The organism is Gordonia sp. N1V (assembly GCF_029269935.1).
Lineage (GTDB): Bacteria > Actinomycetota > Actinomycetes > Mycobacteriales > Mycobacteriaceae > Gordonia > Gordonia polyisoprenivorans.
This window is the reverse complement of sequence record NZ_JARJDD010000008.1, coordinates 1-230,686: the sequence shown is the minus strand read 5'-3', so window position 1 is coordinate 230,686 and position 230,686 is coordinate 1. Positions and strand designations below refer to the sequence as shown.

199 protein-coding genes, 2 tRNA genes and 6 pseudogenes (1 of these 207 cut by a window edge) are annotated in these 230,686 nt (G+C 66.9%); 92 read left to right on the top strand and 115 right to left on the bottom strand.

What is annotated here, in order from left to right:
• Window positions 1-708, top strand: the 3' portion of a protein-coding gene (locus P3L18_RS13250) for a hypothetical protein (protein ID WP_276114300.1). Its footprint begins 318 nt before the window's first position; 708 of the gene's 1,026 nt are visible here — the last part of the coding sequence; the start codon falls outside the window, past its left edge; the stop codon is at window positions 706-708.
• Between the two features lie 39 nt (window positions 709-747).
• Here the strand turns inward: P3L18_RS13250 and P3L18_RS13245 are convergent, their stop codons facing one another.
• The 3 genes from P3L18_RS13245 to P3L18_RS13235 all read right to left on the bottom strand — a co-directional run bounded on the left by P3L18_RS13245 (window position 748) and on the right by P3L18_RS13235 (window position 3,239).
• Complete coding sequence (locus tag P3L18_RS13245) at window positions 748-1,710, bottom strand: cation diffusion facilitator family transporter (protein ID WP_094602518.1); 963 nt, start codon at window positions 1,708-1,710, stop codon at window positions 748-750.
• Between the two features lie 136 nt (window positions 1,711-1,846).
• Complete coding sequence (locus tag P3L18_RS13240) at window positions 1,847-2,512, bottom strand: MspA family porin (RefSeq protein WP_276114299.1); 666 nt, start codon at window positions 2,510-2,512, stop codon at window positions 1,847-1,849.
• 40 nt (window positions 2,513-2,552) lie between these two features.
• Window positions 2,553-3,239 (bottom strand): MspA family porin, encoded by a 687-nt coding sequence (locus P3L18_RS13235; protein ID WP_276114298.1) that lies wholly within the window; start codon window positions 3,237-3,239, stop codon window positions 2,553-2,555.
• A 337-nt stretch (window positions 3,240-3,576) separates the two neighbouring features.
• On the opposite strand from P3L18_RS13235, the gene P3L18_RS13230 reads away from it, so the two are divergent.
• The 6 genes from P3L18_RS13230 (at window position 3,577) to P3L18_RS13205 (ending at window position 10,063) form a co-directional block, all read left to right on the top strand.
• Window positions 3,577-5,448: an amino acid transporter gene (locus P3L18_RS13230; RefSeq protein WP_276114311.1), complete on the top strand. Its 1,872-nt coding sequence runs from the start codon at window positions 3,577-3,579 to the stop codon at window positions 5,446-5,448.
• A 97-nt stretch (window positions 5,449-5,545) separates the two neighbouring features.
• A complete protein-coding gene (locus P3L18_RS13225) occupies window positions 5,546-5,965 on the top strand; it encodes a hypothetical protein (protein WP_079931827.1) in 420 nt (139 codons plus the stop codon).
• Between the two features lie 609 nt (window positions 5,966-6,574).
• Window positions 6,575-7,477 carry an ABC transporter ATP-binding protein gene (locus P3L18_RS13220; RefSeq protein ID WP_006370957.1) on the top strand — a complete coding sequence of 301 codons (903 nt, stop codon included), beginning with the start codon at window positions 6,575-6,577 and terminating at the stop codon, window positions 7,475-7,477.
• A gap of 31 nt (window positions 7,478-7,508) precedes the next feature.
• Window positions 7,509-8,324, top strand: a complete 816-nt coding sequence (locus tag P3L18_RS13215; RefSeq protein ID WP_006370956.1) for an ABC transporter permease — start codon at window positions 7,509-7,511, stop codon at window positions 8,322-8,324.
• Window positions 8,325-8,352: 28 nt separating this feature from the next.
• Window positions 8,353-9,456 carry a sensor histidine kinase gene (locus P3L18_RS13210; RefSeq protein ID WP_276114297.1) on the top strand — a complete coding sequence of 368 codons (1,104 nt, stop codon included), beginning with the start codon at window positions 8,353-8,355 and terminating at the stop codon, window positions 9,454-9,456.
• Entirely contained in the window at window positions 9,449-10,063 is a 615-nt protein-coding gene (locus P3L18_RS13205; RefSeq protein WP_006370954.1) for a response regulator transcription factor, read from the top strand. Before P3L18_RS13210 ends, P3L18_RS13205 begins: the two co-directional genes overlap by 8 nt.
• A 50-nt stretch (window positions 10,064-10,113) precedes the next feature.
• Here the strand turns inward: P3L18_RS13205 and P3L18_RS13200 are convergent, their stop codons facing one another.
• Window positions 10,114-10,623, bottom strand: a complete 510-nt coding sequence (locus tag P3L18_RS13200; protein ID WP_006370953.1) for a DinB family protein — start codon at window positions 10,621-10,623, stop codon at window positions 10,114-10,116.
• Between the two features lie 127 nt (window positions 10,624-10,750).
• Between P3L18_RS13200 and P3L18_RS13195 the strand changes: the two genes are divergently transcribed.
• Entirely contained in the window at window positions 10,751-12,214 is a 1,464-nt protein-coding gene (locus tag P3L18_RS13195) for an LLM class flavin-dependent oxidoreductase (protein ID WP_079931826.1), read from the top strand.
• 70 nt (window positions 12,215-12,284) lie between these two features.
• Window positions 12,285-13,922: a YibE/F family protein gene (locus P3L18_RS13190; RefSeq protein WP_276114296.1), complete on the top strand. Its 1,638-nt coding sequence runs from the start codon at window positions 12,285-12,287 to the stop codon at window positions 13,920-13,922.
• 16 nt (window positions 13,923-13,938) lie between these two features.
• Here P3L18_RS13190 and P3L18_RS13185 read toward each other — a convergent pair whose 3' ends face one another.
• The 10 genes and pseudogenes from P3L18_RS13185 to P3L18_RS13140 form a co-directional block, all read right to left on the bottom strand.
• Window positions 13,939-14,874, bottom strand: a complete 936-nt coding sequence (locus P3L18_RS13185; protein WP_006370950.1) for a hypothetical protein — start codon at window positions 14,872-14,874, stop codon at window positions 13,939-13,941.
• Between the two features lie 149 nt (window positions 14,875-15,023).
• Entirely contained in the window at window positions 15,024-15,938 is a 915-nt protein-coding gene (locus tag P3L18_RS13180; RefSeq protein ID WP_276114295.1) for a hypothetical protein, read from the bottom strand.
• A 76-nt stretch (window positions 15,939-16,014) separates the two neighbouring features.
• The gene (locus tag P3L18_RS13175) at window positions 16,015-17,631 is read right to left on the bottom strand and encodes a serine/threonine-protein kinase (protein WP_276114294.1); all 1,617 of its coding nucleotides are present in this window, start codon (window positions 17,629-17,631) and stop codon (window positions 16,015-16,017) included.
• 92 nt (window positions 17,632-17,723) lie between these two features.
• Window positions 17,724-18,998, bottom strand: a complete 1,275-nt coding sequence (locus tag P3L18_RS13170) for an SfnB family sulfur acquisition oxidoreductase (RefSeq protein WP_079931822.1) — start codon at window positions 18,996-18,998, stop codon at window positions 17,724-17,726.
• A 1-nt stretch (window position 18,999) separates the two neighbouring features.
• The gene (gene sfnG / locus P3L18_RS13165) at window positions 19,000-20,109 is read right to left on the bottom strand and encodes a dimethylsulfone monooxygenase SfnG (RefSeq protein ID WP_014359358.1); all 1,110 of its coding nucleotides are present in this window, start codon (window positions 20,107-20,109) and stop codon (window positions 19,000-19,002) included.
• Between the two features lie 167 nt (window positions 20,110-20,276).
• Window positions 20,277-20,948 (bottom strand): TetR family transcriptional regulator, encoded by a 672-nt coding sequence (locus P3L18_RS13160; RefSeq protein WP_014359357.1) that lies wholly within the window; start codon window positions 20,946-20,948, stop codon window positions 20,277-20,279.
• 74 nt (window positions 20,949-21,022) lie between these two features.
• A pseudogene (locus tag P3L18_RS13155) lies at window positions 21,023-21,496 on the bottom strand (acyl-CoA dehydrogenase family protein); the annotation flags it as partial.
• 31 nt (window positions 21,497-21,527) lie between these two features.
• Window positions 21,528-21,908: pseudogene (locus tag P3L18_RS13150) on the bottom strand (acyl-CoA dehydrogenase family protein); the annotation flags it as partial.
• A 39-nt stretch (window positions 21,909-21,947) separates the two neighbouring features.
• Complete coding sequence (locus tag P3L18_RS13145) at window positions 21,948-22,733, bottom strand: SDR family oxidoreductase (RefSeq protein ID WP_026920276.1); 786 nt, start codon at window positions 22,731-22,733, stop codon at window positions 21,948-21,950.
• Window positions 22,734-22,779: 46 nt separating this feature from the next.
• Window positions 22,780-26,049, bottom strand: a complete 3,270-nt coding sequence (locus tag P3L18_RS13140; protein ID WP_276114293.1) for a carboxyl transferase domain-containing protein — start codon at window positions 26,047-26,049, stop codon at window positions 22,780-22,782.
• A gap of 236 nt (window positions 26,050-26,285) precedes the next feature.
• Here P3L18_RS13140 and P3L18_RS13135 point away from each other — a divergent pair, with 236 nt between their 5' ends.
• From P3L18_RS13135 to P3L18_RS13120, 4 genes are all read left to right on the top strand, one after another.
• Window positions 26,286-27,389: an FAD-binding oxidoreductase gene (locus P3L18_RS13135; RefSeq protein ID WP_276114292.1), complete on the top strand. Its 1,104-nt coding sequence runs from the start codon at window positions 26,286-26,288 to the stop codon at window positions 27,387-27,389.
• Window positions 27,390-27,394: 5 nt separating this feature from the next.
• Window positions 27,395-28,615 (top strand): acyl-CoA desaturase, encoded by a 1,221-nt coding sequence (locus P3L18_RS13130; protein WP_079931819.1) that lies wholly within the window; start codon window positions 27,395-27,397, stop codon window positions 28,613-28,615.
• Window positions 28,616-28,736: 121 nt separating this feature from the next.
• Entirely contained in the window at window positions 28,737-29,195 is a 459-nt protein-coding gene (locus tag P3L18_RS13125) for a hypothetical protein (RefSeq protein ID WP_276114291.1), read from the top strand.
• A 190-nt stretch (window positions 29,196-29,385) separates the two neighbouring features.
• Window positions 29,386-29,895: a DUF4395 domain-containing protein gene (locus tag P3L18_RS13120; RefSeq protein ID WP_208795138.1), complete on the top strand. Its 510-nt coding sequence runs from the start codon at window positions 29,386-29,388 to the stop codon at window positions 29,893-29,895.
• Between the two features lie 137 nt (window positions 29,896-30,032).
• Here the strand turns inward: P3L18_RS13120 and P3L18_RS13115 are convergent, their stop codons facing one another.
• From P3L18_RS13115 to P3L18_RS13095, 5 genes are all read right to left on the bottom strand, one after another.
• Window positions 30,033-30,980 carry a Ppx/GppA phosphatase family protein gene (locus P3L18_RS13115; protein WP_276114290.1) on the bottom strand — a complete coding sequence of 316 codons (948 nt, stop codon included), beginning with the start codon at window positions 30,978-30,980 and terminating at the stop codon, window positions 30,033-30,035.
• The gene (locus P3L18_RS13110) at window positions 30,977-31,501 is read right to left on the bottom strand and encodes a DUF501 domain-containing protein (protein ID WP_276114289.1); all 525 of its coding nucleotides are present in this window, start codon (window positions 31,499-31,501) and stop codon (window positions 30,977-30,979) included. The genes P3L18_RS13115 and P3L18_RS13110 overlap by 4 nt, the downstream gene beginning before the upstream one ends.
• A gap of 46 nt (window positions 31,502-31,547) precedes the next feature.
• On the bottom strand, window positions 31,548-32,246 hold the full coding sequence (locus P3L18_RS13105) for a septum formation initiator family protein (RefSeq protein WP_014359348.1): 699 nt from the start codon (window positions 32,244-32,246) through the stop codon (window positions 31,548-31,550).
• A gap of 13 nt (window positions 32,247-32,259) precedes the next feature.
• The gene (gene eno / locus P3L18_RS13100) at window positions 32,260-33,543 is read right to left on the bottom strand and encodes a phosphopyruvate hydratase (RefSeq protein ID WP_014359347.1); all 1,284 of its coding nucleotides are present in this window, start codon (window positions 33,541-33,543) and stop codon (window positions 32,260-32,262) included.
• Between the two features lie 121 nt (window positions 33,544-33,664).
• Window positions 33,665-34,354 carry a lytic murein transglycosylase gene (locus P3L18_RS13095; RefSeq protein WP_231387039.1) on the bottom strand — a complete coding sequence of 230 codons (690 nt, stop codon included), beginning with the start codon at window positions 34,352-34,354 and terminating at the stop codon, window positions 33,665-33,667.
• A gap of 483 nt (window positions 34,355-34,837) precedes the next feature.
• On the opposite strand from P3L18_RS13095, the gene efeU reads away from it, so the two are divergent.
• The 4 genes from efeU (at window position 34,838) to P3L18_RS13075 (ending at window position 40,638) form a co-directional block, all read left to right on the top strand.
• Window positions 34,838-36,583 (top strand): iron uptake transporter permease EfeU, encoded by a 1,746-nt coding sequence (efeU, locus tag P3L18_RS13090; protein WP_276114288.1) that lies wholly within the window; start codon window positions 34,838-34,840, stop codon window positions 36,581-36,583.
• Window positions 36,580-37,770, top strand: coding sequence for an iron uptake system protein EfeO (gene efeO / locus P3L18_RS13085; RefSeq protein WP_006370930.1), 1,191 nt, complete (start codon window positions 36,580-36,582; stop codon window positions 37,768-37,770). The genes efeU and efeO overlap by 4 nt, the downstream gene beginning before the upstream one ends.
• 43 nt (window positions 37,771-37,813) lie before the next feature.
• Complete coding sequence (efeB, locus tag P3L18_RS13080) at window positions 37,814-39,109, top strand: iron uptake transporter deferrochelatase/peroxidase subunit (RefSeq protein ID WP_276114287.1); 1,296 nt, start codon at window positions 37,814-37,816, stop codon at window positions 39,107-39,109.
• Window positions 39,110-39,213: 104 nt separating this feature from the next.
• Window positions 39,214-40,638: a serine hydrolase gene (locus P3L18_RS13075; protein ID WP_276114286.1), complete on the top strand. Its 1,425-nt coding sequence runs from the start codon at window positions 39,214-39,216 to the stop codon at window positions 40,636-40,638.
• Window positions 40,639-40,656: 18 nt separating this feature from the next.
• Here the strand turns inward: P3L18_RS13075 and cysC are convergent, their stop codons facing one another.
• From cysC to P3L18_RS13030, 9 genes are all read right to left on the bottom strand, one after another.
• Window positions 40,657-42,546 carry an adenylyl-sulfate kinase gene (gene cysC / locus P3L18_RS13070; RefSeq protein WP_079931803.1) on the bottom strand — a complete coding sequence of 630 codons (1,890 nt, stop codon included), beginning with the start codon at window positions 42,544-42,546 and terminating at the stop codon, window positions 40,657-40,659.
• Entirely contained in the window at window positions 42,546-43,511 is a 966-nt protein-coding gene (gene cysD, locus P3L18_RS13065; protein ID WP_276114285.1) for a sulfate adenylyltransferase subunit CysD, read from the bottom strand. The genes cysC and cysD overlap by 1 nt, the downstream gene beginning before the upstream one ends.
• Complete coding sequence (locus P3L18_RS13060; protein ID WP_079931802.1) at window positions 43,508-44,308, bottom strand: Stf0 family sulfotransferase; 801 nt, start codon at window positions 44,306-44,308, stop codon at window positions 43,508-43,510. The genes cysD and P3L18_RS13060 overlap by 4 nt, the downstream gene beginning before the upstream one ends.
• A gap of 95 nt (window positions 44,309-44,403) precedes the next feature.
• Complete coding sequence (locus P3L18_RS13055; protein WP_276114284.1) at window positions 44,404-45,915, bottom strand: sulfatase; 1,512 nt, start codon at window positions 45,913-45,915, stop codon at window positions 44,404-44,406.
• Between the two features lie 42 nt (window positions 45,916-45,957).
• Window positions 45,958-47,031 (bottom strand): quercetin 2,3-dioxygenase, encoded by a 1,074-nt coding sequence (locus tag P3L18_RS13050; RefSeq protein ID WP_276114283.1) that lies wholly within the window; start codon window positions 47,029-47,031, stop codon window positions 45,958-45,960.
• Complete coding sequence (locus tag P3L18_RS13045; RefSeq protein ID WP_276114281.1) at window positions 47,028-48,029, bottom strand: alpha/beta hydrolase; 1,002 nt, start codon at window positions 48,027-48,029, stop codon at window positions 47,028-47,030. Before P3L18_RS13045 ends, P3L18_RS13050 begins: the two co-directional genes overlap by 4 nt.
• A gap of 69 nt (window positions 48,030-48,098) precedes the next feature.
• Complete coding sequence (locus P3L18_RS13040; RefSeq protein WP_276114280.1) at window positions 48,099-48,986, bottom strand: LysR substrate-binding domain-containing protein; 888 nt, start codon at window positions 48,984-48,986, stop codon at window positions 48,099-48,101.
• A 25-nt stretch (window positions 48,987-49,011) separates the two neighbouring features.
• Window positions 49,012-50,256: an MFS transporter gene (locus tag P3L18_RS13035; protein WP_006370920.1), complete on the bottom strand. Its 1,245-nt coding sequence runs from the start codon at window positions 50,254-50,256 to the stop codon at window positions 49,012-49,014.
• 8 nt (window positions 50,257-50,264) lie between these two features.
• Window positions 50,265-50,903, bottom strand: coding sequence for a GntR family transcriptional regulator (locus P3L18_RS13030; protein ID WP_276114279.1), 639 nt, complete (start codon window positions 50,901-50,903; stop codon window positions 50,265-50,267).
• A 120-nt stretch (window positions 50,904-51,023) separates the two neighbouring features.
• Here P3L18_RS13030 and P3L18_RS13025 point away from each other — a divergent pair, with 120 nt between their 5' ends.
• From P3L18_RS13025 to P3L18_RS12975, 11 genes are all read left to right on the top strand, one after another.
• Window positions 51,024-51,854, top strand: coding sequence for an FCD domain-containing protein (locus tag P3L18_RS13025; RefSeq protein WP_276114278.1), 831 nt, complete (start codon window positions 51,024-51,026; stop codon window positions 51,852-51,854).
• Window positions 51,855-52,079: 225 nt separating this feature from the next.
• Window positions 52,080-52,598 (top strand): flavin reductase family protein, encoded by a 519-nt coding sequence (locus P3L18_RS13020; protein ID WP_276114277.1) that lies wholly within the window; start codon window positions 52,080-52,082, stop codon window positions 52,596-52,598.
• Window positions 52,599-52,665: 67 nt separating this feature from the next.
• On the top strand, window positions 52,666-53,934 hold the full coding sequence (locus tag P3L18_RS13015) for an acyl-CoA dehydrogenase family protein (RefSeq protein WP_276114276.1): 1,269 nt from the start codon (window positions 52,666-52,668) through the stop codon (window positions 53,932-53,934).
• Window positions 53,935-53,978: 44 nt separating this feature from the next.
• Window positions 53,979-54,848, top strand: coding sequence for a fumarylacetoacetate hydrolase family protein (locus P3L18_RS13010; RefSeq protein ID WP_276114275.1), 870 nt, complete (start codon window positions 53,979-53,981; stop codon window positions 54,846-54,848).
• A 6-nt stretch (window positions 54,849-54,854) separates the two neighbouring features.
• Window positions 54,855-55,778 carry a VOC family protein gene (locus tag P3L18_RS13005; protein ID WP_276114274.1) on the top strand — a complete coding sequence of 308 codons (924 nt, stop codon included), beginning with the start codon at window positions 54,855-54,857 and terminating at the stop codon, window positions 55,776-55,778.
• Window positions 55,779-55,836: 58 nt separating this feature from the next.
• Window positions 55,837-57,837, top strand: coding sequence for an acetoacetate--CoA ligase (locus tag P3L18_RS13000; RefSeq protein ID WP_276114273.1), 2,001 nt, complete (start codon window positions 55,837-55,839; stop codon window positions 57,835-57,837).
• Window positions 57,830-58,813: an amidohydrolase family protein gene (locus P3L18_RS12995; protein ID WP_276114272.1), complete on the top strand. Its 984-nt coding sequence runs from the start codon at window positions 57,830-57,832 to the stop codon at window positions 58,811-58,813. Before P3L18_RS13000 ends, P3L18_RS12995 begins: the two co-directional genes overlap by 8 nt.
• Before the next feature lie 294 nt (window positions 58,814-59,107).
• Window positions 59,108-60,253, top strand: coding sequence for a TIGR03364 family FAD-dependent oxidoreductase (locus tag P3L18_RS12990; RefSeq protein WP_276114271.1), 1,146 nt, complete (start codon window positions 59,108-59,110; stop codon window positions 60,251-60,253).
• 35 nt (window positions 60,254-60,288) lie between these two features.
• Window positions 60,289-60,972: a phosphonatase-like hydrolase gene (locus P3L18_RS12985; RefSeq protein WP_276114270.1), complete on the top strand. Its 684-nt coding sequence runs from the start codon at window positions 60,289-60,291 to the stop codon at window positions 60,970-60,972.
• 383 nt (window positions 60,973-61,355) lie between these two features.
• Window positions 61,356-62,723, top strand: coding sequence for an MFS transporter (locus tag P3L18_RS12980; RefSeq protein WP_276114269.1), 1,368 nt, complete (start codon window positions 61,356-61,358; stop codon window positions 62,721-62,723).
• 113 nt (window positions 62,724-62,836) lie between these two features.
• Window positions 62,837-63,562 (top strand): GntR family transcriptional regulator, encoded by a 726-nt coding sequence (locus P3L18_RS12975; RefSeq protein WP_276114268.1) that lies wholly within the window; start codon window positions 62,837-62,839, stop codon window positions 63,560-63,562.
• A gap of 23 nt (window positions 63,563-63,585) precedes the next feature.
• On the opposite strand, the gene P3L18_RS12970 is transcribed toward P3L18_RS12975, so the two are convergent.
• A complete protein-coding gene (locus P3L18_RS12970) occupies window positions 63,586-64,758 on the bottom strand; it encodes a MazG family protein (protein WP_276114267.1) in 1,173 nt (390 codons plus the stop codon).
• Window positions 64,759-65,027: 269 nt separating this feature from the next.
• Between P3L18_RS12970 and P3L18_RS12965 the strand changes: the two genes are divergently transcribed.
• On the top strand, window positions 65,028-66,140 hold the full coding sequence (locus tag P3L18_RS12965; RefSeq protein ID WP_276114266.1) for a M48 family metallopeptidase: 1,113 nt from the start codon (window positions 65,028-65,030) through the stop codon (window positions 66,138-66,140).
• A gap of 46 nt (window positions 66,141-66,186) precedes the next feature.
• On the opposite strand, the gene mfd is transcribed toward P3L18_RS12965, so the two are convergent.
• The gene (gene mfd / locus P3L18_RS12960; protein ID WP_276114265.1) at window positions 66,187-69,762 is read right to left on the bottom strand and encodes a transcription-repair coupling factor; all 3,576 of its coding nucleotides are present in this window, start codon (window positions 69,760-69,762) and stop codon (window positions 66,187-66,189) included.
• Window positions 69,763-69,852: 90 nt separating this feature from the next.
• Between mfd and P3L18_RS12955 the strand changes: the two genes are divergently transcribed.
• Window positions 69,853-70,647 (top strand): class III extradiol ring-cleavage dioxygenase, encoded by a 795-nt coding sequence (locus tag P3L18_RS12955; RefSeq protein WP_276114264.1) that lies wholly within the window; start codon window positions 69,853-69,855, stop codon window positions 70,645-70,647.
• 13 nt (window positions 70,648-70,660) lie between these two features.
• Here the strand turns inward: P3L18_RS12955 and P3L18_RS12950 are convergent, their stop codons facing one another.
• Window positions 70,661-71,356, bottom strand: coding sequence for a TetR/AcrR family transcriptional regulator (locus P3L18_RS12950; protein ID WP_079931786.1), 696 nt, complete (start codon window positions 71,354-71,356; stop codon window positions 70,661-70,663).
• A gap of 281 nt (window positions 71,357-71,637) precedes the next feature.
• Between P3L18_RS12950 and P3L18_RS12945 the strand changes: the two genes are divergently transcribed.
• The 4 genes from P3L18_RS12945 to P3L18_RS12930 are packed head-to-tail and all read left to right on the top strand — an operon-like array spanning window position 71,638 to window position 75,390.
• Entirely contained in the window at window positions 71,638-72,282 is a 645-nt protein-coding gene (locus tag P3L18_RS12945) for an ABC transporter permease (protein WP_026920281.1), read from the top strand.
• Window positions 72,279-73,586, top strand: a complete 1,308-nt coding sequence (locus P3L18_RS12940) for an ABC transporter ATP-binding protein (protein WP_079931785.1) — start codon at window positions 72,279-72,281, stop codon at window positions 73,584-73,586. The genes P3L18_RS12945 and P3L18_RS12940 overlap by 4 nt, the downstream gene beginning before the upstream one ends.
• Before the next feature lie 53 nt (window positions 73,587-73,639).
• Window positions 73,640-74,386 (top strand): ABC transporter permease, encoded by a 747-nt coding sequence (locus P3L18_RS12935; RefSeq protein WP_276114310.1) that lies wholly within the window; start codon window positions 73,640-73,642, stop codon window positions 74,384-74,386.
• Window positions 74,386-75,390 (top strand): glycine betaine ABC transporter substrate-binding protein, encoded by a 1,005-nt coding sequence (locus P3L18_RS12930; protein WP_276114263.1) that lies wholly within the window; start codon window positions 74,386-74,388, stop codon window positions 75,388-75,390. Before P3L18_RS12935 ends, P3L18_RS12930 begins: the two co-directional genes overlap by 1 nt.
• A gap of 28 nt (window positions 75,391-75,418) precedes the next feature.
• Here the strand turns inward: P3L18_RS12930 and P3L18_RS12925 are convergent, their stop codons facing one another.
• Window positions 75,419-76,096, bottom strand: a complete 678-nt coding sequence (locus tag P3L18_RS12925) for a TetR/AcrR family transcriptional regulator (RefSeq protein ID WP_276114262.1) — start codon at window positions 76,094-76,096, stop codon at window positions 75,419-75,421.
• Window positions 76,097-76,195: 99 nt separating this feature from the next.
• Here P3L18_RS12925 and P3L18_RS12920 point away from each other — a divergent pair, with 99 nt between their 5' ends.
• Together P3L18_RS12920 and P3L18_RS12915 are read left to right on the top strand one after the other, a co-directional pair.
• Complete coding sequence (locus P3L18_RS12920; RefSeq protein WP_276114261.1) at window positions 76,196-77,719, top strand: MFS transporter; 1,524 nt, start codon at window positions 76,196-76,198, stop codon at window positions 77,717-77,719.
• A gap of 327 nt (window positions 77,720-78,046) precedes the next feature.
• Window positions 78,047-79,219, top strand: a complete 1,173-nt coding sequence (locus P3L18_RS12915) for a serine/threonine-protein kinase (RefSeq protein WP_276114260.1) — start codon at window positions 78,047-78,049, stop codon at window positions 79,217-79,219.
• A 27-nt stretch (window positions 79,220-79,246) separates the two neighbouring features.
• Here P3L18_RS12915 and P3L18_RS12910 read toward each other — a convergent pair whose 3' ends face one another.
• From P3L18_RS12910 to P3L18_RS12880, 7 genes are all read right to left on the bottom strand, one after another.
• The gene (locus P3L18_RS12910) at window positions 79,247-79,531 is read right to left on the bottom strand and encodes a hypothetical protein (protein ID WP_006370873.1); all 285 of its coding nucleotides are present in this window, start codon (window positions 79,529-79,531) and stop codon (window positions 79,247-79,249) included.
• Window positions 79,532-79,690: 159 nt separating this feature from the next.
• Entirely contained in the window at window positions 79,691-80,137 is a 447-nt protein-coding gene (locus tag P3L18_RS12905) for an SRPBCC family protein (protein ID WP_276114259.1), read from the bottom strand.
• 84 nt (window positions 80,138-80,221) lie between these two features.
• Complete coding sequence (locus tag P3L18_RS12900) at window positions 80,222-80,890, bottom strand: class I SAM-dependent methyltransferase (RefSeq protein ID WP_276114258.1); 669 nt, start codon at window positions 80,888-80,890, stop codon at window positions 80,222-80,224.
• Window positions 80,891-80,957: 67 nt separating this feature from the next.
• Complete coding sequence (locus P3L18_RS12895; RefSeq protein ID WP_276114257.1) at window positions 80,958-83,594, bottom strand: dipeptide ABC transporter ATP-binding protein; 2,637 nt, start codon at window positions 83,592-83,594, stop codon at window positions 80,958-80,960.
• Complete coding sequence (locus P3L18_RS12890; protein ID WP_276114256.1) at window positions 83,591-84,556, bottom strand: ABC transporter permease; 966 nt, start codon at window positions 84,554-84,556, stop codon at window positions 83,591-83,593. The genes P3L18_RS12895 and P3L18_RS12890 overlap by 4 nt, the downstream gene beginning before the upstream one ends.
• Window positions 84,553-86,160 carry an ABC transporter substrate-binding protein gene (locus tag P3L18_RS12885; protein ID WP_276114255.1) on the bottom strand — a complete coding sequence of 536 codons (1,608 nt, stop codon included), beginning with the start codon at window positions 86,158-86,160 and terminating at the stop codon, window positions 84,553-84,555. The genes P3L18_RS12890 and P3L18_RS12885 overlap by 4 nt, the downstream gene beginning before the upstream one ends.
• Before the next feature lie 122 nt (window positions 86,161-86,282).
• Window positions 86,283-87,173 carry a LysR family transcriptional regulator gene (locus P3L18_RS12880; protein ID WP_276114254.1) on the bottom strand — a complete coding sequence of 297 codons (891 nt, stop codon included), beginning with the start codon at window positions 87,171-87,173 and terminating at the stop codon, window positions 86,283-86,285.
• 84 nt (window positions 87,174-87,257) lie between these two features.
• On the opposite strand from P3L18_RS12880, the pseudogene P3L18_RS12875 reads away from it, so the two are divergent.
• Together P3L18_RS12875 and P3L18_RS12870 are read left to right on the top strand one after the other, a co-directional pair.
• Window positions 87,258-87,467, top strand: a pseudogene (locus P3L18_RS12875) (malate:quinone oxidoreductase); the annotation flags it as partial.
• A gap of 89 nt (window positions 87,468-87,556) precedes the next feature.
• On the top strand, window positions 87,557-88,921 hold the full coding sequence (locus tag P3L18_RS12870; protein WP_276114253.1) for a malate:quinone oxidoreductase: 1,365 nt from the start codon (window positions 87,557-87,559) through the stop codon (window positions 88,919-88,921).
• A gap of 24 nt (window positions 88,922-88,945) precedes the next feature.
• On the opposite strand, the gene P3L18_RS12865 is transcribed toward P3L18_RS12870, so the two are convergent.
• Complete coding sequence (locus tag P3L18_RS12865) at window positions 88,946-89,209, bottom strand: hypothetical protein (RefSeq protein WP_276114252.1); 264 nt, start codon at window positions 89,207-89,209, stop codon at window positions 88,946-88,948.
• Between the two features lie 189 nt (window positions 89,210-89,398).
• Between P3L18_RS12865 and P3L18_RS12860 the strand changes: the two genes are divergently transcribed.
• On the top strand, window positions 89,399-90,259 hold the full coding sequence (locus tag P3L18_RS12860; protein WP_276114251.1) for an aldolase/citrate lyase family protein: 861 nt from the start codon (window positions 89,399-89,401) through the stop codon (window positions 90,257-90,259).
• 93 nt (window positions 90,260-90,352) lie between these two features.
• Here P3L18_RS12860 and P3L18_RS12855 read toward each other — a convergent pair whose 3' ends face one another.
• From P3L18_RS12855 to P3L18_RS12845, 3 genes are all read right to left on the bottom strand, one after another.
• On the bottom strand, window positions 90,353-91,651 hold the full coding sequence (locus P3L18_RS12855) for an MFS transporter (protein WP_276114309.1): 1,299 nt from the start codon (window positions 91,649-91,651) through the stop codon (window positions 90,353-90,355).
• Window positions 91,652-91,790: 139 nt separating this feature from the next.
• On the bottom strand, window positions 91,791-92,759 hold the full coding sequence (locus P3L18_RS12850) for a PDR/VanB family oxidoreductase (RefSeq protein WP_276114250.1): 969 nt from the start codon (window positions 92,757-92,759) through the stop codon (window positions 91,791-91,793).
• Window positions 92,756-93,883, bottom strand: a complete 1,128-nt coding sequence (locus P3L18_RS12845) for an aromatic ring-hydroxylating dioxygenase subunit alpha (protein ID WP_276114249.1) — start codon at window positions 93,881-93,883, stop codon at window positions 92,756-92,758. The genes P3L18_RS12850 and P3L18_RS12845 overlap by 4 nt, the downstream gene beginning before the upstream one ends.
• 537 nt (window positions 93,884-94,420) lie before the next feature.
• On the opposite strand from P3L18_RS12845, the gene P3L18_RS12840 reads away from it, so the two are divergent.
• Complete coding sequence (locus tag P3L18_RS12840) at window positions 94,421-95,002, top strand: hypothetical protein (protein WP_276114248.1); 582 nt, start codon at window positions 94,421-94,423, stop codon at window positions 95,000-95,002.
• A gap of 99 nt (window positions 95,003-95,101) precedes the next feature.
• On the opposite strand, the gene P3L18_RS12835 is transcribed toward P3L18_RS12840, so the two are convergent.
• A tRNA-Gln gene (locus tag P3L18_RS12835) sits at window positions 95,102-95,176 on the bottom strand.
• A 126-nt stretch (window positions 95,177-95,302) separates the two neighbouring features.
• Window positions 95,303-96,058, bottom strand: a complete 756-nt coding sequence (locus tag P3L18_RS12830; protein WP_006370858.1) for an SDR family oxidoreductase — start codon at window positions 96,056-96,058, stop codon at window positions 95,303-95,305.
• A gap of 211 nt (window positions 96,059-96,269) precedes the next feature.
• On the opposite strand from P3L18_RS12830, the gene glmU reads away from it, so the two are divergent.
• The 5 genes from glmU (at window position 96,270) to asnB (ending at window position 102,440) form a co-directional block, all read left to right on the top strand.
• A complete protein-coding gene (gene glmU, locus P3L18_RS12825; protein WP_276114247.1) occupies window positions 96,270-97,772 on the top strand; it encodes a bifunctional UDP-N-acetylglucosamine diphosphorylase/glucosamine-1-phosphate N-acetyltransferase GlmU in 1,503 nt (500 codons plus the stop codon).
• Window positions 97,773-97,851: 79 nt separating this feature from the next.
• Window positions 97,852-98,829 carry a ribose-phosphate diphosphokinase gene (locus P3L18_RS12820; RefSeq protein ID WP_006370856.1) on the top strand — a complete coding sequence of 326 codons (978 nt, stop codon included), beginning with the start codon at window positions 97,852-97,854 and terminating at the stop codon, window positions 98,827-98,829.
• A gap of 118 nt (window positions 98,830-98,947) precedes the next feature.
• Complete coding sequence (locus tag P3L18_RS12815) at window positions 98,948-100,123, top strand: MFS transporter (RefSeq protein ID WP_276114246.1); 1,176 nt, start codon at window positions 98,948-98,950, stop codon at window positions 100,121-100,123.
• 10 nt (window positions 100,124-100,133) lie between these two features.
• Window positions 100,134-100,475, top strand: a complete 342-nt coding sequence (arsC, locus tag P3L18_RS12810; protein WP_079931779.1) for an arsenate reductase (glutaredoxin) — start codon at window positions 100,134-100,136, stop codon at window positions 100,473-100,475.
• Between the two features lie 123 nt (window positions 100,476-100,598).
• A complete protein-coding gene (asnB, locus tag P3L18_RS12805; protein ID WP_276114245.1) occupies window positions 100,599-102,440 on the top strand; it encodes an asparagine synthase (glutamine-hydrolyzing) in 1,842 nt (613 codons plus the stop codon).
• A gap of 28 nt (window positions 102,441-102,468) precedes the next feature.
• Here asnB and P3L18_RS12800 read toward each other — a convergent pair whose 3' ends face one another.
• Genes P3L18_RS12800 through P3L18_RS12790 form a run of 3 tightly spaced genes read right to left on the bottom strand, consistent with a single transcriptional unit; the run spans window position 102,469 to window position 103,822 of the window.
• On the bottom strand, window positions 102,469-102,879 hold the full coding sequence (locus P3L18_RS12800; protein ID WP_276114244.1) for a DUF2752 domain-containing protein: 411 nt from the start codon (window positions 102,877-102,879) through the stop codon (window positions 102,469-102,471).
• Window positions 102,880-102,916: 37 nt separating this feature from the next.
• Entirely contained in the window at window positions 102,917-103,339 is a 423-nt protein-coding gene (locus P3L18_RS12795; RefSeq protein ID WP_014359297.1) for a TM2 domain-containing protein, read from the bottom strand.
• A 27-nt stretch (window positions 103,340-103,366) separates the two neighbouring features.
• On the bottom strand, window positions 103,367-103,822 hold the full coding sequence (locus tag P3L18_RS12790; protein WP_276114243.1) for a limonene-1,2-epoxide hydrolase family protein: 456 nt from the start codon (window positions 103,820-103,822) through the stop codon (window positions 103,367-103,369).
• 269 nt (window positions 103,823-104,091) lie between these two features.
• On the opposite strand from P3L18_RS12790, the gene P3L18_RS12785 reads away from it, so the two are divergent.
• The 4 genes from P3L18_RS12785 (at window position 104,092) to P3L18_RS12770 (ending at window position 107,198) form a co-directional block, all read left to right on the top strand.
• The gene (locus P3L18_RS12785; RefSeq protein WP_014359295.1) at window positions 104,092-104,718 is read left to right on the top strand and encodes a 50S ribosomal protein L25/general stress protein Ctc; all 627 of its coding nucleotides are present in this window, start codon (window positions 104,092-104,094) and stop codon (window positions 104,716-104,718) included.
• Window positions 104,719-104,727: 9 nt separating this feature from the next.
• A complete protein-coding gene (gene pth / locus P3L18_RS12780; protein WP_006370848.1) occupies window positions 104,728-105,294 on the top strand; it encodes an aminoacyl-tRNA hydrolase in 567 nt (188 codons plus the stop codon).
• Window positions 105,295-105,369: 75 nt separating this feature from the next.
• The gene (locus P3L18_RS12775; RefSeq protein ID WP_276114242.1) at window positions 105,370-106,440 is read left to right on the top strand and encodes a beta-ketoacyl-ACP synthase 3; all 1,071 of its coding nucleotides are present in this window, start codon (window positions 105,370-105,372) and stop codon (window positions 106,438-106,440) included.
• Between the two features lie 119 nt (window positions 106,441-106,559).
• Complete coding sequence (locus P3L18_RS12770) at window positions 106,560-107,198, top strand: hypothetical protein (RefSeq protein ID WP_276114241.1); 639 nt, start codon at window positions 106,560-106,562, stop codon at window positions 107,196-107,198.
• Between the two features lie 50 nt (window positions 107,199-107,248).
• On the opposite strand, the gene P3L18_RS12765 is transcribed toward P3L18_RS12770, so the two are convergent.
• Window positions 107,249-108,010 (bottom strand): ABC transporter permease, encoded by a 762-nt coding sequence (locus tag P3L18_RS12765; protein ID WP_006370844.1) that lies wholly within the window; start codon window positions 108,008-108,010, stop codon window positions 107,249-107,251.
• Window positions 108,007-109,020 carry a daunorubicin resistance protein DrrA family ABC transporter ATP-binding protein gene (locus tag P3L18_RS12760; protein ID WP_006370843.1) on the bottom strand — a complete coding sequence of 338 codons (1,014 nt, stop codon included), beginning with the start codon at window positions 109,018-109,020 and terminating at the stop codon, window positions 108,007-108,009. Before P3L18_RS12760 ends, P3L18_RS12765 begins: the two co-directional genes overlap by 4 nt.
• Before the next feature lie 258 nt (window positions 109,021-109,278).
• Between P3L18_RS12760 and P3L18_RS12755 the strand changes: the two genes are divergently transcribed.
• The 4 genes from P3L18_RS12755 to P3L18_RS12740 all read left to right on the top strand — a co-directional run bounded on the left by P3L18_RS12755 (window position 109,279) and on the right by P3L18_RS12740 (window position 114,246).
• On the top strand, window positions 109,279-110,295 hold the full coding sequence (locus tag P3L18_RS12755) for a beta-ketoacyl-ACP synthase III (RefSeq protein ID WP_014359290.1): 1,017 nt from the start codon (window positions 109,279-109,281) through the stop codon (window positions 110,293-110,295).
• A gap of 85 nt (window positions 110,296-110,380) precedes the next feature.
• Window positions 110,381-111,991: a peptide chain release factor 3 gene (locus P3L18_RS12750; protein ID WP_276114240.1), complete on the top strand. Its 1,611-nt coding sequence runs from the start codon at window positions 110,381-110,383 to the stop codon at window positions 111,989-111,991.
• Window positions 111,992-112,000: 9 nt separating this feature from the next.
• On the top strand, window positions 112,001-112,675 hold the full coding sequence (locus P3L18_RS12745) for a hypothetical protein (RefSeq protein ID WP_276114239.1): 675 nt from the start codon (window positions 112,001-112,003) through the stop codon (window positions 112,673-112,675).
• Between the two features lie 296 nt (window positions 112,676-112,971).
• Window positions 112,972-114,246 carry an HNH endonuclease signature motif containing protein gene (locus P3L18_RS12740; RefSeq protein ID WP_276114238.1) on the top strand — a complete coding sequence of 425 codons (1,275 nt, stop codon included), beginning with the start codon at window positions 112,972-112,974 and terminating at the stop codon, window positions 114,244-114,246.
• 544 nt (window positions 114,247-114,790) lie between these two features.
• On the opposite strand, the gene P3L18_RS12735 is transcribed toward P3L18_RS12740, so the two are convergent.
• A complete protein-coding gene (locus P3L18_RS12735; protein ID WP_276114237.1) occupies window positions 114,791-115,798 on the bottom strand; it encodes an enoyl-CoA hydratase/isomerase family protein in 1,008 nt (335 codons plus the stop codon).
• 5 nt (window positions 115,799-115,803) lie between these two features.
• Entirely contained in the window at window positions 115,804-116,694 is an 891-nt protein-coding gene (locus P3L18_RS12730) for a LysR family transcriptional regulator (RefSeq protein WP_276114236.1), read from the bottom strand.
• Between the two features lie 92 nt (window positions 116,695-116,786).
• Between P3L18_RS12730 and P3L18_RS12725 the strand changes: the two genes are divergently transcribed.
• Both P3L18_RS12725 and P3L18_RS12720 read left to right on the top strand, forming a co-directional pair.
• On the top strand, window positions 116,787-117,722 hold the full coding sequence (locus P3L18_RS12725; protein ID WP_276114235.1) for a DMT family transporter: 936 nt from the start codon (window positions 116,787-116,789) through the stop codon (window positions 117,720-117,722).
• 132 nt (window positions 117,723-117,854) lie between these two features.
• Window positions 117,855-119,390 carry an ABC-F family ATP-binding cassette domain-containing protein gene (locus P3L18_RS12720; protein ID WP_276114234.1) on the top strand — a complete coding sequence of 512 codons (1,536 nt, stop codon included), beginning with the start codon at window positions 117,855-117,857 and terminating at the stop codon, window positions 119,388-119,390.
• 36 nt (window positions 119,391-119,426) lie between these two features.
• Here the strand turns inward: P3L18_RS12720 and P3L18_RS12715 are convergent, their stop codons facing one another.
• Together P3L18_RS12715 and P3L18_RS12710 are read right to left on the bottom strand one after the other, a co-directional pair.
• The gene (locus tag P3L18_RS12715) at window positions 119,427-119,621 is read right to left on the bottom strand and encodes a YbdD/YjiX family protein (protein WP_014359282.1); all 195 of its coding nucleotides are present in this window, start codon (window positions 119,619-119,621) and stop codon (window positions 119,427-119,429) included.
• A complete protein-coding gene (locus P3L18_RS12710; protein ID WP_276114233.1) occupies window positions 119,618-121,900 on the bottom strand; it encodes a carbon starvation CstA family protein in 2,283 nt (760 codons plus the stop codon). Before P3L18_RS12710 ends, P3L18_RS12715 begins: the two co-directional genes overlap by 4 nt.
• Window positions 121,901-121,995: 95 nt before the next feature.
• Here P3L18_RS12710 and P3L18_RS12705 point away from each other — a divergent pair, with 95 nt between their 5' ends.
• Complete coding sequence (locus P3L18_RS12705; RefSeq protein WP_276114232.1) at window positions 121,996-122,772, top strand: alpha/beta hydrolase; 777 nt, start codon at window positions 121,996-121,998, stop codon at window positions 122,770-122,772.
• A 3-nt stretch (window positions 122,773-122,775) separates the two neighbouring features.
• Here P3L18_RS12705 and P3L18_RS12700 read toward each other — a convergent pair whose 3' ends face one another.
• The 4 genes from P3L18_RS12700 to P3L18_RS12685 form a co-directional block, all read right to left on the bottom strand.
• Window positions 122,776-124,623: an ABC-F family ATP-binding cassette domain-containing protein gene (locus P3L18_RS12700; protein ID WP_276114231.1), complete on the bottom strand. Its 1,848-nt coding sequence runs from the start codon at window positions 124,621-124,623 to the stop codon at window positions 122,776-122,778.
• 67 nt (window positions 124,624-124,690) lie between these two features.
• Entirely contained in the window at window positions 124,691-125,812 is a 1,122-nt protein-coding gene (locus P3L18_RS12695) for a lipase family protein (RefSeq protein WP_276114230.1), read from the bottom strand.
• A gap of 116 nt (window positions 125,813-125,928) precedes the next feature.
• Window positions 125,929-126,888, bottom strand: coding sequence for a 4-(cytidine 5'-diphospho)-2-C-methyl-D-erythritol kinase (locus P3L18_RS12690; protein WP_276114229.1), 960 nt, complete (start codon window positions 126,886-126,888; stop codon window positions 125,929-125,931).
• Between the two features lie 31 nt (window positions 126,889-126,919).
• Window positions 126,920-127,606, bottom strand: a complete 687-nt coding sequence (locus tag P3L18_RS12685) for an HAD family hydrolase (protein ID WP_276114228.1) — start codon at window positions 127,604-127,606, stop codon at window positions 126,920-126,922.
• A 143-nt stretch (window positions 127,607-127,749) separates the two neighbouring features.
• Here P3L18_RS12685 and P3L18_RS12680 point away from each other — a divergent pair, with 143 nt between their 5' ends.
• The gene (locus P3L18_RS12680) at window positions 127,750-128,748 is read left to right on the top strand and encodes a TIGR03557 family F420-dependent LLM class oxidoreductase (RefSeq protein WP_276114227.1); all 999 of its coding nucleotides are present in this window, start codon (window positions 127,750-127,752) and stop codon (window positions 128,746-128,748) included.
• A gap of 188 nt (window positions 128,749-128,936) precedes the next feature.
• Window positions 128,937-131,066, top strand: coding sequence for an AAA family ATPase (locus tag P3L18_RS12675; protein ID WP_276114226.1), 2,130 nt, complete (start codon window positions 128,937-128,939; stop codon window positions 131,064-131,066).
• An 88-nt stretch (window positions 131,067-131,154) separates the two neighbouring features.
• On the opposite strand, the gene rsmA is transcribed toward P3L18_RS12675, so the two are convergent.
• The 4 genes from rsmA to P3L18_RS12655 all read right to left on the bottom strand — a co-directional run bounded on the left by rsmA (window position 131,155) and on the right by P3L18_RS12655 (window position 135,194).
• Window positions 131,155-132,072 carry a 16S rRNA (adenine(1518)-N(6)/adenine(1519)-N(6))-dimethyltransferase RsmA gene (gene rsmA, locus P3L18_RS12670; RefSeq protein ID WP_276114225.1) on the bottom strand — a complete coding sequence of 306 codons (918 nt, stop codon included), beginning with the start codon at window positions 132,070-132,072 and terminating at the stop codon, window positions 131,155-131,157.
• Window positions 132,035-133,153 carry a resuscitation-promoting factor gene (locus P3L18_RS12665; protein WP_216354286.1) on the bottom strand — a complete coding sequence of 373 codons (1,119 nt, stop codon included), beginning with the start codon at window positions 133,151-133,153 and terminating at the stop codon, window positions 132,035-132,037. The genes rsmA and P3L18_RS12665 overlap by 38 nt, the downstream gene beginning before the upstream one ends.
• 143 nt (window positions 133,154-133,296) lie before the next feature.
• Window positions 133,297-134,163, bottom strand: a complete 867-nt coding sequence (locus P3L18_RS12660) for a TatD family hydrolase (RefSeq protein WP_276114308.1) — start codon at window positions 134,161-134,163, stop codon at window positions 133,297-133,299.
• 152 nt (window positions 134,164-134,315) lie between these two features.
• Window positions 134,316-135,194, bottom strand: coding sequence for a PhzF family phenazine biosynthesis protein (locus P3L18_RS12655; protein WP_079931722.1), 879 nt, complete (start codon window positions 135,192-135,194; stop codon window positions 134,316-134,318).
• A 106-nt stretch (window positions 135,195-135,300) separates the two neighbouring features.
• Here P3L18_RS12655 and P3L18_RS12650 point away from each other — a divergent pair, with 106 nt between their 5' ends.
• A complete protein-coding gene (locus P3L18_RS12650; RefSeq protein WP_079931721.1) occupies window positions 135,301-136,011 on the top strand; it encodes a beta-phosphoglucomutase family hydrolase in 711 nt (236 codons plus the stop codon).
• Window positions 136,008-138,362, top strand: a complete 2,355-nt coding sequence (locus P3L18_RS12645) for a glycosyl hydrolase family 65 protein (RefSeq protein ID WP_079931720.1) — start codon at window positions 136,008-136,010, stop codon at window positions 138,360-138,362. The genes P3L18_RS12650 and P3L18_RS12645 overlap by 4 nt, the downstream gene beginning before the upstream one ends.
• Before the next feature lie 33 nt (window positions 138,363-138,395).
• Here P3L18_RS12645 and P3L18_RS12640 read toward each other — a convergent pair whose 3' ends face one another.
• Entirely contained in the window at window positions 138,396-139,511 is a 1,116-nt protein-coding gene (locus P3L18_RS12640) for an alpha/beta hydrolase (RefSeq protein WP_079931719.1), read from the bottom strand.
• 57 nt (window positions 139,512-139,568) lie between these two features.
• Window positions 139,569-140,684, bottom strand: coding sequence for an alpha/beta hydrolase (locus tag P3L18_RS12635; protein WP_079931718.1), 1,116 nt, complete (start codon window positions 140,682-140,684; stop codon window positions 139,569-139,571).
• A 251-nt stretch (window positions 140,685-140,935) separates the two neighbouring features.
• On the opposite strand from P3L18_RS12635, the gene metG reads away from it, so the two are divergent.
• Together metG and P3L18_RS12625 are read left to right on the top strand one after the other, a co-directional pair.
• Window positions 140,936-142,522, top strand: a complete 1,587-nt coding sequence (gene metG / locus P3L18_RS12630; protein WP_079931717.1) for a methionine--tRNA ligase — start codon at window positions 140,936-140,938, stop codon at window positions 142,520-142,522.
• A 10-nt stretch (window positions 142,523-142,532) separates the two neighbouring features.
• Window positions 142,533-143,735 carry an aminodeoxychorismate synthase component I gene (locus P3L18_RS12625; protein ID WP_079931716.1) on the top strand — a complete coding sequence of 401 codons (1,203 nt, stop codon included), beginning with the start codon at window positions 142,533-142,535 and terminating at the stop codon, window positions 143,733-143,735.
• 16 nt (window positions 143,736-143,751) lie between these two features.
• Here the strand turns inward: P3L18_RS12625 and rsmI are convergent, their stop codons facing one another.
• Complete coding sequence (gene rsmI, locus P3L18_RS12620; RefSeq protein WP_079931715.1) at window positions 143,752-144,603, bottom strand: 16S rRNA (cytidine(1402)-2'-O)-methyltransferase; 852 nt, start codon at window positions 144,601-144,603, stop codon at window positions 143,752-143,754.
• A 109-nt stretch (window positions 144,604-144,712) separates the two neighbouring features.
• Here rsmI and P3L18_RS12615 point away from each other — a divergent pair, with 109 nt between their 5' ends.
• A complete protein-coding gene (locus P3L18_RS12615; protein WP_253194180.1) occupies window positions 144,713-146,257 on the top strand; it encodes a glycosyltransferase family 39 protein in 1,545 nt (514 codons plus the stop codon).
• Window positions 146,258-146,366: 109 nt separating this feature from the next.
• Here the strand turns inward: P3L18_RS12615 and P3L18_RS12610 are convergent, their stop codons facing one another.
• From P3L18_RS12610 to P3L18_RS12580, 7 genes are all read right to left on the bottom strand, one after another.
• Window positions 146,367-148,106 (bottom strand): BCCT family transporter, encoded by a 1,740-nt coding sequence (locus P3L18_RS12610; RefSeq protein WP_276114224.1) that lies wholly within the window; start codon window positions 148,104-148,106, stop codon window positions 146,367-146,369.
• A gap of 19 nt (window positions 148,107-148,125) precedes the next feature.
• Complete coding sequence (locus tag P3L18_RS12605) at window positions 148,126-148,521, bottom strand: GntR family transcriptional regulator (protein WP_006369569.1); 396 nt, start codon at window positions 148,519-148,521, stop codon at window positions 148,126-148,128.
• Window positions 148,522-148,527: 6 nt separating this feature from the next.
• Window positions 148,528-149,793, bottom strand: a complete 1,266-nt coding sequence (locus tag P3L18_RS12600; protein ID WP_276114223.1) for an arginine deiminase — start codon at window positions 149,791-149,793, stop codon at window positions 148,528-148,530.
• An 11-nt stretch (window positions 149,794-149,804) separates the two neighbouring features.
• Window positions 149,805-151,028 (bottom strand): MFS transporter, encoded by a 1,224-nt coding sequence (locus P3L18_RS12595; protein WP_276114222.1) that lies wholly within the window; start codon window positions 151,026-151,028, stop codon window positions 149,805-149,807.
• A gap of 10 nt (window positions 151,029-151,038) precedes the next feature.
• Window positions 151,039-152,049 carry a patatin-like phospholipase family protein gene (locus P3L18_RS12590; RefSeq protein ID WP_276114221.1) on the bottom strand — a complete coding sequence of 337 codons (1,011 nt, stop codon included), beginning with the start codon at window positions 152,047-152,049 and terminating at the stop codon, window positions 151,039-151,041.
• A gap of 43 nt (window positions 152,050-152,092) precedes the next feature.
• Window positions 152,093-152,539 carry a redox-sensitive transcriptional activator SoxR gene (gene soxR, locus P3L18_RS12585; protein WP_276114220.1) on the bottom strand — a complete coding sequence of 149 codons (447 nt, stop codon included), beginning with the start codon at window positions 152,537-152,539 and terminating at the stop codon, window positions 152,093-152,095.
• Between the two features lie 63 nt (window positions 152,540-152,602).
• Complete coding sequence (locus P3L18_RS12580) at window positions 152,603-153,469, bottom strand: universal stress protein (protein WP_276114219.1); 867 nt, start codon at window positions 153,467-153,469, stop codon at window positions 152,603-152,605.
• A gap of 178 nt (window positions 153,470-153,647) precedes the next feature.
• On the opposite strand from P3L18_RS12580, the gene P3L18_RS12575 reads away from it, so the two are divergent.
• Together P3L18_RS12575 and P3L18_RS12570 are read left to right on the top strand one after the other, a co-directional pair.
• Window positions 153,648-154,001: a hypothetical protein gene (locus P3L18_RS12575; RefSeq protein ID WP_079931708.1), complete on the top strand. Its 354-nt coding sequence runs from the start codon at window positions 153,648-153,650 to the stop codon at window positions 153,999-154,001.
• Between the two features lie 54 nt (window positions 154,002-154,055).
• Window positions 154,056-155,831 carry a serine/threonine-protein kinase gene (locus tag P3L18_RS12570; RefSeq protein WP_020172057.1) on the top strand — a complete coding sequence of 592 codons (1,776 nt, stop codon included), beginning with the start codon at window positions 154,056-154,058 and terminating at the stop codon, window positions 155,829-155,831.
• A 42-nt stretch (window positions 155,832-155,873) separates the two neighbouring features.
• Here the strand turns inward: P3L18_RS12570 and P3L18_RS12565 are convergent, their stop codons facing one another.
• From P3L18_RS12565 to P3L18_RS12530, 8 genes are all read right to left on the bottom strand, one after another.
• Window positions 155,874-156,704, bottom strand: a complete 831-nt coding sequence (locus P3L18_RS12565; protein WP_276114218.1) for a protein kinase — start codon at window positions 156,702-156,704, stop codon at window positions 155,874-155,876.
• 1 nt (window position 156,705) lies between these two features.
• The gene (locus P3L18_RS12560) at window positions 156,706-158,871 is read right to left on the bottom strand and encodes a cation:proton antiporter (RefSeq protein ID WP_276114217.1); all 2,166 of its coding nucleotides are present in this window, start codon (window positions 158,869-158,871) and stop codon (window positions 156,706-156,708) included.
• 34 nt (window positions 158,872-158,905) lie between these two features.
• Window positions 158,906-160,411, bottom strand: a complete 1,506-nt coding sequence (locus tag P3L18_RS12555) for an FHA domain-containing protein (protein WP_276114216.1) — start codon at window positions 160,409-160,411, stop codon at window positions 158,906-158,908.
• Window positions 160,408-160,848 carry a hypothetical protein gene (locus P3L18_RS12550; RefSeq protein ID WP_079931703.1) on the bottom strand — a complete coding sequence of 147 codons (441 nt, stop codon included), beginning with the start codon at window positions 160,846-160,848 and terminating at the stop codon, window positions 160,408-160,410. The genes P3L18_RS12555 and P3L18_RS12550 overlap by 4 nt, the downstream gene beginning before the upstream one ends.
• Before the next feature lies 1 nt (window position 160,849).
• Window positions 160,850-162,466 (bottom strand): hypothetical protein, encoded by a 1,617-nt coding sequence (locus tag P3L18_RS12545; protein WP_079931713.1) that lies wholly within the window; start codon window positions 162,464-162,466, stop codon window positions 160,850-160,852.
• 301 nt (window positions 162,467-162,767) lie between these two features.
• Window positions 162,768-163,331: a hypothetical protein gene (locus P3L18_RS12540; protein ID WP_276114215.1), complete on the bottom strand. Its 564-nt coding sequence runs from the start codon at window positions 163,329-163,331 to the stop codon at window positions 162,768-162,770.
• A gap of 86 nt (window positions 163,332-163,417) precedes the next feature.
• Complete coding sequence (locus tag P3L18_RS12535; protein WP_006369583.1) at window positions 163,418-163,702, bottom strand: type B 50S ribosomal protein L31; 285 nt, start codon at window positions 163,700-163,702, stop codon at window positions 163,418-163,420.
• Window positions 163,699-165,048, bottom strand: coding sequence for a GTP-binding protein (locus P3L18_RS12530; RefSeq protein WP_276114214.1), 1,350 nt, complete (start codon window positions 165,046-165,048; stop codon window positions 163,699-163,701). Before P3L18_RS12530 ends, P3L18_RS12535 begins: the two co-directional genes overlap by 4 nt.
• Before the next feature lie 85 nt (window positions 165,049-165,133).
• Here P3L18_RS12530 and rpmB point away from each other — a divergent pair, with 85 nt between their 5' ends.
• From rpmB to rpsR, 4 genes are read left to right on the top strand one after another with little or no spacing between them, the layout of a single operon-like run.
• Window positions 165,134-165,370 (top strand): 50S ribosomal protein L28, encoded by a 237-nt coding sequence (rpmB, locus tag P3L18_RS12525; protein WP_020172065.1) that lies wholly within the window; start codon window positions 165,134-165,136, stop codon window positions 165,368-165,370.
• Window positions 165,370-165,534 (top strand): 50S ribosomal protein L33, encoded by a 165-nt coding sequence (gene rpmG, locus P3L18_RS12520; RefSeq protein ID WP_006369586.1) that lies wholly within the window; start codon window positions 165,370-165,372, stop codon window positions 165,532-165,534. Before rpmB ends, rpmG begins: the two co-directional genes overlap by 1 nt.
• A complete protein-coding gene (rpsN, locus tag P3L18_RS12515; RefSeq protein ID WP_079931698.1) occupies window positions 165,534-165,839 on the top strand; it encodes a 30S ribosomal protein S14 in 306 nt (101 codons plus the stop codon). Before rpmG ends, rpsN begins: the two co-directional genes overlap by 1 nt.
• Before the next feature lie 49 nt (window positions 165,840-165,888).
• Window positions 165,889-166,158, top strand: coding sequence for a 30S ribosomal protein S18 (gene rpsR / locus P3L18_RS12510; protein WP_006369588.1), 270 nt, complete (start codon window positions 165,889-165,891; stop codon window positions 166,156-166,158).
• Window positions 166,159-166,166: 8 nt separating this feature from the next.
• Here rpsR and P3L18_RS12505 read toward each other — a convergent pair whose 3' ends face one another.
• Window positions 166,167-168,053: a cation:proton antiporter gene (locus P3L18_RS12505; RefSeq protein WP_276114213.1), complete on the bottom strand. Its 1,887-nt coding sequence runs from the start codon at window positions 168,051-168,053 to the stop codon at window positions 166,167-166,169.
• A gap of 261 nt (window positions 168,054-168,314) precedes the next feature.
• Between P3L18_RS12505 and P3L18_RS12500 the strand changes: the two genes are divergently transcribed.
• The 3 genes from P3L18_RS12500 to P3L18_RS12490 all read left to right on the top strand — a co-directional run bounded on the left by P3L18_RS12500 (window position 168,315) and on the right by P3L18_RS12490 (window position 171,956).
• On the top strand, window positions 168,315-169,316 hold the full coding sequence (locus P3L18_RS12500) for a diiron oxygenase (RefSeq protein WP_276114212.1): 1,002 nt from the start codon (window positions 168,315-168,317) through the stop codon (window positions 169,314-169,316).
• Window positions 169,317-169,429: 113 nt separating this feature from the next.
• A complete protein-coding gene (locus tag P3L18_RS12495; protein WP_276114211.1) occupies window positions 169,430-170,968 on the top strand; it encodes a 4Fe-4S binding protein in 1,539 nt (512 codons plus the stop codon).
• Between the two features lie 160 nt (window positions 170,969-171,128).
• The gene (locus P3L18_RS12490; protein ID WP_276114210.1) at window positions 171,129-171,956 is read left to right on the top strand and encodes a maleylpyruvate isomerase N-terminal domain-containing protein; all 828 of its coding nucleotides are present in this window, start codon (window positions 171,129-171,131) and stop codon (window positions 171,954-171,956) included.
• 4 nt (window positions 171,957-171,960) lie between these two features.
• Here the strand turns inward: P3L18_RS12490 and P3L18_RS12485 are convergent, their stop codons facing one another.
• The gene (locus P3L18_RS12485) at window positions 171,961-172,578 is read right to left on the bottom strand and encodes a helix-turn-helix domain-containing protein (protein ID WP_276114209.1); all 618 of its coding nucleotides are present in this window, start codon (window positions 172,576-172,578) and stop codon (window positions 171,961-171,963) included.
• An 18-nt stretch (window positions 172,579-172,596) separates the two neighbouring features.
• Between P3L18_RS12485 and P3L18_RS12480 the strand changes: the two genes are divergently transcribed.
• Window positions 172,597-173,355, top strand: a complete 759-nt coding sequence (locus P3L18_RS12480; RefSeq protein ID WP_276114208.1) for an AzlC family ABC transporter permease — start codon at window positions 172,597-172,599, stop codon at window positions 173,353-173,355.
• Window positions 173,352-173,675, top strand: coding sequence for an AzlD domain-containing protein (locus P3L18_RS12475; RefSeq protein ID WP_020172073.1), 324 nt, complete (start codon window positions 173,352-173,354; stop codon window positions 173,673-173,675). Before P3L18_RS12480 ends, P3L18_RS12475 begins: the two co-directional genes overlap by 4 nt.
• Window positions 173,676-173,698: 23 nt before the next feature.
• Here P3L18_RS12475 and P3L18_RS12470 read toward each other — a convergent pair whose 3' ends face one another.
• Entirely contained in the window at window positions 173,699-174,649 is a 951-nt protein-coding gene (locus P3L18_RS12470; protein WP_276114207.1) for an alpha/beta fold hydrolase, read from the bottom strand.
• 76 nt (window positions 174,650-174,725) lie between these two features.
• Window positions 174,726-174,944, bottom strand: coding sequence for a hypothetical protein (locus P3L18_RS12465; RefSeq protein ID WP_035727666.1), 219 nt, complete (start codon window positions 174,942-174,944; stop codon window positions 174,726-174,728).
• A 108-nt stretch (window positions 174,945-175,052) separates the two neighbouring features.
• Here P3L18_RS12465 and P3L18_RS12460 point away from each other — a divergent pair, with 108 nt between their 5' ends.
• On the top strand, window positions 175,053-175,256 hold the full coding sequence (locus tag P3L18_RS12460) for a cold-shock protein (protein ID WP_006369600.1): 204 nt from the start codon (window positions 175,053-175,055) through the stop codon (window positions 175,254-175,256).
• A gap of 782 nt (window positions 175,257-176,038) precedes the next feature.
• Window positions 176,039-177,103: an acyl-CoA desaturase gene (locus P3L18_RS12455; RefSeq protein ID WP_035727689.1), complete on the top strand. Its 1,065-nt coding sequence runs from the start codon at window positions 176,039-176,041 to the stop codon at window positions 177,101-177,103.
• 17 nt (window positions 177,104-177,120) lie between these two features.
• Here P3L18_RS12455 and P3L18_RS12450 read toward each other — a convergent pair.
• A pseudogene (locus P3L18_RS12450) lies at window positions 177,121-178,238 on the bottom strand (hypothetical protein).
• Window positions 178,239-178,497: 259 nt separating this feature from the next.
• Window positions 178,498-179,226, bottom strand: a complete 729-nt coding sequence (locus tag P3L18_RS12445) for a hypothetical protein (protein WP_006369603.1) — start codon at window positions 179,224-179,226, stop codon at window positions 178,498-178,500.
• Window positions 179,227-179,461: 235 nt separating this feature from the next.
• On the opposite strand from P3L18_RS12445, the gene P3L18_RS12440 reads away from it, so the two are divergent.
• Window positions 179,462-179,944 carry an excalibur calcium-binding domain-containing protein gene (locus tag P3L18_RS12440; RefSeq protein ID WP_006369604.1) on the top strand — a complete coding sequence of 161 codons (483 nt, stop codon included), beginning with the start codon at window positions 179,462-179,464 and terminating at the stop codon, window positions 179,942-179,944.
• Window positions 179,945-180,210: 266 nt separating this feature from the next.
• Here the strand turns inward: P3L18_RS12440 and P3L18_RS12435 are convergent, their stop codons facing one another.
• Window positions 180,211-180,387: a hypothetical protein gene (locus tag P3L18_RS12435; protein ID WP_168436299.1), complete on the bottom strand. Its 177-nt coding sequence runs from the start codon at window positions 180,385-180,387 to the stop codon at window positions 180,211-180,213.
• A gap of 9 nt (window positions 180,388-180,396) precedes the next feature.
• Complete coding sequence (locus P3L18_RS12430) at window positions 180,397-181,002, bottom strand: TetR-like C-terminal domain-containing protein (protein ID WP_006369605.1); 606 nt, start codon at window positions 181,000-181,002, stop codon at window positions 180,397-180,399.
• A gap of 52 nt (window positions 181,003-181,054) precedes the next feature.
• Between P3L18_RS12430 and P3L18_RS12425 the strand changes: the two genes are divergently transcribed.
• From P3L18_RS12425 to P3L18_RS12415, 3 genes are read left to right on the top strand one after another with little or no spacing between them, the layout of a single operon-like run.
• Window positions 181,055-182,170, top strand: coding sequence for a hypothetical protein (locus tag P3L18_RS12425; protein ID WP_276114206.1), 1,116 nt, complete (start codon window positions 181,055-181,057; stop codon window positions 182,168-182,170).
• 8 nt (window positions 182,171-182,178) lie between these two features.
• On the top strand, window positions 182,179-183,177 hold the full coding sequence (locus P3L18_RS12420) for a TIGR03617 family F420-dependent LLM class oxidoreductase (RefSeq protein WP_006369607.1): 999 nt from the start codon (window positions 182,179-182,181) through the stop codon (window positions 183,175-183,177).
• A complete protein-coding gene (locus P3L18_RS12415) occupies window positions 183,174-185,576 on the top strand; it encodes a PEP/pyruvate-binding domain-containing protein (RefSeq protein ID WP_276114204.1) in 2,403 nt (800 codons plus the stop codon). Before P3L18_RS12420 ends, P3L18_RS12415 begins: the two co-directional genes overlap by 4 nt.
• 49 nt (window positions 185,577-185,625) lie before the next feature.
• On the opposite strand, the gene P3L18_RS12410 is transcribed toward P3L18_RS12415, so the two are convergent.
• The 6 genes and pseudogenes from P3L18_RS12410 to P3L18_RS12385 form a co-directional block, all read right to left on the bottom strand.
• Window positions 185,626-186,876 carry a CocE/NonD family hydrolase gene (locus P3L18_RS12410; protein WP_276114203.1) on the bottom strand — a complete coding sequence of 417 codons (1,251 nt, stop codon included), beginning with the start codon at window positions 186,874-186,876 and terminating at the stop codon, window positions 185,626-185,628.
• Window positions 186,877-186,964: 88 nt separating this feature from the next.
• Complete coding sequence (locus P3L18_RS12405) at window positions 186,965-187,948, bottom strand: hypothetical protein (protein WP_276114313.1); 984 nt, start codon at window positions 187,946-187,948, stop codon at window positions 186,965-186,967.
• A gap of 66 nt (window positions 187,949-188,014) precedes the next feature.
• On the bottom strand, window positions 188,015-188,368 hold the full coding sequence (locus tag P3L18_RS12400; protein WP_276114312.1) for a hypothetical protein: 354 nt from the start codon (window positions 188,366-188,368) through the stop codon (window positions 188,015-188,017).
• A 674-nt stretch (window positions 188,369-189,042) separates the two neighbouring features.
• A pseudogene (locus P3L18_RS12395) lies at window positions 189,043-189,666 on the bottom strand (BTAD domain-containing putative transcriptional regulator); the annotation flags it as partial.
• 485 nt (window positions 189,667-190,151) lie between these two features.
• Window positions 190,152-190,457 (bottom strand): nucleotidyltransferase domain-containing protein, encoded by a 306-nt coding sequence (locus P3L18_RS12390; protein WP_276114202.1) that lies wholly within the window; start codon window positions 190,455-190,457, stop codon window positions 190,152-190,154.
• Window positions 190,458-190,522: 65 nt separating this feature from the next.
• Window positions 190,523-190,595 (bottom strand) — tRNA-Ala (locus P3L18_RS12385).
• A gap of 106 nt (window positions 190,596-190,701) precedes the next feature.
• On the opposite strand from P3L18_RS12385, the gene P3L18_RS12380 reads away from it, so the two are divergent.
• On the top strand, window positions 190,702-191,472 hold the full coding sequence (locus P3L18_RS12380) for a hypothetical protein (RefSeq protein WP_276114201.1): 771 nt from the start codon (window positions 190,702-190,704) through the stop codon (window positions 191,470-191,472).
• Here the strand turns inward: P3L18_RS12380 and glpR are convergent.
• From glpR to P3L18_RS12360, 4 genes are all read right to left on the bottom strand, one after another.
• Window positions 191,429-192,688 carry a gephyrin-like molybdotransferase receptor GlpR gene (gene glpR / locus P3L18_RS12375; RefSeq protein ID WP_276114200.1) on the bottom strand — a complete coding sequence of 420 codons (1,260 nt, stop codon included), beginning with the start codon at window positions 192,686-192,688 and terminating at the stop codon, window positions 191,429-191,431. The two genes, P3L18_RS12380 and glpR, sit on opposite strands and share 44 nt — an antisense overlap.
• 136 nt (window positions 192,689-192,824) lie before the next feature.
• A complete protein-coding gene (locus P3L18_RS12370; protein ID WP_020172090.1) occupies window positions 192,825-193,478 on the bottom strand; it encodes an SIMPL domain-containing protein in 654 nt (217 codons plus the stop codon).
• Window positions 193,479-193,510: 32 nt separating this feature from the next.
• Window positions 193,511-194,173, bottom strand: coding sequence for a response regulator transcription factor (locus P3L18_RS12365; protein WP_020172091.1), 663 nt, complete (start codon window positions 194,171-194,173; stop codon window positions 193,511-193,513).
• A complete protein-coding gene (locus P3L18_RS12360) occupies window positions 194,170-195,435 on the bottom strand; it encodes a histidine kinase (RefSeq protein WP_276114199.1) in 1,266 nt (421 codons plus the stop codon). Before P3L18_RS12360 ends, P3L18_RS12365 begins: the two co-directional genes overlap by 4 nt.
• Window positions 195,436-195,524: 89 nt before the next feature.
• On the opposite strand from P3L18_RS12360, the gene P3L18_RS12355 reads away from it, so the two are divergent.
• Complete coding sequence (locus P3L18_RS12355) at window positions 195,525-196,415, top strand: hypothetical protein (protein ID WP_276114198.1); 891 nt, start codon at window positions 195,525-195,527, stop codon at window positions 196,413-196,415.
• Window positions 196,416-196,466: 51 nt separating this feature from the next.
• Here the strand turns inward: P3L18_RS12355 and P3L18_RS12350 are convergent, their stop codons facing one another.
• The 3 genes from P3L18_RS12350 to P3L18_RS12340 all read right to left on the bottom strand — a co-directional run bounded on the left by P3L18_RS12350 (window position 196,467) and on the right by P3L18_RS12340 (window position 199,591).
• Window positions 196,467-197,123, bottom strand: coding sequence for a GNAT family protein (locus tag P3L18_RS12350; RefSeq protein ID WP_014359199.1), 657 nt, complete (start codon window positions 197,121-197,123; stop codon window positions 196,467-196,469).
• Window positions 197,124-197,192: 69 nt separating this feature from the next.
• Complete coding sequence (gene glp, locus P3L18_RS12345; RefSeq protein WP_276114197.1) at window positions 197,193-198,497, bottom strand: gephyrin-like molybdotransferase Glp; 1,305 nt, start codon at window positions 198,495-198,497, stop codon at window positions 197,193-197,195.
• A gap of 143 nt (window positions 198,498-198,640) precedes the next feature.
• Complete coding sequence (locus tag P3L18_RS12340; RefSeq protein WP_020172095.1) at window positions 198,641-199,591, bottom strand: UTP--glucose-1-phosphate uridylyltransferase; 951 nt, start codon at window positions 199,589-199,591, stop codon at window positions 198,641-198,643.
• Between the two features lie 145 nt (window positions 199,592-199,736).
• On the opposite strand from P3L18_RS12340, the gene P3L18_RS12335 reads away from it, so the two are divergent.
• The gene (locus tag P3L18_RS12335) at window positions 199,737-200,312 is read left to right on the top strand and encodes a 5-formyltetrahydrofolate cyclo-ligase (protein ID WP_276114196.1); all 576 of its coding nucleotides are present in this window, start codon (window positions 199,737-199,739) and stop codon (window positions 200,310-200,312) included.
• 18 nt (window positions 200,313-200,330) lie between these two features.
• Here the strand turns inward: P3L18_RS12335 and P3L18_RS12330 are convergent, their stop codons facing one another.
• Complete coding sequence (locus P3L18_RS12330; RefSeq protein ID WP_276114195.1) at window positions 200,331-200,681, bottom strand: FmdB family zinc ribbon protein; 351 nt, start codon at window positions 200,679-200,681, stop codon at window positions 200,331-200,333.
• A gap of 102 nt (window positions 200,682-200,783) precedes the next feature.
• Window positions 200,784-202,121, bottom strand: coding sequence for a Na+/H+ antiporter NhaA (gene nhaA / locus P3L18_RS12325; RefSeq protein WP_035728727.1), 1,338 nt, complete (start codon window positions 202,119-202,121; stop codon window positions 200,784-200,786).
• 191 nt (window positions 202,122-202,312) lie between these two features.
• On the opposite strand from nhaA, the gene P3L18_RS12320 reads away from it, so the two are divergent.
• From P3L18_RS12320 to P3L18_RS12310, 3 genes and pseudogenes are all read left to right on the top strand, one after another.
• Complete coding sequence (locus P3L18_RS12320) at window positions 202,313-202,969, top strand: SAF domain-containing protein (protein WP_006372098.1); 657 nt, start codon at window positions 202,313-202,315, stop codon at window positions 202,967-202,969.
• A 237-nt stretch (window positions 202,970-203,206) separates the two neighbouring features.
• Window positions 203,207-204,103 (top strand): large conductance mechanosensitive channel protein MscL, encoded by an 897-nt coding sequence (mscL, locus tag P3L18_RS12315; protein WP_006372097.1) that lies wholly within the window; start codon window positions 203,207-203,209, stop codon window positions 204,101-204,103.
• A gap of 176 nt (window positions 204,104-204,279) precedes the next feature.
• Window positions 204,280-206,335, top strand: a pseudogene (locus P3L18_RS12310) (heavy metal translocating P-type ATPase).
• A gap of 311 nt (window positions 206,336-206,646) precedes the next feature.
• Here P3L18_RS12310 and P3L18_RS12305 read toward each other — a convergent pair.
• From P3L18_RS12305 to P3L18_RS12280, 6 genes are all read right to left on the bottom strand, one after another.
• Window positions 206,647-207,315 (bottom strand): MspA family porin, encoded by a 669-nt coding sequence (locus tag P3L18_RS12305; RefSeq protein WP_276114307.1) that lies wholly within the window; start codon window positions 207,313-207,315, stop codon window positions 206,647-206,649.
• A 77-nt stretch (window positions 207,316-207,392) separates the two neighbouring features.
• Window positions 207,393-208,043, bottom strand: coding sequence for an MspA family porin (locus P3L18_RS12300; protein ID WP_276114306.1), 651 nt, complete (start codon window positions 208,041-208,043; stop codon window positions 207,393-207,395).
• A 657-nt stretch (window positions 208,044-208,700) separates the two neighbouring features.
• Window positions 208,701-209,324, bottom strand: a complete 624-nt coding sequence (locus tag P3L18_RS12295) for a molybdopterin-binding protein (protein WP_276114194.1) — start codon at window positions 209,322-209,324, stop codon at window positions 208,701-208,703.
• Between the two features lie 119 nt (window positions 209,325-209,443).
• Complete coding sequence (locus tag P3L18_RS12290; RefSeq protein WP_276114193.1) at window positions 209,444-211,066, bottom strand: trypsin-like peptidase domain-containing protein; 1,623 nt, start codon at window positions 211,064-211,066, stop codon at window positions 209,444-209,446.
• A gap of 203 nt (window positions 211,067-211,269) precedes the next feature.
• Window positions 211,270-212,757, bottom strand: a complete 1,488-nt coding sequence (locus P3L18_RS12285; RefSeq protein WP_208796028.1) for a HAMP domain-containing sensor histidine kinase — start codon at window positions 212,755-212,757, stop codon at window positions 211,270-211,272.
• Between the two features lie 164 nt (window positions 212,758-212,921).
• Window positions 212,922-213,608, bottom strand: a complete 687-nt coding sequence (locus P3L18_RS12280) for a response regulator transcription factor (RefSeq protein ID WP_014359185.1) — start codon at window positions 213,606-213,608, stop codon at window positions 212,922-212,924.
• 460 nt (window positions 213,609-214,068) lie between these two features.
• Between P3L18_RS12280 and P3L18_RS12275 the strand changes: the two genes are divergently transcribed.
• Both P3L18_RS12275 and dctA read left to right on the top strand, forming a co-directional pair.
• Window positions 214,069-218,274 carry a bifunctional nitrate reductase/sulfite reductase flavoprotein subunit alpha gene (locus tag P3L18_RS12275; RefSeq protein WP_276114192.1) on the top strand — a complete coding sequence of 1,402 codons (4,206 nt, stop codon included), beginning with the start codon at window positions 214,069-214,071 and terminating at the stop codon, window positions 218,272-218,274.
• A 110-nt stretch (window positions 218,275-218,384) separates the two neighbouring features.
• Window positions 218,385-219,800: a C4-dicarboxylate transporter DctA gene (dctA, locus tag P3L18_RS12270; protein WP_276114191.1), complete on the top strand. Its 1,416-nt coding sequence runs from the start codon at window positions 218,385-218,387 to the stop codon at window positions 219,798-219,800.
• Window positions 219,801-219,820: 20 nt separating this feature from the next.
• Here dctA and P3L18_RS12265 read toward each other — a convergent pair whose 3' ends face one another.
• The 3 genes from P3L18_RS12265 to P3L18_RS12255 are packed head-to-tail and all read right to left on the bottom strand — an operon-like array spanning window position 219,821 to window position 223,037.
• A complete protein-coding gene (locus P3L18_RS12265) occupies window positions 219,821-220,180 on the bottom strand; it encodes a Rieske (2Fe-2S) protein (RefSeq protein WP_276114190.1) in 360 nt (119 codons plus the stop codon).
• Window positions 220,177-222,690: a nitrite reductase large subunit NirB gene (nirB, locus tag P3L18_RS12260; RefSeq protein ID WP_276114189.1), complete on the bottom strand. Its 2,514-nt coding sequence runs from the start codon at window positions 222,688-222,690 to the stop codon at window positions 220,177-220,179. The genes P3L18_RS12265 and nirB overlap by 4 nt, the downstream gene beginning before the upstream one ends.
• Complete coding sequence (locus P3L18_RS12255) at window positions 222,690-223,037, bottom strand: molybdopterin oxidoreductase (RefSeq protein ID WP_276114188.1); 348 nt, start codon at window positions 223,035-223,037, stop codon at window positions 222,690-222,692. The genes nirB and P3L18_RS12255 overlap by 1 nt, the downstream gene beginning before the upstream one ends.
• Before the next feature lie 340 nt (window positions 223,038-223,377).
• Here P3L18_RS12255 and P3L18_RS12250 point away from each other — a divergent pair, with 340 nt between their 5' ends.
• The 3 genes from P3L18_RS12250 (at window position 223,378) to P3L18_RS12240 (ending at window position 226,660) form a co-directional block, all read left to right on the top strand.
• Window positions 223,378-224,688 carry an acyl-CoA dehydrogenase family protein gene (locus P3L18_RS12250; protein ID WP_006372083.1) on the top strand — a complete coding sequence of 437 codons (1,311 nt, stop codon included), beginning with the start codon at window positions 223,378-223,380 and terminating at the stop codon, window positions 224,686-224,688.
• A 94-nt stretch (window positions 224,689-224,782) separates the two neighbouring features.
• A complete protein-coding gene (locus P3L18_RS12245) occupies window positions 224,783-225,262 on the top strand; it encodes an Rrf2 family transcriptional regulator (protein WP_276114187.1) in 480 nt (159 codons plus the stop codon).
• A 93-nt stretch (window positions 225,263-225,355) separates the two neighbouring features.
• The gene (locus P3L18_RS12240) at window positions 225,356-226,660 is read left to right on the top strand and encodes an acyl-CoA dehydrogenase family protein (protein ID WP_276114186.1); all 1,305 of its coding nucleotides are present in this window, start codon (window positions 225,356-225,358) and stop codon (window positions 226,658-226,660) included.
• On the opposite strand, the gene P3L18_RS12235 is transcribed toward P3L18_RS12240, so the two are convergent.
• The 3 genes from P3L18_RS12235 to P3L18_RS12225 are packed head-to-tail and all read right to left on the bottom strand — an operon-like array spanning window position 226,649 to window position 229,589.
• Window positions 226,649-227,059 carry a DUF2834 domain-containing protein gene (locus tag P3L18_RS12235; RefSeq protein WP_006372080.1) on the bottom strand — a complete coding sequence of 137 codons (411 nt, stop codon included), beginning with the start codon at window positions 227,057-227,059 and terminating at the stop codon, window positions 226,649-226,651. The two genes, P3L18_RS12240 and P3L18_RS12235, sit on opposite strands and share 12 nt — an antisense overlap.
• On the bottom strand, window positions 227,056-228,639 hold the full coding sequence (locus tag P3L18_RS12230; protein WP_276114185.1) for an FAD-dependent oxidoreductase: 1,584 nt from the start codon (window positions 228,637-228,639) through the stop codon (window positions 227,056-227,058). Before P3L18_RS12230 ends, P3L18_RS12235 begins: the two co-directional genes overlap by 4 nt.
• The gene (locus tag P3L18_RS12225; protein ID WP_079931660.1) at window positions 228,639-229,589 is read right to left on the bottom strand and encodes a diiron oxygenase; all 951 of its coding nucleotides are present in this window, start codon (window positions 229,587-229,589) and stop codon (window positions 228,639-228,641) included. Before P3L18_RS12225 ends, P3L18_RS12230 begins: the two co-directional genes overlap by 1 nt.
• Before the next feature lie 171 nt (window positions 229,590-229,760).
• Between P3L18_RS12225 and P3L18_RS12220 the strand changes: the two genes are divergently transcribed.
• Entirely contained in the window at window positions 229,761-230,531 is a 771-nt protein-coding gene (locus P3L18_RS12220; RefSeq protein WP_079931659.1) for an SDR family oxidoreductase, read from the top strand.
• Window positions 230,532-230,686: the final 155 nt, after the last annotated feature.

Genomic DNA, 230,686 nt, shown 5'->3' with positions numbered 1-230,686 from the left:
CATCTGTTGGCCAGCGGCTACATACCCGCGTTGGGAATCGGAGTCCCCTGGACGGCATTCGTGCTCACACTGCACATCGGTTGGAGTATCGCGACGCCGATCGCACTGATCGAGTCGTCGCAGGGGGCGCGCGCCGATCAGCCATGGCTGCGACGCCGTGGTGTGGTCTGCACGGCCGTGGCCACCGTCGCCGGCGCGGTCATCGTGTTCGCCACCAATTACCCTGCCTACGGTCACTTTCTGGCCTCGCCGGCACAGGTGGGAACGTGTCTGATCATTGCTGCAGTCCTCGTGGCTGCTGCACTCCTCGGCCCGTCTGCGGTGTCGCGGCGGCGTGGTCACGGCGAGCGAGATGAGCGATCGTCCCGACGGTCGCCCGCACCGTGGCTGCTGTTCGTGCTGACGCTGATCGGTGGTGCCGTGTTCGAACTGGGACGCCGCGCCGACGGCGCAGCACTGGCCACCTCGCTGATGCTCATCGCGATCGTCGCGGTGCTGACTCTCATCGGTAGCGCGTCACGATGGGTGGGTTGGTCGTCACACCACCGCTTCGCCGTGGCGAGCGCGTTGCTGTTCACCTACAGCTGGAACGCATTCGTCTCCACCGCAACCTCAGGATCGGCGGACGCGTTGGCGTGGATCAGCGACGTCATCTACCTGTTCGCCGCGGTGGCGATCGCGTGGCGGTGTCGGCCGCGCGTCCGATAGCCGCGTCCATGGCCCAGCCGCCCCGCACCCCAGCCGTCCTCACTCTGTCAACGACGGCTCGTCGGCGGTGGACAGCGTGAGTACCGCCTCCACGATCGCGTCCTGCTCCTCGATCTCGGCCTCGATGCGGCGCAACAGAACCGCGACGTCGTGCTCTCGCAGATCGCCGCGGATGTCGATGGCGGCGACGAGGTAATACTGTGCGGGACCAACGTATTCGACGTGCAGGTAGGTCACGCGGTCGATGTCGGGGTGGGCGAGCAGCCGGTGCAGGATCGCCTGCCGGGTGGCGGGTAATGCTCGCTGGCCCAACAGAAACTCGCCGTTGCGCTTGATCAGGAAGATCGCAATGACTCCCAGCAACAAGCCCACCAGAATCGAACCGACGGCGTCGTACACCGCCGACCCGGTGATCTCGTGCAGCGCCATCCCGGTGGCCGCGATCGCCAGGCCCACCAGTGCCGCAGCATCTTCGGCAAACACCGCGCGGAGCGTCGTGTTGGAGGTGCGGCTGACAAAACGCAACGGGTGCATCGAGATTCGTCGCCCACCGGCACGCGCCTGTCGGATCGACTGGAGGAACGAGGTTGCCTCGAGGACCGCCGAGATGGCCAACACGAGGTAGCCGACCACATAGTCGGCGTCGGGCTCGGGATGTGAGAGCGAGGTGATGCCATGCATCACCGACACCGCAGCGCCGACGGCGAACAATCCGAAGGCGGCGAACATCGACCAGATGTAGGTTTCGCGCCCGTGGCCGAACGGATGCGCCCGATCACGCCCCAGGCCACCACGCCGCTCGGCAATCAACAAGAACACCTCGTTGCCCGCATCGGCCCACGAGTGCGCCGACTCGGCGACCATCGACGCCGACCCGGTGATCACCGCAGCAACGGTCTTCGCCACGGCCACAAGGATGTTCATGGCGAAGGCGATGATCACGGTGACCATCGACTCGTTGGCCGGCGTCGTCGGCTCGTGCGTCGTCGGCTCGGAAGTCATTGCTCGATCGTCTCACGCGGCGCAGCCCGCCACTGCCCCGACGACACGCTCTCGGACGCACAGATGGACGTGCGACGCGACCCCTGCAGGGGTGCGTCGCACGTCGTCACCTCAGCCAGTCCCGGCTGTGAGAGGGTTACCCGAGACTGAACGGCTGTCCGTAGAAGCTGACGATCTGCTCCCCGTGGTCGCCGATGATGTACACATTCGCGAACGACCGCGCCTGCGCATAGCCGGCACACCCGTTGACCTGCATGGTCTCGTTGGTGTAGCTGACCTCGCCGTGAGTGGTCTTGACGATCGGCACCCACGACTTGTGCTGGTCGTTGCCGAAGGGATCGGCGCGCTCGTAGTCGTAGACGTAGTAGTTGACGGCCTGGCCGGGGCCGACTGAGATCGAGCCGCCCTCGTTGACCGTGCCCGAGGCGACGCCCGCGGTCGACACCGACCCCGACGGGGTGTTCGAGTTGGTGAAGCCGTTGAGGTTCACCTGGCAGCCCACGATGTAGCCGGCCTGGAACTTGATCTTGCTGACCGGCTTGCTGGTGGTGACGTTGTAGGTCGCCGACACCCAGGCGTTGCGGTGCAATGGGGTGCTGCCCAGCGACGGACTGATGGTGGCGGTCTCGCCCGAACGGGTCAGGGTGACCCCGACGCCGTCACCGGTGGTCAGCGTCTGGGTCTGCGACGGGAGGGAGACGTGGACGTCGGCGGCCGCGGCACCCGCGGTGGCCAGCACGGCGATCGCCGCGGCGGCGGGCACACCGGCAAGTACCGAGAGACGCGTGAAACGGATTGTCATTGTGTTCCTTGTGTAGTTCGTCGGTGTCGAGTGGGGCCGGTCAGCCGATCGAGAACGGCTTGCCATAGAGGTTGATCTTGTTGTGGTTGTTTCCGCCGGTCTCGACGGTGACGAACGACCGCGCCTGCGCATAGCCCGCGCAGTTCTGGATCTGCATCTGGAAGCGCTGGTAGTTGAAGTAGTAGGTGCCGGCCTTGGCGATGTCGTAGCTGTCGATCTGCACGAAGGTCACCTGACCCGGGGTCAGCGGAACGCTCAGCGATCCCGACGCGCCGGGCACGCCTGCCGAGGTGATGCTGCCGGTGATACCGGCGGTCAGGCTGCCGACGTTGACCTGGCAACCGATGATGTACCCGGCCGACAGGGTGGCCGCCGAGCCGTCGTTGGACGTGCCGTTGGTGCCCGGCATCGTCGCCTCACCCGCAGGACCATTGGCCGGGAACGATCCCGTCGACTGCAGCTTGGGCGCCTTCAGAGTGATGTTGGCACTGACCCACACGTTGCGTCCGGCACCATTGGCCGCCAACGACGGTGACACCTGCGCCAACTCGTTGGTGCGCGTCAGCGTGAGATCGTGGCCCGACACGCTGCCGTTCGGCAGCGGGACGAAAGTGTCGGCGTGGGCGGGTGCGGCCGCGGCAGCGGTGATACCGGCCGCGATGGCGCCCGCGGCGATCACCGTCAAGGCCCCCCGGCGTGCGCGCACCGGTGACTCGATCGTGCTCATGAATTCCTCTCGGAGTGTCCTTTGGTCGCCGCCTTCGGCAACGTCGGGCGAAGCGTACTGATATCTCGGCGAACAAGAGGTAAACGCAGCAAGCCTCCGGGACGTCGATCTGACCCCACTCAGGCAAAGCCCCAGAATGCTTGAATTCGTTGCGGCGCAACGAATTCTGACAATATGGACAATCTCCGCCAAGCGCCCCGTCGGAGTGAACACGCAGATTGACAACAACTCCGACGGCCGTCGGTACTACGCTGATCCGATGCCGAAGACGACGATGCCGCACGGGACGCTGCGACGGTGGTTCCTGTCCGACATCTCTCCCGAACCCGCGGGCTTGATGGGGCCGTACCGGCGCACGAACACCGAGACGAAAACCCACTCGTGGTGGAAGGTGATGTGCCTCACCGGTGTCGACTACTTTTCATCGCTGGGGTATCAACCGGGCATCGCAGCGCTGGCCGCCGGCACCATCGCACCATTGGCCACGATCGTACTCGTGGCCCTGACGCTGTTCGGCGCGCTGCCGGTGTATCGATACATCGCTGCACGTTCACCGCACGGCTCCGGGTCGATCGCGATGCTCGAACGGCTCCTACCGTGGTGGGGCGGAAAGGTGTTCGTCCTCGTCCTGCTCGGATTCGCAGCCACCGACTTCTTGATCACAATGACACTCTCGGCGGCCGACGCCACCGCGCACTTCATCGAGAATCCGTTCGTCCCGGACATTTTCGCCGGGCACAACGTCGCCATCACCCTGGTGTTCCTCGCCTTCCTCGCCGCAATCTTCTTGCGCGGCTTCACCGAGGCCATCGCGGTCGCCGTCGGGCTCGTCGCAATCTATCTGGCACTCAACGTCGTGGTCATCGCCGACGGTTTGTGGCGCATCGCGACCTCGCCCCACGTCGTTGTCGACTGGAGCCACGCCATGACCGCCGAACACGGCAGTCCATGGATGATGATCGCGATTGCGCTCCTGGTGTTCCCGAAACTCGCACTCGGTTTGTCCGGATTCGAGACCGGTGTGGCGGTGATGCCCCAGATCGACGGCTCACCTGACGATCCGCCGGATCGCCCGACCGTTCGTATCGCCGGTACCCGCCGACTGCTGACCACCGCAGCGGTCACCATGAGCATCCTGCTGATCACCAGCAGCCTCGTCTGCACGATCCTCATCCCGGAGAAGGCGTTCGACGTCGGCGGCCAGGCGAACGGACGTGCCCTGGCCTTCCTCGCCCACGCCGACCTCGGCAACGCCTTCGGCACCGTCTACGACATCAGCACGATCCTCATCCTGTGGTTCGCCGGGGCGTCGGCGATGGCCGGACTGCTGAACCTCGTTCCACGCTACCTCCCGCGGTACGGCATGGCACCGGACTGGGCGCGCGCCAACCGCCCGCTGGTGGTCGTGTTCATCCTCATCGCCGCCGGCGTCACGATCTACTTCGACGCCTCGGTCGACAAACAGGGTTCGGCGTACGCAACCGGCGTGTTGGTGTTGATGACCTCGGCCGCCATCGCGGTGATGCTCTCGGTACGCAAACATCGCCGGCGCGTGGCCACCATCTGTTTCGGCGGTCTCGCCCTGGTGTTCTGCTACACCACCGTCACCAACATCATCGAACGCCCCGAGGGTGTGCAGGTCGCCGCGTTCTTCATCGCCGCGATCCTCATCCTGTCGTTCGCATCCCGGGTCAGTCGCTCGTTCGAGCTGCGCAGCGGGGAGATCACGTTCGACGAGACTGCTCAGCAGATCATCGACGGTGCCGCACTGGCCGGCGAGATCCACATCGTCACCCACGACCCCGACGATCGCTCCCTGGTCGAATATCGCGAAAAGGAACTGCAGCAACGCGCCGAGAGCCACATCCCCGACGCCGATCAGATCGTGTTCCTGGAAGTCAATGTCACCGATTCGTCGGACTTCGTCACTGACCTGGAAATCCACGGGCGCTATCACGAGGGCGGATTCCGCATCCTGTGGGTGAGCTCGGCCGCGGTACCGAACACGATCGCGTCCACCCTGTTCGCCATCCGCGACTGGACCGACCTCGTACCCAACGTCTATTTCGAATGGAGCGAGGACAATCCGATCGTCAACATCCTGCGCTTCTTGTTCATCGGACAGGGTGAGGTGGCGGCGGTGACCCGCGAGGTGGTGCGCCGGGCCGAGCCCGATGTCGCACGCAGGCCCGTGATTCACGTCGGCTGACGCACCACACCATCGCGTGGATATCGCGGGCAATCCGTGACGCGCAGCACACCGAACCCCTGATGTCCGCCCATCACTGACATCGAGGAGAAACACCATGCGTTCACCAGCCCGCCTCGCACTCGGATTCGCCATCGCCACCGCGGGAGCCGGCGCGATTGCCTTCGCCGCCGCACCACACGCCGCAGCCGCGCCGATGGTCTGTCCGGCCCTGCCGGGCCAGACCGCCTCCAGCGAGAGCTGTTCGGCCAGTGCGTCGAACACCGGCCTGAGCCTGGCGATCACCGCCGACGGCGGCCACGCCAGTTCTACCGCCACCAACTACGCCGGGCCCGCGGCGATCGCCATCGGCCCCAACGCCTCGGTCACCATGACCGGCGTACGACCCGGACTGGCTATCGGCATCGCCGGACCCGGCGCTTCGGTGACCGTCGACGGTGTGCACGGACCCACCTGCACCGGAACCGGAATGGCCTTCGCCGGCGACTTCCAGACACTGCAGGGGTGCTGGCGTTAGTCGGATTAGTCTGCCCACCGTCGGATGGGGGGCGATTCCCGACAAACGAGGCGCTTTACCCGATCGTCGAGGTGCGACGAGCCGCCAGGCGAGGAGCCTCGAGACGCGGCGAGACAACGCCGGACCTGACCGGCCGGTGTGGCGACAACCGCCGACTACGAATATAACTTCCACACAATCGGCCCAAAAACCCCGATTTTCGGGGTCGCCCACCCGCTCCGGTGGAAACTGTATTCGTAACCGGCGCATACCAGCCTTGTCGCGCAGTTGGTCTCGAGACGCGACGTGCTCGCTGCGCTCGCTCGGCGCTCCTCGACCATCGGATAGGGACGGCGATCCCGACCACGACAACCGTCCTCGACCATCGGAAGGGGACGATTCCCGACAAACGAGGCGCTTTACCCGATCGTCGAGGTGCGACGAGCCGCCAGGCGAGGAGCCTCGAGACGCCGCAAGGCAACGACGCAACCAATCCCCCACGTAGCAACAACCGACGACAACGAAGTGGATGTCGAAGGGGTGCGGCGACACGACACATGACAAACGTCATGGACGATCGATGACATCTGCTCTGGGGACGCGCGGCGCATCGACGGCATCGTGAGATGCATGAACACACCAGCAATCCGCACGAGAGATCTTCGCAAGACGTTCCGGGGCGGGGACGGCGGTCGGGTCACCGCCGTCGACGGCCTCGATCTGACCGTTGCACCGGGAGAGGTCGTCGCCTTCCTCGGGCCCAACGGCGCGGGTAAGACCACGACGATCGACATGATCCTCGGCCTGACCCAACCGGATTCGGGCTCGGTCGAGGTGTACGGGCAGGGCACGCGGTCTGCGGCGCGCGGTGGACGTATCGCCGCGGTGCTCCAAAACGGTGGTCTGCTGCCCGATTTCACCGTCGAAGAGACCGTCCGCATCATCGCCTCGTTGCACGGCCGCGGCGCCGACGCCGAGTCGGCGATGGCCCGTGCCGACATCGCGCATCTGGCCGGACGCAAGGTGTCCCGCTGTTCCGGCGGTGAACAGCAGCGGCTCAAGTTCGCGCTGGCGACCCTGCCCGACCCCGACCTCATCGTCCTCGACGAACCGACCGCGGGCATGGATGTGGAATCCCGCCGGAACTTCTGGTCCGCCATGCGATCCGATGCCCGACACGGACGCACCGTCGTGTTCGCCACCCACTACCTCGACGAGGCCGACGACTTCGCCGATCGCATCATCATGATCGCGCACGGTCGGATCGTCGCCGACGGCTCCACCTCGGAGATCCGCGCGATGGCCAGCCGACGTGTCGTCTCGGCGATCGTGGACGAATCCGAACTCGCCGCCGTCGCACGCGCCATCGACGACCTCGAGGTCGTCGAACGCCGCGGTGGGCGGATCTACCTGTCCGCCAAGGATTCCGATGCACTTGCCCGCGCCCTGCTGACGGGCACGAACGCCCGCGAGGTCGAGATCGCCACGCACAACCTCGAAGACGCGTTCCTCGCCCTCACCTCCGCTGCCTGACTCCACCACCCTTCGACAGAAAGCTCCCGCCATGACCACCGCCTCGGCCTCGTCCGCCGCACCTCGATCGGCGTCACACGACACCGCACTCCGCGGATTCCTTCCCGCGCCCCTGTACATGCGCACCGACATCCGCCGCGTCCTACGCAATCGGCGTGCCCTGGTTTTCACCGTCGCCATGCCCGGTCTGCTGTATCTCGTTTTCGGCGCTACCCAGAAGTCCTCTGACACAGTCGGTTCGGGCAATGTTGCGTTCTATGTCCTGATCGGCATGGCCGTCTACGGTGCTGTCCTCGCCGCCGCCTCCAACGCTGCGTCGGTGGCACTCGAACAGCAGGCCGGCTGGACGCGCACCCTGATGATGACGCCGCTGCAACCCACCGGATACGTGGCCACCAAGGTGTGCGTGGCGTTGGCGATGGGGGCGCTGCCGATCCTGGTGCTCACGGTCGCCGGGGTCGCCACCGGCGCGCACGCCCCGGTCGGGGTGTGGATCGCCTGCCTGCTGCTCGGATGGATCGGCGCATCGGTGTTCGCCGCCTTCGGTCTGGCCGTGGGCAGCATCATGAAATCCGACGGGGCGATGCAGGTGATGGGCGGCGTGTTGGCACTGTTGGCCTTCGCCGGCAACGTGTTCGTCCCCCTCAAGGGCGTCATGCTGACCATCGCGCAGTTCACACCGATGTTCGGGGTCGTGACGCTCGCGCGGTATCCGCTCGATCACGGTGTCACCGTGTACGGCACCCACATCTCGCTCTGGGTGACCGTCGCCAACGTGATCATCTGGGCGGTGATCTTCGCCTCGACCGCCTCGTTCTTCTACAGTCGCAGTACGGCACGGCAGTGATCGGACCGTCGACCAGCAGAATCCGGAGATGATGAGCAACCGCACGAACGACCGGTGGGCACCCTGGCGCAACCTGCGCTGGGTGTTCACGGCCATCTGGATGTTGTTCCTGGCCTACCCGATCGGAGCGGTCGCCACCTCCGACCACGGCCACACCGCCAAGATCGTGGGGCTCGTCCTCATCGGACTGTTCGCCGTGGTCTACCTCTTGGCGTCGGTGTACCTACTCACCGGTCGCACCGAGGTCGAACCGCGTGGCGTATGGATCTTCGTCGTTCTGCTCATCCTGGCCGCGGGCCTGCTGCCCATCATCAGCGAGAACACCTTCGGCTCAGCACCTTTCCTGATGGTCGTCGCCGCCTTCAGCTTCCCCACCCTGTGGGCGGCGATCACCGTGGCCGCGTTGATCGTCGCGTCGATCGCGGTGCCGACGATCGCCGGGTGGGAGGTCGACGGCAGCGTCGTGATCATCCTGGTCGCCGTCGGATTCACCATGCTCGGTTTTCGCGCGCTCGCTGTTCGTGAGGGTGAACGCGAACGCGCCGAGGAGCGCCAGCGTGAGCTCAATTCCGAGTTGGCGGTGGTCGCCGAACGTGAGCGGGTGGCCCGCGACGTCCACGACATCCTCGGGCACTCGCTGACGGTGATCACCATCAAGACCGAATTGGCCGGTCGCCTCGTCGATCTCGACCCGCAACGCGCGAAAGACGAGATGGCCGAGGTCAATGCGCTGGCCCGCTCCGCGCTCGCCGAGGTCCGGGCAACCGTCGGAGCTCTGCGCACCCCGGACCTGCCGAGCGTGATCGCGTCCGCACAGAGCGCCTTCCGTGCCGCGGATATCACTGCGACACTTCCCGATCCGCAGACCGCCACCCCGCATGGGGAGCTGTTCGCGTGGGTACTGCGGGAAGCCGTCACCAATGTGGTCCGCCACAGCCACGCCACTCATTGCGACGTCCGGATCGAGGACGCCACACTGACGGTGCACGACGACGGGTGTGGACTCGGCGCAGCTGTTCCCGGCAACGGCTTACGCGGACTGATCGAACGGGTGGAGTCCGCGGGTGGCACCCTGACGATCGAATCAAACACGGGCGGAACGACGTTGACGGCGGTGGTCGACGATGAGTGAACCGATCCGCCTGCTGCTCGCCGACGATCAGGCCCTGGTACGTGGCGCGCTGGCCGCCCTACTCGACCTCGAGAGCGACCTCGAGGTGGTCGCCCAGGTGGGGCGCGGCGACGAGGTCGTCGACGCCGCGCGCGAACACGCCGCCGACGTGTGCCTGCTCGACATCGAGATGCCCGGCACCGACGGCATCGAGGCCGCGGCTGCCCTGCGACGGTACCTGCCGGGGGTGCGTTCGCTGATTGTCACCACCTTCGGCCGCCCGGGGTACCTACGACGCGCCATCGACGCCGGCGCGTCCGGCTTCGTCGTGAAGGACACTCCGGCAAGCGAACTGGCCGACGCGGTGCGTCGAGTACACGCAGGTCTCCGCGTCATCGATCCCACGTTGGCCACCGAAAGCCTCACCAGCGGCGACAATCCGCTGACGCAGCGCGAATCCGAGGTGCTGCGCGCAGCGTTGTCGGGCGCGACAGTGGCAACCATCGCCACGCAGGTCCATCTGTCGGCCGGCACCGTGCGCAACCATCTGTCGTCGGCGATCGGCAAGACCGGCACCGCCACCCGCGCCGAGGCCGCCCGCGTCGCACGCGAACGCGGCTGGATCTGAGGCGGCCGTGCGCTGTCGGCGGACTGGCGGGCGCGCTCGGCGGGCCGAGGTCAGCCGAGGTCGACGTTCAGGCCGCGCAAATACGCAGCCTGACCGACGTGTTGGGCGTCGTCGTCGAGGATGCTCACCAGCCGCACCCCCAAGGTCACCGGCGGATCCCAGTTGTCGTCGATGACCCGATCGAGGTCTCCATCGCCGACACGGGCGAGGTACTCGATCGTGGCGTCATGGCTCGCGTCGTAGTAGCCCAGCAGCAGATCGGCGGGTCCGACGACGCGGAGGATGTCGTCGGGGCTCTGCCCATACCCACTCGCCGACGGCGGGAACGGCAGCGCAAAGCGCTCATACCAGCCCTGCGAGGTCCAGATCTGATCGGTGCCCGCGACGTCGGCGATCTGCGCATCCTGCACGCGCGCGAGATGCCACACCAGCCAGGCGATCGTGTTCGCGCCGGGCGCGGGCTGCCAGGACAGTCGTAGCTCCTCGATCCCGTCGAGCACGGCGTGCACGTTCTCCTTGACGCGTCCGAATCCGTCGGCGAGTACTTCGGTGGCTCTCATGCCTCCACACCTACTCCGGTATTGCACTCCGCGCATGCATGTACGGCAGAAACCCTTGTCGACGCCCGCGCAAACTTTTGCCTCGCGCCGATCCCAACCCTGGTCACCGGCGGTCGCGTTGCCCACCATGGGCGGGGTGTCCGACTCTGCCTCGTCCCTGCACCGACGTCCGATCCGGTTCAACGCCTTCGACATGAATTGTGTTGCGCACCAATCCCCCGGGCTGTGGCGCCACCCCGATGACCGCTCGTGGGAGTACAACACTCTCGACTATTGGGTCGACCTGGCGATCCTGTTGGAGAGCGGCGGATTCGACGGGTTGTTCATCGCCGACGTCCTCGGCACCTATGACGTCTATGGCGGCACCGACGAGGCCGCGATCCGGCAGGGGGCGCAAATCCCTGTCAACGATCCGCTGTTGCTGGTGTCGGCGATGGCGTATGCGACCGAGCACCTCGGATTCGGGATCACCACCGGCACGGGATTCGAGCATCCCTACCCGTTCGCCCGGCGGCTGTCGACGCTGGATCACCTGACGCGCGGTCGGCTCGGCTGGAATGTGGTCACCGGCTACCTGCCGTCGGCGGCCCGCAACATGGGCGCCGCCGATCAACTCGAGCACGACAGCCGCTATGACCACGCCGACGAGTACCTGACCGTCCTCTACAAACTGTGGGAGGGCTCCTGGGAATCCGACGCGGTACGCCGCGACCGTGCCGCGGGCGTGTTCGCCGATCCCGACAAGGTCCATCACATCGGTCACCGCGGCGAGCACTTCACGGTGCCCGGCATCCATCTGTCCGAGCCTTCCCCACAGCGCAGCCCGGTGATCTACCAGGCCGGCGCGTCGGTGCGCGGCCGCCGGTTCGCCGCGGCCAACGCCGAGGCGATCTTCGTCGCCGCACCCACCAAAACCATTCTGCGCGAAGTGGTGTCGAAGATCCGGGAAGAACTCGTCGCCGCCGGCCGCGACCCGTACGACGCCCGCATCTACACCTTGTTGACCATCATCACCGACTCGACGCCGGAGGCCGCCCGCGAGAAGGCCGCCGAGTATCGGCGTTACGCCAGCGACGAGGGGTCGTTGGTGTTCATGTCGGGATGGATGGGCCTGGACCTGTCCTCCTACGATCTCGACGAACCCATCGGCAACGTGCACAGCAATGCCATCCAGTCCGCTGTCGCCGCCTTCGCCCAGGCGGACGAATCGGGCCACGAGTGGGCGGTCCGCGACATCGCCGCATGGGGCGGCATCGGCGGGATGGGACCGGTGCTCATCGGGTCGGGTGATGAGATCGCCGAGGCTCTGCAGGGCTGGGTCGACGACACCGACGTCGACGGCTTCAACGTGGCCTACGCCGTCACACCCGGGTCCTTCGCCGACATCGTCACCCACGTCATCCCGGCCCTGGAACGTCGCGGGGTCTACCGTCGCCAATACACGCCGGGTACGTTGCGTCACAAGCTGTTCGGGCGTGGCGATCTGCTCCCCGACAACCATCGGGGTGCGACGTTCCGTGTCGGTGGCGCGAACTCGACGATTGACGACTCGGTGCGCGCGGCCGCGCGTGGGCCGGTGCCGACCCGATAGTCGTCGCCCGCTCCGCGGGTCGGCGGCGACGACTATCGCCCATCACGCGGCGCCGGCGTCATAGGGTGGCGTGGTGAGCAGCGATCGCGGCGCGACGCCCGACAGTCCGGACAAAGCCGCCCGAAGGCGACGGGTACCGCGAAACGGGCACGGCCACAGTCACTCCCATTCACTGAACGACATCGCTGCCGACCTGACACCCATGGCGCGACGCATCGTCATCGGTGCACTGAGTGTGTTCGGACTGGCGATGATCGCCGGAATCGTGCTGCTGTGGCCCTCGGGGGGTGAGCATCCGATCCCCGCACAGTTCCGGGGTGCCGACGGCGGTGCGATCCACGCCGTCGACGGCAAGATCGTCAGCCAGACCCGCGGTGATTGCCTGAATCAGATGGTCGGCACGATCGCCGACACCGCCGACATCCCGATCTCCGGCGCGGGCACCGGACCCTGTATCGAGAGCGTCGTGTCGATCACCTCCGGCTCCGATTCCGGGAAGTACACGCTGCTGGAGGTACCCACCAACCGGGCGCAATCCGGCAGCGGGCCCGACTCATCCGCGCAAACCCTCGGCGCGCCCGACGATCCACAGCCGGGTCAACCGACCCTGCACATCGGCGACGCGGTCCGGATGAGCACCACCCCCGGCCCCGACGGCCAACCGCGCTACACGTTCTTCGACTTCGGCCGGACCACCTCGACGATCGTGTGGGCGATCCTGTTCGCGGGTGCGATCATCCTCGTCGCCGCGTGGCGCGGACTGCGGTCGTTGATCGGACTCGTCTTCGCCTTCGTCGTGCTCGGTGCCTTCACCCTGCCCGCCATCCTCGACGGCGAATCGCCGGTGGCGGTCGCGGTGGTCAGTTCGGCCGCCATCCTGTTCGTCGTGCTCTACCTCGCGCACGGCATCAGCATGCGGACCAGTTCGGCCCTGCTCGGAACGCTGATGTCGTTGCTGCTGGCCGGGGTGTTGAGCTGGGCGTCGATCACCACCATGAACCTCACCGGACTCTCCAGCGATCAGACGACGAATCTGCAGGTCTACCAGGGGGGCATCTCGGTCAGCGGTCTGCTGCTTGCCGGTTTCATCATCGGTACGCTCGGTGTGCTCAATGACGTGACGATCACCCAGGCGTCGGCTGCGTTCGAACTCGCCGCGGCCGGGGAGCCGAGCCGCCTGGCCACCTTCCGCGCGGCCATGCGGGTGGGACGCGATCACATCGCGTCCACCGTCTACACCCTGGTGTTCGCCTATGCCGGTAGCGCTTTGCCACTGTTGCTGTTGTTCTCGGTGGCGCGCCAGCCGTTCGGTTCGCTGCTGACCAGCGACACCGTCGCCGTCGAGTTGGCGCGATCGTTCGTCGGCGGTATCGCCATCGCGCTGTCGGTGCCGCTGACCACCGGGATCGCCGCGGCCCTGGCCCGACCGTCGGGTGCGCGCGCCGCCGAAGGCCCAGCCGGCGAGGTCTCCGGCACCCCGAGAGTTGACGCGCCGCTCACCGACTCACGAACAGCGCCGGCACAATCGGCGTCATCGCGACCTGGATCCCCTCGTCCCGAGCCCACACGGCGGCCACCGGCACGAGGGGCACCGGGACCACAGGCCCCGAAACCACAGGCAACGGTTCGGGACGCCCCGAGCCCACCGCCGTCACGGCGTGCACCGGAGCCGCCACCACGAACCGGCCGGCACTCGATGCCGGACTGACTCAGCGCACGCGAGATCAGCCCAATCCGCACTGTCCGGTCGGGACGGTGGAGAGATTGCGTCCGAGCCAGTCACCGATCTTGGTGAGCATGGCGGTGCCATCGGAGAACTTGCCGCTGCGCGGAACGGCGGCCATCGACACGGCCACCTGACCACCGGGAACGGTGAGGATGCCCAGTTGACGCACCAGGAACGCCGACGACGTCCCGGTGCCCGGGCCCCAGCCGCCCTTCACGGCCGTGGCGCTCACCTTCTGGTTGGTCCGGGCGAGGTTGGCCACGCCCCATCGCTGGTTGGGTCCGACCGCACCCATCAGGGCCAACAGCCGATCGGTACCGGGCATACAGGGCAGGTGTGCCCCGAAGATCGCCTGATCGGCCAGCGCCCACATGGTGTAGCCGGGGTAGGACGTCGCCGAGTCGAGCTGCGAGCTGACGTGGGTGTTGAGGTCGTGGCCTTCGCGCAGGACCGCGGTCACCGCATCGACCGGTGTCGCGCCGGGACCGAGCTGCGTCCAGAGGTCCCCCGCCGCGTCGTTGTCGGACACCGTGATGGCCTTGGTCTCGTCGTCGACCACCGCCGAGCCGAGCCGACGTTCGGCGGCCAGCGACACCGGGACCTTCAGCGTCGACCACGCCCGTCCTGTGGTGAAGGTGCCCAACGAGATCACCGAGTCCGACCCGACCGGCGCGAGAGCGAGACCGATCGCGCCCGGGGTGGTCTTGGCGAGCGACTTCTGGAACGGCGCAAAGGACTTGGTCAACGCCTCCTGCGGAGGTACGGGCGGGGTCAGCCACGTCCGCAGCGGTTCGGGCAGGGGCGGTAACGCGGGCATCGCCGGAACGGGGAACGGAAGCGGCGCGGCACCTGCCACGCCTGCTCCGGCGAGACCGGCGCTCGCCACCACCAGCGTCGTCGCACACGCCACGGCCCATCGTTTCCACAACGCCACACAAGCCTCCTGAGTCACTTCAGTAACACCAAGAACTCTAACCGCCGGCTGGGCACCGCCACGTGCCGGTCGATCAACCGAGACCGCACCGTGTGCGGGCCGTGACCGGGACACCTGCGCGGAACGATCGGTGTCGAACAGCGGTCGGGTCAGCGGCAGCGGCCGCGCGGCAAGGCGGCGATGTTCTGGTTCAGCCAATTGCCGAGGGCGTTGAGCGCCGCGGTGCCCGACGACATCGACCCGCCGACGGCGCTCATCGCCACCGCGCTCTGCTGACCGTCGCGGTAGGTGAGGACGCCGATCTGCCGCACCAGGTAGGCGCCGTCGACGCCGGGGCCCCACCCACCTTTGACGGCGGTGGTCTTGGGGATCTGCATGATCTCCACACCCCACTGCTGGTTGCCGGCGACCTGGCCCATCAGCGAGAGCACGTGACCGGTGCCCGGCATGCACGGCAGATGCCCGGCGAAGGTCGCCGCATCCGGCAGCGTCCAGCGGGTCTGCCCGAAGATCGTGAAGCCCGAGCGCAACTGCTGCGAGGGCACCACGGTGTTCGGGTTGCCGCCCTCGCGCAGTACAGCGGTCACCTTGGCCGACCCCTCGGTGTTGCTGCCGAGTGACGCCCAGAGTTGTTCGGCCGCTTGGTTGTCGGAGTTGATGATGGCGTTGCTTTCCGCCGTGGACGTCCCGTTCTCGCGTTCGGCGGCCACGGCGAGCGGCACCTTGATCGTCGACCACGCCACACCGGGATCGCGGTCCCCGAACAGCAGGCTTGCCGTCGCGTTCGGGCCGACCGGGGCGACCGCGATGCCGACCCGCAGTCCCGTCCCGGCGGCCACGCGTCGGAATCCTGCGGCCAGAGCGGGATTCGCGCCGGCGCTGGGCTGCGTCGACGATGCCGACGCCGCGGCCGAGGTCGACGACGAGGGCGAGGCGTACACGGTGACCGTTGATCGCGGTGCCGGCGACTCCGCGGTCGCGCAGCCGCTCATCATCACCCCGGCAACGGTGAGCACCACGCCGGCGACCCACACGCTCACCGCTCGGCCACGTCGCTTCCCCATCGACACTCCCCTCACCTGCGTTTCCCGGTCACCGGTCACCGCCGCCGGCCACGAGGGCACGCGGCCGGACCCGACATCACGGCAGGACATAGACGACGGCGTTGTTGCCACCCTGACACACCACCGCCGAACCCTGTGGGGCACACGCCATCGTGTAGGCCTGCCCGGTGACCGGGCTGTAGGCGACCACCGCGCGCGACTGACCGTAGGAGCCCGAGTTGTTGTACGCATCGCGCACCGCCTGCGCGAACGCACAGCTGGTCACCTGCGAGCCGATCGCCGACGTCGCATCACAGGGAACCGCATTGGGCGGGAACGACGGCGCGGCGGTCACCGTGGGCTGGTTGGTGATCGGCGGGGCCGCGGTGATGGTGGTCGTCGTCGGTGACTGCGCCGTCGAGTCGTCGCCCGAATTGCGCGTGAACAACCAATAGGCCCCGACGCCGAGCAGACCGAGAACAGCCACCACGATCACGGCGGTGACCGCGATGACCAGCGAACGGTCCCGCCGCGGTTCGGTATAGCCGGGTTGCCCGTACGGCGGGTACCCCGGGGGCATGCCGCCGGGCACCTGCGGGCCCGAGAACTGTTGCGGCCCCGACAGATTCTGGGGCCCCGAATAATTGTGAGGTCCCGAATAGCTCTGAGGTCCCGAATAGTTCTGGGGCCCCGACACATTCAGGGTGCTTCCACCACCGGCCGGGCCGATCGGTCCGACAGGTCCCGACGGTCGGATCTGGGTTGCGCGCATCGCCTCGTCGTTCGCCGCGGCCGCACCGAGCACGGTTGGCGGAGCCTTGCTCAGGTTCGGGCCGGGTTGTCCGGGCATGGCGGTGGGGACGATCGTCGTCGTGCCGTCGCTGCTCTCGCCGGTCAATGCGGCACGGGCCACGGACGCCAGTTCGGTGGCGCTGCCGTAGCGTCGCGTCGGCTCGGGATCGAGGCCGCGGCTGATGACCGCGTCCATCGCCCGGGGCACCTCGGCGTTGATACTGCTCGGTGCGGGAGGCGGGGACATGACCGCGGCCTTGATCGCCGAGCTGATCGTGTCGGCGGGATGCGGCACACGCCCGGTGAGGCTTTCGAACAGGACGCAGGTGAGTGCGTAGATGTCGCTGGCAATGCTCACCGGGACGGCGTCGAACAATTCCGGCGCCATGTACGCGATCGACCCGATGGCGGTGCCGGCCTGCGTGAGGTGGGTGTCGTCGGAACCGTGGGCGATACCGAAGTCCACGAGATAGGCGAAGTCGTTCTGCGCGATCAGGATGTTCTCGGGTTTGATGTCGCGATGCACCAGACCGTCGGCGTGGGCGGCGTCGAGTGCCGAGGCCACCTGCTCGATGATGGTGACCGCCCGTGCCGGGGCGAGCGCATGCTCACGCCGCAACAGCGCGCGCAGATCCTCACCCGCGACGAGTCGCATGTCGATGAACAACACACCGTCGATCTCTCCCCAGTCGTGGATCGGGATGACGTGGGGTTCGCCGAGCCGCGCGGCCGCGTGGGATTCGCGCCGGAACCGTTGCTGATAGACGGCGTCGTCGGCGAGGCCGGGATTGAGCAGTTTGAGCGCTACCTCGCGGTCCTTGGTGGTGTCGTAGGCGCGGTAGACCTCACCCATCCCGCCCCGACCCAGCAACTCGTCCAGGCGATACGGCCCGAACTGGGTGTTGACGCGACTCGTTGACATGCTGTGAGCATAACGGTGCACACCGACAAATCGACCGTCGTCGGCGGTCCGGGTGAACGACCTCGCGATCGTCTCAGCGGCGATTCATTCGCTCAGATGACACCGTGTACGGGCGGGTTCTCGTCACGCAGGACCTTGCGTCCGATGTGCTGCAGTTTCCAGCGCACCGGATCGTGCAGGGTGTGTGTTCGGGCGTTGCGCCAGAAGCGATCCAAGCCCGTGCCGCCGGCAGCACTGCGGGTGCCGCCCACCTCGAAGAGCGTCGACGCGATGCCGGTGGAGACGCGGTCGGCAACGACCTTGGCCGCGGCCACCGCAATCGACGCGTCGGCGACTGCGCCCACATGTGCGTCGTGGTCGGCGCCGTCGGCGGTGGCGGTCTCGTACGGGGTGTACCCGGTGGCCCGGTCGACCGCACGTCCGGCGGCGTCGAGGGTCGCCTCGGCGGTGATGAGGTCGACGCCGAGCTCACCGAATCGTTGCACCAACAGCGGATCGTCGACGGCCCGCTCGACACCGGCCTCGAACCACGGTCGGGCACTGGTGCGCACGAACTCGACGGCGGTGTCGAGGGCGCCGCGTGCGATGCCGACGTCGATCGCGACATGCAGCAACTGGGCGAACGCACCGTATCCGGTGGGCCGGGAAACCGCGGGCGCGCGGGCGACGAGGTCTGCGGCATCGACGGCGACACCCCGCAGCCGCACCGTCCCTGAGCCGGTGGTCTTCTGCCCCAAGGCATCCCAGTCGTCGACGAGCTCCACCCCGGGCGCGTCGGCGGGGATGAACGCCACGTACTCACCACCGTCGAGGTGTTCGTCGGCGTCATGCCGGGCCAGCACGGCCAGCGTGTCGGCGAACAACGAGCCGGTGGCATAGAACTTCTCGCCGTCGAGACGGAACCGGCCGGGACCGTCGGCGACGAGCGTGGTGGAGATGTCGGCGATCGTCTTACCGCCGCGCTCGGATTGCGCGTTGGCCACCCGGCCGCCGCGCAGCACGGCGTCGAAGTGCTTGCGTGCCAACTCTTCCGACGCTGCGAGCCGCAGCAGGTTCAGATAGACGAAGTGACTGTGCGGAATCTGCGCGATGTTGGGATCCGCGGCGGCGAGGATGCGGGTCACATCGGCGACCACGCTCGGTGCCAGGTCGGGCCCACCGAATCGGGCCGGCACGGTGATGGCGAGCAGCCCGCTCGCCGACAACTCGTCGATCTCCTCGTGGGGCAGTCGTCGCTGCGCGTCGCGTTCGGCGGCGCCGGAGGCGAACCGATCGGCGAGGGCGTGCGCGGCGGCCCGGGCCCGCGCGGCCGAATCCAGCCGCGCGGCACCACGATCGGCCTGCACCGCGGAAGTGGTGAGGCTCATCTCAGCCGACGGTGCTGCGCTGCGCGGCTTCGAGCTCTCGGACGAGGGGGAGGACACGCTCGCCAAAATACTCGATCTCTTCCTGGAAGTGCAGGAATCCACCGAGGATGAGGTCGACGCCGAGACGCTTGTAGGCCACGATTCGCTCGGCGACCTGCTCGGGCGTGCCGATCAGCTGGGTACGGAAACCGTCGTTGTACTGCACGAGATCCTCGAAGGAGGAATCTGCCCACATACCGGTCTTGTTGCCGGTGGAGTTGCCCGCCTGCTGCACCGCCGACCGGAAGCCCTCCACCGCAGGACGATTCGCCTTCTCGACGATCTCGCGCAGGGTGTCGCGGGCCTCGGCTTCGGTGTCGCGGGCGATGATGAAGCCGTTCAGCCCGAAGCGCACCTCACGCTCGTGGGCCTGTGCGACGGCACGCAGATCGTCGAGTTGCTCGGTGACGCCGTCGAAGTCCTTGCCGTTGGAGAAGTACCAGTCGGAGAAGCGGCCACCGTTGTTGCGGGCAGCGGTCGAGTTACCGCCTTGGAACAGTTCGGGATTGGGACGCTCGGGGGTGTTGAGCGGCTTGGGCTTGAGGGTGAAGTCGTGGATGCGATAGAAGTCGCCACGGAAGTCGACGTTGTCCTCGGTCCAGATCTTGCGGATCACCTCGAGGAATTCCGCGCTGCGGCGGTACCGTTCGTCGTGCTCGAGCCACGGCTCGCCGAGGTGGGTGAACTCGTCCTTGAACCATCCGCTGACCACGTTGATCGCAAAGCGTCCGTTCGACAGGATGTCGGCGGTCGCACCGAACTTCGCGAGCACGGCCGGATGCCACAGGCCCGGGTGGATGGCGGCGATCAGCTTGAGCCGCTGGGTGGCCAGCAGCAGCGCGAGACTGAAACTGGTGGACTCATGCTGGAATTCCGCACCGTAGGACGCCTCGTAACGGACCTGGGACAGCGCATACTCGAAGCCGTTGTTCTCGGCGGTCTGCGCGAGTTTGACGTTGTACTCGTAGTCCCAGCTGGTCCGCTGCTCGATGTCACTGGTCACCAGCCCACCGGACACATTGGGCACCCAGTAGGCGAACTTGATCTCGTCGGCGATCTTCTCGGTGGACACGGGTCTCCTGCTCGTCATGTGAACGCGACGCACCGACGACGCGGTGCGCGACAACGTCGGCCATCTTCACCCGAGAAGCCGGCGCGGCCCACCCTTGAAATCGGCGTGCGCGAAAACCCTCGCCGCACGTGGAGTCCTTCCGGATCGGGCGCCTACCCGTACTTTCCCTACCCGCTCTTCCACTGCCCCATGCCGAGGAACACCATCACCAACTGCCGTTCGGTGCGCTGCACGATGTCGGCCTCGGCGTCGCGCCCGCGGTGCTCACCGTCGAGCAGGTCGGCCACCGCGGTCAGCATGATGGTGACGATGAGTTCGGCGGCCAGTTCGAGGTCTTGCGGTTGCCACTGCGAGAGATCGGGGATGCGCGACAGATCGATGGCGAGTTCCTTGGAGAACAACCGCAGTTCGGTGTCGATCGCGCGACGGATCTCGGCGACCCCGCCGTGCTGTTCGCGGATCAGGAAGCGGTAGTCGGTCTCGTGCTCGTGTACATGGCGCAGCAGGATCGCCAACGAATTCTGTGCGGTCGGCAGCGCCTGACGAGCAGCGAGATCGCGCCGACCCTCGCGCAGTGTGCGGCGCAGGATCCGCATCGAGTCCTCGACGAGGGTGACGCCGAGATCTTCCATCGACGCGAAGTGTCGGTAGAACGCCGTCGGGACGATACCCGCGCCTCGGGCGACCTCCCGCAGACTGATGCTGGCGAAGCTGCGTTCGCTCACCAGGTCCAGCGTGGTCTCGAGCAGCGCCTGCCGGGTGCGGTTCTTGCGATCGGCCCGGCTCTCCGGTTCCGCAGGCCGCGGGGCACGCGAAGTGGGGCGGCGGGTCCGGGTCACCTAAGCGAGTCTAGGACATCGCGGTGTATCCCCGGTGCCGGGTCCACGGCGCGCCGAACCCGCGAGAAGCGCTCTCACCTGCGGTTACCGACAGAAGAGGACGGGGCCAGGCCGACGAGTTCGGCCAGCCGGGCACGGTGGTGATAGCCGTTGCCGAGCGCCAGCTGGTCGGCCTTGGCGCGCTTGAGGTACAGGTGCGCGGGATACTCCCAGGTCATGCCGATGCCACCGTGGAGTTGGATGCATTCCTCGGCGGCCCGGACGGCGACGTCGCCGCAGTACGACGCGGCGAGGTGTGCGGCGATCTCGGCATCGGCGTCGCCTCGTGCTGCGGTGTCGGCGGCGTAGCGGACGGCCGCACCCGCCGAGGACACCTCGAGCCACAGATCGGCGAGCCGGTGCTTGATGGCCTGGTACGACCCGATCTGCCGCCCGAACTGCCTGCGCTCCTTCACGTACGTGAGAGTCGTCTGCAGACACCACTGGGCGACGCCGAGTTGTTCCGAGGCCAGGAGCGCCGCACCGGTGAGCAGCGCTGCCTGTACCGCGTGGCCACCGCCGCCGCCGTCGCCGGATCCGATCCGATCCGGCGCCGGGCTCGCTGAACAACTGGCAGTAGATGTGCTCGCCGAGGTACAGCGGTCGCAGCAGTCGGCGCCGCTGCTCCTCGGTCCCCAGCGCCGCGATGGTCGGCGCCGCCATGCCGAGACCGATGCCGTTGCGCGACTTGGCCGGTCCGGGTGCACCGGCTGCGGTGAGCAACTCATCGACCAGGGCCTGGTGGCTCTGCGCGATCCCCAGTCCACCGTCACCGGGGCGGAAGTGCACCCATGCCAGCCCGGCATCGAATCGTGCGGCCAGGAAGTCTCGTTCGGGCGTGGTGGCCGGATCGTGCTCGGTCAGCAGCCTGCTCACACGGGCGCGCAGATCTACGGCCACGTCGTCGACGTCGGTGTCCACGGGAGTCCTCTCGGTGGGTGTCGGGATGGCTGAATCTGTTCAGCGGAGTGCGCCGCCGAAAGCGCGATAAGGCGCCGCGTCGCCGAGGTGTTGCCCGCCGTCAATGGTCATGATCTCGCCGGTCATCCAGGAAGCGGCGTCGGAGGCGAGGAACACGATGGCCGAGGCGACATCGGTGGGTTCACCGATCCGCCCGAGTGCGGTGGCCTCGGAGACCTGCGCCTCGTGTTCCTTCCACAGCGCCTCGGCCAGGCGCGTCCGCACGATCCCGGGGGCCACGGCGTTGACCCGCACACTCGGTGAGAGTTCCAGCGCCAGTTGCCCTGTCACGTAGATCAGTGCCGCCTTGGAGGCGTTGTACATGCCGATGCCCGGTTCGTGACCGAGACCGCCGATGGATGCGGTGTTGATCACCGATCCGCCGTGCGCACCCATCCACGCCCGTACGGCGAGTCCGGTCCACAGGATCGGGCCCCACAGGTTCACGTCCATCGTCTTGGCGAATCGCCCGTGATCCTGAGCGATGAGTGGTCCATATGCGGGATTCGTGCCGGCGTTGTTGACGAGGATGTCGAGCGATCCGAAGTGTTCGAGGGTGGTGTCGATGCAGGCGCGGGCCTGATCCTCCTCCGCCGCGTGGGCGGCGATGCCGAGGACGTTGGGGCCGATCGCCTCCGCAGCGGCCCGCGCCGCGTCGGGTTTACGTGAGGTGACCACCACGTTGGCGCCCGCCGCGGCCAGTGCCGCGGCCGCAGCCGAACCGATCCCCCTCGAGGCGCCGGTGACCAGGGCCGTGCGGCCGTGCAGATCCGGGAGCATTGTCATTCGTTTCGCCTTTCGCGAGTAACTTGGGTCTCCCCGTCATCTGAACTCAACGTGATCGCCCGAGCTGACGAATCCAGTCCCGGGTGGTCGACGGGTCGATCACGTCGTCGAGTTCGAACGTGGTGGCCGAGTGCAGCGCCTTGCCGTGCTCGTAGGCCTTCGCGAGGAGGTCTGCGAACAGCGCGTCCCGCTCGGCGGGGTCGGCGACGGCGTCGAGTTCTTTGCGAAAGCCCAGGCGTACCGCACCTTCGAGGCCCATACCGCCGATCTCCCCGGTCGGCCACGCGATGGTGAATTCCGGTGCGTGAAAGGACCCGCCGGCCATGGCCATCGCACCGAGACCGTAACCCTTGCGCAGGATCACGGTGCCGAACGGTACGGTCAATCGCGCACCGGCGGCGAAGAAGTTGCCGAATCGACGCACCGTCGCCTGCTCCTCGGACTCCGGCCCGACCATGAAACCCGGTGTGTCACACAGCGTGACGAGGGGCAGTCCGTGTGCTTGGCACAGCGTCAGGAATTCGGCGGCCTTGTCGGCGGCCTCGGCGTCGATCGCTCCGCCGAGGTGTCGACTGGAATTGGCCAACAGGCCGTAGGCCACACCCTCGACCCGGATCAACGCGGTGACGATGCCGCGGCCGTAAACGGGTCGCAGCTCCAGCACCGATCCGACGTCGGCGATCGATTCGATGGCGGCCCGGATGTCGTAGGCGCGCAAGCGGTTCTCCGGGACGACGTGTCGCGCCGATCGCGGATCGGGTGCTTCCCATCGATCGTCATCGCCCTGGAAGTAGGACAGGTAGTGCCGCGCGGTGGCCACGGCGTCGGCTTCGTCGCGCGCGAGCACGTCGATGACGCCGTTGCGGGTCTGCACGTCGACCGGTCCGATCTCTTCGGGAGCGAATACCCCGAGACCACCGCCTTCGATCATCGCCGGTCCTCCCATGCCGATGTTGGCGTCGGGAGTGGCGATGAGGACGTCGCAGGCGCCGGCGAGTGCGGCGTTGCCGGCGAAGCAGCGGCCGGAGACGATGGCCACCGTCGGCACCGCCCCGCGCAGGCCCGCCATCGACCGGAAGGTGTCGAGTTCGAGCCCAGCGGCGCCGAGGGCGTCGGTGTCGCCGGGCCGCCCACCGCCGCCCTCGGCGAAGAGTACGAGCGGAATCCGCTTGCGCCGGGCCACCTCCAGCAGCCGGTCGGTCTTCACATGGTTGCGCATGCCCTGCGTGCCCGCGAGGACGGTGTAGTCGTAGGAGATCACCACGGCCTCCGCGGCGGCAGCGCCGAAGCGGTCGGCGCCGATCGTCGCGACCCCGCCGACGAGGCCGTCTGCGGGGGTGTTGGCGATGAGGTCCGCTTCGCTGCGGCGGGTGCGTTGGGCCGCGAGGGCCAGCGCCCCGTACTCGGTGAAGCTGTCGGGATCGATGAGGTCGGCGATGTTCTCCCGGGCGGTGCGGCGCGAGCGCCGGTGTCGCTTGGCAACGGCATCGGGACGCCCCTCGTCGAGCGTGACGGCGTGGCGAGCGATCACCTCGGCCAGGTCGGGACGGATGTGGTCGGGGTCCGCGACGGTCGCGTTCACGTCGGCGTCGTCGTGGTCGGCGTCGGCGACCACCAGCAAAGGCGTTCCGGCGCTGACGGATTGACCCTCGTCGATGAGACTGCGTCGAATCTCGACAGGGTGTGGGTCGGTGACGACGTGCTCCATCTTCATCGCCTCGAGGATCACCAGCGCCTCGCCGCCGGCCGCCGTGGCATCGGTGGCGGGAGTGGAGACGACGACGCCCGCCATCGGGGCGGTGATCACCCGCTCGTCGGTGCCGATGCTGATGTCGGTGCGGGCGGGGATGTCGCCCGCGGGCGCCGCTTTCGCACGCTCGCCGGCGAACCGGTCTGCGGCCGAGCTCAATTCGGCCATATTCTGTTCGACGAAGTCCGTGGTCAGTGCGGCGGTCCCGAATTCCTTGGCCGCCAGTACGGCCCGGAGCAGATCGATGGTGGTCTCGACGCCACCGATCGTGAAGTCGCGTAATGCCGTGTCGAGTTTGCGGGCGGTGACGGCGACGTCGTCGGAGCGGGTGTGGGCGATCACCTTGGCCAGCAAGGAATCGAACCGCGGACTCAGCGTCAGACCCGGCCGGCCGTGCGTGTCGACGCGGATTCCGGGGCCGGTCGGCGCCGAAAAGACCTTCAGCACGCCGGAATCAGGGGTCGTGGTGCCGTCGGCGCCGATCCGCTCGGCGTTGACCCGCGCCTGGACCGCCACGCCGCGCGCCTGTGCCACAGTGCCGCTCACACCGTCGGCCGTGGCGAGAATACCGGCAGGCAGATCGAGTTCCTCGTAGGTGGCGCCGGCGGCGATGTGAAGCGCGGTGGCCACCAGATCGACGTCGGTCACCTCTTCGGTCACCGTGTGTTCGACCTGGATGCGGGGATTGACCTCGAGAAAGACGAATCTCTCGGCGGCGAGCAGGAATTCGACGGTCGCCAGGCCACGGAAGTCCTGGGCGGCGCACAGCACGACCGCGGCGCGGTGGATGCCGCGCCGGATCGCGTCGTCGAGGTCTGGCGCCGGTGCGATCTCCACCAGTTTCTGCCGTCTGCGTTGCACGCTGCAGTCCCGGTCGCCGAGCGCGAGTGCCCGCACCGTGCCGTCCGCGGCGGGAGCGGCGACGACCTGGACCTCGATGTGACGCGCACCCGTGAGCAGTTCCTCGGCGAACAACGCGGCAGTGCCGAAGCCCATCTGAGCTTCGGCGGTGCATGCGCGAAACGCAGCGGGGAGATCGGCCGGGATGGTGACCGGGCGCATGCCCCGTCCCCCTCCGCCGGCGACGGCTTTGAGCATGATCCCGGCGGAATGGGCCCGCAGGAACTCGTCAGCTTGGTGTTCGTCGATTCCGGAGGCGGTCGCATCGAGCACCGGAATCGACGCCGATACCGCCGCGTTCCGGGCGGCGGCCTTGTCTCCGAACGTGCGCAGTACGTGCGAATCCGGGCCGACGAATCGGAGCCCGGCGGTACGGCACGCATCGGCGAAATCGGCATCCTCACTGAGGAATCCGTAACCGGGGTGAACCATCGTCGCACCGGCCGAGGACGCGGCCGACACCAGTTCCGCGGCATCGAGATAGGCGGCGGGACCGGTACCGGGAAGCGCGACGGCCGTGGTGGCCGCTCTGACATGCGGAGCGTCCGCGTCGTCGACGGAGTACACGGCGACCGTGCGGAGGCCGAGCTCCGATGCCGTTCGGAGGATCCGCAGCGCGATCTCGCCACGGTTGGCCACGAACAGCGTTGTCGGCGCCTGGCTCACGGCAGAGTTCCTTCCTCCGGGTGTGTCCGACGCTACACCGCCACTTGAACCTGACCTCACCCTCATCATTGCTGCGCCCGCTTCGACGACCACTGTGTTGTCGATCACATCAGGTTGCGGGCTGTGACGCGATCACGGACCGCGTCAATCCCTTGACGGATCGGGCCGGAATCGTGCCACACTGTTCGGAGTACAGATGTTCACTCATCGGAGTGAGACGAACGGAGCCAGCCCCCATGAGCATCCGCCTTCCCGAAGTGTTCTCCTCGATCATCGAGGCGACCATGTCCCCGCATCCGGTCGACCGCTATCTCGAACTGGTCGACCCGATGCTGACCTGGCGTGACCTACGCGCCCGAGTGATCCGCGTCGAGCGTCCGACCGACCGAACGGTCCGGCTCACCCTCGCCCCCACGCGCCAGTGGCAAGGACACGAGGCAGGTCAATTCGTCCAGCTCAGCGTGGTGGTCGAGGGCGTGCGCCAGACCCGTTGCTTCTCCCCCGCCAACGCTGCCGCGGGACCCGAGGGCACCGTCGAGCTGACCATCACCGCACACGACGACGGACTGGTCTCGCGATACCTGCGCAAGACCGCCGCGGTCGGCGACGTCTACGGCCTCTCGCAGGCTGCAGGCGGCTTCGTCCTGCCCGCCGAGGGGGTACGTGCGCCGGTGTTCATCAGCGGCGGTAGTGGCATTACACCTGCACTCTCAATGCTGCGTACGCTCGTTGCGAATGGCTATGACGAGCCGGTCACCTTTGTCCACTACGCCCGGACACCGTCGGACCTCGCCTACCGCGCCGAACTGACCGCATTGGCCGCGGTCCATCCTCACCTGGACCTGCGACTCCACTACACCCGCGGTACCGAGGACGCCGGGATGGACGAGGGCGTCATCGGACATTTCACCGGCGAGCACCTCGAGGGCATCGCCGACCACGACGATGCGGACGTCTTCGTCTGTGGGCCGGCGACCCTGATGGACGCGGTCTTCGACCACTACGAGACCGCCCATCCGCACGCCCGTGTGCACAGCGAGGCCTTCACCCTCGCCGTGCCGGCGGCCATCGATCCCAATGAGCCCGTCCACGGTGAACTGAGCTTCACCGCCTCGGGCACCTCGGCGACCAACGACGGTCGCACGATCCTCGACCAGGCCGAGTCGGCGGGGCTGAGCCCCGAATCCGGCTGCCGGATGGGGATCTGCTTTTCCTGCACCGCAATCAAGAAGTCGGGCTGCACCCGCAACGTGCTGACCGGCGAGACCGATACCGAATCCGACACCCAGATCCAGCTGTGCATCAACGCACCCGTCGGCGACGTCGAAATCGAGGTATGACACCCATGGCAACCAACATCCTTCCCCCCGAAACCGAGACACCCGAGACCGAGACCGCCGCGCTGCCCGCGCTGCCCGCGCTGCCCGCGCTGCGCAAGGCTGCAGACCCCAACACCGTGCGGCTCTCCTACGCACAGGTCGAACAACTCGGCCGCGAGCTCGACGAGATCAAGGCCCGCGTGGTCGCCGATCTCGGTACCAAGGATCGCGAGTACCTGTACTCGATCATCCGTACGCAGCGTGGACTCGAATTCGCCGGGCGCGCACTGTTGTTCCTCGGGTTCTTCCCGCCCGCGTGGGTCGCCGGTGTCGGCGCCCTGTCGGTCTCGAAGATCCTCGACAACATGGAGATCGGCCACAACGTCATGCACGGCCAGTACGACTGGATGCGTGAGGACACCTACAACTCCCGCGAATTCGAGTGGGACAACGTGTGTCCAGCCGATCAGTGGAAGCACAGCCACAACTATCTGCACCACACCTTCACCAACATCCTCGGCGAGGATCGCGACATCGGTTACGGCATCCTGCGGATGGCACGTGATCAGAAGTGGAACCCCTACTATCTCGGCAACCTCGGCTACGCCACCGCGCTGATGCTGCTGTTCGAGTGGGGCGTGATGCTCCACGATCTCGAGGCGGAGAACATCGTCGCCGGCAAGCGCAAGTGGAGCGACATCAAAGGCCTCGTGAAGGGCATGTGGCGCAAGGCAAGCCGACAGGTTCTCAAGGACTACGTCGTCTTCCCCGCACTCAGTGGCCCGATGTTCGTGCCGACCCTGCTCGGCAACGCGACCGCCAACCTGGTGCGCAACGTGTGGGCGTACTCCATCATCTTCTGCGGCCACTTCCCCACCGGTGCACAGACTTTCACCGCCGAGGAATGCGCCGACGAGACACGTGGTCAGTGGTATCTGCGGCAGATGCTGGGCTCGGCCAACATCACCGGCAGCCAGCTGTTCCACATCATGAGTGGCAACCTGTCGCATCAGATCGAGCATCACCTCTTCCCCGACATCCCGGCCAGCCGGTATCCGGCGATGTCGGCCGAGGTACGCGAGGTGTGCGAGCGCTACGGTTTGCCGTACAACACCGGGTCGCTGAGCCATCAGCTCGGGTCGACGTGGAAGAAGATCGCCAAGCTGTCGCTGCCGAACTTCATGACCCGCGATGACGACGATCTGACGGTCATCATCGACCGACAGAAGCCGGCCGAGGTCGCCTGAGCAAGCCATCGCGTCGCCCCGAGACGGGCGGTATCGTCGGAATCACACCGTCGATGCCGCCCGTTCGGATTTGCCGTCCGCGCGCGTCACCATCCCGCACGACCCACCAAGGAGAATCCACGTGGTCGATCGCATCGAACGCAACAAGGATCTGATCCAGGAGCTGGTGGAGTCCACCGCCAACCATGTCGGCCAGATCGCCACCATCATCACCAGCGCCGTGGCCGGTGTGGCCCGGGAGATCGGTGAGATCGTCACCGACGGCTTCGAGATGCGGGAGGCGGCGCAACGCGCCAAGGCGGACGAGGCGCACCACGTCATCGACGCCGAACTCGCCGACGACCACGACGAGGGCGCTCTCGATGCCGAGGACTCCGTCGACGCTCCCGCGATCGAAGAGTCGGCAACGTCGGACCGAGGGCCGCTCAACCTCGAAGGGTCGTTCGAGGCACCGGTGGTGCCGCAGGATCTCGACGAGTCAGATCCGGACTCCGGTGCCGATGACCGTCACGCCGACGACATCGATGGCGCGACTCTCGAGGGCACCATGGAGGCTCCGGTCGCACCCGTCGAGGAGTGACCGACAGCGCCCGTCATATCGCCGACAGCGCCTCCAGTACGCCGACAGCGCCCGTCAGCTCGCCCACAGCGCCCTCCAGTACGCCGACAGCGCCCGCACGCCTCGGTTTCATTCGCTGTGAGCCCAACCCGTGACCCCGGACGGTCCGTCGCGTAGCTTCGTCCTGTTGAGGACGTCAGAGGAGGATCTTGTGTCGGTGCGTTCGGTGTTCACCTTCCCCAACCCGGTGAATGATTACGCGGCGCGATCCACCGCGGGTCTGGTGGTGGCTCTCGCAATCGTGGCAGTCGTCGTCAATCACTGGGCGCTCTACGCGGTGCTGGCGATCGGATTCGCGCTGCGCGTCGCATCCGGGCCCAAGCTGTCGCCGTTCGGCCAACTCTCGGTGCGGGTCATCGCCCCTAAGATCTGGCGCAAGACCAAGCTCGTCCCCGGACCCCCGAAGCGGTTCGCCCAGGGCATCGGACTGGCCTTCAGCACCACCGCGCTCGTGCTGAGCCTCCTCGGTTACGGTCTCGCGGCCCAGATCGTGGTCGGCGTCCTGATCGTCGCTGCCACACTGGAATTCGCGCTCGGCTTCTGCCTGGGTTGTGTGGTCTTCGGCTTCTTGCAGCGCAACGGGATCATTCCCGACACCGTCTGCGAGGCCTGCAACAACATCTCTTTGCGCAACCCGGATCTGGCGAACACCTCTCGGTGATCTGACCCAGGCGCCGTCGACGACATAGCGGGCGCTGTCGGCGAACTGACGAGCGCTGTCGGCGAACTGACGAGCGCTGTCGGCGGACTGACGAGCGCCGTCGACGACATTACGGGCGCCGTCGGCGAGGTGCCGGGCTAGTCGAGCAAACCCAGCGCGATGCCGTCGAGGATGTCGTGCTCGCTGACGACGAGTTCGGTGATCCCGGCACGCTGCGCCAATTGGTGGGCCAGTTCCATCGTCACCAGTGATCCGCCGCCGATGACGTCGACGCGACCCGGGTGCATCGGACCGAGCGCCGCACGCTCGGCACGCGTCATGCCGACCAGTTCTCGGCACACGGAGTCGAGATCGTCGCGCCCCACCCGGGACAGGTGAATGGCGTCGGAATCGTATTCTGCGAGACCGAGATGCAGTGCCGACAGCGTTGTCAGGGTTCCCGCCACCCCAACCCAGGTGCGCGCGGACGAGACGTCGACGACAGCGAACGCCTCGGCGAGTCGCTCCGCGATGAACCCCTGCGCGGCGGCGACCTCCTCGGCGGTGGGCGGGTCGGAGGGCAGTGCGCGTTCGGTGACGCGCACGCAGCCGACGTCGGCGGAGAAGCCCGCGGTGACACCGTCGGCATCCCCAACGACAACCTCCGTCGAGCCGCCACCGAGGTCGGTCACCACGAACGGCCCCTGATCGGCGGGCAGTTCTCCCACGGCCCCGCGGAATGACAGTTGCGCTTCCTCGTCGCCGGTGATGACCTCGGCAACCGCCCCGGGCACCACGGACCCGAGCAACTCCGCGGTCATCGCGAAGAACCGGTCCCGGTTGGCGGCGTCGCGGGTGGCCGACGTCGCGACCATCCGCACCTTCTCCACGCCGGCCCCGACCATCACCTCGACGTAGTCGGCGAGGGCCACGCGGGTGCGCTCGATAGCCTCGTCGGCGAACTGCCCCGTCGCATCCACGCCCTGACCGAGACGAACCACCCGCATCTCCCGGTGGATGTCGGTCAGCGGTGTCGTCTCCCCGGGCTTCGCGACCAGCAGCCGAATCGAGTTCGTACCGCAGTCGACCGCGGCGACCACACTCATCCGACATCTCCGTTCTCGTCGATGGACGCCGACGGCCAGTCGGCCGGAATGGCGGTCCCACGCAACCCGGCCTGCGCGGCCAGAGCCACCGACTCGTCACCGAGCGGATTCACCCCCGGCCCCTTGGCCAACGAATGCGCGATCAGCACATGCAGACACTTGACCCGGTCGGGCATCCCGCCGCCGGTGAAATCCGTTCCGAGAGACTCGATCTCATCGCGCTCGGACAGATAGGACTCGTGCGCGGCGCGATAGGCGTCAGCCAGCTGTTCGTCGGTCGCCAGCCGCGCGGTCATGTCCTTCATGACACCGGCCGATTCCTGCCGACTCGCCTCCGACGTCAAGCGTGGATCGGTCAGGTAGTACAGCGTGGGGAACGGTGTGCCGTCGGGTAACCGTGGCCGGGTCTTGATGACGGCCGGAATACCGTCGGGGGTGCGGTAACTGACCTCGATCACCCCGCGTGGCTCGCGGCCGAGTTGGGCGGTGACAACCGCCAGATCGTCGGAGGAGATGCTCACGAGTGGTCACAGTAGCCGCCGAGGGGCGACGGAGAGAAAACGCCGGTCACCGACCGTCGGGAGGCGTGGCCACCGATTCCCACAGGTTGCTGTACCAGGGGTTGGCCGCATGCTTCTGCGCGGCCTGTTCGGCGGCCTGCTTGTCGGCGTCACCCGGGTACATCATCACCAGTCCGGTCTCACCCGGGCGCACCATGCCCAACCGCTCGCGCGCCTGAGCCTCCTTGTATGCCGGGTCGCCCTGCTCGTTGACCTTCTTCTGGTAGTAGGTCTCCTGGTTGCGCAGCTGCTCGTTGGAGGCGACGACCTGGTTGTACTCCGAGCGGCCCTGGTAGTAGTTGCGCAGCGACGGCGCCAGGGCGATGGCGACGACACCGATCACCAGCGCCATGATCACCGCACGTTTGGCGTCGAGACCGCGCACGCGCGCCGTGACGGAATCGGCGATGGTGGGGCGACGACGCGGCGTACGACTCCCCCGCGACGACGCCCGTCGGGGCGCGTCGTCGGAGGTTGCGTCGACGGGACTTGCGTCGGCGCCGATCTCGTCGACCAGGTCGACGTCGTCGCGATGGATCTCCTGTTCCCCGGTCTCGATCACCGAGACCGGGGTACGACGCGACGACGACGCGGAGCGACGAGGGGCACGGCGGGCGCGTTCGGCAGAACGCGGATCCCTGGTGGATCGCTTCGCCCGCCGACGCCCGTCGCGCTCGGAGTTGAAACGCCCATCGGCATCGGCCATGGGCCCTAGCTAATCACGAACCGAACGAGAACCGTGGGAAGGCAAGGTCTCCGGCGTAGCGTGCCGCGTCGCCGAGGCCCTCTTCGATACGCAGCAGCTGGTTGTACTTGGCGACACGCTCGCTACGGGCCGGTGCACCGGTCTTGATCTGGCCGCAGCCGCAGGCCACGGCGAGATCGGCGATGGTGGTGTCCTCGGTCTCACCGGACCGGTGGCTCATCATCGTCTTGTAGCTGTTGTTGTGCGCCAGCGTGACGGCATCGAGGGTTTCGGTGAGGCTGCCGATCTGGTTCACCTTGACCAGCAGCGCGTTGGCGATGCCCTTGGAGATGCCCTCTTCGAGCCGCTCGGGGTTGGTGACGAACAGATCGTCGCCGACGAGCTGCACGCGGTCACCGATGGCCTCGGTGAGCTTGGCCCAACCGTCCCAGTCGTCCTCGGCCAGACCGTCCTCGATGGAGACGATCGGGAAGTCGGTGATGAGCTTCTCGTAGAACGGCACCATCTCGTCGGACGAGAAGTCCTTGCCCTCGAGCTTGTACACACCGTCCGAGAAGAACTCGGTCGACGCGGCGTCGAGCGCAATCACCACATCACGGCCGAAACCGTAGCCGGCCTTCTCGACGGCCTCGCCGATGACCGCGATCGCGGCCTCGGTGTTGGGCAGATCGGGAGCGAAACCACCCTCGTCGCCGAGCGCGGTGTTCAAACCCTGCTTGTGCAGGACCGACTTGAGCGCGTGGTACACCTCGGCGCCGCAGCGCAGCGCCTCCTTGAAGGTCGGGGCACCGACCGGCGCGATCATGAATTCCTGGAAATCGATGCCGTTGTCGGCGTGCTCACCGCCGTTGATGATGTTCATCATCGGCACGGGCAGGATGTGCGCGTTGGGACCGCCGACGTAGCGGAACAGCGGCAGCCCGGCCGATTCGGCAGCGCCCTTGGCCACCGCGAGCGAGACACCGAGGATGGCGTTGGCCCCGAGCCGGCCCTTGTCCGGAGTGCCGTCGCAGTCGAGGAGCGCCTGGTCGACGAGGCGCTGTTCCTCGGCGTCGATACCGATGACCGCGGGGGCCAACTCACCGAGAACGCTCTCGACGGCCTTGGTGACGCCCTTGCCGTTGTAGCGATCGCCACCGTCGCGCAGCTCCACCGCCTCGTGTTCGCCGGTCGATGCACCCGACGGAACCGCGGCCCGGGTGAAGGTGCCGTCGTCGAGCAGCACCTCGACCTCGACAGTGGGATTACCGCGCGAGTCGAGAATTTCACGAGCGCCCACCTGTTCGATGATTGCCACGCTGCGCCCCTTTCGATGGACGGGTCGGCGTCTTCTTGAGCGCCGACGGGTACGCGACAAAGCCTAGGGCATGGGAATGGAATCTTCCGCGAGAGTCACCCGGGCGGAACTGACCCCGGCGTCAGTAGCGGACGTTGACGGAGTAGGCGTTGGCGTGATCGCGGACATCGATGACGTAGGCCATCGAGTTGTTGTAGACCTTGACCGCCTTCTCCCAGCCGGCCGCTGTGGTCATGTCCCCGCCGGAGGACACACACAGATAGCGGGCCGCCGAGAGCGCCGCATCGTCGATGTTGTCCGGGTCGGCCTTGCCGTCACCGTTGGCGTCGACGCCGTAGCGCTCCCAGGTCTGCGGGATGAATTGGAAGGGCCCCATCGCACGGTCGTGGGTGGGGTCACCGTCGAGCCGGCCGTGGTCGGTGTCGGGGATCTCCATGTTGCCGCGGGTGCCGTCGAGCGGCACTCCCCGAATCGGTGGCGACACATCACCATTGGCGGCGACATGCGCTCCCCGGTAGGTGCCGTGTTTGCTTTCCACACCGGCGATGCCGGCGAGGGTCGTCCACGCGAGCCCGCACTCGGGATGCTGTTGGCGTTGGATCTCGGCGGCGTTGCCGTACGCCTCGAGGGAGATCAACGGAATGCCGGTGCCCTCGGCGATGGGGCGAGCCCAGCCGGCCATGGCGTCGGCGGTCCGGCCCGGCTGGTCGATGTCGATGTAGGGCTGCTGAGCGCCGGGCGCGGGCGGAATGCCCTCGGGAATGTCGGGTCGGTTCAGTGAACCGATGTCGAGACAACTCGTCAGGGTCATCGATCCGACGACCGCAGCGATCGCGACAACGATCAGCGCGCGATACCGACGCACGCCCCTACCCGCTAGCACCCTGACTACCTCTCCTGCGTGTGGACCACGCGTGTTGCCCTTCGTCGTCGGCCCCTCGATGACCACACGAACAGCGATGACCGCACGAACGACACAGGGTTGCACATCATCGACGCCGGACTCCACTCGTCGACGCGTCGGAGCCCGACATTGTTCTCAACTCCACCCAAGCGTGTCCGGTTCCCGAGGAAAGGGCATACTATCGTCGGTTAGCCTCACCAACACTGCGTCGCACGGCGCGGAACCCGGTGTGCACTGGAGAAGAAAGCCGCATATGGAGCTGGTGGCGGGCACGGCGCCCTCGCAGTTCACGGTCGACGACCGTGATGTCGCCACCCGCCCAGAGGCCACGGAATCGGGCATTCCCGGCTTTGTGCCGGGTCGTCCGCATCGCCCGAAGCGGGGGCAACAATGCTCGCAACCCTGATCATCGGCCTGCGCGAAGGCCTCGAAGCGGCCCTGATCGTCGGCATCATCGCCGCATTCCTGCGCCGCCAGCAGCGCAGCGACGCCCTGCGCTGGATGTGGATCGGCGTGATCGTGGCGGTCCTCATCTGCGTCGGTGTGGCGATCGGGTTGGAGGTGCTTTCCCGCGATCTGCCCCAACAGCAGCAGGAAGCGTTGGAGACGGTGATCGGCGCCATCGCGGTCGCGATGGTCACCTACATGATCGTCTGGATGCGTGAGCATTCCCGAGACCTCAAGGGGGACTTGGAATCCGCCGCATCCGATGCGATGGCCAACGGGTCGGCGTTCGCCTTCGTGCTGATGGCGTTCCTGGCGGTGCTGCGCGAAGGGCTCGAGACCGCCGTCTTCCTCGTGGCGGCGTTCAATGCCAGCGGCAACGCGGTGCCCTCGGCGGCCGGCGCGATCCTCGGTATCGCCATCGCGGTGGCACTGGGATACGGCATCTACCGCGGTGGGGTCCACATCAACCTCGCCCGCTTCTTCAAGATCACCGGCTTGTTGTTGGTGCTCGTCGCCGCCGGACTGGTGATGACGGCCCTGCACACCGCCCACGAGGCCGGATGGCTCGACGTCGGACAACAGCAGGTCGTCGACCTGAGCTGGCTGGTGCGGCCCGGCTCGGTGCAGTCCTCGCTGCTGACCGGCGTGCTCGGGCTACAACCCAAACCGGTCCTCATCGAGGTCCTCGGCTGGCTGATCTACGTGCTGGTGGTGGGCACGATCGTCCTGTGGCCGGCCGGGCGCGCGTTCCCGCGGCGACTCGCCGCGATCGTCGCGGGCGCCTGCGCCGCGATGCTGGCGATCGCCGCGCTCGTGGTGTTGCTCACCGCACCGGCCACGCCCGCCCTGCCGTCGTCGACGCTGGCGACACGAGCCACCGGGGCCCCGACCACCAGCGGCATCCTGTCCGGCACGACGGTGCAGGTACCCGCGGACGTCTCGGTGTCGGTGTCGAAGGCCGGCGCCGACTCCGCGACCGGTGTGCTGTCCAGCGGCGCCGTCACGACCCCCCTCGAACGACTGTCCGGGGGTGAGACGACCACCTTCGGCAGCCTGTCCGCGCCGACCTTCGACCAGGTCGTCACCCCGAACCTGCCGATCACCGCCTTGGTACCGGGCGCTCCGACGCGGGTGAGCGTCGCCCAGATCGTTACCGGCAACGGCGGACGTCTGCCGGTGGGTCTGGACACCCGACGGTTCGGCGAGTCGGCACCGGTGGTCTACGTCGTCAGCGCCACGGTCACCGTCTCGGTCGATCCGTATTTCGACCGTCCGCTCGCCGCCGATGTGCGCTACGCGATCACCGCGACGGCCACCCCGGAACAGGGTTCTGCGGTCGTGCTCGGCAAGGTCGCCACGTTCGAGACCGGGCATCAGCCCACCGCCGCCGATCTCACCGCACTCGGGGCCGCGAATGATCAGCGCAATCGCCATCATTCGCGCGGTGTGACGGTTCCGCTGACCCTCGCCGTCATCGCCGCGGTACTGGTGGTGGTCGCAGCATTACTCGCGATGGCGTCGCGCCGTCGACCGACCCCATCGACCCGACCAACCCCATCGACACCGCCGGCCCCGGTGTCCGGTGGCGGTGACCCGGCCACATCGGAGCCCTCGGGACCCGACGTGACCCCGGATGTGGACCCGGCCGCCGTGGTGGCGCCGCCCGAGAAAAAGGAGAGAACCCGATGAGGGCTTCCAGACTGGTCGCCGTGTCGGCGACCGCCGTGGCCATCGTAGGTGTGGCCGCCTGCAGCAGCAGCGACGACGGCGATTCGTCGAGTGCGACGAAGACCGTCACCGTCGAGATGACCAACGACGGCTGCAAGGTCACCCCCGACAAGGTCGACGCCGGGCCGATCACCTTCGAGATCAAGAACACCAACGCGGCAGCGGTCAGCGAGGTCGAGCTGTTGCAGGACGGCAAGATCCTCGCCGAACGCGAGAACATCGCGCCGGGTATGGCGGCAACGTCGTTCTCGCACAAGCTCGATGGTGGCACCTATGAGCTGTACTGCCCGGGCGCGACCAACGAGAAGACCACCTTCACCGTCACCGGTACGGCCACCAAGGCCACCGGTAGCGTCGCCGACCAGCTCAACGCGGCCGCGGCCGAGTACAAGCAGTACGTCATAACCCAGGTGAACAGTCTGACCACCGCGACCCAAACCCTCGTAGACGCGGTCAACGCCGGTGATGTCGCCGCCGCCAAGGACGCCTACATCAAGGCCCGCCCGTACTACGAGCGCATCGAGCCGATCGCCGGATCCTTCTGTGCCAACGGCGCTTCGGACTGCTCAACCGACAACGCGGTGAACCTCGACGTCGCCATCGACGCCCGCCCGGACGCCCTGGGGCCCGGTGACACCTGGCAGGGCTTCCACGTCATCGAGAAGCAACTGTGGGAAGCCGGCAACCTCGATGGGATGAAGCCGGTGGCGGCCACCCTCCTGACGAACGTCAAGGATCTGCAGCGCCTGGTCAACGAGCCCTCGTTCACCGTCAAGCCCGCCGACATCATCAACGGTGCCGGTGACCTCCTCGACGAGGTGTCCACCAGCAAGCTGACCGGCGAGGAAGAGGCCTACTCGCATATCGACTTCGTCGACATGCAGGCCAACATCGAGGGCAGCCAGCAGGCGTTCGCCATCGTCAAGCCCGCCCTCAACGAGATCGATCCGCAGTTGACGACGACGATCCAGCAGGCCTTCGACCGAGTCGACTCGCTGATCGACAGCTTCCGGGATCCGAACGGGCCCGGCGGATTCAAGCCGTTCAACGACGTGACCGAACAGCAGAAGCGGGACATGGCCGCGGCCATCATCGCGGTCAAGGACCCGCTGTCGCAGGCCGGCGGAAAGATCGCCGCCGCCAGCTGACGGCACCGTCCTCGCACCGCATCACAGGAGAATTCGACACCCCATGAGCACCACCGACACGCCAGAACCCACACCGCAGAAACGGGGCCGGGTGAACCGACGAGGGTTCCTCACCGGCGCCGGTATCGCCGGTGCCGGACTGGCTGTCGGTGGTGCCGCGGGCGCGGGGATCACCTACGCCGCCACCGGCGACGAGCGCAGCGATCCGGCCACCGAGACCGTCGAGTTCTACGGCGAGCACCAGGCCGGAATCACCACACGCCAACAGAATTCACTCGTGTTCGCCGCGTTCGATCTCAAACCGACGACGGTCGCACAGGTCGAGACGATGATGGCGCGGTGGGCTGCGGCGGCAAGCCTGCTCGCCCAGGGCAAACCGGTCGGTCCGGTCGAGTCGCGCCCGATGGCACCTCCTGCCGACACCGGAGAGGCGTTCGACCTGGGCCCCAACCGTCTCACCATCACCGTGGGATTCGGGCCGAGTTTCTTCGACGACCGGCTGGGCCTGGGCGCCAAGATGCCCGCGGCACTGAAACCTCTGGGCCAGTTGGCCGTCGACACCACCATCGACCCGTCCATCAGTGGCGGTGACATCTGCGTGCAGGCCTGCTCCGAGGACCCACAGGTGGCCTTCCACGCCGTGCGCAACCTCGCCCGCATCGGGCGCAGCGTGGTCACCCTGCGGTGGCTGCAGGAAGGGTTCGGCCGAGCTTCGGCGACCAGCACCGACCAGGTGACGCCACGAAATCTGTTGGGCTTCAAGGACGGAACGGCCAACATCAAGGCCGAGGAGCCGGCCGTCGCCGACAAATGGGTGTGGGTCGGCGACGAGACCGACCAGCCGTGGATGAAGGGCGGCAGTTACCTCGTCACCCGCAAGATCCGCATGCACATCGAGGCCTGGGATTCCGACGACATCTCCGATCAGGAACGGATCTTCGGGCGCACCAAGGATTCCGGCGCACCACTGTCCGGTGGCGGCGAGTTCACCGATTTGAACTTCACGGTCAAGGGAACCGACGGCCGCACCAAGATCGACCGCTTCTCTCACGTGCGCCTGGCCCACCCCGACAGCAACGGCGGTGCCCAGCTCCTGCGCCGCGGGTACAACTTCACCGACGGGATCGACACCCGCACCGGCACACTGTCGGCCGGTCTGTTCTTCATCGCCTACCAGAAGAACGCCCACGAGCAGTTCGCCCGCATCCAGAACAACCTGGCCCAGGACGCCCTCAACGAGTACATCTCCCCGATCTCCAGTTCGCTGTTCGCGATCCCGCCGGGACTCACCGAGATCGGTGACTGGTACGGCAAGAAGATGTTCGGCTACCAGGGCTGAGCCCGCGCCTTCTTCCCCTACCACCTCGGCTTGCCTGTTCGGCCACGGTCGGCGCATACCCTGTGCCAGACTGCGGTATCGGTGCAGTCGGGTTCAGGGGTGAGATGGTGTCCGAAACGCGGGTTTCGCGAAAGTTCTTCGTGAGTGTGCTCGTCGTCGTGCTCACGGTGGTGGCCTCGGTGACCGCAGCGGTGGGCATCGGTTCTCCGGCAGCGGCAGAACCACCACCATTGGCCTCGTGTGCGCAGCCCGCCGGAGCACAACCGACCGTGATGGCACCCGAGCGTCTCGGAGTGGACAAGGCCGGTCTCGACGACGCCATCGCCTTCGCCACGTCCCGGATGCGCACGCACATCCAGGTCTTCCGCAACGACTGTCTCATCGGTGCTGGACCGTTGAATGCGACCACCGGCGATGTGCCGTGGAATCTGTTCAGTTCCACCAAGAGTGTGATCTCGATGCTCGCCGGGATCGCCTACACACAGCACAGACTTGACCTGAATGCATCGATCGCGCGGTATCTCCCGCCGGGCGAGGCCGATGCCGCGCATGCACCGATCACCGTCGCCGATCTCCTCACCCAGACTTCCGGCCTGTCGCAGTCGATCCTCAGTGAGGCGGTCACCGCAGGCCTCGACGTGGATCCGAACATCGCGAAACAGGCTCTTGCGCTGCCGGTCACCCACCGCCCGGGGACCTTCTTCGAGTACACCCAGCACGGTCCGGATCTTCTCGCCTACGTCGTGCAACGAGCCGTCGGCGAAGACCTTCAGCAATTCGCTCAGCGAAATCTGTTCGATCCGTTGGGGATCAATGCCCACGACTATTACTGGGCACGTGACCGGTCCGGGAACACCTACGGTTACGCGTTTCTGTTCATGCCACCGGCCGACTATGCCAGGCTCGGACTGTTGATGGCCGGTGACGGGGTATGGCGATCCCGGCGCATCATCGATTCCGACTACATCACGCGGTTGCGGACGCCCTCGCCGACGAATCACTGTTACGGGTATCTGTTCTGGGTCAACAGTTCTCCGTGTACCGGGCCTTCCTTCCCGTCCCGTCAGACGGTCGATCAGGCCCCATTGGCCGGGTTGCCTTCCGATGCCTACGCGATGGTCGGGTTCCTGCAGCAGAACAATTTCATCGTCCCCAGTCTGGGACTGATGGTGAGCTGGAACGGCTTCCTCGGCGACGTATCCCCCGATCCGGCCACCGACCTCAGCGCCAGCCCGATCAGCGAGCTCTATCACACCTTCTTCCGGAAGCTGGTCGCCGCCTTCCGCTCTCCGCGCCTGCCCGACCCCGGTCCCTACCGACCCGCGATGAACCTGAATCTCGACCCGATGCAGTTCGCCGACCCCGACATCACCCTCGGCGCACTCGGTGTCGGCCCGGACGCCCCGCGCGACTGCACCGTACTGTCGTGCGGCAACACCCCGCTGCGTGCGCCGCTGTCGGGCAATCCGGGTTGCTTCGCAATCACCTGCCTGCCGCTCACCGCACAGGCACCGCACCGGGTGGGCTGAGCGCGATCTCGGTCGACGTCACTCGTCGATGATGCCGCGTTCGACCAGCAGTGCGAGCACCCGACCGGCGAGTTCCTCGATGTCGGCACCGGTGGTGTCGAAACGCAGGTCCGGCGATCGCGGCTTCTCATAGGGAGCGTCGATCCCGGTGAGACCCTTGAGTTCACCGCGCCGCGCCCGGGCGTAGAGACCCTTGGGGTCGCGTCGTTCGCACTCGGTGACCGGCGTCGACACGTGTACCTCGATGAAGTCGAGCTCGGCGGCGCGATGCAATTCGCGGGCGATCTCCCGATCGGAGTGCAGCGGCGAGACCATCGACGCGATCGCGATGACCCCGGCGTCGGCGAACAGACGCGCGAGATGCCCGACACGCCTGATGTTCTCGGCACGGTCGCCGGGTGAGAAACCGAGGTCGTCGGAGATGCCGTGCCGGATGTTGTCGCCGTCGACGAGATAGGCCACCCGCGCCCGGTTCACCAGTTCGCGTTCGAGCGCCACCGCCACCGTCGACTTGCCCGACGCGGGTAATCCGGTCAGCCACACCGTCGCCCCACGTTGTCCGGTCTTGGCCCACCGTTCGGATCGCTGCAGCGAACTCGGATGCCACTTGATGTCATTGCGCGTCGCCTTGCCCGGAATGACCTCCCGTGCCTCGAGGATCGTGCCGGCCGCCACGGTGTCGTTGGAGGCCTCGTCGATGAGGATGAACGCGCCGGTGTCGCGGTTCTGGGCGTAGGTGTCGGCCACGACGACCGATGAGGTCCGTAGCGTCACGGTACCGATGTCGTTGAGCCCCAACTCCGTTGGTCCGACGACCTCGAGCAGCGACTCGGGGTCGAGGCGTCGTTCCAGTGACTGCACGGTGGCGCGCACCGTGGTGGCTCCCTGTTTGAGAGCGACGCGATCCCCGGCGTGCAGTGGCGCCGACGACAGCCAGCACAGTGTCGCCGACAGTTCCCGGGCCGAGACCGGTAGGTGCGCGTCGGGCGCGCCGCTGATGATGACATCGCCACGGCCGACATCGATCTCGTCGGCCAGCTGCACCGACACCGACAGGCCCGCGACCGCGACGGGCCGCTGGGGGTCGAGGGTGTCCACCGACGTCACGGTGCTGACCGACCCGGACGGCAGCACGGTGATGGGATCACCGGGCGCAAGGGTGCCCGCAGCCACGCGGCCGGTGTAGGTGCGCTTTCCGTCGGGCCCGGGGCGCGACACCCACTGCACCGGCAACCGGAGTTCCCGCGGCTGCGGCGACGGTGCCGCCAGCTCCACCGCCTCGAGATACTCCAGCAGCGTGGGTCCGGCGTACCACGGCGTGTTGGCCGACCGGTGCACGACATTGTCGCCGAGGGTGGCGGCCACCGGGATCGCCGTGATCTCGCCGATCCCCAATTGCACTGCGAGTTCGGTCAATTCGTCCTGCAGCTCGCCGAAGCGATGCTGTGAGTACTCGACCAGGTCGATCTTGTTCACCGCGGCGATCACATGCGGTACCCCGACCAGGGTCGCAATCCGGGCGTGGCGGCGGGTCTGGCGTTGGACGCCGTGACGAGCGTCGACGAGCAGCACGGCCACATGGGCATTGGACGCCCCGGTGAAGGTGTTGCGGGTGTAGCGCTCGTGGCCGGGGGTGTCGGCGAGAACGTAACTGCGTGTGTCGCTGGCGAAGAACCGGTAGGCGACGTCGATGGTGATGCCCTGTTCCCGTTCGGCGCGCAGACCGTCGGACAATGCGGCCAGGTCGACGTCGCCGTCGGAGGAGGTGACCCCCGCCAGATGATCGGTGGGCAGGCTGCCGGTGTCGTGCAGCAACCGTCCGATCAATGTGGACTTGCCGTCGTCGACGCTGCCCGCGGTCGCCAGCCGCAGGATCTGGCGGCGCGCAGCGGAGATCGCGGTGCTCATCAGAAGTATCCCTCTCGCTTGCGGTCCTCCATCGCCGCCGACGACGTCCGGTCGTCGGCACGGGTCTCACCCCGCTCGGAGACGGTCGCCTCGCTGATCTCGGCGATGATCTCGGGAATGGTGGTGGCCCTCGACCGCACCGCACCGGTGATGGTGAGGTCACCGACGGTGCGGTACCGGACCCATTCGGTACGCACGTCGTCGGCGGCGGTCGGCTGTGAAAACGGCGACACCGCAAGCAGAATGCCGTCCCGGTCGAAGACCTCGCGTTGCGACGCGTAGTAGATCGACGGCAGGTCGAGACCCTCGAGTTCGATGTAGCGCCAGATGTCGGTCTCGGTCCAGTTCGACAACGGGAACACCCGCACCGACTCGCCACGCCGGATGCGGCCGTTGTACAGCGACCAGGGCTCGGGACGCTGGGCCCGCGGATCCCATTGTCCGAACTCGTCGCGGAAGCTGAACACCCGCTCCTTGGCGCGGGCACGGTCCTCATCGCGGCGGGCACCGCCGAACGCGGCGTCGAATCCCCCTTCTTCCAAGGCGTCCAACAAGACCCGGGTCTGCAGCCGGTTGCGTGATCCCGACGGGTCGGTCGATTCGGCGATGCGCCCGGCGGCGATCGCGTCGGGTACCGACGCCACGATGAGTTTGATGCCTGCGGGGTTGTCGGCGCTCGCGGCCACGCGCCGATCCCGGAACTCGATGACCTCGTCGAAGTTGTGGCCGGTGTCGACGTGCAGGATCGGGAACGGCAAAGGGTGCGGCCGAAAAGCCTTCTCGGCCAGCCGAAGGAGTACGATCGAATCCTTGCCGCCGGAGAACAGCAGTACCGGCCGCTCGAGTTCGGCGACCACCTCGCGGATGATGTGCACCGCCTCGGACTCCAGGATGCGCAGTGCGGCAACATGATCGAATTCGGCGGTGGCCACGTTCTCGGGGGTAGCGTTATCGGGAGAAGTCATAGCGGATATCCGTTCCTTTCCGCATCACGGCGGTAGCGCTGCGCCCATTCCTTGGACCTCGCGTTGGACTGCGGTGCGATCGGAGGGGGCGGAGCCAGATCGGGATCGAGACCCAGCGCAGCGAGCACGGCGGCGGTCGTGCCCTGGGGATCCTTGACCAGCTCGCCGAATTCGATGTCGATCGGCGTGATGCCCTCGTCGGCGAACCAGCGGCGCCACTGCCGCTCCTGATCGGCGAGGATCGTCGCGAGATGCGCGATCCCCTCGGCGTTGTACTGTGCGCGTTCATCACGCGCGGGGTCGAAGTGCGGACCGTGCCCGTCGCGCCAGACGCGCGTCTGTACCGCCCGCCACATCGACACCGCTTGCGGCACAACGTCATCGCGGAACACGTGGACGAACAGCGGATCGGCCCCGAGGAGTTCGCGCAGAGCGGTCCGCAACGATCCCGAGCCGACCCGGGTCCGCGCGATGAGCAGCGGTGTCTGATTCCACATCAGTTTGCCGCCCCAGACCCCGTTGGCGCTGCGACCGGCGGCCAGGACATCGGCCTGCCACCGGGTGAAGTCGCGGGTGTCCACGGCACCGACGTCGATCTCGTCGAGCAGGTCGAGTATCGCCGAATCCCGCACTCCGGCAAACCATTCACGGGGCTGCGGCGATTCCGAGGACGAGGCGAAGTACTGGAAGAACTCCTCGGGCGTTCCGGCCACCCCGGTGGCCGCGAGTGACTCGACGAGCAAGGTACTACCGCTACGCTGGCTCGCACACACCAGGTAGCTCTGCGGGTGGGGCATCGGCTCAGTCTAACCACGCCGAAACCGAGCGCAACCTGGGCTTTTAGCCTCAATACGCGGGTAATTGTTGACTTTTCGCGATCGGGGTGAAGCGCTCAGCGGGGTGTGCGATCGGCGGTGGACGCGCGCACCGCATCGCCCTCACCGGAGGTGATGTCGCCGTCGAGCTCACGGCGCGCACCGAGCGGACGCCGCGAGGGCAAGGCCTCTTCCTCCGGTGCGGTGTCGAGGGCTTTCGCGTGGAAGGCCGCCATGAATCGCTCGGCGATGGCGGTGCCCTCGGGTTCGGTGGGGAGCTCGTCACCGGTACTCGTGCGCCACCGGGCAAGACGGTCGGCGAGATCGGCGCGGATCTGCGCGTAGGCGGGATCCTCGGCGACGTTGTTGCGCTCATCCGGATCGGAATCGAGGTCGTAGAGCTCGACACGGGGCCGGTCGCGTTCGGTCACCGCCGGATCGATCGAGCGCGCCGAGGCGCTGTCGGCGATGTCGAGGGGCAACAGCAGCTCGGGTCGGTGCGCGTAGTTCTCGATGTAGCTGTGGTGTTTGGTCCGCACGGCGCGGATCGGATCGAACGCGTCGTGATAGGTCTTTTCGGTGTAGACCTCGTCGCGGCAGACCTCGTCGCGGACCGACCGACCCGCTCGGACGAGTTGCGCGGCGTGCGAGTCACCGTCGACATCGGCGGGCACGCCGAGTCCGAGCAGATCGAGGATCGTCGGGGTGAGGTCGACCCCGGAGAACAGGCCGTCGTAGACCTGCGGTGACATCACACGCGCCGCCGGCGGCCGGATGATCAGCGCGATCCCGGTGCCCTGGGCGTAGAGCGTCGACTTCGCGCGGGGAAACGCCAGGCCGTGGTCTGTGACGAAGACGATCCACGTGTTCTCGGTGAGCCCGAGATCGGCGACCGTCTCGAGCAACCGGCCGACCGCGGCGTCGGCCTTGGTGATGCTGCCGTGCAGTCCTGCCAGGTCCTCACGCACATCGGTGGTGTCGGGAAGGAATCCGGGGACGTCGATGCCGGAGGTGTCGGCGGGCGGATACTCGTCCTCGGGGTAGGGGCGATGGGTCTCGAAGAACCCCGCGGTCAGCAGGAACGGCTGCTGCGGTGCGGTACGGACGTGGTGGCCCAACCACCACTGCGACTCGGCGACGACGTAATCGCAACGCGAGTCGGACACGTCGACCGAGTCGAAGCCGATGCTCGTCGGGTCGGTGCTCTCGTGTTGCATGCCGAACAGGACCGTCCGGTAGCCCGCCTCACCCAGGATCTGCGGCAGCGTGCGCACCCCCTCGCGGTAGGCGAACCCGTGATGGGCCAACCCGACGAGCCCGTTGCGGTGCGGATATTGCCCGGTGAACAGCGATCCGCGTGCCGGTGAGCACAGCGGCGCGGTCGCGTGCGCATCGGCGAAGCGAATACCCGAGGCCGCCAGCCGATCCAGATGCGGGCTCTCGACGCCGTCGGCGCCGTAACAGCTCAGGTGACGGCCGAGATCGTGCCAATGCACCAGGATCACGTTCTCGCGGGCCGGTTCTCCTACTGTCCGATCCGGCGCGCTCCGATCCGGTTCCGCGCTGTCGTGCACATCGTCAATGGGCATCGTCCCATGATGCACGCAGCGCTGTTCTGCTGTCGCAAACGGTCAGAGGTCGAGTCCATGTGTCCGCGTCGGCGGCGGACCGACGAACTCGAGGTCGAGGTCGGCCATGGCCGCGCCGAGCTTGCCCATCATGTGCTCCGGGTTGATCAGACCCTCGGTGTGGACGAGGTCGTCGGTGGCCTCGCCGGTGACGTCGAAGAAGTTCTCGAACACATCAGAGGTCAGGATGCCCAGCATCCGGGTGGTGTGCGCGTCCAAGGCGAAGCTGTGGATGGTGCCGGCCGGTGCGTGCAGGTAATCCCCGGCGGTGAGCAGGGTCTCGACGCCGTTGACGTACAGCCATACCCGGCCGGAGAGGACGATGAAGTTCTCCGTGTGGTGGCGATGGAAGTGCTGCGGGATGTACGGCGACCGGCCGCCGAGGGTGAGCACCGAGAAGTACCGGCCTCCGGTGTTGGCACCGCGCGCCTGATAGGAGTTGAGGGAGTCCGGCCAGGCACGCCGATCCCCGGTGAGTGCCCGTAGGAAATATCCCTGCGGCCCCGACGGCAGCGCATCGTCCCACTCGTCGGATGCCGCCGCGAGCGCCTCGTCGTGGGCACGCGCACCGATCGACGAGAAGAGTTCTGTCAGTGGGGTTTTCACACCTGCGTGCGCATCGGCGGAGTAGATGTGGGAGTCCACCCCCGCGCCACTGCCGGCGAGTGCGTCCAACGCACCACCCGGAGCGGAAAAGAACAGGATGCGCGAGCAGTGACCGAGCATGCGGTAGGCGACCGGTGTTCCCGGCGGCACGTGGATGGAGTCACCGGGCGCGAGAACACGGCTGCGCCCCGGGAGCCAGAACTGCACCGAGCCCTCGAAGACGTGATACGAGCGTTGATGGTTCGGCAGGACGTGGAATGCGGCGCCCGCGCCTCGCGGGCCGAGAATGAATGCGGCGTCGAACAATCCGCCGGTATCGGCCGTTCGCGCGATGACCGTCCAGAGCTGGTTGTCGATCTCGTAGCGCAGCCCCTCCCCACTCGCGAGGCGATACGGGACGGCTTCACCGGGGAGGGCATCGATGATCGGGGCACGATCATGCATGGCTTCCGGGTCGATGGTGGTGGTCATGACTTCTCTCCTGAGGTGTGGGCGGGTCGGGACAGGGCCGACGACGGCGAGACCGACGCGTCGGGGTGCAGATGGCGGACGAAGAATCCCGCGATGTCATCGAAGCCGAAGTCGGTGCGGCACTGCGACTCCCGGCCGTTGCGGGCGGAATACAGCAGAGCGGGAGCGGCACCCTCCGCGGCGAGCCGGCCCTCGTCCATCGCCGGCGGACCCGGCACGTCGGATCGTCGGGGCGGGTTCAGGAAGCCGTGCCGGTAGCCGTCGACGAGGTAGAGGTCGGCCTCCACCCCGGCGTCGGCGAGCGCGCGGAACAACAGGCGGCTGTGGTCGTCGCCGACGAGGACATCGGCGGTACCGTGCGAGATCTGGAAGGGTGGGGCGTCGCGGCGGACGTGATACAGCGGACTCGCCGCGCGGGCGGCCTCGGGGAGGTCGGCGGGGTCGCCACCGAGGAGCCGTCCTTCGGGAGTCAGAGCCGGTGTGGAGCCGCCGGGCAGCGGCTGTCCGGGTGCCACGTCACCGGCGACCAGAGTTGCCGGACCATAGGATTCGGCAACGGCGGACACCCGGGCATCGACGTCGGCGTCCTCGCCGGGCAGTCGCGCGCGATGCGCGTGGAGTCCCACGAGCGCGGCGAGGTGACCGCCGGCCGAGGCACCCCACACCCCGATGCGTTCGGGGTCGATGCCGTATTCGTCTGCGCGAGTGCGCAGATGGTCGATCGCAGCACGGACGTCGTGGAGTTGCGCCGGGAATCGGGCGTCACCACTGAGTCGATAGTCGATGCTTGCCATCACGAATCCGGCTGCGGCGAAATGACGGCGCAGATCCGGGCAGAGCGTGCGGTCGCCGGTGAACCATCCGCCACCGTGCACGAAGACGATGGCCGGATGGGGTCCGGGGGCCGAGGGGCCGACGAGATCGAGGAGCAGGTCACCGGAGGGCCGGGATCGGTAGACGACGTCGCGCTGCACGGCGTCGGACGGGGAGGAACTCACCGTGCCAGTGTCACCGCGGGGATGTGATCTGGTCCACATGGAATCGCCTCACGATCATGAGGTCCGGCCTCATGATCGAGTGTCGGCGGCGATCTGCTCGGCGATGGCGGCGAAAGCATCGACGAGGGCGCTCTGCTTGGCACGCAGGTGACACAGGTAAGTCGTGACCGGCGCCAGGTCGATGATCGGGACGTACCGCAGACCCGGTCGCGCATGGGTCACCGTGGCCGACGACCCGCAGATGTTGACTCCCACCCCGGCGCTGCACAGCTGCAGGACCTCGTCGAAATGCGTTGCCAGCGGCAGTATCTCGAGATGTCGACCGCTCGGACGCGGATCGACGAACCAACTCTGCGGTTCGCCGCCACCACGCATCCCGATGAAGGTCTCGTCGTCGGTCTCGGCCAGCGTCACCGCATCCCGCCCGGCGAGACGATGCCCCTCGTTGACGACGAGCACCCGATCCTCGGACCACAGGGGTCGCACCACGACCCCTGCCGGCTCGACCGGCGGCTGATCGGCGATCATCAACGAGACGTCGACCTCTCCCGAACGCAGCGCGGTGAGTGCATCGGTGAGTGGCAGGCCGTGGATCTGCCAGGTCGTGTCCGGGTGGCGCTCGACGGCCGTCGCGAGCAGCCGGTTGCTCATCTCGCTCGACGCCGCGATCCCGATGCGCAGCACCGACGCGGTGCCCGAACTGTCGGCCCAGGCGATCACGGTGTCCATCGCGGCGACGGCGTCACGGGCGAGCCGGACGAGGGCGGCGCCGTCGGCGGTGAGCTCAACCTGCCGCGAGGTGCGGCGGAACAGTGTGACGCCGGTCCGGCGTTCGAGTTGCTGGATCTGCTGGCTCAGCGAAGGTGCCGAGATGTGCAGGCGCTGCGCGGCGCGCGTGAAGTGCAGTTCCTCGGCCACCGCAAGGAAGTAACGCAGGTGCACGATGGTGAGATCCACTTCCCGATGTCCTCCTCGCCGCGGCTCACCCCAGTGTGGCAGGCAGATGCTTGCGTGATCCGCCGATCACCACCAACAGCGACACGAGGAGCAGCGCGGCGAGGATGAGCAGCAACTCGACGGTGGTGAACGGCGGCGTCAGCGCGGCCAACAGGGTCGGGACCGCGAAACCGGTGTAGGCGACCGCATAGAAGACACCGGTGAGTTTGGCGAGTTCGTGTGCGGGCGCGATCCGTTGGACCTCCAACAACCCCGACACCAGGCCGATGCCGAAGCCGCAGCCGAGCACCACACTCGCGGCCACCCCGATGAGCAGATCATCGGTGGTCACCGCGACCAGCATGACCGCCATCCCGACGACGAGGATCACCAGTGCGACGATGAGGCCGCGGGCACTCGACTGCGAGTCGATGCGGCGCGCCAGCGGTTGGATGGCAGCACCGGCACCGAGTGCGATGACGCTGAGCAGCGTGGCGTACGCCAGCCCGAGGCCACCCGCGGCGTCGGCCAGCAGCACCGGCTGGTAGCCGTAGGAGAGCCCGCAGGCGACGAAAAGCCAGGGGCCACAGATCATCACGACACGCACGAAGCGCCGGTGACGCGCCGAGGTGACCCGCAGCCGGGCAGAGATCGGTGCCGGCGCCTGGGGTCGCACCGTCTCCGGTGCGCGGCCGATCAGCACCAGAAACGGCGCCGACACCGCGATGTGCAGGATGAACGGCAGGATCTGCGGAATCGGCCCCCATTGGGCGATACACCCGGCGATCAACGCACCCGAGGCCGAGCCCAGGGTGAACGCCAGTGACGCCCGACGAGCGCCGGCGCCGCGGTCGGCGGCCGGATCGAACGGCGCCGTCGACAATTCCTTGAGCCAACTCGTGCCCACCGACATCGCGGTCCCGACCGACATGCCGGCCAACAGCCGACCCGCGATGATCGGGAACTGGCCGAGTTCGTCGAACGCCAGCAGCACGCTGCCCGCCACACCGAAGGCGACGCCCGCGATCATCGGCAACCGGCGGCCCAGGTGATCCGACACCGCTCCGGCGATGATCAGTGCGGGAGCCAGTCCCGCGACGTAGACCCCAAGAAACAGGGTCACCGTCGCCGACGAGTAGTGCTCGACATCGCGATACATCAGCAGCAGCGGGCTGAACTGGTTGCCCGACCAGGCGCAGACGAACAGCGCGCCGAACACCAGGACCCATGGCCGACGATCCGGACCGCGCTGGTCACGCGGCGACACGGTGGCGCCGGCGCGGATGGGCATCGACGAACTCATATCGCGCCCTGATAGCGCGCGAGATGCGCTTCGAGGAGGCGCTCGTACTCCTCCCGCTCTCCGGCGAACAGGCAGGCCGCCAGCCGTTGGTGATCGTCGTGCGAGGCCGGGAGGGTGGCCGGATCGATCCGCAGCAGCACATTGCGCAGACGCTGTTGCCGCCCGCGCAGGAGCTCGTAGAAGTGCGCGGCGATCGGGTTGTTCGACGCGCGTACCGCCAGGAGATGGAACTCGTCGTCGGCCTCGACGAAGCCGTCGACGTCGGCGTCCGCGGCGAGACCGGCCTGCCGGGCGAGGTTGCGCTCGATCAGCTCACGAAACTCCGCAGACGGACCGCCCGCTGCGAAAACCTGGCGCGCAGAAGCACTTTCGATGGCCTGGCGCATGGCGAGCACGTCGGCGGCCTCGGTCGCGGTGACCGGACTGACCACCGCTCCGCGGCGCGCGATGAGCGTGAGGAACTGCTCGGCGGCCAGCCGCAGGAACGCCTCGTGCACCGGCGTTCTACTCAGGCCGAGGTCGGCACCGACCTCGACCTCGCTGAGCAGTGTGCCACCGGCGAGCGCTCCGGAGATGATGCGCTCGCGGGTTGCGGCATACGCCTCGTCGGCGGCGTTGGACAACTGTGCGGGCATGCGGCGACCCTACATCTTGCATGCAAGCATGCATACAAGATGTGATCCGGGTGGGCGGCCCCGACGACCTAAACTGGACACACTCTCTGCTCGACCTGCACACAGAACGGATTGCCGACCATGGCCGATGACACCACCACCGGTGGCTCCGTCGTCGAGCCGCCGGACATCCCGGCCTACTCCCACGAGGTGTGGCACGCCCCCTCGACGCCGGTCGATCTGCCCGGCAGTGCCCCCGGGAATCTGTCCCGCGCCGAGGCCGCCGCCAACCGGATCGCCCTGATCGCCGCCGGAGCCGGGGCCGGGGAGCGCATCGGGAGCAAGGACGACATCCGCAAGCTGTGCTCGGTATCGGTGGGCACCGTCAACGAGGCCATCAAACTCGCTCTCGCCCGCGGGGTCATCTCGTCACGACCGGGGCCGGGCGGCGGCATCTTCGCCAAGAATCCGCCGCCATTGTCGCGGATGAACGGCTGGTTCCGAGCGGCGACCGAGGATCGTTCGGCGCTACTCGAGTCGATTCAGATCCGTGACGCACTGGCACCCCTGCTCGTCGACGAGGTGCTCTCCACGATCACCGACGCCGATCAGCGCGAATTCGCGTCGCTGGCAGAGGTGGTGCGGAAGTCGTTGCGGGGCACCGACGTCATCGAATTCGTCTGGGCCGTCTGGAATGTCCACGAGTACTTCGCCAACATCGGCGGCAACCAACTTCTCAACAGCCTGTACCTCTCGATCATGGAGGTCGGAACCTCCCATCTGCGCGCCCGGCTCAGCGCCGACGCAGGCGCGACCGACGCTCCCCCGCTGCATCTGGCCGGCTTGGCGGCAGTGTGCCTCGATCTCGTCGACGCCCTTGCCGTCGGCGACGCATCGGGTGCGATCGACGCGTTGCGACGCACCGATCCGACGATGATCCTGCGGCCGCCGGCCGACGATCCGACTGCCTGAGTCCCGCTCCTCGACCGACATCTCCGGCGTCAACCAACGCCGACGGCTTCGCCCCAGCGCCGCGCCACTACCTGGATGAATGTCGTATTCCGTAAATAATCATGATTTTTTCTGTCGGACCCTTGACAGGTCGGTCACAGCTGAAGCACTCTGTGATCCACACAATTGATCATGTTTATTTCGACCCGAGAGCAAGAGCCCGGTGTCGGGACGGAGGAGCCCGCGATGCTCGTTCAACATTTCCGAGATCTCATGGCCGGCGTGTGCGCGCCGGTCACGGTCGTGACCACCGCCGACGCCGACGGGCCACAGGGCGCCACGGTCAGCTCACTGGCTTCGCTGTCGCTGCGGCCGGCGTTGCTCTCGATCGCCCTCGACCGCCACTCGCGGCTGCTCTCCGGCATCCAGGCCACCGGCCGGTTCGGCGTCAACGTCCTCGGCGCCGGACAGGACGACACGGCGATCGCCTTCGCCAGCCGCACTGTGGACCGCTTCGGCACCACCGAATGGTCGATGAGCGACGGCCTGCCACGCCTCGACGAGATCGCCGGGTGGGCTGCCTGTGATCTCTGGCGCACCGTCGAAGCCGGTGACCACCTGCTGCTCATCGGCGCCGTACGCCATGCCGCCTCCACCCACCGAGCCCCACTCGTCTACGGCCACCGCACCTTTGGCACACACTCCCGATTCGCCGAACGGTCGCGCCCGGCCATCGTCGACCTGATCACCGCCTGTGCGAGCTGACCATCCGCGCCACCCCAGTCACCCGACCTCATCGACACCGCCCCGTACCCACACCACAGGAGAAACCATGACCACCACCACTGCCCCGTCCGCCGCCCAGGAACTGGCCACCACCGAGACTCCCAGCACCGAGAGCCCCAGCACCGAAAGCCCTGCTGCCGAGATTCCCTCTGCCACTGAACTCGTCGCCCGCGCCCGGGAGTTGCGCCCACTGCTGTCGGCCAACGCCGCCCAGGGCGAGAAGGACCGCCGTGTCGTCGAGGAGAGCATCACCGCACTCACCGACGCCGGGCTGTTCAGGATCTCGGTACCCCGGCGCTACGGTGGCTATGAGACCTCCATGCGCACCATGCTCGACGTCTCCGCCGCGGTCGGCGAGGCCGACGGCGGTACCGCGTGGGTGCTGACCCTGACCAACGTGTGCAACTGGCTGATCGGCCTGATGTCCGAGCAGGCGCAGGAGGATGTCTTCGGCGCCGACCCCGACGCCAAGGTGTCCGGTGTGCTGGCCCCGACCGCGGAGACCCGCAAGGTCGAGGGCGGCTATCGCGTCAGCGGCAAGTGGTACTACAACTCCGGGTCCTATCACTGCACCTGGGCGGTGATGGGTATCCCGATCACCGATGCCGACGGCAACGTCGTCGACCAGGGCTGTGCCCTGATCCCCCGCTCCGACATGGGATTCGAGGACACCTGGTTCGTCGCCGGGATGCGGTCCTCCGGCAGCAACTGCCTGATCGCCGATGACGTGTTCGTCCCCGACCATCGGGTGCTGTCGGTTCCGCCGGCGATCGGCGGTCAGTACGCGACGCCGTTCACCGACGAGGTCCTCTACCGCAGTGCGCTGATCCCGGTGCTGGCCCTTGTCCTGGTCGGCCCGCAGCTCGGAATGGGGCGCGCAGCACTCGATTTCGTCATCGAGAAGGCCCCGAAGAAGCCCATCTCCTACACCTTCTTCACCTCCCAGAAGGAGTCCACCGCCTTCCAGTTGCAGATCGCCGAGGCCGCCCGGCTCATCGACACCGCGCACCTGCACGCCTATCGGGCCGCCGCCGACATCGACGAGGCCGCCGCGCGCGGCGACTACCCCGATTACCTCACCCGGGCCCGGGTCCGCTCGGACACCGGCTATGTCGCCGAATGCATCACCCGTGCCATCGACATCCTGCTCTCGGCACACGGGGCCGGGTCATTCGCCGAGATGAGCCCGCTGCAACGGATCTGGCGGGACTCGGCCACCGCCGCACGCCACGCCATCGTCTCACCCGCGGTCAGCTACGAGATCTACGGCAAGGCCCTGCTCGGTGTCGACGAGCCGATCACCCCGATGGTCTGAGCGCCCCACACTCGACACACCGCCACACCCCAGAAGGACACAACATGCGTATCGCCAATCTCGACGGCCGGGCCGTCCTCGTCACCGGTGAGGCCGGGGCCGAGACGGGCACCGACATCGCCGCGGCCTCCGATGGCCGATTCGGTCCCGACCTCGATTCCGTGTACCGCGAGTGGGATTCGTTCACCTCGTGGGCAACGGGCGTCGACGTTTCCGCCGACCGTTCCCCGATCGACCGGACCCGACTCGGCGCGCCCTCGCCGACACCCCGGCAGGTGTTTGCGATCGGACTCAACTACGACGAGCACGCCGCCGAATCGGGATTCGACTCACCGGAGAATCTGCCGCCGGTGTTCACCAAGTACGTGTCGAGTTTCTCCGGGCCCGATTCCAGCGTCGTACTGCCCCAGGGTGGCGCGGTGGATTGGGAGGTCGAACTCGTCGTCGTCATCGGTCGTGAGGCCGAAGCGGTCGCCGAGGACGTCGCGTGGAACCACGTCGCGGGCCTCACCGTCGGCCAGGACATCAGCGAGCGGATCACCCAGACACGCGGCCCGGCACCACAGTTCGGTCTGGGGAAGTCGTTCGCAGGGTTCTCCCCGCAGGGACCGTGGCTGGTCACCCCGGACGAACTCGCCGACCGCGACGACCTCGAACTCGGTTGCGGCATCGACGGCGAAGAAATGCAGAAGGGCCGCACCAGCGATCTCATCTTCGGAGTGGCCGCACTGATCGCCGGCCTGTCGCAGACGGTCACCCTCTACCCCGGCGACGTCATCTTCACCGGCACCCCCGCCGGAATCGGCGCAGGCCGCGACCCCAAGCGGTTCCTCGAGCCCGGGGAGCACCTCGACAGCTGGATCACCGGTATCGGTGAACTGCACCAGACCTTCGTCTCGGCCACCGGAAAGTAGACGACCATGCCTTTGCATCGCCTCGCATCCATCACCATCGGCGTACCAAATGTCACCGAAACCGCCTCCTATTACACCGAATTCGGTCTCACCCCCGAGACCGACGGCTGGTTTTCCACCACCGACGGCGGCAACCAGCTGCGCATCGTCTCGACCCCGACCCGACGCCTGGTGTCATTGGTGGTCGGAGCCGACCATCCCGACGACATCGATCGCATCGCGCACAACCTCGGCGGCCTCGGAATCGCCTTCGAGCGCACCGCGACATCAATCGCGGCGATCGAGGAGGCCACCGGGCTGCATGCCACCGTTGAAGTCTCGCAGCGGATCTCGGCACCGCGGGTGGAACCGACCCGGTACAACGGGCCCGGACGCATCGAACGCGACGGACTGCGCGCACCCGGTGTCCTGCGCGACGGGCCAGTCCGACCGCACAAACTCGGCCACGCCGTCATCGGTAGCACCGATCATGCAGTGACACAACAATTCTTCACTCACGGGCTGGGATTCAAGATCAGCGACGAGGTACCCGGTCTCGCAGCCTTCATGCGATGCTCCACCGATCACCACAACATCCTCGTCCAACAGGCGCCGATCAACTTCTTGCATCACACGTCCTGGCAGGTCGACGATGTCGACGAGGTGGGCCGCGGCGCGATGCGCATGCTCGAGGCCGATCCGGACCGTCACGTGTGGGGCCTCGGCCGCCATTACGCGGGCTCGAACTTCTTCTGGTACCTCAAGGACCCGGCGGGGAACTTCAGCGAGTACTACTCGGACATGGATTCGATCATCGACGATCAGCTGTGGACCCCGGAGACCGTCGAGGGAGCAAAGGGGCTGTTCAGTTGGGGACCGCCTCCACCGCCGTCGTTCCTCATGCCCGAAGATCTCGCAGGTCTGATGACCGGAGCACACAGCGCCGGGTGAGGCCACCGGCCCACGCCACCGATCACGCATCCCTCCGACAGCCAGGAGCACCACCCCGATGGCCCTCGAGTCCACCGCCACCGATACCCCGATCTGGGAACCCGATCCCGCGCGGGCCGCCGCCTCGCAGCTCGCGGGGTTCACGGCATTCGTCGAAGAGCGCACGGGGCAACGATTCCCGGCATATCGCGACCTGTGGCGCCATTCCGTGGACGATCCCGCGGGTTTCTGGTGGGCCGTCACGAGGTACTTCGACGTCATCGCCGACGATCTGCCCGATGACGACTCGCCGGCTTCGGTACTGCCCGACGCGACGATGCCGGGCGCACGCTGGTTCCCCGGGACCCACCTCAACTACGCCGAGCACGCCCTCCGCCGGAGCGGGCCACAGCCGGCGATCATCAGCGTCGACGAGGCGGGCACCGAGTCGTCGGTGAGCTGGGACGAACTGCGCGGCATGGTCGGTGCCGTGCAGGCGTGGCTGCGCGGGCTGGGCGTTCGGCGCGGTGACCGCGTGGTCGGATATCTGCCGAACTCGGTGCACGCGATCGTCGGCATGCTCGCGACGACCGCGATGGGCGCGGTGTGGTCGGCGTGTGGTCAGGACTACGGTGCCGCCGGCGCGCACGCACGTCTCGGCCAGCTCGAACCGGTGGCACTGATCGCCGCCGACGGCTATCGGTGGAACGGCACCGCCCATGACCGTCGCGCCGTGGTCGCGACGCTGCGTGCGTCGACACCCTCGGTGCGCGCGGTGCTGCAGATCCCAATACTCGGCACCTGGGACGGCGCCGATCCCGCAGCCGGGGAACATGATTGGGAATCAATCATCGCCACACCACAATCGCCGGAGTTCACCAGGGTGGAATTCAGTGATCCCCTGTGGGTGTTGTACTCCTCGGGCACCACGGGCGTGCCCAAGGGAATCGTGCACGGCCACGGCGGCGTGATCCTCGATCACCTGAAACTACTGGGCCTGCACAACGATCTGCGGGTCGGTGAACGGTTCTTCTGGTACACCACCACCAATTGGATGATGTGGAACATGGTGGCCTCGGGGCTGCTGGTCGGGGCGACCATCGTGACCTACGACGGCAGCCCCGGATTTCCAGGTCCGGATCGGTTGTGGGACATCACCGCCCGCCACCGGGTCACCGTTCTCGGGGTCAGCCCCGGCCATCTCGCGGCGTCGGCGAAGGCCGGTCTGCATCCGGGCAGCGAACACGACTTGTCGGCACTGCGGGCGATCGGCTGCACCGGGGCACCGCTGCCCGCGCACAGTGTCGAGTGGGTGCGCGAGGAGGTCGGTGCCTCCGTGGCGGTGAACTCCACCAGTGGCGGCACCGACGTGGTGAGCGGATTCGCCGGTGGCGCACCGACGGTGTGCGTGTATGCCGGTGAGATCTCCGCGCCGCTACTCGGGGTGGATCTGCAGGCGTGGGATGCCGACGGGAACGCCGTTGTCGGCGAGGTCGGCGAACTGGTGATCGCCACACCCATGCCGTCGATGCCGATTCGATTCTGGAACGATCCGGACGGAACCCGCTATCGCGACGCCTATTTCGACGTGTATCCGGGGGTGTGGCGACACGGCGACTGGGTCACCATCACCGAGCGCGGAGGTGCGATCATCTCCGGACGCTCCGACGCCACGCTCAACCGGCAGGGTGTCCGCCTGGGCAGTGCCGACATCTACGACGTCGTCGACGCCCTCCCCGAGATCCGCGAATCCCTGGTCGTCGGCGCCGAACTCGACGACGGCTACTGGATGCCGTTGTTCGTGGTGCCGGCCGACGGGGTGACACTCGACGACGATCTGCGCGCGCGGATCGCCGAGGCCATCCGCACCCAGGCTTCACCGCGCCACGTCCCCGACGACATCATCGCCGTCGCCGCCATCCCCCACACCCGGACCGGTAAGAAGCTGGAGGTTCCCGTCAAACGCCTGATCCAGGGTCGGCCACTCGCGCAGGTCATCGGCACCGACACCGTCGACAACCCCGATGCGCTCGCCGCCTTCGCCCGTTTCGCGCACCACACCGAAGTTCTCGATGCCTGAGCGCTCCGTGTCCGGGGTCCCGGCACCCGGGATCATCGATGTTCACGCGCACGCACTGCCCGACTGGTATGTCCAGACCGCCATCGCCGCGGGACACCGTGTCCCCGACGCGATGCCGGATTGGCCGGGCTGGTCACCGCGTGCGCATCTGGACATGATGGAGTCGGTCGGCATCGGCCGGTCGGTGCTGTCGATCTCGTCACCCGGTGTGCATTTCGGCGACGACGCGCAGGCCCGTGACCTGGCCCGGCAGGTCAACGACTTCCTGGCGTCGCTGCATACCGAACACCCCGACCGATTCGACTTCTTCGCGTCCTTACCGTTGCCCGATGTGGGTACGGCGATCGCCGAGAGCCGCCGCACCGCCGACCTCGACGGCTGTGCGGGCGTGTGCATCGAAACCAATGCGCACGGAACCTATCTGGGTGATCCGGGCCTGTCACCGCTGTGGGACGAGCTCAACCGTCGCCGGAGTGTGGTGTTCATTCACCCCACCTCGCCTGCGGGTTTCGATCCGACGCAGATGGGGATGCCCGCGCCGCTACTGGAGTTCCTGTTCGATTCGACCCGTACCGTCGTCGCGCTGGCCGGCGCCGGAATCCTGCGCAGCCATCCCGGCATCCGGTTCATCGTCCCGCATTGCGGCGCCGTGCTCCCGGCGGTGATCAGCCGGGTCGAGTTGTTCCGGGAAGCCGGTCTGATGGACTGTGTCGGCGATGACCTCGGGGCCGACGGTGATCTCGGGTGGGAGCAACTGTGGTTCGATCTGGCCGGTGCGCCGATTCCCGATCAGCTCGCGGCTTTCGCGCGCCGGTTCGACGCCCGGCATCTGTTGTACGGCAGTGACTTCTGCTTCACCCCCGCATCCGCGGTCGGTTTGCTCGCCGGACTCCTGGACGACCAGTGGCCCGTTGCCGATCTCGGTCCATGGCGAAACCTGGTCGCCTACAACGCCGCCGCCCTGCTCGACATCTGACGGGCGGGAATCCGTTGAGCCGCCATAGCGCGATCCCTCGTCCGCGGCTTCGTCGACGCCTCCCACCCTGAACACCGACCGCCCACCCGTCCGGAGCCGGTGAACGGCTCCACACCGATCTCGGCGCCCTGCTGGGCGCAGGCCAACCCTCCTGACGCGCGCGTTGTCCGACGAGGGATGTTCCCGCTCTCGTAACCCCGTGCTCACCTGCTGTCGCCTCGCCGTAACGTTAGTTGTATACCTTTCTTCTCAGTAAGTATTGACATCGCAGGGCACCAGCGGGAAGCTATGACCATGATCACACCACGTACCTCCTACGACGTCGTCGTCGTCGGGGCCGGCATCGTCGGCCTCGCCCACGCTTATCACGCACTACGACGCGGGCTCTCGGTCGCCGTCGTCGAGCACAACGATCGGGTCGCAGGCGCGTCGGTCCGCAACTTCGGGCACGCCTGCATGACCGCCCAGTCCGGGCAAGCCCTGGACTATGCGCGTGCCGGACGCCGTCATTGGCTCGATCTCGCCGAGAAGGCGGGATTCTGGGCGGCGCCGACCGGTACCACGGTCCTGGCCCGGCACGCCGACGAACTGGCCGTGATGAGCGAGTTCTCCCAGGCTCACGGATCGGCGGCGGCGGTACTCCTCGACCGCGACACCGTCCTCGAGCGGGTTCCGGCCGCCGCCGACGGCGTGGTCGGCGGCATGTACCTACCGGCCGACCTCCAGGTCGACCCACGCGCCGCCGCCCCACGGATCGCCGCGTGGCTCGAGACGCAGGGCGTCACCTTCTTCTGGCGCACCGCAGCAACGTCTTTCGACACCGGAGTGGTCCGTACTTCACGGGGTGAGCTGCGTGCCGGCACCACCTTCATCACGGTGAATCACGACATCGATCGGCTCTTCCCCGAGGTCGCCGAGGACATCGGCCTGCAGCGGTGCCGCCTGCACATGATCAAAGCCGCTGTACCGACCCGTTTCCCGCTGACCACACCCCTGTTCACCGGGTGGTCACTGTTGCGCTACAGCGCCTTCGAGACGATGCCGTCGGTGCACCGGGTCGCCCAACGGCTGCACACCGCCCACCCCGGATACACCGCACTCGATCTTCACCAGATGTACACACCACAACCTGACGGCACCCTGTTGATCGGCGACACCCACCTCCGCGAGGTCACCGAATCGCCGTTCCAGGGCGAGGACGGATTCGCCTGCCTCCTCGAGGTCACCCGAGAGTTGTTCGGGGTCAACAGCATCGACGTCATCGAGCGCTGGCAGGGTGTGTATGCGACGGCACCCGGCCGTGAATTCCTGCTGCGCGAGCCACTTCCCGGCACCCACATCGTCACCGTCACCACCGGCATCGGCATGACCACCGGCATGGGTCTCGCCGAGTCCAGCGTCACCGCCGCATTCGATCCGTCCACCAGTTTCGCCCTCTGATGTCCACCACCGACCACCACAGGAGTACACCCCACATGTCCACTCTCCCCACCGAACTCATCGTCTTCGACATGGCGGGCACAACCGTCTCCGACGAGGGACTCGTGATCGCGAGCTTCCGCGCCGCCGACGAGCACGCCGGGCTGTCACGCACCGACGCGGACCGCGCGGCGATGCTCGACTACGTCTCCGAGACCATGGGGCAGTCGAAGATCACCGTGTTCCGCCACCTCGCCAAGGGCAACGAGGAACAGGCGCAGTCGGCGAACAAGGAGTTCGAACGGACCTATGCCCACCTCGTCGGCGAGGGCCGGTGCTCCCCGATGCCCGGCGCCGAGGAACTGTTCTCCCACTGCCGGGAGATCGGCGTGAAGATCGCCCTCACCACCGGTTTCGCACAGCAGACCCAGGAAGCCATCCTCGAGGCGCTCGGCTGGAGCGACATCGCCGACGTCGTCCTCTGCCCCGGCGAGGAACTCCGCGGCCGCCCCCACCCCGACATGCCGCTGGCCGCCCTGATCACGACCCGCACCAGCGCTGTCGAGGCCATGATGGTGGTCGGCGACACCGCGTCCGACGTCACCACGGGATTGCGCGCGGGCGCCGGACTCGTCGTCGGAGTGCTCTCCGGGGCCCACGACGCCGAGGCGCTGCGCGCCGCGGGCGCGCACGAAGTCGTCGACAGCGTTGCCGATCTGAGGGGGCTCATCCGCCGGTAACACCTCGACGCTTCGCGGAAGCACGCAGACCCTCCCGACGACCTGTCGTCGTTCTTCCCCAACCAGTTCCGAGTTTCACCGCCTGGAACACGAGTCCACGAAGGGTGTTCCCCTTCCTCGATCGGGCCGCCGACCGCGGCCGGGATCCCCGAGGCGGGTTCGTGGTCCCTCCACCGACGAACCCGCCCGGGACATCCACCTCACGCCGGTCTGATCGCCGCCCGTCCGCGCGGCACCCCCGGCCACTCACGGCACCTGCCGACGCATCGACGTCGCTGCGTCCACCCTCGCACACAACGCATCTCCCGCTTCTTTGCGCGTTCAGGGTGCCACCGATCCTGGCGTGCGCACCATGCGTTCGTCCCGTCCACCCGAAGGACGCCATGTCTCCCACCCCACGCTCGACCACCGCCGGATCACCGTCGGTGGCCGACCCCACGATCACCGACATCACCGGAAGCTACCGACGTTGGCGCATACAGATCTTCGCGATCACCTGGATCATCTACGCCGGGCTCTATTTCACCCGCCAGGCGTTCTCGGTCGCCAAACTCGGCATCCTCGAGGACCCGATTCTCTCGACGAGTCTGTCCAAGGAGGTACTGGCCAACCTCGACGCGGTGTATCTCACCGCCTACGCCTGCGGCCAATTCGTCTGGGGCGCCTTGTCGGATCGCATCGGTCCGCGTCGTGTGCTACTCGGCGGACTCGTCGCTTCGGCGTTCGCCGCCGTCTTCATGGGATTGCTTCCGGCACTGGTGTTCCTCGTGCCGTTGATGGTCATGCAGGGTCTGGCACAATCGACCGGTTGGTCGGGAACCCTGACCAACATGGCCAAGTTCTTCACCATCGCCGAGCGCGGACGGATTCTCGGATTGTGGTCCACCAACTACGCTTTCGGCGGTCTGGCCGCGGCACCGTTCCTGGGGTGGATCGCCTACAGCATCTTCGACAGTTGGCGGGTGGCATTCTTCGCCGGAGCGGCCGTCGTTCTCGTCGTCGGTGTGGCGACCTGGCGGCTGCAGCGCAACGCACCGTCGGAGGTGGGACTACCCGAGATCGAGGAATTCCGCTCCGCCATGGGAGAACCCGCCCCGGTCGGCGAGGTCACCGACGACGAACACGAGATGGCACGGGAGATCTCCCCGTCGGGATGGCAGAACTACCGCGCCGTGCTCGGCAACTCGATGGTGCTCACCCTCGGCGCCACCTATTTCCTGCTCAAGCCCGCCCGGTACGCAATCCTGTTGTGGGGCCCGGTGATCGTCGCCGAGCGCCTGACCGACGCGTCGAACCTCGAGGCCATCACCATCCCCGTCGCCTTCGGGGTCGCCGGCGTCGCGGCGCCGATCCTGTTCGGATTCCTCTCCGACCGCGTCTTCCACGCCAGGCGAATCCCGGCCTGCGTACTGTCGCTGTGCGTCCTGATCGCCGCGCTGGTCCTGTTCACCCCGCTCACGGCCACCGGGAACATGTGGATCATGGTCGCCGTGCTCGCCGTCATCGGCCTGACCCTCTACGGCGCCGACGCCATGGTGTCGTGTGTCTCGGCCGTCGACTTCGGCACGTCCAAACATGCCGGGGCCGCTACCGGAATCATCAACGGATGCGGTTCGGTGGGCGCCATCTTCGGCGGCCTGTTACCCGGGTACCTCGGGACGACGGCACTGTTCTACGGATTCGCCTGCGCTGCGGCGATCGCAGCCATCATCCTGGCGCCGCATTGGAATCGCGTTCCCAGCAGCGAGTGATCTGTCGGGGACCGCCGCCGCAACCCTCAATCCCGAAGATCAGGTAGGTACACAAGTCGGAAAGTAGTACAGTGCCCAACAACGGTGCAGTGTGGTCACAAACGGAGGTGTCGGTGTCGCCGAGATATCAGGAGATCTACGAGGCGCTGCGCCACCAGATCGTCGACGGCACGTATCAACCCGGCGACGAGTTACCGCCGGAGACCGTTCTGATGGATCAATGGCAGGTCTCGCGCGGCCCGATTCGGCAGGCGCTCTACAAGTTGCGGACCGAGGGGTTCATCTACACGACCCGCGGACGACCGGCGCGCGTACGACGACCGCACTCCCCGACGCAGACGTTGTCGTCGTTCACCCCGTTCTCGCAATGGGCGCTGACCACCGGCCGGGAACCGGGTAACCACACGATCAGTGTGTCCCGCACCCGGGTGACCGCCGAGATCGCCGAGGCGTTGCAGATCGGGGTCGACGACTTCCTGATCGAGGTGGTCCGCCTGCGCACCCTCGATGGCATTCCCGCACTCCTCGAGCGCAGCCGCTTCACCACCGATGTCGGGGCGAGATTGTTCGACTTCGATCCCGACAAGGGTTCGATCACCGATCATCTCGTGGACGAGGGGGTGCAGTTCGCCTCGATGCGCCACGAACTCGACGCCGTCGCCGCCGATGCCACCGACGCCGAGGCACTCCGGATCGATTCGGGTGCACCGCTACTGCGGGAACGGCGCACCAGTTACGACCCGCAGGGTCGACCGTTCGAGTACTCCGACGACCGCTATCGTCCCGATCAGGTGACGTTCTCGATCATGAACACGATGACCGGCGACGAACGCGGGTGAGGCCGGCCCGATACGCGCGCCGGTCAGCGCGTGGGCGGTTCGGTCGTGTCGACGACCTCGACGTCGATGATCTCCTCCTCGGAGACCTCGACGGCGACGCGCGCACCCGACGGGCCCGATTCATCCGGCGCCACCGATTCACCTACCTCGTCGTCGGCGGACTCGGTCACCACCGGTATCTCGTCGGTGATCTCCGTCCGGGCTTCGGCGGGCGCTTCGCGGCGCGACTCCTGTTCGGCCACATCCGCATCGCCGGATTCCGGTACGGCCGTCCCGTCGAGGACCGCCGCCCAGGAGTCCGGGCCGTCAAGCGTCACACCGTCACGTGCCGCCTGCTCCTCGACGGCGCGGACCTGGGCCATCAGGTCCAGCGTGCGGCGACGCGCCTGGTCCTCGACGCTGTCGTCGCCGGCCGTCACGGTGACCGAGAGTACGGCCGGGTCAATACGCTGCACCGGATATCCGGCGGCAGTGAGCCTTTCGAGGACCTTCTGGGTCAGCGCCAGCGCAGGCGCCGTGGTGGCGATCCCGTCGAGTACCGATCCGCGGTTCTTCTCGGCGGCTTTACGTTCTTCCCACTCGCGGATCTGCGTCTCGAGGTCGGCATGGGCACCGGACAGCACACCGGGCGTGCGGCCGCTGACCTTCTCGGTGAAACTGCGTGCCACCGCGTCGATGTCGAAGGGGTCGGTGGGATCATCGGCGGCGATCCGGGCATGAAAGAGCACCTGCAGCAACAGGTCTCCCAGCTCCTCCCGCAGGCTAGCCTGATCCCCGGCGTCGATGGCGTCGAGGAGTTCGTAGGCCTCCTCGAGGAGATAGCGTCGCAACGAGGCATGGGTCTGTTGACTCTCCCACGGACCGTTGCGGCGCAACGTGTCCATCAACGCGACCGCGGGCAGCAGATCGCTGCCACTCGGGATCGTCGCGGCGATCACCTGATCTCCCTGCGCGATTCGTGCCGCCACGAGCGGATGGCGTCGATCGGTCGACAGCAGCGTCCCGGCGATCCCGTCCTCGGCGAACACCGGCTCGAAGTGGTCGAGATCCCACAGCACGGTGGTCGGGACGTCCTCGGTGACGAAGACGGTGCCGGACAGGTGGGCACGCGCGCGCACGGGAATCATGTCCGGGCGGAGCGGATCGAGCAGGACCACCGTCATCTCCAGGTGCCTTTCGTCTGCGGGCTGCGACAACAGCGCACGGTAAGGAACAACATCGCGGTAGCTCACCGACAACATCACAACGGTAATCGCTGCACAAGCGACATCGTGGGACGTCACCGAGCGGGTCTCGCAGGACGACGCCGGCATGTGCGCCCATCGCGTTGACCACTCGGGCAGCCGACTCCGGAGTCGTCCGACCGCATGAACATCCACAATCTATTGCCGATGATCAACAATCGATTCGCTACCCTATACCCTGTCCGAATCGTCGGAGATCCGTGTCGTGGGAGGAAAGCCACATGTCGAGTTCCACCGAGGTCGTCGCGTCGCGAGCGCAGTTCCCCGGGATCAGTTCGCGCACCTGGGAACATCCGTCCGACCGCACCGCGCTGACGGCCCTGCGCAAGCTCAAGGGATTCGACCAGGTCCTCAAGACGCTGTCGGGGCTGCTACGAGAGCGTCAGCATCGGCTGATGTACCTGGCCACGTCGGCGCGCGCGAGCGACAAGCAGTTCGCCGACCTCGATACGCTGCTCGGTGAGTGCGTCGCCACCCTCGATGCCCCGACGACACCCGAACTGTTCGTCACACAGTCGCCGATCGTGAACGCCTACTGCATCGGCATGGACACGCCGTTCATCGTGGTGACCTCGGCGATGTACGAGCTGATGGATCACGACGAGATGCGCTTTGTGATCGGACACGAACTCGGACACGCACTTTCCGGCCATGCGGTGTACCGCACGATGCTCATGCACCTCACCCGGCTCGCCGCGTCCATCGGTTTCATCCCGATCGGCGGATGGGCCCTGCGCGCGGTGGTCGCCGCGCTGATGGAGTGGCAGCGCAAATCCGAGCTCTCCGGAGATCGCGCCGGCCTGTTGTGTTGCCAGGACCTCGACGTCGCGCTACGGGTCGAGCTCAAGCTTGCGGGTGGCAAGCACCTCGAGCAGATGGACACCCAGGCCTTCGTGGCGCAGGCCCGGGAGTACGAGCGCACCGGGGACCTGCGCGACGGCGTGCTCAAACTGTTGAATCTCGAGTTGGCGACCCATCCCTTCTCGGTGCTGCGCGCAGCCGAACTCACCCGCTGGGTCGACCGCGGCGAGTACGGCCGAATCCTCTCCGGCACATACCCGTTGCGCACCGACGACGACACCGCGAAGTTCTCCGACGACGTCGGCGAGGCCGCCCGCACCTATCGCGACAACTTCGATGAGTCGCAGGACCCACTGGTCAAGGGGCTGCGCGACGGACTCTCCGGTGTGGTCGACGGCGTCGGGCAGGCCGCGGCCGACGTCGCGGTCACCGTCAACCGCAAGTTCTCCCAGTGGCGGACGAACGCCCAGCAGAAGTACGACGAGACCAACCAACCCCCGCCGGCCCCCGACTCTGAAGCCACCGACTCCTGAGCGCCCCTGACTCCTGGCAGGTCCTGGTTCCCAGGACCACCGACTCCTAGGCTGCCGGCGTGGGCTTGAGCTGAGTCAGGAACGTCGTCAGGTAGTCGATGAGTTCGTTGTCGCGCAGACGCGCGGATCCGACCCCACCGGTGCGCGGGATCGGCAGCGTCACGACCGACGTGGTGGCGCGGTAGGACGCCGCCGAATACAGCCGCTTGAGTCGGACCTGTTCACTGTCGAGCAGATGCAGCGGCGAGATCTTGACGTTGGTGCCGACCGCACCGATCTCGGCGACACCCCGTTCTCGGCACCGCAGACGGAGTTTCGCGATCGCGGCGAGTCGCCGGGTTTCCTCCGGCGGTTCGCCGTACCGGTCGAGCAACTCCGCGAGCACCGCAGACACCTCGTCGTCGTCGGTGGCCGAGGCGAGTTTGCGATACGCCTCGAGACGCAGACGATCGGAGTCGACGTATTCGACCGGGATGTGGGCGTCGACCGGGAGATCGATGCGCACCTCCGTCGATTCCTCGGTGGTGACCGGTGTGCCGTCGGCCGCGGCCCGGTAGGCCTCCACCGCCTCGCCGACCAGACGGACGTACAGATCGAAACCGACGCCCGCGACGTGTCCGGATTGCTCTGCGCCGAGGACGTTTCCGGCCCCGCGCAGCTCGAGGTCCTTGAGCGCCACCGCCATTCCGGCGCCGAGCTCATTGTTCTGCGCGATGGTCGCCAGGCGGTCGTAGGCCGTCTCGGTGAGCGGTTTCTCGGAACTGTAGAGCAGATAGGCGTATCCGCGTTCACGACTGCGGCCGACGCGTCCACGCAACTGATGCAGCTGCGACAGGCCGAGATTCTCGGCGCGGTCGACGATCAGGGTGTTCGCGTTGGAGATGTCGAGTCCGGTCTCGATGATGGTGGTACACACCAGCACGTCGTATTCGCGGTTCCAGAATCCGGACACGGTGCGCTCGAGCTGATCCTCGTTCATCTGTCCGTGTGCGACCACCACCCGCGCCTCGGGCACCATGTCGGCGATGTCCTTGGCGGTCTTGTCGATGGTCGAGACCCGATTGTGGACGTAGAAGATCTGCCCGTCACGCAACAGTTCTCGGCGAATCGCCGCGGCAACCTGCTTGCGCGCGTAGGCGCCGACATAGGTCAGCACCGGGTGACGTTCCTCGGGCGGGGTGAGGATCGTCGACATCTCGCGGATGCCCGCCATCGACATCTCCAGGGTGCGCGGGATCGGCGTCGCCGACATCGTCAGCACGTCGACATGGGTGCGCAGCGATTTGATGTGTTCCTTGTGCTCGACCCCGAAGCGCTGCTCCTCGTCGACGATCACCAGACCGAGGTCCTTCCAGACGATCCCGGTCTGCAGCAGGCGATGGGTGCCGATGACGACGTCGACCGAACCCTGTGCCATCTGCTCGATGATCTCCTTGGACTCCTTGGCGTCGGTGAAGCGCGACAGGCCACGCACCCGCACCGGGAACCCGGCCATCCGTTCGGTGAAGGTCTGCAGATGTTGTTGCGCCAGAATGGTTGTCGGGACCAGCACGGCAACCTGCTTGCCGTCCTGGACGGCCTTGAACGCCGCGCGCACCGCTATCTCGGTCTTGCCATAGCCGACGTCACCGACGATGACGCGGTCCATCGGGACCGCCTTTTCCATGTCGTCCTTGACCTCGCCGATCACCGTCATCTGGTCGACGGTCTCGGTGAAGTCGAAGGCGTCCTCCATCTCACGCTGCCATGGCGTGTCGGGACTGAAGGCGTAGCCCGGGGCGGCGTGGCGGGCGGCGTAGAGTTGCACGAGCTCACCGGCGATCTCGCGAACCGCCTTGCGCGCCTTGCGTTTGGTGTTCTGCCAATCCGAACCGCCGAGTTTCGACAGGGACGGCTGTTCACCGCCGACGTAGCGGGAGAGCTGGTCGAGGGCGTCCATCGGCACGTAGAGCCGGTCGCCGGGTTGCCCGCGTTTGCCCGCCGCGTATTCGAGCACGAGGTACTCCCGCCGCGCACCCGAGACGGTGCGTTCGATCATCTCGACGAACTTGCCGATGCCATGCTGGTCGTGCACCACGAGATCACCCGCGGTCAGCGCGAGCGGATCAACCTGGTTGCGCCGCTTGGCCGGGAGCCGTCGCCCGTCACGCACGGCCGCGACCCGCGCTCCGGTCAGGTCGCTCTCGGTGACGATCACCAGTCCGGCCGACGGCGCGATCACGCCGCGCCGCAGGGTGCCGCAGTACACGCTCACCTCCCCGGCGACCGGTGGCGCACCGGCGTCGGCGAGCTTGTGCGGAACCTCGGCGTCCGACAGCCGTTCGGCGATGCGGGTTGCGGTTCCCTTACCCGCCACCACGATTGCCGCGGGTTTGCCGGTCGCTACGTGCGCGCGGAGCATCGCGAACGTCTGCGCGATCTCGTCGTCGTTGCCGTGCGGAGTGGGCCCCGGGGTGAGGTCGAGGTCGAATTCGGCGTCGAAACCCGACGACAGAGGACTCATCGTCCACCAGGACCGCCCGGCCTCGACCGTGGTGTCGAGAACCTCGTCGAGTGGCCGATACGCACTGGCCTGCAAGTCGATTCCGGCGGAACCGCCGCGGGTGTCGACCGGCGCCGAGGCACCCAGTGCGGCGGCGTTCCAGGACGCCTCGAGGAACTCCGCACCGGTCGCGGCGAGGTCGGCGGCGCGGGTCCGAACCTTTTCCGGATCGAGGATCAACACCCGTGACCGGTCGGGCAGTACCTCGGTGAGCAACTGCATCCGTCCGTCGACCAGCGCCGGGATGAGGGCCTCCATCCCCTCCACCGGAATGCCCTCGGAGAGTTTGGTCAGCATCTCCGACAACGCCTGATCTGCGGAATGTTCGGCCGCGAGATCGGCTGCCCGGTTGCGCACCTGATCGGTCAGCACGAGTTCACGGCACGGGTGGATCTGTACCACCGAGGCGTCGACCTCGGGCTGGCTGCGCTGATCGGCCACCGAGAACGCCCGCATTTCGGTGATCTCGTCGCCCCAGAACTCCACTCGGACCGGATAGTCCGCAGTCGTCGGGAACACGTCGAGGATGCCTCCACGGACCGCGAACTCACCGCGACGACCGACCATGTCGACGCGCTCGTAAGCCATCTCGACGAGGTCGGCGAGCAGCTTGTCGAAATCGATCTCGATGTTCTCTCGCAGCGTGATGGTGCGGACCTCACCGAGACCCGGCGCCATCGGCTGGACCAGCGAGCGCACCGTCGTCACGATCACCCGTAGCGGCGTCTTTCCCGGCTCGGCGAGTCGATGCAGCACCGCGAGACGGCGACCGACGGTGTCGGCGCTCGGCGACAGACGTTCGTGGGGCAGGGTCTCCCACGACGGGAACTGGGTGACCGCGTCGGGATCGTCGAGCAGTTCGGCCAGTTCGGCGGTCAGGTCGTCGGCTTCGCGACCGTTGGCCGAGACCACCAGCAGCGGCGCGGTGCCGTGTGCGAGCGCGGCCACCACGAAGGGGCGCGCGGCGTCGGGTCCGGTGATGTCGAGACGGGGGGTGTCGCCCTTCTCGCGCAGGGCGGACAGCGATGCGTCCGAGCACGTGACCGCGGCGAGCCCGGCGAGGGCAGGTGAAGAGGACACTCGTGTGATTGTAGGTCGTGTGCCGGAGGCCACAATCGCGCGGGCGGATCGCCGCGAAATGAAACGGACCGCGGTTCTGTTTCGTATCGTATGACCATGTCAGAGCTACCGTCGCGCGCGCCCGTCCTGTTCTTGAGCCACGGCGCCCCGCCACTCGTCGACAGCACACTGTGGGTGGATCAGTTGCGTGCGCTGGCCGGCCGACTCCCCCGACCGCGCGCGATCCTCGTCGTGTCGGCGCATTGGGAGGCCGCGCCGCTGACGATCGGCTCCACCGACTCGCGCACACCGCTGACCTACGACTTCTGGGGATTCGACGAGCGCTTCTACCGCACCACCTACGACTCGCCGGGCGCTCCAGACCTCGCCGCCCGGATCGAGGCACTGATGCCCGACGGCACCCCGGTCGCCCACGATGCCCGCCGACGCCTCGATCACGGCGCCTACGTTCCGTTGACCGTGATGTACCCCAACGCGCAGATCCCCGTCCTCCAGGTGTCACTGCCGACGCTCGAACCCGAGGCGCTGCTGGCGCTCGGCAAGCGACTGGCCCCGCTACGTGACGAGGGCGTGCTCGTCATCGGCTCCGGCTTCACCACACACGGGCTGCCATACCTGACCGATCGGCGTCCCGACGCGGCTGCACCGACGTGGTCGGCCGAGTTCGACGCATGGGCGCATGAGTGTTTCGCCGCCGGGGATGTGGAGTCGCTCATCGACTTTCGGCGCCGGGCCCCGGGAATGCCCTACGCGCACCCCACCATCGAGCATTTCGCGCCGCTGTTCGTCGCACTCGGCGCGGGCGACGATCCCGAACAGCGGCCCGACGAGGCGATCGACGGCTTCTGGATGGGACTGGCCAAACGCAGCGTCGTGCTGACCTAGCGAACCTGGGTTCTCAGTCCGCCTCGGGGGCGCGGTGATCGGGTTCGACGTAGTCGGGTCCGACGAGTTCGGGATGCGGGTCGAGGCGGGTCAACCCGTTCCAGCACAGATTCACCAGATGGGCGGCGACCACCTCTTTCGACGGCTCGCGCACGTCGAGCCACCACTGCGCGGTCACCGAGACCATGCCGACGAGCGCCTGCGCATAGAGGGGCGCGAGCGTCGGCTCGAAGCCGCGCCGTTCGAAGTCGCCGGCCAGGATGTGTTCGACCTGGCTGATGGCGTCGTTGAGCAGGCTGGAGTAGGTCGCCGTCTCACTGCTGTTGGTGGAGTCGCCACGAACCAGGATCCGAAATCCGTCGGTGCGCTCCTCCATGTAGGTCAACAGCGCCAGCGCCACCTGCTGGATGCGATACAGCGAGCGGTTCTTGCTCAGCGACGAGGTGACCATCTCCAGGAGTGTCTCCATCTCCCGGTCCACGACGACGGCATACAGCCCCTCCTTGCCCCCGAAATGCTCGTAGACGATCGGTTTGGACACCCCGGCGCGCTGCGCGATCTCCTCGATCGAGGTGGCCTCGAAACCACGCTCGGCGAACAATCCTCGCGCCACCTCGATGAGTTGCAGCCGCCGCTGCGCACCGGTCATCCGGGCCCGCGGAGCGCGCTGGACCTCGTCGGACTTGTCGGTGGGACGACTGACTGCCATGCCGACCAGCTTACGACCTCGATGAAACCCAGGGCATCCGCCGAACGGACCCCGGGTTGATCAGCCGCCCCACCTGCGACACCGTCGATCCGATCATCGGGAATCTTTGTGACCTCATCGATATCTACGCAGGTCAGCGGCGGCGTACCAAGACCGATTCGACGACCCGGGGAGACCTTTGCGCGCGAATTGGGCCACCGCGCCGCGCATTCCGCCGTAAGGTGATCCAAGGTCGATTGCGTCTACCGCGCAAGTGCCCCATGCGTGAAGGGATGTCGGACGTGCACCTTTGGGACTACATCTCGCAGCACGCAAGCACTCTGACGTTCCTGACGTACCAACATGCCTCCCTGGCATTTCAAACCGTCCTCGTGGGAACGGTGATCGCCATCGTCGTCGCCGTTCTGGTGTACCGGCTGCCGCTGGCCTCGGCCCTGACCCTGACGTCGAGCCGCGTGGCCCTGACGATTCCGTCACTGGCCCTGTTGGCGCTGCTGATCGTGCCCTTCGGACTCGGTGTGGTGCCGTCGTTCCTCATGCTCGCGTTCTTCGCGACGATGCCGGTGATCGGGAACGCCGTCGTCGGACTGCGCTCGGTACCGGGCACCGTCGTCGAAGCCGCTCGCGGAATCGGGTTGTCGCGGTGGCGAATACTGCTCACCGTCGAGCTGCCGATCGCATGGCCGGTGATTCTCACCGGTATCCGGGTCTCGACCCAGATGATCGTCGGTGTCGCCGCAATCGTCGCCTACGTACTCGGTCCCGGTCTGGGATCGCTCATCTTCAGCGGACTTTCGCGCCTCGGCGGCGCGAACGCATTGGAAATGGCCCTCACCGGAACGATTCTCATCGTCATCGTCGCCCTGGTCTTCGATGCCCTGCTCGTTCTGCTCGGCCGACTCACCATCTCGAGGGGACTGAAATGACCCAGCCAGCCGACGCCACCGTCTCGGCGGCCGCCACCGACCGCACCGTCACCGGCGCGTCGATCACCCTCGAGGGGGTCGTCAAAAGGTATCGGGGACAGGACAAACCCGCTGTGGAGAGCCTCGACCTCGACATCGATGCCGGGCATATCGTGGCGTTCGTCGGGCCGTCCGGATGCGGCAAGACGACGACCCTGAAGATGATCAACCGGCTGATTGAGCCGACCGAGGGTCGGATCTACATCGGTGGCCGCGATGTCACCAAGGAGAACCCCGACAAGCTGCGGCAGTCGATCGGATACGTCATCCAGTCCGGCGGGCTGTTCCCGCACTGGGACGTCGCCAAGAACATCGGCGCGATCCCGCGGGTCCTCGGCTGGAACAAGAAACGCATCGCCGAGCGCACCGAATACCTACTCGATCTCGTCGGCCTCGACGCCGACGCATTCGCCCACCGGCTCCCCAAGGACATGTCCGGCGGTCAGCAGCAGCGCGTCGGTGTGGCCCGCGCGCTCGCCGCCGACCCGCCCGTCCTGCTCATGGACGAGCCCTTCGGCGCGGTCGATCCGATCACCCGGGTCCGCTTGCAGGACAGCCTGATCGGCATCCAGAAGGAACTCGGCAAGACGATCGTGATCGTCACCCACGACTTCGAGGAGGCCACCAAACTCGGCGACAAGGTGCTCATCCTGTCGCAGGGCGGCCACATCGAGCAGTACGCCACCCCCGAGGAGATCCTCGCCAACCCGGCGACGCCGTTCGTCGAGGAATTCATCGGATCCGGTGCGACACTGGCTCATCTGACACTGTCACGGGTCCGCGACGTCGCCCACGACGAGGTGACGACCGTCCACGTGGGCGAACCGGCCGCCGACGCCCTCACCCGAGCCCGCGCAGCCGGCCACAAATGGGTGGTCGTCGTCGACCAGGCGGGTCACCCGCGTGCGTGGCCGTCGCTGGAGGAACTCGCGAGCAAGAAAACCGTGTCGGACTATGTCGACCAACGACTTCCGGTGGTGGCGTCCTCGTCGACCCTCAACGACGCACTCGACACGATGCTCGCCGCGAGTCAGGGCGGAACACTGGTGACCGATCGACGGGGCGCGGTGATCGGCTCCTTGGGCATCAAATCGGTCATGGACATCATCCAGGCCCAGCTCGCCGAGGCGAGAGAGGAAGAGTCGCACACCTCCTACACCGAACACGCCGACGGTACCGGCCCCATCGAGACACCGATCGTGGCCGCCACCGACGACGGTGAGGACGATGTGGACGCCGGCGAGCGAACGGCGTCGGGCGCATGACGAGCGTCGAGGCGGCCGGCGCCACCGGGATCGCGGCCGAGCGGCCCGGCGCGATGAGTTCGGCGCTGCAACGGTTTCGGCGGTTCCCGATGGATGTGTGGTTGGAGCCGCTGCTCATCGTCGTCATCGGCGTCGGCTACATCATCTGGTACCAGTCCACGACCTTCACCGAGACCGAGAGCGCCGCGCTGTCGTGGTCGACCCTGCAGACCACGATCCTCGATCACATCAAACTGACCCTGGTGGCGACGGTGATCGTGGTGGTCATCGCCATCCCCCTGGGCATCCTCCTGACCCGCCCGTCGATGCGCTGGCTCAACCCGATCGCGGTGAACATCGCCAATATCGGCCAGGCCGCCCCCGCGGTGGGCCTGCTGGTGCTGTTCACATTCTGGCTCGGGACCGGATTCCGTACTGCGGTGGTCGGTTTGGTGGTGTACGCGATCCTGCCGATCCTGCAGAACACCATCGTCGGTCTGCAGCAGGTGGACCGCCGCACGATCGAGGCCTCGCGCGGCATCGGCATGTCCGCGGTCCGCACGCTCGTGCTCGTCGAACTGCCGCTGGCCGTGCCGGTGATCCTCAACGGCGTCCGCACGGCGCTGGTCATCCTGGTCGGTACCGCGACCCTGAGTACCTTCATCGGCGCCACCAGCCTGGGCACACTCATCACCACCGGAATCACGTTGTTCTTGCCGAAACTGCTGATCTCCGGGGCCATCCTGGTGGGTCTGCTGGCCCTGATCATCGATTGGCTCGGCCGGCTCGTCGAGCTGGTGGCCACACCGCGAGGGATCTGATGTCGACCCTGAATCGTTCGAACCGCCCCGGACGCCGCCCGCTCTCGGCGCTGCTGATCCTCGCCGTGAGCGTCCTGGTGATCGCCGGGTGCGGGTTGGTCAGTTCGTCGGGCACCTTCCACAAATCCTCGCTGCCCGACGGCAAGAAGCCACTCGCCGGGGCCGAGATCACGGTCACGTCCAAGAACTTCACCGAGAGCATCCTGCTGGGCAAGATCGCCGCCACCTATCTCGCGGCGGCCGGCGCCGATGTCACCGACCTCACCAACGCACCCGGGTCGGCCTCGAGCCGCCAGGCGATGCTCAACGGCGCCGCGGATCTGGCGTGGGAGTACACGGGTACCGCGTGGGTGACCTACCTGCACGAGACCAAGGTCATCCCCGACCCCCAACAGTTGTGGCAGCAGGTCCACGACGTCGAACTCGCCCAGAATCATCTGGTGTGGTTGCCGCCCGCGAATTTCAACGACACCTACGCGTTCGCGGCGTCGTCGTCGACGGCCAAGCGGCTCAACGTCACCACGATGTCGGACATCGCCCGCCTGCCCGTCGATCAGCGCACCTTCTGTGTCAACGACGAGTTCTTCTCGCGCCCAGACGGATTCCTGCCCATGCTCAAGACCTACGACATGCCCTACAACGCGCCCAACGGGGTGCCGTCGGGCAATGTCACGCAGATGGATTCCGGCGTGGTCTACACCTCCACCGCCAAAAGTTCACCGTGCAATTTCGGCATGGTGTACACCACCGACGGTCGCATCAAGAATCTCGACCTCAAGGTGCTCGTCGACGACAAGAAGTACTTCCTGCCCTACAGCGGAACCGTCGTGGTCCGTGAATCCGTCCTGAAGGCGCATCCGGAGATCGCGCCCCTGATGGCCACGATCTCGGAGCGCCTGACCGACGAACTCATGCAGGAACTCAACGGCCGCGTCGACATCGACGGCCAGGATCCCTCCGACGTCGCCTACGACTGGCTCAAGAGCGAGAAACTCATCACATAGTCGTTCCGGGTTCGTCCCGGCCGGGTCCTTACCGTCCGGCCTTGTGCGCCTTCTGCATCTCGCGGATCTGCTCCGGGGTCATCGGTGGCGCACCAAGCGGCGTACGGGACGGTTCGGCGCTGACGGCGTCGAGGATGAGGTCGAGGTAGCGACGCCAGGTACCCGGCGCGCACTGCTCGGTGACCTCGGAGACCGCCTTGAGCATCGTGAACAACGCGTAGAAATCGGTGGGGGTCAGATCCGGCCGGAGCACACCCGCGGCCATCGCCCGGTCGAAGATCTTCTCGATGCGCTCGGACAGCGTGGCCTTGAGGGCCTCGATCTCGGGGTTGCTGTGGTCGATCGTCATGAGGATCGCGGCCAGACCCCGATCCTCCGACATCACCTGGCACATCCAGGTCATCAACCCCACCACGGCATTCCATGGATCCTCGTCGTCGATCGCCTCGCCGGTCCGGGCGACCACCGATTTCAGGTGCTCCAGGAAAACGCCGAACACCAGGTCGTCGCGATTGGCGAAGCGTCGGTACACGGTGCCCACCCCGACGCCGGCGGCCTCGGCGACGTCGTCGAGCGACACGTCGAGTCCACGCTCGGCGAAGAGCCCCCGTGCCGCGGAGATGATCCGCAGCCGGTTGCGTTCAGCGTCCGCGCGCAGCGGTTTACCCGACGAAGCGGACGTATCCGACGCAGATGCAGTGGTCATGGTCACAGATTAGCAAACGGAGGAATCATCTCCAGTTGGGTGCCGTTGTCACCCAGGTAACCGGAGGCATGTCCTCCACCTAGTCCACAGGGAGTCCCCATGACAACAACTCTCGAAAAGTCCGGAGACGGCGAACTCGCGGTTCCCGCCGAGTCGGCAGCCGACCGGCACCATCGCCTGCGGTGGGTCATTCTCGGCGTGCTCGGCCTCGCCCAGCTGATGGTCGTGCTCGACGCCACCATCGTCAACATCGCACTGCCGCACGCACAAACCGCCCTGCAGTTCGGCGACGCCGACCGGCAGTGGATCGTCACCGCCTATGCCCTCGCCTTCGGCAGCCTGCTGCTACTCGGCGGCCGCCTCTCCGACCTGCTGGGCAGGCGGACCACCTTCATCATCGGCCTCGTAGGATTCGCGGTCATGTCGGCGGTCGGCGGTGCCGCGGTCAACTTCGACATGTTGGTCGCCGCACGTGCCGGTCAGGGTGTCTTCGGCGCACTGCTGGCTCCGGCCGCTCTGTCGCTGCTCACCACGACGTTCACCGATCCGTCCGAGCGCGGCAAGGCCTTCGGCATCTTCGGAGCGATCGCCGGCGGCGGTGGCGCCCTGGGCCTGCTGCTCGGCGGCATGCTCACCGAGTGGGCCGACTGGCGCTGGTGCCTCTACGTCAATCTGGTGATCGCCGCGATCGCGCTGGTCGGTGCCGTCCTGTTCATCGGTCCGCATCGGGCCGAGGTCCGGCCCAAGCTCGATCTCCCCGGCGTCGTCACGGTATCGGCCGCGCTGTTCTCCATCGTCTACGGCTTCTCCAACGCCGAGACCAACGGCTGGAATGACTGGGCGACCATCACCTGGCTGGTGGCCGGTGCCGCCCTGCTGGCCCTGTTCGTGAGGCTGCAGTCGCGCACCCCGCACGCCCTGCTCCCCCTGCGCGTGATCCTCGACCGCACTCGCGGTGGCTCCTACCTCGCGGTGTTCATCGTCGGTATCGGGATGTTCGGCATCTTCCTGTTCCTCACCTACTACCTGCAGCAGAACCTGCAGTTCAGCCCGGTCCGCACCGGCCTGGCGTTCCTGCCGATGATCGGCGCCCTGATCGTCACCGCGACGACCTCGACCGCGGTGCTGCTGCCCCGCTTCGGCCCGCGCTGGTTGATGACCATCGGTTTGTCGATCGCAGCGGTCGGCATGGTGTTCCTCACCCAGCTCGACGACTCGAGCACCTATGCGGCCAACATCCTGCCCGGCCTGCTGATCATCGGCGTCGGCCTCGGCGCCTCGATGGCGCCGGCCATGCAGGGCGCGATCTCGGGGGTCTCACCCGAGGACGCGGGCGTCGCGTCGGCCACGGTCAACACCATGCAGCAGGTCGGCGGTTCGGTGGGGACAGCCCTGCTGAGCACCATCGCCTCGAGTGCCGCAGCCTCCTATGCGACGTCGAACGCCGCTCACGCAACGAGCCTCGAGCAGCTCAAGATGATGGCCGCCGTGCACTCCTACACCGTGGCCTTCTGGGTGGCGGCCGGTGTGTTCGCGCTCGGCGCGCTGATCGCAGCGGTCGTCATCCGCAGCGGACCGCTGCCGGTGACCGAGGGTGACGAGGTCATGGTGGCCGCCCACTAGGAGTGCGACTCGAGCCGTAGCGGCTCGATGCGCCGTCCACACCCGGCCCGGTCCCCCGTCAGGGGTGACCGGGCCGTCTGTATGACCGACCCCGCCTCCCCGCACGGATTCGGCCGGTGCGATCGACGGGTCCCGACGAATGATGTTGGCGCCCTGCGAGTTCGGACCCGATTGGAGGACCGGCCGAAACACTCGGAACGGCGGTTGGGCGCTGGTTGCGCGAGTCCTGCCCGCGGCCGCGACACCGAACGGGTAGCGTACCGCGAGAAGACGTCCCGCCGGAACGAATCCGCTCGGCGCCCGGGCGAGCAGGAGGACCACCGCAGCATGCACGACCCCGCCGACCGCAGCGGCTCCGTTCTGGGTGACTACACCCTGCAACGGTTGCTGGGCCGTGGTGCCATGGGCGAGGTCTACGAGGCCCGCGACTCCCGTCGCGGGCGCACCGTCGCATTGAAGTTGCTGTCTCCGCAGTTCGCCGGCGATTCCCTGTTCCGCGAGCGGTTCCTGCGCGAATCGCGGATGGCGGCGCAGTTGAGCGATCCCCACGTGATCCCCATCCACGACTGGGGCGAGATCGACGGATTCCTGTTCCTGGACATGCGAATCGTGGCCGGCGGCAGCGATCTGCGCAAGCTTCTCGGCGCGGGCCCGCTGGCACCCGACCGCGGCGTGTCGATCATCGAGCAGATCGCCCACGCCCTCGACACCGCGCATGCGGCCGGACTCGTGCACCGCGACGTCAAACCCGACAACATTCTCATCGACAGCAACGATTTCGCCTATCTCGTCGATTTCGGGTTGGCCCAGACCACCACCGATCCGCGGCTCACCGACACCGGCGCAGCAGTCGGATCGTTCGCCTACATGGCACCCGAACGCTTCGGTGCGGGCAACATCGCCACCCCCGCCACCGACATCTACGCGCTGACCTGTGTTCTCGTCGAATGCCTCACCGGCTCGGCGCCTTTCGGCGCCGGCGACCTCCAGGTCCTCGTCGCCGCACACCTCAACACGCCGCCGCCTATGCTGCACAGCCCCTTCGACGCCGTCGTCGCACGCGGGATGGCCAAGAATCCCGCCGAGCGGTTCGTCACCGCAGGCGAACTGGCACAGGCCGCCACCGACGCCCTGGAGGGACGGATCGTAGCGGCACCGCCCATGCCCTCCGCACCGTCGATGCCGAATCCACCGGCGAGCGTCGGAGGGGTCGGAGCCGTGCCGGCCCCACCGGCGGCGGTGAACCCGCACGTCACCATGGGCCGACAACTGCCGCCGGTCACCTACATCCCGCCGGTGGCCGGCGCGACCGGCGCACCGCAGATGGGGGCACCACAGCTGGGCTTTCCGGTTGGGCCGCAGCCGGTTCCGCATCCGCCATCCCAGGCTCAGGTGCCACCGCAGCAGAGCACCGGCACCCGTGTGGCCGTGATCGTGGGTGCGGCGGTCTTCCTCGCCGTCATCGTGATCGTCGTGGCACTGCTGGTCGCGCTGACCTGACGGGCCCTTTCGTCACCGGCAGGTACGTCAGTAGAGCGACTTCACGCCGCCACAGTTGGCCGGGTACACCGCTGCGGTGCCGAACGGTGGCACCACCGCGAACGACGGATACTGGATTCCGTTGGGGCACTGATAGGTCCCGAACCCGATACCGATCTGATCACCGTAGTTGTGGCAGATCTGGCCGGCGCAGTGGATGTTCGGAGCGGCATCGGCCTGGCCGGTTCCGGCGGCGAGGGCGGCGCCCGCCGAGAGCATCACCCCGATACCGATTCCCGAGAGCGTGCGCACCATCGTCCGTCGAGCAGCCATGACATCCTCCCCGGGCGGGGCCCCTCCCCGACCACAGCGTCAGACTGCCACACATATTCGCGATGTTCAATCGATGATGGCGACTATCGCACTGGATTATTGTGCGCATCCGTAGCGGGTGATGTTGTGCCCGGTTCACGGGCATAACATCACCGGCAATCACTCGACGAGCGCGGCGAGCCGATCGATCGACGCCCGTAGCCGTTCCGGCGTCGTCGCCCGGGCACGCTCCATGCGTACCGGGTCGTCGAGTTCGGTCCAGTCGTAGGTATGGGTCACCCGCACCGACGCGTCGTCGATCGGCTCGATCTCCCACCGCCACAGGTGGCCAGGGCTCGGCTTGCCCGGCTCGTTGGGCTTCCACGCAATGAGGCGGTCTTCGTCGAATTCGACGATCCGGTTCTCGCGAATCTGGCCGTTGGTCAGCCGCATCGAGAACACGTCACCCACGCCGTGGATGCGCGTGCCGTCGACGAGTTCGGCGAGATTGTCGTTGCCGTCCCAGTCCGGCTGCCGCGCGGGGCCGGCGATCAACGCGAAAACCGTTGCGGCGTCGGCGTGGATGTCGCGGGACGCGGACCGGATGCGATCGTCTGCGGAGGTCACCGGTCGAGCCTAGCGTGGCCGCCGCGTCGGCGACACCGCTTCGATGGCGCTGGGCCCTCGCCGTGCCGTGGCGTGAAGATCGGGTCAGAGTCGACAACTGAGTTCGACGGTGTCGTCGTGCTTGGCGGGTAGCCCGACGCCGACGTAGTCGCCGGAGTTGCGGACACGGTCGAGGTAGGTCGCCGACTCGGCGTGGGAGGTGTTGTCCGCCAGGATCATCGCGCCCGGTGCCAGCTTCGGCTCGAGGAGATCGAGGACCGGGACGTAGAGGTCCTTCCATCCGTCGAGGAGGACGAACCCGATCGGCCCGGACACCGATTCGAGCGTGTCGCGGGCGTCGCCGGCCAGGATGGTGATCAGATCGGCGAGTTGCGCCTCGGCGAAGGTCTTCTCGGCGGCCGAGACCTTCTTGGCACTGAGCTCGGTGGTGTAGAGATGTCCGGCCGCTGCCGGGTCGGCCAGGGCGTTGTCGCGCAGCGCCGCGGCGAGAAAGAGCGCCGAGATGCCGTAGGACATACCGAACTCCACCACGACGGCCGGGCGCGCCGAGCGGATCAGGGAGTACGCCAGGATGCCTGTGTCCCGTGCGATCGCCATGTAGCGGTCCTCGGCGGCGTCGGCTTTCGCCTGTGGCGAGACCTCGGCGGGCGGACCCGCGGATCGCGGACCCGACGGACGCCCGCCCTGTGCGGCCTGCTCGTAGAGTCGGTCGAGAATTGCGGAGACAGGTGGGCTGGTCAACGTCGAGGTCATGAGTTCACGGTAGGCGCCGAACCTGGGCATGTCTGCGTCTCTCGGTCAGCATCTTCCCGGCCGATTCTCAGGCGCGGTGCGGTGTCTCCGGCGGGATCGCCGCGAGCAGCTTGCGGGTGTACTCGGTTTCGGGATCGTGCAGAATCCGCGACGCCGGGCCGTGTTCGACGACGCGACCGTCCTGCATGACCGCCACCGTATCGCTGATCTGCTCGACGACGGCGAGGTCGTGCGCGATGAACAGGTAGGTCAGATTCTTTTCCCGCTGTAGTTGCGCCAGGAGATCGAGTACCGCCGACTGCACCGACACGTCGAGGGAGGCGGTGGATTCGTCGAGGATCAACACCTGCGGGTCGGAGGCGAGAGCCCTTGCCAGACACACTCGTTGGCGCTGCCCGCCGGACATCTCGTGCGGGTAGCGACGCAGGAACGAGGAGTCGAGGCTGACGTCGGCGAGGAGTTGTTCGGCACGCGTACGCAGCGCTTCACGCCCGGACACCAGTCCATGTGTGCGCAGCGGTTCGGCGATCGAGGCCAGCGCGGTCATTCGCGGATCGAGCGAGGCACCCGGGTCCTGGAACACCATCGCCACCTGCCGGCGCAGAAGCGCGGCGTCGGCGCCGCGGACCCCGACGGCGTCGATGGTACGTCCGTCGACGTCGACCTCGATGCTGCCGCGCACGGTGGTGCCCGCACCACTGGTGACGAGTCCGCTGAGCACGCCGGCGATCGTGGATTTGCCCGACCCGGACTCGCCGACGATGCCCAGTGTGGTGCCGGCGGTGACCGCGACGTCGACATCCCGTACCGCGTGCAGGGTTTCGCGTCCGGTACTGCGTCGCACCGTGAAGTCCACCCCGAGCCCGCGGACCGCGACGATCGGCGATTCCTCGGCCACCACCGCCGATTCGGGTTCGACGCGGTCGGCGACCCGGCTGAGCAGCGGTCGCGAATCCAGCAGTGTGCGGGTGTAATCGTTACGCGGGTGCGCGAAGACCTCGGCGACCGCGCCGCTTTCGATCACGGCACCCGATCGCATCACGATGACGCGGTCGGCGATCCGGCCGATGACACCGAGATCGTGACTGATCCACACCACCGCCATCCCGCGCTCTCGCTGCAGGTCGGCGACGAGATCGATGATCTGGGCCTGGGTGGTGACGTCGAGGGCGGTGGTCGCCTCGTCGGCGATGAGAACGTCGGGGTCACACGCCAGTGCCACTGCGATCATCACGCGCTGACGCTGCCCGCCCGACAACTGGTGCGGATAGGACCGCAGCCGCGTTTCCGGGTCGGGTAGGTGCACATCCCGCAAGAGTTTCAGCGCCCGCTCGCGGTCCGCCGACCGGCTGAGACCGAGGTGACGTCGGGGCCCCTCGGTCAGTTGTTCTTCGATGGTCAGCAGCGGATTGAGACTCGACGACGGGTCCTGGAACACGAATCCCACACGCGCTCCGTGCACCGACCGCAGCACCGCGTCGGAGGCGCCGATCACCTCGGTGTCGACGATGCGCGCGCTACCGGTGATGTGGGCACTCGGCGCGTCGAACAGGCCGGTGGCCGAGAGCACCGACAAGGACTTGCCCGATCCGGATTCGCCGACGATGCCGAGGGTTTCGCCCTTGGCGACGCTGAAACCGACGCCGTGCACGATCTCCCTGGGGCCCACCCCGACGACGAGGTCGGTGACGGCCAGTACTGGGGCGGACCCGGCATCCTGAGGGCCGGAGTCGGCCGTGCTCGAGTCGTTTCGGCGACCGGCCGGTGGCGGCGCGGGTGATACGGCCGTGCGGCGGCGCGATCGCCGAGAGCCGCGGTTGCGCAGCAGGGTTCGCTGCCGTGGGTCGAGGACGTCGCGCACACCGTCGCCGATGAGGTTGAACGCGAATACCGTCAGCAGGATCGCCAACCCGGGGAAGACTCCCATCCACCAGGCGCTGGTGATGAATCCCTGGGCATCGAAGAGCATTCGGCCCCAGGACGGTTCGGGCGGCTGCACCCCCAGTCCGAGGAACGACAGCGCTGCCTCGGAGAGGATCGCGAACGCCAGCGAGATCGACGTCTGCACCACCACCGGCCCCGAGATGTTGGGCAGCACATGGGAGAACAGGGTGCGCGAGGTCGAGACCCCCATCGTCGTGGCCGCGGCGACATACTGCGTCTGTCGTACCCGAAGGGTGTCGGCGCGCGCGACCCTCGCGAATATCGGGATGTAGACGATGCCGATCGCCACCATCGCCGAGGTGACGCCCGGCCCGAGGATCGCGACAATCGCGAGCGCCAGCAGCATCACCGGGAAGGAGAACATCACATCGACGATTCGCATCAAGACGGTGTCGACCACGCCGCCGGCAAATCCGGAGAACATGCCGAGGACGACGCCGACGATCAACGAGATGGCCACGGCGACAACGGCTACCCGCATGCTGACCGATGCGGCGAGAACCACTCGGGAAAACACGTCGCGGCCGAGGTCGTCGGTGCCGAACAGGTGCGAGGCACTCGGCGCGGACAACGCGTCGGGCACGTTGATGTCGTTGGCGCCGTAGGGCGCGATCAGCGGGCCGAAGATCGCGCACACGATGACCACGACGAGCACGATCACGCCTGCCACCGAAGCTTGATTGCGCAGGAACAACCGCCACGCCGAATCCGTCGACACCGGTGTTCCGGCCGGAGCGGCCGTGGGCTCGGTCAGGGTCATGAGAGCCGAATCCTCGGGTCGATGATGGCGTAGAGCACGTCGACGACGAGATTGACGATCAGGAAGATCGCCGCGATCAGCAGGATCGCGCCCTGCAACATCGGGTAGTCGCGGGCGGCGACGGAATCGTAGACGAGTTTACCCAAGCCCGGCCAGGCGAAGACCACCTCCACCACGATCACACCGCCGAGCAGCGCCGCGAGTTGGATACCGGAGATGGTCAGCACGGGCACCAGCGCGTTGCGGCCGATGTGCGCGACCAGGATTCGGCGGCGACTGAGTCCCTTGGATTGCGCGGTGACAACGAAGGGCGCGTTGGCCGCCTCGAGCACCGCCGTGCGTACATACCGCGTCATGATGGCGCCGGTGACGGCGCCGACAGTGATCGCCGGCAACACAATGTGTTCGAGCCACGGCACCGGCCCCGCCGACAACGGGCGATAGCCCGCCGACGGCAGCCATCCCAATGCGGTCGAGAAGACAGCGATGAGCAAGATGCCCATCCAGAAGTCGGGGACGGAGATGCCGAACTGCGACAGGACGCGAATACTGTTGTCGGCCATCCGTCCTTCACGCATCGCCGCCCACGTGCCCAGCGGGATCGAGATCACCAGCGCCACGACGATGGCCGACAGGGCGAGCGCGATCGTGGCCGGTAGTCGTTGCAGCAGTGTGGTGGTCACCGGCTCGTTGTCGCGGAAGCTCACGCCGAGATCGCCGGTGAACACGTTTCCGATGTAGTGGACGACTTGGGTGAATGCGGGTTGATCGAGACCCGAGGCGTGCCGCAGGGCGTCGTAGGCCTGTGGGGTGTAGCGGGTGCCCAAAGCGATGCGCACCGGGTCGCCCGGCACCACCTGGATCAGCAAGAACACCACGATGATCACCCCGAGCAGGACGATCGCCGAGTAGAGCAGGCGCAGCAGGATGAAACGTGCGAGGGGCCAACCGAATCCGTTCATTGTCCGCGGCTCCTGTCCAAGCGCGCGTCGCGGAAGCGGATGGCCTTGTCCGAGCGCACCGTGTAGTCGAGCAATGCCGTGGTGTAGGCCTGGGTGGCCGACGGGTTGTAGAGGTAGAGGTAGCTGACGTCGTCGGCGATGCGGGTGGCGGCGTCGGCGTAGATCGACTTGCGCCGGGTGACGTCGAGTTCGGTGCGACCGGCGTCGAGGAGGCGATCGACTGCCGGGTTCGAATACTTCTGGGAATTCGACGTGCCGCCCGTGTGGTGTTGGGCGTAGTAATAGTCGTCGGGGTCGATGTTGCCCAGCCACCCGAGGAGCAGCGCGTCGAACTTTCCTTGGGATTGCCTGTCGAGCCACACCCCGAAGTCGAGTTGTTCGATGGTCACGTCGATTCCGACGTCGGCGAGATTGGACGCGACGACCTGGGCGGCGGTGACGGTTTCGGGGTATTCGGTGGTGACCATCAGGCCCATGGGCAGTGAACGGTGGCCGGCAGCTCGGAGCAATGCGCGCGCCTTGTCCAGGGCCGCGTCGCGTGTCAGGCCCGCGGTGTAGCGGTCGTATTCGGTGAACCACGGACTCGTCTTGGGGATGGCGAGCTGATTGGGGGTCGCAGTGCCGTAGCCGACGACCTGCGCTATCGACGGCCTGTCGATGGCGTAGGCGACCGCCTGCCGAATCCTGGTGTCGCCGAACGGCGCTTTCGCGAAGTTCATGGTCACATACCAGTAGTCGTTGGCGACCACCGTGCCGACGGTGAGCGCGTCGTCGTTGCGCAGAATGCCGATCTGTTGCGCCGGAATGGAATCGGTCCAGTCCACCTCGCCGGAGCGTACGGCCGAGACCGCGGTGGTGCCCTGGGAGATGAAACTGAAGGCGACGCCGTCCACGTGTGGGCCGCCCGAGAAGTGTCCGGGACGAGCCTTGAGGACCAGTGACGTTCCGGGCGAGCCGGATTCGTAGGCGAAGGGGCCGGTGCCGATCGGTCGGGTGGTGATCTCCCCGGATTCCACATTGCGGCGGTTCACGATCGCCATGCCCTTGAACCCGCCGATGTTGGCGAGCAGGTTCGGGCTCGGCGATGTGGTGGTGAGGACGACGGTCTGGGCGTCGGGTGCCTCGACGGTGGCGACGTTCTCCAATCGCCATGAGCTGGAGAGCTGTTGGTCGATGATCCGGCGATACGAGTACACCACGTCGTTGGCGGTCAGCGGATCACCGTTGTGGAACTGCACCCCGGACCGCAGGGTGAACGTCCATCGGGTGGCGTCCGGGCTGACCTCCCAACGCTGGGCGAGGGCGGGCACCATCTGCAGTTGCTCGTTCGGCTCGACGAGGGTGTCGAAGACATTCTCGAGGATTTCGAAGGAGAAATACGAGCTGGTCTTGTGCGGGTCGAGCTGATCGGGCTCCCCTGCGATGGCCGCGCGAATGGTGTTGGGTGAGTCCGCCAATCCCGAACCGGCACTCGGTGCACACGCCGACAGAGCTGACGCCCCAACCACTCCCATGCCCGCAGCAGCCGACAACGACAAGAACCCGCGCCTGCTCAGCGGGGACGCGAACGCCGATGACCTGCACTGTTGGTGCGCATCGGCCATGCGGCACATTCCCTCCCGCGCCCGCCGGGCGCCCGTGGTCAGTGTTTCGCAGTCTGCCCGCCGTCACCCGACTTGGCAACCCAACGCATTTCATATCGTGGGACGGCAACCCGTTAGCCGCACTACAGCGGGGTGGATCGAAGCGCCTCGCGCAGGAAGTCATGCAGCGTCGTCGTCACTGCGGTCTCGCCGGCCGCACCCACCACGAGTGCGACATCTCGCTCAATTCCCCCGATAGGCGCTATTTCGACCATTCCGGCACCGGCCATACCCCGCGGCAGCAATGAGATCCCCAGGCCGCGTGAGACCAGCTCGACGATCGAGGAGAACTCGGTGATCTCGATCGCGACCTGCGGTTCGAACCCTGCGGTCCGACAGATCTCCTCGGTCATTCGTCGCAGGTGGTAACTCGGTGGGTTGGCAATGAAGGTCTCTCCACTGAGCGCGCTGATGCGCAGACGTCGGTGATGAGCCAGCCGATGGTCGTCGGGAACGACGATCACGATGCTCTGGCGGCCGATCAGTCTGTGCGGCAACTTCTCCGGTGGCGGAATCACCACCGCGAGGTCGAGTTCTCCGGACTGCAGATCGTCCACCAGCGCCTGACCGTGCGCCTGCTTGAGATGCAGGTGCACACCGGGGTGCCGACGACGAAACGCGGCAAGGACGTCGGGCATCGAGCCCGACCCCAACGTCAGCGGGTAGCCGAAGCGCACCGTCCCGGTGTCGGCATCAGCCGCCGATACCGTGTCGGCCAACACCCCGGCGAGTTCACGGAGTATCGGCCGCATCCTGGTGGCGAGTTCGCTTGCGCGCGGGGTCATCGCGACAGTCCGCCCCTCTCGAACAACCAGCTCCATGCCGAGTTCCCGCTCGAGAGCATGGATTCGACGGCTCATCGATGACTGCGGGATCCCCAGCGATGCCGCTGCGCGCGTCATGTGTCCGGCGTGCGCGTCGAGTTCGTCGAGCGCCCGAAGGCAGGGTGCGAGTGCCTCGACCAATTCATCCATATTCCGATCATATCGTCCCAAACAATCATTGGACGCATCGATTACCTGCGGCACACACTGAGCTGGCACCACGGAAAGGACACCATGCCCAGTCACCGATATCGCACCCTCGCGCCGACCGACGTTCTCATGATCGGCGGCGGAATTATGTCGGCCACGCTCGCATCGATGCTCGCAGTTCTCCAACCATCGTGGCGGACCACCATTGTGGAGCGCGGATCGGCCGTGGCCGAGGAGAGCAGCAATGCCTGGAACAACGCGGGTACCGGCCACAGCGGATACTGTGAGCTCAACAAGGGCGTGTGGCCCAATTCCTCTGCGATGGATTTGCGGGGTCGATGGTTTCCTGGCAAGGCGGAGGAGGGAGCGATAGCGGAGCTATCGTGACCGACGACAACGCGGCCAGGGAGACATCGAACCGCAAAGACGCGCAAAGGGAATTGGGCCACACGCCCACAATGCCGGACCCCAACGATCCGGCGAACGCGGTCGGTATCGCAGAGCAGTTCCTGGCGACCCGGCAATGGTGGTCGTCCCTGGCCGACAATGGACTCGTCGACCCGTCCCGATTCGTCTCGGCAACACCGCATCTCGATGTGGTATTCGGAAAAAGCAACATCACCTATCTGCGGCGCAGGTACGAAACCCTGAAGCGGCAACCATATTTCGCCGGCATCGAGTACAGCGAAGACCGCGCGCAGATCGCGCGGTGGGCGCCGTTGGTGATGGCCGACCGCCACTCCGAGGAAACCGTCGCGGCAACGCGGGTCGCCGACGGCACCGACGTCGACTTCGGCGCGTTGACCCGCGAGATGTTCGCCGTGAGCACGCGCACCGGCGGCACGGTGCTTTGTGATCACGAGATCAGGACGCTGCGTCGGAATTCCCAGGGCGGGTGGAAAGCTCGCGGACAGACCTCTGACGGTGAACGATTCGAGATCACCGCGCGATTCGTCTTCGTCGGCGCGGGCGGAAAGGCACTGACGTTGCTGCAGCGCGCACACGTTGACGAGGTCCGCGGCTACGGAGTGTTACCGGTCGGCGCGGCGTTCTTCCGGTGCGCGAACCCGTCGGTGGTTCAACAGCATCGGGCCAAGGTGTACGGCCAGGCACCGCTCGGCGCCCCGCCGATGTCGGTTCCCCATCTGGACTCACGCGTCGTGGACGGCACGCCATATCTGATGTTCGGCCCGTACGCCACCTTCAGCACCAAGCTTCTCGCACACGGAGCCTGGACCGACTTCTTCGCGACACTGCGGTGGCACAACCTGCGAACGCTGAGTGCCGCCGGCCGAGACAATCTCGCGCTGGTGCGATATCTCGTATCGCAGCTGATCGCCCGGGAGTCGACCAAATTCGCGCAACTCCAGCGCTTCTATCCCGGAGCCGATCCCGCCGATTGGGACATGATCGCGGCAGGTCAGCGCGCACAGTTGGTCACCCCGGATGCGGATCGGGGCGGAGTACTGCGGACCGGCACCGAACTCGTCGTCAGCGCTGATCGATCGATCGCGGGTTTACTCGGCGCTTCTCCCGGGGCGTCGACCGCCGTGCCGATCATGATCGAGGTATTGCGGCGTGCGTTCCCCGACCACTGGCGTGAGCTGTGGCACGAGGTGATGGCCGCCGCCGTTCCCGCACAGTCGAATCCGCCGCGGACTATCGACGGGGTCCACGATGCACTTGCGGCCACCGCGTGTTCGCTGGGTCTCGACGGGCCTGGGGCTCAGGCCGGTGTGTCAGCGTGAGCCCCTTGACCCGACGGGTCTGGCTCAGCCGATCAGCCAGGCGACGATGGCAACCGCACCGAGATAGAACAAGACGACGCCGACCACGAGCACCAGCGCGAACACCGTCGCCACCGGCATCACGCCCCATCGCTGCGACCACGTCCCGAGGTCGCCGGTGTGTGCGAGCGCTGCCGCGAGAAGCCCGCAGCCGGCAACGAAGAGCACCGTCCGGACCAGGTACGCCCACGCCCCGGTGATTCGAGCCGATCCGATCGACACCTCGACACGTCTGTGTCCCCACTTCACGATTGCCCACCTCCCCTTGCCTGCACTTTCGGCAATCAGGGAGTTAGTCGACCGGATTGCCGGGATGAGCACGCGAAAGTGACCGAGGTCTCATCCGCACGTCGGTTCGGACGTGAACACAATGACAACAACCTTGGCCGACAGGCGTCGGCGCGCAACCATGGGCAGGTCAACGGAAAGGCAGGACACATGGCGTTCGACACCACCGCTTCGACCCTCGACCCGACAGCCCGCCCCGATCTCGACATCGCCCGCAGTTGGCTGCTGACCCCGGCAACACCCGACCAGCCCGAGCCGATCGACGCCGCACTGCGATCCGACGCCGACGCGGTCATCCTCGATCTCGAGGACGGCCTGGCCCCCGCACTCAAGCAGGCAGGACGGAGGGCGGTCCGCCGATTCCTCGGCTCGACAAGCGCCTGGGTGCGTGTGGCCCAGACGGGAACCCCGGACTGGGCTGCCGACATGGCCGCTCTCGCCGGGGCATCCGGGCTGCGCGGCGTCGTGCTCGCCAAATGTGAGAGTCGCAACGACGTGGCCGCGACGGCAGGCCGTCTCGGTGCCGGGGTTCCGGTTGTCGCGCTGATCGAGTCGGCAGCCGGGGTGGAAGATGCCACCCTTATCGCCCGGCACCCGTCGTGTGTGCGCCTGGCCTTCGGGTCCGGCGACTTCTGCCGCGATACCGGTATGGCCGATGATCCGATCGCCCTTGCCTACCCGAGAGCTCGCTTGGTGATCGCATCTCGGGTGGCCGGGCTGCCGGGACCGATCGACGGGCCCACGCGGGCCGCCGACGCCGACGACCTGCACGCCGACACGGTGCATGCGGCGTCGATGGGCATGACCGGCCGGTTGTGCCTTCGTCCCGACCATGCCGGGGTCATCAACACCGTGTTGAGTCCCAGCGACAGCGAACTCGCACACGCTCGTCGCCTCATCGACCATCTCGGTGATGGACAACACGTCACCGACGGCAGCGATCTTCCGAATCTGGTGCGCGCCAAGGCATTGGTGGCCCGCGCCGAGCGCCTCGGCATGGCTGTGCTCTGACGCTGCACCGCCACGCGGAGGACCTCACCGGCACAGGCGTCTCGAGGTTTGGCGCCGGCGCGCTCCTCTCACCTCGACCAGTGGCAAGAGGCTTCAGGCGGGTTCCGCGGATCTCGTATCCACCGCGGGCAGCGCCTCGTCGGTCATCGCCCGGTCGGCGTCGCGCATCGGCAGAGCGAACAGCAGTACCAGGGCGACAAGCGATCCCAGCCCCATGATCCCCGACACCTGGAGCAGACTCTGATCGCCGAGGACCTGGAACATCAAGCCCGCGAGCAACGGCGAACTCGCCGCACCCAATCGTCCGACGCCCAGAGCGATTCCGGTGCCGGTCGCTCGGGCGTATGCCGGGAAGCACCGTGCGAACGCCGAGTAGTAGCCCACCATGGCCGCATTGGTGAACATCCCGGCGAGCAGCGCGCCGACCTGCCAGCCGAGCAGGGTGTCCTTGCCCATACCGAAGGCAAAGACCAGCAGTGCGCCGAGAATCAGGGACAGTGCCAGCGGGATCTTGATGTCCCACCAGCGCATGGCGATTCCGAAGATGAGACAGCCGATTGCACCACCCACGTTGGCCCAGGTGAGTACGCCGGCCGCCTGCGCGGGCGAGTATCCGAGGTCGGCGACGATCTGGGTGGCCCACTTCAACACGTAATAGAAGGTGATGGTGTGGAAGGTGTAGCCGAGCGCGAGCAACACGGTGGTGCGTCGTAGACCGGGCTTGCGCAGCAGATCCAGAACCCGTGGCTTCTCGGCTGCGGTAACGCGTTTGGGCAGAGCGTCGATGAGCGGAAGCTGTAGCGCTTTGAGGCTCCGGTTGATCTTGCGCACCGCGTCGTCGGGGCGTCGCGCCGCATAGTAGGCGGGGGTCTCGGGCACGAGCAGCAGCACCAGTGGGATCATCACCGCCGACACGATGGCGCCGAACACGAAGACCGAACGCCAGTCGAAGGCCACCAGCAACCAGTGCTGCGCCACCAGACCACCGATCACCGCGCCCACCGGGTAGCCAACGACCATCGCCGACATGGCGATGCTGCGACCCTTGGCGCTCGACGTCTCGGCGGTCACCGCGTTGATCGCGGCGAGCATGCCGCCGATACCGAGGCCGGTGATCAGCCGGACCGCCACCAGGAAGGCGACCCCGTCGGCGGTCGCCGCGAGGAACATGCCGACCGACATCACGCTCAGACACAACAGGATTGCCGGTTTGCGGCCGAGGCGATCAGCGAGTCCGCCGAGCACGACGGACCCGATGCCCATACCTATCAGCTCTGCGGACAGGATGACGCCGAGCTCACCTCGGGCGATCCCCCAGTCCTTGGCGATGCCCGGCGCCGCGAAAGCGCTGGCGAGGACGTCGAATCCGTCAAGCGCATTCAGGACGACCATGAGTGCCACACAGATCCATTGTCGAGATCTCATGGGGTGTTGTTCGACGACGAGTCGGGGGTCGAGGGTCGAGGGTCGCAGAAGACATGACTGTTCTCCATCGGTCGTGGTGGTCGAAAAGAGTTCCAGGCCCTGGCGTTCAGGGTTTCTCGAGGGTGAGGATCGGCATCGATCCGCCACCCACGACCCGGGATACGCATGCGCACAATCGTTTTGCGTCGGTATTCTGCTTCTCGCTGTAGAAGACGTCGCGGTGATCGATTCGGCCGGACACCTCGACAACCGATAACTCGCACAGGCCGCATTCGCCGCGTCGGCAGTCCGACATGACGTCGAGTCCGGCGCGCTCGAGGGCACCGAGGAGGGTCTCGGACGTACCGACGGTGGTTCGGAAGTCGAGGCTCGGGATGGCGACCTCGAAGGGTTCGGGATCGAACCAGCCACTATTGCCGAAGGTTTCGTACCGCAGATTCGCCAGTGGGAGTCGGCGGGAGAGCCAACGGCGGCGAGTGTCGTCCATGAGTCGAATGGGTCCGCACATGTAGAGTTCGGTGCTCTCGTCGAGATCGTCGACGATGCCGGCGACGTTGAGGTGAGCGCCTTCGTCGTTGGCGTACACCGTGATCCGGTCGCCATGGAGCACCTCTAGCTCATCGAGGAAAGCCATTACCCGGCGGCTTCGGCCGACGTAATGGATCTCGTATTCGGCACCGAGTCGGGCCAGCACCGCGGCCATTCCCGCCATCGCGGTGATCCCGATGCCGCCGGCGAGGAGCACATAACGTTGCGCGCCGACGCGCAACGGAAAGTTCTGCAGGGGTGCGGTGATCTCGACCTCGTCGCCGGCACGTAGGCCATGCATATACTGCGAGCCACCACGTGAGGTCGGTGACCGCCGGACGCCGAGCGTCACCGACGTTCCGTCGGGCGAGCCGTGCACGATCGAGTAGGAGCGGGTGTCGTCGTCGGGCAGCCGGATGTCGAGGTGCGCCCCGGGCGGCGCGTGATGTGGCCGGTCGGCGACGATCTCGATTCGCGCAATACCTTTGGCCGCAGGAACGTTCGACTCCACTCGGCCGCGCAGCCATTCGATCTGATTGTCCGTCATCGCCGTGGCCCTGCGGTGGCGGTGAGCGCATCGATGTTGGTGATGGCGCTGCGTTCCTGCTCGATCATCCGGGCAACGATGCGACGCGCCCACATCCCGCCCGCGTCGATGTTTAGGTTGTAGAACTCGTGGTCGGGGTTGGCCTCGATGGCCGCCTGTTGCGCGGTGAGCATCTCCTCGTCCTCGCCGAAGACACCGTGCACGCCGTCGCGTAGTTGGGTGGTGATGAGTTGGCTGTCGAGGCGGTAGTTGCGCATGAAGGCCCAGAAGTAGATCGCGGTGCGCTCGTCGACCGGGCTGATGGTGTTCATGACGAATCCGTTGACGCCCTGACTGCGATCGCCTTCCGGAGCACCGGTGCCCGCCTTCGCGACTCCGACGTCGATGCGGATCGTGCCCGGCGCCTGGAATTCGATGATCTGCCAACGATCGACCTTGCCGGTGAATCCGGGGAACTTGTCGCGCATGTTCTTCAGCCAGAACGGCGGGGCGTCGATGTTGTGCATCCACCGGGTCACGGTGACCGTGTTCTCGTCGTGGGTGGTGACGAACCCGGATTCGCTGAGTTCATCCTGACCGATCGAGGACGAGTGGACGAACTCCTCGTGCGTGAGATCCATCAGATTGTCCACCACGAGTTGGTAATTGGCGCGCACATCGATGGTCAGGCCGTCACCGGCCCACTCCGGCGAATCCATCTGGAACATGTCCGGGATCGTCGCCGGGTCGGCCAGGGTCGGGTCACCGGGCCACACCCACAGGTACCGGTGGCGCTCCTCGATCGGATACGACGCGACCATCGCCGATGGATTGATGGTCTCCTGGGCGGGCATCCGCGTGCAGCGACCGGCGGCGTTGTACTGCAGGCCGTGATACGGGCATTGGATCTCCTCGGTACCGATACGTTTGCCCATCGACAGCGGCGCCAGCCGGTGCCAACACGCATCGGCGAGCGCGACCGGGCGTCCGGAATCCGTGCGGTAGAGCGCCAGCGGTTTACCCGCGATCGTGCGCGACAGGATCTGCGTCGAGCCGACCTCGTGATCCCAGGCGGCTGCGTACCAGGCGTTGAGCGGAAACTGCATGTTCTTCGCGGTGGCTCCCGCGGGGCCGAGATCGGTCATGGCGTGTCCTTCGTGCGATGGGCTGCATCGCGTGGGTGAACTATCTATGCATGTAGATAGTTGGTGACGTGGAGCACACGGTAAACCATATCCGTAGAGATTGTCAACGGTTTCAGCATTCACCGACCTTGCGTTGTGAATGAGGCGCAGCAGATTCGGCCGTCCATACGCCCGGGGGTGTCATACGTTCGGGTGGATTGCCGATGTCGGTGCCCGCATGGGTACCGCGGGAAGCCTGGGCGCGTGCTATTCATTCGTGACCAAGCACCGATCGACTCGAGGTTGGATACCATGAGAAGACTCGCGATCGCGGGTGCAATCCTCTGCGCGGCGACGGCAGTGGCCTTGACCGGCTGTACGACGTCGGGGACACCCAGCGGTTCCCCACCGTCGGTGACGTCCGCGCATTCGACTGGAGCACCACCAACCACCACGGCGCCGACGACTGTGCCTCTCGTCCCGGCAAGCGATGTCGATGTGCAGGGTTTCACCGCGTATAACGGCAAAGCACGGTGCCGTGGCACCGACCGTGCCGAGATGTACATGCGGACCGCCAAGTCCGCACTGGTGGTGTGCCGCAGTGAGATCAACCGGCTCTATTACCGCGGCTACCGTATCGCCGACGGCGCCAACATCGAGCTCTACGAGGTGTACCCCCAAGGCACCGGTTATGTGGCTGTCAACGTTGCCGACAGTGCTCGCTATGTGATCACCGGCACCGGCTTCCAGGTAATCCAGAACGGCGCGGTGGTCACCGAGGAGTCGGCGATCGGGATCGGGCCACAGGCGTGGGCGAGCGCTCAGACGGCGGTACCGACTTCGACCCCGGCGGCACCGGCGGTGGTGCTCGGCGCAGCCGGTTCGGAGAATGAAACCGGTTATGGCACAGCCCAACCCAGCTCGATTTCCCTGGGCTCCTGTTCGAACTCCATCGATCAGATCACCTGGCAGGGTTGGGGCAACGACGTCGCGTTCGGCACGGGCATCGGTTGCTCCACGACCGGCCCCGGCTCGCGATACACGCTGGTGGCCTCCGACATCGGCACATGCGACGGCGTTCGGGCGTACCGCAAGCTCAAGATCGGCAGCAACACCTCGCCGACCGACATCTGTCGATGAGCGAACGGCGCCGGGTTTCGGCGCTGTCGGCGAGGTAGTGGGCGCTGTCGGCGATCCATGGAGCGCTGTCGGCGCGTGGCAGGGCGCTGTCGGCGGTGTTGGCTCCCCCACCAGGACTCGAACCTGGAATGCCTGAACCAAAATCAGAAGTGTTGCCGATTACACCATGGGGGAATAACGCGGACCTGATTGTGCCACAGGGCGGCGCGTGGGTCCGCATCGATTCCCGCTAGTCCGTTTCCTTCCCGCTCGATCAGGTCGACGCGCGGGAAGGAAACGGAGCAGCGGGAGGCTCGGAGGTCAGTCCTTGGGGCCGCCGGCGACGTAGATGACCTGACCGGAGACGAATCCGGCGCCTTCGCTGACGAAGAACGACGCGGTGTGTGCGATGTCCTCGGGCACACCGGTGCGGTTGACCGGGATCTGGGAGGCGCTGAGCTTCTTGAACTCCTCGAAGTCCATGCCGACGCGGGCCGCGGTGGCAGCGGTCATGTCGGTCTCGATGAAGCCCGGCGCAATGGCGTTGGCGGTGACGCCGAACTTGCCGAGCTCGATCGCGAGGGTCTTGGTGAAGCCCTGCATGCCCGCCTTGGCCGCCGAGTAGTTGGCCTGGCCGCGGTTGCCGAGCGCCGAGGTGCTCGACAGGTTCACGATGCGACCCCAGCCGGCGTCGACCATGTACTTCTGGGCGGCCTTGGTGACGTTGAACGCACCGCGCAGGTGAACGGCCAGCACGGTGTCCCAGTCGTCGACACTCATCTTGAACAGCAGGTTGTCGCGGAGCACGCCGGCGTTGTTGACGACGACGGTCGGGGCGCCCAATTCGGCGACGACCTTGTCGACCGCCGCGGCAACCGACGCCTCGTCGGCCACGTTCGCACCGACGGCGATGGCCTTGCCGCCGGCCTCGGTGATGGCGTTGACGGTGTCGGCGCAGTTCGCCTCGTCGAGGTCGAGGACCGCCACGGCCAGTCCGTCGGCGGCCAGTCGCTTGGCGACGGCTGCACCGATCCCGCGTGCCGAACCGGTCACGATTGCTGTCTTCTGGGTGCTCATCGGCTTCCCTTCATTGCTGATCATCGGGTGTGATGTGGGTCCCTTTGGTTCTATCAGGCAGCATTCCTGCCGGGGGACGCCGGTCGGCGGCCGCGAACCGGTCAGTACTATCGGGCCGTTGCCGTGCGGCGGGGCCGGCGCCGGATCGTCTCGACGCGCGACGCCCGCCCGACGCCAACCCACCCACAGACCAGCTCCATCGGAGGTCGACATGACACAGACGTCCCCCACGACGACCGCCGTCATCGTCCTCGCCGCCGGTGCCGGTACCCGTATGCGGTCCAAGACCCCGAAGATCCTGCACACCATCGCCGGTCGCAGCCTGCTCGGGCACGCCCTGCATGCCGCCACCGACCTCGGCGCCGCGCACGTCATCGCCGTCGTCGGACACGAACGTGAGCGGGTGACCGCGGCGGTGGAATCCACCTCGCAGGCGCTCGGCATCCCGGTTTCGGTGGCGGTCCAGGACCAACCGCTCGGTACCGGTGACGCCGCCCGGGCCGGCCTTCAAGCGCTACCCGACGACTTCACCGGCACCGTCGTGGTCACCGCCGCCGACGTACCCCTGCTCAACGGGCCGACGCTGCGTGCCCTCGTCGAGACCCATTCCGCCAACGGTGGCGCCGCGGTCACGGTCACCGGGTTCCACGCCGCCGACCCGACCGGCTACGGCCGCATCGTCCGCGACGACGACGGCGGGGTGCACGCGATCGTCGAACACAAGGACGCCTCCCCCGAACAGTTGGCGATCACCGAGGTCAATGCCGGGGTCTACGCCTTCGATGCGACCGCCCTGCGGGCCGCGCTCGGCGGGCTCTCCACCCACAACGCCCAGGGCGAGTACTACCTCACCGATGTCGTCGAGATCGCCCGTGAATCCGGAAAGTCGGTGCACGGCTTCACTGTTGACGATCCGATGCTCGTCGCCGGTTGCAATGACCGCGCGCAGCTCGCCGAGTTGGCAGTTGAACTCAACCGGCGGATCGTGCGTCGGCATCAGCTCGCCGGGGTGAGCGTCGTCGACCCGGCGACCACGTGGATCGACGTCGACGTCACGATCGCCGAAGACGTGCGGATCGAGCCGGGGACCCAACTGCACGGCGCGACCACGATCGGCGAGGACGCCGTCATCGGACCGGACTGCACGCTCACCGACGTCGCCGTCGGACGTGGTGCGCAGGTCATCCGCACCCACGGCAGTAGTGCTGCCATCAGCGACAACGCGATGGTCGGCCCTTTCGCCTACCTGCGGCCGGGCACGGTCCTCGGCGTCGGCGGCAAGATCGGTACCTTCGTCGAGACCAAGAACGCGGTCATCGGTGCGGGCAGCAAGATCCCCCACCTCACCTACGTCGGGGACGCGCGGATCGGCGACGACTCCAACATCGGCGCCTCGAGCGTCTTCGTCAATTACGACGGGGTGAACAAGCATCAAACGGTGATCGGTTCGAACTGCCGGACCGGTTCTGACAATATGTTCGTCGCACCTGTACAGATCGGTGACGGCGCGTACACCGGTGCGGGTACCGTCGTGCGCGACGATGTCCCGCCCGGTGCCCTCGCGGTCTCGGCAGGCGCACAACGCAACATCGAGGACTGGGTGGTCCGCAAGCGGCCGGACACGGCCGCCGCGCAGGCCGCTCGCGCGGCCGCCGAGACGCCCTCGGCACCCACCATCGACGAGACCACCACCGGCGAGGCCAGGCGCCCGTAGGCGACATTGCCTGCGGCTCAGACCACCCGACCAGAACACCATCGAGTCCCGACCACCAGCCCCGAGTAGAAGAGTTTCCATGACCTGGACGACCGACAACCAGAAGAACCTGATGCTGTTCGCGGGGCGTGCGCACCCCGAGCTCGCGCAGGCCGTTGCCGACGAACTCGGCATCAAGCTGACGCCGCAGACCGCACGCAACTTCGCCAACGGCGAGTTGTTCGTGCGCTTCGAGGAGTCGGTGCGCGGGTCGGATGCCTTCGTGCTGCAGAGCTGCCCTGCCCCGCTCAACGAGTGGGTGATGGAAGCACTCATCATGATCGACGCCCTCAAGCGCGGATCGGCCAAGCGGATCAGCGTGATCCTGCCGTTCTATCCGTATGCCCGTCAGGACAAGAAGCACCGTGGCCGCGAACCCATCTCGGCTCGCCTGATCGCCGACCTGATGAAGACCGCGGGCGCCGACCGCATCATCACCGTCGACCTGCACACCGATCAGATCCAGGGCTTCTTCGACGGGCCGGTCGATCACATGCACGCCCTCGGGCAGCTCTCGGAGTACGTCCGCGAGAAGTATGGCACCGACAACATCGCCATCGTCTCCCCCGACTCCGGTCGCGTGCGGGTGGCCGAGAAGTGGGCCGACGCCCTCGGTGGCGCCCCGGTGGCGTTCATCCACAAGACCCGCGACCCGATGGTCGCCAATCAGGTTGTCGCACACCGTGTTGTCGGTGAGGTCGAGGGCCGCACCTGTGTGCTGATCGACGACATGATCGACACCGGCGGCACGATCGCCGGCGCCGTCAGCAAGCTCAAGGACGCCGGTGCCGGCGACGTCGTCATCGCCACCACACACGCCGTGTTCTCCGACCCGGCCGCCGAGCGCCTCGCCAACTGCGGGGCGACCGAGGTCATCGCCACCGACACCCTGCCGATCCCGCCCGAGAAGCACTTCGAACAGCTCACCGTGCTCTCGATCGCCCCGCTGCTGGCCCAGACCATCCGCGAGGTTTTCGAAAATGGTTCGGTGACAAGCCTTTTCGACGGCATTGCCTGACCGGTAGCGCCGGCACCGCGCCTTCGTCCTGCGACTGCGGGCCGCCACGATCATGATGGTCGAGGCGGCCCGCAGTCGTGTCACCCCTCCCCGCCCAAACCGCGAGACAGGAGCGCCCGTGACCGACCGCGTCAGCGCCCGCACCTGGGCCGCTGTCGGCGCACTCGGCTTGGGCGTGTTCACCGTCACGACCACCGAGATCATGCCGATCGGCCTGTTGCAGCCGATGGCCGCCGATCTCGGGGTCTCCGACGGTTCGGTCGGCTTGGTGGTCACCGCGGTCGCTTTTGTCGCTGCGATCGCTGCGCCCACGTTGTCGACGACGACCCGGCGGGTGGATCGGCGACTCCTGCTGATCGCGGTGATGACGGTCTTCACCCTGGGCAACGCGCTCACCGCGATGGCCCCGGGTTTCGCGACGCTCATCGTCGTGCGGGTGCTGATCGGCGGCGCCCTCGGGCTGCTGTGGACGATCGTGGCGCCGACCACCCTGCTGCTCGTGCCCCCGCGATATGCGGTGCGCGCCACCACGATCACCTTCTCCGGGGTCTCGATCGCCTCGGTGCTGGGCGTGCCGTTGGGCACCCTGGCCGGCCAGCAACTCGGCTGGCGGGCCGCCTTCTGGGCGCTGGCCGGGTTGTCGGCGCTGACCCTCGTGGCCCTCGCAGTGCTGCTCGGGCCGACCCGACCGGCCGGCGGGGTCGCATTGCGACGGCTGCCGTCGATGCTGCGCAACCGCGACCTGCGGCTCACGGTCGTCATCACCGCCGTCGTGATCACCGGTGCGTACGCCGCCTACACCTACGTGACACCGCTGATCGTCGACGGCATCGGCATCGACGACGACCTGGTCAGTGCGGTACTTCTGGTGATGGGGGCCGCGGGCGTCGCCGGCAACTTCGCCGCCGGCGCCCTGCTCACCCGCCTCACCTCCGCACGTGCGGGCCTCGCGGCGGTGATCGGGGTTCTCGCGGTGGCATTGTGGCTGGTGGCGGTGACCACCACCATCCCGCCCCTTGCCCTGGTGGCGCTGATGGCGTGGGCCGTCGGCTACGCCGCCATCCCCATCGGATTGCAGACGACCGTGCTGCGAACCGCGCCCGCCCACCGCGAGGCCGCGACCACCGTGTATTCGACAGCCTTCAACCTGGCCATCGGCGTGGGTGCGCTCGTCGGCGCGCAGGCCATCGACAGGGCAGGCGTGCTGGCCCCGATCGTCGTCGGCGCTCTGTGCGCGACGGTCGCCCTGGCGCTGACCGCACGGCTGCCCGGACGAGTCGGCGCACTGGAATAGGGTGGGTCGGGTGAACGCGACGATCTACCACAACCCTCGCTGCACGACGTCCCGCAAGGCCCTGGACAAGCTCCGTGAGGCCGGCATCGAGCCGACCGTCGTCAAGTACGTCGACGAGCCGTACACGCGGGCCCAACTCGAGACACTCTTCGCCGACGCAGGCCTGACCGCACACCAGGCGGCACGCAAGCGTGAATCGCTCTACAAGGACCTCGATCTCGCCTCGGCGTCGGAGTCCGACCTGCTCGACGCGATGGTCGAACACCCGATCCTCGTCGAGCGACCGTTCGTCGTCACCGACAAGGGCACCCGCCTCGCCCGCCCCCTCGACACGATCGACGAGATCCTCTGAGCCCTCGGGCATATCCGGCAACACCGACATCTCACCACGCTTTCTCGACGTCTTCGGGACCTCGTGTTACAACGGGTTTACGAAGATAGTTAGTTTCTCTAATGAAATCGAGAGGTGCGTTCTATGTGCGGTATCACCGGATGGGTGGGTTTCGACCACGATCTACGACGCGAGGGCCACGTCATCGAGGCGATGACCTCGACGATGGCACTCCGTGGCCCCGACGACGTCGGCACGTATCTCGAGCCGCACGTCGGGCTGGGACACCGACGCCTGGCCATCATCGACCTCCCCCTCGGCCATCAGCCGATGACGGCGCAGACCCCGGCCGGTACCGTGGCGATCGTCTACAGCGGCGAAACGTACAACTTCCGCGAGTTGCGTACCGAATTGCGTTCCCTCGGAAACGAATTCGTCACCGACTCGGACACCGAGGTGGTGTTGCGCGGCTACGTGCAGTGGGGCGCCGAGGTGGCCGATCGCCTCAACGGCATGTATGCCTTCGCCATCTGGGACGGGCGGACCGAAGAACTGACCATGGTGCGTGACCGCCTGGGCATCAAGCCCTTCTACTTCTCCCGCACCACCGACGGCGTCGTCTTCGGCTCGGAGCCCAAGGCCATCCTCGCCAACCCCCTGATCCCCCACACCGTCGACCTCGACGGTCTGCGCGAGCTGTTCGCGATGACCAAGGCGCCAGGATGGTCGCTGTGGCGCAACATCTCCGAGGTGGAGCCGGGCACCATCGTCACCGTCGGCCGCGACGGCCTGCGCACCCGCACCTACTGGTCGTTGCCGGCGCACGGCCACGACGACGACCTCGAGACGTCGGTCGCGACGGTTCGCGAGTTGCTCACCGATATCGTCGATCGACAGCTCGTCGCCGACGTGCCGCGCTGCGTACTGCTCTCCGGCGGCCTGGACTCCAGCGCCCTGACCGGTCTGGCGGCCGCCCGCCTGGGCTCCGAAGGCCAACGCGTGCACAGCTATTCGGTGGACTTCGCCGAACAGGAAGAGAACTTCACCCCCGACGAGATGCGCGACACCCCGGACTCGCCGTTCGTGCGTGACGTCGCCGCGCACGTCGGATCGATGCACCGCGACGTCGTGCTGAACCCGGCCGACCTCACCGACCCGGAGGTCCGGCGTGCAGTGATCGGCGCCCGCGACATCCCCGCCGGGCTCGGCGACATGGACACCTCGCTCTACCTGCTGTTCCGCGCGATCCGCTCGGAGTCGACGGTCGCCCTGTCGGGCGAGTCGGCCGACGAGGTGTTCGGCGGGTACCGCTGGTTCTTCGACGAGAACGCCCGCGCCGCAGACACTTTCCCGTGGCTGGCCTTCTCCTCGGCGATGACGCGCGATCGCCACGCGATGCTCTCCGGCGATCTTCAGCGGCGTCTCGACGTCGAGAACTACATCGCCGACCAGTATGCCAGTGCGCTCGCCACCATCCCCGTCGTCGACGGTGAATCCGACGACGAACGGCGGATGCGCCGGTTCAGTCATCTCCACCTGACGCGATTCGTCCGAATGCTGTTGGACCGCAAGGATCGCGCGTCGATGGCCGTGGGGCTCGAGGTCCGCGTCCCATTCTGCGACCACCGGCTCGTCGAGTACGTCTACAACACCCCGTGGTCGATGAAGACCTTCGACGGCCGGGAGAAGAGCCTACTGCGCCACGCGACGTCACATGTGTTGCCGCAGTCGGTGATCGACCGCACCAAGAGTCCCTATCCGTCAACGCAGGACACCAAGTACACCCAAACGCTGCAGGATCAGCTCACCGACATGATCGGCGAGCGCGATCATGAGGTGTTCGCGCTGGTCGACCGCGCCGCGGTGTCATCGATGATCGCCGCCGATGCGGCAACCTGCGACACGGGGCTGCGCAACCAGATGGATCGGGTGCTCGACCTGTATCACTGGATCGACATGTACTCCCCCGAGCTGGTACTGGACTGAGCACACGCGCCGCCGGCCCAGCCACGCTTCAGATGACCAGGAGGATCCGCACCACCGCAAAGATCAGCCACGCCGCAACGACCACCTTGGCCACCGGATTCCACAGCAGCCGCTCCAGCCGAGGTGGTCGGCGGCGGGTCACCCGAGCGATCACCACGGTGATCGCGAGCGCGACGATCGCGGCGATCATCGGCAGCCCGAACGGGTGCGCGGCAAAGGATTGCGACCAGTCGCCGTGCATGCCGTAGACCCAGGACCGCGTTAATCCGCATCCCGGGCAGGGCAGTCCGGTGACCAGACGGAACGGGCACAGGATCGGCCCGTGCTCGATCCCCGCAGGACTCAACGCGCACGCCACACCAACACCGGCGACCCCCACGACGGCGGCGATCTCACTCGCCGCGAGTCGCGGGGTGCGGGTGTCGGTGTGCGCGGTCATGTCAGTGTCCTGGTGAGGCGATGTCCTGGTGAGGCGGTCAGTCGGCCAGCGGTCGGCCGTCGGAGTCGGTCACCTTGCCGACGAGCATCATGATGCCGTCGATCAGCGGCCAGATCGCACCGATACCGCAGGTCAGCCATGTCACCGCGATCTGCGCGATCGCGATGCCAACGTGGCCGGTGTAGAAGCGACCCACGCCGAAGCTACCCAGGAAGATCTGCAACAACCCCGCGGTGAGCTTGCTCTTGTCGGAGAACAGCCCGGGGATCTGTCCGGCCGGGAACGGGTTGGGCGCCTCGGCGGCGCGGATGTAGGTACTGCTCTTGAGCTGACCCGAGAGCGCCATGTGCTGCAGATCGGTGATACCGAGCGGCCCGTGCTCCTGGCCGAGGACGTTGACGTAGAACGTGCCGCCCGCCGGTTGTCCGAAACCGTAGGCGGGTGGTTGCTGGTAGCTCATGGGCAGCAATGCTAGGCGCTTGCACCATCACTCGGCGAGGGCACGTCCGACCTTCGATCGACCGTTCAGCGGACGCACAGCCGCCGGGACGAGCACCCCGACCACTCCGCGCAGAAACGCCTTGGTGATGTCAAAGTAGTCGAAGTAGTCCCGCCACACCGTGATCTGGCCGTCGACCACCTCGAACCGCCCGCACACCCAGAACTGCACGTGCAATCGGCCGACACTGATCTGGTCGACCCGTTCGGTCAGCACGACGGTCTCGTCGGAGGACACGTTGACCATCCGGTAGTCGAAGGAGACCGGCGAGGAATCCATCGAGCCAAAGATCTTGGTGACCGGTCTGCGCCCGCGAATGGTCGCCAGGGACACGTTCGTGTAGACGACGGCGTCGGCGAGATCGAGGCAGGCGGTGGCGCTGTCACCGCGCGCGAGCCCATCGAGGAAGCCGGTGACGATGTCGATCGGGGTGCGTGAGGTCATGGCCGCCAGTATGCCCGGCGCCGGTGAAGGGCACAGCCGATCGCGCCGGGCGGGCCCTTGCGGCGCGATATGACATCGGCGCAGCTCATCGGCTAGTCTGTTCGGGTTGTCTCGGCGAGGGTGAGTGATCACCGTGATCGGCGCGACCATCGCACGTCTTCTCCGGTGCCCTCGTGCGCACCGACGGGGCCGTGGTGTTGGGCGCCGTCGCGCCGGGAAGCACCACCGACGACCGGCCGACCGGTCCCGCCACCCGAGGAGAACGTCTCATGGCCACTCAAGCCAACGCTCTGACCGTCACCACCCGCACCGCCAAGGGCAAGGGCGCCGCACGTCGTGCCCGCCGCGAGGGCCAGGTGCCCGCTGTGCTCTACGGCCACGGCTCCGACCCGCAGCACCTGAACCTCCCGGCCCGCGATTTCGCCGCGATCCTGCGCAACAACGGCATCAACGCCGTCATCGATCTCGACATCGAGGGCACCAAGCAGCTCGCCCTGACCAAGCAGGTCGACGTCCACCCGATCCGCAACTACATCGAGCACGCCGACCTGCTCGTCATCAAGCGCGGCGAGAAGGTCAGCGTCGAGGTCAACATCGTCGTCGAGGGTGACGCCGCGCCCGGCACCCTGGTCACCCAGGACGCCAACACCATCGAGATCGAGGCCGACGTGCTCTCGATCCCCGAGCAGATCGTCGTCGACGTCGAGGGCAAGGAAGCCGGCATCGCGATCCACGCCTCGGATCTCACGCTGCCCGAGGGCGTCACGCTGGTCACCGATCCGGAGACCCTCATCGTCGCCGTGAACGAGGCCCCGAGCGCCGCCGACCTCGAGGCCGAGGCCGTCGACGCCGGCGCCGAGGTGCCCAGCGAGGAATCCGACGACGAGTCCGAGTGACCCTGACACGTGAAACTCATCGTCGGACTGGGTAATCCGGGTCCGAAGTACGAGAAGACACGCCATAACATCGGCGCCATGGTCGCCGATCATCTGGTCACCTCCGCCGGTGGGCGGTATTCGGTGCACAAGCGCTCCGGCGCCGAGGTCGCATCGATACCGCTCGCCGGCGGTTCGGTGTTGGTGGCCAAGGCGCGGACCTACATGAATACCGTCGGTCGTCAGATCGGGCCGCTGGCCAAGTTCTATTCGGTCACACCGGACGACCTGATCGTGCTGCACGACGAACTCGACATCGACTTCGGTCTGGTGCGGCTCAAACGCGGCGGCGGCGAAGGCGGTCACAACGGGCTGCGCTCGGTGAGCCAGTCCGTCGGCACCCGCGACTACCTGCGGGTCCGGCTGGGCATCGGGCGGCCACCGGGTCGGCAGGACCCGGCCGACTTCGTGCTGAAACCGTTCCCCTCGGCCGCACGTGCCGAGGTCGATCTGCTGATCGAACACGGCGCCGACGCCGTCGAACTGTTGCTCACTGCCGGTCTGGAAGCAGCGCAGAACACCGTGCACGCCTGGTGATCGCCGCGTCGGCGCCAAGGCGTGAAAGCGCAAGCACATAGAATCTCTCCCGGCGCAACCCGAAGGGAACGACACGTGGCGAAACTCGCAGCGAACACCGGACACCGTAACGTCGCGATGCTGGGCATCGGTGCGTACCGGCCGAGGCGGCTGGTCAGCAATGACGAGGTGTGCGAGGTCCTCGACAGCACCGACGAATGGATCTACGAACGCAGCGGTATTCGTAACCGCCGCTGGATCAGTGGCGACGAGAGCGCCCGCTCGATGGCCGCGGCCGCCGCCGAACGCGCCATCAGCAACTCCGGTGTGGCCAAGGAGGAGATCGGTGCGCTGATCCTGGCGACCAACAGTTGGAAGACCAAGATCCCGCACGGCGGCCCGATCGTCGCCTTCGACATCGGCCTCAACGGCATCCCCGCCTACGACATCGCCGCCGGCTGCGGCGGGTTCGGATACGCCCTCGGTGTCGCGGCCGATACCGTGCGGGCCGGGTCGGCGCGGTACGTGCTGGTGGTCGGGGTGGAGACGATGTCGGTGGTCATGGAACCCACCGACCGCAACACCGCCTTCATCTTCGGCGACGGTGCCGGCGCCGTCGTCGTCGGGCCGAGCGAGGAGAACGGCATCTCCCCTACCGTGTGGGGCTCCGACGGCGAGAACGCCGAGGCCATCGGGCAGAACTACGACATCCCCGCCTACATGGACCGCGCGCAGGAGTACCAGCACAAGGATCCGGAGAGCGACCCCGTCGGCCGGATGGTCGTGACGATGCAGGGCCCGCGCGTGTTCCGCTGGGCGGCGATCACCCTGCCCAAGGCGTTGGCCGCGGTCATCGAGACCTCCGGTGTGGGCATCGAGGACATCGAGGTGTTCATACCCCATCAGGCGAACGCCCGCATCAACGAGCTCATGAAGAAGAACCTCGGATTCCCCGACGACCTCCCCATGGCCAACGACATCGAGAACACCGGCAACACCTCAGCGGCGTCGATCCCGCTGGCCATGGAGGAGATGCTCGCGACCGGCAGGGCCCGCGGCGGCCAGACCGCGATGCTGCTCGGTTTCGGTGCGGGGCTCTCCTACGCGGGCGCGATCGTCACTCTCCCACCGGCGCCGGCGATCACGAGTTTCGACGAGCTGGGCTGAGGCTTACCGCTGAACTGTTTCGTTCCCGCGTGGCGAATTCGTTGCGCGGGAACGACATCGATTAGCGGAAGTGTCGTGAGCAGTCACGCGGCGACAAGGCCGAGAGGCGCGAGTCTGCGATGCAACCTGGGAATGAACGCAGCGGTGTGGCCGTGATCAATCCCCAGGGCACCGGCACCGACTTCTATTCGCTCGACGGCACAAAGACGGGTTCGCTGCAGGGTTGGGCACCGGCGGCGCAGAACGACGACACCGGTGCGCCCGCACCGCCGGCCCCTGTCCTGGGGCGCATCGCGGCCGACCTCGGGAAGACCTCGCACATCGTCGGGGCCGCCAATCCCAGGACCGGCCATATCATCTGGCGCCGAACCGGTTCCGAGTTCAACGCGGTCCAACTGTCGGCGGTGATGGCCGGTGATCTGTTGGGCCTTCGCCTCCGTCAAGGCGGCGGGTCGACCGCACCGAGCACCAACGACGGCAACCCGAATCCCGATGGCCCGGTGCAACTGTTCGACCCGTTGACCGGTGCAGTCCGCTCGGTGCCCATCACGATCGGTATGACGCAGACGACGACCGACGTCCTGAGCACCGACGGGACACGTCTGATCACGAGTCGGGGATCCACCCTGACTGCCTACGACCTCGCCACCGGGGCACAGGCCTGGCAGTTGCAGAGCGACGGACAGTCGATGCGCAGCGCGGGATCCAACATCTTCGGCACAGGCGGTTCCGACGGCGTCTCGTCGATCGGCCCGTGACCGGGGAATCTCCCGCGAGCCTTCAGAACGGAACGTGAACGCTCCTCTCGTCAGGCATTCTCCTTCCGGAACACTGATGTCCCCCACCAGGTCCCGAGTGCCGCGAGAATCGCCGCGGCGAGTACCGACCACAGCACCGCCATCGTCGCGATGTCACCGCCGAAGGTGTCGCGGACGCCGTCGACGATCCAGCGGAAGGGCATGAAGTCGCTGAGCCGCTGCAACCAGGCCGGGCCGAGGGTCATCGGTAGCAGGATGCCCGAGAGCAGCAGCACCGGCATCAACACCATGTTGATCACCGGCGCCATCACGTCTTCACTCTTGGTGGTGAGCGCCAACGCATTCGACGCCGCCGCACAGGCCCCGCCGATGAGCAGCGTGATGACGATGCCGACGATCACCCCGATCACCGAGCCGCGCATCCCCATCGCCCAGCCGAGCAGCACCAGGATCAGCGCCTGCACGAACAGTTGCAGGAGGTCGCGCATCAACCGGCCGGTGAGCAGCGCGGTGCGGCTCGCCGGAGTCACCCGCTCGGCCTCGATGACGCCTTCTCGCCATTCGCCGATGAGGCTGAATCCGGCGAACATCGCCCCAAACATGCCGAGCTGCACGAGCAGGCCGGGCACCAGGAAGGTGTAGGGATTGTCTGCGCCACCGGGGAATTGGGCCACCAAGGGTTTGAGGAGCGGTCCGAACAGCACGAGGTAGAGCACCGGCTGCAGGACCCCGATCACCACCCATGCGGGATTGCGCAGGTTCATCCGGATCTGGCGGCGGAAAACGATGTGGGATTCACGCAGGAAGGTCATCGCAGTACTCCTTCGTTCTCGATCTCGGTCTCCGCGGCGTTCTCGGTCGCGGCTTCGGCGTCGCGCAGCGATCTGCCGGTCATGGTGAGGAAGACGTCGTCGAGGGTTGGTCGGATGATCTCGATGGAGTCCAATTCGATGGATTCCGAGGTCAATTCACGGAGCAACGACGGAATGTGACGGCCGGCGTGCTGCACCCGACCGCGAACGTGGCGGTCGAGGGTCTCCACCGAGCCCGCGATGGTCGCCAGTTTGGCAGCCGCGGTGGACACCTGCGCGGCGTCGGAGATCTCGAGGTCGACGAGATCACCGGACACCCGCGACTTGAGGTTGTCCGCGGTGTCGGCCGCCACGATCCGGCCGTTGTCGATGATGAGGATGCGATCGGAGAGTTCGTCGGCCTCGTCGAGGTAGTGCGTCGTCAAGAAGATCGTCGCCCCGTGTTCGGTGCGCAACCGCCGGATGTGCTCCCACAGGTTGGCGCGGGCCTGCGGGTCGAGGCCGGTGGTCGGCTCGTCGAGGAACACCAGGGTCGGGTCGTGAACGAGTCCCATGGCGATGTCGAGGCGTCGCTTCTGGCCGCCGGACATGTTCTTGGGCATGCGTTCCCAGAGTCCGTCGAGTTGCAACTGCTCGAAGAGTGCCTTGCCGCGCCGTGTGGCGTCGGCGCGCGACATGCCGTAGAGCATGCCGTGATCGACGACCTCATCCCCGGCCTGCGCCTGGCTGAACGTTCCGCCGGCCTGCGACACGTAGCCGATGCTGCGCCGCACCATCACCGCGTCGCGCACCACGTCGTAGCCGTTGACCGTCGCGGTGCCCGCGGTGGGCCGTAGCAGTGTGGTCAGCATTCGCAGCGTCGTCGTCTTGCCGGCACCGTTGGGTCCGAGGAAGCCGACGACCTCACCCTCGGCGATGTCGAGGTCGACCCCGTCGACCGCGCGAACCTCTCGTTTCTGTTTACCGCGTCCGGTGTGGAAGGTCTGCACGAGACCTCGTGCATGGATCATGGGTTCCCTCTCCTCGACTCTGTTCACCATTCTCAAGGCCGTCATCTGTCCTGTCGGTGGATCTGTCCGATTTCCGACGCCTGCACATGTACAGACCCGCGTACCGACGAGAATTCACCGAATCGCGGACAGTCACCGTCCGTGAATCCGCAACGTCCCAGAAGAGCAACCGACGACCTGGCCGGACACGTGTACTTCCCAGTAGCGGCGACATGTGAGACGGTCTATGGCGAGTCGCATAGCGGAAGGAAACCACTTATGACCGTGATCGCCGACAAGACCGGTGTGAACAACATCGGGATGCTCGGAATCGGCGCGTACCGCCCCGAGCGCGTCGTGACCAACGACGAGATCTGCGAGCACATCGATTCCTCCGACGAGTGGATCTACACCCGCACCGGCATCAAGACCCGCCGATTCGCGCGGCGCGACGAGGACGTCACCCAGATGTCGGTCGCGGCCGGCCGCACGGCGATCGCCAACGCGCTGCTCTCGGGGTCCGACATCGACGCGGTGATTCTCGCGACCAACACCCACCTGCTGCTGACGCCGGCCGGCGCGACCAAGGTCGCCACCGAGCTCGGCTGCAACGGTGTCCCGGCCTTCGACGTGACCGTCGGCTGCGCCGGTTTCGGCTACGCGATGGCGCTGGCATCGGACATGGTGCGCGGCGGCAGTGCCACCCACGTGCTGGTCATCGGTGCCGAGCAGCTGTCGGTGACGCTGGACATGACCGACCGCGGCAACTGCTTCATCTTTGGCGACGGTGCCGGCGCCGTGGTCGTCGGGCCGACCGAGGACCAGCAGCTCGGCCCGGTCATCTGGGGTAGCGACGGTTCGCAGTACGACGCGATCCGGCAGGACATCGATTGGGTCACCTTCCTCGACGGCGACCGCGTTCAGCGCCCCTACGTGCGACTTCAGGGCACCGCTGTCTTCCGGTGGGCCGCGTTCGAGATGGGCAAGGCCGCCCAGCGCGCCCTCGAGGCCGCCAAGATCGGCACCGAGGACCTCGACGTCTTCGTACCGCATCAGGCAAACTCGCGGATCAACGAACTGCTCGCCAAGAGCTTGCACCTGCCCGAGCGCACCGTCGTCGCCAACGACATCGAGTACACCGGCAACACCTCGGCGGCCTCGATCCCGCTCGCCATGGAGGATCTGCTCTCCACCGGCAAGGCCAAGCCCGGCGACACCGCGCTGCTGCTCGGATTCGGCGCAGGCCTGAGCTACGCGGCCCAGGTCGTCAAGATGCCGCCGGTGCCGTTCGAGTAGTCGGGACGGCCGAGGGGGTCAGGCGACCGAGCGGTCCGGGTTCGTGGGTTTGGGACGCCGCGGCCTGGCCCGATAGCCTCAACAGGTGAGTTCTTCCGTTGCCGACGAGGTCCGCCGGCGTCGTACCTTCGCCATCATCTCCCACCCGGACGCCGGTAAGTCGACCATGACCGAGGCGCTGGCGCTGCATGCCCGCATGATCAGCGAGGCCGGCGCCATCCACGGCAAGGCCGGCCGCAAGTCCACGGTCTCGGACTGGATGGAGATGGAGAAGGCGCGCGGCATCTCGGTCAGCTCGACCGCATTGCAGTTCAACTATCTGCCCGCCACCGCCGGACCCGACGACGAACCCGCCGTCATCAACCTCGTCGACACCCCCGGTCACGCCGACTTCTCCGAGGACACCTATCGGGTGCTGACCGCGGTCGACGCGGCGGTCATGCTCATCGACGCCGCCAAGGGGCTCGAGCCGCAGACCCTCAAGCTCTTCCAGGTGTGTCGTCATCGCGGCATCCCGGTGATCACCGTCATCAACAAGTGGGACCGGCCGGGGCGCACGCCGCTGGAACTGATCGACGAGATCAGTGAACGCATCGGTCTACTGCCGACGCCCCTGTTCTTTCCCGTCGGTATCGCAGGCGACTTCCGCGGATTGCTCGATCGCCGAACGGGCCGCTACATCCACTTCACCCGCACCGCCGGTGGCGCCACCATCGCTCCCGAGGAGCTGATGGATGCCGACGCCGCGAGCGCGCGCGAGGAGCAGGCGTGGACCGAGGCCGTCGAGGAGAGTGAGTTACTCACCGAGATGGGGCAGGATCACGATCAGGAACTCTTCCTCGGTGGGCAGACCTCGCCGATGATCTTCGCCTCGGCGATGCTGAATTTCGGTGTGCGCCAACTACTCGAGACCCTCGTCGAACTCGCACCGTCGCCGGTCGCGCGCGCCGGGATCGACGGCGAGGTCCGCGAGCCCACCGATCCGTTCAGCGCCGTGGTGTTCAAGGTGCAGGCCGGCATGGATTCAAGCCACCGGGATCGATTGGCGTTCATGCGGATCGTGTCCGGCGAATTCGAACGCGGCATGGTCGTGACACACGCGCAAACCGGAAAACCGTTCGCCACCAAGTACGCCCAGGCGGTCTTCGGCCGTGATCGCTCGACCGTCGACACCGCCTTTCCCGGCGACGTCGTGGGACTGGTCAACGCGACCGCCCTGGCGCCCGGCGACACACTGTACGACGACCCGCGCATTCAGTTCCCGCCCATCCCTTCGTTTGCGCCCGAGCACTTCTCGTCGTTGCGTGCCACCACCGCCGACAAGTACAAGCAGTTCCGCAAGGGCATGGACCAGCTCGACAGTGAAGGCGTCGTTCAGGTGTTGCGCAACGAGTTGCGCGGCGACGCCTCACCGGTTCTCGCCGCTGTCGGTCCGATGCAGTTCGAGGTCGTCACCGCCCGCATGAAGGCCGAGTACAACGTCGACACCATCATCGAACCGCTCGGCTACACCCTGGCGCGACGCACCGACGCCGACAGCGCCGACGAGCTCAACCGTCAGCGCGGCGTCGAGGTGTTCACCCGGAGCAGCGACGGGGTGCTCCTCGCACTGTTCAGCGACAAGTGGCGCCTGCAGTACATCGAGAAGGAACACCCCGATCTGCTCCTGGAACCGCTTGTCGCAGCCGCTGATTGACAGATCACGGTGACCACCTCTCGTCGGTGGGGTGCACTCTGCGTGCTGGCCGTCATCGCAACGACTTGCGGGTGTGACACCTCGAAGCCTCCCAGCAGGATGTCGGCGTCGTCGGTGCAGCGTGAGTCGCTCCGGCTCGATCCACGCGAGTGCGCACGGACGCCGCCGACGGGTGCGATCGATCGCGTCGCCTACGATCTTCGATTCACCCGGGGCCGCATGCTTGTTGCGGTCACCCCATCCGGGGGCACCGGACGCTGCTACTCGTTTGCGAAGTCGGGCAACACAAGCCCCGAGGTCCCGCCGGACTCGTTGCTCTTCACCTTCTCCGGGCCGGGCACCGACGGCGCCCAGTTGGAGTTCCTTGCAGGCGATCTCACCGGCGGCGGACCACCCCCGGTCGCCGGCACACCGACTCCCGGTCCGCTGACCGGCCCGATCACCGCTCTCGTCGGAGTCTCCGTGGACGGGGTGTACCGCTCCTCAGCCACCTGCCGGCTGACCGTGACCGCCATGTCATCCCCCCTTGCCGCCGGACACTTCACCTGCCCCGAAGCCACTGTGCCGACCGCAAATCCGCTTTCCCCCAACGATGAACGTCCGTTTGATGATTCGTCGGCACCGACGATGCCGTCGGACGCGGACACCGCGACCCTCTCCGGCTGGTTCGAGCTGACCCCGTAACTCCTCCCCCAATGCCCCCGATGGTCGAAGCCCCCCGGTGGTCGAGGTGCGAGCCGCGTGCGGCGAGCCTCGAGACCCGGCGAGACAACAAGCCTCCCAACCACATCGAAAGCAAGACAAACGAAACCCGCACTCCCTACCACACCCCACCGACAGAAAACTGCCGCCAGCCCACCCCCGAAACCCGTTGTCCACAAGCACCTTTCCCTCCACACACTCGTCGAACACCCTTGCCTTAACCCATATGTTCGAGTACGATGGAGCCATCACACCGATCAGCCACCGGGGAGGGGCCCATGATCGACACCACCGAAGCTCTTGACGCCGAAGCACTCTTCGCCGCGATCGTCACCCAACTCAGCGACGTGCAATGGGATCCGGAGATGACCGGCCCTCAAGCTTTCGGCGCGATGAAACAAGTCCTGTTGTTGCGGAACCTGATCGATCACCACGCCACCACCCTCACCGGCGAGATGGACCGGCTCGGCGTCGCCGACCACAAAACCACCCGACTGCGAGAACTGTTGATCAGCATGGGCTTCGCACCCGCCATCGCTTCACGATATGTGCGGGTCGCGGCCACCACCGACATCGATCTACTGCTCGCGCATGCGGCCGACGGGTCGATATCGTCAGAGCATAGTGATGCCATCGTCCGCGGACTGGCGCACATCGACACCCGCTCCCCCGAACCTATGGACACCGTCCAACGCTGCGAGTTTCTGCGAAAACTGCTGTCGCACTATTTCGCCGGTTTCACTCCAGCCGAGATCAACCTCTACGCGCGGCAGTTGGGTAACGAGCTCGCCGCGGAGACGCCTGGCGGGTTGCCAGCTGCGGAGGACAAGAAGATCAACTCCTACACCGACCGCATCACCGATGACGGACGGTTGGAGATCTCGGCGAACCTCGACATCGTCGCCGGCGAGAAAACCCGCACCCTGATGGAAACGCTGTCGGCGCCCAAGCCCCAGCCCGACGGGTCGCCGGATCCGCGGACACCCGAACAGATCTGTGCTGCCGCGTTCGAGACGATCGTTGAACTCGCGGCACAAGGATTGGCCGACACCACCTTCTCGGCCAAACCGACCAACGGGTTGTTGTGGACCTGGTCAGCGGACAACCCCGCGCTCGGCGGCGAGTTGCAGAACATGGGTCCGATCACCGAAGCCACCGCCAAGTTGTTGTCGTGTGACACCACCATCACCAAGATCATCCTCAACACCGATGGCGTACCCCTCGACGTCGGACGCCAGGAACGATTGTTCACTCCCGGCCAACGCAAAGCGTTGTTGGTGCGTGATCGTGGGTGTATCAAGTGCGGCGCCCACGCCGGACGCTGCCAAGGACACCACGTGCACCACTGGAGTGAGGGTGGTCCTACCGACCTCGACAACGGCTGCCTGCTGTGCAGTAGTTGTCATGATGATGTGCACCACCACGGTTGGGACATCATCATGGGATTCGACCGACATCCGTGGCTCGTTCCGCCCGCCAGCATCGATCCGAAACGACAACCAGTGCCGTCGTATCACCGGCGGACCATGCGACTCGACGACACCGCAGCCTGACCTGCACTGCCCCACTGCCTGATTCCCTGCACCCGGCATCGTCGGGACCGCATCTGTTGTTTGAGAACTCCATAGAGATAATTCCCACCCGATGGTCGAGGTGTCGTGGCCGTCCGTGGCCCGGATAACCTTCGGCACAAGAGGTCTCGAGGCTCGTCGCTGGCGCTCCTCGGCACCTCGACCACCGGATGGGAAGGGCGGAGCATCCTTCCGTGGCGAGTCGCCTTCCCCGCTGGTCGAGGTGCGAGCCGCGTGCGGCGAGCCTCGAGACCACCTGAACCGGAGCTGGAACCGGACCACCATGCACCGGATACCCATCGGCACAAGAGGTCTCGAGGCTCGTCGCTGGCGCTCCTCGGCACCTCGACCACCGGATGGGAAGGGCGGAGCATCCTTCCGTGGCGAGTCGCCTTCCCCGCTGGTCGAGGTGCGAGCCGCGTGCGGCGAGCCTCGAGACCAACTGCAGCAAAGCTGGATTCGGACCGACGTCGCCCAGATACACTCCGAAACAACAGGTCTCGAGGGAAACTACCGATCCGAGGTGTCACACACCGACGATGCGGGAGACCTCTGCGGGATCGACGTCGTCGATCTCGGCGGGGACGAAGGCGGGAGTTCGGTCCTTGTCGACCAGTACCGCTCGCACACCTTCGGCGAAATCGTGGGTTGCGGTGATCTTTTCGGCGGAATGCAGTTCGCGCTCCAGACATTCGTCGAGCATCGCGGTCTCACCGAGTTCGAGCAGTCGTGCGGTGACCCAAAGACTGGTCGGCGATGCGTGGCCGAGAAGGTCGAGCATCTGCGCGGCCCACTCGTCGCCGACCGCACCGCGCAGACCCCCGACGATCCCTGCGACATTCGTGTCGGAGAAGTATTCGCCGATCTGCTCCACGGGCAGCGGTGGGTGGTCGGTGTGCTTGTCCGGTGAGGGCACCAGGATCTCGCCGAGTGGTGCGCCGGAACGGATTCGGTCGGCAACGCCACCGAGTTCCGCGGACGGCACGAAGTGCGTCGCCAGACCCACCGACAACGCCTGCGAACCGCGAACCCGAGCGCCGGTGAGCGCCAACCACATTCCGACCCCCTGCGGCAGCCGGGGCAAGAAGTAGGTGGATCCGATGTCGGGGAAGAAGCCGATCGCGGTCTCGGGCATCGCGATCATCGCCTTCTCGGTGACCACTCGGATCTCCCCGTGCACGCTGATTCCCAGACCACCGCCCATGGCGGCACCGTCGATCAGCGCGATATGCGCCTTGGGGTACTCGGCGATCAACTGATTGAGCCGGTATTCGTGGGAGAAGTAGCGGGTGATCGACTCGGTATCGCCGGCGAGCGCGCTGTCACGGATCGCGCGGATATCGCCGCCCGCGCAGAAGGCGCGGTCGGTACCCGAGGTCAGCATCACGGTCTCGATGTCGTTGTCGTCGGCCCAGCGCAACAGCACGTCATACATGTCGTCCACCATCGACTGGTCGAGCGCATTGAGGGCCTTGGGCCGGTCGAGGACGATCTCGCCGACCCCGTTGGCAACATTGGTGCGGATGTACGACATGACGTTCACGCTAGCGCGTCAGCGCGCCGTCGGTCACCCGCCTCGACCTGCGACGTCGTCTCGGCCAGTGCCGCGCGCGTCGCGGCCTGCACCGACTCGGGGACCGTCGGCGCGAAGCGGACCTGCAGCGCGCACGACGGCGACGGCGGCAGCGATGCGACCTCGCGCAACCCCTCCGGCGGGCGGCTGACCACCGGCAACAACACCACGCCGAGCCCCGCACGCACCGCGGCGGTGACGCCGGCCAGGTCGGCCGACTCGACGATGATCGCGAAATCGATCCCCGCCTGCCGAAGGATGTCGAGGGCCACACCTCGGGTCGAGCAGGGTTCGTCGAACACCACCAGCGGCAGCGGCTTGTCGGGCTCGACGACGAGGTCTGGAGCCCCGAACCAGCGCATCGCAACCCGAGGGCCCAGCAGTTCGGTCGTGGGTCCAACCGGTTCGTGATACACCGCGACATCGACGTCGCCGTTCTCGATGGCCGCAATCACCCGACGGCTGCGGTCGAGACGAAAGGTGACCGCGTGCCCGGGGCACTGCTCCCGCAGGATTTGCGAGAGAAACGGCAGCGACCAGTCCGCGCCGTGCTCGGTCGTGGCCACTGTCAATGTGGGAGTGGCGGAGCGAATATTCAAGCGCCGCACCGCATCATCATGGGCGGCGAGGATGCGGTGCGCTTCGGCGAGCATTGTCTCCCCGTCCGCGGTGAAGCGGGTGATCCGCCCTTCACGCTCGACGAGCTTGAGTCCGGTCACGGTCTCGAGCCGGCGGACATGCTGACTGACCGCGGACTGGGTCAGGTGCAGCGCCGTCGCCGCACGGTGAAAACCACCGCAGGTGGCCACTGCGACGAGACTGCGCAGCGGGGTGATGTCGAGAACCGTGTTGGCCATGACGCCCAGCGTACGTCGATCAGGATTCATGATCAATCACGATTACTGATCATTGTTGGACGACGAGCGTGGTCGCCGCGAGGCTGGAGCACATGAGAATCCCTCCCCTGCCCGCCGCCGCTTTCATCCTGTTGTGGGCCTTCGGCTATCCGCTCGGGGCGCTCGGCGTGTCCGCGATGTCGCCGATGGCGCTGCTGACCATCCGATTCGCGGGATCCGCGGTAGCCCTCGGCATCATCGCCGTCGTGACCCGCCGAGCCTTCCCCCGCGGACGGCAGCTCGGCCACGTCGCCGTCGTCGGATTGCTGACCCAGTTCCTCCAATTCGGCTGTGCCTACCTGGCATTGCAGCTCGGGGTGCCCGCGGTCATCGTCGCACTGGTCATTGCCCTGAACCCGGTGGCCACGGCGATACTCGCGTGGCCTGTGCTCGGTCAACGCCTCGGGTCGCGGCAATGGACCGGCATCGCGGTCGGCACGGCCGCGGTCCTGGCCGCGTGCCTGCCCCGGGTGATGGCCGACGCCTCGACGATGGGCATCGCCGTCGGCCTGACCCTCCTCGCCCTGACGGGGGTCGCGCTCGGCGGTATCTATCAGCAACGCTTCTGCGGCGGAGTCGATCTCGTCGCCGGCAATGCCGTCCAACTGACCGTGGCCCTGATACCCACGGCCGCAATCACTCTCGCGACTCCCGAGTCGATCACCGATCCACTCCGGGCGACCTGGGTGCTGCCGACGATGATCATCGCCTCGTCGATGATCGCCACCACCCTGTTCCTCCGGCTGGTCAACACCGCCGGTGCCGCGGCCACGTCGATGTTGTTCACACTCATCCCCTCGGCGTCGGCACTGCTGGCGTGGGGTCTGCTCGGCCAACGCCCCGATCTCGGAATCGTCGTCGGACTCGTCCTGGGCGCCGCGTCGTTGGTGATCGTGCGACGCCCGGGCGCCTCACCCCGGAACATCCGGCGAACAAAAGCGGTTGACACACCTGTCCGGGGGCGCGCTATCGTGAACGCGCATCCCTGAGGCACGCCAGCCAGCTGATTCACATCGAGGAGTGATCTGCCAGTCATGAACATCTGAGGTCGGTAAACCACCGCGAGAGTCGACGCCGTACGCGACGTCGCCGCGGAATCCTCACCACCTCAAGGAGTTCTCATGGCGTCACCCCTGCACCCTTCCGGATCGATCACCCTCTCGGGCGTCTCTTTCGCCTGGCCTGATGGCACCCCCGTCTTCGACGATCTCTCGATGAGCGTCCCACCAGGGATCAGCTCACTCGTCGGAGCGAACGGCGCCGGCAAGACCACGTTGCTGCAACTCATCCTCGGCGCACTGTCGCCGTCCACGGGCAGCATCTCGGTCTCCGGCGACTGCGCGCTGGTCCCCCAGCATCCGCAGGGCCACTCCGACGACACCGTCGCCGACGTCTTGGGAATCGCCACGATTCGCAACGCTTTACGACGGATCGAGAGCGGATCGGTCCAACCCGACGACTACGACACCGTCGGCGACGACTGGGACGTCGAGGAGCGCGCGCTCGCGCAACTGTCGGCGTTGGGCCTCGTCGCCGACCTGGACCGCACCGTCGGCACCCTCTCCGGTGGCGAGTCGACGATGCTCGCGATCGCGGCCCGCCTCCTCCGCCGCCCCGACGTCCTGCTGCTCGACGAGCCAACCAACAATCTCGACACCGATTCGCGAACAGCTCTTTTCGAGGCGCTCGACGCGTTCTCCGGAACCGTGCTGCTGGTCAGCCACGACCTCGAGTTGCTCGATCGCGTCGACACCACGATCGAGCTGTACCGAGGCAGAGTACGGCTCTTCGGCGGTCCGTACACGCTGTACCGCGAGGTCCTCGACACCGAGCAGGCAGCCGCGGAGGCTGCCGTCGCCAACGCCGCGGGTGACCTGCGCGCACAGAAACGCGACCTCGCCGACGCCCAGATCGCCCTGGACCGCCGGGCCCGGACGGCGGCGAAAGCCGAACGCGAGAAACGGGTCCCGAAGATCGTCGCCCACGGCCGCAGGAACGCGGCACAGGTATCGGCGGGCAAGTATCGCACCTCGCACCGCGAGGACGTCGCCGCGGCGGCGGGTCGGCTGGAATCGGCGCGCGCCGACGTCCGTGCGGACCGGACCGCGCGGATCTCGATGCCCGAACCCGACCTCGCCTCGCACGCCCAGGTGATCGCCGACGACCGGCTGCGCCTCGACGGTCCGGAGCGAGTCGCGCTCGTCGGTGCCAACGGGTCCGGGAAGACCACCCTCATCACCGACCTCATCGCCGGCGACCGCATACTTGTGCCGTATGCCCTGGTGCCGCAACGCATCACCTTCGTCGATCCGTCGCGGACGATCGCCGAGGACCTGTCGTTGGCTCATCCGGATGCCGGCATCCAACAGGTTCGAGCGCATCTCGCCCGATTCCTGTTCCGCGGCAACGCCGGTGACCGTGCCCTCGCCGAGTTGTCGGGCGGTGAGCGCCTGCGGGTGGCGTTGGCGTCGGCGTTGCTCACCGACCCGACACCCAAGCTCCTGATCCTCGACGAGCCGACCAACAACCTCGACATCGACACCACCGAGGAACTGGTGTCGGCGTTGCGTGACTGGACCGGTGCGCTACTGCTGGTCAGCCACGACCCGGGGTTCCGCGACCGTGTCGGCATCGACCGCACGGTGCGGATCGGGTGAGCGTCACCCAGGAGTAACGCCTCAGAACGACACGCCCTAACAGCATCGGCCCTGCGGGTTGTTCTCGACGTGGTCCCATCGGTGGCGCCAGTAGTCGCGCTCGCTCATCGGCGGCGTCGGATCACCATGTGCGGCATGGTGTTGCAGGTACCGTTCGTAGTCCCGGTCACCCATGACGCTGCCGACGTACCACGCGACACGTTCACCCATCCGCTGCAGTATCTGCCTCATGTGACCGTCTCGGTCTTGCGCTGGATGGCGATGTCATCCCATTCCCGCTGGACCTCGCGTTCGGCGGCGGTGGTGATGAGCCCGCTCGGCCCGAAGATGCGTGAGGGTTCCGGTGGGTCCTCGGTGGTCGGGAGTCCGCCAAGACGCAGTGCCTTCATCGAGACGTAGACACCGACGACCACCACGATGAGCACGAGTACCGCGAAGATGATCGACAACGTGCCCTGGATAAAGGTGTTGCGGATGACGGCGTCGATCTCGCCAATGTTCTTGGCGGTCTTGAACGACGTCTTGCCGGCGTCCTTGGCGTTGGCGAAGTCGCGGTGCTGCGCCCAGTAGCCGATGGCCGGATTCGACGAGAAGATCTTCTGCCAGGACGCACTCATGGTGACGATCACATCCCACACCAACGGGATTCCGGGTATCCACGCCCACTTGGCCTGTCCGCGTTTGAACAGGATGACGGTGACGACCGTCAACGCGACCGCGGCGAGCAACTGGTTGGCGATGCCGAACAGCGGGAACAGCGTGTTGATACCGCCGAGCGGGTCGGTGACGCCCATCAGCAGGATCGAACCCCATGCGGCGCAGACGATCACGGTACACAGCCACGCTCCGGGCCGCCAGGACGGATCCTTGAAGCGGCTCGCACCGGGGATGTTGCCGATGCCGTCGGACAGCATGAACCGCGCAACCCGGGTACCGGCGTCGACGGTGGTCAGGATGAACAGCGCCTCGAACATGATCGCGAAGTGATACCAGAACGCCCGCAACGATTCCCCTCCGATGGCGCGCTGCAGTGTGTCGGCCATACCCATCGCGAGGGTGGGTGCACCACCGGTGCGGGAGACGATCGAGGATTCACCGACTCCCTCGGCGGCGGAGGTGAAGTCCGCTGCGGTGACCGGATTTCCGCTCACCCCGAGTCCGTTGACATAGTCGGCGGCACCCTGCGCGGTGCCATCGGTCAGCGCCTTGGGTGCGTTCATGCCGAAGTAGATGTGCTGATCGAGGATGCAGGCGGTGATCAACGCCATGATCGCCACCGACGATTCGGTGAGCATGCCGCCATATCCGATGATCCGGGCCTGCCCTTCCTTGGCCAGCAGTTTGGGCGTGGTGCCGGAGGCGATGAGGGCATGGAATCCCGACAGCGCACCGCAGGCGATGGTGATGAACAGGAACGGGAACAATGCGCCGGAGAAGGCGGGCCCCTTGCCGTTCCAGGCGAATTCGCTGACGGCCGGTGCCTTCATGACCGGTTGGACGATCAGGATGCCGAGGGCCAGCAGGGCGATTGTGCCGACCTTCATGAACGTCGACAGATAGTCGCGGGGTGCCAGTAGCAGCCAGACCGGCAGTACCGCGGCGGCCACACCGTAGATGATGATCGCCCAACTCAGGAAGACCGGTGAGAGGGTGAACCAGTCCTTGCCCCAACCGGATTCGCCGACGTAGCGGCCGGCGACGATGGCGGCGAGCAGCAACACCACACCGATCAGCGAGATCTCGCTGACGCGACCGGGCCGCAGGTAGCGCAGGTAGATACCCATGAACAGGGCGATCGGGATGGTCATCGCGATGGAGAACACGCCCCACGGACTGTCGGCGAGCGCGTTGACGACAACCAGGGCCAGCACCGCGATGAGGATGATCATGATGACCAGCACGGCGACGATCGCGGCGGTGCCGCCGACCCGGCCGAGTTCGTCGCGGGCCATCTGTCCGAGGCTGCGTCCGCGACGCCGCGTCGAGATCGACAGCACCAGATAGTCCTGAACGCAGCCGGCGACCACGGCGCCGATGATGATCCAGATGGTTCCGGGCAGGTAGCCCATCTGCGCGGCGAGTACCGGTCCGACGAGTGGACCAGCTCCGGCGATGGCGGCGAAATGATGACCGAACAGCACTCGACGGTCGGTCGGCATGTAGTCCTGCGCGTTGTCGAATTCCTCGGCGGGCGTGGCGTGATCGTCGCGGGGCTTGACGACCTTCATCTCGATCATGCGCGCGTAGAAACGGTAGGCGATGACGTAGGTGCAGACTGCCGCGACGACGAACCAGACGGCGTTGACGTTCTCCCCACGGATGAACGCCACGATCACCCACGCCACCGCACCGAGCAGGCCGATGACGGCGAACAGGATTTTCTTCGGCACGGTCATCGGTGAGCGGTCGATGATCGCGACGGGTGGGAGATCGGGATCGTTGCGGATGAACTCGACGTTCGGATAGTCCTCGCGTCGCTCGCTCGTCGGTGTCGGTTCGGTCATCGTCATGGCGTTGGTGGGCCCTTTCGACGTCTCGAGTGGAGCCACGGATAGTGGCCTGCGTCACTATACGCGGACGGTCAAAGCGGTCATACTGTCTCCCGATGAGCTGCAACGAACCCGAAATGGGTACCAGCGCACGGTCGGAGAAGCCCACTCCGGTGGTGCTCGTTCACGGTCTGCGCGTCAGCGGTGCGTCGCTGCATCGCATCGCGAGCGCCGTCACCGACCGGCCGGTGATCCACCCCGACCTGCCCGGTCACGGCACACGCAGCGCCGAGACCTTCACGATGGCCGAGGCGGTGTCCGCCGTCGTCGACGCCGTCGACCAACTCGGCGCACCGGCGGTCCTCGCGGGAATGTCGTTGGGCGGCTATGTTGCGATGGCCACCGTGGCCGCGCATCCCGAGCGCGTGGCCGGGCTCGTCGCGATGGGGTCGACCGCCCAGCCCAGCGGGTTGTTGGCCGCACCGTTTCGGTTGTTCGGCGCGGCCACCTCGTTCCTACCCGCGCAGAGCGCCGAGATCAGCCGGTTCCTCACCCGGATGGCGTTGGGCGCGCAGGTCTCCGACGACATGGAGGCCGGCGGGCTCGCGTTGCACTCGATTGCCGATGTGGTCGACGAGATCGCCGGATTCGACGCCCTGTCCGCGCTCGCCGGATATCCGGGACCGCTGCTGTTCGCCAATGGTGGCTGGGATCAGTTCCGAATCCACGAACGCAGGTTCGCCGCTCTGTCGCCCCGTGCGCATCTACGCGTCATGCCTCGCGCCACCCATCTGTATCCGCTGGTCCAGCCGGCCGTGGCGGGAACGATGATCAGTGAGTTCGCGGCGTCGATCGACGCCGAGCGGGTAACGCAGCCGACGTCGGCACCCTGAGCCTCACTCGATGGCTTCGGCGGCCTCGAGCCACGCCGCTTCGGCGGCTTCCTTACCGGAAACCACTTGCCGTAGTTCGGTATTGAGCGACACCAGACGTTCGGGGTCGGTGGCCGCGGCCACCAGCGCGGCATGCAACTCGTCCTCGCGCCGCGAGAGTTGCTCGATCTGCCGCTCGGCCCGGTTCATCGCCTTGCGTGCCTCGCGGTGTTCGGCGGCACTCACCGCGGGTCGCTCGGCAGGAGCGTCGGCCGTACCCGGGGTCTGCGCGTCTGCGGTCTGCCCCGATGCCGCCTGCGACGAACCCACCTTCGACGAACCCGAACCCGTGGTGCCGGAACGCATCTCACGACGCCGATCGAGATACTGGGCGATCCCGCCCGGCAGGTTGGTGAGCGAGCCGTCACCGAACAACGCCCACGTGGAGTCACAGATCCGCTCGATCAGGTAGCGATCGTGGGAGATGACCACCATGGTCCCGGCCCACGAGTCGAGGAGATCCTCGAGCTGTTGCAGGGTGTCGATGTCGAGATCGTTGGTCGGCTCGTCGAGCAACAACACGTTCGGTTCGGCCATCAGCACACGCGTCAACTGCAGGCGCCGACGCTCACCACCGGAGAGATCGCCGACCGGGGTACGTTGTTTGGCCGGCGAGAAGCCGAGCCGTTCGGCGAGCTGACTCGCCGAGTACTCCTTGTCACCCAACATGATCCGCGCGGCGACCGACTCCACCGCGTCGAGGACCCGTTGATCCTCGTCGAGGTCGTCGAGTTCTTGGCGCAGCCAGCCCAGTTTCACGGTCACGCCCTCGATGCGACGGCCGGGGGCCACGTCGACTTCCCCGGCCAGCGCACGCAGCAACGTCGTCTTGCCCGATCCGTTGACCCCGACCAGACCGATACGCTCCCCCGGCGCCAGTCGCCAGGTCAGATTGTCCAGCAACGCCTGTCCCGCAGGTGTCTCGATGTGCGCGTCCTCGAGTTCGATGACGACACGTCCGAGCCGACGCTTGGCGAACGTCGACAACGTCACCGTGTCACGGGGCGGCGGGACGTCGCTGATCAGCTTCTCGGCGGCCTCGATTCGGTAGCGCGGCTTGGAGGTTCGGGCGGGCGGTCCGCGACGCAGCCACGCCAGCTCCTTGCGGGCCAGGTTGCGTCGCCGCTCCTCGGCGGCGTCGGCGAGGCGCACCCGCTCGGCGCGGGCGAACACCCAGTCGTTGTATCCGCCCTCGTACTCGTCGACCCGACCGTCGTGGACCTCCCAGGTCCGGGTGGCGACGGTGTCGAGGAACCAGCGGTCGTGGGTGACCACGACGAGTGCGCCGCGACGCCGCATGAGGTGATCGGCGAGCCATTGCACGCCTTCGACATCGAGGTGGTTGGTGGGCTCGTCGAGGATCAGGACGTCGGCCTCGGAGACCAGCGCGGCGGCCAGCCCGACGCGGCGTCGCTGTCCGCCGGAGAGTTCGTCGACCCGAGCGTCGAGCAGTTCGTCGACGCCGATGCCGGCGAGGATCCCGCGGACCCTCGGGTCGCCGGCCCACTCGTGCACGGCGATGTCGGGACCGCCGACGACGACCTCGGCGACCGTCTTGCCCGCCGGCAGCTCACCGCGCTGGGTGACCACGGCGATGCGCGCCCCACCCGCCCGCGACACACGCCCCGAGTCGGGTTCGGTGACGCCACCGAGGATCTCCAGCAGCGTGGTCTTGCCGCCGCCGTTGAGTCCCACCACCCCGATGCGCTGCTCCTCGTGCACGCCGAGGCTGACCCCGTCGAGCAGGGATTTGATGCCGAAGCTCTTGCTGATGCGGTCGGCGTTGATCAGCGCGGAGGGGGCGGGTGGCACCGGTAGACGATAACAACCCCGGACTGTCGGGCTCTCCTGTGGCGCCGACTCCCCGCCGGTGCGGTGCTCAATCCCGCCCGAATGCCGCCGCGGCGGTACCCATCACCTGATCGAGCGAATCGGCGACGACGGCGGTGTGGTCGGCGCGGGTGTGGGTGTGCAGGTCGACGTCGGTGCCGTCGGCGTGCATCGAGCGGACCAGCTTCGCGGTCAACGGGAACGGCACCACCGGGTCGAGCAGGCCGTGATCGATGCGGATCGGCACCGTGTACCCGCCGGTCGGCACCCGCGTGTAGTCGGCGAGCGCGGCCACGAAGCGCTCGTCGCCCAGCGAGGAGTCCAGCAGATCTCCCGGCGCCACCGACCGCATCGCGGCCGACACCTCGCCGTTGCACTCCGATCGCGCGAGATCGAGATAGCGTTTGCCCGCCTGGGTGAGGTGATCGGTGACGTGCAGATCGGGTCGCGCGTGGTCGAGGCCGGCAAGGATGTAGAGATACAGCGCACTGACGGTGTTGAGTTTCCCCAGGCTCGGCACGCTGGGCGTGAACGACTTGGTGAGTACCCCTTCGATACCGGAAGCCGGTGCCAGGGCCAGGATTTCACGCAGATTCAGTTCCGGCGCGTACGACGGCGCCTCGTGCCCGGCGAACAATGCCGCATGCCCGCCCTGCGAATGCCCGGCGGACACCCACTCGGTACCCAACGACGCGTCACGGGCGCGGGCCGCGCGGATCATGTCGATCACCGAGTGCGCGGCGGCCCGTCCGCCGAGGTACTCGGTCTCACCGGGTGCGCCGAGGCCCGCGTAATCGGTTGCGGTGACCGCATATCCGCGCTTGAGAGCGTCGATGATCGCGGTGTCGACACCGGAGCCCTTGCGGGTCCGGCTCGGCGCGCACTCGTCGGCGATCCCGGTGGTGCCGTGCGCCCAGGAGAAGATGCGCCACCCGCCCGACGGCGGCGTGCCCTTCGGAACGTAGAACACGCCGGTGGACAACGCCATTCGATCATTCTGGTCGCGGGTCGCATACGTGAGGCGTTGTCCCGACGCCGCGCCGGGCGGCAGGTCGGCGCCGACGATCACAGTGCCGGCGAGCACGCGCCCGGGGATCGGGGTCGCGGTGGCCGAGCCGGCTCCGAGCGACGCCAAGCCGACCGTCATCAGTCCGACCACGACTGCGACCACACCGACGACCCCGAGCCGACGACATTCGCGGTGAGTCCGAGCAAACGCCCCGGGTACACCGCGGGCGTTGGCCCGCTCGCCCCGCGTTCGTGTGCGCGGCCGTCGTGGTCGCGTGATCACTGCCCGGGCGCCTGTCGGGTCGCGCCGCTGACCGGCCCGGATGCGGTGCGTACCGAACGGGCAACACCGGCACCGGACAGCTCGGCGGCCACGGCCACCGCGGCGTCGGCGTCGGCGCACAGGAAGGCGCACGTCGGCCCCGATCCGGAGACGATGCCGTTCAACGCGCCGGCGTCGACACCGGCGCGCAGCGTGCGGCGCAGTCCCGGCCGCAGACTCAGTGCGGCCGGCTGCAGATCGTTGTGCAGCAGCGGCGCGATCTGCGTCGGCTGCCCGGTGGTCAGGGCCTGCACCAGCTCGTCGGGCCGCGGGTTGTGCACGTCGAAGGCGTCGGCGTGATCGGCGCGCAGACGGTCGAGTTCGGCGAAGACGGCGGGCGTCGACAGTCCGTCGCGCGCGAACGCCAGCACCCAGTGCAGTTCGCCGCGCGCGATCATCGGCATCAGTTGCTCACCGCGGCCGGTGCCCATGGCGGTGCCGCCCTGGACCGAGAAGGGCACGTCGCTGCCGAGACCGGCGGCGATCTCCAGGAGCTCCGCGCGCGGCAGATCGAGTTTCCACAGCGCGGCGAGGGCCACCAGGGCACCCGCGGCGTCGGCGCTACCGCCGGCCATTCCGCCGGCGACCGGGATGCGTTTGACGATCTCGATGGCCACCCGCGGATCGCGGTCGGCCCACTTGCCGAGCGCGCGGACGGCCTTGATCGCCAGGTTGTCGTCGTCGAGGGGTACGTCGGCGGCGTCGGCGCCTCGTCCGCCCTCGCGGCGCAGCGTCACCCCGAGGGCGGCGGCGCGCGCGACGGTGACGTCGTCGTACAACGAGAGCGCCTGGTAGACGGTGACGAGATCGTGGTAGCCGTCGTCGCGGAGCGGGCCGACGCCGAGGTGAAGATTCACCTTGGCGGGCACGCGCACGGAAACGGCGTCGGAGATCACCGACAGGGACGCTGGGGACACGGGTATCCAGGGTAGTGAATCGCCGTGCGAGTCACGGTTGCCAACCCCGTTCGACCAGCGCGGCGACGTCGTCGACGACCTCGATCGCGCCCGCATCGAGCAACTCCGCACCCGCGAAACCACCGGTCCGCACACCGACGCAGGCGATACCGAGTTCGTTCGCCGACGCCACGTCCCACACGCTGTCGCCAACGAGGACCGCGGTGTCACCGCCGGAACGTTCACGCGCGACCGCCAGGAGATCCGGCGCAGGCTTGGAGTTCTCGGCGTCGTCGGCGCTGGTCACGACGGCGAAATCGGAGCGCGTCAGGCCTAGGAGATCCAGCGCTGCGTCGGTGAACTCCTGCGCCCCCGACGACGCGAGCGCCACCCGATAGCCGGCATCGGCGAGCATCCGCACCAGTTCCGCCGCACGCGGCAGCGCGCGCACCTCGGGTAGCAGCTTGCGGTATTGCTGGGCCCACTCGTCGCGCAGGTCATCGCCGAGGGAGTTCTCGACGTCCGGCCCGCAGATCTCCCCCACCAGCTGATCGCCGCCCATCCCGATCGCGCGGTGGATACGCCACCATTCGGGGTACAGATCGTGCCCGGCGAAGGCGCGCTGCCACGCCAAGGCGTGCAGATGGTTCGAGTCGATGAGCGTACCGTCGACGTCGAGGAGCACGGTGTCCACAGGCGCCTCTTCGGTCGGCGTCTCTGTCCGGTCGGTGTGCGTCATCGCTGTCACTCCTGTTCCTCTTGGGTCGAGACCACGTGCCCACCATCCACCTTCGCACTGTTGGACGTCGAGCCGGTGGGACGTCGAGGTGGCGTCACTTCCGATTCGCTCGGACGTCCGCACCGATCAGAAGGAGCGCGAGCATGGCGACACGATTCGGATACACCCTCATGACCGAGCAGGCCGGACCCCGGCAGCTGGTCCGGGACGCGGTGGCCGCGGAGAAGGCGGGCTTCGATTTCGAGGTGTCCAGCGATCATTACTTCCCGTGGCTCTCGGCGCAGGGCCACGCACCGTACGCATGGACGGTGCTCGGCGCAGTGGCTCACGCGACCGAGGAGGTCGAGTTGATGACCTACGTGACCTGCCCGACGATTCGTTACCACCCGGCCATCATCGCCCAGAAGGCCGCGACCCTGCAGTTGCTCGCCGAGGGCCGGTTCATTCTCGGACTCGGTAGCGGTGAGAACCTCAACGAGCATGTCGTCGGCGCGGGGTGGCCTGCCGTCTCCGAGCGGCACGCCATGCTCGCCGAGGCGATCGAGATCATCCGAGCATTGCTCGACGGCGGTCTCGTCGATCATCGCGGCGAGTTCTTCCAGGTCGATTCGGCACGGATCTGGGATCTGCCCGACGACGGTGTACCCATCGGCGTGGCGGTGTCCGGACCCCGTTCGATCGACGAATTCGGGCCTCTTGCAGACCATCTCATCGCCGTCGAGCCGAAGGCGGACTTCATCGAGCACTGGAATGCCAATTCCGAGACCACCTCGATCGGGCAGGGCGCCGCGCTCGACCCGGCGCGCGCGATCGGCCAGATCCCGATCTGTTGGGACCCCGACCGTGACACCGCGGTGGCCCGCGCCCACGACCAGTTCCGGTGGTTCGCCGGCGGCTGGCACGTGAACGCGAACCTGCCGACCACCGCGGCGTTCGCCGGCGCCACCCAGTTCGTCACCCCCGACGACGTCGCGGCCAACATCCCCTGCGGGTCGGATCTCGACGAACTCGTCGACGGGATCCGGCCATTCGTCGACGCCGGATTCACCGACGTCGCACTCGTTCAGATCGGCGGCGAGAGCCAGGAGCGGTTCCTCGACGAGGCGGCCGGGCCGTTGCTGGAGAAGTTGCGGTCGGCCTGAGCGCTTCTCGCTGGAACCCAGTAAGAGGTAGGCCACGAAAGTACTTTTCTGTCAACGGATCTCCATTGAACACGCCCTGACCTCCGTTCCCGCGCGAAGGCCATGACTGGACTGCGAAGTCAACGTTGCATAGTCGGTGCCCGCCCTCCACAGTGGACGTCGTTGGTCGAACGACGGAAAGACGGGCAATGGCTGAGATCACCGACAGGGCAACGCAGATCGCAGAGGGACAAATCTCAGAGGGACAAATCTCAGAGGAGCAGCACGCCGTCGACGAGATGTACGCACGCCTCGACACCGAGACGATGATCGGTCTCCGAGCGCGTGAAGAGGCCCTCTCGTCGCCCATCGACGGTCCCGGAGATCGTGTCGCGCGAGACGCCGAGCTGTCACGTCTGGACAAGGTCGTCCGTCGGCTCCGGAAGGCGGAACACGCACTGTGTTTCGGGCGGATCGACGGAGCGGACCGCGGCGTACCGATGTACATCGGTCGGGTCGGGCTCCTGTCGGACTCGCACCGCACACTGCTCGTGGACTGGCGGGCCGACGCTGCTCGACCTTTCTACGCGGCGACTTCGGCGTCACCGCTCGGGGTGCGTCGGCGTCGTCACCTGCGACTACGAGACCGTAAGGTCGTCGAGCTCACCGACGAGATCCTCGATGGGACCGCACCGACCGATACCGACGTCGTCGGCGACAGCCCCCTCGTCTCCGCACTGAGTGGAGCTCGGACGGGTCGGATGCGCGAAGCGATGGCGACCTTGCAAGCCGAACAGGACGAGATCGTCAGATCCGAACACCGCGGAATCATGGTTGTCGATGGCGGCCCGGGAACGGGCAAGACGATCGTTGCCCTGCATCGGGCGGCGTATGTGCTGTACGCGTTTCCCGCGATTGCCGATCGCGGAGTATTGGTGTTCGGACCGAACAGACGATTTCTCACCTATATCTCCGACGTTCTGCCGTCCCTGGGTGAGAACGATGTCGCCCTGCGTACGACCACCGACCTGGTGGATGTCACGGTGACGCGCGCAGAGACCGATCCGATCGCACTCGCGAAGGGTTGCACGCACTTTGCCGAACTTCTCGCCGGTCGGGTCGAGGCCTCACAACCTCATGGGATACCCCTGCGATTGCGGACCGGATACGGCGCGATCGTGCTTGATCCCGCACGCGTGGATGCCGCTCGCCGCAGTGCGTTGCAGGGCGGCGTCGGCCACAACCGGGCGCGTGAGTCATTCCTCGAACAGATCGTTGATGAGGCGGTCACCGAGCTGGAAGCACAAACTGCACAGGAGATCTCGGACTTCGAGGACGAGATCCGAAGCGTACTCGGCATCGATCTCGATCGAATGTTCGCCGGCGAGGCCCGGCCCTCGGCGTATGCCGACGACGGCAGCGGGGAGCTCGAGATCGACTGGGACCGTATCCACGATGATCTCCTCGACGACGCCGAAATCACACGGGCCATCGACGAGGTCTGGCCACTCCTCACCGCCGACGACGTGGTGCGTGACGTGCTCACTGACGCCGTCTCGCTCACTCGTCACTTCCCGCGGCGCACCGACAAGGACGTCGCCTCGATCGTCGACGGCGCTCGACAAGGTTGGAGCATGGCCGATCTGGCACTCCTGGATGAGGCCCGCGCGCTCGTCGACGGGCCACCCGAGACCGTGTACGGGCACATCGTCGTCGACGAGGCGCAGCAACTCTCGCAGATGCAGTGGCGGATGCTCATGCGTCGATGCCCGAACCACTCGATGACCATCGTCGGCGACCTCGCCCAGTCGGGACCGACCACGACCATCAGCTCCTGGGGCGAGGCGCTGCACCCTTTTGTCGACGACCGCTTTGTCCACCACACTCTCACGATCAACTACCGCACCACCGCGGAGATCTTGGAAACCACCGCACCCGTCCTGGCGCGTATCGCTCCCACACAGCGGCTTTCACGCTCGATACGTCGTGGCGAGTATCCGACTACCGGCATCGTCGCGAACGATGCCGTCGACTCCGAGGTGGACGAACTGGTCGCGGCGATGCGGGCAGCGCACCCCGGGGAGCTCATCGGCATCATCACCACGGCACGGCGCGCATCGTGCTCCGACGCCGCCGCACTCGGAGACGATGTGATGGTCGTGCCGGCCGCCGACGCGCGTGGTCTGGAATTCGACACCGTGATCGTGCTCGGCGCCAACGAGATCCGGTGTGCGGACGACTCCGGTCTCCGAGATCTCTACGTGGCACAGACCCGGGCGACCAAGCGCCTGGTCATGCTCGACATCGGCGGGCCCGTTCCTGACGACGGTGCGGTCTGAGCGCTTCTCGCTGGTCGATTTCGCTCGCGCGCAACGATTTCCTTGCGCGGGAGCGAAATCGACCAGCGGAAAGCAGTACGTGGTGCGCTCAGTCGCCCGCCGGGACCTGCGCCAACCGGACGAAGTCGTCGACGTCGAGCTTCTCGCCGCGGATCTGCGGGTCGATGCCGGCGGCGCGTAGCCGACGCTCGGCCTCAGCTGCCGAGCCGGCCCACCCGGCCAGTGCCGAGCGCATCGTCTTGCGGCGCTGGGCGAAGGCGGCGTCGATGACGGCGAACACCTTCGCCCGCACCGCGGGATCGTCGGAATAGCGTGAATGTCGTTGTACGCGAACCAGTCCGGACTCCACCTTGGGTTCCGGCCAGAACACGTTGCGGCCCACCGCACCCGCCCGCGACACGTCACCGAAGTAGCGGGCCTTGACGCTCGGGACGCCGTAAATGCGGCCGCCCGGTCCGGCGGCGAGGCGGTCGGCGACCTCGGCCTGCACCATCACCAGAGCGGTCTGCAGCGTCGGGCACTGCGCGAGCAGGTGCAGCAGCACGGGCACCGCAACGTTGTAGGGCAGATTCGCCACAAGTGCGGTGGGCGCGGCGGGCAGGTCGTCGGCGAGCACCGTCATCGCGTCGGCGGTGACGACGTCGAGTGCCGCTGACCGGGTCGGCGCGTACTCCGCCACGGTGGCGGGAAGCCGTGCGGCCAGGACCGGGTCGATCTCGACGGCGATCACGCGCGAGACGGTGCCGAGCAGGGCCAGGGTCAGCGAGCCGAGACCGGGGCCGACCTCGAGCACGACGTCGTCGGCCCCGACACCGGATGCGGCGACGATACGTCGCACCGTGTTGGCGTCATGGACGAAGTTCTGCCCGAGGGTCTTGGTCGGGCGAACGCCCAGTTCGGTTGCCAGAGCCCGGATCTGAGCCGGACCGAGTAGGCGCGAATGCGCAGGCGCGTCGTCGGCGGTCAGATCAGAGCCCCAGCCGCGACGAGCAGGACGGCCACGCACCCCAGCCCTGTGCGGCCTGGGTCTTCTCGGCGATCGCGATCTGCTCCTCACGGGTGGCGAGGTCCGGGCGCGGCGCGTACTCCTGGCCGCCCCAGCGATCCCAGGTGTTCTGGTCGAACTGGATACCACCGTAGAAACCGTTGCCGGAGTTGATCGCCCAGTTACCGGTCGATTCACACTGGGCCAGCGCATCCCACACCGAACCGAACGGCACGAACGGTGCGCCCGGCTTGGTCCCGACGCGAACGGTGGCCGCGACCGGCTGGGTGAGCACGTCCTGGCTGATCTTCACGCGCTTGGTGATCTTGCCGTTGACGGTGGTCACCTCGTACTGAACCTTCGCACGGCCCGGCTTACCGGGCTTGACGACGATGCGGCGATCCTTGATCAGGGTCGGATCGTCCTGGGTGACGTCGGGAGCGTTGACGTCCTCTTCGACAGTGGTCTCGGTGGTGCGGATGCGGGTGACGTTGATGACCGTGCCGTCGGTGACCTTGGCGTCGGCGGCCGGGGTGACCTTGTCGGCGTCCTGCAACGGCGCACCGATGCCCTCGAGGGCCTCCGACACGGTGTCGGCGGGCACCGACTTGATCGAGGGCACCCCGCCGTCGATGATGACGAGCTTCTTGGGGAGCGTGACGTCGACGACCGCGCCGTTGACCGGGATCGGCCCGTTCGCGTTGAAGTTCGCCTGGTCCGCACCGTGTGAGAGCCCTTGCTGGGCGAGGAGTTGGTTCACGTTGACCGCGGTCGTCTCGACGACGCGCTTCTCGCCCTCCACGTCGAGGACGACCTGCTTCTTGCGATGGAAGGTGATCGTCTGACCGTCGGAGAACGATGAATTCGGGGACGGCGACACCATGTCGCCGCTGACCGGCTGGTAGCCCTGCGACTCGAGCAACGAGTCGACGTTCATCGTCATCGTGGCGACCTGGATCTTCTGGCCGTCGACGTCGATGGTGACGTGTTTGTGCATCGTCACGCCCATCACGCCGCCCGCGGCGACGGTGCAGAGCACGGCCCCGATGGCGATGCGGGCGCGCATCGACTCCAACGTGTGGATTCTCGCGAAAACAGACAAGGTCAAGCATCCTGATCGACGACGTGGTCATCCCCCGACACCGGCGCGAGGTGGTCGTCCCGGACGGGCCCGAGGGCCCACATCCCGAGGAACGAAACCACCGCCGAGGCGACGGATCACAATACGATAACGAGCAGGGGTGATTACCGCAAAGACAGCCGGTACACGCGTCGCGCGTTGTCACCGAGCGTCTGCGCCATCGTGTGCTCATCCGTTCGACGGACATCGGCGAGCAGCCGTGCCGAATAAGGCAGGCAATAGGACTGATTCGGCTGGCCACGGTAGGGATGCGGGGTCAGGAACGGTGCGTCGGTCTCGACGAGGATCTGCCCGTCCGGCACCAGGTGAGCTGACTCACGCAACTCGGCAGCATTGGCAAATGTCACAGTTCCAGCAAAACTCAGAAAATAGCCGCGATCTATGCATTCGCGAGCAACATTCCGGTCACCGGAGAAGCAATGCATGATCACGGCGTCCGGTGAGCCCTCGGCCGCCAGGATGTCGAGGAGGTCGTGGTCGGCCCCCCGGTTGTGGATCATCAGCGGTTTGCCGATCCGCTTGGCCAGATCGATGTGCCAGGCAAAGGCCTCCTTCTGGACCTCCGGCGACGCCGCCGACTCGGACTTGCCGGGCCAGTAGTAGTCGAGACCTGTCTCGCCGATGGCCACCACCCGCGGATCGGCGGCCATCTGTTCGAGTTCGGCGCGCGCCGCATCGTCGAGTTCGCCCGCATGGGTGGGATGCAGCGCAACCGCGGCGAACGCCCGATCGTCCCAGTGCGCGGCGTCGAGAGCCCAGCGCGCGTCGATCATGTCGTCGGCGACGGTGACGACCTGCCCGACACCGACCGTCTCGGCGTGATCGAGGATGGCCCGGACCGAGTCCGCATCCCGCCCGCCACAGGCGGCGAGATGGGTGTGCGCGTCGACCAGCCCCGGCAGGAGCTCGGGGTCCGGCGGCGGCTCCCGACGACGCCGCTTCTTGGCCGCCTTGGCGCTCTCGGCCTTCATCGAAGCGCTGTCGGCGGTGTGGTGGGCGCTGTCGGCGGTGTGGTGGGCGCTGTCGGCGGTGTGGTGGGCGCTGTCGGCGTCGGTCATGCGGCCAACTGTAGGGCTCGGCGTACCGGGGTCGGGGTTATCGGGGGTCGCGGCCACCGGTGTGCCTACAGATCGACGCTGCCGGTGATGACGGTCGTGCTCTCGCCGCCGATCCAGATGTTCTCCCCGTCGTCAGTGACGTGCACGCGTCCGGACCGGCCGAGCACGGTTCCCTGAGCAGCCACATAGGACGACGGCGCCAAACCGGCGCCGCGCAGCCACATCGCGATGCCGGCGTTGAGACTGCCGGTGACCGGGTCCTCGGGGATGCCGTCGCCGGGTGCGAACGCGCGGACCTCGAACATCACATCGGCTCCGGGGGCGGTCGCCTCGGTGTGGGCGCCGACGAGCCCCACCTCATGGTCGCCGAGGGCGGCGAAGTCGGGGGTCACTTCGAGCACGCGCTGCGCCGAATCGAGCTGCAACACCATCCACCGCGGCCCGTTGATCACCCATTCGGCGGCGAGTACGTGCTGCGGGTCCACGCCGAGGGCGGCGGTCACCTCGGCGCGGGTGTCGTCGGCGACGGGCCCGGAACGGCTCAGCGGCGGCGCGGCGAAGGCGAGGCGACCGTCGGTCCGTCGGATGCGGACCAGCCCGACACCGCACTCCTGCACGATGTCGTCGCCCGCGGCGACACCCCCGGCGGCGAGCCACGCATGCGCCGACCCCAGCGTCGGATGCCCGGCGAAAGGCATCTCCGAGCCGGGAGTGAAGATCCGCAGCCGGTAGTCGGCGTCCGCGTCGGTCGGCGGCAGCAGGAACGTGGTTTCCGACAGATTGGTCCATCGCGCGAACGCCGCCATCTGTTCGTCACCGATGCCGTCGGCGTCCACGACCACCGCCACCGGATTGCCGGAGACCGGTTGGGACGCGAAGACATCGACCTGGGCGAAGCGTCGGGACTGTACGACATCACGAGACATGGCCTCATGGTTCATCATTCGCGTCGCACGCGTCCACACATTTGTGCACCTGCGCGACACCCCGCGGATCCGCGTCGCTCGCATAGCGCGCCCCAGCCGCCACAGACGGGTAGCGTGGCCACTCGTGTTGGGTTTGCCAGATGACGTCACCGTCGCGCTCTTCGACCTCGACGGTGTCCTCACGAGTACCGCCGTCCTGCATCGCCACGCGTGGAAGGCGGCGTTCGATGCCTACCTTCGTCAGCGCGACGGCGAGGGGTTCACGCCGTTCACCGAGCAGGACTACCTCGACCATGTCGACGGCCGTCCGCGCGACGACGGTGTGCGTGCCTTCCTCGCCAGCCGCGGTATCGACGACGTCGACGACGCCACCGTCGAGGCGATCGGCAGCGGGAAGAACGAGATGTTCCTCGCCAGCCTCGAACGCGATGGGGTGAACCCGTATCCGGGATCGGTGCGCTATCTGCAGGCCGCGAAGGATGCCGGTCTGCGGATCGCGGTGGTGACCTCGTCGAAGAATGGCGCCGCGGTGCTCGACGCCGCCGATCTGTCGGAGTTCGTGGAGGTTCGCGTGGACGGTCTCGAGACGGCCGCCGCGGGCCTGCGCGGCAAACCCGCCCCCGATTCGTATCTTCTCGGAGCACAGCGGATGGGCGTCGAGCCCGCAGCCGCCGCGGTCTTCGAGGATGCGATCTCCGGAGTCCAGGCCGGTGCCGCCGGTCATTTCGGCTACGTCGTCGGTATCGACCGGGTCGGCGGCACCCAGGCCGCGTCGATGACCGCGGCCGGGGCGTCCATCGTCGTCAACGATCTCGAGGAGTTACTCCCCGCATGAGCACCTCCGACAACGCCTACGGATTCGACGTCCACCCATGGCAATTGCGCTGGCGCGGACTCGACATCGACATGCTCGGGCGCACCGAGACCCTCTTCGCGCTGTCCAACGGACACATCGGGTTGCGCGGCACCTTCGAGGAGGGTGAGCCGGTTGATCACCCGGGCACCTACCTCAACGGCTTCTACGAGCAGCGCGGTCTGCCGTACGCCGAAAGTGGTTACGGTTACCCCGAATCCGGGCAGACCGTGGTCAACGTCACCGACGGTAAAATCATCCGGCTGCTCGTCGAGGACGAGCCGATGGACCTGCGTTACGGTCGCACCGAGGAGCACGAGCGTGTGCTCGACTTCCGCACCGGCACGCTGCGGCGCAGCACCCTGTGGACCTCACCGACCGGTCGCACGGTACGCATCAAGTCCGAGCGGCTGGTGTCGTTCACCAAGCGCACCATCGCCGCGATCCACTACGAGGTGGAGCCGGTCGGCGAGGACATGAAGCTGGTGCTGCAGTCGGATCTGCTTGCCAACGAACCGATTCCGACGCCGGGCAACGATCCGCGTCTGGCGGCAGCACTCGATCAGCCGCTGGTCTCGGATCTCGCGACCTGCCGCAACTACTGGGGCATCCTGGTCCACCACACCAAGCGCTCGGGCCTGCACATGGCCGCCGGCATGGATCACCAGATCGAATTCCCGGATCGCGCAGACACTTTCATTCGCGCCGACGGCGACCTCGCGCGACTGACGGTGGCCGCCAACGTCCCCGAGGGCACCCGGCTGAGCCTGACCAAATACATCGGCTACGGCTGGTCGGCGCGGCGATCGGTACCCGCACTGCGCGCACAGGTCGACGCCGCGCTGGCGATGGCGATGGAAACCGGCTGGGACTCACTCAAAGCCAATCAGGCCGCCTACCTCGAGGACTTCTGGCGCGACGCCGACATCGAGCTCGACGGCGATCCCGAACTGCAGCAGGCGATCCGGTTCGCCTTGTTCCACGTGCTCCAGGCGGGCGCGCGCGGCCAGTCGCGCGCGATCCCGGCCAAGGGACTCACCGGCCCCGGCTACGACGGCCACACCTTCTGGGACACCGAAAGTTTCATCCTGCCGATGCTGACGTACACGGTGCCCGCGGCGGCCGGCGAGGAGTTGCGCTGGCGCCACGCCACCATGGACAAGGCCAAGGCGCGTGCCGCCGAACTCGCCCAGCGCGGCGCGATGTTCCCCTGGCGCTCGATCAACGGTGACGAGTGTTCGGGCTACTGGCCCGCGGGTACCGCGGGCGTGCACGTGAGCGCCGACATCGCCAACGCGACCGGCCGATACCTGCGCGCCACCCACGATGAGCAGTTCGAAACCGAATGCGGCGTCGAGATCCTCGTCGAGACCGCCCGCCTGTTCGCCGGCCTCGGACATCACGACGTCAACGGGCACTTCCGGATCGACGGCATCACCGGACCCGACGAGTACACCGCCGTGGTCAACAACAACATCTTCACCAATCTCGCTGCACAACAAAACCTTCGGGATGCGGTGGCCGCGGTGCACCGGCGTCCGGACCTGGCTCAGCAGTTCGGCGTCACCAACGCCGAGTCGGCGCACTGGGAGGCCTGCGCCGACGACATGGTGATGCCCTACGACGAGGCACTCGGTGTGCACCAGCAGTGCGAGGCGTTCACCCTGTTGGGCGCATGGGATTTCGAGGCTTCACGCGGCAAATACCCACTGCTGCTGAACTATCCGTACTACGAGCTGTACCGCAAGCAGGTCGTCAAACAGGCCGACCTGGTGTTCGCCATGTACCTGTTCGGCGAGAGTTTCACCCCGGAACAGAAACTGCGGAACTTCGACTACTACTACCCACTGACGGTGCGGGATTCGTCGTTGTCGGCGTGTTGTGAGGCGGTCACCGCCGCCGAGGTCGGCTACCCCGACCTCTCCTACGATCTGCTCGTCGAATCGGTGTTCACCGATCTGCACGATCTGCACGACAACGTGGCGAGCGGTCTGCACATCGCGGCGCTGGCCGGAGCGTGGATGGATTGTGTGGCCGGGTTCGGCGGCATGCGCGACTTCGGTGGCAACATCACGTTCGCGCCGAGACTGCCGACACGACTGGACTACCTGTCGTTCCGGATGACGGTGCGCGACTCCAAGATGCTGGTCGCCATCGACAAGAGCTCGGCGACGTATCGCCTGCTCTCGGGACCCGACATCGACCTCGCGCATCACGGTGACAAGTTCACCCTCACCGAGGGCACACCGGTCACCATGTCGATCCCGGAGATCGCCCTGCGTGAGCCGCCCAAGGCCCCGCCTGGATGCGAGCCCTACCGCCGTCAGATGTGAGATCCCGGGCGGCCACCGATCTTGGCGTTACCGTCAGTGCGTCTGGGCCGCTTGCGGATCCGAGATGACGTAGCGGTCGGCGAGTTCGCCGAGTTCACGCAGCACCCGCTTGGACGACTCCGCCCACGGCATGAGGATCGGGAAGACGTGGAACATGCCACGCTCCTCCCTCCCCGTCACCGGTACCCCCGCGGCTTCCAGGTTCTCGACGAACTGCCGGATGCCGTCACGGAACATCTCCACCTCGCCCCAGCAGACGAACGTCGCCGGGAACCACTCCGGGTCGGGATGGCCGTACACGGCCGAGACCCGGTCGTCATTGGGCTGCACCCCGCGCAGGTACGGCGCGACCGGGATACTCCACGGCAGGATGTCGTACGGCGCGTTCTCGACGATCGAATCGTGGTCGAGATCGAGGTCGATCTCCGGTGAGAACAGGGCCAGCGCAGCTGGTTTGGGGAGGTCGTGATCGCGCAGGTAGGCCACCAGCGAGGTGGCGAGCCCGCCACCGCCGGAGTCCCCGGCGACCACCAGATGCGCAGGGTCGACCCCTCGCTCGAGCAGCCCGCGGTAGACGTCGGCGGCGTCGTGCACGCCGGCGGGGAACGGGAATTCCGGCGCCATCCGGTAGTCGGCGATGAAGATCTCGAACCCGGTGAGGCGGACGAGGGCGGCGGCGAAGGCGGCGTACATCATCGGTGAGGTGCCGATGTAGCCGCCGCCGTGCAGATACAGCATGGTGCCGTCGATGGCCTTCTTCTGCTCGGCGTCGTCGACATAGGAGTCGGTGGAATCCTTGGCGCGACACCAGATCCCCGGTATCCCGGCGACCTCGTCGGCGACGATCTCGACCTTGCCGGCCAGACCGACGACCGGCGGGAGCACGATCTTGCAGATGTCGTCGATGAATTTCTCCATCGAACGGAACTCCTCGATCGGCAGGCCCATCGAATAGCCCATGAACGCGCGGATCGTCTGTCGGGTCACCGACTGTCCGAGGTTGTCCAGGAGGCCACCGGGACCGCTCCACGGCTTCTGGAACGGAACCCGGGCGAGTCCGTTGAGCATGCTCTCGGCCAGACCCACCACGGCCAGCGCGCTCACGGGTCCGGATGCGGTCGCTACCTCGGGACGATCAGCCATCACCATGCGGCCAGCCTAGGCGCCGGGGGCGCGGAAGCGCTTGTCGGTCGCCTGGAGCGCTCGTCAGTGGGTGGGTGCGGCGGCCGGGTCCGGGGTGACGTGACGGTCGACGAACTCGTCGAGTTCGCGGTACACCTCGTGCGAGCTCTCCGCCCACGGCATCAGGATCGGGAAGACGTGGAACATGCCGCGTTCCTCCAGCGACATGACCTCGATGTCGGCGGCGCGCAGCGTCTCCACGAATTCGCGGATGGGATCACGGAACATCTCGTCGGCACCCCACGTCACGAAGGTCGGCGGGAACCATTGCGCGTCCGGTTCGGCTTTCGTCATCGACACGCGCGTGTCATCGGGTGAGACGCCGTGCAGATACGGCGTGACGGGCACGTTCCACGGCAGGATGTCGGTCTTGGCGTTGTCGGTGATCGACGGGTGGTCGAGATCGAGATCGACCTCCGGGGAGAACAGCGCCAGAGCCGCCGGGCGCGGCGACCCGATCTCCGACAGGTAGGTGACCAGCGAGGTCGCCAACCCGCCGCCGCCCGAATCACCGGCGATGACGAGGTGATCGGCGTCGACGCCGCGCTCGAGCAGTCCGCGATAGACATCGGCGGCGTCGTGCACGCCGGCGGGGAACGGGAACTCCGGCGCCATCCGGTAGTCGGCGATGAAGACCTCGCAGCCAGTGCCGCTGCACAGGGATGCGGCGAAGGCCGAGTACATCATCGGGGTGGTCCCGATGTAGCCGCCGCCGTGCAGGTAGAGGATGGTGCCGTCGATGGTCTTCTTCTGCGCGTCGTCGTCGACGAAGGCATCCGAACTCGACCGCGACCGCACCCACAGTCCGGGCACCCCGTTGATCTCGTCGTCGGTGACCTCGACGTCGTCGGTGAGGTGGATGAACGGTGGGATGACCGTCCGGCACAGTTCGTCGAGCACCTTCTCCATCGACCGGAACTCCTCGATGGGCAGGCCGACGATGTAGCCCATGAACGAGCGCACGGCCTGACGCGTGACCGACTGCCCCACGTTGTCGAGTAGTCCGCCCGGCCCCTGCCAGAACCGGCGGAACGGCACGCGGGCCAGGCCGTTGAGCATGCTGTCGGCCAAACCGACCATGGTCAACGCGGTCACCGGCGCCGATGCGGTTGCGACCCCGGGACGATCAGCCATCACCATGGGGCCAGGGTATCGGGTGATGTCCGAATCGGCCCCGCATCCGCGGCCGGACGCCCGGCCGTACGAATACAACTTCCACGGAATCGGGCGAAAACAGCCGAAAATCGGGGTCGGTACCCCGCTGCGGTGGAAGCTGTATTCGTACACCGCGTACCAGCCACCGGGAGCAGCGGGATTCGCCGACGTCCGCGCTGACCAGAGCGTGACGGGGTGGGCTGTGGCTGGGAGCGACCCCGTATCCTGTCATCACTATGCCCAGTGACCTGACCAGCACCGACGCCCCCACCTCCGACGCGACCGCCTCGCACGGAGCGGGCCGCCCGTACTACCTCACCACCGCGATCGCCTACCCCAACGGCGCACCGCACATCGGGCACGCCTACGAGTACATCTCCGCCGACGCGCTGGCCCGGTTCAAGCGGCTCGACGGCTTCGACGTGCGCTTCCTCACCGGCACCGATGTGCACGGGCAGAAGATGCAGCAGACCGCGGAGAAGGAGGGCATCCCGACCGCAGAGCTCGCCAACCGCAACTCCGACCGGTTTCAGGAGCTGCAGGATCGTCTCGGTTCGAGTTATCACCGTTTCATCCGGACCTCCGACGAGGATCACAAACGGGCATCGGCGGCGATCTGGCAGCGCATGGTCGACGCCGGCGACATCTACCTCGACACGTACTCCGGCTGGTACGACGTGCGCGACGAGATGTTCTACGCCGAGGGCGACACCGAGGTCGACGACGCCGGGCAGCGCGTGGCCACCGACACCCGTCACGTCCTGACCTGGACCGAGGAGCAGAGCTTCTTCTTCCGGCTGTCGGCGTATCAGGACAAGTTGCTCGATCTCTACGAGAGCCACCCGGAGTTCGTCGGGCCCGACGTGCGGCGCAATGAGGTGGTGAGCTTCGTCAAGGGTGGGCTGACCGATCTGTCGGTGTCGCGCACCACCTTTGACTGGGGTGTGCCGGTGCCCGGGCATCCCGATCACGTCATGTACGTATGGGTCGACGCGCTGACCAACTATCTGACGGGTGCGGGTTTTCCCGACGACGAGGCCACTTACGAACGGTATTGGCCGGCCGATCTGCACATCATCGGCAAGGACATCATCCGCTTCCACTGCGTGTACTGGCCGGCGTTCCTGATGAGCGCAGGCCTGCCGCTGCCCAAACGTGTGTTCGCCCACGGCTTCTTGTTCAACCGCGGCGAGAAGATGAGCAAGTCCGTCGGCAACGTCGTCGACCCGGACAACCTCATCGACGAGTTCGGTCTCGATCCGGTGCGGTACTTCTTCCTGCGCGAGGTGTCCTACGGGCAGGACGGGTCGTACTCGGCGGAAGCGATCGTGTCGCGGATCAACGCCGACCTGGCCAACGAGTTCGGCAACCTCGCCCAGCGCACCCTGTCGATGATCGGCAAGTACTTCGACGGCGCGGTGCCGGCTCCGGCCGAGTTCACCGAGGACGATCGGCGATTACTCACGGCCACAGACGAATTGCTTCCGAAGATGCGTGAGCACTTCGACGCCCAGGCGATTCATCTCGGTCTCGAGACGTTGTGGACGACGCTGGCCGAGACCAACCGCTACATCTCCGCACAGGAACCGTGGAAACTGGCCAAGACCGATCTGGCGCGCACCGGCACCGTGCTCTACGTGTGCGCCGAGGTCGTGCGTGTGGTGGCCCTGTTGGCCCAGCCGGTCATGCCGACGGCCTGCGGCACACTGCTCGATCTGCTGCGCGTCGACGACCACCGCGACTTCGCGGCCGTCGCCCAGCGACTGGTGCCGGGAACCGAACTGCCCAAGCCCGCACCGGTCTTCCCTCGTTACGAGGCGTGATCGTTCCGGCATGACGGCCACCGCGCTCGACGTCCTGCGGTCGTTGCAGCATTCCGCGACGAAACAGGGCGTGCCCGGTCCGGCGGCACTCATCGGCGACTGGTGGGATGCCGACGCGGTGATCGCGCCGTCGATCGAGATTCGCGCCGGGTCGGCTCCAGCCGACCGCACCGACCGATTCTGGTTGGGCTACTGCGGTTTCGACGGTTCGCACGCGCCCGCGGCCACGCTGCCGTCGTGTGCGGGCGGACTCACCGAACGTCTGCTGGTACTGCGCAGCGGGCAGTGGCGACACGTGTCGGTGGATGGCTCACCGCAGCCCGACTGGGTGACCCGGGCGATGGACGACGCCGCGCTGGGGCGGGTCGGCGGGAACCCGCTGCCGTCGGGGTCGTTGTGGTCGGGGTCGCGGTGGTCGGCACGATGGATGCCACCGGACCACGCCCACCACGTCGAGGCCATCGAGAAGTGTCTGGAGGCGATCCGCGCCGGCGACATCTACCAGGCGTGCGTGTGTACCCGCTTCACCGGCCACCTCGAGGGGTCGGCACTGGAGTTCTATCTCGACCTCACCGGCGCGACACGTCCGGCCAAATCGGCCTTCCTGCAAGGCGAGTGGGGTGCGGTCGCGAGTTTCTCACCGGAGACGTTCCTGCGCCGGACCGGCAACATCGTCTCGTCGTCGCCGATCAAGGGCACCATCGCCGCCGACGCCGACCCGAGCGTGTTGTCGGCGTCGACGAAGGACATCGCCGAGAACATCATGATCGTCGACCTCGTCCGCAACGACCTCGGGCGCGTCGCGGTCACCGGATCGGTGCGAGTCGCCGACCTTCTCACCGTCGTCCCGGCACCCGGTGTGTGGCACCTGGTGTCGCGGGTGGAGGCGATCGTGGCGCCCGACGTCGGCAATTCCCGACTCCTCGACGCCACCTGGCCACCGGCCTCGGTCACCGGCACCCCGAAACTACGGGCGCGCGGACTGCTCGCGGAATGGGAATCGTCGCCGCGCGGAGTGTATTGCGGCGCAGTCGGTCTCGCCGGACCCGACGCGCTCCTGGATCTCAACGTCGCCATCCGCACCGTCGAGATATCCCCCGGCGGCGGGCTGGAGCTCGGCGTCGGCGGCGGCATCACCATCGACTCCGATCCCGAACGTGAATGGCAGGAGTGCCTGGACAAGGCGGCCAGCATCATCTCCGCACAGGCCTGACGCCACGAGTCGCCGGTCAGTCCACCGATCGTGCCGCCAGCACCGCCTCGTACACATCGCGTCGAGAGGCGTTGGTGCCCTTGACGACCTGCGCGCACGCGTCTTTCAAACGCATTCCGTCGTCGGCGAGTGCCGTTGCACGGGTGACGAGTTCGTCGAGGTCGGGTTCGCCGGCAACGGCACCGGCGAGCACCACGGTGATCTCCCCTCTGATCCCGTCGGCGGCCCACGCGGCCAGTTCGGCGAGCGTTCCGCGCCGCACTTCCTCGTAGGTCTTGGTCAGCTCACGGCACACCGCCGCCCGACGCTCCGGGCCGAGGACCTCGACGGCGTCGGCGAGACAGTCGGCGAGTCGGTGCGGCGATTCGAAGAACACGGCGCTGCGTGATTCGTCGCGCAGCACGCCCAGCCAGTCGCGGCGCGCCCCGGACTTGCGGGGTGCGAACCCCTCGAAGCAGAACCGTTCCGACGGCATCCCCGACACCGCCAGCGCGGTGGTGACCGCCGACGGCCCGGGCAGTGCGGTCACCCGCAGTCCGGCGTCGGCGCAGGCCACGACGATGCGATAGCCGGGGTCGCTGACCGACGGCATGCCGGCGTCGGTGATCAGCAGTACCGTGGCGCCGGCGGCGATGGCCTCCACGAGGCGCGGTGTGCGGGCGGCCTCGACCTGGTCGTAGTAACTGATGAGTTCACCGGCGATGGTCACCTCCAGCCCGGCGGCCAGGGCGCGGGCGCGGCGGGTGTCCTCGGCGGCGACGATGTCGGCGGTGCGCAGGGCCTCGACCAGGCGAGGTGACGCGTCGTCGTATCGGCCCATCGGGGTGGCCGCGAGCACCAGGGCACCCGTCGGCGACGGCGAAGTCATCCCGCAAGCCTACGGCCTGGCCGGTCGCCGTCCGGCGACCATTACGATCGGACGAGTGACCCTCACCGCCGGCGACGTCGCCCAGCGCGACCGACACCTCAGCGCCGAGATCACGGCGTCGGCGCACCCGACCGCGCCACGGCCCGGTCCGGAGATCCCGACCCCTCTGTTCGGCGCTCCCGACCGCGTTCGCGGACTGATCGTCGGCCTGGTCATCACGTTGCTCGCGACGATCACACGCTTCTGGTCGCTGAACACGCCGACCGACGACGGCACCCCGATCTTTGACGAGAAGCATTACGTCCCGCAGGGCTGGCAGGTCCTCACCGGCGGCAATTGGATCGAGGACAACCCGGCCTACGGGCTGGTCGTGCATCCACCGGTCGGCAAATGGCTGCTCGCCGCCGGCGAGGCCATGTTCGGTTACACCCCGCTCGGGTGGCGGGTGATCTCGGCGCTGTCGGGCATCGCGATCGTGGTGATGATCTACCTCGTCGTGCGACGCATGACCCGATCCACCCTGATCGGCGCGATCGCCGGGATCTTCGCGATCTGCGACGGCGTGCTCGTCGTCCAGTCACGGCTGGGCATGCTCGACATCTTCCAGGCACTGTTCGTCGTGGCGACCTTCACCGCGCTGATCGCCGACCGCGACCAGGTGCGGGCACGCATGCACAAGGTGTATCTGGAAGGCCGCATCCACGATTCGGTGTTCGGGCCGCGCCTGGGCTTTCGCTGGTATCGCTTCACCGCGGGCGTCATGCTCGGGCTGACCTGCGGTACCAAATGGTCGGGGATCTACTACATCATCTTCTTCGGGCTGCTCTCGGTGGGCTTCGACGTCGCCGCCCGCAAGGCCTATCACGTGCAGCGCCCCTGGCTGGGCACGCTGCGTCGCGACGTCTTCCCGGCGGGCATGAGCCTTGCCGTGATGCCGATCGCCATCTACCTGGCGACGTTCATCCCGTGGTTCTCCAGTGAGACGTCGGTGTACCGCTATCAGGTCGGCAACACCATCGGCACCGGTGGCACATGGTCGTGGTTGCCCGGCGCGTGGCGCTCACTCTGGTACTACGAGGCCGGTGTCCTGAGCTTCCACGAGCATCTCACCAACTCGGCGGGCAACCACCACCCGTGGGAATCCAAACCGTGGACGTGGCCGATGAGCCTGCGGCCCATGCTCTATGCCCTGGAGAACGGACCCGACCAATGCGGCGGCGGCGAATGTGTCCGCGCGCAGATGCTCATCGGCTCACCGGCGATGTGGTGGTTGTCGGTGCCGATGCTCCTCTGGGGCATGTGGTCGTGGTTCGTGCGACGCGACTGGCGCTACGCCGCGGTCGTCACCGCCTACGCCGCCGGCTACCTGCCGTGGTTCATCGAACTCGACCGTCAGATGTACTTCTTCTACGCGACCGTGCTCGCGCCGTTCCTGGTGATGGGATTGGCCCTGGCCTGCGGGGACATCCTGCGCGGATCGCGACGCGCCGTGCCGGGCACCCGACCGGAGAGGCAGGCGCTCGCGGTCATCGTCGTCGCCCTCTATGTGGGGCTCGTCGTCGCCAACTTCGTCTGGCTGTGGCCGATCCTGACCGCCTCCCCCATCTCGCCGACGATGTGGCGGCAGGAGATCTGGTTGCCCAGCTGGGGCTGATACCCGATCGACGCGATCAAGCGCACGGTCGACGGGATACAGCGCACGGTCGACGCGAATGGGCGCCCGATCGACGCGACAGGGCGCCCACTCGACGGTTGTTGCCGGGCTACTCGGTGCGCGGTGTCGCGCCCGCCCCGTCCGAAACCTGCCCGTCCGAAACGCGACCGTCCGGAACCTGCCCGTCCGGGCTCGCCACGATCGGCGTGGTACCGGCGACCGGCATCTCACCGGTGCTGATCACCTCGGCCTGTTTGCGGATGTGGTCGTCGACCTGTCCGGCGAGGATCTGACGCGACACGATCAGCGGGTCACGCCGCAGATCCATGTACAGCGAGACGCACATGCCGATCATCACCAGGACGAACGGCAGCGCGGCGATGATCGCCATCTGCTTGATGCCGTTGAGGGCTTCGTGGTCGGGGTCGTCGCCGCCCATCGCGAGCAGCAACGCGGCGACGGCACCGGTCAGCACACCCCAGAACACGGTCGTCACCCGGCGTGGCTCGTGGGTGCCGCGCTCGGAGAGCGTACCCATCACCAGTGACGCCGAGTCGGCGCCGGACACGAAGAAGATCGCGACGAGGATCATCACCAGCGCCGAGGCGATACCCGTCCACGGCAGGTTGGCCAGCACATCGAACAGGGTGTCCTCGCTGGCGGCGGTGGCCGGGTCGAACGGCAGCACGCCGTCCATGTTCTCCCGGATCGCGGTGCCGCCGAAAATGCAGAACCACAGCAACGACACCACCACCGGCACCACCATGACGCCGATGACGAATTCGCGGATCGTCCGGCCCTTGGAGATCTTGGCCAGGAACATCCCGACGAACGGGGTCCACGACACCCACCACGCCCAGTAGAAGATCGTCCAGTCGGCCAGCCACTGCTGACCGTCGGCGTCGACGGTGGCGCCCGAGCGCGCCGAGAAGAACGGCAGATCGTTGAGATAGGCGCCGAGGGTGGTCGGCAGCAGATCGAGGATGAAGACGGTGGGGCCGACCACGAAGACGAAGACCGCGAGGATCAGCGCCAACACCATGTTGATGTTGGACAGCCACTGGATGCCCTTGGCGATCCCCGACACCGCCGACGCCACGAAGCACGCGGTGAGGATCGCGACGATCGCCACCAACAGCATGGTGCCCGGATTGTCGAGCCAGCCGACCTTGCTGATCCCCGAACCGATCTGCAGCGCACCGAGTCCCAGCGAGGCGACGGTCCCGAACAGGGTCGCGAAGATCGCGAGGATGTCGATGATCTTGCCGATCGGTCCGTTGGTCCGCGACCCCAGCAGCGGGGCGAACACCGAGCTGATCAACTGGGTACGCCCACATCGGTAGGTGCCGTAGGCGATCGCCAGCCCGACCACCGCGTACATCGCCCACGGGTGAAAACCCCAGTGGAACATGGTCGTTGCCATGGCGGTGCGCACGTCGGCGGCGGTCATCTCCGGTGGCGCGTCGACGAAGTGGAACAGCGGCTCATACGAGCCGAAGAACATCAGGCCGATGCCCATGCCGGCGCTGAACATCATCGCGATCCAGCTGACCGTGCGGTATTCGGGCTTCTCGTCGTCGGCTCCGAGCGGGATGCGACCGTACTTGCTGACCGCGAGATAGACCGCGAAGATCACGAATCCGGTGGCCGCCAACACGAACAGCCAGCCGAGATTGGTGGTGATCCATCCGAGGACGGTGTCGCTGACCGTGTTGAGGCTGTCGGGGCCGATCAGCCCCCAGGCGACGAAACCGATGACGATCGCGGCAGTGACCCCGAACACCGTCGGATCCAACGAGACTCGCGTTACGGTTGCGGGTTTTTGGGCTTTTTGCACCAATTCACACAAGCAACAATCTTGGCGAACTTCAACTCCAGCCGAGAGCGCGCCGCAGCATGTCAAGGATCGCCGCGTCGTCGAACCCCAGCTCACGCAGGCTTTTCACATGCTCGACGGTGGTGTTCTGGGCGGCCGCGAGCCGGGCGTCGGGGCCGGCCTTGATGAACGATCCGTGACGTCCGCGGGTCTCGATGATGCCGCCCGCCTCGAGTTCGCGGTAGCTGCGGGCAACGGTGTTGGGCGCGAGGCGCAGATCCGACGCCAGTGCCCGGACCGTCGGAATCCGCGCCCCCACCAAGATCTTTCCCGACCCGATGAGCTCGATCACGCCCAACCGGATCTGTTCGTAGGGCGGGCGCGCGGCGGTGGGATCGATGCGCAGCAGCCCGGCGAGGTGGATGGGCACGTTGGGGTCGGTGGTCACGGGGCCTCAGATCTCGTCACGTGCGAGCGGGCAGGCCATGCAGCGCGGGCCACCACGCCCCGCGTCGAGTTCGGAACCGTCGATCTCGATGACCTCGATGCCCGACTCCCGCAGCCGTCGGTTGGTGTCGGAGTTGTGGCGGTAGGACACGACGACGCCGGGCTCGACGGCGAGGGTGTTGCTGCTGTCGTTCCACTGACCGGGATCGGCCACCCCGGTGGCGAGGTCGGGTTCGATCAGCGTGATGCGGTCCCGGCCCATCGCCTCGGCCGCGGCGTCGGCGAACGGACGCGCCTGCGACACGCTCACCCCGCCCGTGCCGTCGTCGCGAACGGCAAAGGCGGACATGCCTTCTGCCATCACCGGGTGCACCAGGAACTTCTCGGTGTCGACCATGGTGCACATCGTTCCCAGGTGCATGAACACCCCGGTCCGCTCGATCGGGATCGCGAGGACGGTGTGGGCGAGGGCATCGGCGAACAGGCTCTGGGCCAGTGCCTCCGCGCCGGCCGGGGTGGTGCGCTCCCCCACCCCGACCGCCACGACACCCGGGGCGAGCAGCAGGACGTCGCCGCCCTCGACCGGTGCCACCCGGGACTCGTAGGCGCGACGCGCCCCCAGGAACCGCGGGTGGTGGGCGTAGATCAGGTCGACGAGCGACGCCTCGCGGGCCCGCGCCCGACGCGCCAGCGACGAGATCGCGAACCGCGAACCCACCCAGAACGAGCTGTCGCGGCTGTAGAGCAGATTGGGCAGCGGTTCGATCGCGAACTCGTCGTCGTGATGCATCTGCCGCACCAGCGACGACGACGTCGATACGTTGATGTCGGGCAGTTCGCCGAAGGTGATCCCGCCGGTGAGGACGCGGGCGAGATCGGCGGCCGGCAGCGCGCGCAGATGGCGGCTGAGCTCGTCGACGAGGTGCGGGCCGAGCCTGCGCACCCCGACGGCCGCCGAGATGCCCTGGATGCGTGCGGCCCCACTGTGTTCGATCGCCTCGGTGAGCAGATCGCCGAGTAACAGCACCTCGACGCCGCGGTCGCGCAGCGCGCCGGCGAAGGCGTCGTGCTCGTCGCGGGCGCGTGTGAGGTCGGGAACCCGGGCGAAGAGGTAGTCGGCGTCGTTCGCGGTGGTCAGCCGCGCCAGCTCCGGGCCGGGGCGATGCATGATCACCGCACGCAGTCGGCCCACCTCGGTGGTGCATCCCAGGACGGACGGGCCGGCCGCGACAGAGGCGTCGGGGTGCGCGGGGGATTCGGGGGTCCTCGCCATGCCCTCATACGTTAGTCGGGAGTGGCCGGTGTCTCCGGGTCGGTGAGCTTGGCCGGTGCGCCGAGCACCTCCGGGGCGGTTTCCCGGGCGAAGAGCCACATCACGAAGGCGAACGCCGCGACGGCGGCGGTGAAGACGAAGGCCGGCCCGAATCCGACTCTGTCGGCGACGTATCCGACGATCACCGGCCCGCCGATGGCACCGAGATCCGACGACATGCCGTAGGCGGCCAGCGCCGATCCACCCTGTTTACGGGCACCGAGCACGTCGGCCAGCGCGGCCTGATGGGTCGGCGCGAACAACCCGGAGCCGACGCCGGCGAGCACCGAGAGCCCCAAAGCCACCCAGATATTCGGTGAGAAGCCGAGCACCGCGGTCGAGACCGCCATGATGAGCAGCCCGGGCAGCATCACCTTGCGGCGACCGTAGCGGTCGGAGAAGCGGCCGGCCGCCAGGATCGCGGCGACATTGCCGACGGCGTACACCGCGAGCACCACACCGGCCATCGCGGGCTCCTGACCCAGACCATCGGTGATGAACAGCGGCACCACCGCCACCCGAACACCCATCGACGCCCAGCCCTGGGTGAAGTTGGACGCCAGGATCGCCCGATAGGCGCTGTCGCGCAGCGCCGTCCGCAGCGTCATCACCCCGTCGGCGGCGCCGGTCTCGGTGGGCGGGGCACCACTGTCGCGGAGCTGGGTGGCCACCACCAGCGACGCGATCACCAACGCGACTGCGTACACGACGAACGGCATCCGCAACCCGAACCCGACCAGTGCCGCACCCACCAGCGGACCGGTGATGTTGCCGATCAAGAAACCCGCGGAGAAGAACCCGGCCACGCGGCCGCGGATGTCGTTGGGCGACAACCGGATCAGAAGCGCCATCGCCGACACGGTGAACATCGTCGATCCGATACCGCCGAGCCCCCGGAAGATCAGCAGTTGCACGTAACTCTGGGCGAAGGCGCACGCGAAGGTACTCGCGGCGACGATCAGCAGGCCGGACAAATAGATTCGGCGTTCGCCGAGCAGTGTGACCAGCCGTCCGGTGGTCGGGGCGAACAGCAGACGCATCACCGCGAACGCCGACACCACCGCCGACACCGCCGTGTAACCGACGTCGAAGCTACGCGCGAAACTCGGTAGCGCCGGGGCGATCAGGCCGAAGCCGAGCGCGATGACCACATTGGCGCTCAGCAACACCCAGATTCCGCGGGGGATCTGTTTCATCCGCGGTCGCTCATGGGAGTTCGGGAAGCCGGTCGAGGGCCTCGGCGGTCTTCGATCGGCCGAGTTCGATCATCTCCGAGGCCTTGTGAAAGTCCAGCGTGCGCACCGACTTCCGCGGGATCTCGACGAGGATGTCGGGCGGATACCCGGCGATCTGATGTCGGGTCAGCGCGATCGACATGATGTCGAGCGACCGGCTGAGCACCTCGATACGGCCCATGGTCTTGGGCTCTCCGGTCTTGGGTTCTCCGGTCTTGGGTTCACCGCCCGGGTCTTCGCCCGCCGGCCCGAGGTCTTCGGTTCCGGAGTGAACGGTGTCGGCGGAATCCGGGGCGTCGGTGTGCGGGTCGAGACCGATGCGGTCGCGGACCGAGCGCACGAACTCGCTCGACAGGATCGGGTCGACGTTGCGTCGGATGACGCCCTTGGCCTTGGTCTCCCGGGCCGCGCGCGCCGCGGAGCCACCCTCCCCGTCGAGGACCACGCCGATGGTGACGTCGCTGGCAACCGCGGAGGTCGGCGCCACCGGCAACGGATCGAGGATGCCGCCGTCGGCGAGCAGCCGACCGTCGAGCAGGTGGGGTGCGATGACTCCGGGGATCGCGATCGACGCGCGGATCGCGTCGACGAGACGCCCGCGCTGAAACCACACCGACCGGCCGGCACCGAGGTCGGTGGCCACGGCGGTGAACGGGATGGGCAGGTCCTCGATCGCTACGTCGCCGAGGATGTCCTGCACGCGCGCGACGATGCGTTCGGCGCCGATGACCCCGCCCGGTTTGGTCAGCGACACGTCGAGCAGTCGCATGACGTCGAGTTGGTTGAGGCCGCTGATCCACTCGACGTACTCGGCGAGTCCACCGGCACAATGCAATCCGCCGACGAGGGCGCCCATCGACGAGCCGGCGATGCTGACGAGGGAGAAGCCGCGGGCCTCGAGTTCGGCGATCACCCCGATATGGGCGTACCCGCGCGCACCTCCACTGCCCAGGGCGAGGGCCACCCGTGAACCTCCGGCCATGGGTCCAGCTTAGGGCGCCTCGTGCATCCGCCGGGGAGTGGTCTCATTCCTCCAGCAACCGACGCGGCCCGGGACCCTGCCGGTGCAGTTCGTCTCCGGGATTGAGCAGGTGACACGCACTCAACGACAGACATCCGCACCCGACGCAGGAGCCGATCATGTCGCGCATCTTCTCCAGCAGTGCGATGCGGTGATCGAGGTCGTCGATCCAGCGTTTCGACGCCGCTTCCCACATGGCCGTCGACGGTGATTCGGTGTCACCGAGTTCGCCGAGCACCTCGGCGATCACCGCGAGCGGGATCCCGGCGGCCTGGGAGGCTTTGATGAAGGCCACCCGGCGCAGCATCGCGCGGTGATAGCGGCGCTGGTTGCCCGCGGTGCGGCGGGAGAAGATGAGACCTTGCTCCTCGTAGTACCGCACCGCGGACGTGGCGATCCCGGCTCGCAGGGCGAGTTCCCCGACGGAGAGCTCGATCTTCTTCAGGCCCATGGGAACCGATGATGCCCGACCGGGCGGCGATCGCCACCGCAACCGTGCCGGAGATTGCTCGGTTCAGCTGCGGACGACCATCACCGGCAGATGCGCCTGGTGCAGGATCTTCTGGCTGGTCGAACCGAGGAGCAGACCCTTGAAACCACCGCGACCCCGGCTACCGACGACGACGAGACCGGCGTTATACTTCTCGGCCGCCGACAACACGGCCTTGCCCGGTTCTTCCGGCAGCACCTCGCGCACCACCTCGACGTCGCGGAACTCCTGGCTGTATCCGGCCAGACGCTCGGCGAGGGCGGCGACGGCGTCCTGCGACATCCGCTCGACCTCGTCGGGGTCGATGCCGTAGCCGTGCAGGGCGTCGGCGTCGAGCGGGGTCCAGGTGTGCACCGCGATGAGCTTGGTGTTGCGCAACGACGCCTGGCGGAAGGCCTCCTTGATGGCGGTGTCGCTGACGGGTGTGTCGTCGATGCCGACGACGACCGGTGCATTCGGCTCCGATGGCCCGCAGACCACCACCACGCGTCCGCGCGAGTGGGCGGCCACGGTGGTGCTCACCGACCCCAGGAACAGTCCCTTGATGCTGCCGAGCCCACGCGTGCCGAGCACGATCGCGGCCTCGTCCTTGCCGAGTTCGAGCAGCACGCGCGCGGCGTCGCCGTCGACGATCGAGGCGTGGATCGTCAGATCCGGGGCGACGGTCTTGGCCACGTCCGCGGCGGCGTGCACGGCGTCGGTGGCGTCCTGACGGATCGCGTCGATGACGTCCTGCGGAATGATCAGGCCGGGCGCGTAGTCGCTCGTGCTTGCGTCGTAGACGCCGACCAGCTTGAGCTCATGCCCTTCGAGGTGAGCGGCGGCCGCGGCCCACTTGACTGCATCGGTCGACGCTTCCGACCCGTCGACGCCGACGAGGATTGCGCTCATTGTCTTGTCATCTCCCTTTGTGGCGAACATCTGTGGACAGACCTTCCACTGTTCATCCTGCCATGTCCGAACTCACCGGTAATGAGAAGAAAGTCCTGACCATTGCGGGTTTCGGCCCGGAGCGTAGGGTCGGAGATGACCGATTCACATCTCCCGCGATCCGATGTCCGGAAGGTCGATGATCCCCGACGAAACACCCCCACCACCCGATTCCCGTCCGCCCGGTTCTCCCCCGGGACCGGGTCCAGCACAGCCGTCGACTCTGCGCGCCGCCGTCACCTACGGAATCGTGGTCATCGGTCTCGGTCTGGCCACGCTGCTCGTCGCGTTGGCGTCCTCGGACGGATTGCGCACCGCACTGGTGGTCGCCGCCCCGATCGTCGTCGGCGTCGGCGCCCTCGGCGGGCTGTGGCGGACCTACACCGTCTGGCGCGCGGGTGGGCGCTGGCAGGTGTGGCAGGGTGCGGCGTGGTTTCTGCTCGCCACCTTCGTGGTCTTCCTGTTCAGCACGGCTCCCGCGCTGGTCGGCTGAACGGCCCACACACCGCCGGATCGGCGCTGATGCACCGGCTACACTCGTACCGCAATGGGCCAGGAGCGCAACGGGAGCGAGAACGTGACGCAGGGTGAGGTTGCGCCGGAGGGTGAGGGCCCGACCACACCGCCCGAACAGCAGACGCCGTCCGAGCCTGCCCCCACACAGCCGCAGGCGCCGGCACACTACGGCCAACTCAGCCCCGGAACCGTCTTCGCCGGCTACCGCATCGATCGGGTGCTGGGTCACGGCGGAATGGGCACCGTGTATGTGGCGGCGCATCCGCGCCTGCCACGTCTGGACGTCCTCAAGCTGCTCAATCCCTCGTTCTCCAATGATCCGAGCTTTCGTGCCCGCTTCGAACGCGAAGCCGACCTCGCCGGCAGCCTCGAGCACCGCAACATCGTCTCGGTCTACGACCGTGGCGTCGAGAACGGCCAGCTGTGGATCGCGATGCGCTATGTCCGCGGCTACGACGCCGCATCGCTGATCCGTAGCCGCCCCACGGGCATCGACCCGGCCTTCGCCGTGCACATCATCTCCGAGATCGGGATCGCGCTGGATCACGCGCACCGGCGCGGGATGGTGCATCGTGACGTCAAACCGGCGAACATCCTCATCGAGTCCGACGACGACGGCACCACCGGCGCGATCATGTTGACCGACTTCGGTATCGCTCGCGCCGTCGACGACGCCATGCACCTCACCGACACCGGGCTGACCGTCGCCTCGGTGCCCTACGCGTCCCCGGAGCAGTTGCACGGCTACGAGCTCGACGGGCGCGCCGACATCTACGCGCTCGCCTGCACCTTTGTCGAATTACTCACCGGCGCACCGCCGTTCCCCCGTGACAATCGACTCGCCGCGATGAGCGCACACCTTCACGACACACCGCCATCGGTCCGAGACCGGGTACCAACGCTGCCGCCGGAACTCGACACGGTCCTCTCGATCGCACTGGCCAAGGAACCCGACGAACGGTACCGCACGTGCGCGGAGTTCTGCTATGCCGCCGCCACCGCCGTCGGGGTGGCGCCGTCACCGAACTCGCCGCTGTCGTCGGGGATGCACACCGCCCTGATCACCGGGCAGACGTCGAATCCCGGCGCGCACACCGGTTCCCGGCGGGCGCCGACGTCGGTGTCCTCCGATCCACGATTCTCCGATCCGCGTTTCTCCGATGCGAGGCGCTCCGACCCCCGGACCGGTGGAATGTCGGGTCGTGTGTTCTCCCCCGCCGGAAACCCGGACAGCGCAACCCAGGTGGTCCAGACCCGAGGCCGACGGCCGGTTACGCCGCCACCCACCGGACGCGACGAACGTCGCAAGACGACGCTCCTGGTGTCGCTGGCGACGGTTCTCGCACTGATCGGTGTGATCGCCGGTGCACTGGCCTACGTCGATCGCCCCGATACCGGAACATGGTCGGCGGCAAGCGCATCCATCGCCGAACAGTTCCCGCAGTTGTTGCCCGCCGGACCCAAGGCGCAGGGCTTCGGCGGCGCGACGTGCTCGGCGGCCACCGGCAACGGACTCGACGCGATCAGCTGCACCGCGTCCTCGGGGGTGCAGTACACGGTGTGGCACACCCCGACCGCAGACGACCGCGCCATCGTCGATGACCTCGTCGGTTCCCAGCCGGGCACGCCCCGCACGTGGGCGCAGGGGTCGGTTCGGGTGTCGCGCACCACCGTTGCCAACGGGTGGGTGATCACCAATTTCAACGATTCCGCCCGCGCGCCTTACACGGTGGTGGCCACCTGGGCCGGGCACACCGGCGAGCAGGTACTCGACGAGTGGTGGCGCAACGCACCTTTCGGCTCGTAGGGCCCTCGGTCCGTCCGGGTGGGCATCGCCGGCCGCCGCCGGTCAGGAGTGCGCGAGCCGGTCGATCCGTTCGGCCACCTCACCCGCGGTCGCCGGCCGCTCCCCGGACAGCGCAAGGCAATTGGCGATCAGCGCACGTTCGGCGCGTTCGAGGTTCTCCGACAGCGCGGGCGGGGTCGACAGGGCCGCGCGGATCGCCAGCAACGGCTGCGCGTCGGGGACCTCACCGTAGACGCCCTTGCCGGTCAGCGCGCGATGCAACACTGCGCCGAGTGACCAGATGTCGGTGGCCCGGGACGGTACATCACCGGCCAACAGCGCAGGATCCATGTATTGCACGGCGCCGGGCTGGGCGAAGCTGGTGATCGGTTCGTCGGCGGCGAGCACCCGGGCCAGACCGAGGTCGGAGATCTTGCCGCCGTGTACCTTCGGGCCCTCACCCCCGGTGAGCATCACACTCGACGGGGTGATGTTGGCGTGCGCGATCCCCGCCTCGTGCAACGCGTCGACACCACGGGCGGCGTCGGCGAGCGCGGCGAGCGCCACCTCCCGGGTCAGTGCCTCCGCAGGCGCCTGCAGCGAGCCGAGCGGGAAGAACTCCATTGCATACATGAACTGGCCCTGCAGCACCGCGTCGTAGAGAGACGCGAGATAGGGCGAGCGCACCGCGGCGAAAGCGCGGAGCTCCCGCACCCCGCGCCGGTAGGCGTCGTCACTACACACCCCGCTGAACACCTTGAGCACCACGCGGTCGGTGGCGAGCCCGAGTCGTTGCGGCGGCACCGCGAGATAGAAGGTGCCGTTACCGCCCTCACCGAGTCGGCGCAGCACGGTGAAATCCGCGAGCTGTTGTGGGACATCGACTTCTGCCATGTCAGTGCCTCTCCGAGGATGCGGTGGATGGTGGCGGCGATTGTGGGGACGGGGATTCTGGTGATTGCCGGTGTGGTGGTGCGGCCACGGCGGCTCCCGGGCCGCGTCCGGCGAACCGGATCCCGATGCGCTCGGCGATCGACTGCTCGCTCGTGCCGGTGCGATCGATCACGGTGTACGCCGGGGCCACCGTGAGGGTGGCGGGTCCGGCACCCGGTGTCGTGGCGTCGTCGGCGACGAGAACGAGCGTGCCAGGGATCACCAGGCGGTCGGCGTCACCGGTCACCGTCACGCGCACCCCGAGGTCGGTGACCGGCGCCAGGTCGGCGGCCAGGCGCCGGCGCGACGAGGCGGTGATCACCGTCAACGCGCCGCCGACCGGTTGGGACAGCGCCGCGGCCAGGAGCACCGCGGTGCGCCCGGACCTGCTGTCGGTGGCCGCGCACACCAGCGGCACGGTCCCCGGCAGCGCACCGGCGGCCGGTGCCTCGTCGACGACGAGCACCGGTGCACTCGTCACCTCGGCGGCCATGTCGCGTCGGCTCGTGTCGATGACGACGACGTCGGCGGCGCAGTTGGCGGCCATCTCCTCCAGATCCGCGCCGGGATCGGAACTGAAGCGGCACAACACCGATACCGAACACACACCCTCGAGCCGGTTGCCCAGCGCGGTCAGCTTCTCCACCGCCGACGCCATCGCCGAGAGGTCGGGTACCAACGGCACCCCGAGTTCCAGACGCTGTGTGGGCCCGACGGCGGGCAACACGCCGGCGATCACCACGTCGGTGCCCACCCCGGCGGCGAGCAGCCGGCGGTGCCGGGTGAGGAGTTCGCCGACCTCGGCATCGAGGTCGCCGAGGACGATCATGGTGCGCGACGCCGTACCCGCGGCCAGGGCCCGCCGCTCGGCGGCCGCGATGTCCCGGGCGATGACCGAGTCCGGGTAGATCACCCGCAGCAGCGGCTCGGCGAGGATCGTGGTGACCAGGGCCATGACCACCATCATCGCGAACAGCTCATCGGAGAGAACCCCGAGTTGCTTTCCGGCGCTGAGGATCACCAGTTCGGTGAGTCCACGGGTGTTCATCAGCACCGCGATCGCCGACGCCTGGCGTGACGGTATTCGCGAGAGTCTCGCGCCGGTGAAGGCCCCGGCGAACTTGCCGACGATCGCGACCGCGAGGACCGCGAGCAGCTGCCACCAGGCGTTGGGACCCATCCCCGCGAGGTTCACACCGAGTCCGGTGACCACGAAGAACATCGGGAGCAACAGCAGGACGCTGACCTGCTCGAGTCGTTCGAGGATCTCGCGGGTCAGCGCTTCACCGCCCACCTTGGGCATGATCGCGCCGAACACGAAGGCACCGAAGATCTGATGGATGCCGATGACGTCGGTCGCGGCGGCCGAGCAGAACAACCCGATCAGGATGACGGCGAGGATGTCGGGTGTCATGCGGCCGGCCCGGTCACGCCAGGTGACGAGCTTGCGCAACAGCGGCCGCACGATCAGGAACATCACGGCCACGTAGGCCGCCGTCAGACCGACGATGCGCGCGACCGCGAGCGGGCTGCCGCCGGAGATGACCGCGATGACGAAAGCCAATGCGGTCCAGGCGATGATGTCGTCGACGGCGGCGGCAGCCAGACTGAACACGCCCGGTGGGGTGCGCTGCATGCCTCGATCGGTGAGAATGCGGGCCAGCACGGGAAACGCCGTGATCGACATCGCGATGCCCAGGAACAAGGCCATCCCGGTCAGACCGATCTCCTTGCCGCCCACCACCTTGTTGGTCGGGTAGAGCACCACCGCGAGACCGACACCAAGCGCGAACGGCACCACGATCGAGCACACCGAGATGGTCGCGGCCGCCCGTTCGCGTCCGGCGACCAAACGCATGTCGAGTTCGAGTCCGACGATGAACATGAACAGCACGAGCCCGATCTGGGCCAACGCGCCGAGCAGCGGTTGCACCTCGGTGGGGAACAACGCCTCGGTCGGGTTTCCGGGCAGCAGCCCGAGCAGGCTGGGGCCCAACGCGATTCCGGCCACGATCTCACCGACGACCGCGGGCTGCCGGAAGGCCTGCGCGATACGTCCGCCGATCCGTGCGGCGGCGATCACCACCGCCACGTCGATCAGCAGGAAGGCCACCGTGTGTGTGTCCATCAGTCCGATCCCGTCACCATTCTCGCTACCCGGATCACGCCCGGGCGTGCGGGGACTCGAAGATGAAGTGCCGTCCCCCGATTCGCACGTGCGATCCGGGCGTCAGCAGGTGGGGTTGCCGAGGCGTCAGCCGGATCTCCCGGTTGCCCATCGCGGGGTCGCTGACGTAGGTGCCGTTGGCCGAGCCAAGGTCGATCAGGTGCACATCCCACTCGACCAACCGGATCTCGATGTGCCTGCGGGAGAGCTGACCCGACTCGTCCTGCACCCGGATGGGTTTCGGCGCGCCTCGGCCCGGACGGGTCGGCGCTCCCGGCTCACGTCCGATCACCAGGTCCTCGTCGAGTAGGTAGGTGGAGCCGTTGTCGAGCAACAGCCACCCCAATGGCGGGCGCTCCCCTTCGACGAGAATGCCCGTCAGCTGATCCATCCGAATCCCGCAGACCCCGCACAGCCAGGACCGTGGATGATTCAGGTGACCCCGGCTGCATCGGATTCCGTGGACGTGGGCGCGTGACTCGACGAGCTTGACGACTTCGGTGGCGGGTTTCTGTTTTTCCTGCACCGGCAACGGTTCGCGTTGTTCGGGCACGGCGTCCTGCAAGGAGTCGACCCGGAAGTCGTGATTCGGCGCCGGCGCCGGTGGTGGCGACGGGTCGCGGCGCGGCAACGGGTCGCGCTGTCCGGGATCACGCTGCTGTCCCGGTTCACGCTGACCCGATTCACGCTGCTGGGCCGCGGGCGCGGGGCGATCGGCGCGGGCGAGCCCGGGACGTGGCGGCTCGTCGGCGTCGTCCGGGGCCAGCGAGGACGACTGGAACTCCCGGGGCGGCTCCGGGGTCTTGGCGATCGACACCGGCGGTGCGGCCTCGGGCCGGGCCGGATCGGGCTGATCGGGGCCAGGATGGGCGGAGTCGGCTCGGGCGGGAACCGGTTGTGGTGCTTCGGGTTCCGGCGCAGGGGGCTGAGGTGCTGGGGGCTGGGGTGTCGCGGAGCGCGGCTCGGGGGCGGCCGAGCCGAGATCGAGGACCTCGGTGCCGCGCATACCCAGTGGGGTGTGCAGCAGGGCCCCGGCGGCCGGGACGAAACCCTCGACGAGATCGTAGGTTTCCTCACCGGGCTCGGCGGGAACGGCATCGGCGAGGTACAGCCCGAGACCCTCATACGGCCAGGGGATCGCCCGGTCGAACGGCTCGGACCCGTCGGCGCGCAGGCGACGACCGTCGGCCTCACCGAAAACCGTGCCGCTCAAGTAGATCGCGATCCCCACACTGTCGGGTGCGGCGAACCCGATGTCGGCGACCTGATCGAGATCGGCGGTCGCCGCGAGTTGGGCCACCGCCCGCACCACGTGCCGGCCGCGGCGCGGCATCCGATCGGCGGTGGCCACCGCGTCCTCGATCGCGAGGATGTCGGGCAGCAGTGCACGAGCATTGTCCCCGAGCACACACAGGAACGCGGGCTTGCGGATGACGATCCCCGGGCCGGGCACCAACGTCACCAGCGGCGTCACACCCGGGCTCGGCACAGGAGCGCTCACACGAACCGCCCTCCCTGAAATCTCCAGTGCGGGAAGATCGCCCGTAACGGCCCGTTGAGGACCACCCACACGACCAGCCAGGTCGTCACGAACTGCAGCGCATAGGCACCGGCCGGGGGCGGGCCGAGATCGCCCGGGAAGATCGGCACGTACTGCACGACGAACCAGGCGACGACGCCCTCGTTGATCCCGGTGAGCAACCCGAACAACGTCGGCCAGTCCTTCTCCCAACGGAATTGCTGCAGAAGGTGATACAAGAACTCCCACGCGACGCCGAGTACGACGACCACCGCGAGCACGAGGAACGCCACCGCATAGGTGTCGCCGAGCGCGGCGCCGTCGGGCAGGAACGGACCGATGATCAGCGTCCAGATCCCACCGACGATGCCCAGCACCAGGATTCGCGTCTGGATTCTTCCCCATAGGGTCGGCAACATCTCAGTCCACGCCCTTCCCGCGCGCCCAGCGCCACCACTGTGCCGTCGAGCGCCAGGGCGACAACCGTTTGCAGAAGCCTTGCTTCGCCAGGTCGTCGACGATCTCCAGCGCGGCGATCTGCAAACCGAGGAAGGTGTCGACGCCGGGGAAATAGCCACCGAGAGTAGCCGACCCGGACGCGTAGATCCGGCCGTTGCCGTTACGGGTACCGATCAGCTCGAAGTTGCGGTCCACGTCCATCCGGCCGACCGGATTGATACCCGCGCCGGTGTGATCGAGCAGGTCGGCGAGCAACCGATGTTCGCGCACATCGGCTTCGAGGCCCGTGCAATCGATCACGTAGTCGGCGTACAGCTCGAAGGTCCCGTCGGGTCGGGCCTCCTGTGTGATCGAGGCGTGTGGGTCGACGCGAACCGTCGCCACCACGCCTTGTCCTCCGGCGGCGGGCACCAGTGACTCCGCCTTGCCGACCGCCACCCGGTACCAGCCCTCGCGACGGCCGCGCTTGAGCTGTTCCTGCCAGGAGTCGCGTACCGGCGTGTTGGTGCCGCCCATCTGTTTGTACGCCTCGGCGCGTTCGTGCCCCTCGAGTTTGCGCATCCGCGCCTTGAGCTGGCCACCCCACACCGACTTCGGATAGTTGAAGCCCTGATAGGCCCAGCCGTCTTTTCCCTTGCGTCGCATGAAGATATGTGGGCCGTGCGACTTGTCGACGTAGGTGCGGAACAGGTGCACAATCTGCGTCTGCAGACCGAGTGCGTCGCGGTCGTCGATCAGCCGCTGCAACACCCGCGAGGCGACGATGCCCGCGCCACGGATCATCACCGTTGCCGGCCGCCGCTGCAACGCCTGATAGATGTGCTCGTGCGGCTCATAGGCATTGACCACCTTGCTCGCATCCCGATAGGTCTCCCGGAACGCCTGCAGGTCGGGCAGCAATTTGATGCCGGGATAGCCGATCGCCACGTGCACCCACTGGCTACGGAACGCGATTCGCTTTGTCGGCGCCCCCACGCCCGCCTCGGGCCCGCTCGGTGGCGTGAGGATCGTGAAGTACCCGCCGCCGGCACGGCGTCGGATCATCCGCACCTGGCCCTGTCGCAGGCACTGCAGATACCCGATGCGGTGGCATTCCTTCTCCATCGACTCGAAGGCGTGGCCCGCCTTGGGCGTGTAGTAGTTGGCGAAGATCGGTTCGACGGCGACATTCCAGAGCGGCTTGATCGATTTGGTCGCCCACGCCTCGCGGACAGCGTAGGACGGGAAGCCCCAGATGTTGTCCGGCGTGGACGCCGAATCCGATCGCAGCCGCTCACCACGCGGGATCTGCGAGACCCGCGTGAGGTATTCGTAGGAGTGCCACGGCACATCCTGCGGGCCGAGCACGACGATCCGGTCCAGTGGCACACCGCAGATCCGCAGGTAATCGACGGTGACGAACGACCCGATCCCCGACCCCACGGTCACGAACGGCACGTCGACGACCGGGATACCGGCTTGCTCGACCATGGCGTCGGTCCATACGTCGGTCTCGATGAGCTCCGGCGTGAGATCGCCTCGGCCCGAACGTGTTCGGCGTTCGGCGTCGTCGAAACCCCGCGATTCGGGACCCGGCAGCGGCGGGCCGGGCGGAGCGGGTTGCGGCCGGCGGGGTTGCGGCGGACGGGGATACGCGGGACCAGCCGGGCCGGGCTGGTACCGGCCGGGCTGCGGCGCACCCGGATGGCGGCCCGGCGGCCCGGGGCGCGGTGCGACACCCGGCGGCGGCCCCACCGGGCCGGGCGCACCCGGTGCGGGAACGTGGCGTGTCGGGTTCGCCGGCGGCACCGGCGGACGCACGCCGGGCTGATGGGGTGGCCCTCCCGGCCGGGGTCCGTGAGAACCGGGGCCCTGCACCGTCATCGTCGACTCCGCGCTGTCATCGCCGGCTCCGCATTCGGCCGACCAGCAGATAGGCCAGGATCGCGGCGGCACCGACGATCGCGATCACCGAGACGGCGATGAGCGCGGTCCGCGCGGTCGTCGACTTCTTCTGCGCCACCGGGATGACGTTCTGGGTGACCGTCGCCGGCGCCGACGACGACGGTGCAGTGCTACTCGGCAGCGGAATGGTCTGTTGCGGGACCTCTTGCACCGTGGTCGGTGCGACCGTCGTCGACGGTGTCCGGCTCGGGGTGGACGGCGGTGCCGACGACGGCTCGGACGGCGGCGTCGAGGACACGGGCGGCCCGGAGGTGGTCGGCACCGTCGTGGTCTCCGAGGGCGTGTCGGAAGGCGACGGGGTCACGCTGCCGGGATCGTCGACCACCGGCGCCGACGGCGCGCCGCCCGGGGGTTCCGCGGACGCCGGCGCGCCCGTCGCGAGGACCGCCACCAGCAACGCCGCCGTCACCAGCAGGACCCGAACGGCGTGGCCTCGCAACGTTCGGGCCGGTCGCGCGGGACGCGGGAGCATGGTGTCCTCCGGTGGGTTCGACTGCATGACGCAGCCACTCTAACCCGTGACCGCCGGTGGCAGCGGAGTTAACCAATCGAACAGAGGACGACGCCGTCGCCGCTGGTGAGGGCCTATTCGGGCGCGGGAGCGGGCGTGCCCTTCGTCCGATTCGCCCGATCGCCATACCGACGGCGGAAACGCTCCACACGACCCTGGGTGTCGACCAGACGGTTCGCCCCGGTCCAGAACGGGTGCGAGTCGCTGGTCACGTCGACGACCACCAGCGGATAGGTGTTGCCGTCGGACCACTCCACGGTTGCCTCCGACGTCATCGTCGAGCGGGTGAGGAACGCGGTGCCGGTCGAGGCGTCGCGGAAGACGACCGGGTGGTAGTCGGGGTGGATGCCGGGTTTCATGGGTGGTCCTCTCGAGGGATGTCGGTGTGGTCGGCGAGTGCGGGGTCACCGAGGGTCAGGTCGTCGCACGGGTCGGTGTGTTCGATGCCGAAGGGGTCGGGGAAGTGCGCCCACGCCCGGGGGCCGGCGGCCATCTCGTGGTCGTCGAGGCAGGCGCCGTTGAGCGCGTGACGAATGTGGTCGGGGTCGGCGCGATGGGTGATGACGACGAGTGCGCTGTGCCGGTCGCCGTGCTCGGGATGCCAGCGCAGGGCCGCCATCGCCCGTCGTTCCGGGTCCTGCTCGTCCTGTTCGTCGGCGTCCATCGCGGCCAGCCACCCGCCACCCTCGGCCACCTTCAGCGCCTCCCCCGCCGACTCCAACCAGAACGCCTGGTCGGGGCGGGTCGCCAGCCACAGTCGGCCGCGTGCACACACGACGCCGTCGAGGAGGGCGTCGAGCGCCTCGTGCAGCCGCTCGGGATGGAACGGACGATCGGCGTTGAATTCGACGATGCCGACCCCACATTCGTCGACCAGCGGCGGTTGATGGCGCAGCAGCGGATCGTGCGGGCCGTCGATCCGGCCACGCCGCGCATCGTCGGGGATCGCGCGCAGCAGTTGCATGATGGTGACCGCGGTCAACCGGCGCTGCGGCAGTTCCATGAGGATCGGTGCGCGCGGTGCAACCCGACGCAGCACCGCCATCAGCCGGGCCGATTGCCATGCGTCACGCATGACCGGGTCGGCGGCCGCGATGATCAGGGCGTCGGCGAAGGCGACCTGTCCCACCGCGAGTTGGGCCAGGGTGCGATCGTCGTCGTCGACACCCATCCCCGCCTCGGCCAGGGTGACGTCACCGGTGGCGTCCTCGAGCCATCCCATCTCCGAGACGCAGGCGATCGTCGCGGTGATCTGCACGTCTCGCCCGGCCGGACCGTCGACGAAACCCGGCATGTCGGCGACGATGACGTTGTCGATGGCCCAGCTCAACGCTTCCGGCTCCACGAGTGGGTCGAGACGCAACACGATCTCGTCGACCGAGTCCCGTTGATGCAGCCGACGTAGCAGCGGCAACAGGTCCTCACGCAGCGTGCAGGAGACGCAGCCGTGCTCGAGGACGACCTCGGTGATCTGCTCGACGGCGCAGCCGTCGGGGCTGACCGAGGTGACGGTGCGGATCACCCGGCCCGACGCGATGGCACCGAGATCGTGGTGCACCAGCACCGTGCCGGCCATCACGAGTGCGTGGGCTGCGCGCCCGACCGCGGCGGAATCGAGTCCGGTGACGAGTGTGACCGGCGTCCGGCGGCGCGTCGGGCCACCGGTCCCGTGCGAGTGCGGGTCGATCTCGATCACCCCTTCCATTGTTGGCAACAATTTTCATTTACAGGGCTTTCACGGTAGCCTTCTGCGGGTTCTAACGCCAATCGTTTTCAATAAGGAGGTGTGCATGTCTGCGCGTTGCCAGGTCACCGGCGCAACACCCGGTTTCGGTAAGTCGGTGTCGCACTCACACAAGCGGACCAATCGCCGCTGGAATCCCAACATCCAACGACGCCGGTTCTATCTACCCAGCGAGGACCGCCACGTCACGCTGCGGGTCAGTGCCCGCGGAATCAAGACCATCGATCGGCGCGGCATCGAGGCCGTCGTCGCCGAGATCCGCGCTCGCGGGGAGAAAATCTGATGGCCCGCAACGAAATCCGCCCGATCGTCAAACTCCGCTCGACGGCCGGCACCGGATACACCTACGTGACCCGCAAGAACCGCCGCAACGATCCCGATCGCATGGTCCTCAAGAAATACGACCCGATCGTTCGACGGCACGTCGACTTCAAGGAGGACCGCTGATGGCCAAGAAATCGAAGATCGTCAAGAACGAGAAGCGCAAGGAGATCGTCGCCCGCTACGCCGAGCGGCGCGCGCACCTCAAGGGTGTCATTGCCGATCCGACCGCGAGCCCGCAGGCGCGTGACGACGCCCGTCGCCGCCTACAGGCACTGCCCCGCGACGCCAGCCCGGTGCGCATCCGTAACCGCGACGCCGTCGACGGCCGCCCCCGGGGCTACATCGGCAAGGCCGGCCTTTCCCGAGTCCGCTTCCGCGAGTTGGCACATCGCGGCGAGCTGCCCGGGATCGCAAAATCCAGCTGGTGACCTCGCACCGACACCTTCTACATCCATCCACCCCTTCAGGAGGACATCCATGCCCCCATCGAACACCAAGCGCGGCAAGCGCCGCGACGAGACCCCGCAACGAGCACGAAACAAGCTGACCGCCATGGGCATACACCCGACCGGTCGGGATCCGGTGGACTACAAGGACATCGAGACACTCCGGCAGTTCATCTCCGATCGCGGCAAGATCCGCCCGCGTCGGGTCACCGGTCTGACCCCACAGCAGCAGCGTCAGGTCGCCACCGCGATCCGCAATGCGCGAGAAATGGCGTTGTTGCCCTTCGACTCCCGACGCTGACGCCGGGTTCAACCGCCCTGGAGCTCGAGGCTGATCTCCTCGGCGTCGAGCTGATTGAGGACTCGCGACAACGCCTCCGACGAGTAGCTGCCCTCGCGGCGCAGACTCAACAGGCGTGCACGCTGGACCGCGATGATCTCCCGGCGCACCGCCCGCATCTGTGCGCGCTCGGCGAGGTTCAGGCCATAGGTGGCGCCCGTTCCGATGACGGGTCCGGGGTTCGCCCCCTCGCTTCTGTCCCCGTCAATCATGTCCTCGTCGTCGGCATCTTCCTCACCGATGTCTTCGGCCTCACGAGTGGCCTGCTCGATACGCGCACGCAGCCAAGGGATCTCACGTACCACCTCGGATTGCGCCATTGCGGCCTGCATGGTGGCGTCCATGTCGGCGCGCAGTCGCAGGCGTTCGGCGCGTTTGTCTTCGACGGTGTCGGGCAGTCGCAGTCTGCGGATCAGCCACGACAGCGTCCCGCCTTGGAGGAGCAATGACGCGGCCGCCACCACGAACGCGGTCAGCACCAGCAGTGAGCGGGAGTGGGTGTCGTCGGGCAGGGTCTGCGCGGCGGCGACGGTGACGACGCCGCGCAGACCTGCCCACACCATGATGACGCCCTCTTTGCGCCCCAAGGGCGCGTCGTCGTAGTAGTCGATGTCGGCCAGCGCCCGGGTGATCCGCGCGTTGATCCGACCCGCGGTCTCCGGCGACATCGTCGTCGGAGACGTCTTGTCCGGGTCGGGATGGCGACGGAGGTGGAACCGGCGTCGCCACCGCGTGAAGCGGCGGCGGACCCGGGCGTCGTCGCGTTTCGACGCCCCTGCCGTGGCGGTCGCGGTGTAGTTCTCCAGGATCGGCCGCATCGCCTCGCCGCGTTGGCGTCGGCGATCGACCCACCACACCAGCGGCACGATGTAGACGGCCCGGATCGCCAGCGCCACCCCGAGCGCGGCCAGACCGAGCCACACCGCGTGCTGCACCCCGTTGTGTTCGTTGACGACGTCTCCCATGAGGCCGAACAACTCCAGGCCCATGAGGAAGAAGACGCCACCCTCGGCGAGCATCGCGACCATCCGCCAGTTCTGGGTGTCGGAGATGCGGTGACGCGGGGTGAGGAATCGCGTGGCCCCCGCGCCGGTGATCAGCCCGGCCGTGACGGCCGCGACCAACCCCGACGCACCCAGTTCCTCGGTGGGCAGATACGCCAGGAACGGCACGGTGAACGAGATCGCCGTGTTGACCGCCGGGTCGTGGACGCGGGCCCGCACACGCAGATTGAGCATCCCGACGACCGCGCCGATCGCCACGGCCAGCACCACCGCGTAGACGAAGTTGACCAGCACTCCCCAGAAGGAGATGGTCGCGGCCGTGGCCGCGATCGCGGCCCGCAACAGCACCAGCGAGGTGGCGTCGTTGAGCATGCTCTCGCCCTCGAGCACCGCGGTCACCCGCGACGGCACGCCGAGTTTCTTGGCGATCGAGGTGGCCACCGCGTCGGTGGGACTGACGATGGCCCCGAGCGCCACCCCGGTGGCCAGGCCGATCCCGGGAACCACCACCCCGGTGGCCAGGCCGATCCCGGGAACCACCACCCAGAAGAAGAACCCCAGGGCCAGCGCACTGACCAGCACGAGCAGCACCGACAGCGCGCTGATCGTCCCGAAGTCGCGACGGAACTCCATCGCGGGCATCTGCACGGCCGCCGCGTAGAGCAAGGGTGGGAGCACGCCGACGAGAATCCATTCCGGGTCCAGGTGCAGCGCCGGAACGATCGGCATGATGCCGATGGCCGCGCCGATCACCACCAGCGCGAGTGCCGCGGGCACACGAATACGCGGAGCGATCTCGGTGACGGCCACGATGAGCAGAATCGCTCCGACGACGATCAGGATCTTCTCCATGACCCACATCGTCTCCCGAATGCCGGTGCTCGAGCCAGACGAAGTCGAACGGCGGCTGGGTCGATCGTGGGTAAGGGGCGAACCGCGCAATACCGTACGAGCATCCGGCAAACATGAGGACACGTGGCACACCGCCGACTGTGACATTGACTGTTGACACAAGCGGGTGGGCGCCCCTACCGTCAATGACAACGATTGTTGTCGCATCACGCCCGACGCCACCGGCGTACGACGCCCCACCGATCTCGGAGGAGACCGACGATGACCCAGGCTCTCAAGTACGTCCCCGAACACGACAAGTCCGACGCCGACAACGACTACAACCAGGTCCTCGAAGACCTGTCGGCCGCGTCGGTGCACCGCAACTTCGACCCCTACCTCGACATCGACTGGGACGCCCCGGAGATGGCGGTCGTCCCCGACGACCCGCGGTGGATCCTGTCGTATGACGTCGACCCGATCGGGCGCCACCCGTGGTATCAGGCGCTCCCGCAGGACAAGCAGATCGCGATCGGCATGTGGCGCCAGGCCAACGTGGCCAAGGTCGGCCTGCAGTTCGAGTCCATCCTGATCCGCGGCCTGATGCAGTACAGCTCCGCACTCGACAACGGCGACAAGCGGTTTCGCTACACCACGCACGAATCCAAGGAGGAGTGCAACCACACCCTGATGTTCCAGGAGCTGGTGAACCGCATCGGGATGGATGTTCCCGGGGCCAAGACGTTCTATCGCCGGGTCTCGATGTTCGTTCCCCTCGTGTCGACGATCTTCCCGACGGTCTTCTTCTTCGGCGTACTCGGCGGCGAGGAGCCGATCGATCACCTGCAGAAGGACTTCCTGCGTACCACCGACAGCCTGCACCCGGCGATGGCCGCGGTGATGCAGCTGCACGTCGCCGAGGAGGCGCGCCACATCTCCTTCGCCCATCACCACCTGCGCGAGACGGTCCCGAAGAAGAACCGGTTCCAGCGCTTCGTCCTGTCGCTGGCGCTACCGATCGCGATGCGTCTGCTGCTGGGCGCGATCATGGTGCCGCCGCGCAGTTTCCGTCGCGAGTTCGACGTCCCGGACTCAGTGATGCGCGAGATCTTCTGGCGGTCACCGGAATCCAAGCGCGTGCGACGCAACGTCTTCGGTGATGTCCGGATGCTCGGCGAACAGTGCGGCCTGATGAATCCGGCCTCCCGGACGCTGTGGCGTGCACTCGGCATCTCGGGCCGGTCGTCGCGGTTCCGCAGCGAACCGGTCTACACCGCGCCCTGATCGCCCCGTCCCTCGGTCGCCCCGACTCTCTCGGTCGCCGCATCCCTCGGTCGCCGATCACCGGCGTAGCAAGCGTCCGGTCCCTTCCGTAGAAGCAAGAGATCGCCCATCCCATGCCCCATGTAGTCACCCAGGCTTGCTGCGGCGACGCGTCGTGTGTGTACGCGTGCCCGGTGAACTGTATCCATCCGACGCCCGACGAGCCCGATTTCGGTATCGCCGAGATGCTCTACATCGACCCCAACACCTGCGTCGATTGCGGAGCCTGCGTCACCGCGTGCCCGGTCGGCGCGATCACGGCGTCGCATCGTCTCACCGACGGCCAGGAACGGTTCATCGACATCAACGCGTCGATGTACGCCGGCACCACCTCGGGTGCCGCTGGCTCGCGGATCGGGCTGACCGAAGCCCGATTCCCTGTCGATCCGGGCCGCCGGTTGCCGCTCGCGCCGATCAGCCACCCCGATGCGCTCGCGGTGGCCGGGAAAGTATCGGTCGGCATCGTCGGATCGGGGCCGTCGGCGATGTACGCCGCCGACGATCTGCTGCGGTATCCACAGGTGAGCGTCACGATGTACGAGCGGCTCGATCGGCCGTTCGGACTGGCGCGCTTCGGCGTGGCACCCGACCACGAGTCCACCCGCACCGTCATGCGCCTGTTCGACGATGTCGCGGGCCACCCGCGTCTGGAGATCCGGCTGAACACCGAGATCGGCCGCGACCTCACCCTCGAAGACCTCCGGGCCCGGCACACCGCGGTGATCTGGGCGGGCGGCGCGCCCACCGATCGGCGTCTGCAGATTGGCGGCGCCGACGCCCGCGGCGTGACCAGCGCGACCTCCTTCGTCGGGTGGTACAACGATCATCCCGATTTCGCCGACCTCGACGTCGACCTGTCATCTCCCGAGGCGGTGGTGATCGGTACCGGCAATGTCGCCCTCGATGTGGCGCGCATCCTCGTCCGCGATCCCGGCGATCTCGCCGGTACCTCCATCGCTGCCCGTGCGCTCGCGGCGTTGCGCTCATCCGCGGTGAGCCGGGTGACGGTGGTCGGCCGTCGCGGCGCCGAACACGCGGCGTTCACCCTGCCCGAACTCGTCGGGCTCGTCGACGGCGGCATCCCGGTGACCATCGACGCCGACGACGTCCCCGACCCAGCGTGCACGACCGATCCGACCGCTCGCGCCAAACTCGAGGTGCTCGGCGAGATCGCTGCCCGCCCGACCCCGACGGTTGCGCACATCCGTTTCGCGTTCGGCCGTGCGCCACGCGAGATCCGCGTCGTCGACGGCCGCGCCAACGGGGTGGTCACCGGCCGCCCCGACGGCACCTGCGAGGTCCTCGACGCCGGGCTGGTGTTGACGTCGATCGGGTACCGGGGCCGTCCCGTGCCCGGACTGCCCTTCGATGATGCCGCGGGCGTGGTGCCCCATTCCGGTGGACGCGTCATCGCCGACTCATCGACCGGAGACGCGATGCCCGGCATGTACGTCACGGGATGGATCAAGCGTGGGCCGTCGGGGTTCATCGGCACCAACAAGACCGACTCCGCGGAGACGGTCGGGTCACTCGTCGACGACCTCGAGAGCGGCGTGCTCACCCCCGCGGGAGGCTCGCGGCGAGGGATTTTATCCCGACTCGGCCGCAGCTGATCCCCACGAATTTGTGGACAGCTCTCACGTTTTCGTGGACGGAATGTCCCCGGAAACCGGGAACGGTCACGATTTGGCGTCCTTTGACTTTTGCCTGTGAATCGCCTGCTGCGCATCTCCCCACCGCCGAGTAACGTCGTCGGCGCGAATGGGGGTGAGCATGCGCGGAACGATCTCTCGTTTCGACTACATCGACGCGGCACGAACGATAGGCGAGCGTTTCGCCGGACTCGTCCGTGACGTCGACACCCCTGATGCGCGCGTCGCATCCCGGCGGGGATGGTCACTGGCCGACTGCGTCGGCCACATCGCCTGCGAACCCTCCCGCTACCTCGACCTGGTGCATGGCAAAGACGAATGGCCCTGCCATCCAAGCTTTTTGGCCGATATCTACGCCAAGCAGATCGCCAACCTCCCCACCCGGGACACGTGCACCCTGAGCGAGCGCTTCCTCGCCGACCTCGACGAACTCCTCGACACGGTGTCGCATTTCGGGGCACGCGTACCGATGATGCGCATCGGCGGACGTCAACGCGTGCGCTCGGATACCGCACTGGGAATCCTCATCGGAGAAATGGCCGTGCGGGGCCGGGACATCGCTCGTGCCGTCGGCGAGCAGTGGGAGATCGATCCGGCAATCGCTCCGCTGGTGACACGAGGTGGCCATCAGTTGCTGCGCCCGTGGGCCGACTCGCATCACTGCTGCGGCCACAACGCCACCTACGACATCCGCATCCGCCGCACCTCCGAGCGGATCATCTATCGGTTCGTCGAGGGCCGTCTGGAGATCGACCCCACCGACCCGCCGCACCCGGACGTCTTCATCAGCATCGACGCCGAGACCGTCGTGCTCGCCGCGCACGGCCGCTTCTCGCCCGGGTCGGCGTTGTTGGGCGGCCGCGCCTTCGCCTGGGGCGCCAAGCCGTGGCTGGCGCTCGGGCTCAACCGGCGGCTCGCCGCGGCGCGCAGTCAGACAATGACGTCCTGACTTCTTACAGCGATTCGCTGACGAGCACCGCCGCCGTGCCCGGCTCGAGCGCGTCGAAGATGTGCTCGACGTCGCCCGGATAGCCGATGTAGTCGCCGGGTGCGAGCTCGACGGGATTGTCGGTCGGCCCGATCAATGCCCGGCCGGCGCTGAGCACCACGTGCTCGACGACGCCGCGTGCGTGCGGAGCTGATCGTCGCGGCGCACCCGGTTCGGCCCGGATCAGATAGATGTCACGACGTGAACCGGGCGGTGCCGCCGACAGCAGCGTCGTCAGATAGTCGGCGTCGGCGGCCGCGATGACCGGCCCCTCCCCCGCACGCACCACCTCGACCCTGCGTTCCGGGGCGTCGAGCAGCGCCGAGAACTGGATTCCGAGCGCCGTACTGAGCGCCCACATCGTCTCCACACTCGGATTCCCGACGCCGGATTCGAGCTGGGACAAGGTGGACTTGCTGACCCCGGCCTGACGCGCGAGCTCGCCGAGCGACAGGCCGGCGCGGGTGCGCTCGCGCTTGAGTCCGGCGGCGACGAGCTTCTTCGGATCGACCGACGCCGAGGCACCCTCGGACCCGGTGTTCGCTTCGTCGAACGATCGTTCTCCTTGACGTACGAGAGCCATGTGTTCATCATAGTGGCCATGCGTTCGCCAGACAGTACGACTCTCTCGGCCGGGAGGCTTCACCGGCCGTGGCGCGACCTGGACAGCGCCACCATCCGCGCCGTCGCGGTGATGTGTCTGTCGGTGATGGTGATCGGCATGTCCTACGGCGTCTCCGGGCACAGCGCCGGATTCGCGTGGTGGCAATTGGTGATCATCGCGACCGTCGTCCTGGCCGGGTCGTCGGAGTTCGTCTTCGTCGCCGTCCTCGCCGCAGGCGGCGCTCCGCTGCTCGGCGCCGCCGCCGGACTGCTCGTGAACACCCGCAACCTCGGTTACGGCTTGGCCGTCGGTCGCCATCTCGACCGCGGGATTCCGATGGTCGTCGGCGCACACCTGATCAACGACGAGACCGCCGCCCTGGCCACCGCCGAGACCGACCGCCGACGTGGGCGTGCGGTGTTCTTCCTCTGCGGCACAGGCATTCTCGTATGCTGGCCGCTCGGTGCGGCGCTGGGTGCCGCGCTCGGATCGCTCGTCGCCTCACCCGAGTCGCTCGGACTCGACGCGGCGTTCCCCGCCCTGTTGGCCGCGCTGGCGCTACCCGCTCTGCGTGATCGCGCGACGCTGGCGGCCGCGCTCATCGGTGGCGCCGCGGCATTGGCGGCGACGCCGTTCGTGCCGGCCGGGCTGCCCGTGCTCGTCGCACTGGTCGGGGTGCTGGCGACCGTCCGCCACCGTTCCCGGACGTCGGCAACCGTGGCCGAGGACGAGTGTCCGGAGGCGGGCACGTCATGAGTCACTCCACCGGAATCATCGTCGGCGTCGCGGTTCTCGCGATCGGCACCTACCTGCTGCGCATCGCCGGCCCGGCGTTGCGTAACCGCATCCAGGTGTCGGCGCGCGCCGCCGCACTCATGGACCGCGCCGCCGTCGTGCTGCTCGTGTCGGTGGCCCTCACCGGAGCCCTCTACTCCGGCCACGAAGTGGTGGGGTGGGCGCGTCCGGCCGGTGTGGCCGTCGGAGTCGTTGCCGCACTGTGTAAAGCGCCGATCGTGGTGGTCGTGGTACTCGCCGCCGCGAGCGCCGCGGGACTGCGCGCGCTCGGCGTGGCGTGAGTGCGGGCGGGCCTTGGTAAGACCTAGAACGCACTTCCCGTGATCGGCGCGGCCCGGTCACAGGGCACCGGTTTCGGGTGAGTCGGGTCGAGCGCGTTGAGCACGAAATACGCCGCCCGACGTGAACCGGCGAGACCCGCATGCTCGGTGTAGTCCACCGAACATCCTTGTTGCACAACGATGTTGTGGACATTCGCGCCACCGGGAAGCTGCCCGGAGGTATACGGGACGACGAGTTCGTCGAAACGCGTGCTGATATTGGTGTAGGTGATGTTGGGCAGATACACGCCACCGGCGCGCAGCTTGGTCAGAAACGGTGATGTCGGATCGAATTGGGCGCAGGCCTGACACAGCGGGAATTGTGCGTCGGTCAACCCGAGCCCACGCAGCAGAGGCATCAAGACGGCGGCGCCGCCGACATTGGTTCCCTGCCACAGCGGTGCCAGCGAGACGTACTTGTCGATCTTGTTCGCTCCACCGAGGAATTTCGCGTAGTAGTCCGGGATGACCGTGCCCTGGGAGTGGCCGACGATGTCGACCTTGCGGGCCCCGGTGGCCGCGAGGACCTTGTCGACGTAGGTGGCGAGCTGCGCCGCGCTCGACTCCATCGGCTTCATGCCGCCCACCGCGCTCACCGGCCACGGCGCTCCGTCGATTGCTCCGTAGGTCAGTGCGAAGACGCAATATCCCTGGTTCTTGAGCAGCGGCACGTAGGTGCCCCAGTTGGTTTGCTGTGAGCCACCCGTGCCGTGCACGAGCACGACCGGCTCCGGATGCGCCGGCGACGGCTTACAGCCGAAATCGTTGGAGCCGGGTAGGGAGCCGCCCGGGTGGGCGAGCTCGTCGGGGATACCGCCGAGGAAGTTGTAGGTCACCGGCAGATCGGCTCGGGCAATTCCGCCACCCGAGCCGAGGAGCAGCGTGAGTGCGGCGGCGAGCACACCGATGACGACGACGATCCCCCGGAATCTCATGCGAGCAACCTAGCAAGCGCTTGGGCGACGGATTGGGTGATCGCCGAAATCGGCGACGGACTCGTCGGTGTGTCGGCTACCGATCCGCGATCAGGTCGGCGAGCGCCTCGGGGACAACGCACAGGGTGTCGGCGATCTTCTGGACCGTCTCCGCATCATCGATTGCGCCGGTCAGGACGCCGCGCGCGTCATCGACGCCCACTCCGGACTCATCGGCGACCGCTTCGAAGGTGGGGTCGATCCCGACGTCGCCGAACATCGATTCGAACTTCGCGGGAACGCGGGTTGCAGTCATGGCGAAAGCGTACGCGGACCCTCCGATGTCAGGTATCGACGAAAAGTATGAGACCCTGGTTACGGGTCGTCGCATCGACGTCCCAAAGCAACAGGAAGAAGTAGCAGGATGGCACAGGGAACCGTCAAGTGGTTCAACGGCGAAAAGGGCTTCGGCTTCATCGCCCCCGATGAGCAGGGTGAGGACGTCTTCGTCCACTTCTCTGCGATCACCGGGAACGGATATCGCACCCTCGAGGAAGCCCAGCGCGTCGAATTCGACGTCGAGCAGGGCGCCAAAGGACTTCAGGCCACCAACGTGAGCGCTCTGTAAGAGTCTCGCTACGGCCTCTCGGCCCCGGCACCGATTCGGTGTCGGGGCCGAGCCGTATCCGGGCTCCGTCCACCGAGCCCATTACCCGCGCCCTTCCACCGGCCTGTCGCCTGCCGCTCGCCGTCTGCTGCTGTAGGGTCGAACCCGTAGCCCGCGCACACCGCGCGATGCGGCCACACACTCGCCTCGCTCATCACCGACGGCCGGTGTGGATCGTCACCCGTGAGAGATCCTCAACGATGACGGATTCTCGCAAATACCCTGACGAACGGCGTCACCCACAGACATCGAGGACCCCGATGGACCACAACCTCTTTTCACATCAAAACGAAAACCCCTCCCAGACAGACGATCTGACACAGAATCCGATGTCTTTCCAGCTCGTGTTCTCCGACACCGCAGAGCGCCGGGCCGCGGATTCGGCACGCGATTCGAGTGGTCGCCGATCCGGCCGATAGCCGGCCCGCCGACCCCGGTCGGCCACGCTTCATCACCTCCGCCGTCGTAGAGATTTCGACTCCGCCGTCGGCGGTCTTCTCCTGCGATTGCGCCGCCTGCTGTAGAGTCGACCTGGTAGCCCGCGCACACCGCGCGACCCGGCCGCACGAACATCTCACTCAGTGTGGCGTCGCACGACGCCGACGGCTCAGATCGCCGCACAGTCGATGCCACGCGACGCGTCCACCCCGCCGATCGGGCCGGTGGCCGACTTCTGCTCTCGCACAACACGTCAGCCCGACCACTTCCACTGCCGTCGCGCAGCACCACAGATCGAGGCACTTGTGTCCCCCACCCGAGAAATCTCGGCCCCCCGCAACGAATTCGTGAGTTCTTACACGGAGTTGGCCGCCGAGGTTCGCGCCTCCGGCCTTCTCGACCGTCGCCGCAACTACTATCTGGTCCGGGTCGTCGCCACATCGGCGAGTTTCTGCGCACTCTGGACGATGGTTCTCCTCCTGGGTGAGTCGTGGTGGCAACCGGCACTCGCCGTGCTGCTCGCAGTGGTCAGTACCCAGTTCGGTTTCCTCGGGCACGACGGTGCCCATCGTCAGATGTTCGCCTCGGCTGCGGCCAACGAGTGGACGGCTCGCATCGTGGCGGCGCTGGGCGCGGGACTCTCGCTGCACTGGTGGCGCGGCAAACACAATCGTCATCACAAGGCGCCCAACCAGATCGGGACCGATCCCGACATCGTCGACGGCCCCATCGCCTTCGTTCCCGACGTCGCGGCGCAGCGGTCGGGCATCGCCGCGTGGCTCACACGTCGCCAGGGCTGGTTCTTCTTTCCGTTGTTGACCCTTGAGGGCGCCGCCCTGCACGTGGCCAGTATCCAAGGACTCACATCCAAAGCACCTGTGCCGCATCGAGTATTGGAGCTATCACTCATCGTGGTCCGGCTCGGCCTGGCGACCGTCCTGCCCTTCGTGGTGATGACGACGGCCCAGGCCGTCGTGTTCGTTCTGCTCCAGATGGCCGTGTTCGGCGTTCTGCTCGGCGGCGCCTTCGCCCCCAACCACAAAGGTATGCCGTTGGTACCCAAGGATGTACGTGTCGATTTTCTGCGCCGGCAGGTACTCATGTCACGCAACATCCGCGGCGGGCGGATCATCGACTTCATGATGGGTGGCCTGAACTATCAGATCGAGCATCACCTCTTCCCCAGCATGCCGCGCCCCAACCTCGCCAAGGTCCGACCGCTCGTGCAGGCGCATTGCGCGCGCCACTCGGTCACCTACACCGAGACGTCGCTGATCGACTCCTACGCCATCGTCGTCCGATACCTCAACCAGGTAGGGCTCGGCGAACGCGATCCGTTCACCTGCCCCCTGGTTCGCATGTATCGCTGAGAGCCCGTCACACACTCTCAGACCCGTACGTCCCCGACCCCCAGTTCCCCGACCCCCAGTTCCCCGACCCCCTTCTCGCCGACCCCATATTCGCCGACCTCGGCCGACATCCGAGCCGAGAGGTGGTAATTCATCACCGCCAGTGCGACGAGGCCGACGGCGAGGTTACTCAGGGCGCCGAATCCCTCGAGCGCGAAGTCGACCAGCGCATTGCTCAGCGTGAAGATCAGCGCGGCGAGTGGCAGCAGACGGAGCGGCCAGGCCCGTTCGGTGCGTCGGCGGGCGATCATTCCCGGTATCGAGATCAGCGCCGTCGCAATGCCACTGATGAACAGAATCCATGCGGCGTGCCGGTTTCGACTGAGTTCGAGGTACAGGTGGAGTTCGCCGCTGTCGACGTGTCCGACGAACAGTTGCCACGCCCCGAGCACGGTCGCCCACAACGAGGTGATCACCAACAGGGCGCCGAACACCGTCACCCAGCGCGGACTGCGCGCGAACCCGGGAATCAACCGCACGGCCCGAGCCCGCAACGCCACGAGCCGGTCGGGACCGGTGGCGCTGGTGGACAGCAACTCTCGGATCGTGGCGATCTGCGTCGGGTCGCCACCTCGATCGGCGGCATAGGCGAGAAACCACTGTGCCTGTGTACGTCGACGGGGCGGCAAACCATGACTCACCCCGTCGGCGGCGATCGACGCGGCGTTCGCAAGCGCCTCGGCCACGGTCGGTTTCGCGAGATCTCGGACCACCCTGCTGATCAGCAGCACGACCACGACGAGGATGTACATGATCTCCGCCGACGGTCCGTAGAAGTAATCGTTGTTCTTGGTGACGAATTTGCCGACCTCGTCGAGGAACAGCCCGAATCCGATGCCGCCGAGGGCAACCGCAGCAAGGCGAACGGTGGCACCGAGAAACAGCCACCCGACGATCAGCGCGATCATCATCAGCGCTCCACCCCACAGCGCATGCGCGATGTGTAATGTGCCGCCACCGATCTGCGGATAGCCGGTGAGCTGAAGATAGGCACGCGTGACGAGAATCGTGCCGATGGTGTATATCAGAACCATTCGACGGTCGTGGTTCCGTAGGCGCTACGGACCACGACCGCCGTTCTCTGGGGCCGTGACATCGCCCGATTATCCCGGTTCGACGTCGGCAGAATGTCGGTTTCGGCGGGTTCGCCTCCAGACCTCACCCCCCGCTGGTCCGGCACATTCCGCGTCGATGATGCCCCCTACTGCAAGACCACCGACCGGCCCACTGATCGCGCACTCCGGCATTCGCCATCATGCCCACGAGAAACCCAACCACAGCTCACCGAATTCGGCAAGATGAAGATTTCCATCACTTTCGTGAATCGCGAGAGTGGGTAAGTCCGCCCGTCGAAATCAGCGGGCGGTGGCGATACCCAGCGACGGAAAGAAATAGCACGTCGCGTTGCCCTTGTTGACGGTGCCGTAGATCGCCGAGAGCACAGTTCCCGAACCGGTGTCGACCAGGCCGCCGCGTACGCCGTTGGACGGCAGTGCGTTCACCACCGAGGCGAGCGCCTTGTTTGCCACGGTTTGCGCCTCCGGAACCCCGGCGGCCTGAAGTCGCTTTGCCACGGCGTTGACGAGAGTTTCGGCCAAGCCGCTCATCGGCGCCCCCAACCCGCCTTGGAAGGTGTTGACGTTGAACCACGCCACCTGCATTCCCGACTTGTTGCCGGAGTCGTTGAACGTGCCGACCGGAACGAAGCCGTAGAGGACCTCACCCTTCCGGACGGCGTTGATGTCACCGACGACAGGAAAGGTCAAATTGCCCAAGCCCGGCGTATACGGCCCCGCAATCGCCCCGCCGAGCGCAGATGGGAAGGTGAAGTCGGTGCAGGCACCGATGGTCGGGGTGAACGGGGTGATGCCCAGCTTCTTCAGAACGGCGTTCGCCGCGCCGATTCCGTCGATCACACTCGCCGCGTCCTGGGGGTGCGGGGTGATCGCGTCGAGAGCCTGCTTGGCGGCCAGCGCTTCTCCGGTCGGTGCCGCCGACGCCGCGGGTGCGCCCAATGCAGAACCCGCGACAAGCGCTACGGACACGGTGGCCGCGGCCACGAGGCTGCGGAAGCTGATCTTCATTGAGTACTCCTCGATCGACGGTTCCCGACGTCGGACAATATCGCAGTCGGCGGGCGATACCGCAGTCGGAGGGCGGCAGCGAGAGAATTCTTGCCTTTCACCGAATGGGCCGGTTCGTCCGGTCAACGGATACCGAGCACGGTCGATTCGAGCGCACAATCGACACAATTGTCGCTCGCTTCTCCTTCACATGCTCTCAGCCCGCGACTTCCTCTGCGCAAAGGAGGCCCCACCAGTGACAGCGCCATTCGGTCCACCACCCCCTTTGCCGGTCCCTCCCAGCCGCAAGAAGCGTCCGTTGGCGATCGGGCTGGGGATCATCACGGTCCTGATACTCATGTTGTTCTCGTGCGGGGTCGGATCGGCCATGCACGGCAGCGACAAGGCGGCCGCTCCAGCGACGCGGACCGTGGTCAGTACGGTCACCGCGACGATGACCGAGACCACCACCGCCTCCGCCGTCGCGAGCACCACCACGCCGGCGCCCACCACCAGCGAGCCAACGGGCGGCCCGACCGTGGCGCGCGGGCTCATCCCCCAAACGACGACCCCGACCACCGATGCGCCGGCGGCGCCGACCACCGACGAGGGATCGAGCGTCTACTACAGCAATTGCGCCCAGGCACGCGCCGCCGGAGCAGCGCCGCTGCATGTGGGAGACCCCGGCTACCGATCCGGACTCGACCGCGACGGCGACGGAGTGGCTTGCGAATCCTGATCGCGCGCTTGGGTGTTCACTCGATCGTTCGCGGCCCCCGCGTGCCGCCACCACCGGTCGGGGAATCTGGTCGAGTCCCGCCGATACGAATACAGATCCCACCGATCCGCCGCGACACGCCGCGAATCCTTGGTTCGCCACGGCGTGTCTGCGTCAACCATATTTGCATCCGGCTGGGCCGCCGGCCGCGAACCCGAGTCGACCGATCAATCAGCCCACGTCGAGTATCGCGTCGAAACAGTTGTCGGACAAGGGTTTTCGGGTCTTCAGCGGCCCCAGCCGTTGCCATTGAAGGGCATGATCGGTCCGCGCTCCCCATCCTCGTTGCGAGGCGCGATCGGTGAGTACCCACCACTTGTCGAGTGATAGGCGCGCTTCTCACGTCGCGGGATCAGCTTGCTGAGCCGATCACGCCAGCCTCCGTGCCCGCTCCCGCGTCCCATGGAGCCAGGTTACGACCTCTCGCCGTCGCTCGGCCACCGTTCGGTGATCAGCTCGACCATCTCGTCGACCCAGGCGTCGTCGAGCGCGGCATCGCTGCGAATGAGGATGCGGAAGATCGCGGTGCCCGCGACGACCTCGGCGAGCATCGGCAGTCGATCGTCGTCGCGACGTTCCTGACCGAAGCGGGACTCGAAGGCGGTGAGGTCGCCGGCCAGCCTGGCGATCATCTGGTTGTGCACCTCAGGCGACGCCACGGTGTCGGCAATCAGCCCGGGTAGCGCCACCCGCACCTCTGGCCGGTTGAACATCGAGCGCACGATCTCGACGAGCGCGCGGATGTCCTGTCGGACGTCCCCGGACCCCGTCGGTGGCGTCAAGACCTCCGCCGACAACACCGCCTCGTGGACCAACTGTGCCTTACCCGACCATCGCCGGTAGATGGCTGCCGTGGTCGTTCCGGCACGTGCGGCAATCGCCGACAACGACAGCGCGGGATAGCCGGTCTCGAGAATCAGCTCGCGGGTGGCGGCGATGATCGCGGCGTCGATCCGGCCATCGCGGGGCCGCCCCGCCGGCGTCGACCTCTTGTTATCGCCTTGGCGATCTGGTGTCATGGATCACAGTCTAGTTCCAATGCAATGTGCATCGTATTGATAGGGAGTTTCGGTGGAGCTGAGCCCACTCGACGAGTATCCGATCCATCAGACACCGGCCCCGATCACCTGGCCGGCCACCTCCGACCGGAACTTCTACGATCGCTCGTACTTCAACGTGCTCGACCGGCAAGGCCGTTTCATGGCCTTGACCGGCATCGGCTACTACCCGCGTCTGGGCGTCAAGGACGCCTACTTCGTCGTCCGCCGCGGCGACACCCAGACCGCTGTTCATCTGAGCGACGCGATCGACGACGACCGACTCCACCAGAACGTCAACGGATATCGCCTCGACGTCGTCGAGCCGCTGCAGGAGATGCATCTGACCCTCGCAGAGACCGAGGGCATCGCCGCCGACCTCACCTGGCGTGGACTGTTCCCGGCAGCGCTGGAGAAGCCGCACACCATGCTCACCGAGCGGCGAGTGACGTTGCAGGCGTGCCGCTTTGCCCAGGTGGGTTCCTGGGAGGGATGGATTGACGTCGACGGGGAACGACTGACCGTCGAGCACGACACCAGTGTGGCGAGCCGCGACCGGTCGTGGGGTATCCGGCCGGTCGGTGAGCCGGAACCGCCCGGACGTCCCGACACCGCTTTCCGCGGAATGTGGTGGCTCTACCTGCCCTTGGCGTTCGACGACTTCGTCCTGTTCCTCATCCTGCAGGAGGACCCCGACGGTCACCGTAGTCTCTACGACTGCACCCGTCGGTGGCGCGATGGGCGAATCGAGCAACTCGACGGCGTACGGGTCACCATCCACTACACCGCCGGGACCAGGATTCCGCACGGCGCGCACATCGAGTTCCTCAATCGCGCGGGCGAGCAGATCTCCCTCGACGTCGAGTCGAAGTTGTTCGCGCCCATCGCCTTCGGGTCGGGATACGGTGGCGATTCGACGTGGGCGCACGGCACGTGGAAAGAAGGGTCATTCGCCGAACGCGTCACCTTCGATCTGACGGACGAGCAGGTGATGGCCCGCGCACCCTTCAGCCTCATCGATCACGTCGGGAGTGCGATGTGCACCGAAGCCAACGGCCGACAACACCGCGGCGCAGGCCTGTTCGAGCACGGCATCATCGGCCCACACCATCCGTCGGGCTTCTCCGACTGGACCGACGTGGCGAAGTAGGGAACCCCATGAAGATCATGACTGCACTCTTCGGACCCACCGACGCCGTGGACCGGGCCAAGCTCCTCAAGGAGGCCGGCGCGTCCGGCGTCTTCACCTTCGAGGGACCGTTCGATGTGTTCACTCCCCTGGTGCTGGCCTCGTCGGTCGACGGACTCGACCTCATGTCCAACGTCGCGATTGCTTTCCCGCGCAACCCGATTCAACTCGCCCACCAGGCAAATGACCTGCAATTGCTCAGCAAGGGACGGTTCATCCTGGGGCTCGGCACCCAGGTGCGCGCACAGATCGAGAAACGCTACGGTACCGAGTTCGATCGGCCGGTCGAGCGCATGACGGAGATGGTCGGTGCATTGCGTGCGATCTTCGCGACGTGGAACGACGGCGAACGATTGTACTTCCGCGGTGAGTACCATCGCCACACGCTGATGACCCCGACGTTCAACCCCGGCCCCAATCCGTATGGGCCGCCGCCGATCTATCTGGGCGCGTTGGGTCCTCGGCTCACCCGTGTGACGGCCGAGGTGGCCGACGGTCTGTTGGTGATGCCGTTCGGGTCCAAACGCTTCCTACACGGAACGACACTGCCCGCAGTACGCGACGGGCTTGCCAAAGCCGGGCGAGCAGCGGACGACTTCACGGTGATCCCCGAGATCATCGTGTCGGTCGCCTCCGGCCACGACGATGACCACACCTCGACGCGAATGTTGCTGGCCTTCTACGGTTCCACCCCCGCATACCGACCTGTGCTCGACGCGCACGGATGGGGCGACCTGCAGCCCGAACTCAACGCGATGTCCAAACAAGGGCGTTGGCAGGAGATGGCGGCGCTCATCGACGACGAGATGCTGCACACCATCGCGGCATGTGGGACGCCGGCCGAGATCGCCGCGCACATCCGCGACCGCGTCGACGGTGTCTCCGACAGCATCTGTCTCTACCAGCCAGGCCCGATCGCCGTCGAGGCACTCGCCGAAATCGTTGATGCGCTGGGTGGTTCGCGATGACAGCGGCCACCGTCGAGTTCGACGACATCACCGACGACCGGTACGGCGGCAAAGCCGCCGGCCTCGCGCGTCTGCGCGCTCTGGGGCTGCCCGTCCCGGTCGGTTTCGTGGTCGCGGATGCCCCGGTGGACGGATCTCTCGACCGCGTGATGGCCAGGTTCGGCGAGATGGCCGCCGCCGGAACGACTCCGGTGGCCGTGCGGTCCTCCGCGGCCGGGGAGGACGGGAGCGAACAGTCCTTCGCCGGCCAATACGACACCGTGCTCGGCGTCGACTCCATCGACGCCTTGACCGAGGCCATCCACACGTGCGCCGCCTCGGTGCACTCCGCGCGCGCGTCCGCCTACAGCGGTCACACCGCGGCGACCATGAATCTGGTCGTCCAGCGAATGGTCGACTCGCGCGCCGCCGGAGTGGTGTTCACCGCAGATCCAGCGTCGGGTCGCCGCGACCTCATGGTGATCGATGCCGTCGCCGGACTCGGTGAGGCGCTGGTCGACGGAACCTCGGCTCCCGATCACCTCGTCCTCGACGAGGAGGGTGCACCGGTGGTCGCGGAATACGTTGCCGCTCCGGTCTTGTCACCGCAGGAGATCGACCTGATCAGGGCGGGTGCGCTGCGCGCGGCGCACGAATGGGGCACACCGATGGACCTCGAATGGGCCATCGACCGGTCGGGCGACCTCTGGTGGTTGCAGGCCCGACCGATCACCACCTTGCCGGGCGATCTCAACGAGATGGACTCCCCCGTCGCCGGCGCCGACCACGTGTACACGCGGTGCAACATCGGCGAGATGATGCCGGGCGCGTTCTGCCCGTTGACCGCGTCGGTGTCCGGATTCGCGATCGACTATGCGATGCAGACGATTCAGGTCGTCGCGCGGGCACAGGAGGGTTACCACACGCCGTGGCTGCAGGTCGGATACTTCTACGGCCACATGTTCCTCAACCTCACCGAGGGCACGGCGCTGAGTTCCGGGATTCTGGGGAACTCGCTGGAACAGTTCTCGACCTCGATCTGCGGCCGCGTGGTCGACGAGCTGCAACCGAAACCGGCACAACCATTCTTGCGCAAGCTCGGCAACACGATCAGGCTGACCACCCATGCGCTGACGGTGGGGCCGGCGATCCGCCGGATGCCTTCTGACATCGCCGGTTTCCGGGTTCCGACCAGCTTGGACCCACGAGTCGTGCTGCGGCAGTTGGACGACGGTGTGGAGTTGTACTGCGACTTCACGCTCACGCACGTCCGTTCGTCGTCACGCGCGGCCGTCGCGGCCAATGTCCTCGAGAGCGTGATGGTTCGCCAGGCGGTCACCGACGGCCGTGATGAGGACGAGGGCAAAGCTCAGGCCGCCCGTCTCATGGCGGGGGCGTCGGGGGTCGAGAGCGCAGAGATGCTCGGCGAACTCGATGCGGTCGTGCAGAAGATTGCGGCCGACACAGCCATCGCCGACGAATTCCTCTCCGCAGCAACGGATGACGCGGTCACCGCATTGCGCGCGGCGCCCGGGGACGCGGGAGTCGCCTTGCGGAAGTTCTTGGAGCGCCACGGCCATCGCGGATACCGGGAACTGTGCATGCGCGACCCGTCCTGGGCCGACGATCCCGCCGGGCTGGGAACGATGATGCAGGTCATGGTGCGATCGGCGACCGAGCAGCGCGGTCGGGAGCCGAGCCGCGCCCCGACACCCGAGCACTCGTCGTCGACGATGCGCCTCCTGGCACGCCTGGCGCAGGGCGGCGCGCGTGGACGCGAGGAGACGAAATCGCGGATGGCGTTGATGGCCCACCAACTCAAGCGGGGCTACCGCCATCTCGGCGAGGTGCTCGCCGAGAGCGGTCGGCTCCCCGACGCCGATCTCGTCTTCTTCTTCGATCGGACCGAGTTGCGGCGGGTCGTCGACGCCGACGACATCACCGACCTCGTACAGAGCGCCATTCGACGACGAGAGGCGTTGTCATTTCAGGACTCTCTCGAATTCGACGACGTCTCGGTCGGGCGGCCGTCCCCGCGCCTGACCGTCGCCGAGCGTGACATCGCCGACGACCGGATCGTGGGTCGACCAGCGAGCAGGGGCGTCGTGGAAGGCACAGTGCGAGTGGCGAAAACGATCGGTGAGGCGCGCGATATCCGGCCCGGGGAGATCCTCGTCGCGCCGGTCACCGACGTCGGATGGACGCCGTACTTCACCGTGATCGCCGCTCTGGTCACCGACATCGGGAGTTCGGTCTCCCACGGTGCCGTGGTCGCCCGCGAATACGGCTTACCCTGCGTCGTGAACACCCTGGTCGGCACTCACCTGCTCCGGACCGGTGACCGAGTGCGAGTGGATGGGGACCGTGGGGTCGTGGTGCGGCTCGATCACGACGACCTTGGTGATGTCAGGAACCCTTGACGTCATGAACCGGCCCACACCAGGCTCCCGGTCGAGGACGGTTCACAGATCATCGTGGTGATCCGGACACGCCGACGGTTGCCGAATCGACGCCTGCGAGACAGTCGTCCAGCCAGTCGTAAACGACCGCGTCCCAAGCCTTCTGCCCCACGCCGCCGCAGTGTCCGGAGATGCCGGTACCCGCCACGGGCGTGCATATCATCTTGTGTTCGACTGCCAGTGCATTGTAGAGCTCCGCACCGTGCCCACCGACAGGATCTCCGGGAGACTCGATGATCATTGTGGGACAACCGATGTCGGCGGCTCGATCGGTCATCGTGTAGGTCGTGAGTTCCGCGAGGTAGTCGGCAATGGTGCGCACTCCATGGAATGCCATGCGTGCACCGAAGAAGTCGGCCCGTTTCCGGCTGACCCGGCTCAGGGCCGTCATGAGCGGTGCCGCGATACGGCCCTTCCAGCCACCGGGGATCTTCGCCCCCATGTCGGGTTGGGCGGGGTCGCAGATCATCGCGACGATGCGGGGCTCGGAGGCCACCGCACGTGGGATGAGATACCCGGCGAAGGAACGGCCCATGGCGACGATCCGTTGGGGGTCGACGCCTGGTGCGGCGATCAGCCAGTCGACGATCGGCGATAGGACGTGCTCGTAGTCCGGTCGAAAGAAGATGCGGTGCAGATAGAGTGACGCTCCCTGGCCTGGTCCTTCCACGCTGAGAACGTTGTACCCACGCGCGAGCGCGCCTTGGGCGAAGACCCATCCCGATTCGGCAGTGGAGTCGTATCCGCAGGGCATCACGATGGTCGGAGAAAGTCGATTCGGGTCGGTCACCGGCCGGAAGAGCCAGGCGTGAATGCCGGTGCGGCCGCCGACCGTGGACCGACTGTCGGCGTACGGAATCGCGAGCTCGTCGGCGACGATGGGCACCGAGGTGTGCGGCAACAGTTCCATGGCGTGACGGAAGGTGTCGCAGTGCGCGTGATAAGCGTCGTGCAACCGCTGATCATCGAGATCGGCGCGAAGGAAGTAGTACGCCTGCCGGTAGTACTCACTGGCACGAAGGTAGGACTGATGGGCGGTGACGAGGTGGCCGGTGACGTGTGCTGTCTCGGCGGATTCCCGCACCGATTCGGCGCGGGCCATCCAGTGCGTGTACCAGCGTTGCGTGTTGTACCTCCCGCCGATCAGGTCAGCGGTGGCGTGGGCTTCGCCGAGATCGGCGGCGCCGACGGCCGCGGCCTGCAGTGTGCGACTGAACTGTCCGTCAAACTCTTCGTCGGACATCGCCAGGTGCTGTGTCATGAGTACCTCCATGGTGGTTGTCGGATCACGAGGTCCGTCGACCCTGGTCGTGATGTGACAAGAAGACCGTGCGGTCCTCACAAAACGCTCACATGCCGGCGAAGCGCTCGTGATCACCCATGACGAGTGCGTCTCGCGCATCGGCAGTACCTGCGCGCCACCCCTGGTCGAAGGCCGTGTTCTCGTCGTCGCGGCACCGGCGGATGGCGTCGTGCGTGAACGGATGACGCGGCCACTCCATGCCCGCGTCCAGCGCGTAGGTGCGTGCGACCGCGAACGCCCGGCCGGCGCGGTTCACTTCACCGGCCGCGGCCAGGTGGTTGCCGCGCTGTTCGACCGTGTCACAGATCTGAACGCCCCCGGCGTCGAGGTACGCGTGAAACGCCTGGTCATTCCAGCGAAGTCCCATGCGGGTGTCGCCGTTGAGCAGAGCTCGGATGCCCAGCATCACGGCCGCGAGATGGATGGCCAGTGGATCGCCCAGTTCGGCTCCGAGCGCGAGTGCGGTGTGGGCATGGTGTGTGCCTTCCGCCACGTTGCCGGCCGTCAGCTCGCACAGTGCCTTGGTTGCGGTCACGATGGCTGCCTCGCGAGAACCCGTGACCAGTGCGTCCCAAGCCCGCTGCGCGAAGATGCCGGCCAGGGCATGGTCGTCACCTGTCCAACTCGCCAGGGCGAGAAACGCGAAGCGCCGGCAGCCGACGTCGGGGTCCTGGTCGTCCACGACGATCGCCGCGTCGAGGTCATCGGGTGACAACGCGGTCAGATGCCGGTGGGCTTCGGCAGTCTGCTGACTGAATGCCGACGCTGCACTGAGACAGGCAGTCACCATCGCGCTCGTACGCGCCGAACACCCGCCCCGCGAACAGGTTTCGGATGCGATGCGGAGCAAGCGGATACCGGCGGCGAGACGTCGGCAGAGGTACCAGTACGGGCCGAGCTGTTCGATCAGGTCGATGTGGGTGTCGAGGCGAGCGGGGTCGCTCACGACGGACTCGAGAAAGGCGAGCACCGTGGAGACATCATTGTCGACGCGGGCGAGGTCTCGCGCCGACGACATGGTGCTGTGCATCGGAGTCGTGGCCAGAAGCGCGGTGACTGCGTGGTCTCGTCGTCGTACCGCCTCGAGTGCAGCTGGTCAGTCGAGTACTCGAGCGTGCTCGGCGATCGTGTCGAGAATGGTGAATCGGGTCGGCCGGAGTCGGTCTCCGCGGATGGGCCACAACAATGATCGGCGACAGAGTTCAGCCAGATCATCGGCGACGTCGGCGCCGCACACGGCTTCGGCCAGCTCCGAGGTGAACGGACTGCGCAGAGCGGTGAGGCGGAGATACAGGCACGCCAGGCCGACATCCAGGGACTCGTAGGCCAGCCGGAAAGCGCGGTCGATCGGCTCGGGGACCGCACTTCCGAATTGGTCGGCCACTTCCCGCACCGAGAACGTCGCCATCCGAGCCGCGGCGAGTTCGAGACCCAGTGGCAATCCACCCATCGCCGTACAGATCCGGTCGAGATCGTCGAGGTCGGCGGGTCGGGATCGAAGACGCCACGGGCAACGCGGATACGGTCGACGAGAAGTTGCTGAGCGGGTGACGGGCCGCCGGTGCGACCGATGTCGACGGTCAATGGGTGCACGGTCAGCACCCGCTCGCCCCGTACCCCCATTGGTCCGCTTGAGCCGAGAATCGTCACTGCGGCGCACCGTTGCAGGATCGCGTCGACTACGTCGACGTCCTCGGACGACATGGGGCCGTCGAGGACAAGTAGCACTGACATCGTCGCCAGATGATCACACACCTGATCGAGACCTGCGGTGGAATCTGCCGCGGGCTGGATTCGCATTGTGGTGAGGACGGTCTCGGCCACGCCCGCGTCGGTGCTCCGGTCGATGAACCACACGCCGTCGTCGAACGAATCGGCAACGCGCCGTGCCGCTTCCAGCGCCAGGCGCGTCTTGCCGACACCCGGGATGCCATCGAGCGAGACGGCGCGGTCCGATTCGAGCAACCGCACGGTCTCGGCGAGTTCGGCTGCGCGCCCGACGAACGACGTGTGTTGCGACGGCAGATGGAGCCGTCTGACGCTCCGATTGTGCTGGCCGAGAGCGTGGCGATGAGCCGCACGAATTTCGTCTCCCGGGGTGACGCCGAGTTCGGTCGCGAGGAGTTCGCGAACGTCGCGGTACGCGGTGAACGCCTCGGCGCGTTGGCCGGTCGCGGCGAGGGCCGCGATCTTCAGCGCCCACGCGTGCTCGTCGAGCGGGTCCCGGGTGATCAATGCTTGGGCCTCGTCGATCGCCCGATGGTGCCGACCCGATTCAGCACTCAGATCGGCACGACGGGTCAGCAACGCTGTCCGGACGACGTCCAGCTGCCGACGGGCCTGATCGAGGCCTGGGGAGGGCGCAGCCGTGGTGAACGGCTCGCCGCGCCACGTCGAGAGCACCGCGTCGAGTGCCGACGGGTCCACCACAGCACCGCTGAGCACCGCGACGCCGGCAGTTTCGAAATCGATCGAATCCACCGACACCTCATCGAGATCAAGCCGATACCCGGCGCGTTCGGTGATGATCACCGGCGGAAAGCCCTCGGGTACCAATGCTCTCCGCAACCGCCACATCTGCGATTCCAACGCCCGCTGGGTCTTTGCCGGGGCGTCGGCGCCCCACACCTCGGCGATGAGCGTTGACGCGGGGACCGGCCTTCCGGCGTGAGCACACAGCAGCGCGAGAATCGTCCGGGGTTTGGTGCCGCCAGGATTGACAATGACACCATCCCGCCAGACCACCATCTCGCCGAGATCCCGGATCACATACATGACGGGTCTCGCGCAGAGCTACTCGATGCGACTGGATTCTTCACTTGCTACTCCTGGCCACTCACCCCGACTTCGTTTTGCCTCTGCGACGCCGGGAAAGTCGTCTATTGCCCCAGCTCGTTCTCTGACTCGCTGAGCAGTGCCTCCAGTACCGGTATCAGGTCCGACACGTCCACCGTCGCTGCTGTCCACACGATGGAACTGTCTACCTGGGCATACCCATGCACAAGGACGTTACGCATGCCAATAATCTTGTGTACGTGCGGTATTCGTGCAGCCAGGTCCTCATCAACCCGCCGAAGGTTGCGAAGGCCTTCCCGACGATCTCAATCTGACGTTCGGTCGCAGACTCCACCAACAAGTCACCGATGTAACGCTCAATCGGGACATTGGCGACGATCAGCCCAACGTTTCGCGCTGCGGTCAACGCGTCCCAGATGTATCCTGCTGTGCTGTTGTCAGGCCGCGTAGACATCTTCAGCGCTGTCGAAGATCGACTTGGCGACATAGGGATTCTTCACCGCATTGGCCACCACGAGGTCCACATCGCGCCCTACGATCTGTTCAAGCGCCGATTTGAGGTCGAAGTAGTCATGAAACATGTTCTCTCGGCCGCTCTTGAACTCGACCAGGAAATCGACATCGCTACGGCCCGGATCGAAGCGGTTGGTCAGTACCGAGCCGAACACTCGTAACCGCTTGACGCCATACCGCGCGCACGCACCAGCGATCGCCTCAGCATCGAGCGGGATCGCGGTGGTCATGCCTCAGTCTCTCAGACTCCGAGCCGCATTTCGACAATCAGACCGACCTGCAAACGAGATCTCAGTGGAGCTAAGGGGAATCGAACCCCTGACCTACTCGATGCGAACGAGTCGCGCTACCAACTGCGCCATAGCCCCGTGCCGGTCCGGAAACCAACCGTTGACACTCTAGCAGCACCGCCCGCGCACCTCACAAACGCCAGGTCACACCGTGTCGTGACCTCGTGCCGCTATCCTGCACCTCGTGGCCGAGATGACGAATGAGCAGTTGGCAAGAGCGTTGGACGCAGCGATCGCGGTGATCGATCCGCTCCTCGACGTGCTGGCCGAACGGGACCCGCTGGGCCTGAAGGCACACACCTTCGACGAGGGCGACCATTCCGGGATCGCCGCAGTCCAGCACACCGTCGCCAAGGCGCTCGACGTCGCCGACTGGCCGGGCACCAAGGGCTGGACGGAGCTGTCGATGAAGGATCGCGCCGACTGGTGGATCAGTCGGCTCGGCACCGTCAACACGATCGCCGTGGCCTATCCCGGCGCGCTGGGCGCGTGGGCCAAGGTGTTGCCCCTGGCAACTCCGCTGGGCTTTGCCAATCAGGCCACGGTCCTCGTCGCGATCGCCCGCGAGTACGGCGTCACCGACCGCGCGTGGCAGATCCGCCTGCTCGCGTCGGTGCTGTGCGACCGCGACCTCCCCGATGACGCGCTCCCGGCCTCGGTGACACCGGTCGGCCCGGAGAACCCAACCTCGAAGCGATCGGCGCTGGGTCTGCTATGGGACATCGCGCAGATCCTGCGCAAGGTCGACGCACAGATGAGTCGACGCCCCCAGCCGCCCCGACCGTTCTCGACACTGTCGTGGGTTCCGCTACTGGGAGCGCCGTCGCTCTACATCGGGGAACGGCTGGCGCTGTGCCGCGCCGTCCGATCGGGACGCGAATGGATTGTCGCGCACCCGGAGTCGCTGGATGTCAGCCGGCCGCGGCCTGCCGGAAGTCCTCGTCCTCGCGCATGACGCGACGCCGCTGGAACGGCGGCAGATGGTCGAATACCGGGTCCTCGTCGTCGATCTCGAGGACCACCGCACCACCAGGACGACGTAGCCGCGGCGGCGGTGGGGCGGCAGCGAACTCCGGCGTCTGCATCTCGCGGCGCTCGCGCTCTGCGTCGGCCTTCGCGGCACGACGTGCGCGGGCGATGCGCTGGGCCCGAATCTGCTGCTCTGCCTTGACGGTTCGCCGCAAGTAGAACAGGTATCCGACGAACAGCACGCCCGTCACCCCGGTGGCGATCCAGCCGTATTGGCCGAACAGCACACCGCAGACGATGGCCGCAATGACCATTGCCGCAAGCGCCAGGGTGACCCGCTGGCGCTCCTTGTAGCGCAACGCGTCGCCGGTCGCATCGATCGTGTACGCGCTCCGACGACGAGACTTCCTGTCCTGCTTGACCTCCGGAACCGTTTCCTCCGCCGCGGCAGGTGTTGCCTCCCGACGCTTCCGGAGACCTTCGAGTTCTTCGTCGACCTCGTCTTCGAGATCTACTTCGTCGTCGTAGTCCTCATCGTCATCGTCATACTCGTCGTATTCGGAATCCTCGTAGTCACCGTCGAGGTCGTCCTCGTACTCGGCGCCTTCGTCGTCATACTCGTCGTCTTCGTCGTAGTCATCGTCGTACTCGGCGTTCTCGTCATCGCCGTACTCGTCCTCGAGTTCGGCGTCCTGGTACTGCGACTCGTCGTCGAGTTCGGCGTCGTCGTCCTCGTCGAGCAGATCCACCTCGACCTCGACGACATCGACCTCGACACGAGTGATGGTGACCTTTTCGGCCACCACGTCCTCGGTATCGTCGACGTCGTCGGCCTCGACCTCACCGGTGAGCACCTCGTCGGCATCGGAGTCGACCGACGAAACCGCTTCTGCAGTCCGGTCTTCGGCGTCGCCACCCACGGTGTCGTCATTCACGGTGTCGTCGTCCTCGGCGTCGAGAACCGCGGTCGCCGAGCGACGAGCGGTCGTGCGTTCGGCGACGTAGCTCGGATCGTGCGGGTGTGCACCGGCCGCGCGCCGCCGCCGGGTGCTGCGGGTTCGGGTGCCACCACGATGGAGGAGACGGGTCGCCTTGGCGACCTCGGTGGTCTTCTTGGTCTGCGGGCGACCCTTGATCACCATCGGCACCAACACGAAGAGCCACACCGCAACGAGGCAGATCCACAGGACGGAGTTCGGCATGGCTCTCCCTTTCTTCACTCTGGTTACACCGGGCCACTCCACAATCTAGGTGCGGACGCGCCGCATCCTGCGCAGACGCGCCGGGGCACACCCGAATCAGTCCAGTTCACATGCACTTCTCAGCGGACGCGCACCGTCATTCGGCGATGAAGCGCGCGTCGACGGTCACCGACAACTCGATGTCGCGGGATCGCAGGTCGAGCGATGGCGAGCTGCCGTCACCGGCGGGCGCGCCGGCGAGCAGTGCCCGGGGCATCGGCTGGTGGACGTCGAGCATCTCCGGGTCGGCGAGTTGGGTCGGGGTGACCGGTCCGCGCCCGACCGCATCAGCGTAGGCCTGCGCCTTGAGTATGGCGTCCTCGACGGCCGCGCGCCGCAACTCCGCCTCGTGCCGACGACGGCTCTCCCGGGTGAGTGCCCACCGCACGCCGGCGACGTCGACCCCGGACTCCTGCGCCCACACGTCGATGAACCCGCCCAACGCGTCGACGTCGGCGAATTCGATGTCGACGCCGATGTTGGTGGAGTACACGAGGTCTCGCAGCTTGCCCTTCGCGTCATAGGGCCGATGGGAGTACACGTGCACCGTGTCGCTCGACCACGTGGCCACGGCGTCGGTACCGGCCAACTCGTCGAGCGTCGCGATCAGACGCGCATGCACCTCGATCGCGTCCCGGTACACCGCTTCCCGTTCACTCCCCGACACCGCCACCCGAAGGTGCACCACCGCCCGCTCGGGCGCGTATTTCCCGTCGGCGTGGCCGCGGACGATGATCTCCAGCTGCGTCATGGCCCGATGCTACGGAACCCGACGCCGTCTGCTCATCCATCGCGTCGCACCAGGTCACGCTCGTAGGCGTAGATCACCACGTGAATCCTGTTGCGTAGGTTGAGCTTGGCGAGAATGTTGGCCACGTGCGACTTCACCGTCGTCTCGGAGACGAACAACTCCGACGCGATCTCTCGATTCGACAGTCCACGAGCCACGGCGACGACCACCTGCCGTTCGCGTTCGGTCAGGTCGTCGACGGGAACCGGGTCGGGTGCGGTGCGTGCGGGCGGAGTCGCGGCGTACGCATCGACCAGGGCGCGGGTGATACGCGGGGACATCACCGCGTCACCTCGGGCGACGGCCACGACCGCATCGACCAACTCCGCGCCACGCACGTCTTTCAGCAAGAACCCGGCCGCTCCTGCGCGGATGGCGTCGAAGGCGTACTCGTCGACGTCGAAGGTCGTCAACACCAGCACCCGCACCGAGGGGAGATGGGCCACTACCTTCCGGGTCGCCTCGACACCGTTCATCCGGGGCATTCGCACATCCATCAGGATCACGTCGGGAGCGCACGACTCCACGAGCGCCACGGCCTCGTCGCCGTCGGCGGCCTCCCCCACCACCTCGATGCCGTCGGCGGCCTGCAAGACCATCCGTAGCCCGAGCCGGACGAGTTCCTGGTCGTCGACGATGGCCACCCGGATCGTCATCGGTCGGCGCCTGTCGCGACGCGTCGTGTCGGGATGAACGCCCAGACCCGCCAACCTCCGCCCACCAGGGGTCCGGACTCCGTGCGACCGCCGTGGAATGCCGCGCGCTCGGCAATCCCGGTCAGTCCGAACCCCGGCTCGGCCGAGCGCCCGGAGCTGCGCCCGTCGTCGACGATCTCGACGTCGATCGCTTCGTCGCGGTAGACCAGGTTCACGCGAACCGTGTTCGCGTCGGCGTGTTTTCGCACGTTCGTCAAGGCTTCCTGCACGATGCGATACACGGTCAGCCCTTCCGGAGCCGACACATCGGTCGCGGTTCCCTCGACGATGAATTCGATGTCGACTCCGGTGCGCCGACACTCATCCACCAGGGTCTCGACGTCGTCGACACCGGGTTGCGGTCGGCGCGGCAGCTCGTCGGCGCGCAGGACCCGGACGAGGTCGCGCATGTCGTCGAGCGCCTCGCGGCCGGTGTCGGCGACGCGCCTCATCGCGTCCTGCGTGGCGGCGGGGTCGCGATCCCCGGTGGCCAGCGCTCCCTCGGTCAGCGTGACCATCACCGAGAGACCATGTGCCACCACGTCATGCATCTCCCGTGCGATCTGCTGCCGGTGACGCGCGGCCGCGAGCAGGTCGGTCTGATGCCGTTCATGCTCGCGTCGTCGGGCACCCTCCGCGGCGGCCACGATTGCATTTCGGCGGTTACGCACGGCGATCCCGGCACACACCGCTGCGATCAGCGGCCCGGTCAACAGCACGAGGGATTCGATGCGGTAGCCGCTCGCCTGCCACCGCAGCACCGCCAATACCGCACCAACCTCGACGACGGCGGCCGCAGCCCACGCCGTGCGCGCCGGGTACACCGACGCCACCGTGTACACCGCGATCAGCAGGGCGATGTCGGCCACCAACCGAAGGTCGAGGGCCCATTGCACGAATGCGATGAGCGCGAGCACCGCGAACACCGTCAAGGGAAGACGACGCCGCACCAACAGCGGAAGCGCCAGCAGCACACTCACGAGCAGCGCGGCCCCCGGGCGGTCCGCACTCGGGCCGCTCCGCTGACTCAATTGGATTGCGGCACAACCCAGCACAACCACGACGGGAACGATCACCGATACTGCCGGCGACGTCGCAACGATCCGAAACCACCGGCCGACGCGAGTGGCAACCGAGCCGTCGTTTGCCGCGGCCCCCGGAGCGGTGTCGGTCATCCACCACAGGCGCCAGCGACGTGCGGTCTCGGCAAATTGGGTCGGCATCGGAGCCAACTGTAGACCCCTGAATCGGCAAGACGCTTCCTCCTCACGAACGGTTTCGAGCTCGTCCGCGCGGAGGACGCTTCGTCGCGATGCACACCGTTCTCGCTGCCGATGTGCCGCACCGGCCGATGGGTCCACCATGGTTCGGGTCCCCGATCACCGAACGAAAGTCATTGCCCGTCATGCACACTCATCGCCACCGCCCAACTTCTCCAACGACCAGTACCGCCCAGATCGTCGCCCTCGGCGCGCTGACCGCCGCACTCGGCGCGGCGACGATGCTCGCGCCCTGGTTGCTCACCGGCCCCGGTCCCGACGGCATGACAACGGCCCTTGGCTCGGCGTTCGCCCATTTCTGGAAGAGCGGGTCGAGCACACCACCCGTCGATCTGACGGCTCTCGTCGACGGCTGGCGGCGCTTTCACATCGCGAAAGCCGTGATCGGCCTGGCGTTACTCGTCGTCGCATGTCGACTGACCATCGCCCTCTACCGGGGAACCAGCGAATCAACGCCCCGACGACCGCTGCGGGCGCTACCGGCCGCTACCGTCGCCGCGGTCGCACTCGTCATCGTGGCAGCGAACATCCAGGGCGCGATCGCACCGTTGTCCTCGCTACTGCCCTTCCTCTCCGGCAGCGGTGACCCGACGATCCTCGCGATCGCTGGTCGGGTTCACGCCGAACTCGTTGCACCCGTCGGCGGCGAGTTCTCGGCACCGTTGCAGGTTCTCGTCGACGACTTCGCCCGGTACCACGCGGCATTCGCGGTGATCGCCGGCGTGCTCACCGTCGGTGTTCTCGGCGCGACCGGCGTTGCTCTTCGTGCCGCGGCGGTTGCACCCCACGGCGCCCGGACACGGCCGCTCGCCTGTGCTGCCGCGTTGACGGTCGTCGCGCTGACCACCGGAGTGGTCTGCGCCGCGAACATCAGCTCGGCCGCTGAGTCAGCACAGGCTCTGGCGGTGTTCTTCGGTGGCTGAGTTCTTCGGTGGCTGACCGGTGCCCGTCGACCCACGCCGGCGGCAAATCGGCTACAGAAACGCCGCCCGCCCCGACCGCACGAGGGTTTCGGTGGCGCTGCCGGTGATCTCCTCCGCGGTGAGGGCATAGAGGAAATGATCACGCCAGCGCTTGTTGACGTCCATGTACCGCTCGAGCAGCCCCTCGCGTCGGAACCCGATCTTGCTCAACACCGCTTGGGAGGCAACGTTGTCCGGTTGGACGGTTGCGTCGAGCCGGTGCAGCCCGACCGGACCGAAGCAGTGGTCGACGCCGAGCGCGACGGCCGCGGTGGTGATGCCCTGTCCGGCGTGGCCGGCGTCGATCCAGTAGCCGATCCATGCGGTGCGCACCGCGCCGCGTTGGATGTTGCCGACGGTGAGCTGGCCAATGTAGACGCCGTCGAGTTCGATCACGAACGGCAACAACGTCCCTCGCTTGGCCTCGGATTTCAGCACCGCGAACAGCGGCGGCCAGGACGAGACCTGATGACGCGACGCCCACGATCCGACACCCGTCGGTTCCCACGGCATCAGCGAGTTCTGGTTGCGGATGCGCAATTCGCTCCAGTCCTTGGCGTCTCGCAACTTCACCGGCCGTATCGTCACCGCACCCGCCCTGGTCCCCAGAGGTCCCAGCGTCGCGGGCCACCCCGGACTGACCGGCTCACCACTCAGCCACCTGAACACATCTGGGAGTCTATGCGGTGACCATCGCCCGGCGCGGAGGTAACCGGCACGCGCGCCGACTCGTCGGCGTCAGCCGCGTTGGGCGAGGAAGGCGACCTCCACCTCGTCGCCGATCCCGAGTTCCTCGACGTCGGAGTCGACGATGATCAGACAGTTGGCCTCGGCGAGTTCGGCGAGCAGATGACTCGATCCGGTCGGCGACGCCCCGAGGACCTGCACGAGGTATTCACCGGAGCGTTCGTCGCGCATCAGCTGTCCGCGCAGATATCCCTTGCGGCCCTTGACCGACGCGATCGGACCGATGGTGCGTGCCTTGATGACCCGGCGCATCGGTTGCCGTTTGCCCAGCGCGATGCGGATCAGCGGACGCACCATCACCTCGAACGAGACCAGGGCGCTGACCGGATTGGACGGCAGCAAGAAGGTGGGTACCTCGTCGCGGCCGAGCCGGCCGAAGCCCTGGACCGAGCCGGGGTGCATGGCCACGCGCACTATCTCGAGGTCTCCGAGATCACTGAGGGCATCGACGACCGCGCCGCCCGCCTGTCCGCCGATCGCACCGCAGATCACCACGATCTCCGACCGGATGAGTTGCGCTTCAACGACTTCCCGCATGCGGGAGCTGTCACGTTCGGCGATGCCGACTCGGTTGACGTCGGCGCCGGCGTCGCGGGCGGCCGCGGCGAGGGCGTAGCTGTTGACGTCGTAGATCTGTCCGGGTCCGGGAGTGCGGTCGATGTCGACGAGTTCGGAGCCGATGGAGATCACCGACAGTCGCGGACGCGGGTGCACCATGACGCGCGCATGCCCGACGGCGGCGAGCAGACCCACCTGCGCCGACCCGATGATCGATCCGGCACGGACGGCGACGTCACCGGGCTGTACGTCGTCGCCGACGCGTCGCACGTAGTCGCCGCTCTCGACGCCGTGGCCCACCTTGACCTTCGACTCCCCGCCGTCGGTCCACCGCAGCGGCACCACCGCGTCGGCGAGAGTGGGCATGGGAGCACCGGTTTCGACGCGCACCGCCTGCCGCGGTTGCAGACGGGTCGGGGTGCGGGCACCGGGTGAAACCTCCCCGACCACCGGCAACGACACGATCATCGGTTCGTTCGCCTCGAGATCGACGAGTTCGGCACCGCCGGCGTCGAACTCGTCGAGATCCTCGGGTGCGGGCACCCCGGCGAGTGCCACGTCTACCGCACGTACCGCGTATCCGTCGACGGCGGCCTGGTCGAAGCCGGGCATGGGATGTTCGGTGACGACCTCTTCGGCGCACATCAAACCCTGGGCCTCGGAGATCGCCACACGCACCGGGCGCGGCGCGACCGCCGCGGCCGTCACCAACGACAGATGATCCTCAACCGAACGCATCTCACCTCACTCCGCCGCCGGCCCGTGCGCACTCTCATCGGCCGGGGTACCTACCGGTCGACCTTCGGGTAAAGGCTAGTCGTCGGGCAGGCGCACGCGTGTCAGGCGCGCGGAGGGCCGCATACCCGACACCAGAGGGCGGGTCAGTCCTGCTTGAGGCGCTCGGTGAGCCACTCGCGCAGGTCGGGGCCGTAGTCGTCGCGGTCGAGGGCGAAGTCGACGGCCGCTTTCAGATAGCCGCCGGGGTTGCCGAGGTCGTGACGGGTGCCGTGATGGACGACCACATGCACCGGCTCACCTTCCTCGATGAGCAGGGCGATCGCGTCGGTCAGCTGCAATTCGCCACCCGCACCGGGCTTGATGCGGCGCAGCGCGTCAAAGATCTTGCGGTCGAGGATGTATCGGCCGGCGGCCGCGAGATTCGACGGCGCATCCTCCGGTGCGGGCTTTTCGACCATGCCCTTGAGGCGCTTGACGTTCGGGTTGTTGGCGTCGGGCAGGTCCTCGACGTCGAAGACGCCGTAGGCACTGATCCGGTCGCCGGGGACCTCGATGGCGCACAGCACCGATCCGCCGCGTCGTTGCCGGGTGCGAGCCATCACCTCGAGCACTCCGCCGGGCAGCACCAGATCGTCGGGCAGCAGCACCGCGATCGCGTCCTCGTCGTCGTCGAGGTAGTCCTCGACGCATCCGACGGCATGGCCGAGACCGAGCGGCTTGTCCTGGATCACCGAGGCCACGTCCAGCAGCGACGGTGCCTTGCGGACCTTGGCGAGCATCGCCGCCTTGCCGCGCTTGGCCAGCGTGTTCTCCAGCACCAGGTCTTCGACGAAGTGCGCGACCACGCCGTCCTTGCCGGGTGAGGTGATGATCAGCAGCCGTTCGGCACCGGCGGACTTGGCCTCCTCGGCGACGAGTTCGATGCCGGGGGTATCGACGACGGGCAGCAACTCCTTGGGCACCGTCTTGGTCGCCGGCAGGAATCGTGTGCCCAGACCCGCGGCCGGGACCACCGCGGTACGTGGGATCGGCGGGGTGTCGGGTACGTCGTGGTACTCGGGAATCTCGGTCGTCGAATTACTCACGCTGGTCATGAGAAACACCCTAATGTCGGTTGCCGGGAAGCAGCCACAGATACGATTCGCGAACGCTGGGAGATTGCCGCCACCGAGACCGGTGTCACACCTGGTCAGCGCTACGATACGCGCGGCACCTGCGATCTGAGGCGAAGGAGAACCCGTGGCGGGCAAGGACGAGTTGCGGGCCGGCTTCGTAGCCCGGCGAGCGGGTTTGACCGTCGAGGACCGTGACCGCGCATCGACCCGGCTCGTCGCGCACCTCGCATTGAGCCCTGTGCTGCTCGACGACACGGTGACGGTCGCGGCATACGTTCCGGTGGGCGCCGAGCCGGGGTCGGTGGCATTTCTCGACGCACTGCGCGAGCGCGGTTGCACGGTGTTGTTGCCGGTGGTGCCGTCCGGACCGCCGGCGCCGCTGGACTGGGTGCGCTACGACGCGCGAGACTCGCTGGCCAGGGGGCGTTTCGGACTTCTCGAGCCGACAGGCCCGCGGCTGGGCGTCGACGCGGTCTCAGAAGCCGACGTCGTCTTTGTCCCGGCGCTGGCGATCGCCCGCACCGGTGTCCGATTGGGCCGTGGCGCAGGCTATTACGACCGCAGCATCGCTGGGGTTGCGGGCGCGCTCGTCGGCATCGTCTACGACCATGAGCTGGTCGACGATTTACCCGCCGACGCCTATGACGTGCCGATGGGGTGGGCGCTCACGCCGAATGGTGGGTTCACACGGATGCGGTGAGCGAGCCTGGTGCGTCGGTCAGGCCGAGGCTGGTGTCGCTGCCTTGGCGCTGCCCGAGGGGCTCGACGACGACTTGGAGTCACTGCTCGACGACGACGAGCTGGTGCTGCTGCTCGAGGAGTCCGAGGATGAGCTCGACGACGAGTCGGACTTGGATTCCGAGGAGCTGCTGCTCTCCGACGACGACGAGCCGTTGCGCGAGTCGGTGCGGTAGAAGCCGCTTCCCTTGAACACGATCCCGACGGAGTTGAACAGTTTGCGCAGCCGCCCGGTGCACTGAGGGCACTCGGTGAGCGAGTCGTCGGAGAACGACTGCACGACGTCGAACTTGTTGTCACACTCCGTGCACGCATACGAGTAAGTGGGCACCGAAAACCTCCACAGGAACGTAGGAACCTCGATCAGTTTAACCGAAACTGGCACTCGGACATTCCGAGTGCCAGTAGACGCGGTTTGTGCTGGTCAGGAAGGTTATCCGCCGATGACCTCGATGTCGCGGTCGGGAATGCCGTCGCGGTTCATGTCGGGGTCGCGGGTCTTGCGCGCGTCCCAGCGCAACAGCAGCCCGGCGAGGGCTGCGGCGATCACCGAGCCGATGAGGATGGCGGCCTTGGCCGGCGCCGCATGCTCACCGTCTTCGAACGACAGTTCCGAGATCAGCAAGGCGACGGTGAATCCGACACCGGTGAGCATGCCGATCGGTACGAGGTCACGGAGACCGATGGCATCAGGCAGCCGTAGCGGCGTGAATCGGGTCATCACCGCGGTCGCGCCGAGCACGCCGACGATCTTTCCGAGCACCAGGCCCGCCACGATGCCGAGCGAGACCGGTTCCACCAGCGCACCGCCGGCGCCGACGAGAGAGACCCCGGCGGCCGCGAAGGCGAACACCGGTAGCGCCACCGACGACGACCAGGGCCGTACCGTCTCGTCGAACAGTTCCGCGCGACTGAGCTTCTCATCACGAATCGGCTTGGCAGGCACCACGAATCCGAGCAGCACGCCGGCGACCGTGGCGTGTACCCCGGAGGCGTGCATCAACGCCCACGCCACCAACGCCAGCGGCAACAGCAACCACCAGTGAGTTCGCGGCGCCCGCACAGCGAGTGCAAAGACTACGACGACGAGCACCGCGGCACCCAACATCAGCAGATCGATGGTGTCGGTGTAGACGGTGGCAATCACGATGATGCCCAGCAGGTCGTCGACGACGGCCAGCGTCAGCAGGAAGGTGCGCAGCGCCAGCGGAAGGCCACGCCCGCAGATGGCGAGGACCGCCAGGGCGAAGGCGATGTCGGTGGCCGTCGGCGTCGCCCAGCCGTGCAGCGCCGACGGATCGTCCGAGGTGGTGCCCACAACCAGCAGATACACCAGGGCAGGAGTGACCATGCCGCCGACCGCAGCTGCGATCGGCACACCGGCGAGTCGCAGATCGCGCAGTCCCCCGGCGACGAACTCGTGTTTGAGCTCCACACCGACGACGAAGAAGAAGATCGCGAGCAGACCGTCGGCCGCCCATTGCGCCAGCGTCAGGTGCAGGTGGAGTGACTCCGGCCCGACCTCGATGGCAAGCAGGTGGTGGTAGGCCTCGCGCCAGGGTGTGTTGGCCCAGACAACCGCGATTGCCGCGAAGGCCAACAGCAGGATGCCGCTGGTGGTGTCGAGGGCGAGTACCCGCAGCAGGCGTGCTCGTCGGTCGGCAACGCGCCAGGGTGTGTGGCCGGTCTTGGCGGGATCCGACTCGGCGTGGGGGTCGGTGCAGGTGTTGTCGGGGTCCGTCACGGGCGGCTCCTGATCGGTCGTCGGCAAGAATCCGGCTCGTCACGAGCGCGGAGCCGACCAGACTTCCCGGCACACCGGGTGCCATTCTCCCAGTTCACAAGAGCCCACGTCCAATCCGGGAGGTCCACCCTGTGGAAGAACAAGGCCCGCAAGCCTTTTGTCCACAGGGCGCCCCTCGATCCGGATCGGGGGCGCCGAGAACCGCTAATTTGCCCCTCATGAACGTGTTCGGAGGTGGTTCGGCACTCGGGCCGCGACTGCGGGATCGCGTCGCTCACGCCCTGCGTCCCGGCTGGGCGCGGTCGGTGATGATCAGGCGCAGCGCAGCGCTGCTACTCGTGGCGGTGGCCGTGGCCATCGGCGTCACCGGTCAGCGCGCGAAGAACGATGCGCCGGTCCTGGTGGCGGCGCGCGATCTGCTTCCGGGACACACCGTGACCGGCACCGACCTGCGCGAGCTCCGCATTCCGGTGGACCTCGTGCCCGACGGAGCGCTACGGCTGACCGCCGACGGCGAGTCGCATACGGTGACCGGCCCGGTACGCGCCGGAGAAATCGTCACCGAGTCGCGGCTGTTGTCGCCGCGCCTGCCGATGGAGTTGACCGGACGGGCCGATGCGCGGTTGGTGCCGGTCCGACTCGCCGACGACACGGTCGCATCATTGCTACGGGCCGGGGATCTCGTGGACGTGCTCAACGCCCAGGCACAGATCCTGGCCGCGGGTGCCATCGTCGCACTGGTTCCCGGTGCGGGCCCGACGACACCGACGCGCGCAACGACAAACCCGCCGATCTTGCTCGCGATGACCGAAACCGCAGCTCATCGAGTTGCGGGAGCAGGGCTCGACGTGCCACTCGCGGTGGTCCTGCACTGACCTCGCGCGCTGTCAGCACCGGCCGATCAGGCCACTCCGACGCCGAGGGGACACCTGGATCCCGGGCGGCACCACGACCCACTGGACACAATTACTGGCGCGCGTCTTGTCGACTCACTGAGCGAAATACTCAGTCTCGTTTACGATCCTGGATAGAGTTTTCTAAAGGTCCGTGCCCACCCATGGACGACACGGCATGAATACCCGGCACCGAAGACCGATCAGGAAGGACCGGAAGTGCTCAAGGGCTTCAAGGATTTCATACTCAGAGGCAACGTCGTCGAATTGGCCACCGCGGTCATCGTCGGCGCCGCGTTCACCGGTATCGTCACGGCGTTCACCACCGGCATCATCAATCCGTTGCTGGCGGCCATCCCCACCGGGCAGGGCGACTGTGGCTCATCGACCACAAAGGCCGGCGAGACCGCCGTCAACAACCCGGTCTCGGTCTGTGGGCTCGGTTTCAAGATCACCGACAACCAGGCGACCTTCCTCGACTTCGGCGCGCTGATCGCCGCGATCATCAACTTCCTGATCGTCGCCGCCGTCATCTACTTCATCATCATCGTTCCGTACAACAAGCTCGCATCGCTGGGCAAGAAGCCCGACGAGGCCGAGGCCACCGAGATCTCGCTGCTCACCGAGATCCGCGACTACCTGGCTCCCGAGGGCTCGAGCTCGGCAGCCAAGGAGCAGGCGCAGTCGATTCTCCCGCCGCACCTCAGTGACCCGTCCGGGCCGCCCACCGGCGTCCCCGGCGGACCGTCCGAACGCGATCCCGGCGCAGGCAGTGCCGTCGACACCACGACCAAGCGAATCAGCACGCCGCCCGCACCGTATTCCGATCCGGCACCGTCAGGACCGTTCACGCCGCCCGAGCGTCCCAGCCAGGGCCCGGGCACCACGCCGTATCCGGGACCGGGCTCGCCGACGCCGTCCCCCGCGCCGGGCAACTATCCTCCACCGGGTAACTACCCGCCTGCCGGTGGACAGCCCGGCAATTACCCGCCGCCCGGCAACTACCCGCCCGGTAACTATCCGCCGCCCGGTCAGCAGTATCCGGGCGAGCAGTACCCCGGGGAGCAGTACCCCGGCGACTATCCGCCGGACGGCCCCGGCCGCCATTCCCGCTGAGTCGCGAACGCCTCCATCGAAGGCCCGTATCCCGAAAGGGATGCGGGCCTTCGGCGTTGACGGACGCCGATCCCCCACGGTCCGAAGCGTCGTTGCGACATACCCCCTAGGGGTATATGGTCGGCGGCATGGAGCAGCACGACCAGCACGGGACAACGACCGATCACCCGGACCACATGCAAACAGCGCACGCCAGCCATTCCGGTCACGGTGCGATGAGTGGTCACGCCGGACACGGAGATCACGTCGCCGTGTTCCGCCGGCTCTTCTGGATCATGCTGGTGCTCGCGATCCCGACCGTGGTGTTCAGCGGTATGTTCGCCGAACTGATCGGCTACTCGCTCCCCTCCGCCGACTGGGTGCGCTGGATATCGCCCGTGATCGGGACCGTGATCTATCTGTGGTGGAGGTCGACCCTTCCTCGGCGGGGCGGTAGGCGAGATCCGTTCCCGCGCACCGGGGATGATGCTGTTGATCGCGCTCGCGATCACCGTCGCGTTTGTCGCGTCGTGGGGATCGACCCTGCATCTGCTCGACCACGAGCTCGATTTCTGGTGGGAGCTGGCACTTCTCGTCGTCATCATGCTCCTCGGTCACTGGATCGAGATGCGTTCGCTGGCGCAGGCGACATCAGCACTCGACTCGCTCGCGGCATTGCTCCCGGACTCCGCCGAGAAGGTGGTCGACGGGCAGACCGTGAGCGTCGCGCCGGCCGACCTCGTCGTCGGCGACGTGGTGCTCGTACGCCCTGGCGGATCGATACCCGCCGACGGTGTCGTCCTGGACGGGTCGGCGAACCTCGACGAATCGATGGTGACCGGCGAATCCACGCCGGTCACGCGGGGCGTCGGGGATTCGGTGGTGGCAGGCACCGTCGCCACCGATTCCGGTCTGCGGATCGAGGTCTCGGCGATCGGCGACGACACGGCCCTGGCAGGGATCGGACGACTCGTGGCCGAAGCACAGGGATCGTCCTCGCGGGCACAGCGTCTCGCCGACACTGCCGCCGGCTGGCTGTTCTGGTTCGCGCTGGGCTCAGCCGTTCTGACGGCGATCGTGTGGGTCGCACTCGGCATGCCCGACTATGCCGTCGTCCGTACCATCACCGTGCTCGTCATCGCCTGCCCGCACGCGCTGGGACTGGCCATCCCGTTGGTCGTCGCGATCGCCACCGAACGGGCCGCGCGCGGCGGGGTGCTGATCAAGGACCGCTTGGCGCTCGAGTCCATGCGGACCGTCGACGCGGTCTTGTTCGACAAGACGGGCACGCTGACCAAGGGCGAGCCCGCGGTCACCGCGGTCGAGCCGACGCCGGACCACTCCACCGACGACGTACTCACCGCTGCAGCGTCCGCAGAATCCGGCAGCGAACACCCCCTGGCCCGTGCGATCGTCCAGGCCGCTCGCTCCGAGGAACTGAACATCGCACCCGCACAGGACTTCTCATCGTCTCCGGCCGTCGGCGTCACAGCGACGGTAAACGGTCACGAAATCCATGTGGGCGGTCCGCGCATGCTCGACGAGATGGGACTCGACGAGCTCGCCGTCGCCGACGACTGGCGCGCGCAGGGCGCGATCATCCTGCACGTGGTCGCCGATGGCGCGGTGATCGGCGCACTGCGACTCGCCGACGAGGTCCGCCCCGAATCGCGGCAGGCCGTCGACGCCCTACACCGCCTCGGCGTTCAGGTGGTGATGGTCACCGGAGATGCGCAGGCCGTCGCCGACAGCGTCGCCGCCGAGCTCGACATCGACCGCGTCTACGCGGGTGTACGCCCAGAAGACAAGTCCGCCACGGTTTCTGAGCTTCAGCGCGAGGGCCATCGGGTCGCCATGGTCGGCGACGGCGTCAACGACGCCCCCGCTCTCGCACAGGCCGACGTCGGCATCGCGATCGGTGCGGGCACCGACGTCGCGGTCGCCTCCGCCGGCGTCATCCTCGCATCGTCCGATCCCCGCTCGGTGTTGTCGGTGATCGAGTTGTCGCGTGCGGGCTATCGCAAGATGCAGCAGAACCTGTGGTGGGCAGCGGGATACAACCTGATCTCGGTGCCGCTGGCGGCCGGCGTGCTCGCGCCGATCGGCTTCGTGCTGCCGATGAGTGTCGGCGCGATCCTGATGTCGGCGTCCACCGTCGTCGTGGCGCTGAACGCCCAATTGCTGCGCCGGCTCGACATCTCACCCGAGGCCAGCTCTCGCCGAATCCTGCACCAGCGCACTGAAAACGGATAATTCGACCACATCGGGCGGAGCGATCGACCGGCCAGCGCTTTCACAGGTTTCCCCGAACGACTCCCAAGGTCGCGGGCCTAATGTCGGTCCCGTCGGCAACACCCGGCCGGCTCACGGTTAATCGAGCAACCGTGGTGCCGTGCGGGAAGTGCGCATCTCCCCGACCCGCGCACAACTCACACGGCGCACCTCGTTCCGCCAGGATCGCGGTCCTCCCCTATGCCGCGACCGAAGGAACGACAAAGGGCGGGAAACCATTTCTGGTTTCCCGCCCTTGTTGCGTGAAGGACCGTGAGATCCAGCCGCGAATGTCAGCCGATGCTGAACGGCTTGCCGTAGGCGGTCAGAACACCCTTGACAGCGTCCGTCTCAACGGTGACCTGAACGACTGCCTTGGCCTGTGCGTAGCCGGCGCAGCCGTCAACCCCGAACTTCTCCTGGCTGTAGGCCACACCACCGGTGGTACCCGAGAAGGTGTTCGCGTTGATGGCGTTGTCGCTGCTGTCCTCGAGACCGACGAGGGTACCGACGGTCGAGATGAACTTCGCCTGACCCGGGCCGAGAGTGACAGTGCCGCCAATGCTGGACGAGTCGGTATCAGACGCACCGCTGTTCAGGCCCTGGCTCAGGACGTTGCCGGAGCCACCCTCACCGCTGGCGCCGAAGTTCACCTGGCAGCCGACGATATAGCCAGCCGAGATGGTGCCACCGTCAGCCTGGCCACCGACGGTGACGCGGATCTTGCCGGAAACGAACACCTCACGGCTGGTGGCGATGTTGGTGACGGCCGGGTGCACATCTGCAGCCTCATCGTAAAGCTGGATGGTGACCGGAGTGCCGTCGACGAGCTTCTTGACGACCTTGGCTCCGGGCAGCGGGCCCGCCACGGCGCCACCGGCTCCCAGGCTGGTGAGGCCCATCAGTGCGGCGCCGACGACGCCGGCGGCCGCGATCGCACGACGTGTGCTGATCTTCTTCATGATTCCCCTTCGTGGAATGTCTTTCTGCTTGTGCAGCAGAGAAATCTCAGAGTTGTTGCTGGTTTGTCTGCTGGCACTCAGTTGAGACTGAAGGGCTGGCCCCACAGGGTGGACTGGATGTAGCCGCCCTCGCTGTCGATCACGTCGTTGTCGGTGTCGACCTTGAAGCCCTTGCCGGCCATCACGTATACGAACGAACGAGCCTGCGCAAAGCCGCCGCATTGCTGGACATCGATTCCGAAGTGATCAAGCTGGAAGGCCGCGATGCCCTTGTCGCCGAGTTCCTTGTAGTCGACGACCTTGGTGGTCACCTGACCCGGAGTCAGCGGCACGGAGAGCGAACCACTGAGCGAGGGGCTGGACGGAAGCGAGAAGCCTCCGGAGATACCGCCCGAGAGGCCTTCGATGTTGATCTGGCATCCGATCAAGAAGCCCACATACACACGCCCGGTGACATCATCGTTCGACTTGACGGTGTACACACCCGAGACCTCAGCGGCACGCCCAGCACCATTTGCCGCCAGCGAAGGCACCGGCCATGCATTCTCGCCGGTGCGGATGGTCTGCACCTTCTCACCGTCGAGGCCGGTGACGACCTTCGATCCGTTCGCCAAGGGAGCCGCCGCGGCGTTTCCCGTACCCATGCTTGCCAGACCGATCGCCGCGGCCGCGGTGATGGCGCATGCCCCCGCAGCACGGCGCAGCCCAAGCTTGCTGAACTTGCTCATTCGTTCCCTCTCACAGGATTCGGCTAAATCTCGCAGGACATGCACCCACACGTCCCGTCCTGACCTCGGCGGTCGAAGGCAGTTTGTCCGACTCGCGTAACCCGATCTCATCGACAGGGTTAACGGGAGGTGAACGGCCCTCGCCACCACTACATCGCCACTCGCGTGGTTCTGCAGGACCCGCTACCGGTCCTCCACGCTGGGTACCGGTGTAGTCCGTGCGAACGCTATCTGAGAGGTCACAAAGAGGGCAACAGCTGGAATCAGCCGTGTCTCAGGGAATTCATTCACTAACATGCATCTGCCCTCAGCAATCGAAACAACGCCCAATGTTAATGACAGGAAAACTGGCTGCTGCTGGGGCTGTGGGCACTATTCGTAGTGCGGCGGACGCTCATGGTCGTAACGCGCACGCCCCTCATTATTGTGACGTAGATCACGTTCATCGCGAGTTGTTTCGGGCAACGAATCACCGAAGATCGCGTCCAGGTCACGCCGACGTCGCGCGGCATCACGAACATGAACCGACTGCTCATCGGCCAAATTTGGATCGGACGATCCATGCACCTGAGCGCATTCGTGTGCCGCGTCACCCGCGCCGTGAGTCTCATGTCCGGACAACAGTTCACCCCGTCCGAGTGCGTGAATCCGACAGGGTCAGAAGTCCCTGATATTCGAGATCACATGTTTTGCGAGAGGCGCCACGGTCGCCATCCCGTCACGGACCGCTGCCCGTGAGTCGGCGATATTGACCACGAGCGTCTGCCCCGAGATTCCGGCCAGCCCGCGCGAAAGTCCGCCGTCGGTGGCGCCCGCAGCCAGTCCCGAGCTCCGAACCGCCTCCTCGATACCGCGCAGTCGGCGATCCAGAAGTGGTTCGGTCGCCTCCGGCGCGACATCGCGGGCGCCCACGCCCACACCACCGACCGACACCACCAGGTCGACCCCGCCGATCACCGCGGTGTTCAGTGCGTTGCGGATCTCCACCTCGTCGCCGGGGACGAGGATCGTCGCGTCGACGTGGAAGCCGGCTTCCTCCAGCAACTCCCCCACCAGCGGGCCGAGTGGGCTGTCGACGTCGCCGTGGGCCACCCTGTCGTCGACCACGACGACCAGCGCTCGACCCACCTCGTCGCCCGCGGACTCACGTGCCGAACCGCCCTGACGGGCTGCGAATGCGCGCGCAGCGGCATCGGCGGCCACCACGTCGGCAGGATCCACCTCGGTACCTTCGGTCATCGGGAGCTCAGCCACCTGAAAATCGGAGTCGCTGGTCATCATGGCCACTGTCCTCTCTGCGTTCGCACACGCCTACGGCGTGCTCGTGGTGATGCGGCATGGTCGTCGTCGGCACTGCACGGTGATTCGTCGCAGCGAAGCCGCGCGAACCACCTCTTCGGTCAGTTCGACTGCAGGGTCGCCAATTGCACCGTCACCGTCTTCGTTTGTCCGCCTGCGGTGTAGGTGACCTGGACTCGATCACCGGGGTTGTGTGAGCGCACGGCCGCCACGAGGGCGTCACCGGTGGCGATGTTGCGGTCGTCGATCTTGGTGACGATCGCACCCTTCGGAATCCCGGCTGCGGCGGCCGGGCCACCGGCCTGTACGTCGGCGATCAGGGCTCCGGGAGAGTTCGGATCGGTGCTCGGCCGCACCGACACCCCGAGACCGGCGTGGGTCGCCTTGCCGGTATCGCGCAGCTCGTTGGCCACTCGAATCGCCTGGTCGATCGGGATCGCGAAGCCGAGTCCGATGCTGCCGCTCTGCTGTTCCTCGCCGCCGCTGCCGCCGCCGAGGGTGGCGATCGCGGTGTTCACACCGATCAGTGCACCACGCGCGTTGACCAGCGCGCCACCGGAATTGCCGGGATTGATCGCCGCGTCGGTCTGGATCGCGTCGATCACCGAGGTGGTGTCACCCTCGCGTTGCGTGGAGACCGGGCGGTTCAACGCGGAGATGATGCCGGTGGTGACCGTGCCCTGCAGGCCCAGCGGCGCTCCGATGGCGATGACGTCCTGGCCGACCGCGAGATTGTCGGAAGTCCCGACCTTGATCGGGGTCAGGCCGGACTTGTCGACCTTGATGACGGCGATATCAGAGATGGGATCCGCGCCCAGCACGCGGGCCGCGGAACGCGAGCCGTCCTGGAAGTTCACGACGACGTCGGTGGCGGGGCGGCCATTGCTGCCACTCACCACGTGGTTGTTGGTCATGATGACGCCGTCGGCGCTGAGCACGACGCCCGAACCCTCACCCTGCTCGGTGCCCGTGGTGACGTCGATCGACACCACCGACGGCAGGGTCTGCGCAGCCACCTGCTGGACCGAGCCCTCCGGCGCCGGCACCGAGCCGCTGTCACGCGCGCTGGGATCGCCGCCCAACGGTTGGTTGTTGGCCGCCGTCGACGTCGAGTCGTCGTTGAGCTGGGAGCCGACGAATCCGCCGACGCCACCGGCCACCAGACCGATCACCAGGGCGCCGGCGACGAGCGCCGCGATCAATCCGCCACGGGACTTCTTCTTGGGGCCCTGCGGCTCCGGCAGTGGTTGCGGATCACCGAAACCGGTTCCCGGCCCAGACGGACCCGCCGGGCCCGATCCGGCCCCGTACGCGCCGAGCGGTTCGGTGCCGTGCGCACCGGAAGGCGCCGAACCGTAGGGCTGAGCTCCGTAGGGATCAGTGCCGAATGATTGTGTCGGCGTCGTACCCTCACCGAAACCCGGTGTCTGCGACCGCGATTCCGGGTTCGATCCGGAGCTGTCGCCGTAGGTGGAGGTCCGTTCCCACGGCGCCGAGCCCGACGAGCCGTAGTGGGGTGACCCGTACTGGGGAGAGCCGTATTGGGGTGAACTATAAGTGGGGATGGGGCCGGTCGAGGGACCGGGCGAATATCCGGGCGCACCCGACTCCTGGCCCGGACGGCCATAGGCTCCCGTCCACCCGGACTCACCGGAGTTCGGCGCGTCACCGGGGTTCTGCGCGTCATCACCGTACGGCCCGCGGTGCGAACCTCCACCCGTCATCGTCGTCCCCACATCTTTCGTCGAGAATCCCTGCCGGCGGGCGCATGTCCGCCAGTCCTGTCGTCGGCACCGGTCCTGTGTCGCTCGCCGTGGTTGTCACCGCGGGTGTCCGTCACCGTTGTCGTGGCGCAGACAACCCTAGGCGATCAAGTACCTGGCCTGCGCGCGAACACCGTCCTGAGCATCGCAGTCGAGTCATCTCTCTACTGACGAACCACCTGCGGCGTTGGTTCCATCGGCGCCGGATGCCCCGGCAATGTCATTCGGATGACTGCTCCGCCGAGGTGTGACTGTTCGGCACGTACCGTGCCACCCATGCGGACCACCACCTGACGCACGATCGCCAGCCCGAGTCCCGACCCGGGCATCGACCGCGACTGAGTGGCCCGGTAGAAACGCTCGAACACCAGCGCCCGGTCCTCCTCCGGAATGCCGGGGCCCGCGTCGGCGACGGACAGTTCGGCGGTGGTGGGGTTCAGCTGGGTGAGCGTGACCTCCACCGTGCGTCCGCGCGGCGACCACTTGGCGGCATTGTCGAGCACGTTGAGCACCGCACGCGCGAGGCCGTGCTGATCGCCGAAGACGAACCACGGCATCAGCGTCGTGGTGAATTCCACATCCGATCGGCGACGCCGCACCCGCTCGAGCGCGCCGGAGACCACCTCACCGAGGTCGATCTCCTCGTGCACCACCTCGGGCGCATCCTCGCGTGCGAGGTCGACGAGATCGCCCACGAGCGTTGACAGTTCGCCGATCTGGGCCATCACGTCCGAGCGCAGTTCCACCATGTCGGCGGCGGGCACCGGTGGCGCCCCGGGTTCGCTCGAGGCGATCAGCAGTTCGAGATTGGTACGCAGCGACGTCAACGGCGTACGCAACTCGTGCCCGGCGTCGGCGACCAATCTCGCCTGCTGGTCCCGCGATTCGGCGAGCGCACGCAGCATCGTGTTGAAACTCTCGGTCAGACGTGCCAGCTCGTCGTTGCCGGTGACCGGGATCGGCGTGAGGTCCTGGGTGCGGGCCACCCGTTCGGTGGCCCGCGTGAGTCTGGCAACGGGTCTCAACCCCGCTCGGGCCACGGTCATGCCGGCCAGCGCCGCGAGAGCCACCCCTCCGCAGCCGACCACGAAGAGCACCCAGGCCAGCCGTTTGAGGGTGCGATCGGTATGCAGCAATGACTGCGCCAGGATCAGCGTGCTGCCGTCGTCGAGTTTGCGCGCGAGCACCCGCTGGTTGTTGATGGTCCGCAGGCTCTGCGCGTTGTTGCCCGGCCGCGTCGGCGACATCGCCACCGACCGCTCGGCATCACCGAACGGCACCTCACCGACGGTCAGCGCGACGCCGTCCGGGCGGACGAGACCGATGGAGATGCTGGTGGAGAACACGGTTCCGGTCAGCAGCGCCGCCGGACGCTGGTTGATCGTGCCGTTCTTGGCCAGCAACGTCATCCCGTCGGCACGACTCTCCAGCCCGGTGTCGATCTCGTTGTACATCGCGCGGTAGACGACGAAGTAGGCGGCCGCAGCCATCAGACTCACCGCGAGCAGCACCACCGTCGCCGAGAGCAGTGTCACGCGCACTCGCAGGGAGACCGAGCGCGTCAACGGCATCGGCGCGCGCATCTCGCGCTCGCCGTGTTTGCGCAGGCGGAACCACCGACGCGCGGCGCCCCGACGAATCCGCAGGGGCATCGAGCTGCCGGGGTTCATCGCCGACGCGTGCGGAGTCGTCACGTGCGGAGTCGACGCATCCAGGGGTGACGTCGGTGTGTCCGACGTGGTGTGTCCCTCGGTGAAGGGCGACGGCGATGCGGAATCCGTCTCGGCGCCCACCGGGGAATGTCCGGGGTTGGCCACTACGGCGGCGTCTCCCGAAGCACGTATCCGACGCCGCGCACGGTGTGGATCAGGCGGGTCTCCCCGTCGGCCTCGGTCTTGCGCCGCAGGTAGCCGACGTAGACCTCGAGGGCATTACCGGAGGTCGGGAAGTCGTAGCCCCACACCTCTTCGAGGATCCGGCTGCGCGAGAGCACCCGCCGCGGATTGGCCATCAGCATTTCCAGCAGCGCGAACTCGGTGCGCGTCAGACTGATCTGGCGTTCGCCGCGGTAGACGTCGCGGGTCACCGGGTCGAGTGAGAGATCCGCGAACGTCAGGGTCTCCGAGTCGGCGCCGTCCTCGGGGGCCGCGCGACGCAGCAGGGCACGCAGACGCGCGAGGAGTTCCTCCATCGCGAACGGCTTGGGCAGGTAGTCGTCGGCTCCGGCGTCGAGGCCGGCCACCCGCTCGGACACCGAATCGCGTGCGGTGAGCACCAGAATCGGCAGGTCATCACCGGTGGAACGCAATCGCCGGCATACCTCCAGGCCGTCGAGGCGCGGCATCATCACATCGAGGATGGCGACGTCGGGTCGCTCGGCAACCACCTTCTCCAACGCTTCGATGCCGTCACCTGCGGTGTCGACGGTGTAGCCGTTGAAGGTGAGCGATCGGCGCAACGACTCACGCACGGCCCGATCGTCATCGACCACGAGTATTCGCATGGGTACTAGTTTTATCCACAACTACTGAGAGGTGTCTGAGCAACGCGCAGGTCGTGCGAACTTTCGGCCGAGCGTAGGACCCCGAAGAAAAGCGGCCGGTGACCAAGAGGTCACCGGCCGCTTCAGAATTCAGTGTCCTAGGAGGAACCGAACAGTGTGCCGATCGCCGACAAAGTGGTGCCGATGTTCTGGATGAAGTACTGGGCGGACTGCTCGATGATTTCGAGAATGTTCATGTTCTTAGACCTCACGCGTCGGATTCACTGTACGAGCCTGGAGTCTACCGAGCGGTTTAGCTGAGCGCACCCTTCGCAAAGAACCTTTCTGGCCGTGGCCCGCACCTCAGCTCAATGGGACCGGTGCAGCCCGCACATCTACCGACCACCCGTGTGAGGCCAAGTTGATTGCGGTGTAACCGCGGCATTCAGGTCGCGAAACACGCGGTACCGACGCTGGGACGGTGAGCCCGCCGAGTACTTCGCCGTCGACCACCGCATCGCTGTGCGCCTATTGCGGGGTGGGCTGCGGACTCGATCTGACGGTGTCCGGCGAATCGGACGAGCCGATGCGGGTGCTCAAGAGCACGGGGCGCAAGGATCACCCGACGAATTTCGGTCGGCTGTGCACCAAGGGCTCCACCACCGCCGACATGCTGAACTCCGGCGGCCGGCTGACCGCCCCGCTGGTGCGTTCTTCCCGCGACGCCGAGCCGCACCCCGCCGACCTCGACGACGTTCTCCTCGACACCGCCGGCCGGCTGCGCGCCATCATCGACGAGCACGGCCCCGACGCGGTGGCCCTGTACGTGTCCGGTCAGATGTCGATGGAGGCGCAGTACCTCAGCAACAAGCTCGCCAAGGGCTTCATCGGCACCAACCAGATCGAGTCCAACTCGCGCCTCTGCATGGCCAGCGCCGGCACCGGCTACAAGCAGTCACTCGGCGCCGACGGCCCACCGGGCTCCTACCAGGATTTCGACACCGCCGACGTCTTCTTCGTCATCGGCGCGAACATGGCCGACTGCCACCCGATCCTGTTCCTGCGGATGATGGACCGCGTCAAGGCCGGCGCCACCCTCATCGTCGCCGACCCGCGACGCACCGCCACCGCCGACAAAGCCGACCTGTACCTACCCGTCCGCTCCGGCACCGACCTCGCACTGCTCAACGGAATCCTTCATCTGCTGATCGTCGGCGGCCATCTCGACGAGGAGTTCATCGCCGAGTTCACCGATGGCTTCGAGCAGATGCCGTCCTTCGCCGAGCAGTACCCACCGGAGCGAGTGGCCGAGATCTGCGGGATCGACGAGAAGGACCTGCGGGCCGCGGCGGCGTTGATCGGCACTGCCGGCAACTGGATGAGTTGCTGGACGATGGGTCTCAACCAGTCGACGCACGGAACGTGGAACACCAACGCGCTGATCAATCTTCACCTCGCCACCGGCGCGATCTGCCGACTCGGCAGCGGGCCGTTCTCGCTGACCGGTCAGCCCAACGCCATGGGTGGCCGCGAGATGGGTTACATGGGACCAGGATTGCCCGGTCAGCGGGCCGTCACCTCCGACGAGGACCGCGCATTCGTCGAAGAGCAATGGCACCTGCCCGCCGGAACCCTGCGCACCGACGTCGGCGGCGGCACCATCGACATGTTCTCCCGCATGGCCGACGGGCAGATCAAGGCGTGCTGGATCATCTGCACCAATCCCGTTGCCTCGGTGGCCAATCGGAGCACCGTCATCGACGGGCTCCGCCGCGCCGAGCTCGTCGTCACCCAGGACGCCTTCACCGCCACCGAGACCAACGCCTACGCCGACGTCGTCCTGCCCGCCGCCCTGTGGAGCGAATCCACCGGCACCATGGTCAACTCCGAACGCAACATCACCCTGTTCTCCCCGGCCATGCCGGCACCCGGTCAGGCGCTACCGGACTGGCAGATCATCGCCCGGATCGCTTGCGCCATGGGATATTCCGATGCCTTCACCTACGACAGCGCCGAGGAGATCTTCGACGAGATCCGCCGTTTTCACAACCCGCGCACCGGCTACGACCTCCGGGGTGTCACCTACGAGCGGCTGCGCCGCTCCCCCATCCAATGGCCGTGCCCGCCGGAGGACACCGACACCGACGGGCGACACCCCGTCCGCTACCTCAACGACGGTCACAGCCAGACGCTGCACCAGTTCGACGACGGCACCCGCCCGCGGTTGGCCTTTGCCACACCGACGCGTCGCGCACAATTCTTCGCGCGGCCGCACGTCGATCCGGCGGAGATGCCCGACGACGACTATCCGATCCTGCTCAACACCGGGCGCCTCCCACACCAGTGGCACACGCTGACCAAGACCGGGCGGGTCGCCAAGCTGAACAAGCTCGCGCCCGGACCGTTCGTCGAGATCCACCCCGATGATGCTGCCCGGCTGGCGATTTCCGACACCGACCGTGTCGAGGTGGCCTCCCGACGCGGGCGTGCGGTACTGCCCGCGCAGGTGTCCGACCGCGTCCGCCCGGGCAGCGTCTTCGTCCCCTTTCACTGGAATGACCTCTGGGGTGAGCACCTCGCGATCAACGCGGTCACCTCCGATGCCATCGACCCCGCCTCCCAGCAACCGGAGTTCAAGGTGTGCGCCGTCGCCCTCACCAGAGTCTGTGTCGCCGAACCGCCGTCGACAGCGCCTTCGGTCCCGGCGACAGCGCCCGCCACCGCGCCGACCGCGCCTGCTATCCCGGCGACGGCGCTCGCCACCGCGCCGACCGCGCTTGTGGACTCGCTCGCGGCGGCCCTCGGAGTTTCCGCGATCACCACTCCGTCTTTCACCGATTCCGAACGGACCTATCTCGCCGGTCTCGTGGCCGGACTCCGCGCGGCACCGCCCCACGACGCGGTGCCGACCCTGCCCGCGAGCGCGCCGCTCACGGCGAACACCTTGGCCTTTGTCAACGGAGTACTGGCCGGGATGTTCTCACGCGCGGCCCGCGCCAACCCGGATGCCGATGCGAGATCCGTCGAGGCGCCGGCGCCGTCACGCGCAGCGATCAGCGTCCTGTGGGCGTCGCAGATGGGCAACGCCGAAGACTTCGCCGAGGCCGTGGCCGCACGTCTACGCGAGGGCGGACATCCGGTGACGGCCACCGCGATGGACGAGTGCGATCCGAGTACCTTGTCCGGCACCGCACTGTTCGTCACGGCGACCACCGGCGACGGTGAAGCACCGGACAACGGCACCGGCTTCTGGGAGCGACTGAACGCCGACGACGCGCCCGCACTCGACGAATTAGCCTATTCGGTACTGGCTTTCGGCGATTCCAGTTATGACGACTTCTGCGGCCACGGACGCAGACTCGACGAAAGGCTCGCCGAGCTCGGGGCGACGCGCCTGACCGACCGGGTGGACTGCGAGCCGGACTTCGAGGAGCCCGCCGGGGTGTGGCTCGAGCGCGTTCTCACCCGTCTCACTCCCGAGGCCCCGACGCCCACCGACGTCACCGCCGCACGCGTCGAGGTTCGCGAACCCTCCGCGCAGGTCAGTTCGCCCGGGTATTCACGCAAGAAGCCATTGCGTACCAGCCTGATCCACAACAGACGATTGAACACCTCCGGCTCGGCGAAGGATGTGCGCAACTTCGCCTTCCACCTTCCGCCGGGCACCCTGGATTATCGGGCCGGCGATGCGCTCGGCGTCTACCCACGCAACAGCGAGAGCCTGGTCGACGAGTGGTTGCACCACACCCGCCTCGACCCGCAGGCCAGAGTCGAGATCCCCGACGGCCCAACGAGTCCGGGTGGGACGACCACCCTCGGTAAGGCCCTTCGTGACCATCTCGAGATCGCTCGCCTCACACCCGATCTCGTCCGGTTCATGGCCGAACGCAGCGGCGATCAGGCATTGTCCACACTCTCAGCACCTGGCAACAAGGAGGAGTTCGGTGCATGGTCGTGGGGACGACAATCGGTCGACGTGCTGGCGACAACCCGCGTCGACGCCGACCCGCAGGAATGGGTCGACCACATCAAACCCCTTGCACCACGCTCGTACTCGATCTCGTCCTCACCCCTGACCGCACCGGGCGAAGTCCACCTGACGGTGTCCGCGGTGCGCTACAACGTGCACGGCATCCCACGGCAGGGCGTGTGTTCGACCTTCCTCGCCGACCACGCCGAGAGCGCCGAGGTGGGCGTCTTCGTGACGCCCACCAACCACTTTCGCCCGCCCGCCGACCCCGACACCCCGATGATCATGATCGGACCCGGCACCGGGATCGCACCATTTCGCGCATTCCTCCACGAGCGGCGTGCACTCGGGCACGGTGGGCGCAACTGGTTGTTCTTCGGAGAACAACACAGCGCCACCGACTTCTACTATCGCGACGAGCTCACCGACATGCTCTCCGACGGCCTGCTGACCCGCCTCGACGTCGCCTTCTCCCGCGATCAGGACCGCAAGATCTACGTGCAGGACCGCATCGCCGAACACGGCGCCGAGCTCTACCGATGGCTGCACGACGGTGCTCACATCTATGTGTGCGGTGACGCGAGCCGAATGGCCCGCGACGTCGACGCAACGCTGAAAGGTGTTGTCGCCCAGTACGGAAAGCTGTCGGAGAAGAGCGCCGAGCAGTACGTCAAGGCGCTCGCCGCCGACAAGCGGTATGTGCGCGACGTGTACTGACCGAGCGGAGATCACGGGCCGGCATCCCGCGGATCGTGCACAGAGGTGAATTCACCCCACCGTAATGGCCGTTTAACTATAGAGAATTGGCTCTTTGCCACACTCGCCGGATGACCACAGACATCACCGTGCCGTCGGAGGGACCCGCCCGCCCAACCCGGGGCGCCTGGTATACCTCGCTGTTCACCTGGCTGATCGTGGCGATCATCGCCGGTATCGTCCTCGGAGCACTGTGGCCCGATGCCGGATCGGCGCTCAAACCCCTGGCAGATGGGTTCATCAAGCTCATCAAGATGCTCATCGCGCCCATCATCTTCTGCACCGTCGTGCTCGGGATCGCTCACGTCGGTGACCTGAAGTCGGTGGGCCGCATCGGCGTCAAGGCACTCATCTACTTCGAGGTGGTCACCACCTTCGCGTTGATCTTCGGCCTGGCGGTGGGCAACATCGTCAAGCCCGGCAGCGGATTCAGCATCGACCCGCAAACCCTGGCCACCGGCGCCGACGCGGTCGCGAAGTCAACCGGCAACAGCGAGCTGCCGCACACGGTCGAGTTCCTCATGAACATCATTCCCACGTCGGTGATCTCGGCGTTCGCGGAGAACGAGCTCCTGCAGGTGTTGTTCTTCGCCGTGTTGTTCGGGCTGGCCCTGGCGAAACTGGGTTCCAAGGTCCCCGTCGTCGTCTCGTTCGTGGACCAGTCCAGCCACGTCTTCTTCCTGATCATCGGCTGGATCATGAAACTCGCGCCGGTCGGCGCCTTCGGCGCGATGGCCTATATCGTCGGCCAATACGGACTGTCGTCACTGGCGAGCTACGGAAAGCTCATCGCGTGCTGCTACCTCGCCGCGGTGCTGTTCATCCTCGTGCTGGCTGCGGTCGTTCGCGTCTTTGCGGGGGTGAATCTCTGGAAGTTCCTGCGCTACATCAAGGATGAACTGTTCATCGCGCTCGGCACCGCCTCCACCGAGGTCGTGTTGCCGCGCATCATGACCAAACTGACCTACGCCGGATGTTCGCGGACCACCACCGGACTCGTGGTGCCCACCGGCTACTCGTTCAACCTCGACGGAGCCACACTCTACCTGTCGATCTGCGTGCTGTTCCTCGCGCAAGCACTCGGTGTGAATCTCAGCCTCGGCGAACAACTGACGGCCGTCCTCGTCCTCATGCTGACCTCCAAGGGCATGGCCGGGGTGCCGGGGTCGTCGTTTCTCGCTCTGTCAGCGACGGTGACCGCCATCGGCCACGGCAGCATTCCCGTCGCGGCGGTGGCCCTTCTGCTCGGTGCCGACCGCATCATGGATTCGATGCGCGTGTCGGTGAATCTGCTCGGCAACTGCGTGGCCACCTTCGTCGTCGCCAATTGGGAAGGCCAACTGGACAAGGAACGGATGCGACTCGTCCTCGACGGCCGTCCGGTGCCCGCGCTCGAGGACATCGACGCCATGTCCGGACAGGTGGAGTTGCTTGCCGAGGAGGAGGCCATGCCCGAGGTGGCTGCGCAGGACGTGGCGAAAGGCTGACGCGGGCCGGCGAGTCGCCGTTACGCCCACACCACGATGTGCCCGTCACGATCCTCGGCACGGTAGACCTCGATCGTTCCGATACCCGCTGTGGCGCATCCACCGTCGGCGAAGCCGAATGCGTACTGGTGGAGCGGGCAGACGATGGTGCCGAGGTCGAACTGTCCGTCGGCGAGCGGGCCGCCCTTGTGCGGGCAGACCGCAGAGGTGGCGCGCAGCGTGCCGTCGGTCATCCGGAACACCGCTATCTGCTTGTCGCCGAGCACATATGCGCGACCTTCCCCGAGTGCGAGGTCGGCCATCTCGCCGATCTCCACCGGTTCTGCGGTGACGGACTCGGGACTGACGGGCTCGGAGCCTCGGCGCTCGACCGCGGTCACCGGACCGGCACCTGCGGCAGCGGCAACAACGGCAGGGCGGAGGAGAACTGGGCGGGCGACTTCGGCTCGTCGCGGTCGAGCCACGGGTCGACGTAGCCGGCGACGGCCTCGTCGATACGTTCCTGAAAACCCGCGACGAGGTCGTCACGATCGTCGACGAGGATCGCGCGCAGTTCGTCGATCCCGATCCGCGGCACCCACACATAGGTGCGTTCGAGCCACTTGGCGTTCTCCCGGTAGTACTGGATGAAGATGCCGCACAGTCGGATCACCTCCTCCGGGGAGTCGGCGGTGGCCAGCAGATCACCCTTGCGAATGTGCGCGCCGGCCGCGCCGCCGACGTAGATCTCCCAGAGTCCGTTGCCGATGGCCACCACCCCGAAGTCCTTGCACAGTGCCTCCGCACAGTTGCGGGGGCATCCGGTGACCGCGAGTTTGAGCTTGGCCGGCGATTCCAGTCCCTGATATCGCGACTCGATGGCGATCCCCAGCGCCGTCGAGTCACCGAGGCCGAACCGGCAGTAGTCGGTGCCCACACAGGTTTTCACCGTCCGGAAGCTCTTGCCGTAGGCATACCCCGACGGCATGCCGAGATCGGCCCACACCTTGGGGAGGTCTTCCTTGGTGACACCCAGCAGATCGAGCCGTTGACCGCCGGTCGCCTTGATCATCGGGATGTCGTATTTCTCTGCGACATCGGCGATCCGGCGCAGCTGTTGCGGCGAGGTGACCCCGCCCTTCATCTGCGGCACCACCGAGAACGTGCCGTCGCGTTGGATGTTCGCGTGCACCCTGTCGTTGACGAACAGCGCGCCCGGTTCACGCTGCCAGTCGGCTCCCCACACCACCCGCAGCAACGACGCCAACGGCATTTTCGCCGTCGCGTCTTCCCCGTCGGGTGCGAGCGCGGCGAACACCGCGCTGACCGACCGCAGATCCTGGCGCCGGATCGCCTCGATCAGTTCGGGTTTCGCCAACGGGATGCACGGGACGTACCAGTCGGCGGAGGCATCGGAGGTCAATGCGTCACCGGCCGCGACCTCGACGACGTCGGCGACGAGCCCCTTGCACGAGCCGCACCCCTTGCCTGCGCGGGTGGCCGCACACACCTCGGCGACGCTGGTGGCACCGCCGCGGACGCACGCCACGAGATCACCCTTGGTGACGCCGTTGCAGTTGCACACCTGCGCGTCGTCGGACAGCTCCGCGGCACCTGTTGCCGCACTGGGTGTTCCCATGTCGAACAGCATCGAGATGCGTTCGGCGGGTAGCGGTACCTTCTCGTCGAAGGCCTGGGTGAGGAAGCCGACCTTGGACACGTCGCCGAGGAGCATCGCGCCGATGAGTTTGTCATCGCGCACCACCACCGACTTGTAGATGCCGTTGCGCGGTTCGTAGAACTGGACGAACTCGTCGTCCTCACGTTCCGGGCCCTTGACACCCATCGCCGCGACGTCCACGCCCGCCACCTTCAGCTTGGTGGTCAGGCGTGAACCGTGGTACTCCGCATGCGGGTCGGCGCCGGTGAGTACATCGGCGAGGACCGCCGCTTGTTCCCATAGTGGCGCGACCAGGCCGTACACCTCGCTGCGGTGCTGCGCGCACTCACCGACGGCGTAGATGAATGCCTCATCCTCACAACGCATCTGGTCGTCGACGACGATCCCGCGTTCGACGACCAGCCCGGCGCCGCGCGCCAGTTCGACGTTGGCGCGGATGCCCGCGGTCACCACGATCATGTCGGCGGGCAGGGTGTCACCATCGGTGAACTGCACGCCCGCAACGGTTCCGGTGTCGGTGCGCAGAACTGCGGTGGTGCGTTTGCCGGTGTGCACGCCCACCCCAAGTGCTTCGATGGTGTTGCGCAGGACTTTTCCGCCGCGTTCGTCGAGTTGCTGGTTCATCAGGTGTCCGGGTGAGTGCACCACGTCCACCGCGACGCCCTGGGCGCTCAGGCCGTGGGCGGCTTCGAGCCCGAGGAGCCCACCACCGATGACCACCGCGCGCAGGTGATCACGCGAGGTGGCCATCTGCAGCATGCCGTTGGTGTCGGCGATCGTGCGGAATCCGAAAACCCCTCGCGCCAACCGGCCGTCGGGTTCGCGGAGTCCGTCCATGTTCGGGAAGAAGGTGTGCGATCCGGTCGCGATGATCAGTACGTCGAAGCCGATGACCGTGCCGCTCTCGCAGGTGACGGTCTTGGCGAAGCGATCCACCGCGACCGCGCGGTCGCCGGCGTGCAGGATGACGCCGTTGTCGGCGTACCACGACATCGGGTTCAGCATGAGGTCTTCGTCATCGACGGTGCTCTCCCCGGCGAGCACGTGCGACAGCATGATCCGGTTGTAGTTGCCGTACGGCTCGTCGCCGATCATGGTGAGCGAGAACTGCTCACCGCCGCCGCGTGCCAGGATCTCCTCGACCGTACGAGCGCCGGCCATGCCGTTGCCGACGACGACGAGGCGACGCGTCGCGACCGCACCCTCATCTCCCGGCACCTGGTCCGCCATCAGATGAGCACCATGCCGAAGTCGATGACGACCTCGCCCACGCATCCTTCGGGGGCGGCGAGCAGCAGTTCGAGGGTTGAATCCGGGTCGACGTCCTGCACCACCCGCAGCGGCACGTTGACCGCACCCCGTGCGCCCATCGGGAAAATCCGCATCGGCGCGCCGTCACGCATGAGGGTCACCGAGATCAGTTCGCCGGAGCTGTTGCCGCCGCGAAAGTACAACGGCTGCGCGGTCAGTCCGGAGGGCACCACATACGACAGCCCCGGATCGATCGGCGCGGGCTTGGCGAGTCCGGAGCCGGTGAACGCGAAGACGCCCTGAAGGAAGTGCGGGGTACTGGCCATGGGGCCACTATCCCGACGCCGCGTGAAATACGACTTGCTGCCGTGTTACGAGGGCGTTGTCAGGCGCTCACGTCCCGACCTGGCGGCCGGGAGGTCTCGGGCTAGGAAGATCGCAGCCACGGCTGTGTTCAAGATCTGGACACTGTCGAGCACGACCGGTGCGGATCTCACAGTCGGCCGGCGGCACGGTGAGGAATCGGCAATGAGCGGTATCCCGCAGGTAACAGAACCAAACCGGTATCTGACATACCGGTTTGGGATTCTCATGGTCGATCGCAGCTCGAGCAACGGGGCCAAGCAGTGGTCGTCTGTGAAAACCCTGCAGAACTGGAGACACCCAATGTCCATCAACTTCACAATGTCCTCGGAGCAGCGCAAACTGCAGCACGAGGTTCGCGAATTCGCCGAGAACGTACTGGCACCCGTCATCGTCGAAGCCGACGCGGAGCCCGATCCGCTCAAGGGATTTCAACTGACCAAGCCTGCGTACATCGAGGCCTATCGGGCCGGGATTGCCATGTGCATGCTGCCCACCGAGTACGGCGGAGGCGGCGTGTCCTGCGTTGACCTGGTCATCGCCGCAGAAGAGATCTGCGTAGTCGATCCCGGCTTCGCCTGCACGGTGCTGTGTAACGGATTGGGACTGATGCCGATTGCCTGGTACGGCAGCGATGAACAGAAGGAGAAGTTCCTCACTGCGGCGACATCCGATCCGACCGGCGAGTACCTCGGCGGGTGGACAGCCAGCGAGCCGCCCGGCAACCCCGCCGGCACAGCGAACTTCGATATCCAGCTGCCGCGACCGGCCGGGGTGGGGCTCACCGCGGTGCGCGACGGTGACGACTACCTTGTCAACGGCCGCAAGTACTGGCCGTCTTCTGCCGGATGGGACGAACAGGGCACCAATGCCGGGACACTCATCGTCCGCACCGATTCGGAGAAGGGCGGAACCGAGGGTTTGTCCGCCCTGATCCTCGAGCGCAACACACCGGGTGTCAGCTACCGTCATCTCGACAAGATCGGCCATCGACTCGCCTCCAACGCCGAGATCGTCTTCGACAATGCGCGAATCCCCGCCGCCAATCTTCTGCCCGGCGCGGCGGGGAACGGCGATCTGGTCATCAACCGCAACTTCGCCTGGTCCGGTCCGGTGGCAGCCATCGCGGCCGTCGGAATGGCCCGCGCCGCATACGAAACCGCTCTGAACTGGGCCAAGACGAACACCGCAGGTGGACTCAAGCCGATCATCGGCTTCCAGAACGTCGGCTACGTGCTCGGTGACGTGGCATCGAAGATTGAGATGGCACGTTCATTCTCGTGGCGGGCTGCCGACTACCTCGACAAGCACGAACAGCATGCGGAGCTGGTCGGGGCCATGAACAAGATCCAGGTCACCGAGCTGATGTTCGACTGCGTCTACAAATGCATGCAGATCGTGGGCGTCAACAGCCTGGAGACGAAGAACGGATTCGGAAAACTGTTGCGCGAAGCCGCGGTCCTGCCGATCTACGACGGCGGCAACATGGGCATGCAGCGTCGACGTGTCCACGGCATCATCGCAGATCCCGCCTTCAACCCGCGCGCCATCATGGAGGACGAATACGTGCAGTTCGACAAGCACCACGAAAGCATCGGCACCATCGCCGGCTGACGCGGACGAGGGTGTGGCTCGATCAGTCCGTAACAGATGCGGCCACACCCTCACTCGCGCGAACCGCGGCAACCGTTGAAGGCCGGTACGATCGGTGAACACGTTGCCGCTGGAGGCCACCATGAAGCACACGAGCCACGCCGACTACGCCCTGAGGGTGCTGCTGTACCTGCGTGTCGCGCCCGAACAGCGCGGATCAGTCGCCGAAATCGCAGCGGCTCACCGTATTTCGCGCAACCACCTGGACAAGGTGGTACAGAAGTTGGCCGGGGCCGACATTGTGGAGACGACGCGCGGCCGGGGCGGCGGAGTGCATCTGGTGCGAGATCCGTCCACGATCACGGTGGGTCAGGTCATGCGAATCATGGAGTCCGACTTCGCCGTTGTGGAGTGCCTCGGACCGGTCCGCTACTGCCGGATCGCCGGGGTGTGCGGGGCTCGAAATGTCTTCGCCCAAGCTCTCGATGCGTATTTCGAGGTCCTCGATCAAGCCACGCTGGAAGATATCGCCACCAATGATTACGGCTTGCTGGGAGCACTCGGCATGACGCACAGTGGCCCCCCGGTCGCATGACCGCTTGACCGAGGCGTCATCGGGCCTGCTCCCCGGCCCGTCTGCTCGGCTAGCTGCCGTCCGTGTTGTGCTGGCTTCCTTCGGAGGTAGTAAGTGGCTATCGGGTTCGACCTGACACAGAAGCAACAGCGGCTGAAAGCGCGTGCGCGCGAATTCGCCATCGACGTGCTGCGTCCTGCTGCCGAGCGCGCCGACGCGATCGGCGATCCGCATGAGGCGTTCCGCGCGATGCAGCCGATTTATCGGCTCGCCGCAGAGAACGGCTTCACCACAATGTTTCTGCCTCGCCAGTACGGCGGTGGTGGCGCAAGTAACGTCGATTTCCTCATCGCGATCGAAGAACTCTGCGCCGCCGACCCAGGATTCCCCACGATTCTGCTCGTCAACGGACTCTCGCTCATGCCGATCTTGTGGCTCGGTACCGAAGAACAACGCGAACGCTGGATTACCAAGGCCGCCGAGGACACGACCGGCACTTTCCTCGCCGGCTGGGTCGTCAGCGAACGCGGCGGCACCGCCAACTTCGACCATCCGAATCCCATGGCAGGCATACAACTTCTCGCTGAACACAAACCACGCCGTGGCGAGTTTGTGGTGAACGGCGAGAAACACTGGCCCGCCAACGCCGGAGGATGGGACCTTCGAGGTGCCGACATCAATGTGTGTGTCGCACGCACCGATACCACCCGCGGCGCCGTCGACGCACTCGGTGCCTTCGTCGTCGAGCGCGGCACCGCAGGCATCACTTACGAGGTCATCGACAAGATGGCTCATCGCACATGCCAGAACGTCACCATGACCTTTCGCGACGCTCATATCCCCGAAGAGAACATGCTGACCGGCACCCAGGGAGACCTGCTCATACATCGCAACTTCACTTGGTCGGCACCCATCGCGAGTATCGCCGCAGTGGCCGTAGCGCGCAGCGCATACGACTTCACACTCAAGTGGGCGAGGACCTACACCGGCGGCGGGACCGCGCCCATCATCCATCATCAAGCAGTGGGCAACCTTCTCACCGAAATCGCAGCCCGCATCGAAGCCGGCCGATACTTCAGCTGGAAGACCGCCCACTACATGGACACCCATCCCGGGCAAGGCCATGCCATCGCCGGAATGAACAAGACCTACTGCGGCGACCTGATGCAAAGCGTGGTCTACGACTGCATGCGCGTGGTCGGCGTCAACGCACTCGACCGCCGCTTTCCGCTGGCCAAGCTCTACCGTGAAGCCATCGTCTTCCCTCTCTACGACGCCGGAAACCTCGCGATGCAACGCCGTCGAGCTTGGGGTGTGATGACCGACCCGGCATTCTCACCCGACACTTTCGCGGACAACAAATCACTTGAATTCACCAGGAATATGCAAGGATTCGGTACGCGCACGTCAGCTGACTGACCCATTGGCCCCGCTGCACCGCTCTCGCAGCGGGCTACCGTCTCCTAGGGAGAGGGCCCGGTCGCGGGCCAGCAGGAAGAACGGGATCGCGGTGGCGATGCCGACGCCGAAGGTCAGTACCACCGAGGCGATCCACCACCGCAGGATGCTCAGCCGTCGCGCCTCGGCGAACGCCCAGAGGTGAAAGCCCAGCACGACGTAGCCGAGATCGACCATCGCGAACCGGCCCGGGGTGGTCTTGAGGATGTCCCCGACGAAGAAGTCCTTCGCCGACGACGCCCCGTTGCGCGCCACATACGGCAGCGCAATCGCATTCTGGGTGAAGAACGACGCGATGAACACCGCGAGCAGGGATCGGCGATACCAGACCGGCCGCGGGGATTCGATTGCCGCGGTCATCGTTTGCGCCATCCCGCCGCGCCGACCATGTCGGGGATACGGGTGAACTTCACGCGCGGGCGGCCCTGCTCCTCGCCGCGGCGCCGTTCGATGCGGTCGATGGCGCGCATGCCGCGGTAGCCGATGACGTGGCGGGTTCGCTTGCGCAACAACGCTCCGAACTCCTCGGCCGCGCGCCCGGATCGGGGCAGGACACCCGCGACGGCGTCGTCGATGAAGTCCTCCACGGTGCGTTGCGCGCACATCTTGTTGGCACCGATACCACCACTCGGGCCGCGCTTGGCCCACCCCAGGACATACACGCCCGGGATGACCTGCCCGTGCTCATCGAGCATCCGGCCCTCGTCGTTGGGGAACACGCCACGCGTGTCGTCGAAGGGCAGTCCAGCGATCGGCACCGACCGATACCCGATGGAGCGCACCGCGAGATCGGCAGCGATGCGACGGGTGTGCGATCCGGTTCGGACGTCGACGGCCTCGACCTGCGTCTGGCCGAGGATGCGCTCCGGGGCGGAGTGGAAGAGGAACACGATGCGACGGTGCTGCGGGTCGGCGGGACCGGTGAAGTCCGGCAATTCGGCGTCGGGATCGTCGTGGACGACGACCTCCACACCCGGAATCGTCGACAACGCACGGTATTCGGCCGAGGTGTAGGCCGCCGACGCCTGATCACGACGGCCGAGCACGACGACCTCGTGGACGTTCTGCTCCTCGAGGATGCGCAGCGCACGGTCGGCGATGTCGGTGGTGGCCAACAACTCCGGCGGCGAGATGAGGATACGGGCGACGTCGAGAGCGACGTTGCCGGTGCCGACGATGACGGCCCGGCCGGTCGCGGTGTGATCGCGACGGATCGGGGGTGCGGCGTCAGCGCCGGGCACCGCGTTGTACCACGCAACGAGTTCGGTCGCCGACGTCGAGCCGGCAAGCTCCTCACCCGGAATCCCCAGGCGCCGTGACTCACTCGCGCCGACGGCATAGAACACGGCGTCGAAATGGTCCGCGAGTTCGGCGGGGGTGATCTGCCCCGGCGCCTCCCCCACCTCGACGTTGGTGGCCATGGTGACGCGGGGATCGCGGTAGAGCAGGTCAAAGCCGCGCAACACACCCTTGGTACCCGGATGGTCGGGGGCCACGCCGGCACGCACGAGACCGCCGGGGGTGGGCAGCTTGTCGATGACGGTCACCTGTGCCTCGGTGCGGTCGAGCAGGGTCCGCAGGGCGTAACCACCCGACGGTCCGGTGCCGACCAACGCAACGCGCAGTCCCGCAGGAAGTTTCGGGATCTCCGGGTAGACCACGTCCGACCACCCCGAGGTCACGTCGGGGTTGTTCTTGTAGTAGTCGGCGTTGATCTCGACGAAGACCTTGTCGCGGGTGCCGAGCTTGTCGGCGGGGAAAATCGCGTCCACCGGGCAGGCGTCGGCGCAAGCACCACAGTCGATGCAGGCCTGCGGGTCGATGTGCAGGATGTCGGAGGTCCCGAAGCCCCGCTCCTCAGGAGTCGGGTGGATGCAGTTGACCGGACAGACCGACACGCATGCTGCGTCGCTGCAACAGGATTGGGTGATGACAAACATCAGAGCATGTGCACTTTCCGGTAGTAGTGCATCGCCGGGCGGGTCAGCAGGCCCACCTCGTCGAGGAACTCCATCAAATGCGCGCAGCTGCTGCGGATCATCGACTGGAAGTGCGAGTTGTGGTTCATCTCCTCCACGGCACGGTCGGCGTCGAGTCCGGCGTCCTCGAATGCCTTGCGCTGGACCAGGCTCGACACGATCATGTACGCGGCCACCGACACGTACAGCGCACTGAACTGGCGGCGGGCCCAGCTGATGCCCTGCATCGACTCACGCACCTCTTCGCGCGCGAACTTCATGTGCCGCGATTCCTCGAGAACGTGGATCTCGTTGACGGTACGGATGAACGGGAGCACCCGCTCGTCGCGCATGCAGCCGCGCTGGAAGACGTCGAGGACCTCTTCGGCGACGAGGATGCCGGCGTAGGCGACCTCGTTCTTGGCGGTGCCCTTGAAGAACCTGCCGAGCCGACCGACCCACTTGGTGGGCTTGTAGGAGGTGCCGACCATCTTCTCACTCGCCTTGGCGAACATGATCGAGTGGCGGCACTCGTCGGCGATCTCGGTGAGCGCGAACTGGAACTCGGGGCTGTGGTAGGCGCCGAGGTACTGATCGCGGACGACCATTTCCTGCAGGATCATCTCGAACCAGATGCCGATGTTCATGATCGACGCGAACTCGTGGCGGGTGACCGAGATGCGCTGCTCCTCGGTCAGTTCGTCCCAGTAGGCGGTGCCGTAGAGCGACGACCATTCCGGGCTGCAGCCGTACTTCGTCGGGTCCATGGGCAGAGACCAGTCGATCTCGGTCATCGCATTGCGCGACAGCCGGGCGGCAGACGCGAGCAGGCGCGTCGACACCTCGTCGGTTCCCTGGTCGTGCATGCTGACGACGACTCCGTCGTCGTCAGTGGGGGTGTGAGGAGCTGTGCGGTCCATTGCGGCGGTCATGTCGCGGTGCCTCCGTCTCGATCGGGTCTTTCTATGACAACGACTGATGTCATATCAACGCTTGTTGTCAAGATAGCAGTCCCGTGTGACCGGGTAAACAGCTTCGCTACTATACTCACCAGTAAGTTCTGAGTGATACCACGTTCGCGCAGGTCACACCGAGGAGTGCACATGTCTTCCATCTTCATCACCGGCGGTGCGTCGGGCATCGGGCTGGCGACGGCCGAGCGGTTCGAGCGCGAGGGGTGGACCGTCGGCGTCTACGACGTGAACCGGGAAGCACTCGACAAGGTGGCCGCCAATCACCCCGACTTCATCACCGGAATCCTCGACGTCCGCGAACCACAACAGTGGGCCGACGCACTCGCCGCATTCACCGAACACACCGGCGGCACCCTCGACGTCCTCGACAACAACGCGGGCATCCTCGTCGCGGGACGCCTCGACGAGATCACCCCCGAGGCGATCCGCGCGCAGATCGACATCGACGCGCTGGGCGTGACCCTCGGCGCGCAGGCCGCCTACCCGTACCTGAGGAAGACGCCGGGCGCGCACCTGGTCAACATCGCCTCGGCGTCGGCGATCTACGGCCAGCCCGGCATCGCCACCTATTCGGCCACCAAGTTCTACGTCGCCGGCCTCACCGAAGCCCTCGAACTCGAGTGGGAGCACGAGGACATCCGCGTCGTCGGCATCTGGCCGCTGTGGGCCAAGACCGCCCTCGCCGACAACGACGCCAAGTCGACCAAGACCCTCGGGGTGCGCATCACGCCCGAGGAGGTTGCCGAGAAGGTCTACGAGTCGGTGAACCCGAATCGCATCGATCGCCTGCTGCACCGCACCAGCTACTCCGTCGGCACCCAGACGCTGTTCCTCAACAACGCCGCCAAGTTCATCCCGAACTTCCTGAACCGCACCGTCAACAAGCTGATCGCGCAGTAGGCCCGCGCTGGTCGAGGAGCCCCGCGGATGGTCGAGGAGCCCGTTTCCCCGACGGTCGAGGAGCCTTTCCCCCGGATGGTCGAGGAACCCGTTTCCCCGATGGTCGAGGAGCCCCGCGCGAGCGGAGCGAGCCGGAGCGTCTCGAGACCACCGCA

Bases quoted from the DNA above. Each gene is read 5' to 3' on its own strand.
- P3L18_RS13245 (WP_094602518.1), bottom strand. From the start codon at position 1,710: ATGACTTCCGAGCCGACGACGCACGAGCCGACGACGCCGGCCAACGAG.
- P3L18_RS13240 (WP_276114299.1), bottom strand. From the start codon at position 2,512: ATGACAATCCGTTTCACGCGTCTCTCGGTACTTGCCGGTGTGCCCGCC.
- P3L18_RS13235 (WP_276114298.1), bottom strand. From the start codon at position 3,239: ATGAGCACGATCGAGTCACCGGTGCGCGCACGCCGGGGGGCCTTGACG.
- P3L18_RS13230 (WP_276114311.1), top strand. From the start codon at position 3,577: ATGGGGCCGTACCGGCGCACGAACACCGAGACGAAAACCCACTCGTGG.
- P3L18_RS13225 (WP_079931827.1), top strand. From the start codon at position 5,546: ATGCGTTCACCAGCCCGCCTCGCACTCGGATTCGCCATCGCCACCGCG.
- P3L18_RS13220 (WP_006370957.1), top strand. From the start codon at position 6,575: ATGAACACACCAGCAATCCGCACGAGAGATCTTCGCAAGACGTTCCGG.
- P3L18_RS13215 (WP_006370956.1), top strand. From the start codon at position 7,509: ATGACCACCGCCTCGGCCTCGTCCGCCGCACCTCGATCGGCGTCACAC.
- P3L18_RS13210 (WP_276114297.1), top strand. From the start codon at position 8,353: ATGATGAGCAACCGCACGAACGACCGGTGGGCACCCTGGCGCAACCTG.
- P3L18_RS13205 (WP_006370954.1), top strand. From the start codon at position 9,449: ATGAGTGAACCGATCCGCCTGCTGCTCGCCGACGATCAGGCCCTGGTA.
- P3L18_RS13200 (WP_006370953.1), bottom strand. From the start codon at position 10,623: ATGAGAGCCACCGAAGTACTCGCCGACGGATTCGGACGCGTCAAGGAG.
- P3L18_RS13195 (WP_079931826.1), top strand. From the start codon at position 10,751: ATGGGCGGGGTGTCCGACTCTGCCTCGTCCCTGCACCGACGTCCGATC.
- P3L18_RS13180 (WP_276114295.1), bottom strand. From the start codon at position 15,938: ATGGGGAAGCGACGTGGCCGAGCGGTGAGCGTGTGGGTCGCCGGCGTG.
- P3L18_RS13175 (WP_276114294.1), bottom strand. From the start codon at position 17,631: ATGTCAACGAGTCGCGTCAACACCCAGTTCGGGCCGTATCGCCTGGAC.
- P3L18_RS13170 (WP_079931822.1), bottom strand. From the start codon at position 18,998: ATGAGCCTCACCACTTCCGCGGTGCAGGCCGATCGTGGTGCCGCGCGG.
- P3L18_RS13145 (WP_026920276.1), bottom strand. From the start codon at position 22,733: ATGACAATGCTCCCGGATCTGCACGGCCGCACGGCCCTGGTCACCGGC.
- P3L18_RS13135 (WP_276114292.1), top strand. From the start codon at position 26,286: ATGAGCATCCGCCTTCCCGAAGTGTTCTCCTCGATCATCGAGGCGACC.
- P3L18_RS13130 (WP_079931819.1), top strand. From the start codon at position 27,395: ATGGCAACCAACATCCTTCCCCCCGAAACCGAGACACCCGAGACCGAG.
- P3L18_RS13115 (WP_276114290.1), bottom strand. From the start codon at position 30,980: ATGAGTGTGGTCGCCGCGGTCGACTGCGGTACGAACTCGATTCGGCTG.
- P3L18_RS13105 (WP_014359348.1), bottom strand. From the start codon at position 32,246: ATGGCCGATGCCGATGGGCGTTTCAACTCCGAGCGCGACGGGCGTCGG.
- P3L18_RS13095 (WP_231387039.1), bottom strand. From the start codon at position 34,354: ATGACCCTGACGAGTTGTCTCGACATCGGTTCACTGAACCGACCCGAC.
- efeU (WP_276114288.1), top strand. From the start codon at position 34,838: ATGCTCGCAACCCTGATCATCGGCCTGCGCGAAGGCCTCGAAGCGGCC.
- efeO (WP_006370930.1), top strand. From the start codon at position 36,580: ATGAGGGCTTCCAGACTGGTCGCCGTGTCGGCGACCGCCGTGGCCATC.
- efeB (WP_276114287.1), top strand. From the start codon at position 37,814: ATGAGCACCACCGACACGCCAGAACCCACACCGCAGAAACGGGGCCGG.
- P3L18_RS13075 (WP_276114286.1), top strand. From the start codon at position 39,214: ATGGTGTCCGAAACGCGGGTTTCGCGAAAGTTCTTCGTGAGTGTGCTC.
- cysC (WP_079931803.1), bottom strand. From the start codon at position 42,546: ATGAGCACCGCGATCTCCGCTGCGCGCCGCCAGATCCTGCGGCTGGCG.
- cysD (WP_276114285.1), bottom strand. From the start codon at position 43,511: ATGACTTCTCCCGATAACGCTACCCCCGAGAACGTGGCCACCGCCGAA.
- P3L18_RS13060 (WP_079931802.1), bottom strand. From the start codon at position 44,308: ATGCCCCACCCGCAGAGCTACCTGGTGTGTGCGAGCCAGCGTAGCGGT.
- P3L18_RS13055 (WP_276114284.1), bottom strand. From the start codon at position 45,915: ATGCCCATTGACGATGTGCACGACAGCGCGGAACCGGATCGGAGCGCG.
- P3L18_RS13050 (WP_276114283.1), bottom strand. From the start codon at position 47,031: ATGACCACCACCATCGACCCGGAAGCCATGCATGATCGTGCCCCGATC.
- P3L18_RS13035 (WP_006370920.1), bottom strand. From the start codon at position 50,256: ATGCCCATCCGCGCCGGCGCCACCGTGTCGCCGCGTGACCAGCGCGGT.
- P3L18_RS13030 (WP_276114279.1), bottom strand. From the start codon at position 50,903: ATGCCCGCACAGTTGTCCAACGCCGCCGACGAGGCGTATGCCGCAACC.
- P3L18_RS13025 (WP_276114278.1), top strand. From the start codon at position 51,024: ATGGCCGATGACACCACCACCGGTGGCTCCGTCGTCGAGCCGCCGGAC.
- P3L18_RS13020 (WP_276114277.1), top strand. From the start codon at position 52,080: ATGCTCGTTCAACATTTCCGAGATCTCATGGCCGGCGTGTGCGCGCCG.
- P3L18_RS13015 (WP_276114276.1), top strand. From the start codon at position 52,666: ATGACCACCACCACTGCCCCGTCCGCCGCCCAGGAACTGGCCACCACC.
- P3L18_RS13010 (WP_276114275.1), top strand. From the start codon at position 53,979: ATGCGTATCGCCAATCTCGACGGCCGGGCCGTCCTCGTCACCGGTGAG.
- P3L18_RS13005 (WP_276114274.1), top strand. From the start codon at position 54,855: ATGCCTTTGCATCGCCTCGCATCCATCACCATCGGCGTACCAAATGTC.
- P3L18_RS13000 (WP_276114273.1), top strand. From the start codon at position 55,837: ATGGCCCTCGAGTCCACCGCCACCGATACCCCGATCTGGGAACCCGAT.
- P3L18_RS12995 (WP_276114272.1), top strand. From the start codon at position 57,830: ATGCCTGAGCGCTCCGTGTCCGGGGTCCCGGCACCCGGGATCATCGAT.
- P3L18_RS12990 (WP_276114271.1), top strand. From the start codon at position 59,108: ATGATCACACCACGTACCTCCTACGACGTCGTCGTCGTCGGGGCCGGC.
- P3L18_RS12985 (WP_276114270.1), top strand. From the start codon at position 60,289: ATGTCCACTCTCCCCACCGAACTCATCGTCTTCGACATGGCGGGCACA.
- P3L18_RS12980 (WP_276114269.1), top strand. From the start codon at position 61,356: ATGTCTCCCACCCCACGCTCGACCACCGCCGGATCACCGTCGGTGGCC.
- P3L18_RS12965 (WP_276114266.1), top strand. From the start codon at position 65,028: ATGTCGAGTTCCACCGAGGTCGTCGCGTCGCGAGCGCAGTTCCCCGGG.
- P3L18_RS12955 (WP_276114264.1), top strand. From the start codon at position 69,853: ATGACCATGTCAGAGCTACCGTCGCGCGCGCCCGTCCTGTTCTTGAGC.
- P3L18_RS12950 (WP_079931786.1), bottom strand. From the start codon at position 71,356: ATGGCAGTCAGTCGTCCCACCGACAAGTCCGACGAGGTCCAGCGCGCT.
- P3L18_RS12940 (WP_079931785.1), top strand. From the start codon at position 72,279: ATGACCCAGCCAGCCGACGCCACCGTCTCGGCGGCCGCCACCGACCGC.
- P3L18_RS12935 (WP_276114310.1), top strand. From the start codon at position 73,640: ATGAGTTCGGCGCTGCAACGGTTTCGGCGGTTCCCGATGGATGTGTGG.
- P3L18_RS12930 (WP_276114263.1), top strand. From the start codon at position 74,386: ATGTCGACCCTGAATCGTTCGAACCGCCCCGGACGCCGCCCGCTCTCG.
- P3L18_RS12925 (WP_276114262.1), bottom strand. From the start codon at position 76,096: ATGACCACTGCATCTGCGTCGGATACGTCCGCTTCGTCGGGTAAACCG.
- P3L18_RS12920 (WP_276114261.1), top strand. From the start codon at position 76,196: ATGACAACAACTCTCGAAAAGTCCGGAGACGGCGAACTCGCGGTTCCC.
- P3L18_RS12915 (WP_276114260.1), top strand. From the start codon at position 78,047: ATGCACGACCCCGCCGACCGCAGCGGCTCCGTTCTGGGTGACTACACC.
- P3L18_RS12910 (WP_006370873.1), bottom strand. From the start codon at position 79,531: ATGGCTGCTCGACGGACGATGGTGCGCACGCTCTCGGGAATCGGTATC.
- P3L18_RS12900 (WP_276114258.1), bottom strand. From the start codon at position 80,890: ATGACCTCGACGTTGACCAGCCCACCTGTCTCCGCAATTCTCGACCGA.
- P3L18_RS12895 (WP_276114257.1), bottom strand. From the start codon at position 83,594: ATGACCCTGACCGAGCCCACGGCCGCTCCGGCCGGAACACCGGTGTCG.
- P3L18_RS12890 (WP_276114256.1), bottom strand. From the start codon at position 84,556: ATGAACGGATTCGGTTGGCCCCTCGCACGTTTCATCCTGCTGCGCCTG.
- P3L18_RS12885 (WP_276114255.1), bottom strand. From the start codon at position 86,160: ATGGCCGATGCGCACCAACAGTGCAGGTCATCGGCGTTCGCGTCCCCG.
- P3L18_RS12880 (WP_276114254.1), bottom strand. From the start codon at position 87,173: ATGGATGAATTGGTCGAGGCACTCGCACCCTGCCTTCGGGCGCTCGAC.
- P3L18_RS12860 (WP_276114251.1), top strand. From the start codon at position 89,399: ATGGCGTTCGACACCACCGCTTCGACCCTCGACCCGACAGCCCGCCCC.
- P3L18_RS12855 (WP_276114309.1), bottom strand. From the start codon at position 91,651: ATGGTCGTCCTGAATGCGCTTGACGGATTCGACGTCCTCGCCAGCGCT.
- P3L18_RS12850 (WP_276114250.1), bottom strand. From the start codon at position 92,759: ATGACGGACAATCAGATCGAATGGCTGCGCGGCCGAGTGGAGTCGAAC.
- P3L18_RS12845 (WP_276114249.1), bottom strand. From the start codon at position 93,883: ATGACCGATCTCGGCCCCGCGGGAGCCACCGCGAAGAACATGCAGTTT.
- P3L18_RS12840 (WP_276114248.1), top strand. From the start codon at position 94,421: ATGTACATGCGGACCGCCAAGTCCGCACTGGTGGTGTGCCGCAGTGAG.
- P3L18_RS12830 (WP_006370858.1), bottom strand. From the start codon at position 96,058: ATGAGCACCCAGAAGACAGCAATCGTGACCGGTTCGGCACGCGGGATC.
- glmU (WP_276114247.1), top strand. From the start codon at position 96,270: ATGACACAGACGTCCCCCACGACGACCGCCGTCATCGTCCTCGCCGCC.
- P3L18_RS12820 (WP_006370856.1), top strand. From the start codon at position 97,852: ATGACCTGGACGACCGACAACCAGAAGAACCTGATGCTGTTCGCGGGG.
- asnB (WP_276114245.1), top strand. From the start codon at position 100,599: ATGTGCGGTATCACCGGATGGGTGGGTTTCGACCACGATCTACGACGC.
- P3L18_RS12800 (WP_276114244.1), bottom strand. From the start codon at position 102,879: ATGACCGCGCACACCGACACCCGCACCCCGCGACTCGCGGCGAGTGAG.
- P3L18_RS12795 (WP_014359297.1), bottom strand. From the start codon at position 103,339: ATGAGCTACCAGCAACCACCCGCCTACGGTTTCGGACAACCGGCGGGC.
- P3L18_RS12790 (WP_276114243.1), bottom strand. From the start codon at position 103,822: ATGACCTCACGCACCCCGATCGACATCGTCACCGGCTTCCTCGATGGG.
- P3L18_RS12785 (WP_014359295.1), top strand. From the start codon at position 104,092: ATGGCCACTCAAGCCAACGCTCTGACCGTCACCACCCGCACCGCCAAG.
- P3L18_RS12770 (WP_276114241.1), top strand. From the start codon at position 106,560: ATGCAACCTGGGAATGAACGCAGCGGTGTGGCCGTGATCAATCCCCAG.
- P3L18_RS12765 (WP_006370844.1), bottom strand. From the start codon at position 108,010: ATGACCTTCCTGCGTGAATCCCACATCGTTTTCCGCCGCCAGATCCGG.
- P3L18_RS12760 (WP_006370843.1), bottom strand. From the start codon at position 109,020: ATGATCCATGCACGAGGTCTCGTGCAGACCTTCCACACCGGACGCGGT.
- P3L18_RS12755 (WP_014359290.1), top strand. From the start codon at position 109,279: ATGACCGTGATCGCCGACAAGACCGGTGTGAACAACATCGGGATGCTC.
- P3L18_RS12740 (WP_276114238.1), top strand. From the start codon at position 112,972: ATGATCGACACCACCGAAGCTCTTGACGCCGAAGCACTCTTCGCCGCG.
- P3L18_RS12735 (WP_276114237.1), bottom strand. From the start codon at position 115,798: ATGTCGTACATCCGCACCAATGTTGCCAACGGGGTCGGCGAGATCGTC.
- P3L18_RS12730 (WP_276114236.1), bottom strand. From the start codon at position 116,694: ATGGCCAACACGGTTCTCGACATCACCCCGCTGCGCAGTCTCGTCGCA.
- P3L18_RS12725 (WP_276114235.1), top strand. From the start codon at position 116,787: ATGAGAATCCCTCCCCTGCCCGCCGCCGCTTTCATCCTGTTGTGGGCC.
- P3L18_RS12720 (WP_276114234.1), top strand. From the start codon at position 117,855: ATGGCGTCACCCCTGCACCCTTCCGGATCGATCACCCTCTCGGGCGTC.
- P3L18_RS12715 (WP_014359282.1), bottom strand. From the start codon at position 119,621: ATGAGGCAGATACTGCAGCGGATGGGTGAACGTGTCGCGTGGTACGTC.
- P3L18_RS12710 (WP_276114233.1), bottom strand. From the start codon at position 121,900: ATGACGATGACCGAACCGACACCGACGAGCGAGCGACGCGAGGACTAT.
- P3L18_RS12705 (WP_276114232.1), top strand. From the start codon at position 121,996: ATGAGCTGCAACGAACCCGAAATGGGTACCAGCGCACGGTCGGAGAAG.
- P3L18_RS12685 (WP_276114228.1), bottom strand. From the start codon at position 127,606: ATGACGCACACCGACCGGACAGAGACGCCGACCGAAGAGGCGCCTGTG.
- P3L18_RS12680 (WP_276114227.1), top strand. From the start codon at position 127,750: ATGGCGACACGATTCGGATACACCCTCATGACCGAGCAGGCCGGACCC.
- P3L18_RS12675 (WP_276114226.1), top strand. From the start codon at position 128,937: ATGGCTGAGATCACCGACAGGGCAACGCAGATCGCAGAGGGACAAATC.
- P3L18_RS12660 (WP_276114308.1), bottom strand. From the start codon at position 134,163: ATGAAGGCCGAGAGCGCCAAGGCGGCCAAGAAGCGGCGTCGTCGGGAG.
- P3L18_RS12655 (WP_079931722.1), bottom strand. From the start codon at position 135,194: ATGATGAACCATGAGGCCATGTCTCGTGATGTCGTACAGTCCCGACGC.
- P3L18_RS12645 (WP_079931720.1), top strand. From the start codon at position 136,008: ATGAGCACCTCCGACAACGCCTACGGATTCGACGTCCACCCATGGCAA.
- P3L18_RS12640 (WP_079931719.1), bottom strand. From the start codon at position 139,511: ATGGTGATGGCTGATCGTCCCGAGGTAGCGACCGCATCCGGACCCGTG.
- P3L18_RS12635 (WP_079931718.1), bottom strand. From the start codon at position 140,684: ATGGTGATGGCTGATCGTCCCGGGGTCGCAACCGCATCGGCGCCGGTG.
- metG (WP_079931717.1), top strand. From the start codon at position 140,936: ATGCCCAGTGACCTGACCAGCACCGACGCCCCCACCTCCGACGCGACC.
- P3L18_RS12625 (WP_079931716.1), top strand. From the start codon at position 142,533: ATGACGGCCACCGCGCTCGACGTCCTGCGGTCGTTGCAGCATTCCGCG.
- rsmI (WP_079931715.1), bottom strand. From the start codon at position 144,603: ATGACTTCGCCGTCGCCGACGGGTGCCCTGGTGCTCGCGGCCACCCCG.
- P3L18_RS12600 (WP_276114223.1), bottom strand. From the start codon at position 149,793: ATGGCGAGGACCCCCGAATCCCCCGCGCACCCCGACGCCTCTGTCGCG.
- P3L18_RS12595 (WP_276114222.1), bottom strand. From the start codon at position 151,028: ATGAAACAGATCCCCCGCGGAATCTGGGTGTTGCTGAGCGCCAATGTG.
- P3L18_RS12590 (WP_276114221.1), bottom strand. From the start codon at position 152,049: ATGGCCGGAGGTTCACGGGTGGCCCTCGCCCTGGGCAGTGGAGGTGCG.
- soxR (WP_276114220.1), bottom strand. From the start codon at position 152,539: ATGGGCCTGAAGAAGATCGAGCTCTCCGTCGGGGAACTCGCCCTGCGA.
- P3L18_RS12580 (WP_276114219.1), bottom strand. From the start codon at position 153,469: ATGAGCGCAATCCTCGTCGGCGTCGACGGGTCGGAAGCGTCGACCGAT.
- P3L18_RS12575 (WP_079931708.1), top strand. From the start codon at position 153,648: ATGATCCCCGACGAAACACCCCCACCACCCGATTCCCGTCCGCCCGGT.
- P3L18_RS12570 (WP_020172057.1), top strand. From the start codon at position 154,056: ATGGGCCAGGAGCGCAACGGGAGCGAGAACGTGACGCAGGGTGAGGTT.
- P3L18_RS12565 (WP_276114218.1), bottom strand. From the start codon at position 156,704: ATGGCAGAAGTCGATGTCCCACAACAGCTCGCGGATTTCACCGTGCTG.
- P3L18_RS12560 (WP_276114217.1), bottom strand. From the start codon at position 158,871: ATGGACACACACACGGTGGCCTTCCTGCTGATCGACGTGGCGGTGGTG.
- P3L18_RS12550 (WP_079931703.1), bottom strand. From the start codon at position 160,848: ATGTTGCCGACCCTATGGGGAAGAATCCAGACGCGAATCCTGGTGCTG.
- P3L18_RS12540 (WP_276114215.1), bottom strand. From the start codon at position 163,331: ATGCAGTCGAACCCACCGGAGGACACCATGCTCCCGCGTCCCGCGCGA.
- P3L18_RS12535 (WP_006369583.1), bottom strand. From the start codon at position 163,702: ATGAAACCCGGCATCCACCCCGACTACCACCCGGTCGTCTTCCGCGAC.
- P3L18_RS12530 (WP_276114214.1), bottom strand. From the start codon at position 165,048: ATGGAAGGGGTGATCGAGATCGACCCGCACTCGCACGGGACCGGTGGC.
- rpmB (WP_020172065.1), top strand. From the start codon at position 165,134: ATGTCTGCGCGTTGCCAGGTCACCGGCGCAACACCCGGTTTCGGTAAG.
- rpmG (WP_006369586.1), top strand. From the start codon at position 165,370: ATGGCCCGCAACGAAATCCGCCCGATCGTCAAACTCCGCTCGACGGCC.
- rpsN (WP_079931698.1), top strand. From the start codon at position 165,534: ATGGCCAAGAAATCGAAGATCGTCAAGAACGAGAAGCGCAAGGAGATC.
- rpsR (WP_006369588.1), top strand. From the start codon at position 165,889: ATGCCCCCATCGAACACCAAGCGCGGCAAGCGCCGCGACGAGACCCCG.
- P3L18_RS12505 (WP_276114213.1), bottom strand. From the start codon at position 168,053: ATGGAGAAGATCCTGATCGTCGTCGGAGCGATTCTGCTCATCGTGGCC.
- P3L18_RS12500 (WP_276114212.1), top strand. From the start codon at position 168,315: ATGACCCAGGCTCTCAAGTACGTCCCCGAACACGACAAGTCCGACGCC.
- P3L18_RS12495 (WP_276114211.1), top strand. From the start codon at position 169,430: ATGCCCCATGTAGTCACCCAGGCTTGCTGCGGCGACGCGTCGTGTGTG.
- P3L18_RS12490 (WP_276114210.1), top strand. From the start codon at position 171,129: ATGCGCGGAACGATCTCTCGTTTCGACTACATCGACGCGGCACGAACG.
- P3L18_RS12485 (WP_276114209.1), bottom strand. From the start codon at position 172,578: ATGGCTCTCGTACGTCAAGGAGAACGATCGTTCGACGAAGCGAACACC.
- P3L18_RS12480 (WP_276114208.1), top strand. From the start codon at position 172,597: ATGCGTTCGCCAGACAGTACGACTCTCTCGGCCGGGAGGCTTCACCGG.
- P3L18_RS12475 (WP_020172073.1), top strand. From the start codon at position 173,352: ATGAGTCACTCCACCGGAATCATCGTCGGCGTCGCGGTTCTCGCGATC.
- P3L18_RS12470 (WP_276114207.1), bottom strand. From the start codon at position 174,649: ATGAGATTCCGGGGGATCGTCGTCGTCATCGGTGTGCTCGCCGCCGCA.
- P3L18_RS12465 (WP_035727666.1), bottom strand. From the start codon at position 174,944: ATGACTGCAACCCGCGTTCCCGCGAAGTTCGAATCGATGTTCGGCGAC.
- P3L18_RS12460 (WP_006369600.1), top strand. From the start codon at position 175,053: ATGGCACAGGGAACCGTCAAGTGGTTCAACGGCGAAAAGGGCTTCGGC.
- P3L18_RS12445 (WP_006369603.1), bottom strand. From the start codon at position 179,226: ATGAAGATCAGCTTCCGCAGCCTCGTGGCCGCGGCCACCGTGTCCGTA.
- P3L18_RS12435 (WP_168436299.1), bottom strand. From the start codon at position 180,387: ATGGGACGCGGGAGCGGGCACGGAGGCTGGCGTGATCGGCTCAGCAAG.
- P3L18_RS12430 (WP_006369605.1), bottom strand. From the start codon at position 181,002: ATGACACCAGATCGCCAAGGCGATAACAAGAGGTCGACGCCGGCGGGG.
- P3L18_RS12420 (WP_006369607.1), top strand. From the start codon at position 182,179: ATGAAGATCATGACTGCACTCTTCGGACCCACCGACGCCGTGGACCGG.
- P3L18_RS12415 (WP_276114204.1), top strand. From the start codon at position 183,174: ATGACAGCGGCCACCGTCGAGTTCGACGACATCACCGACGACCGGTAC.
- P3L18_RS12410 (WP_276114203.1), bottom strand. From the start codon at position 186,876: ATGACACAGCACCTGGCGATGTCCGACGAAGAGTTTGACGGACAGTTC.
- P3L18_RS12405 (WP_276114313.1), bottom strand. From the start codon at position 187,948: ATGCACAGCACCATGTCGTCGGCGCGAGACCTCGCCCGCGTCGACAAT.
- P3L18_RS12400 (WP_276114312.1), bottom strand. From the start codon at position 188,368: ATGGGTGGATTGCCACTGGGTCTCGAACTCGCCGCGGCTCGGATGGCG.
- P3L18_RS12390 (WP_276114202.1), bottom strand. From the start codon at position 190,457: ATGACCACCGCGATCCCGCTCGATGCTGAGGCGATCGCTGGTGCGTGC.
- glpR (WP_276114200.1), bottom strand. From the start codon at position 192,688: ATGCCGAACTCCGTCCTGTGGATCTGCCTCGTTGCGGTGTGGCTCTTC.
- P3L18_RS12370 (WP_020172090.1), bottom strand. From the start codon at position 193,478: ATGACGCAGCTGGAGATCATCGTCCGCGGCCACGCCGACGGGAAATAC.
- P3L18_RS12365 (WP_020172091.1), bottom strand. From the start codon at position 194,173: ATGACGATCCGGGTGGCCATCGTCGACGACCAGGAACTCGTCCGGCTC.
- P3L18_RS12360 (WP_276114199.1), bottom strand. From the start codon at position 195,435: ATGCCGACCCAATTTGCCGAGACCGCACGTCGCTGGCGCCTGTGGTGG.
- P3L18_RS12355 (WP_276114198.1), top strand. From the start codon at position 195,525: ATGCACACCGTTCTCGCTGCCGATGTGCCGCACCGGCCGATGGGTCCA.
- glp (WP_276114197.1), bottom strand. From the start codon at position 198,497: ATGCGTTCGGTTGAGGATCATCTGTCGTTGGTGACGGCCGCGGCGGTC.
- P3L18_RS12340 (WP_020172095.1), bottom strand. From the start codon at position 199,591: ATGACCAGCGTGAGTAATTCGACGACCGAGATTCCCGAGTACCACGAC.
- P3L18_RS12320 (WP_006372098.1), top strand. From the start codon at position 202,313: ATGAACGTGTTCGGAGGTGGTTCGGCACTCGGGCCGCGACTGCGGGAT.
- P3L18_RS12305 (WP_276114307.1), bottom strand. From the start codon at position 207,315: ATGAAGAAGATCAGCACACGTCGTGCGATCGCGGCCGCCGGCGTCGTC.
- P3L18_RS12300 (WP_276114306.1), bottom strand. From the start codon at position 208,043: ATGAGCAAGTTCAGCAAGCTTGGGCTGCGCCGTGCTGCGGGGGCATGC.
- P3L18_RS12295 (WP_276114194.1), bottom strand. From the start codon at position 209,324: ATGATGACCAGCGACTCCGATTTTCAGGTGGCTGAGCTCCCGATGACC.
- P3L18_RS12290 (WP_276114193.1), bottom strand. From the start codon at position 211,066: ATGACGGGTGGAGGTTCGCACCGCGGGCCGTACGGTGATGACGCGCAG.
- P3L18_RS12285 (WP_208796028.1), bottom strand. From the start codon at position 212,757: ATGCCCCTGCGGATTCGTCGGGGCGCCGCGCGTCGGTGGTTCCGCCTG.
- P3L18_RS12280 (WP_014359185.1), bottom strand. From the start codon at position 213,608: ATGCGAATACTCGTGGTCGATGACGATCGGGCCGTGCGTGAGTCGTTG.
- dctA (WP_276114191.1), top strand. From the start codon at position 218,385: ATGACCACAGACATCACCGTGCCGTCGGAGGGACCCGCCCGCCCAACC.
- nirB (WP_276114189.1), bottom strand. From the start codon at position 222,690: ATGGCGGACCAGGTGCCGGGAGATGAGGGTGCGGTCGCGACGCGTCGC.
- P3L18_RS12255 (WP_276114188.1), bottom strand. From the start codon at position 223,037: ATGGCCAGTACCCCGCACTTCCTTCAGGGCGTCTTCGCGTTCACCGGC.
- P3L18_RS12250 (WP_006372083.1), top strand. From the start codon at position 223,378: ATGTCCATCAACTTCACAATGTCCTCGGAGCAGCGCAAACTGCAGCAC.
- P3L18_RS12235 (WP_006372080.1), bottom strand. From the start codon at position 227,059: ATGACCGCGGCAATCGAATCCCCGCGGCCGGTCTGGTATCGCCGATCC.
- P3L18_RS12230 (WP_276114185.1), bottom strand. From the start codon at position 228,639: ATGTTTGTCATCACCCAATCCTGTTGCAGCGACGCAGCATGCGTGTCG.
- P3L18_RS12225 (WP_079931660.1), bottom strand. From the start codon at position 229,589: ATGACCGCCGCAATGGACCGCACAGCTCCTCACACCCCCACTGACGAC.
- P3L18_RS12220 (WP_079931659.1), top strand. From the start codon at position 229,761: ATGTCTTCCATCTTCATCACCGGCGGTGCGTCGGGCATCGGGCTGGCG.